Origin of the sequence: Streptomyces sp. CB02980 (genome assembly GCF_014451325.2) — a bacterium.
In the GTDB taxonomy this organism is placed as follows: domain Bacteria; phylum Actinomycetota; class Actinomycetes; order Streptomycetales; family Streptomycetaceae; genus Streptomyces.
Genome location: NZ_JACSCH020000001.1, coordinates 226,845 through 450,796 on the forward strand (window position 1 = coordinate 226,845; position 223,952 = coordinate 450,796).

A 223,952-nucleotide genomic window follows, 5' to 3' on the forward strand; every position below is an offset into this window, starting at 1 on the left:
ATTCAGTGCCGTTTCACGCGCCTTCACGCGCCGTCGGGCTCGGAGGCCAGCGGAACCTCGCCGACGGTCTTGCTGAAGCCGAGGGCTTCCGCGATCCGGCCGTCCGTCACGCGCATGACGTTGACGCCGTGCACCCACTGGTCGGGGCCGTCCCCGAAGCGGTAGGTCCACACGATCGTCGCGCGGTCGCCCGCCACGATCACCTCCTGCGGGGTGAACTGCGTGGCGAGGTCGTCGACGAGGGCCGTCCACCACTCCGTACAGGCTTCGCGCCCGACGACCCGCTCCCCGCGCGGCGCGGGCTGGACGCTCTCCATGACGCAGTCCTCGGCGACCAGGTCGGCCAGGAGAGCCGCATCACGGTCGGTGAACGCGCGGTTGAAACGGGCGATGACTTCGGCGGTGCTGCGCACGGACATGACGCCTCCTCGAACGAGATAGACCAGTCGATCTATCGCCTACAGATATAGATAGACCGATTGATCTACCGCGTCAAGCGCTGGCACAATCACGCCATGACTGCTTCCACCAAGCCCGGCCCCCGCGAACGCCTGATGGTCGCCGCCCAGGAGCTGACCTACACGCACGGTGTCGGCGTCGGCGTGGACACCCTGCTCAAGGCGGCCGGCGTCGCACGCCGTTCCCTGTACGAACACTTCGGCGGCAAGGACGGCCTGATCGCCGAGGTGCTGCGCCGCAGCACCGCCGAGGACGTGGCGGAGTACCGCGCCACCATGGACGCCGCGGGCGACGACCCACGGACCCGGCTCCTCGCGGTCGTCGACCAGCTCGGCCGCATCGCCGCGGGCCCGGACTTCCACGGCTGCCGCTACCTCGCCGCCGACCTCGCGCTCACCAACCGGGACCATCCGGGCCACGAGGTCACGCGGGCCTACCGGCGTACCCTCCACGGGCTGTTCACGGACGAGTTCGCCGCCCTCGGACACGCGCGCCCCGACTTCGCCGCCGACCAGCTGCTCATCCTCGTCGACGGCCTTCTCGCCACCGGCGCGGCCCGCCCCGAGGACCGGCCGCCCGTCGCCGCGGCCCGCGAACTCGCCGAACACATCGTCGACGCCGGGCTCCCCCAGCCGCTGGAACGGCGGACCCCCACTACAGGAACGGAACGGGAGCCCCGACCTTAGGGTGATCTTGCCGGCACACGCGGTCGGCCTTCGGGATGTCTTTCGTGGCCGGCTCAGCCTCAGAATTCTCGGCCGGCTCCTGGTGGCTGCGGGCCGGCACATGGCCCGGGGCCCGGCTCGGGCTCAGGCAGGCGGACCGGCTGGGGTGTCAGGATGACGGGCGCGGCTGCGGGCGGGTCGTCCCCGGGAGGCAGGTGACCGCCGGGTTGTACGTGGTGAACTGGCCCTTGGGGTTCTTCTTCCACAGCCAGAGGTGCAGGGCGTAGTGGAGGGGCTGGCCGGGGAAGTTGCCACGGTTGGGGCCCTTGAAGGGCACGCCGAACATGCTCGGCCGGTCGTCGTCCGTTTTCAGGCTCTGGTCGCGGTCGTGGACCAGCCACTCCACGCCGACGAGACGCTTGCCGCCCTTGCCGTCGTCCTCGTAGAAGAGGGCGGTGGGCTTCGCCGGGTCCGTCGAGTTGTCGTAGGCGTGGTTGAAATGCGGGTAGCCGAGCGCGCCCGTGCCACCCGCCCGGTCGAAGACGCAGTACTGATCGGGCTTGTAGCCGGCCCGCACACCGTTCGCGTGCTGCTGGTACGGAGCGGTCACCCGATAGGTGACCGCCTTGTCCGCCGCTGCCTCCGCCTCCGCCCTGCCGGGCTCCGGCCCGGCGACGGCGGGCGCCACGGCGAGCGCGGTGGCGCCGGCCAGGACCAGGGCGAGCGTGCGGGCCATACTCGGACTCCTCAACGGCGGCGGGCCTCGGATGCCCCACTAGCCCTTCCCCCACCCACCTCACCCGTCCCACGGAGGGTCCGGACGGAGGACACCCGGCCCGGCGATCCCGGGAGCCGTGAGCCCTGTGGGACGGCACGATCGGTGTCGAGCTGACGGTGGAGGCCGGCCACGCCGCCTGACCTCATCCGGGTGTGTGATTCTTCCCGACTTGCCGGTTCGCAGGGCAGTGGTCTTCGCTGTCACGAGCAGGCGCGAAGACCACCGCCCGCTGCGTTCGGGCAGACACCGCGTGGAGAAGACACTGATGACAGGCACGACAACATGTCCGGTTCTCGGGACGGAGGGGCTTCCCGGCCTCTCCGACACGCGGTTCGTACGCGATCCGTATCCCGTCCTGGCTGCCTTGCGGCGTGCCGACCCCGTCCACTTCGACGCCGAAACCGGGTTGTGGCTGGTCAGCCGGTACGCCGATGTACGGCAGGTGCTGTTGGATCCGGTTGCCTACCTGCCGGACAACGCCCAGCACGCCGTCTCCCCGCTCTCCATGCCAACGCTGCGCGGGCTCGCCCGGGCACGGTTCGCACTGCCGCCCGCGCTCGCCAACAACGGTGGCTCCAGCCACGCCGAACTTCGCCGGCTTGTCACTCGATTCTTCAACGCCGACCGTGTGAGCACGGCGGTACCGCTGATCGAGGAGACGGCGCGGGAGATGGTTGCCGACCTGAGCGATCGGTTCGCATCCGGCCACCCGTGTGACATCGCCGTCGAGTACGCACAGCTCCTGCCGTGCCGGGTGATGATGCGACTGCTCGGCGTCGACGGCATATCCGACACCACGCTCACGACGTGGAGCGACGCCGCCCTGGAACTGTTCTACGGCTGGCCGTCGCCCGAGCGGCAGACCCGTCTCGGGGAGTTGGTCGGGGACTTCTACCGGTGGCTGGCAGACCAGGTGGCCCGGGACGCACCTGCGGACGGTCTGATCGGCTCCCTCCGTGCACACCGGCTGCCCAGTGGTGAGCCGCTCGATCCTGCGACCGCCGTTGCCGTGTGCTTCTTCGTCTTCATCGCCGGACAATCCACCACGGGACAGCTGATCTCCACGGCACTGCTCCGCGCGTTGGCCGAACCCGAGGCGTGGGCGCGGGCCGCCACCGAGGACGGCTTCGCAGAGGCCTGGGTGGAGGAGATCCTCCGCCGTGAACCCCCGGTCACCACCTGGCGCAGGGTCACAGCACATGAGGTGGAACTGTCCGGGACGAAGCTGCCCGCCGGCTCGCAACTCCTGCTCATGCTGATGGGGACGGGTTCGGATCCAGAGGTGTTCGAAGAGCCCGAGGTGCTGCGTCCGTATCGGGACAACATTCGCCATCACCTCTCCTTCGGAGTGGGCCGGCACCGCTGTCCGGGAGCGTCTCTGGCGCGCACCGAGGCGGCTGTGGCACTCCGCACGGCCGCACGGCTGCTGCCCGATGCGGTCCTCGCCGAGGACGGCGACCCTTCCATGCTGGGGCTGCTGTCCTTCCGCGCCCCCCTGCACGTGGTGGTGCGGAGCAGCTGATCCCCCACACCACCGGCGCCGTGGACGTGCCTCTCCTGGACCGGGGTCTGCGGGTGGGGCAGTGGCTGGGCGTGGGGGGTGGCCGGAGCGCTGGAGCATGTGCAGGACGGCGGAGTTCCCGGCGGTGCGCCGAAGCGCCAGGATGCCGGCACCGTCGAAGGGCGCCTGCCTGCGGGGCGCTGAGGTCCTCGCCTCCTCGGCTGACGCGGGACCGTGCAAGGTGGTCCCCCTACGGGACCGCGTTCAGGCCGGCGGGAGGTGCGTGGTGCGGTCCCGTCGCGCTGCTGCGCGTAGTGCCGCGACGACGGCCAAGGTCGTCGGGTCGGTCGCCTCGGTGTGACGGGTCGCGGCGAACAGGAGGCGCAGGATCGGGTGGTCTTCGATGGGCGCCGTGCGGATTCCGGGCGTGCCCGGGTCGATGGCCGTCTGGGGGACGAGCGCGGTGGCGAGGCCGGCGCGAGCGAGGGCGAGCTGCGCGGCGATGTCGGCGGTGACGTAGCGCGCCGCAGGTGTGAAGCCGGCCTGGTGGCAGGCGCGCAGGATGGCCTGTCCGCAGTCCGTGGTCCCCGGCGGCACGACAAGGTCGTGCGTGGCCAGTTCGCGCAGGGCGCGGGGACGCTCGTCGGATCCGTCGGCGGCGGTGACGACGAGCAGCGGATCGTCGAGCAGCGGCGAGACCTGGACACCCCGGGGCGCGGTCTCCGGCAGATGGTGGTATCGCTGCCCCAGCACCACGTCGACAGTGCCGAGAGCGAGTTCCCGCAGCTGCGCTTGGTCGGTGACGAGACAGGTCACCGCGAGCTGCGGATGATCCGATCCCAGCGCGGCCAGCGCGGGGGCCACGATCCTGGCGACGGTCGACGGCAACGCCGCGAGCGTGGCGGTGGCGCCGACCGTCCCCTTGACCGCCGCGACGGCGGACTCGGCTTCCTCCATGGCGGCGAGGATCCGGTCGGCGTGTTCGAGCAGGACGCGGCCCGCCTCCGTGAGCGCGACGGTTCGCCCGTCGGGACGCAGTAGATCGACCCCCACGTCGTGTCTCAGCGCGGCCAGCTGTTGGGACACGGCACCGGCGGACAGCTCCAGGGACTGGGCGGCCGCAGTGATCGAGCCGCGGGCGGCGACGGTCTTGAGCATGTACAGACGGCGGATATCCAGCATGACTCGATAGATTACCTAAAGGGTTCCATGAGAAATGATCCCCTTGACCTGCCGAGTCGAGGTGAGCGACCGTCAGCTCATGGAAATCTTCGACTGCATCTCCTCGGTTGCCCGGCCCATCCACGATTTCGGGGACGAGTTCATGTCCGACGACGCGACCGCCGCCATCGGCCTGCGCGCCGGGTTCGCCCCAGGGCGCGGCTTCTACTGCCGCGGACGATTCGGAGTGCTCGGCGAGGCACCGGCTCAGGTGGTCCAAGCGGTGCAGGGCTTCCTCGGCCCTGATCTGGTCATCGCCGGCTGGCGGGACGGACGGTCCGTGATGCCGCCTGAGGAATCCGCCGCATGCTACGCACAGGCCGTCCGGACGTGGGGGCGCGCCCACATCTCCGCCGACGTCGACGTCGAGCAGTTCAACCACCTGGCGCAGCGGCTGATCGACGCCGCCGACGCCGACGCACTGCCCCTGTTCGCCGGCTGGCGCGCGCAGCCCTGCCCCGGCGACGACCCCGTCGGGGCGGCGATGCAGCGCATACACGTCCTGCGGGAACACCGTGGGGCCTGCCATCTGGCCGCGGTGCGCCTGTGCGGGCTGAGCGCCCAAGAGGCAATGGTCATCAACCTCGGCATCGAGCAGGCAACCCACTACGGCTGGCAAGAGCCACGTCCCGTCGCCTCAGCCCTGATCTCCCGATGGCAGCGTGCCGAGCGACTCACCGACGAGCTGCAGGCTCCGCTCTACGCCGCCCTGACCGACGGGCAACGCACCGCATTCGCCCAGCACGTCGACGCGTTGACGCGTTGACGCGTTGACGCGTTGACGGCGCTCTACTCGACGGATCCAGGTCGTTGACGCAGCAGCCATCCGCCGAGCAGCACCGCGCAGGCCGCGACAGAAAGCAGGCCGCCGGCGAGGAACGTGCCCCGAGAAGTACGCCTTGTCCGCGCGGAGTTTGACGGGTCGGCGCCGCCGTGGGTCCCCGGCGGGACCGGACGGCGGGTTTGCCGCGGACGAGCGGTTTGAGGGCGAGGCGGTCGTGCATGTTCGCGCCGGACACGGCGACGAGCGGGATGCCCTGGGCATCCCGCTAAGTCTTGATCGGTGCGGCCGACCTGGCGGCCTGCTCGATCTTCGCGCAGTGGGCGGCACGGGCTTCCTCGTCGATCTGCTTCTCGTGTTCGGCGCGCAACCCGGTCCGGCCGTCGAGGCCCTCGCGCAGGATGTCGGCGTGCCCGGCATGCCGGATGGACTCGCCGAGGACATGGACCATGATGGCGAACAGGTTCGTGTGGGAATGAGGCTCCGGCCACCACGGCACGTGGCCGGGGGCGTCGAGGGGAAGCTCGTCGATCGTCGCGTCCGAGTGTTCCCACGTGCGCCGGTAGAACCCGATGATCTGATCGCGGGTCTCGTCCGCGGTCGCCCACTGATCGCTGCCGTCGGAGTCCTGCCACCGGGGCAGCGGTTCCGGGGAAGGGCGGCCGAAGACCTCGCCGAAGTACCTGGCCTCGACGGTGGCCACGTGTTTGACCAGGCCGAGGAGGTTGGTCCCGGTCGCTGTCAAAGGCCGGCGGGCGTCGTATTCGGACAAGCCGTCGAGTTTCCAGAGCAGCGCCTGGCGGTCCCGCCGCAGTCTCCCGTGCAGGTTGTCTTTGGCGAATTCATCGATCATGCGGCATGAGCCTGCCATGGGCTGCTCGTGGTCTCAAATCTCGTACGTGGTCCGCAACGACTGGCAGTGCGGGGGCGCGGTCAGTGCGCCTGGCGCAGCAGGAACTCCTCGGCGGCCCGGGCGCCGCCGTCGCTGCGGCTCTGGGTGGAGTGGCCGGCCCCCGCGAGAACGACGAGTTCGGCCCGCGGGGTCACGGAGGCCAGGTCGCGGGCCCACTGCACCGGCGTCGACAGGTCCCGGTCGCCGGCGAGGATCAGTACCGGCATCGTCAGCGTGCGGCGGGGCACGGCTTGGTCGGGGCGTGAGGAGGGCCAGGGCAAGCAGGTCTGCGGGATGCCCTGCGCCCCCGCCGTCTTCCGCTCGAAGGGCCACACCGCCGCCGGCCGGATCCGTTGGACGGCCCGCTTCAGGGCTTGTTCCCGTCCCTCGGCGGGGGCGGAGGCGTCGCCCCATGGCCATCGGGAGTCGGCACAGAGCGTCGCGGCGTGCAGTCCGGAGCTGAACTCCGAAGGCGGTTCGTCGGACGGCGCGGAGAACCCGGCTACGAGACCGTCGAGGCGGGCCCGGTCGCCGGCGGCGGAGGCGTGGAGGGCGCCGAGGATGCCGAACCGGGGGTTGTCGAGCTTGGGGTCGATGATGCTCGCGATGACGAGCAGGTTGAACACCCCGACCCCGTTGCCGTCGCGCCGGACGACGGTCGCCAGGTCCCGGGCCGGGTCGAAACCGCACCCCTGCTCACGGCAGGCGGTGCGGAGTACCCGTGCGGAGTGGCCGAGGGCGTTCTCGTACAGCACGCCCGCACCGTCGAGCGGTACGACGGAGTCGAGGACCAGTGCCCGGACCCGATGCGGATGGGTCAGGGCGTACCGGCCGGCGGTGAACGTGCCGTACGAGACCCCGTCGAGCGTCCAGGAGCCCACGCCGAGGGCGCGCCGCAGGTCTTCCAGATCGGCCACCGTGTCAGCGGTGGTGTAGAAGTTCCGGTTCACGCCGAGGTTCTTGGCGCAGGCGGTGACGGCGCCGGGCGTGGGAACGACGGTGTCGCTGCTGCCCACCTCTGCCTGGAGCTGCGGGCAGTCGACGGCCGCACCGCCGGTGCCCCGCTGATCGATCATCACCAGTCGGTACTGGGCCAGGGCTTCGGGAAGCCGCTCGCGGATCCGCTGGACGAAGGGGACGCCCGGCTGGCCGGGGCCACCGGTGAGGAAGAGCAGTGTCCCCCTGGGCGCGTCGGCGGTGCCGAAGACCGCGGTCTGGAGTTTCAGTGTGCCCGGCATGGCGCCCGTACGGTCGAGAGGCACGGTGAGATCGGCGCAGGTCACGTCGGTCTGTCCGGGGCAGGGGCGCGGATCGGTGAGCCCCGGTGCCACGTGGGAGGCAGCGGAGGGAACGGTGGGGACCGAGGGGTACGGGGCCGGGGTGGCGCCTGGTGCGGAGCTCGCGCACACAACGGCCGTCAGGGCGGCCGCCACGGTCGTAGCGGCTCTGGTCAGGAAGGTCATCGTCACGTTCCCCCACGAGGAAGACGGTGCGCCGTACAGCACCCGTGGAAGCACGGCGCCGGCCGGGTCTCCGGCCGGTGCCAGTCTGTGGCGCGCCCTGCGCCGGTGCGTTGGACATTCATGCGCGATCCGCGAGAACACCCCTCAAGGCACTGGGGACGCGCCCCGTATGGCTGCGGCACACACGGGTCAGATGCGCCTGGTCGGCGAACCCGTAGGTGTACGCGAGGGTGCGCAGGCTGTCCTCGCCCTCCTCGATCGCGTGCAGGACACCCCGGATCCGCAGCTCGTTGCGGTGGTGTGTGAGGGTCGTGCCGGTGACGGCGCGGAAGACGCGGCTGAGATGGTGCGGCGAGACGCCTGCCGCGCGGGCCAGCTCCTCCAAGGAGAGGCGCAGCCCTGGAGTTCCGCCGGCCAGGACGGCACAGACGTCGCGGACCAGCCGGGCGTGGGCGCGGGCGGCAGCGGGGCGGCGGCTCGTGTCCGTGCGCCAGTGACCGGCGGAGGCGGCTATGTCGTCAAGCAACCGGTGCAGTCGCTCGCCCAGTTCGAAGTCGTCGGCCCCGCGCCGTGCCGCCGCCAGCAGGGCGCGGTGGTGCACGTCGGTGGTGCCGGTGACAGTGAAGCGGCGGGAGAGCGGCGGGCCGTCGAACCGGTCGGTGAACAGCTCGGCGCCGAGCCGGATCTCTGTGGACCGGTCACCGGGGCCGATCGGGTGGGCGACCCGGTGTTCATCGCCCGGCCGGGTGAGGTATCCGCCGCTCGCGTCGACGAAGAACTCCTCGCCGGCGATCCGACGGAGGTAGCCGCCGGCCCGGGCCAGGACCACGGTGTACCCGTCCGCGTGCCCGGGCCCGACGAATCCCGCGCTGTCCTCGCAGCACAGGATGTCCTGGACGGTGATCCCGGCGGCGCTGATCCGGCCGCGCAGCGCGCCGCGCCGCTCCCGTACGGCCTCGTCCTCGAGTAACTCCCGGACGCTGCGGCCCTCTTCGTTCATGCGTTTCCCCCTGAGGCCTCGGATCCCCCACCCTGGGGCGGTTCACACGCGCTGGAGGGAACCGACGGGAAGGCCTACCGCTTCAGGACGCGTCGTCCAGGTCGTCGACCGGCTCGTCCTGGACCCGCAGGGCCGCCACCCCCAGCGCCCCGGAGTTCGAGGAGCCCGCGGGTGGAGCCGTTCAGGACACCGGTGAGCAGGACCCGGGGCAGTATCACGCCCGCGACCACGAGGGCCGGTCCCCACCCGGGTCCGAAGACCGTGGCGATCCAGGCGCCCACTCCGGCGGCGAACCCTGACCCGCGCGCCCGCGGAGTGAGCACTCGACCGGTCGCGGACTGAGTACGGGTGCTCATGGCGAGGCGCCCGCCTGTTCCTACCCTGAGGGGTGGTTGTCGAGCGGGCCGAACGGCAGGGAGTCCATGAACTCATCCATGTATGACGCGAGCAGTGGTTCCTGCGCGTCGGAGGACTGGCCGATGCTCTACCTCTCCACAGTGGCCGTGCTGGCCGGGTTCGGTCTGTTGATCAACCTGATCTCCCTCTGGGTGAGTGTCAACGTCGACCGGCCCCCCAAGGCGTGGGCACTGCCGATGGTCCTGCTGCCGTGGGTGGGCCTGATCGTGGCGTTGGCGGCTTCCGTGGGGCTGGGCCTGGAGGCTGCGGACCAGGGTGAATCTCCCTGGCCGTTCCTGCTTGCAGGAGCCGGGGCACACCTGGGGGCGCTGGCCGCCACGGCCGCCTTGATCCGGTCCGCTGTGAGAAGGGCCGGTCGTGACGACACCTCAGTGCGAGGCGCTGCCGAGCCCGGCGCGCGTGCCGGCGACACGCGCAGCTCTGGAGCGAAGTCCGTGCGGGTGGATGCAGTCGGCATCACGGCGGATGACGCACCGGAGCACGGCGGGAGCCGGCGCGCCGGCACTTCGAAGGAAGACAACGCCTCCTCGACGCCTACGCACCCGCGGCCCTCCACCACCGGCCGCGCCGCGCACACCCGCTCCCCCGGCTCTCACGAGGAATGGCAGGCCCGGGTGATCCGGCGGCCGGACGACGTGGGGTACGGCATCCTGCTGCACCGGAAAGCCGAGAAGTACTTCGAGCACCACCACCGCCTGATGGACTGGCACGTGCCCTCCGGCTGCCACACGGGCGAGGCCGCCACGGCGGGCGACGCCCTCGCGGTGCTCGCCCTGGGTGAGACCATCCATCGCACGGTCCTTTCGGACCGCCCCTGGTCCGTGCACGATGCCCTGAAGCTGGGAGCCTCATGGAATGAGGTGGCAGCCGCACTGGACGGCACCACGGACGAGGCCCGCGCCGTCCTACGGACGTACGCGGAGGTACAGCGACAGCAGTACAAGGAAACCGAGATGACGGGATACAGACCCTCCGGCTACTCGTCCGACGAATACCGGTCCGTGCTCGCGCTCATCAGACTGACCGACGACGACCGCTCTTTGTAGTTGTTCCCCGCCTCGTCCCTCAGCCGGGAGCCTCGGGCGGCGCCTCACTACCCGTGGAGGTCTGCACGGGTAGTGAGGCCGCCTTCTGCTGCCCCCGGGTGATCGGCAGAGAGGCCGGTGGGCGGCCGAGAACTGAGGGAAAGCGGCTGCGCCCGGTACGACGGCAGAGTCCCGGTACGACGGCAGGGCCCGAGCCGCGCGTTGCGGTCCGGGCCCTGCCTTGCGCGGTGGCCGCCCTGCGGCGGTGCGTCAGCTCTGTGCGGTGTCGCCGCTCCCCTGCGCGGCGCCCCCGGCTCCGCTTGTCTTCTCGCGCATCTTGCGCACCAGCTCCGCCTTCTTGTCGGCTGCGCTCTGGCGGTCGAGGTTGCGGTGCGGACCGTTGTTCTGCCGTTCGGCACGGGACAGCTTCTTGCGCTGGCCGCCACCCTGGCCCACGGGGTTGTTGATGTTCTTGCTGTCAGTCACGGGTTCTCCCGGTAGTGGTGTGAAGTGATCTGCGGATTCATCGGTAAGGGGACGGGCGCGACCGCGTCGAAGGACGACGTCAGCTGGGGCCCGTCACGCTCTCACTCGTAAATCGACGTCTGGAAGAACATGACAAAGACGGTACCCGGTCCCGTCAGCCCCGCGGACCAACCCTTTCACCGTCCCGGCGTCACCCCTGGCCTTCGCCGAGCACCCGGCGCCGGCCTTCGACCGCCTCGCACGCACTGCCCTCGTCCAGGCCGGGGGCGGGCACGGTGCCAGGGCCGGCCGGCGTACGGCCGGAGGACACGGCCTGTGCACGCCCGCCGTGGGCTCTGCTACCTGGTGCGCCGCTGGAGGACGGCCAGGGCATCCTCGACGCGGCCGAGGTCGATGAGACAGACGGCCAGGTCGTGGCTGTTCTCGGAGGCATGCTGTTCAAGGACGGCGACGGCCTCCTTGGTGCGTCCGGCACCGGCAAGCAGCTCGGCAATGTGCGACGCGGCGTACGAGGCGCCGCCCTCGGGGTGGGAACGCGCCTGGGCGATCGCTTCGTCGACGCCGTCGCGGGCGGCGATCAGCGGCAGCCGCATCCGGTACAGGTCCCACTCCTCCTTGCCCCCGCGGGCGGCGGCGAGGGCGTCGAGGTACGCCAGGCCGTCCTCGGGGCGGCCCTGTGCGAGGCACAGGGCGGACAGAGTGTGGAGGATCCAGTCGTCCCCGTTGCGGACATCGGCCTGCAGGCGCATCACGTCGATCGCTTCGTTCCCCCGGCCGTGCCGGGCCAGGAGCTGCGCGAGCTCGAAAGCCGAGGCGGGGTCGTCGGCCGCGGGTCCGCCGGCCTGCCGGTACGCCGCGATCGCCCCCTCCACGTCGCCGCGCTCCTCCCACCACATCGCGAGCCGTTGCACGGCGTACCGCGGGTCATCAGTCGCCGCAGCTGCACGGAGCTCGTCGAGCCGGCCGTTTCGTGCCAGCAACGCGGCCAGTTGCTCACGGTGGAGCATGGAGGTGCCGCCGGCTCGTAGCAGGGCGATCGCCTCGTCGATGCTGCCCTGACGCTCGCGGATCGTGGCGAGCAGCCCGATCGCCGTGTCGCGATCGAGGCCCCGGCAGCACCATGGGAAGTCGGAACACAGGTGCTCGGCCCGGGCGGCGAGCAGCGCGGCGGCTTCCTCGTCGCGGCCGGCTGCGGCCGCGATGTCGACCAGCGCCACGGCGAGGGACGGCTCGCCGATGTGCGGGCGCAACAGGGTGAACGCCTCCTCGGCGCGGCCGTGCCGGGCGAGCAGGCGTGTGTAGGACTCCAGCGCCATCGGGTGTCCGGCCTCCATGCGGACCCGGGTGATCTCGATCGCCTCGTGGATGCGGCCCCAGCCCTCCAGCAGCTCGGCTGCGGCTACCACGGCCGTCCACCAGCCGGTCGCCAGATAGGGAGCGAGCACCTCCATCGCGTCGGCCTGCCGGCCCTGCTCACCCAGCGACCGCGCCCGCTCCAGCGCGCAGAACCACTCCCCACGTCCGGCCTGCAGCCGCACCACGTCGCTGTGGCCGCGTTCGATCAGCCGCGAGACCAGCTCCGGCGGGATCAGGCCGGACCGCGTCCCGGCCTGATGGTCAAGATCAGTAGCGTCCACGGCCACGCACCATAGCGCTCGCCCCTGACACCTTGCCGCCCCACCGGGCGGTTTCGCACACAGCACAGTCGGAATGACGCCCCCGGCCGGCAGGCGCGAGCGCCAGGGCCCGGGGAGGCCGGGACGCTTCTGTGCCTGCCCGGCGCGGGGTGTGTCCGGAGTCTTGCGCCCGTCGGCGCAAGGCAGTACACCATGCATATGACTGACCGGTAGTTCAGTAGCGCCGGGCCGCCAGAGGCGAGTGCGGCGACTCATCGAAGGGCTGTCGGGGGCCCATCGCTCCGCTCGTCGATGATGGCGACCGACGGAAGACCGCGCCATATCAAACATAACTTCCCAAACAGGGCTGAATCGACCGTCGGCGCGCTACTCTCCCCCTCATGCCGACCATGAACATGTCATTCAGGAGCGCCCGTCCTGACACGGCCCCGCGGTTCGGACCGCGCTCGGTCGGGACCGCGTCCTTGAGGAGACCCGTCCGGTTCTCCTTCGTCCTCCTCCTTCTGCTGAGCCTTCTCGGGACACCGGTCCTGGCCAGTGCCGCACCGCCCCCGCCCGCCCGATCCGTCGCGGCCGCCGCCGCGACGGCGAACGGCTCCGCCGTGGCCCAGGCCCAGGCGCGCTGGGGCGACCGGCGACTCGACCAGGTCTCCTTCCTCGGCACCCACAACGCGTTCACCAACTACGAGGACTCCCGCTGGAGTTCGGTGTCCCAGTCCGAGTCCATACGCCACCAGCTCGAGAACGGCGTGCGCGGCCTGAGCCTGGACACCCACTGGTACGAGCGCAGCACGTGGCTCTGCGTCGTCAGCTTCGGCAGCGACTGCTACCCGAGCGACGTCTACCTCTGTCATGGCGAGTGCAAGACCTTCGCCGGGGTCACGTACGCGCTGCCCCGGCAGTCCTTCCAGGGCAGCATGCAGACCGTGGTGGACTTCCTCGCAGCGAATCCCCAGGAGGTGGTGACCATCTTCCTGGAGGACTACGTCAGCGCCCAGCAGCTGGGGAACTCGCTCGGCCGGGTACGCGGCCTCGACCAGCTGCTCTTCCGGCCCGACGCGTGGAACGTGCGCCAGCAGGGGTGGCCGAGGATGACCGACCTCGTCGGATCCGGGAAGCGCCTGCTGATCTTCAGCGACGAGCCTGACCGTGAGCACCTGGGTGTCATGTACGACAAGGCCTGGACCGTCAGCAACTTCTGGAGCCTCGGCGACCTCGGCAACGACCTCTCCTGCGTCAGCCGGTGGTCCGACGTACCGCTGGACCGTCAGGAGCCGGGCTTCCGGCGGCTTTTCACCATGAGCCACCACCGGAACGTGCCCACGCTCATCAACGCCGCTCTCGACAACGGGGCCAAACTGCGGGACCGCATCAACCAGCAGTGCCGCCCGGCGGCCGGCGGCCGCGACCCTAACTTCGTCTCGGTCGACTTCCACCGGACATCCGACAGCAGCGGCCACACGCCGGCCTCCGTCGTCACGGAACTCAACGCCCGCGACTGAGACCCCGCCGGCACGTCCACGCGGCCCGCTCTTCCCGGCATGGGCGGGCGGGCCGCTTCTCCCAGGCGGAGGCGGGCGAGCCGCTCCTCCCGGCATAGGCGGGCGGGCCGCTCCTCCCGGCATGGGCGGGCGGGCCGCTCCTCCCGGCATGGGCGGGCGAGCCACCGTTCCCACACCCGCTGACGGCCGGACGGCCCTGAGGCCGGGCGCGGACGGAGCCGATAGCAGGCCCCGGGCCGAGGCGCCCGGGCACTTCTGCCCTTGTTGTTGGTTACGGCCCCACTGGCCTGAGCCCCACCACCCGACCGGGCCGAGGCGATAGAGACCGCGCGCCCACGCCCCGGGTCGTGACCAGGGCGTGGGCGGAGCCTTGGGTTACAGGCCGCCGGTGTAGAGCAGTTTGTCGGGGGTGCCGGTGCTGAGGCTGTTCAGGACACCCTTGGTGGAGTTGCCGTCGAGCCACTGGCTGATCTCGGCCGGGCTCGCCGTGGGGAACTGGGCCTTGTAGAGCGCGGCGACACCGGCGACGTGAGGGGCGGCCATGGAGGTGCCGTCCATGGCGACGGACCCGCCGCCCATCCTCGCCGACACGACGTCCTGGCCGGGCGCGAAGAGTTCCACGCACCGGCCGTGGTTGGAGAAGGACGTCTCCGCGTCCCACGCGTTGGATGCCGCGACGGTCACCGTGTCAGCCGCCGACGCGGGCGAGACGTCGCAGGCGTCCTTCGAGGAGTTACCCGCCGCGATGACGGGCAGCACGCCCGCGGCGGCGAGGGCCGTGGCGGCATTGTTGAGGGCCACGGACCTGTCCCCGCCGAGGGAGCCGTTCAGGACGGCCGGCTGCCTGGCGTTCTTGGCGACCCAGTCGAAGCCGGCGAGCATCCCCGAATAGGAGCCCCGGCCGTCACAGCCCAGCACGCGGACGCTCACCAGGTTGGCCTTGCGGGCGACCCCGTACGTCCTGCCGGCGACCGTCCCGGCGACGTGCGTGCCGTGGCCGTTGCAGTCCTGGCCGTAACGCCCGTCGCCCATGGCGTCGAAGCCGAAGGTGGCGCGGCCGCCGAACTCGTCGTGGTGGTAGTCGATGCCGGTGTCCAGGATGTACGCGGTCACCCCGGCGCCACTGCCCTGGGTGGTGAAGTCGTTGTCGAGCGGCAGGCTCCACTGGTTGATGCGGTCCAGGCCCCAGGTGGCGGCCGGGCTCCGGGGGACGGCGGGAGCAGACGGCTGGGGCGGGGCGTGCACCACCGCGTCCTCCTCGACCGATGCCACCCCCGGAGTCTTCCTGACGGTGTCCAGCTGCAGCGTGGTCAACGGCGCCGCGAATCCGTTGATGGCCTTGTCGTAGACGAACGTGGGCCTCAGGCCCAGCTTTTCCGTCGCCTCGGCCGCGTCGATCGTCTTGTCGAGGGTCACGATGTACTGGCCAGGCACCGCGTTGGCGGCAGTGACCAGCGGTGCGGGGGTCGGTTCCGGGCCGACGACGGGCTCGGCCGCCGTCGCGGTCGGAACGGTGAGGACCAGGGCGGTCACGGAGGCGCTCGCGAAGGCGAGTCTGGTACGTGTGTTCACGTCGCCGAGCGCATCACGCGGAAACGATCACTGGCTAGGACATCACGAACGATTCAGGCGGATGCCGGAAGCATCACCGCAATGCATCCGCCGAAGCGGTGGCATGGGCCGGCGGAGCGCCCGTCGCCTCGACGCCGCGGATCCTCGCGCTGTACCCGACCACCACTTACCGGCGGGGCGGGGCATCTGCCGGCGAAGGTCGGTGAGTGGGAAGCCGGTAGAAGCATCCTGCGGCGGCCGAGCGCCGTGAGTCGTCCGCGTCCGCGTATCGGCGTATCTACGTGAACAGGCCTCCCGCTTGCCGTTCCTAGGATCTCTAGGTTATATCTAGGTGTCCTAGGATCAAGGAAGGGTGGGTACATGGCACGGGCAGGGCTGACGGCGGAGCGGGTGACGATCGCGGGCGCCGAGTTGGCGGACGAGGTCGGGCTCGAGCAGGTGACCATGTCGCAGGTGGCGCGGCGGCTGGGCGTGAAGGATGCGAGCCTCTACACACACGTCCGCAGTCTGGAGGATCTGCGCGGACGGATCGCGCTGCTGGCGGCGGACGAGAAGACCATCCGTATCGCGGAGGCGACCGCCGGACGGGCGGGCAAGGACGCCCTGGTCGCGTTCGCCAACGCATGGCGCGCGTACGCCCACGAGCGTCCGGGGCGCTACACGGCGACGCAGACCCCGATCAAGATCGACCCTGAGCTGGCCGCGAAGGCGCCCGGACCGCGGCGCGCCGTCGAGCTGACCTACGGCATCCTGCGCGGCTACGGACTGGCCGAGCCCGATCTGACCGACGCTGTCCGGTTGCTGCGCAGCACGTTCCACGGGTTCGTCGCCTTGGAGGCCGCGGGCGGCTTCGCACACGAGCGTTCGCCCGAGCAGTCCTGGGTCCGTGCCCTCGACGCCCTGCACACCCTCCTGGAGCACTGGCCCCCGGCCCGAGAAGGAGACTCCGCATGACCGACCCGACCATCGGCACCTTGCGCGTGAACGGCGCGACCCTGCACTACGAAGTACGCGGCCAGGGCCCGCTCCTGCTGCTGATCCCCGGAGGGGCGGGCGGCGCGGCCTCCTTCGACGGCATCGCCGACGACCTGGCCGCCGACTTCACCGTCGCGACCTACGACCCCCGCGGCATGTCCCGAAGCACGCTGAACGACCCCGAAGCCGAGCAGGCCGTGGCCGAACACGCCGACGACGCGCTCCGGATACTGGAACTGTTGTCGCCCGGTGAGCCCGCCCTCGTGTTCGGCGCCAGCTCGGGCGCGATCGCCGCCCTGCACCTGCTCGCCGCCCATCCCGAACGCGTCGAACGCGTCGTGGCACACGAGCCGCCGGTCGTGGAGGTCCTGCCCGACGCCTCCGAACATCGCGCACTCATCGCGCGCGTGCAGGAGACCTTCCGCATACAGGGACTCATGCCGGCGATGGCGATGTTCGCCGCGGGTATGAAGAAGGACGGCGCCACCACCGAGCCGAAGGCCGAGATCAAGCTTCCACCGCAAGCAGCGGCACGGGCCGAGCGGACGATGGCCAACCTGCCGTACTTCATCGGGCGCATCGTGCCCAGCTTCATGTCCTACACCCCGGACACCCACCGGCTGGAAGCCCTGTCGGACCGGCTCGTGCTCGCCTGCGGCCAGGACTCACGCGGCGAGCTGCCCTACCGTCCGGGTGCCTTCCTGGCCGAGCGTCTCGGCACGGAACTCCTGCACCTCCCCGGCGGGCACACCGGCATGACCACGCATCCCGCCGAGTTCGGCGAGATCCTTCGGAGGGCCTTCCGCCCGTAAGGCGCTTGGCAGAAGGCTGCAGTCGAGATGGGCTCCTGATCCCTCCCGACCGCCAGGTGCAGCTTGGTGGTGAACCCGCCGCGTGAGCGGCCCAGCCCGTAGGGGGACTCCCCTGTCCCTGGGCCGACCGCCGTAGGCTGACCCGATGAGGATCTTCGAACGACTGAACGGCACCAGGCGCCCGGCAGGCGGCGTGACACCGCTCACCGCGGCCGCGGTCCGTGACGCCATCCTCGCGGTGAGCGGTCCGGAGGCGCCCTACCGGGTGCGCCTCGCCGGCCCTTCGGAGAAGGCCGACCTGATGGCGGACTGGCGGATCCAGCACCGCTCCTTCGGCGAGGACGTGGACCTGCGTCTGAGCATCCGCATGCGGCTGGACCCTCACCGGCGCGAGGTGCGGGCCCTCCAGGAACAGCGGTCGAGCACCAGGGGCCGGCTGTCGGCGTCGCGTGAGTACGGCCGCGGGGCCGGGTTCTCGGTGGAATGGACATACGAGCGAGGCCCCGACGGCCGCCGCCGCAGGGTCAAGACACTCGACACCCGGGACATGAGGAACGTCCTGCGAGAAACGGTCCTCGCCGCCGGGTGGACATGGCGGCCCCGCCTGCTGAAGCTCTGACCGCCTGCGACCAGCGCACCCTGCACCGCAGACGCCCGTGGAACGGGCAGTTCCCGAACAGGTCGCGGACGGGACGAGAACATCCTGGGTAGGTCGCGCGATGAGTCCCTCACGATGCGCTTGAGCGCGTAGATCCCACCGAAGCGCACGTCCAGCGACGGGGAACCGAGATGGGTGATCGCATCGTCGAACCGGGCGGTGAGCCGGCCCTGCTCGGCGACCCGTACCTCCCGCCGGGTGAAGAGCAGCGCCACCAGGGCCACCAGACCGGGCCGGACGGCCACCGCGAGCACGGGCCACTGCGACCGGCCACAGCCGTCGGGCGTCGGGCGTCGGGCGTCGGGCGTCGGGCGTCGGGCGTCGGGATCGCGCGTACCGCGGCGGCGCCTGCGCCGCACTTCACGCAGGTACGCGCTCCGATTCGGTCCGGATTCCCGGCCCGCGTCGGGCAACGCATCCTGACCTTGGCCGCGGCCATCTGGCACCACCGAGCCACGGGAACAGCGCTGACCAGGTCATTGATCGCCTGCGACCACTGACCGGAACTTCGGCCTCCCCAGCCGTTCAGGGGACACACGGGTCGTATCCGGGGCGTTTCCCTCCCCGCCGGGCATCCCTTGGTGGAACGAAAGGGAGACATGATGCCGCTCTACCTATCGAGGTTCAGCTACACGCCGGAGACTTGGGCGAGGCTGACCGTCCACCCCGAGGACCGCGCAAAGGCCGCTCAGGCGTACATCGAGTCCGTCGGCGGGAAGCTCCACGGCTTCTGGTACGCCTTCGGCACGCACGACGGCTACAACCTGTGGGAGGCCCCCGACAACGTGTCCATGGCCGCGGTTGCGCTGGCGATCAGTGGAGGCGGCGCGCTCAGCTCGTTCGAGACGACAGTTCTCCTGACCGTCGATGAAACCATCGATGCCCTGCGCACGGCCGAACGAATCCAGTACCGGGCGCCGGGCGCATAGCGGTCCAGGGACACCGTCGTACTGGGCGGGCCCGCGCGGGTGGTGATCAGAACGGGAGGTGCCTCACTCCCGCCACGATACGGTCCTGCCATGTCCCGATCAGACGAGATTTCGCTCCCCCCGCCCCCCGTCACCGCGGACGACCTGGACCTTGCCGTGCAACTCGCCGTGGCAGCCCTGCGCGAGGCGCCCCCAGCCGCGTGGGACGACAAGGCCGGTTCGCTGGACTGGGACTGCTGGGAAACCGTGGAGCACCTCAGCGACGACCTCTTCGCCTACGCTGCGCAACTGGGCCCCAGAACACCGCCCTTGGACGGCGAGGTGCCGTTCGTATACGAGAGCCGACGTCCTGGCGGCCCGGCGAACACCCTTCACGCGAACCGCAAGGCGGGGCCGGTCGGCCTGCTGCAGGTCCTGGAAGCGAGCGGTGCGCTGCTGGTCGCCATGGTGCGCACGACGGCGCCGCAGACCCGCGCTCACCACGTCTTCGGCGTCTCGGATCCCGAGGGTTTCGCCGCGATGGGGATCGTGGAGACCCTGGTGCACACGCATGACCTGGCACAAGGGCTCGGTCTGGCATGGAGCCCGCCTGCCGACCTGTGCTCTCGTGTGCTCGCTCGGTTGTTTCCGGACGCATCGTCGTCCACCGATCCTTGGCCCACCCTTTTGTGGGCCACCGGACGCGGCGAACTGCCCGGACACCTCCGTCTCACCACATGGCGCTGGGACGGCACACCCCGGGCATAGGCTCAGGCGTCCCCGCCGCAGAGGGGGTTCGGTAGCCACCTCGCCGTCCACGCCGGACTCGCCCCCAGGGAGGGAACGCGTCAGCGCGCCGTTCGGCGCGCCGTGTTCTCTCGCCACTCCCGGCCGATCGATCGCATCAGAGCCGGATAAACCCCCAGGTACCGGAAGGGTTTGATGCCGAGCATGTACAGCGAGCCGAGGCGGCCGTTGGGCTTCACCAGGACGGCCATCTGGCCGCGGTAACCACCGTTCCCGTCGGATACCCAGCCGATGTGCATCACGCCGTGCATTGTCTTGTTGGCGTACTCGGCGGCCCACTCGTCGTGTGTCTGGAAGACCGATGTGAAGGGCGCCGTGTTGAGGTCGGGCCCCTGCGGTCCCTCACGCAGGTCGTCCGGCAGCCGGTCCCGCAGCGTCGCCACCCGGCCGCCGACGCCCGAGTCCGGCTTGTCCCATCCGAGCAGCGCGCCGAGCTTCCAGCGCACCGAGAAGAGGAATCGGCCCACGGGGTTGCCACCGTCCGGACCGTCCTTGCCGTCCGCTATCTGCTGGACCAGGAGGTGCAAGTCGTCCGGGCCGCCCGGCGTCGGCAGTGCCCACAGGTCCTCGAGCCGGAAGTCGCCGGCGATCTCGTGGATCCGCCATGGGCGGGACGTGTGGTCGGTTGCGGGAAGGCGCAGATCGCTCACGGCAAACCCCTGTCTATACGGTGGCGTATAGATCGAGCATAGACCCATCCATACGGCTCCGTATACTTGGCCGGGACATGTGAGGGGAGACACGGATGGGCGCGATCCGCACACCGCGGGACAAGTGGATCGAGCAAGGGCTGCGTGCGCTTGCCGCCGGTGGCCCTGAAGCCGTCCGGGTCGAGGTCCTCGCCCAGACGCTCGGCGTCAGCAAGGGCGGTTTTTACGGCTACTTCCGCAACCGTGCCAGCCTGCTGGAGGAAATGCTCGACACCTGGGAGCACGGGGTCACCGAGGATGTCATCGAGCGGACCGAACGCGATGGGGGCGACGCCCGCGAGCGACTCGGGCGCCTCTTCGACTTCGTGGGGTCGAGCAAAACTCCCGTGACCAGCGCCGGGGTCGAACTCGCGATCCGCGACTGGGCCCGGCGTGACGAAGGCGTCGCGCGCCGCCTCCGCCGGGCCGACAACCGGCGCATGGACTATCTGCGCCAGCTCTACGGAGCCTTCTGCCCCGACGAGGGCGACGTCGAGGCCCGCTGCCTGATCACCTTCTCGCTGCGCATCGGCGACCACCTCATCGCAGCCGACAACGGCCCGCGCAGCCGCACGGAAGTCCTCGCCACGGTCAGGAATCGGTTGTTGGGCTGACTGATCACCTCAGAATGATCTCCGGAGCCGGAGCCGGAGCCGGAGCCAGAGCCGGCGGCGGCAGAGGCCGACGACGACCTCGCCCCGGAATCCGCACTGGCCACGGCGCCCCCGGAAGTGCGAGCCGCCTTCGCCCCGCGCGCACTCGAAGGACTCACCGAGGATCTCGGGAGCAGCTCGCACCGTTCAAGGTGAACTGCCTGGGTACCGCGTTCGCACCTGAGTACGTCGCCTGGAAGGCGCAGGAAGCACTCTTGACGGCGCTCAGGTCGTTGTTGGCGCAGGCGGAGGTCCGGCCCGCCCGAAGCAACTCCGCATGCCTCTTGTACGGTGCCTTCCGAGGAGGCCGCCATGCATGATCAGGACTGGGACGACGACAGCGCCTACAGGTCGGCTGTGAGACGCACGCGGATCACGATGGCAATCGCGCTGGTCGTGACCCTGCTGGTACTCGGGAGCGTAGCTGTCGCCATCTTCGGCGTGTCGCTGTTCTTGGACCTTGCTGAACATCTCAGTCGCTAACCGCGCCCCTCTCGTGCCCCGTAGAGCGGCTCCTATTGTTCGGCCTGACCTGCCAATCTCCCGAACCGGTCTTCGTAGTGCGGCTCCGGTATCGGACCCTTCTTCTTTTGGACAGCAGGCAACGTCATGAGCAGTACAGCTGCTCCGAGGAGTGCGACGACCGCGATCCAGCCCGCGCCGACATGCATGGCGTGGATAAATGCGTCATCAGCCGCCTGCGCAAGAGCGGGCCGGTCGATAGCGGTGGCGAGATGGCGGGCCTGTTCGGCGGAGACTCGCGCCTGATCCTGCACCGGACCGGGTGCACCCTCCAGTGAAGGTTCGATCGCACGTCGATACATGATCGACATGATCGTGCCGCCTACCGCGATTCCGATCACACTGCCGGTTTGTCGCACGGTGTTGGTGACGGCCGATCCCGCACCGGCCTGTTCCAGCGGCAGGTTGCCGACCAACGCGGCCGTAACGGGGCCGATCACCATGCCTACCGAGAGACCCTGTATCAGCAACAGGATCTCGATCCAGACGAGTGGAGTCTGGAGCCCGAGGAACCCGTACCCGCCCATGGTCAGCGCAGCCGCGGTCAGCGCCGGCACGGTCACAAGACGTAGCGACAGACGGCGAACCAGGCGCGTGGCGAGGGGCGCCCCCGCGAGCGCGCCGAATGCGGTCGGAACATTGGCCAGACCCGCCTTCATCGGGGAGAATCCGAGCGCGCCTTGAAGGTAGAACGCATTGTAGAAGGTGATGGCGGCCACACCGAAGAGCAGCAATCCGAGCGCCGCATTGCCGCCGCCGAATGTGCGTTGCGCGAGCAGTCGCGGATCAAAGCTGGGCACCTTGACACGCAGTTCGACCAGTACGAAAACGGCCAGCAGAACCAGACCGACAACGATCGGCACCCAGACGTCCATACGACTCCACACGGCCACCTGCCCCGCCCGGATCAGCCCGTAGGCCAACGCCACGAGCCCGCTGATCGACAGCAGCATTCCAGCGGGGTCCAGCGGCCGCACAGTGGGGCTGCGGAAATTCGGGACCAGCACGGCGAGCCCTACCAACGTCAATACCGCGACCGGGATATTGATCAGAAAGACCGATCCCCACCAGAAATGATCGAGCAGGAACCCTGCCAACACCGGGCCGGCAGCCATTCCGACACCGGCCGACGTCGAGAAGACGCCGATCGCGGCAGCCCGCGCGGGGCCGGTGAAGGTCCATACAAGGATGGCCATCATGGCGGGCGTGATCAACGCGCTGCCCACCCCCATCGCAGCTCGAGCTGCGATCAGCTGGCCCACATCGCTTGCGCACGCCGCCCACAGCGAGGACCCGGCGAAGATCACCAACCCACCGGAGAACACAGTCCGGTGACCGAACCGATCACCCAGTGCGCCTGCAGTGAACATCAATGTGGCGAAGGCCAGAGTGTACGAGCCGGTCGCCCATTGCAGCTGCCCGGGATCGGCCCCCAGGCCACGGACCGGGTCTGCAAGGGTCTCCAGCGCAGTACTCAGGACGGTATTTTCTAGCCAAATCAGCAGCGAACACGACATAAGAACGGCAAGAATCAACCGCTGCCTGGACTTCGGCAACGTTGGAGGCACGGTCATGAACACCTTCGGATATCGCTCGGCGGGAACCTGAACGACTGGACAATAAGTAAACTCCACGACGCCGTCAAGCTCAGAATTTCTTGCGAATACTATTGCGAGTGAAGGGACTACATGCCCTCTGCCGGATTTGCGGGCTGAACAATTCTGTGCCCTCTGGCGGATTTGCGAGTTGATGAATTTCATGACTTCCGGAGGCTTGCAGCTGAGCGGATTTCATGCCCTCCGCCGAGCTGTCGCAGCGCGTCCCGCGCCCCCAGCTCGGTGCCCACGCCAAACCGCAGCTCCTGCCCGCGGCAGTTCAGCGATGATGGGGCCCCATGTCTCGCCGGCCGACGACCAGCGGCTCGGACTGCCGTCGAGCTTCACCGTTCCAACCAGCGCGTCCAGGCTCAACTAGGCTGCCGCCTTCCCCGAGCCCGAGGAGACACGCATGACGCAGACCGACCGACGGCCCATGGACCTGAACGCCTACGAAGAACGCGCACGGGAGAAGGTATTCGCGCCGGAGCGCGTCTACCTCCTGTCACTGGGCGCCCAGGGCGGAAACTCCCACGTCCACTGGCATGTCGCGGGTCTGCCGCCTGGCGTGCCCTACGGCGAGCAGCAGTTCCACGCGCTCATGTCGGAGAGCGGGGTGCTGGACGCTTCACCGGAGGAGGCCGCCTCGGTGGCGGAGCGGCTCCGCGAACAGCTCGCGTCCTGACGATCGACATCGAGCACACCTTCCGCCTGCTCCATCAGGCGCTCTGCCGGAGCTGGTCAAAGATGCGCACCCCACGGCAGCCGACCGCTGGACGTGGCTGATTCTCGCCACCTCCACCCCACTGCGACTGGTCCCCCACGGGCGGCCGACCGGCGTCGACCATGGCAAAGGCCCGTTCCGCCGGACCGACTCACCCTCGTACGCGCCCACCACGACTTCCGGCGCAGGCGCCCTGCCCACGGGGCCTTGCGGGCCTCGGGCTTGGTGGTGACAGCGCGCGCCGCAGCGCTCGCATCCCACCTTTCATTCGCCTACATAACGGTAGACACCGTTGCGATCTCGTTAAACGTTTACTTCTTGACGACAATGTGACGGCCGAGTTGACTTCTTGCCACCTCGGCCGCAACGTCGCGGCCTCGTCAGGGAGGCAACCCCAATGAACACAGTGACGCGTCGCGCCGTCATCGCCACGGCCTCGGCGTCGATGGCCCTCTCGCTCGCCGCCTGTGGCCAGGCCGACAGCGCCGGCGGCGACAGCGGTGGCAAGGGCAGCTCGACCAAGATCGGCCTGCTCCTTCCGGAGAACAAGACCGCGCGGTACGAGGCGCTGGACAGACCCCAGTTCGAACAGGCCGTCAAGGGTGCCTGTCTCACGTGCGAGATCGTGTACAACAACGCCGTCTCGGACGTGGTCAAGCAGAAGCAGCAGTTCGACCAGCTGATCGCCGCCGGCGTGAGGGTCATCGCGCTCGACCCGGTCGACGCGACGAAGGCCGCCGGCTGGGTCAAGGAGGCGCAGGGCAAGGGCGTCAAGGTCCTCGCGTACGACCGTCTGATCGAGGGCGCGGACGCCTACGTCAGCCACGACAACAACAAGGTCGGCGAGCTCCAGGGCGAGGCGCTCCTCGCCGCCCTCGGCCCCAAGGCCTCCTCCGCCAACGTCGTGATGATCAACGGTGACGAGAAGGACACGAACGCCGCGCTGTTCAAGCAGGGCGCCCACGCCGCCCTCGACGGCAAGGTCGGCAAGATCGCCTACGAGGCCTCCGGCGAGTGGGACCCGAAGGTCGCCGGCGAGAAGATGTCCGCCGCGATCTCCTCGGTCGGCAAGGACAAGATCGACGCGGTCTACTCGGCCAACGACGGCATGGCCGGCGGCATCATCACCGCCCTCGAGAACGCAGGCATCAAGAGCATCCCGGTCGGCGGCCAGGACGCCGAGATCGCAGGCATCCAGCGCATCATCGCCGGCACCCAGACCTTCACCATCTACAAGAGCCCGCTCGAGCTCGCTCCCAAGGCCGCCGAGCTCGCGGTCGATCTCCTGATGGACGTGCCGCTCCGTGCCAAGAGCGAGACCGACGGCGTCCCGTCGATCCTCCTCGACCCGGTGGTCGTCGACAAGACGAACATCAAGGCCACGGTCATCGAGGAGGGCATCTACACGGCCGCTGACATCTGCTCCACCGAACTCGACGCCAAGTGCACCAAGTTGGGCCTCAAGTAACCTCCGGTGGGCCGTCCGCTCCCACCGACGTCTCCGCCACCCCGCGGCGCTCCGCCTCCCGCCTCACTCCATGAGGCCGGCCCCGGCCCGGCTCCATGTACAAGAGGTGAAGGCGCTATCTGGCGGAGGTGTGTGAGTGATGGCCCCGCTTCCTCTGCTCGTCCCGCGCCGGCGTAGCCCGCGTGCCCGCGCGGAGGTGCGGGCACGAGCCGTGGGCTTCCCGGGCCACGCACCAGGACGTGCCCGGGGCGCGCGCTCAGTGCGCTTCCGCCCCCGGCGGCGATCGGTTTCCGCCTCTCGTCGCGGCTCGGCCGGGACGAGAGGCGAGCCGCTCGGGGTCAGAGCCCCGTCGGGTCGGTGTCGCAGGTGGCGCGGCGCCGCCCGATCGTGACCAGGGCCTCCCAGAGGGCGTCGGCCTCTCCGCGGCGAACCTCGTGGATCGCTCCGTCCAGGGGTTCGGCGCCCGGGCCCAGCGGCCTGTCCGGCTCCCCGGCATCCCTGCGGAGGACGATCCCGGTGGGCGGATCCAGGGCACGCAGATCCCGAAGGAGACGGTAGCGGGCGAGGTCGGCCTCGGGGTGGGGCAGATGGCGGGTGATCACCGCGATGTCGGGCAGCAGCACACGGGCCTGGGCCAGGGCGATCCGGGGCTCGAAGGCGTGGGCGACGACGCGGAAGTGCGGGCTGGAATGAACGCGGGCGCGCACCGATTCCAACTCGGCGCCCTCGGGCAGGCCTGCTATCAGCACGGTCATCATCGAAGCCATTGTCCCTCCATCCGGCCGCCGGTGCCTTGCCGTGGCGGCAGTGGAGGCCCCCTGGCGGCGTCCGCCCTCCGGTCGCCACCGGTCGACGCCGCTCATCGCGCTCCCCGCTGCCGAAGGAGGCCGCCGGTGGTCCCTGACGGCCGGGTGACGACTCCGGCGGCCCGGCGGACGCGGCCCCGCCGGACGCGGCCGGGGTCGAGGCGCCCTCAGGAAGGTGTGGGGAGATCCTCCCGCGGGCCTTCCCCGGCATCCACGTCGCCGTCGAGGAGCGGTCGTCGAAGACGACCGGGCCGTCTCCAGGAACACGGTGACCGGCACGTACCGGGGCTTGTACCAGGTCCAGCCGGCCACCGGCCGGGCCGCACCCCGCCGCTCCGGGTGGGGCGAGGCCGCCTCAGTCCACCAGCACCCCCGGGTTGAGGATGCCGTGCGGGTCGAGGGCTCCCTTGGCGGCGCGCAGGGCGAGGGCGAAGGGCTCCGGCCGCTGGCGGTCGTAGCCCGGCCGGTGGTCGCGGCCGACGGCGTGGTGGTGGGTGATGGTGGCCCGGTGGCGGTGGAGCACCTCGCCCGCCACCGCCTTCAGTTCGTCCCAGATGGCGACCTCGTCCCCCGGGCGGCCCGCGGCGAGCACGGTGAAGTAGGGCGCCGCACCGTCCGGATAGACGTGCGTGAGACGGCAGTTGACGGTGGCCGGGTGGCCCGAGATCTTGAGCGCCGCCTCGTTGACCGTCCTGCGGACGTCCTCGACGAGGGCGGGGACACGATCCCAGGTGGCTGCCGTCTCGAAGGTCTCCGCGACGGCGCCCATCCGCGCCAGGCCGTCCCGGAGGTAGGGCATCCGCAGGAACGCCGACCGCCACGCGTTCACCGCCTCGTCGGCGGGAGCACCGTCCGTGCCTGCCTCGGACGACTCGCGACGGCCCCCGTGGGAGCGGGCCAGGTCGACGGCCTGTGCGAGGCGGACGTCGACCGGGGCGTCGGCGGACTCGAAGCCCAGGACGAGGACGGCCGAGCCGTCTCGCGCGGCACCGGCCAGCGCGGCCTCGCCGGAGTCGAGCAGCCGGCAGTTGGCGGGGGCGAGGTCGGACTGCGCGAGAGCGCGGACCGCGCCGAGCGCGGCGCCGAAGTCGTCGAAGGCGAGCGAGGCGGACGCCTTGTGGACCGGGCGGGCCTGGAGCCGTACCCACGCCTCGGTGATGACGCCGAGCGCGCCCTCCGAGCCGAGGAACATCCGGTCCGGCGAGGGACCCGCGCCCGAGGCGGGCAGCCGCCATGACTCCGCGGTGCCGGCCGGGGTGACCACCCGCAGCGACTGGACGAAGTCGTCGATGTGCGTGCGGCCTGTGGCGTAGTGGCCGCCGGCCCGGGTCGCGAGCCAGCCGCCGAGGGTGGAGAACTCGAAGCTCTGCGGGAAGTGCCGGAGCGTCAGGCCGTGCGGACGCAGCTGGTTCTCCAGGCTCGGTCCGAGCGTCCCCGCCTGGATGCGGGCGGCCCTGCCCTCGGAGTCGACCTCCAGCACCCGGTCCATCCTGGTCAGGTCGAGGGAGAGCACCGCGCGATGGCGGTCGCCCCGGTACTCGACCCCGCCCACCACCGAGGACCCGCCGCCGAAGGGCACGACGGCGACCCGGTGTTCGCCGGCCCAGTCCAGGAGGTCGGCCACCTCCCGCTCCTCCGTCGGGAACGCGACCAGGTCGGGGATCCGGCCCGGACGGCCGCGCAGGGCGCGCGCGATATCCCGGTACGCCTTGCCCATCGCGTGGGCCGCGCGGTCGGCCGGATCGGTGCTGATCAGCCGCGCCAGGCTCGCGGAGGGCTGGACGGCGGGTGCCCCGATGCCCAGATCGGCGATACGGGGTACGGGGAGCGGTCGGGCCAGGGTTCCGGGTAGCAGGGCGCCCATCGCCGCGCATTCGGCGTCGTCGGGGTGGGCGCTCTCCCATCCCCAGCCCCACCAGGACCGGAGGGGGGCGGGCGGGATCGACTGCGTCGTCGTGCCGGACATGGGCGCTCCAGGTGCCGCGAGTGAATTTACCAAGAGGTAAATTACTTACTGATAATATCCACGCATGGCAACCCCCCGTTCGAAGGCCGGCACCAAGGGCGTCCCCCGGCACGTGCGTCGGCAGCAGATGCTGGAAGCCGCCACGGAGGAGTTCGGAAGCCGCGGTTACACCGCCGCCTCCCTGGCCGTCGTCGCGGAACGCGTCGGGGTCACCAAGACGCTGCTGCACCAGTACTTCGGCACCAAGGAAGACCTGTACGTCGCCTGCCTGACGCCCGTCGGGGACAGCCTGCTCGACACGATCCGCACGGCCATGGGCGAGGCGGGGGCGACCCCCCACACCCCCCTGCGGGTGCTCCGCGGCATCTTCGTCGCGCTGGAGGGACGCCGGGAGGCGTGGTTCGTCCTCTACGACCGCTCCCTGCCGCCCGGCGGTGAGGCCGCCCGGACGGCGGCGGTCTATTGGGCGGCCATCGACGCGCTCGCCGCCGACGGCACCACCGAGCTGCTGCGCGCCGCCGGATCCACCGACCCCATGGACGCCGACGCGCTCCGCCACGTCTGGACGGACCTGGTCAGCACCCTCGTCCGCTGGTGGGTCAAGCACCCCGAGGAGACACCGGAGGCCATGACCCGGCGCTGCGCCCGCCTCTTCACCGTCGCCGCCGCCCTCGCGGTCGACCCCGCGCCCCCGGGCTGACCGGAGGACCGGACGGCGGGAAGGCCGGAGGACCGGGAGGCCGGACGGCGGGAAGACCGGGCGACCGGGAGGCCGGGCGGCAGGAAGGCCGGGCGATCGGGAGGCGGGAAGGCCGGGCGACCGGGAGGCCACACCTTCGCGCGCGGCGTGGAAGGGCCGGTCCGCGCCGTGCGGCTCTCTTCACCGGTCACATGCCGGTGACGTCCCTGGCCCGCTGGAGCACGGAGTCGAGCGCGGCCACCCCGCCGTCGCGCCGCCGCGCGCGCGCCGCCCGGTCCTCCGGAACCAACCGTTCGGCGGTCCGCACGGCGTAGGCGTCCGGGTCGCCGAAGGCGGCCCGCGGGTGCTCACCCGTCTCCGCGCAGTGCGTCGTGACCTCCTTGACCGCCCGGAGCACGACCGCCCGGTCCACGCCCGGTTGCATGGCGAGCCGTACCTGGAAACGCGCCATCCACTTCTCGCGGTCCTTCTCTCCCGCCGCGTCCGTCGTCCGGTCCTTCTTCGCCACGTGTTCTCTCCCGTGTGATCGGCGGCCGTCCGTCATGGAGTGGGACGTCGAGGCGTTCCGGTGGGTTGCCCGAGCAAGGCGGCTTCCTGCCGCCGACGACACCGTGACCTGGCCCGACCCCTTTGCACGGCCCTCATTCCCCCTGCCGGCCGCCGGGACCCACGACCACCGCCAACAGCCGCCCGCTGCCCGGACGTTGGACGAGGACGGCTGCACCGGGCGGCCCACCGCCCCGCTCACCGTGGCGGGAGCTCCGTCCCCAGCTCCGGCCCGCGCTGACCGTGGATCGATCGGCTTCCCCGTCGATCCGGCGTTCGATCCATGACGGTGCGGACGGGGTACCGCTTCCCTCGCCCGGACCGCAGAACCATACTGGTCGGGTCCTGATCGCCCACCGAACGGTTCCATGGCCAAGAACAGCACATCATCGACCACCGTCCCCGACACCGCCTGGCTCGGGCGTGGGCGTCACGTCGGGCCCGAGCCCGAGCGGGACGTCCGGCGCAACCTGCTCGCCCTCAAGGCGGCCCGGGTGATCGACGACTTCCTGGACCTCGACCCCGTCGAGGCTGCGCGTTCCACCGACCTGTACCCCCGGGACGAGTCCGCCGACCCCGGCCCGTCCGCGCGCCGCCTCTTCGAAGCCCGCTGGCGCGTGGCCGACGGCGTCACGGTGCGCGCGCAGCTGACCACGTACGAGCCCGAGTCCCGCCGCATGAAGGGCGAGGGTGTCACCTGGGTCCTCGCCGCCGAGGCCGAGCGGGCGTGGGAGGCGAGCTGGCCCTCACCGGCCACCGTGTTCTGGCCCGACAGCGACCAGGTCGCCTGGGACCACGAGACGGTGCCGGACGTGCGCCTGCGGTCGGCGAACCGTCTGCCGAAGGACGACGACGAGTTGCGCCGCCTGCTGCGGGCCTGCACCCGGCAGAGCTGGTTCATCCATGTCGTGGTGCACGAGGCGATGACACCGGACACCCTGGGACGCCGGCCGATCACGGCGTTCCTGCCGCCGAGCCTGCGGCACCGGGTGGTCGAACACCGCGCCACGCCGGAGCAGGCGCTGATCGCCGACTTCGTGATGAAGCGTGAGCTGGGTGTGGGGATACCGCGCGGCGGCGCCGTCATCCTGCCCCCGACACCGCAGGCCTCCCCTTACGACGCGGAGCGCTTCACGGTACCCAATGTCTTCCTGGACGGCACAGAACCCACCAGACTCCTGGACAAGATCAAGGAGTTCGCCTCACTGCCCCAGCCGATGCCGGCCGATGCCGAACAGGTCCTGACCCGGCTGCGCCAAGGCTGGCACCTGCTCACCCCCGACGAGGAACTGGCCCACGCACGGGCCATGGTCACCAGGTACGCCAAGGCCCTCGAAGCCATGACGGCGTCCTGTGACCTGTACCGGGAGGCCGCCGAGTCGGCGCTCGACGCCCTCGCCGAGGCGAACAGCGGCGACGGCGCCGCTCGGACGGCATCACCGGCGACGGCCAAGGACGACCCCTCACCATGGAAGACCCTCACGAAGACACTCGGCCGCTTCCGGGGCCCGAACCCCCAAGCGCCGGATACGGAGGTCCAGCAGCGTCCGCACGGCCGGTAAGGGGTACGGGAGAGCGGACAGAATCGGCCGGAACGAACCTCATCGACAATCGTGGTCGTTTCCGCCGGTCAGCGGCGCGCGGGACGTGGACCACCAGCAGACCGGGAACCTGCTGGTGGTACACGCCGAAGAAGGCCGGAGTCCTCTGGGCATCCTCGGCGAGGCATGCAGGGAAACTCTGTGCGAGGTGACCCGGATCGCGAGCCACGGGGTGGAGCGGCCCAGACTCGAATGACGCGCGCTGCCGGTACGTCCGTAAGGCCAGGACTCGCGAAGTGATGCAACCGTCGCGTGCCCTGCCGGTCCGTCACGGCGCCGTCGTCGAGAACTGCGGGGAGGCCTTGCGGTGGGCGGCTTCCAGGACGGCGAGGAGGACTTCCTTGCTGGACTCGCGTGTGCGGACGTCGCACAGGACCACCGGAACGGCGGGGTCGAGGTCGAGGGCGGAGCGTACCTCATCCGTGGTCCAGGCCCGTTCTCCGTTGAAGCAGTTCACCCCGACCGCGAAGGGGATGCCGCGCTCCTCGAAGAAGTCGATCGAGCCGAAGGAGGCTTCCAGGCGGCGGGTGTCCGCGAGGACGAGCGCGCCCAGGGTGCCGTGGGCGATCTCGTCCCACATGAACCAGAAGCGTTCCTGGCCCGGTGTGCCGAAGAGGTACAGCACCAGTTCCGGGCTGATGGTGATGCGGCCGAAGTCCATGGCGACCGTGGTGGACGTCTTGCCTTCCACGCCGTCGAGACTGTCGATGTTCTGGCCGGCCTGAGTGAGTCGTTCCTCCGTCTCCAACGGCGCGATCTCACTCACCGACCCCACCATCGTTGTCTTGCCGACACCGAATCCACCCGCGACAAGAATTTTCACGGCCGTGGGGAGGAGGATCTGTTCAGAGCTGGCGGATGCCATCGATAACCCTTTCGATGAGTTCCACGCTCGGTCTGTCGGACTGTGAGGGTGGCGCCTGCACGATGATCTTCTCGTCTCCGAGGAGATCACCGCAGAGGACTTTGACGACGCTTACGGGGAGATCCAGATGGGCGGCGATCTCCGCGATCGCTATGGCCCTGTGGCGGCACAGCTCCAGGATCTGTGCCGCCTCCGGCGTCAGGTGGGGATGGTCGACGTCGGGCGACCGCGTGACCACCAGAGTGATCAGCGTGAAGTGATAGTGGTTGTGTCGGGTACGACCACCGGTGATGGTGTAGGGCCGGAGGTGACGTCCGGCAATCGCCCCGTCGAGCGCGCGCGGCTCAGGCATCCTGGCTGTGTGCGACGGTGTGGTGGCCTGGAATGCGCGGCGCGGCACTCAGATACGCTCCGACCTGCTTGACCATCGTTCCCATCTCATAGGCCATCATGCCCGCGTCCACCTCCTGCGAGGCGAGGGCCGCCAGACGCGCCCCCTGACCGGCAGCGGTGATGAACAGGAACGCGTGCTCCATCTGAATGACGGTCTGCTGGACCGCGCCGCCGCGGAAGTACTGCGCCGTACCCCGGGCGAGGCTGTGCATGCCGGAAGCCAGGGCCGAAAGGCGCTCGGCGTCGTCCCGGCCCAGATCATGCGACTTCCCGATCAGGAGACCGTCTCCTGACAGCACGATGGCGCAACGGATCTCCGGTATACGGCCCACGAGATCGTCCAGGACCCAGTCCAGCTGCCTGCTGGTGGCCACTTCAGTCATTGCATTCCTTCGGAGTTCGTTGGGTCCCATGGTCAGTTCGCCCGTCCACCGTCGTGACGTGGTGCGGCGTGGGTTCCGGTGGCCTGGTCCATCCCGCGTCGGATGGCGGCGATGATGCGGGCCGACGCTTCGGGCGAGGGCGGGCCTCCGCCCTCGTTGTCGAGACGGCTGCCGGCCTCCGCCGCCTCACGGCGCAGCTGTACGGCAAGGCTGGACCCACGGGTGCGCTGGGGCAGTGTGGTGGGTTGCCCGAGGTTCGGCCTGTCGCCGCCCGGCGTTCCGTACGGGCTCTCGGAGACGGTGGGCATCGCCGGGAGGGAGGTGTCGGCCGTGGGACGGCCGGTGGGCATCGCCGGGAGGGAGGTGTCGGCCACGGGACGGCCGGTGGGCATCGCCGGGAAGGAGGTGTCGGCCACGGGACGGCCGGTGGGCGTCGACGGGACGGGTGCGTCGGCCATGGGACGGCCGGTGGGCGCCTGGCGGGGAAGGGGGGCCGCCCGGGGAGGCTCGGGGCTCACCGGCCGCTGATGCGCATCGAGGGACTCGGTGCTGTCCGGACGGTCCGGCGAGACGAGTCCGGCGCCTCCGTACGTGGGGAATCCGCTGTAGTCCGGGACTCGGCTGTGCGTCTCCCGCGGAGGCGCGGCGGGGGCTTCGCCGATGCCCCGGGCGTCCGCGACGAGGTCGTGCTCGTCGCGGCCCCCGGGCACCCCGACGAGGCCGGGCGGCCCGTCCAACGGCTGTGTGCGCGGCGTCGGCTGGGGAAGGGCGGAGGTCGCGGACCCGAAGGAGGGAGCGACCCCGGGCTGCGGGATCGTCCCGGCGTTGATCGCGTTGACGGAGACCTGGGCGGCGGCCCTGAGCTGGTCCATGACCGGGGAGTCGAGTTCCTCGAGCATGTGGACCGGCAGGAACACGATGGCGAGGGTGCCGCCGTAGACCGAGGGGCGCAGTTCGACCCGGATCTGGTGGCGCTGGGCCAGGCGGGCGACCACGAAGTGGCCGAGGCGCGGGTCCGCGCCGAGGGCCGCCATGTCGGGCTTCTGCGGATGGGCCAGGACGTGGTTGGCATGGACGAGCTGGTCCGGCGGGATGCCGAGGCCGTGGTCCTCGACGTGCAGAGCCACGCCTTCGGCGACATGCAGCGCGCTGACGACGACCTGGGTGTAGGGCGGGGAGAAGTTGGTGGCGTTCTCCACGAGTTCGGCGAGCAGGTGGGTGACGTCGGCGACGGCCCGGCCGGCCAGCGCTATCCGCTTCGTCGCCGGGAGGTTCTCGACCTTGACGCGGGTGTAGTGCTCGGTCTCGGCGACGGCGCTGCGCATCACGTCGGTGATGGTCACCGGCTCGGTCATCCGGCGGCTGGGGGGCGTGTCGCCGAGGATCACCAGGTTCTCGGCGTGCCGGCGCACACGAGTGGCGAGGTGGTCCACCTTGAAGATGTCTTTGAGGAGATCGGAGTCGCCGTGCTTGCGCTCCAGGTCGTCCAGGAGCGCGATGAGACGGTGGATCAGGGTCTGGGTGCGTCGCGTCAGCTGGCCGAGTACCTTCTCGGCGCCCGCGTGCCCCCGGGACTGGCTGAGTATGGTGCTGATGGCCGTGTGGCGGAGTCCCTCGATCGCGGATCCGAGGAGCTGGAGTTCCCCGGCGGCCAGGAGCGGCGGCGTCTGGGGGAAGGGGGCGAGCGGTTCCCCGCGCTCGGACTGGGCCAGCGCCTGAGGCCACTGGCGGGCCATCTCCTCGGTACGGCGCTGGAGTTCGGCCACCGCATCCAGGGTCGAGCGGCGGGCCCTGAGCCCCAGGACCGCGCCGGCCGTGAGGAGCGCCGCCGTGAGCGTCGTTCCGGCGATCAGACCGAGGAGCAGGCCGGTCGCGCGGTCGGAGGCCGCGTCGGCCAGCTCGTCCAGCGAGGCGGCGGTGAGTTTCTGCAGGTCGGTGACGAGGGTCTCGGCGTCGTCGCTCCAGGCCTTCGCCGAGGAGGGCAGCTGTGTCGTCGGCGCCGCGATGACCGCGTCCTCGATGGAGGCGATCGAGGAGGACTGCGGGGTGGCGGCGATCTGCGCGTATCGAGCGCGCGCGTCGGCCGGCAGGTCGTCCACCGCCAGCGAGGCCCGTATCTCCCGCTGGGCGCCCACGGAGTGGCTGAACCGCTGGTGGGCGGCGGTGGAGATGCCGCCCTGAGGGAGACCGGCGGACAGCAGAGCGTCCTCGCGCGACAGCATCTCGACGAGTCGGACCAGGGTGGCGGTGGCGTCGCCTCCCTGGGAGAGCGGCCCGTCCTCGCTGCGTACCGCGGCGCCTATCAGGTCGGTACCGCTCTGAATGACGTCGGTGAGGTGTCCGAAGGCGTCGGCGGAGGACATGGTGCGGGCGTCGATCGCCTCGCGTCGGCCGGCCAGCGTGTCCAGGGAGGTTCCGAGGCGCCCCGCCGGCCTGCCGAGCGAGCCGTCCATGGCGGGCAGGGCGGCCCGGAACTCCACGACCGCGGCATCGGTCTTCGCGCGGGCCTGGTCAAGGGCGTTGCGCGCCGCGGCCGAACGGCTCGCCTGCCACAGGGCCGTGAGGCGCCGCTCCTGCTGCAGGCCCGACACCACGTTCAGAGTCCTGCCGCCGGTCGTCGCGGTCCGCTCCGCGTCGTCCTGGAGCTGGATCTGCTCGCCGGCCAGACCGGCGGCCGTGTAGCCCCAGAGGCCGGTGAGGGCGATGGCGGGGGCGACGATCGGCATGATCAGCTGCGTGCGGAGAGACCTGCGCGGGACAAGCCGGTGGCGCGCCTTCGGGTCGCTAGTGCCTGACATCTGAATGGAATCCTCGCAGCGAGCTGACGACAGTGAAGATGATGCTCAGCGGTCCTGATCGCTGCGGCGTGGCGCCTTGACGCAGGAGCACCACGGCAGTGATCAAGGCGCACCGTATCAGGAGTCCGTGCTACCGGTACGCTCCGCCCACCGCCATCAGACCCGGTCAACAGACTCATGGGCAAAGCGAGTTGATGAACTTCGGGCACCGATTGAATTCGGTCACAGCAGCGCGAGCAACTTCGGTGTGTAGAGGTCACCGATCGTGGCGGTTCCGGCGACCATGTCGAAGTAGATCGAGGTGAGTTCAGGATCCTGTCGGATCGCGCGGAGCAACGCCAGGCGCTGAGGCCGCTGTTCGGCGAGACGGCCCACGGCCAGGGTCGCCTCGTAGCCGGGCAGCAGGGCGGCGTCCCTGTCTCTTCCGTACCGGGCGAGGGCCTCGTCGAGAATGGCCGGATCACCGTCGAGCCGGCCGCCGACGAGCTGGGCCAGCATCTCCGCCTGGAGGAAGGCATCGCTGATGCCGCGCGCGGTGATGGAGTCCTTGTGGTGTCCCGCGTCGCCCACCAGGGCCCACCCCGGCCCCGCCGCCTGCCGGAAGTAGTTCTGCTGGTCGCCGGTGCCGCGGAGGCGCTCCACCTGTGTGGCTCCCTGCAGCCTTTCGTACAGGGCGGGAGCGGTGGCCCGTACCTGCTGGAGGTGGTGGTGCTCCGCGTCGGCGCGGACCTCCTCGAAGCGGGACTGGGGGAAGTAGGTCAGCACCAGGGTGGCCTGGTGGGTTGCGACGGCGGCGACCCAGCGGTCGGGGGCCTCGTAGAGTTCGAGGTCGGCCGGCACGTCCTGCCAGTACGAGTAGTAGGCACACGTCAGTCGGGGGTGCTCGACGGTGACCGGGGCGCCGGTGAGGCCGGCGACGGTGGAGCGCATGCCGTCCGCGCCGATGACCAGTCGCGCGTGCTCACGGAAGGCCTTCCCGGCGTGTGTGCCCTCCACGCCGACGACCCGGCCCGTGGCGTCGTGCAGCAGCCCCGTAACGCGGCAGCCCAGCCGTATCTCGGCGCCGGCCTTGGCCGCGGCTTCGGCCAGGAGGGGGTCCAGGATGTGCCGGCGGGGCGCGTAGGCAGCCCGTTGTCCGTCCACGCCTCGCCCGCAGCCCTCGAGGCGGATGCCGGCGACCTCGTACCCCACGCGCTCCAGAGGGGGGCAGCCGGTGGCCTTCAAGTCGTCCAGCAGGCCCCACCGGGCCAGAGCCGCCACCCCCGGCTGGTGGATGAGGTGCGTGGAGAGGGTGTCGGAGGGAAACGTGGCGCGGTCGAGAACCAGGACACGGTGGCCCGCCCGTGCGAGCTGGAGGGCGGTGGCGGAGCCGGCGACGCGCGCGCCGACGACGATGACGTCGAGCATGTGGGTGCTGCCTCATAGGAATGGTGGGCTGAACCACGTCGATGCCGGCCCCTCCCCCGGGAGGCCGGGCCCGCGCGGTGTCGGTCAGTGGGTAAGGGACAGCTCTTTGAGCAGCGCTCGGTGGTCGATCTTTCCGTTGGCGTTCAGGGGCAGGCTCTCGAGGACCGAGATGCGGCGGGGTCGCATGTAGGGCGGGAGGCGGTCGGTGAGCTCCGCGAACAGCTTCTGCGGATCGCACGCGCCGCCGCTCACCACCGCGTGGAGTTCGGGCGAGCCGTGGACGTCCGGCACCGCGAGTACGTACGCCTCGCGCACACCGTCCAGATCACGCAGTACGGCCTCGACCTCGCCCGGTTCGATGCGGTGACCGCGCACCTTGATCTGGTGGTCGGTTCGGCCGAGGTGCACGAGAGCGCCGTCCAGAACGGTGACGCGGTCTCCGGTGCGGTACCAGTGGTCGACGGTCACCTTGCCCGAGTGGTCCGCCACGTCGCCGTCGTCCCGGTGGTCCGCGTCGTCCCGGTGGTCAGCATCGACCCGGTTGCCCGTGTCGCCCCAGTGGTCCGCGTCATCCCCTGCCCCCGGCGCGGGCGGGTGGAAGCGGCCCTCGTCGTGCGTCGGGTCCAGGTATCCCGGGAACCGCTGCGCCCCGCGGACCGACAGCTCGCCGGTACCGGCGGGAAGCCCGTCCTCGTCCAGGATCCGGTGCTCCAGTCCCGGATGGCAGTGCCCGATCGGTGCGGTGCCGTTGGGCGTGGTGGGCCACGCAGAGGGATCCTCCGGGAGCCGGTAGGCCGTGCAGGAGATGGTGAGCTCGGTCGGCCCGTAGAGCACCTCGATCGCGCTCCGCGGTGCCGCGGTCCGCCAGGCACGGGCAGCGGTGAGCGGGAGGGCCTCACCGCCGAAGACGCTCCACCGGAGGGTGGGCATGCTGTTCGGCTTGAGCGTGCCGAGCCGCTCCGCGAAGGAGATCAGCGAAGGCACCGAGAACCAGTGGGTCAGCCGCAGATTGTTGACCGTCGCCACCGGCGAGAGCAGTTGGGCCGCGCTCGGTACCACCAGCGTCGCACCCGCCGCCCAGGCGACGAAGAGGTCGTGCACGGAGCCGTCGAAGGTGAGGTCGAAGGCCGCCGACATCCGGCTGTCCGCCCCGATCCCGTAGCGGCCGGCCATCGCGGTGAGATAGGCGCAGAGATTCCGGTGGAGTATCGGAACGCCTTTGGGGCTGCCGGTCGATCCGGAGGTGAAGATGATGTAGGCGATGTCGTCCGGGCCCGGTTCGGGGAGGTCCGACGGGGAGGACGGCGGTGGGCCGGGCGCGGTCGTGGGCTCGAGCAGCAGCTCGGTCACGCCCAGCATGACGGCGGCCCCCGGGGTGTCGGTGAGCACGAGTTCGAGGCCGGCCGCGTCGACGATGGACTCGGTGCGGGACGTCGGGTGCTCGGGGTTGAGGGGAACGACGGTCGCGCCGGCCCGCAGTGCGGCGAGATAGCCGACGTAGGCGCTGACGGAGCGGCCGGCCAACAGCCCGACGCGGCGGGGGCCGGATCCGGTGCGCGCGAGGATCCGAGAGGCGTGGCTCTCCGCCAGGGCGCCCAGTTGGCGGTACGTCAGGGACTGTCCGCCCACTTCGAGAGCGACACGCTCGTCGCCGTACCGTTCGACGGATCGGGCGAACCAGCCGTACACGTGCTGCGGGTCGGTCATCGCGCACCGACCTGGAGCGAGTCGGTCCAGAGGCGCAACTCCCCCACGGTGCAGAGCCGTCCCACTTCCTCCGGGTCGATCTCCAGTCCCGTCTGCTGGCTCAGTTCCACGATGAGCTGCAGTCTGGCCAGGGAGTCGATCCCTATGTCGGAGAGGCGCGAGGCGTCGTCGAAGTCGGTACGGGCGTGCTCGCGCAGCAACCAGTCCGCGGCGCTCTCCGCACCGGCGGCCCGATCCTCGCCGGGCCAGTATCTGCGGGTCTGCCACGGGTACCGGGGCAGTGGCACGACCGTCCCGGGTTCGTCGAACAGGGCCTCCCAGTGCACCTCTTCACCGGCCAGGTAGTGCTCGGTGGCGGCGACCAGGGGTGCGGGGACGCCGGTGCGCCCGTGTCCCGGTGCTCTCTCGGCGGCCAGGGCGCCCGCCAGTTCCTCGTGGCTGGCCCCGACAACCGCCAGCCGGTGTACGTGGTGGGTGCGGCGGGCGGTCGCGCTGTAGCAGATGTCGCGCAGGTCGTACGCGGCGCCCCGACCGCCTGCCCCGAGGTAGGTGACATAGGCGGCGGCGAGGTCGAGCAGGGCCTCCGGGGAACGGGCGGAGAGCGCCAGGACGTACGGCGTGTCCGAGGCCGGTTCCAGCGAGGGCCGGCCGAGGGGGCGGTCCGCCTGGCGGAGCACCACATGCGCGTTGAGGGCGGACACGCCCTGGCTCGACACGCCGGCGAGTGCCGGGCGGTCCGATGACGGGAGATCATGAAGGTCGACCGGTATCCGCACCGGCAGCCGCTTCCAGTCCACGTCAGGGGTCGGCTCGTCGACGTGGAGACTGGCCGGTATCCGCCCGTTCCGCAGGCACAACACGGTCTTGATCAGGCCGGCCATGCCGCCGGCTGCCTCCGCGTGGCCGATGTTCGACTTCGCCGATCCCACGAGAAGCGGCCGGTGGTCCGGGCGGCCCTCCCCCAACACCTCTCCCAGGGCTCGCAGTTCCAGCGGGTCGAGCAAGGGGCTGCCGGTGCCGTGGGCCTCTACGTAGTCGACCTCGCTCGGGTCGACGCCCGCGTCCTCGTACGCCCACCGCAGTACGTCAAGTTGCCCCGTGAGCGACGGGTTCAGGAGTTGGTCCGTGGTGCGGCCGTCCGTGCCCACCGCGCTCCCGGCGATGACCGCGTGCACCCGGTCTCCGTCGGCGATGGCGTCCGCCAGTCGCTTGAGGACCACCACTCCGACCCCGTCGCTCGGGGCGTGACCGTCTGCCCGGGCGTCGCCGAACCGGCTGCGCCCGTCCGGCGACAGCGTTCCGGCGTGACCCATCATGATGCCCTCGTCGGGGCGCAGCACCAGGTTCACGCCCGCGGCGAGCGCGAGGGAGCTCTCCCTCACGCGCAGGCTCTGCACGGCACTGTGCACGGCGTACAGGGAAGAGGCGCAGGCCGTGTCGATGAGCATGCTCGGGCCGCGGAAGTCGAAGGCGTACGACACCTGGGCGGGAATGACCGAACGGAAGTTGAGGTACTGCACGGCCGTCATGGCCTGCGGGCCGTGACGGAAGGCGCGCTCGACGAAGTCCGCTCGCGTGGCCCCCACGAACACGCCGGTCCTGGTTCCCGCCAGGCGATCGGGCCTCAGCCCGGCCTCCTCCAGGGCGTCCCAGGCGGTCATCAGCAACAGGCGTTGTTGGGGATCGAGTTCGGCCGCGTCACTGCTGGACATGCCGAAGAACTCGGCGTCGAAGTCCGCCAGGCCGTCCACATATCCGGCGCGGCGGCTTCCTGTGGTGCCGGGCTCGGCCTTCGGTGAGTTCAGGAAGTCGGCGTCGTAGCGATCGGGTGAGGAGTCCGCGGTGGCGTCCGTCCGATTGCACAACAACTGCCAGAATTCGTCGATGTCTCTGGCTCCCGGAAGTCGGCAGGCCATTCCGACCACCGCAACTGAGCGCGCATCCGCGTTCGCTCCGTTCATTCAGAAAACTCCCTCAATGCCTCACCGCAGCACGTACAGTGCGGAGCAGCTTCAATTCAACGGACCGCGCCTGGGCAGTACAGTAGGCGTTGGCCTGCGGTTCTGGGAGTGGGCCAGTCCGGGGACCGACCCGCACTTCGCCAGAGCGACGTTCGCGGGTGGCAGGTGAAGCCCGGGCAGGGCTCCGTCTCTTGCAGGCACCTCGAGAGTGCCCCCACAGGGACGCCCAACCCCCACCAGGCCGGCTGCCCCTGAGTCACTGTGCTCACACGCCTGTCTCCTCGGCCCACGCGCTCCCGCGTCCTAGATCAACCCCGCATGATTGTCATATGCCTTGCCGCCATTCCTCGCCTTTCGTCGATCAGTTGGCGTGAATTGATCGCTACTCGTTGAAACATCTTATTTTTTCAGATATACTGTCAGTTTTCGTACTGCAAGACGTCAAATCAACCAATCATGAGGGACTCGACAGCAGCACACAGCCTCAGCACCGCCAACCGGGCCCAGAAACTGGGTAGGTGACGGGCCACCAGGTCCTGGGATCTGATTTCATGTGATCTCATGGATCCCCAGACAAGTGGCGAGGCCCGGCGGCAGCGCCTGCAGGCCCTTGGCCTCAACTCGGCAGACGCGGAAGCCACCTTCGATCGAGTGGCCAAGGTGGCGGCGACCGTGACCGGAGCGCCCCTGGCCATGGTCAACTTCATCAACGATCAGACGCAGATGTTCCGGGGCATGTACGTCCCCCGGGCCCCTGACGCCTCCCCCGATGAGCTGACGAGCGCCGACGCCGGCATCACGTTCGACCTGAGCAACTCCGCTGCCCGGGAGGCACCTGGCGACTACGGGTTCTGTCCCCACGTCGTCGCGCAGGGAGCTCAACTGGCCCTCGACGACGTGCTCGACTACCCGCGCTTCGCCGGCAACCCCTTGGTCAACGACATGGGCGTGCGCTCCTACCTCGGCACTCCCCTGCGCGACAACACCGGCATGATCCTCGGCACCTTGTGTGTGGCCGACACGTCCCCCCGCACATGGGACCCGCAGACCAAGGAGCTGATGCACGACCTCGCCCAGACGCTCGTGTCGGAGTTCAGGCTCCGGGACAGCCTCCTCGCGCAACAGCAGGAGCTGTTCGCCGTCTTCGACGGGGCTCCCTTCCCCATCATGCTCACCGAAGGCCCCGGCCATCTGATGCGCTACGCCAACGGCCGTCAGGCGGTCGTCTTCGGCATGGGTCGCCAGTACCTGCCCGGTCCGTCGGAACTGCCCGGTCTGCGGAGTGCCGGCGTCTTCGACGCCATGGATTCCGCCTTTCACAGCGGCCAGCCGGTCACGCACCGAGCTTCCCTGCCGACCGCCGACCACGTCGGCTATCAGGAGTTCGACTTCCTCTGCACTCCTGTCAGAACATCCCCCGGGGCGCCGATCAGCGGCATCCTGACTGTCGCCATGAACGCCTCAACGGTCTCCGACCCGCACGCATTCTCCGTCAACGTGCAGCAGCAGTTCGAGCGCCTGGGTGCTGGAGGGGGCTCTGCGCCCTTCCCCGGCCAGCCCGGGTGAGTCCCGACTCTCACACGGGAGCCGATCGAGGCAGCCGCACAGGAACGTTCCGCTAGCGGTACCGGGTGCGGGGCTCCTCGCACCCGGAGCGGGCCTTCCACCGGCTGGTGCGGCCGGACGTCCCTCAACGCTGCAACCTGCTCGGGTGTGAGGTCGCCGCCGCGACACTGCGCGATCTGTCCCGGCGGGACCATCGAGGTGCCCCTGCTCGCCACGGCCTGTTCGCCACGGCCTGTTCGGTCGGCGTGACCATGGCATTGCACCCGTCGGCCGGCGCCCTTCCCTCGTTCACTCCGAGCAGCGGCCGGCGCGCACCGCGTGCGGGGCTGCGGTTGTCGGGCCGCCGGTCTGGGCGGCGAGCTCGGCGTTCCCGGCCGACCGGGGGCACCCTTGAGGTATGGGCACCGCTCCGATCGTCGTCCACCCGCCCTCCCCGACCGGAGGCCGGCGGGTCACCGTGCGGGGCGAGATCCTCGGTCTGGCCCACCGCGACGAGGACGTCGTCGAGTTCCTCCGCCGCGCCGGCCTTCCCGAAGCGGAGGACCTGCTCGACGATCCCGCCTGGGTCACGTGGCGAGGCAGCCGCCCCCACCGGTACGAGGCGGCTTGAGCAGGCCAGCACCCGACGCCGCCCGGCCGCCGCCGCTCTGACGGCGCCGTCCGACGGCGCCGGTCGCTCCAGATCCAGCCGCCCCGGCCGACGGTGCGGGGCCGTGCGTGGTCGATCGCGCCCCTCGCTCCCCGCCGGCCTAGGGACACGTCACCGGGGTACCCGAACGGGCATGGCCGAATCGAATCGATCAGTGCATGGTGGCCGCGCCGACAAGGCCGCGGCACGCGAGGCGCCGGACGGCGAGGCATCAGCGGACGAGGCACCGGCGGACGAGACGCCCGCCCCTGAGGACGTCGGTCCCGGGCCCGGAGTGGAGCGGCGGGCGCCGGGCGATCCGACGGAACTGCCCCGCCGGTCCTGGCTCGCCGTGCTCAAGGGCTCGGTACGGGAGTTCAGGGACGACGAACTGACCGACCGCGCGGCGGCTCTCACGTACTACGGCGTTCTGTCCCTCTTCCCCGCGCTGCTGGTTCTCGTGTCCCTGCTCGGCCTCGCCGGGACGTCGACCACCGAGCAGGTCCTGGACCACGTCCGCGAGCTGACCCCCGGCCCCGCCCGTGACGTCCTCGGCCGTGCAGTGGAGCAGCTGCAGGACCACTCCGCCACGGGCTCGGTCATGGCCGTCGTCGGGGTGGTGGTCGCGCTGTGGTCGGCGTCCGGATACGTGGGAGCGTTCATGCGCGCGGCCAACCAGGTCTACGACATGCCCGAGGGCCGCCCGGTGTGGAAGCTTCTGCCCCTCAGGGTCGGGATGACAGCCGTGCTGGTGGTGCTGGCGGCGTTGAGCGCGCTGATCCTGGTGTTCACCGGGTCCCTGGCGCGCCACGCGGGAGCGGCGCTCGGCTTCGGTGACACGGCACTGACGGTGTGGTCGATCGCGAAGTGGCCCGTCCTGATCGTGCTGGTGTCCTTCGCGATCGCCCTGCTGTACGCATCCAGCCCCAACGCCAAGGTGAAGGGCTGGAGATGGATCACTCCCGGCAGCGTCCTCGCGCTGCTGATGTGGGCGGCCGCCTCCGCCGGGTTCGCGCTCTACGTCGGCGCCGTCGCCTCGTACAACAAGACCTACGGCACCATGGCCGGCGTCATCGTCTTCCTCGTGTGGCTGTGGATCGGCAACCTCGCCCTGCTTCTGGGCCTGGAGTTCGACGCCGAGGCAGTGCGCCAACGGGCTGTGCTCGGCGGGATGCCCCCGGACGAGGAGCCGTACACCGAGCCGCGCGACACCCGCGCCTGGGACGCCCACGACCTGCGCCGGCTCGAAGGTCCTGCGCCCGGTCGGGACGCGCCCGGGCAGGCGCAGCCACCCGGACCGTCGAGGGGCCGGCGCTTCGGCTCGATCCCCGGTCGCATCCGGTTCGCGCCGAGCGACGTGCCGTGATGGCGCTCTCGCGGTTTCCTCGCCCGCGCATTCTTCCCGGTGCACGGGGTACCCGCGTATCCCCCGCTTCGTACTCGACGGCGGCTCCATACGGCACAAGGGCATACGGCAGGAGGCATCGCATGAACCTCGCCGAAGGACGCCGAGCCGACGCCGGCCCTCCGGCAACGGGCTCGCTGCCCCTGCGGTCGCACTCGCCGTTCGCGGCGGAAGCCGCGGCGGACGGGCGGCGGGCCCAGGTCCTGCCGCCGGACCACACCCAGGCCATCCTGGAGGTCACGAAGGAGGTGGCCGGAGTCCTCAAGTCGTCGGGGTGTCCGTTCGCCCTGGTCGGCAGTGTCGCGGTCTACGCCTACGGCATCCCGGTCCGGCTGCAGCACGACACCGACTTCGCCGTGCGGCGCGAGGACGCCGAGAAGGTGACCGGGCTGCTGCGCGAGCGCGGCCTCGAGATCGTCGACCCGCCTGAGGACTGGCTGGTGAAGGCACGCAAGGACGGCGAACACATCGATCTGATCTTCGCCCTGGCCGGCCGGCCCGTCACCGCCGAGCTGCTCGATCGCGCCGCGACTCTGCCCGTGGACTCGGTTCACATGCCGGTCATCGACCCGACCGACCTCATGACCGGGCGACTGGCAGCGCTCTCGGAGCACCACTGCGACTACGGCCCGCTCCTCCCGGTCGCACGGGGGCTGCGTGAGCGCGTCGCCTGGGACCGTGTACGCCGTGACACCGGGGACAGACCGATGGCGGCTGCCTTCCTCCACCTGCTCGAACTGCTCAACGTCATCCCGCCCCACGACGGCCGGGCAGAGGGAGGCCCGTCCTATGAGTGAGCACGCGACGCACGAGCTCGAGTACCGGCTCGCCCGGCTGCGGGACCGGCTGGCCGGCGACGACGTGGCCGAACTCGGTGTACGGGTGGAGCTCCGGGGCGATGCCGTGCTGCTCTCCGGCACCGTGCCCACGGCCGCCCGGCGCGACGAGATCCTGCGGCTGGCTCGGATCGAGCTCGCCGGACTCACCGTGTTCGACGACCTCGCGTCGGCCTCCACGGACGCACCGGAGCGGATGGAGGAGTTGTCGTGAGTCCGGGGCCGACCATCCAGCAGCCGAACGGCGTGGTCCGAGTGGCGGCCGTGGGCGACATCCATCTCAGCCCCGACTGCGCCGGACTGCTGCGCCCCGCCTTCGCGACGCTGCCGGAGTGCGCGGACCTCCTCCTGCTCGCGGGTGACCTGACGCGGCACGGCACCGTCGACGAGGCCGCTGTGGTGGCGGACGAGGTCCGGGACCTGGGCGTCCCGGTGGTGGCCGTGCTGGGCAACCACGACTACCACTCGGACGAGGAGGCCGACATCACGCGGATCCTCGCGGCCGCGGGCGTCAGCGTCCTGGAAGGACAGTCCGTCACGTTCTCCGTGGCCGGTCACACCGTCGGTGTCGCCGGTGCGAAGGGTTTCTGCGGAGGCTTCGCAGGCCGCAGCGCCGGCGCGTTCGGCGAACCGGAGATGAAGGCCTGGGTCCGCACGGCGCACATCGGCGCCGAGCGCCTGTCGACCGCGCTGGAGGAGCTGGCCGCCGGCCGTTGCGCGGTCCGGATCGCGCTGACCCACTTCTCCCCCGTACCGGACACACTGGCGGGCGAGCCCGTGGAGATCTATCCCTTCCTCGGCAGCTATCTGCTCGCCGAGGCCATCGACACGGTGGGCGCCGACCTCGCCGTACACGGTCACGCGCACCTCGGTACGGAACACGGCAGGACGGCGGGCGGGGTACGCGTACGCAACGTCGCCCAACCGGTCATCGACCGCGCGTTCGCGCTGTACCAGCTGCCCGTCCACGACCGTGGTTCCGGCATGTGAGCCCTGCATCGTCGCCCTGCATCGTCGTCTCCGTGCAGCGCGCGGTCGCAGGCCCGTACAACGTCCGTGCAACGCACGGTCGCAGGCCCGTACAACGTCCGTGCAACGCACGGTCGCAAGCCCGTACAACGTCCGTGCAGCGTGCGGTCGCAGGCCGTCCGTGGCACCCGTCGCGCACCGTGGCGGCGGCCAAGTCCTCGACCACCGCGGCGAACTGCCCGGGCGCATGCCGGGAGCCTCGATTACCGAGCGTTCCGAGCGGATCGGCCGTTCCGGCGCGTCGGCGGCGCCGCGGCCACGGTTTCGCGCCGCGGTGTGCGGGCAGCCGCGTCTTGTGCGCCCGGGACCGGCAGGAGATGTACGCGGACCTCGTCAGGCCCCGATCGCCGTCCGAAGGCACAGTCGAACGAGGAGGACAACGTGAGCACCGACAGCAGGCTGGACCAGGACGTCGTCGCGGTGATCCTCGAAGACCACCGCGCCATGGAGGACCTCTTCCGCCGCATGCGGAGCATCGAGGCCGACCGCGCCGCCGCTCTGAAGGAGTTCTCGGCCCTGCTCATCGCGCACGGCGAGGCCGAGGAGGCCGAGGTCTACGGCGCGCTCAAGCGCTTCCGGGGCGTCGACGACGAGGAGGTGGAGCACGGAACGGAGGAGCACGCCGAGGGGAACAAGGCGCTTCTGGCCCTGCTCGAGGTCGAGGACGTGGGCTCCGAGGAGTGGGACGAGCGGCTGGAGGAGCTGGTGGAGGCGGTCTCCCACCACGTGGACGAGGAGGAACGGACGATCCTCAACGGCGCCAGGGAGAACGTGCCCGACGAGCGCAGGGCCGAGTTGGGCGTCGCGTTCCAGAAGGAGCGCGCGAAGCAGCTGGCCTCGGAGTGCGGAAGTCCGGAGAACGTACGCAAGATCGTCGACGGGTGAGGTGGTCCACCACGCCGTCAGGCCGGCCGGTATGCCATCACGCCGCCCGGCCCCCCCACGCCGTCAGGCCGGTCCGGTCCCCTCATACCGTCACTCCGCCCGGGCCCGCCGGTCGCCGCCCGGTCCCGTACCTCGTCACGCCGCCCGGTCCCGCCGGTGCCGCCGCCTCTCCTTGCCCGTCCGGAATCCTCTCCCCGTTCCCGTTCTCAGGAGAGGCCGGCACGCACCAACGCGGCAGCGAACCTCGGCAGATCCTCGGCAGGGACGAGACGGGCGAGGCCCGCCGGCGTCCTGGGGAGCCCGAGCCTGGCGGCGGTCTCGCGGGCGCGGCTGTCGAAGGCGGGGCGCAGTTCCGGCCACACGCCCTGGGCCTCGCGGCAGAAGATGTCCGCTCCGACCGGGCCGATCCGCGGGACTTCCTGGAGGAGCTCGCGGATCCGGTCCGGGTTCCCGTCGGCGGCGTCGCGCAGCCGGCGCAGGTCTCCGCGGTACCGGTCCAGGAGCAGCTCCGCACCTGCCCCCAGGGCGGTGGCCGTGCTCTCGTCGTAGCGCCGGTAGTGGGCTCGGCCGAGGGCGTCCACCCGGTCTTGCCAGGACGCGGCGGACATCGCCCGGGGCGTGCCCATACCGGCCGCGTGGAGTTCCCGGGCGGCGGCCACCGCGATGCCGGCCTTGATTCGCACCGAGAAGAGCACGCACAGGGTCAGGAGCCGGTACAGAGGGGCGGGAGTGTTCCTCAGCCGGATGCCCGCCTCCACGGCGTGGGTGCGCCCGTGCTCGTCCAGCAGGTCTCGGACGGTGGTGCGCTGTGTCATGACGGGCCCTTCCTCCCTCACGCCTCCGTCCGGCCTCCCTCACGCCTCCCTCACGCCTCCGTCCGGCCGCCCTCAGGCCTCCTCCGTCGGGCCTCTGTCAGGGGCCGGTTCACGGGGTCAGCGTGGTGAGACGTCTACGCGCCTTGGTGAGCGAGCGGGGTCTCGGCGGGTCGTGCCAGGGGTTCTCTTCGAGGCGCCGGCCGACGGTGGCGAGGGTCCATCGCCGCATCCGGTCACGACGAACGGCGAAGCTGCTCCCGTACCCAAGCAGGATCGGGGTTGACGTGGGGCCGGCCCGCCACGACGACGGTCGGCACCGTCTCATTGCCGTCGTTGGCCGCCCTCACCACCGCGGCACCCGCCGGATCACGCCAGATGTCCACCCAGTGCATCCGCCGGGCGCTGCGCCCCAACCGGATGCGCAGGCGCAGGCAGAACACGCAGCCCGGCCTCCAGAAGACGACCGGCCGGCCGTCTTCCGCGCTGCGACGCTGCGCCTCCAATGCGCCGATCGACTTCGGGAAGATCAGAGGGGAGTTCGTCACGGCGAGCAGCAGGAACACCACGAGCAGTGCCGCCGCCTCGCCGGGGCGCTCCTTGCGGATGAGTCCGGTCGCGACGGCCGAACCGCAGAGCACGAGCAGTATCGGCAAAGCCCACATACGCATCATGAAGCGCAGGCTATCGACCGGCCGGGACGCACGTTCGGAGCGATCCGCTCTCCTGACGCGTCCAGGCCAATCTTCCCGCCTGCGACGCCCGTACGCTCGGAGAAGGCACGGGCATCCGGTCTTCGGGACCTGGCACGCCGGCACTGGTGCCGGTCCCGTTGCCTGGCCTGGCCTGGCCTGGCCAGAAGGCGCACCGTGAGTCGGGAACCGTCCTCGGGAGCGGGTCAGCGCCGTGCGAGCTGTCGCTCGCCGTTGGCGCCGGGCCGGTATGCCAGACCGTAGTGGTGGAACACCGCAGGCTCCTCCTCCGCGGGAAGGACGTCGTCCGTGCCCATCGCGGGACAGTCCTTCACGAGCGCCTTCCCGTACGCGACCCGAACGTAGCCGGGCCCCACGACTGCACCGTCGAGCGGGACGAAGACCAGCCGGCGGCGGGTCGGCAACCCCACCTCCACGGTCGCCATGGCGGGCTCGTCCGTACTCGTGTCCACGTATATCGCTTCGAGAGCGCCGATCTTGTGGCCGTCGGGATCGACCACGTCCTGCGTGCGCCACTCACGGATGTCGGCTGGCTGAATCATCAGGAGCGTCCCCCGTCCGAACACGGAGCCGGATTTCTTGCGGCTGCGGATACCTCCCACACTGCTCCCGGCCACCCGCGCTCACCACCCGGCGGGCGGGCGGCTGCCGGCGGAGCTCCACGGCGTCCGCTGCGAAACGGCCCGGGTCGAGGGCGTAAGGATGCGGCCACAGTTCGGAGTCGTGGTCGTGCCGTCGGCGCCGGGCGCGGCACGGGCGCCTGGGCTCGGCCAGGTCCCAGGCTCGATCCGGCTCAGTCGGACACGGCGGGGCCGAGGACGAAGAGCCCCATCGCCCCCGTGGACTCCAGCAGGCGCACCATCTGGTGACTCGGCACCGCGAGCCTGAGGTGATGACCGGACTCCGCCGCCTCTTGCCGTGCGGCCAGCAACGCGTTGAGCCCCGAGGAGTCGCAGAACGACGAGTTCTGCAGGTCGACGATGATGTCAGCGCCTCGTGGCGCTTCGGCGACGGCCGCCATGAGCGAAGCACGAAGCTCTTCCGCGTGGTCGAGGTCCATGTCGCCGCGTACCCACACCACATGAGGGGCACCTGCGGCGATCGGGGTATCCGGTGTGTGCTCCTTGCTGACAGGCATGGCACGCCTCCTCGCACAACTGAGCGATTGCCCCTCGCGCGGCGTTTCATGCCTGTCCCCGCCCGGCGCGGTGCCCGAGGAGGATGCGATCACGACCGGCGTCTGCCTAGCCTGAAGGCACCCCAGGCAGGTCCCAGAGGCGTAGGGAGATCGCGTGGCGGCCTTCGAGGGTGTTCTTGCCGATCTACTGGCCCGCTCCCATCTGCTGTCCGGGCGCGAGCTCGCGTCCGTGGTGTACGACGCGGGCCGCAGCATGGGGCTGACGGGCAGCGCCATGTACGTCACCGATCTGCAGCAGATCCGCCTCATCGCCCTGCCGCTGCCCTTGGCGGTGGATCAGCAGACGCTGGACATCGACACGTCGCTGGCGGGTCTGGCGTACCGGACGCAGGCGGTGCAGCGGTCGCGGGACGGCGCCACCGCCTGGGTGCCGATGATCGACGGGGCCGAGCGTCTCGGCGTACTGAAGGTCACCGCACCCTCCCTCGACACCGCCCTGCTCAGCGGCTGCGAGGCCCTGGCGGGCATGGCCGCCCTCCTCCTGGTGTCGAAGTCGTCCCACAGTGATCTGCTGGTCGAATCGGAGCGGTGGCGGGCGATGACGGTGCAGGCCGAGCTCTTGTGGGCGTTCCTGCCGCCGCGGACGATCGGCACGGCGCAGGCGACCTCCTCGGCGGTGCTGGAGCCCGCGTACGACATCGGCGGTGACACCTTCGACCACTCCCTGGACGACAACGGGCTGCACCTGACCGTCCTCGATTCCATGGGGCACGACCTCGCCTCCGGCGGGGCCAGTGCCGCCGGGCTCGCCGCCTGCCGCGCGACGCGCCGCTCCGGCGGCTCCCTGACCGACATCGTCACCTCGATCGACCGGATCCTGGCCGACTGGTTCACCGACCGGCTGATGACGGCCGTCGTCGCCCATGTGGACACCGCCGGCGGTGTGCTCACCTGGGTCAATTGCGGGCACCCCGCGCCGCTGCTGATCCGCGCCGGCAAGGTCGTGCGCAACGCGCTGGAACGCGAGCCGGATGTACCGCTCGGCTGGGGCTTTCTCGTCGCGTCGCCGCCCACCGAGCACCGGCAGCGCCTCCAGCCCGGCGACCGGATCCTCATGTACAGCGACGGCGTCACCGAAGCGCGCTCCCCCGACGGTGACCTCTTCGGCGAACAGCGACTGGCCGACACGGTCATCCGTGCCACCGCAGCCGGCGACTCGGCCCCCGAGGCCCTGCGACGCCTGGTGCAGCGCCTGCGGCACCACCAGGACCACAAGCTGCGCGACGACGCCACGATCCTGTTGATCGAGTGGCACCCGACGGCCTCGGGAGCGTCGGCACACCGCGGATGAGGGACGGTGATGTCGTCTTCGGGGTGCGGCCTTGTGTTTTCGACTTCGTCACCTTCATCAGCTTCGCCACCTTCATTGCCTTCGTCACCTTCGTCACCGAACCGGCCGTGCCGCCCGTCCCGCGGCTCGCCGCGCGCCGTATGCCGCACGCGGCACGCCGCCCGGCGCTCCCGACGGAGCGCGCCGTCGCCCGGCCGCCTACCCGGAGACGGGCGAGGGCTCCGGCAGGAAGTGGACGTCGTAGCGTTCCTGGTGCTTCAGGAGGCCGTCGAAGGGCTCCCGGCCGTACTGGATGCGCCCCAGGGTCCGGAAGTACTCGAAGCGGTCGACGCCGGGGGTCAGGACGGACAGCAGATCCGCGGTCGCATCGGGGACGGCGCCGAAGGAGTGCGGCACTCCGGGCGGGACCGAGACGAGACCGCCGGCGGTGACGGTCGTCGTGCGGCCGGCCACGTCGAACCACATGGCTCCCTCCAGCACGTGGAACAGCTCGGTCGACCGTGCGTGGTAGTGGGGGCGGGCGCCGGTGGCGCCCCGGCCGAGGGTGAGGCGGTTCGCCCCCAGCGCGCCACCGGTGGCCCACGCGTCCGCCAGCAGGACGAAGCCTCCGCCGTGGGGAAGGGGGATCCGCTCGGCCTCTTCCGCGTGCACGATCAACGCCTCTCTGTTCTCGCCCATGTCCGTTTCTCCTCGTCTCCCGGTCGTTGCGGTGGAACCCATTCGAGCCCGGGAAGCAGCCGTGAACCACCGGCGGTTACCGAAGGGAGAATTCACTGTTCGTGACGAATCATCAGGGAGGGGCAAGGGGTGAGGGCGGCATGGAACTGAGACAGCTGCGCTACTTCGTGACCGTTGCGGAGGAGGGCGGCTTCGGCCGGGCCGCCGAGCGGCTCAGCATCGTGCCGTCGGCGGTGAGTCAGCAGATCGCCAGGCTGGAGCGCGCTTGGGGCGTGGTGCTCTTCGATCGCACGACCCGGCGCGTGCGGCTCTCCGCGGCGGGCGAACGGATGCTGCCGGAGGCGCGCGCCGTGCTCGCCGCCGCCGACCGCACGGCGCGCGTGGCCGCCGACATCGCGGCGGGCGACGACGGCATCCTGCGGCTCGGCATCGTCCACGGCCCCGGCGAGCGGCTCAACCGCGTCCTGGCCGGGCTCGCCGCCGGGGCTCCCCTGCTCCAGGTACGGCTGCGGAGCCTGCCTGTGGCCGACCGGCTGGCTGCGGTACGCGCAGGAGAGCTGGACGCGGCGCTGGTACGGGCTGTGGGGTCGGCCCCCGGACTGGCGCTGCTGCCGCTGTGGCGGGACCCGCTCCACGTGGCCGTACCCGCGAGCCATCCGCTGGCGGCCGAACCCGTGCTCCGGCTGGACCAGTTGGCCTCCCTGCCGCTGCGGCTCGCCCCGCGCGAGGACAACGCCCCCTTCCACGACCTGATCACCGGTGCGTGCCGTGCCGCCGGGGCGGTGCCGCCTCCCGGTCCGCCCTTCACCGGCCTTCAGGCGACGCTCACCGCGATCGGTTCGGCCCCGACGGCTTCGTGGACCGTCTTCTACGAGGTCCGGGGACTGCCACCGGTCCCCCGGGTGGCGCTGCGCCCGCTCGCCGGGCTCGACGTCACGACGTTCCTGGCCGCGCGTCCGGGTCCGCCCGGTCCGGCCCTGCGTCATCTGTTGCGGGCACTCCATGACGAGGAGTCGGACGGGAGACGGCGCGAGGTGCAGGGCACGGATCGGCCCAGAGTTCCTCTTCCAGGAGGAGTCCGTCGGCCGGCCGGCTGATGGTCCGGCACCAGCGCGCGAGGACGAGGAACTCCAGCAGTTGGGCGTCCTCGTAGAGGGCGCGAGCAGTTCGTCGACCGCGTCGAGGAGCGCCGTGTGCCGCGGCGACCACAGGCCGGCGGCGATCTCCGGTGCCAGGTCGGCGGTCGCCCGTGCCGGATCGGCGGCCGGTGCCGGGTCGGCGGTCGGTGCCGGGTCGGCGGTCGCCCGTAGTCGCTCCGGGCCGAGCCCGGCCTGCCGGGCGAGAGTCGCGGGTCCGGAGCGGAGCCCCTCGACAGCGCGCTCCGGGATCGCGTCCCCGCCACGGCGTCAGCGGGACGAGTCGCCCGGGCGCCGCTGCCACCAGCGGGGGCGGGTGCGAGGGCGGACGATACGCCCCAGCCGCCGGCCGACGAGCATGTAGCCGAGGAGCGCGCCCGTCGTGTTGAGGAGGACGTCGTCGATATCGAAGGCGCGTCCCGTGACGAGCGCGCCCTGCACCAGTTCCACGAGCAGCATCGTGACCGCGGTGATGAGCGCGACCCGAAGGAATCCACGTGCCTTGAGGGACAGGAGCGGCAGCAGGATCCCGAAGGGAACACCGAGGGCGATGTTTCCCCCGAGCTGCTTGACGGTGTCGACGAAGCCGGGCTGGTTGAGGTAGTTCTCGATCGACCGACCCGGTGTCAGATTGCTGTGGGTGAGGGGTACGGACGCCGGCGAGGCCTCCAGGGTGAGTCTGGCCAGGACCACGGCGAACGCCACCATGCCCGCGAGGGCCGTCAGGGTGACCAGCACCCGCACGAACCGCCCCGGGCCTCGCCGAACCGGGGCCGCTGCCTTCGCGTTCGCCTTCGCGTTCGCGTCCGCCTTCGCGTCCGCATCCGTCTTCGCCTTCGCCTTCGCCTTCGCCTTCGACGCTCGCGTCCCCAGATCTGCCCCACCCGTCCCCGTACCGGCCGGTTCCGCACCTCCCCCTCCGGTCTCGGCCGGCTTGGCACCGCCCCCGGCTCTCCCGCCCGGCCCGGCCCCGGCCGACTTCGTCTCGACGGGTGCCGCCGTCTTGCCTCCCGTCGCTCCGGCCCGTCTCCGCGACACTCTCCAATCAGTCATGTGCCTCCTCCTCCTTTGAACCACCGCGTGCGAACAGACCCCGCGTACCCGCGACGAGGTGGCGGCATGCGGTGCGGTTCATCAGGTTCCGCACGCCTGTCACGCCTTCCTCAGGAGCATCAACCCGTCGCAATCTGAACGGAGTTGGGAATGGGAGGCGTCGACGCGGGCACCAGGCGACCATGGGAGAAGACACCGAGAACAGGCCCTCGCCGCCCCACCGGACCTGGAGGCGATCCGGAGGGAAGTGGCGTCTCGTCACCGGCGCTCTGCTCGTGCTCGCCGTCGCCCTCATGATGATCGGCCAGTTCCTCAGGCTCCCCGGTCTGGACGTCTTCGGGACGGAGGTGAAGGACCGTTCCGGTCCCGCCGTCCTGCAGTCCGTCCAGGACCTGAGCCGGTACGAGGGCGCGGCAGGGACCTACCAGGTTGTCGTCGACCTGGAGCGCGACGCGCGGTTCCTGCCGGACACGGTCCGCGGAACCCGCATCCTCTACGTGGCGAACGGCAGCGTCGGCGCCTACGTCGATCTTGGCCCCCTCGGGAACGACGCCGTGACCGTCGACGCGGACCGGACCGAGGCCACCCTGCGCCTGCCACACGCCAGGCTGGCCGCTCCCGCGCTTGATCCCGAGCGCTCGTACGCCGTGTCCAAGCAGCGCGGCCTGCTCGACCGGCTGGGCGATCTCTTCTCGGACAACCCATCGAGCGAGCAGGCTGTCAACGTCCTCGCCGCCCAGCGGATCAGCAACGCCGCCCGCGAGTCCGGCCTGACGTCGCGGGCGGAGCGGAACACGACCGAGATGCTTCAGAAACTCCTGCGCGGCCTCGGCTTCGATCGGGTGACGGTCACCTACGCCTGAGCGGACTTCGCGCGGGCCGAGGCCCCGCCGTCTGCGCCGATCGGCGCAGGCGGCGGGGCCTCGGCCGTACTCCCCGCGCGCCGCACCGGTTCGACGGGGGCGGCGCGCAGGTGGTCGGCCGGATCGCGCGAGCAGCGGCACGAAGTCGCCGGAGTCAGCGGCTCCGCCACAGGGCGGGCCGCCCGTCCGCCGTGACCCTCTCCGACCAGGCGGTCGACACCCGCTCGATCCGGACGCCCTTCCCGGACCGGTGACCGACCCGGGGGCGCGCGAGGCCGGCCTCCACTCCGCGCGCGAGACCGGCTTCGGCTCGTACGGGCGTGGAATCAGGTTCCGCTCGTGTCATGCGCGCGGACCCACAGGGGCAGGGCGAACCAGCAGAGCAGGTACCAGACGAGGACGCCGGAGACCAGCCAGGGCACGTACGGGTCGTGCGTAGCCACCCTCAGGATGAGGAACAACGCGGCCGTCAGCGTCGCGAGAAGGAGCAGGATGCCGGTGAACGTGAGCCGGGAGGCCCAGACGACGGCCTGGGGCTTGACCCGCCGTCCGGACACGATCCGGTGGACGGAGACGGGACCGATCAGTGCGCCCGTCGCCAGCGATCCGAGCACAACGGTGACGAGGTAGATCGTCTTGTCGGTCTGCTCCAGGTCGTGGAAGAGCGGAGTGAACACCACCGTCAGGAGGAAGCCGAGAAGGATCTGAACGCCGGTCTGGGCGACTCGTATCTCCTGGAGAAGCTCCTGCCAGCGTCGGTCCGCGCGCTCCTCCTCGGTCTCGCCCCGCCCGTCCGCACCGGTGCCCGACTCCCCTGCGTTCCCTCCGCGCAGCAACTCGCCCTGCTCACCGTGCTCGCCGTGCCCGTCCTGCCCGCCCTGCCCGCCCTGCCCGTCCTTCTCACCGTGCTCGCCCTCGTCCTTCGGCGTGGAAACACCGTTTCGCTCGTCCATGACGATCTCCTCCTCAGGAGTGTGGAGCAGGGGCGGCCCCACGCCCCTGGACCCCGCTCCTCCGTGGCATGAGCGCCCGGCGCGGAGAGCGGTCCAACGCGCCCGGGCGCCGCCGCGCCTCGGGGCGCGTCAGGACACCCCGACCTCAGGCGCTGGGGGGATCCGTGGATCGTGCGGCGTGAGTGCGTCCCATCGCTCCGCATCCGTGTGCCCCGTCGACAGGACCCCATGCACGCCGCCGGCCACGTGGGCGGGAGCTCAGGGGAGCGATGTCGGTTGCACGGTCAGGGGCGGCGGTACTGCGGCCCGGAGCACTCAGGGGAGGAACGTCACTGCCGGGAAGGCTGGGGACGGCCCGTCGAGCAGGTGCCCCCGACGGTGGCGCAGGTGCTCATCGAAGAACGCGAGCGGGTACGCCTGTTGGATCTTCACCGCCTGGTCGGGATCGAGGGTGCCGATCACGTCCTGGAGCTGCTGCCCGCTCCAGCCCAACAGCTGTGCCACCTGCGGGAACAGTGCCTCGTTGTCGCCGTACGAGATGTGGACGGCGCCCTGGGCCTGGATGTTCAGCCGCCGACCCCGCAGGTGCGACCAGAACGCGGCGGCCTCGGGAGTCGTGGCGCGGGTGAACTCGGCGGTCATCATCATGAACGGCCGGTCCAGATCGCCGGTCAGTGGCGGGTTCATCTGCATCGGGCCGTCGAGGCTCAGCCCGGCGCGGATGCGCGTGTCCGCGAGCGTGGCGCAGGCGGTGGCCGTCCCGCCCTTCGACCAGCCGAACGCGCCGATGCGTCGCGGGTCGAGGGAACCGAGGAGCCCGGCCGGCAACTCCCTGCGGTCGACATCGGGATTGCACCCGGCGGCGAGCTGCTCGACGCAGTCGAGGACGAAGCGCACGTCGGCGGCGAAGTCCCCGGGCAACGTCGGGGCCCGCCTGTCGCGGAGCGGTACGGCGACCCGGCCGTCGGGGAACTCGGTGTACGTGTCGTACTGGTGAGCCACCGTCACAGCCGCGTATCCGTGGCTTGCGAGCTCCTGGACCACGGCGGTGTGGTCGCCCTGGTGGCTGTGCGCGCCGTGCGAGAACACGACGACGGGCAGCCGTCGGCCCGACCGCCGTACCGGAGCGCCCACGTGGCCGGCGGTGAGCGGCCCCAGCGGGGCCAGCTCGCTGAACCCTGCGTCGGCGAGAAACGCCTGAAATGCGCCGACCGGCATCCAGGGCGCCACCGGGTACCGCTCGACGTTCCGGGCGGGGTACCAGACGGTGGCCATCAGCTCGCGGAAGTGCCCGGGGCCCGCGATGCCGTCCGGACGTGACCGGTCGACGAGGTGCAGCTGGACTGTGCCCACCGGATGCGGTCCGGTCGGCACGGGCAGCATGAGCCGCGTCGCGGCGGGGGCGACCGCGGCCTCGCCGGCCCACGCGGGGCCGACAGCGGTGGCGAGCGGCACCGCGGCACCGGCGGCCAGCGCGGCTCCCAGCATGCTGCGGCGCGTCATGCCCTTCCGGCTGATGAACGGCGTGGTGGTCATGGGTCCCTCCCGTGGTGACGGATCGTCAACCGTGCCGCGACGACAGTCCGTGGGCACAGGGGAACGCTGTCACGCGCCCTCCCGCGCGGCATCCGCCCACGGTTCAATCACGTCGCGAGGGCATTGACCCACGGGTTTACGCCCTGAGGCTGATGCGGTCGCCGGTCTCGCGGTGACCTGCTCGGCCGAAGTCCCCACCAAGGCAGGGAGTTCCGCGCCGCCACGCCGGCGGCGAAGCTGCTCAAGCGTGCCTGGCAGATGCTGTCTGCCGGCCAAGGAGCGAAGAACCACCGCTTCTACGGCTGTGCCGCCATCTACCCCGCCGACCCCGGCACGTTGCGTGGGCGGTGATCGAACCGCTGCTGCCGCCGGTGGGTCGGGCTCGTGGCGGGTGGCGGGTGGCGGGTGGCGGGACCACCGTCAGGTACTTGAGGGCATCGTGTTCAAGTTCCGCACCGGGCTGCCCTGGAGGGACCTGCCCGAGCGGTTCGACCCCTGGCAGACCGTCCACGGACGATTCGCCCGCTGGGCCGCCGACGGCACCTTCGACCGCCTTCTTGCCGCGGCCGGGTCCGGGAAGGCCCAGGACCCGGCCCGATCGCGTGGTCGGGGACAAGGGCTACTCGGCCCGCGCCTTCCGCGCCTACCTCCGCCGGCGAGGGATCAGGGCCACGATCCCCGAACGCGTCGCCCAGCTCGCGGGACGCAAGCGGCGTCGTGAACGGCCCGACCGCACCTTCGCCTCCGACGAGTTCGGACCGCTCGGCATCCGCCCCACCGCCGACTCCTGCTGGGCCGAGCGCGGCCGCCCCGACCGGCTGCCGGCCACGTTCCACCGAACCCATGGCATCACCTACTTCCACGGCTGCTACTCCGTCGGCGACGACCAGATGTGGGGGATCAACCGCCGACGGAAAGGCATCGACCACACCTGGGCGGCCTTGAGGACGATCCGGGCGGCCCGTCCAGACGTCGCCCCGATCTACGTGATCCTCGACAACCTCTCCGTCCACACGAACTGGCGGATGAAACGGTGGGCGGTCGTCCAGACCCGGGCCCTGCACGCCTACCTGCGCTGCCGGAACAAGAACGCCCGCCACCCCGACGTCCTCGCCGCCCAACGGCGCGAACGCGCCCGCGCTCGCAGCGTGACGGCTTCGCCGGCCACATCACTCACGGGACACTCACCGTCGCCCAGGCCCGGAACAGCGTGAGGGCCTCGGTCAGGTTGCCGGGTCCACACGCGATATGAAACTCCCTCCCGGCCGTCCAGGCCATCACCCAGTCGTGCTCACCCCGAGTGATCCGCTGTTGGGGATACTCCCGGTCCGCCAAGTCCGTCTCCTCAAGATCAATCTTGACGGCCCAGCCCGGGTTGTCGAGCGTATCGATCTTCACGCCCCATTCGTGTTCCCAGTCGCCATCGCACTGTGAGGCGTACCAGCTCTGCAACCAGTCAAGGACATGCTCGGATTCGGACATGGACGCAGATGCTAAGCGAATTGCGCGTGGACCGACCAACCCGGCAAACCTTCCCGGTCACGGACTAGGCACAGATGCGCTTGAAGGCACTCGCACCCGGCCGGGCACGGAACTTCACCTCATGGCCGGCATCGTCGGTGAAGACGGCCTCCGTCTCGGACTTCAAGGTCATCGTGCCGCGCTGGGTGGGGTTGTCCCACCCGTCGGGCGGGCTTCCCGAGCCATTGGAGAGCGGGGTCTCCGCTTCGAAATACGTCGATCCGATACGGGCTTCGTCGATTCCGCAATGCGTGTACAGGTCGAAGGGAATCGTCCGGACGGACGGTGTGGCCGGGACGGCGTCTGCGCCCTCGTCGGCCTGGGCACAGCCCGTGAGCACCCCGGCAGCCAGCGTGAGGGCGAGGATGATCTGTCCAGCTCTCTCAGTCATGGCCTTTCGACGCTCAGGCCAAGTCGGCGGTTCCGCACCTCACGGCTGCGAGCCACGCGGAGGGTGTCGTGCAACGACACCCATCGGGTCGGCCGGCCCGATGGCCGACGCCGCCATCAAGCCCGGTCCCGGGTCTGCCACTACCGGCGGCAGGCCGCTCAACAACAATCAAGATCACGATCCACGGCTGGAGTAGCTGGAGTACCAGCCCGCAGTCGCATCGACCGGTCGAAAACTGCCCTTGGTCACAGCCAGGTGGTGGCCAGCCAGGTGTTCACGGCCGCAGTGGCGATGAGCCCGACGTTGAGTGCGATCTGGCGGTCTTCGCCGGTCAGGTGGACGGCGATCGCACCGAACTGCAGGAGTACGAACCCGATGGCCGCCGCCAGAGCCAGCCAGGGCGCGATGCCGGTCAGGGGCGGCAGGATCAGCCCGATCGCGCCGAGTACTTCGACCGTCCCCAGCGCCCTGACGGCAGGCAGGGGGATGCGATCGACCCAGGCCATCATCGGGCGGAGTTTCTCTCGGCTACGGAGAAGCTTCGCCGCGCCTGCGTAGAGGTAGAAGAGGGCGAGCAGTCCGGCGACGATCCAATACGCGATGTTCATGATTCCCCTCCACGGTCACCGGTGGCAGGTGACCGTCGATTCCTCGGGCCGCACTTGGAGAGGGCCCGAGCTTTTGGTCTGAGTGATCCGGAAATGGAAACGTGGGAACGCCCCGGCTGCGCCGGTCAGTTGACGGGCGGCCGGGCGGTGTGATGCCGCCGGCTTCAGGTGAGATCGGTGGCGGGCTCGGTCGCGTAGCGACTCATCGCCTGAGCGCTGACCTGTGGCGTCAGTGGCCGGCCTTCGGCGATCACGTTCTGGAGGTCTCGGAAGTACTGCACGTACAGGGCGGGGGTGAACGTACTGAGCATGACGGCGGGTTGGTCGGTGATGTTGGCGAACGTGTGTGGGGCGCCGGGCGGGACCATCACGAGCGTGCCCGTGGTGGCGTCGTAGTCCTTGTCCCCGACGGTGAACCGCACTGTGCCGGAGACGATGTAGAAGCCCTCGTCGTGCTGGGAGTGGCGGTGCTGGGGCGGCCCGGGGGTGTGCGGGGCGAGGACGGACTCGGCGATGCCGAGGCGGTGCCCGGTATGGCTGCCGTCTTCGAGGACGCGCATGTGCGTGGTGCCGAGCACGATCACTTCGCCGTCGCCGGGACCGATCACCGATACGGCGGGGTCGGCCTGCGGTGCGACGGTCTTCGCTTCTTCGGTCATGTAGCGAGTGCACCGCCAGGGCCCTTCGACTGTCCAAGACCCATTCCACAACGTGGATACCGCTTGGGTATCGTCGCAGCGTGGAGCTACGTACCCTGCGCTACTTCGTGGCGGTCGCCGAGGAACTTCACTTCGGCCGGGCCGCCACTCGACTGCACATGAGCCAGCCGCCGCTGAGCCGGGCGATCAAGCAGCTGGAGACCGAGGTCGGGGCTCTGCTGTTCGCCCGCTCGCCTGTCGGCGTCACGCTCACCCCGGTGGGCGCAGTGCTGCTCGACGAGGCGCGGGCCCTGCTCGACCAGGCCGACCGCGTACGCGTGCGCATGAGCGCGGCGGCCGGCGTCGCCACCATCACCGTCGGCATCCTGGGCGACAGCACCGACCCGGGAGCGACCAGGCTGGCCGCCGCCTACCGTCGAAACCACCCCGGCATCGACATCCGCATCCGCGACACCGACCTGACCGACCCGACGTGCGGGCTGCGCGCTGGACTGGTCGACGTGGCCCTGACCCGGGCGCCGTTCGACGAGACCGCTCTGACGGTGCGTGAGCTGCGTGCCGATCCGGTGGGCGTGGTCCTGCGCGCCGACGATCCGCTGGCCGGCCGCGGCCGACTGCAGCTGGCCGACCTGGGCGACCGCCGCTGGTTCCAGTTCCCGACGGGAGCCGACCCGATCTGGCAGTCGTACTGGAACGGCGGCGAGCCACGCGAGGGGCCAGTGGTGCGCGTCGTCCAGGAATGCCTGCAGGCCGTGCTGTGGAACGGCACGGTCGGCCTGACCCCGCTCGGGCACGACCTGCCCGCTGAGCTGGCCGTGGTCCCGCTGATCGACATGCCGCCAAGCCGAGTGGTCGTGGTGTGGAACGAGGGTGACACCAACCCGTTGATCCGATCGTTCATCGAGATCGCGACAGCCGCGTACCGCCACCGCCCCTGAATACCTGGCAGGAGGTCCTGCCGCCCAGCTCGTGAACAATTCGAACACGGCAGTCCTCGGGACCGCCTCCCGACTCGGCCTGATGGCACGCCGAATGTCATTGTGAGCGGCCTTGCGCGCAATGTGTCCGCATGGCGCCGTCCCGGACACAAACGTCCGCGCTTGACCAGGACCACGCCGGCCAGGCCAGTGTCCGTGGAATCCGTCTTCCCCGACCTGCTCCTCCCATCGGGGCAGGACAGGACCACACGACTGCACCCCAGGCCGGGGCGGCCCACGCCCCATGCGCCCGGTATCCGATCGGCCGGACCGTCCTGTTACCTTCTCCCGTCGCCACTCGTCATAGGTGCGTCGACCGAATTCGAACGGTCGCCGCACCCACGAGTGAATCGAGAACAGGATGCTGACCGACATCATGTACGTGACGATCTACGTCACCGATCAGGACCGCGCGCTGGAGTTCTACACCGAGGGGCTCGGCCTGGAGAAGCGGCTCGACTTCCCGGGGCCCGACGGACGTTTCCTCACCGTCGGCGTTCCCGACAGCCCGGTGCAGATCATCCTGTGGTCGCATGCGGCGGCCGCGGGACAGCCGGGCGGCGCGGGTGCGCCCGGTCCGCTGATCCTCGAATCCGAGGACTTGCGAAAGGATTTCGAGATCATGCGCCGGCGCGGCGTCACCTTCGAAGAGTCCGAACCCGTGGACTATCCGTTCGGGGTCCGCGTCGAGGCGGTGGACCCGGATGGCAACCGGATCTCGCTCCGTCAGCAGCTCAAGCCGTGACCACCCACCCGTCCGGCCTCGTGGCCGAGGCATTCGAAGCCCAGCGCGATCGGCTGCGCGCCGTCGCGTACCGCGTGCTGGGCTCACACGTCGACGCCGAGGACGCGGTTCAGGAAGCCTGGATGCGCCTCGCCCGCCAGGACGCGGCGACCATCGGCAACCTGGCCGGTTGGTTGACCACCGTGGTCGGCCGAATCAGCTTCGACCTCCTGAGATCCCGCCAGGCCCACCCGGAATCCGCCTACGGGCAGGAGTCTGCGGACCTCGTGGTGACGCCCGCCGACGACCCCGCGCCCGACGAGCAGGTACTGCTGGCCGATTCGGTAGGCCTCGCCCTGCTCGTCGTACTCGACTCGCTCACCCCGACCGAACGTCTGGCCTTCGTCCTGCATGACATGTTCGCGGTCCCGTTCCAAGAAATAGGCCAGATCCTGGGCAAATCCGCCGACGCCTCCAAGATGGTCGCCAGCCGCGCCCGCCGCAGGGTCCAAGCCAGGGAACGGCCGACGGGCCCCGGCCGCGAGCACGGCGCGGTCGTTCAGGCCTTCCAAGCCGCGGCCGTCAGAGGCGACTTCGAGGCGCTCCTGCGTGTCCTCGACCCGGACGTGAAGCTGACCGTCGACACCCCCGACGGGGTGGTCGTCACCCTCGGAGCCACCAAGGTCGCCGCCGGCGCCCGCATGTTCTCCGGCGAGGTCGCCCGCCACCGCCCCGTGCTGCTCAACGGCATCCCCGGTCACATGTCCTGGCGCCCCGACGGAACCCCTCTCTCCGTCATTGCCTTCACCGTCGTCGAAAGCCGGATCACCGCCATCCGCATCGTCGTCGACCCGTCCAAACTCGCGTCGATCCCTCTGGCCGCCCCGTCCTGAGCCGGTGTCGCCAGGTCTGCCCGTGCCTGTGCAAGATACGGCGGCTGCGAGCGAAAGGGCCGGCCACGGAGGGGGTCGGCCGCCGGACGTTCAGACCGTGAGGCTGAGCTATGCCTGCCGGCTCGCCGTCGGGGTCGAGGACGCGGGGATCGCCGTCCTGGATCCCGTTCTCGGGGAGGGGGTCCAGTGCAATGCCGACGGCCAGGGGAGGCTCTGAGACGACGGTGGGGTTGTCGATGCTCCGGACCCGGTCGCCTTCGGCCAGCGCTTCGAAGACGAGGTGTGGTCCGGCGTAACCGTGGGCGGGATCATCGTGCTGAGGGTTCCGCCATGCCCGCGAGATTGATCAAGCTCACCGCGCCGTGAGACTCAAGAAGAGCGGGTGCCTGCAAACGAGGCCGGCGCCGTCGCGGATACAAACCAGCAGGTAGCGCGACACGCGTTCCTGCGGCAGATGTACGACGACTCGTACTTCCCTGATCACGTGGTCGACCAGGGAAAGGCGATCCTGCTGCGGCTGTGCGAGCAGGTTGAGGCCGAGCAGCCTTCGGACCTGGAAAGCATGAATGCGCTGACCCGGGCTGCGGCCGAGGCGTTCAACCTGCTGGACAGGGAAGTCTCGTAGCGGCCCGGAGCGAGATCGAGACGGTCGCGCTTGAGTGGATCTGTGACTCGTCTTGCTTCGTCGCGTCGGCATACGGGTTCACGGATGCGGATGCGAATGCGGAGGAGCTGGCCGCCGGCCGGGACTTGGTGAACGAGGACGGGAAGGTCACCTCCGATCAAAGCCATTCGTTGAGAACTGCACTCAGCACGGTGGCCTCGTAGCGGACGGCGAGCTTGTCGTATCTCGTGGCACGTAGCCAACCGTCACCGTCCCTCGTGCACTCGCGAGAGACAGCCGCTCCTGCGGAGTCCTCGCGTCGGAGTCCGTGATCGAAGTGTGCCTCAACTCGTGGATCAGGTCTGTTCGGATTCCCTACCCGCCTGCGAGTAGCACGCCGCAGGCGGGGTATGCGCTGTCTCCGCGTATTTGCCGCGTCATTGTGGGCACACGGCGAGACTTCTTGCTCCGACGGGTTGTGATTCGACGTCTCAGCGTCTGCACGCCTCCGAAGGACGTACCCTGCACAGCAAGCGATCCTGGCCCCATTCGGCCAGCCCACATCACGCAGGAGCCAATCGTGCCTTCATCAAGTACCGCCTTTCACAGCATCGACACGACAACTTCCGTGCTCCAGAAAGAACTTCCTCAGCTGGAGCAGCTCCAGCAGGATCTCGAGAAAGAGCTGGCTGCGGTTTCCGAACGTGTGCTCTCGGTCCGCGCGGCATTGACGGCTTTGCTGGCCCTGGCCGACACGCCGGCACCGCGCGTCGTACAGGAGACGGAGCCGGAACCGGCTACGGCGGAAAGCGAAGCTGCAGTTGAGGCTTCCGAAACGGTGACGCCCGACGAATCCGGATCGGTCCCCGCACCTCGCAAGGCCACCACGTCGCGCTCCACCCGTCAGCGGAAAGCCGCGCCTCAGCCTCGCGGGCGTAAGGAACGTCCCTCGGCCAAGAAGCCCCGCGTCACTGCCGCAACACAGGAGACTCCTTCTGAGACCCAGGGATCCGGCGGCCTCACCGAGCAAGTGGCCGCCGTCCTGACGCAATCGCCGGACAGCCCCATGCGTGCACGTGACGTCGCGAAGGCACTCGGCCGTGACTCCTCCACGAGCGCCATCAACACCGTCCGCAGCACACTCGACCGGCTCGTCGCCACCTCTCGGGCCGCCCGCGCCGGCCGAGGCCTCTACCAGGCTCCTGCCAGCTGACACCAGGCTTGCTGGACACCGGAGCCCGCCGACGTGGGCACCGCGCACCGGCCGAACGCCGTTGATGGCCGGCGGCCGGTGGGCCGGTGGCCGGTCGGAAGGTCTCGCCCATGCAGGCCAGGGGAAGCCCAGTACATCCTGCGCAGGGCAGTGGCGACCGCGCTGGCCACAGCGAGGTCGGGCCCGAGATCGAGAGCCTACTCATCGACGGCCGGCTGCAGCGGAGTCTTGTAAGGCTCAGCTGATGAACCACGGCCGGACGCGCTGGACCACTGCCAGTTCTGCGTAGGCCCCGAGGCATTTCACCCCTTCATGGCCGTGCCCTTCACTGCACCTCCGGGCGGTTCGGGCTCCGCTTGACTCCCCCGACGCGCATGTGCAGTTCCTGGAGGGCCGCGGTTTGACGGACCGTCGGTCTCGGCTCTCCCGCCGGGTCTCGCGCTGAAGCCGCTCGCCGCGTCGATACCACCGATCCATAGCCGCCGCGGTCCCCGCCGCAGAAGGCCCGACAAACTCCACGGTGACCAGGGCTGCGACTACCCTCACCTGCGGCATTGGCTCCGCTCCCGCGACATCACGCCACGATCGGCCGCCGTGGCATCGAGACCTCCGGCCGGCTCGGACGCCACCGATGGGTCATCGAACGGACCATGTCCTGGCTCGCCGGTCGCCGTCGGCTCCACCGACGCCATGAACGCAAGCCGGAACACCTCCTCGCCTTCACAGCCATCGCCGCCAGCCTCATCAACTACCGACGACTCACGAAGTGAAACGACGTTCAAGGCACACCGTCGACTGTGATGAGCCGTGGCCCTTCGAGGCCGGCGTCATGCGCAGCCCGTCTCATCGTCTTCGGAGAGCGATGAGCGGACTCTGCGCACCATGAAGGGTGGCAGAAGCGGGTTGTCGGAGGGGGCCATCCAGTCGAATCGACTGCGGACGCTGCGCAGGCGGGCAGCAGCACTTTCGGCCTCGGTGGCGCCCTTCATCGCGCGGTGCTGGAGGGCGCCGTCGACGATGGCACCCAGCGGGGCGTCGGGGAACTTCTGCCAGCGTTTCGGGCGGCGGCCGTTCATGCGTTCCTCGACAGCGTCGGCGCGGACATCGTCGGGTGAGCCCAGGAGTGCCGTCAGCGCGGTCTGTGCGTGACGCCGGTTGGCACTGTTGGGAAACCGCTTGTTTCGACGGATGTTCTTGCGTGAGCTCTTGTCGTTCTCGCCGTAATTGTTCCGATGGTCTTTGACGTAGCTCAGCCGCTTCTTCTCTTGGGGTGTCTTGCGCTTCACCGTCCCGTGCCTCCTCCGGCTCCCAGGGGCGTCAGAGTAGCCATGTGCGGGCGTGTCGGCCACGCCGTTTCCGGGCGCCGGACGGCAGGTGGATCACGTGCCAGAACGCTACGGACCAACGCGGTTCCCCAAGGCACCGTGCTCATCGTGGACGGCACCCTGGTCCCCACCCCGCGACCACAACACCGCCGAGCGGTCGAAGAACCACCGGTACTCCACCAACCACCAGGTCGTCATCGACGCCGACACCCGAGTGGTCGTCGTGGTCGGCCAGCCCCTGGCCGAAAACCGCAACACTGCCAGCGACTCGGGTTGTGATCACGCCCGCCGGAGGGAGAGAGGCACCGCAGAAGATTCCCGTGTTAGAAGAGATCCACGTGCCGCGGCAGGCAGGCTGGCAGGCAGGCGGACGACCGCAGACGCGAGCCGACCGTGTCAGGGGCAATGGATAAGGCGTACTCGCCACGCAGCGACCGGCGTCGACTGCGCAGGCGCCAGATCAAGCACGCCATCCGGATCCGCCTATCGCTCCGCCCGGCGTGACACACCCCGTTCAGAGGTCCGTTGCCCCCGGATAGTGGTGGCGAAGTTCGCTGAGTACACGCTCGTCGACAGCCCTGACGTCCCACAACGAGCTGTCGAATTCGGTCAGGACGACCATCAGCTTGTCCCCGGCGAACCCACGTGCCTCGGCGTCGATCAACTGGAGGAAGGGGGTCGTCAGCGACAACAGTGTCAAGGTGTCCATGCCGGCGTCGGCAGACCTTCTCTCCATCTCGACACAGCGTGGATCGACGATCCCGTCGAATTCGACGCGCCACGTCAGGTCCAGTCCGAAACTGCCGAGGCGGACCAGAAGTTCAGCCAGGGTCACGTAGTGCTTTCCGTGCCAGGCAGGGAACGTGATCCCCTTCATCCCCGCCTCTGCTTCGGCCGTGTCACGTGACATGCGCCCCCCTTCGTTCCGTAGCAGACACTAAGCCACGGCCTTGAGCAGCTCACATGATTCATCGGACAGGCCCGGGGCACTGTCCGGCGGATCATGTGACGGTCGGATTGTCGGCTCGTTGTTCCCGGCGTGGGGCGGGGTGATCTGACGCATGCCGAGTAGGTCCGGCTGGAGGCACACGTGCCGGCGTCGGGACGGCGTGGCGGACGGTGGAACGATCACCGCAGAGTGATCAACAGGATCTTGTTCCGGGTCGGAACAGGCATACCGTGGCGGGAACTTCCTTGAACGCATCCGCGCTCCCCGTCCGCAGGGCGGCCATCCGCGCACCCTGCCGGATCGCGTCCGTGGCGACAAGGCGCACGGCTCACGCCGCTTCCGCCGCTACCTGCGAAGACGCCAGATCAAGCACACCATCCCCGAACCGAAGGAGTAACGGGCCAACGGACCAACCGCCAACGGCACGGCAGCGGTTCACCTCGGCGGGTCCTCGCCTGTGAGCCCGTCGACGGATTCCCGGATGAGGTCGGCGTGACCGGCGTGGCGGGCGTACTCCTCAACGAGGTCGAGGAGAATCCGACGGAGGTTGGGGCGTTCGCCGCTACGGGTCGTGTAGGCGCCGAGCTGGTCCAGCCCGCCCGTGCTGAGCGCCTCGTCAACGAGGGCACGGGAGCGGGCGACCGATTCCTGCCAGAGAGCGAGCAGTCGCTCCGGGGTGTCCCCGGCGGCGGAGCGGTAGTCCCAGTCGGGAGTGCTCTCCCAGTCGACTGTGTCCCAGGGAGCACCGACGGGGGAGCCTAGCCACAGCCGGGCGAAATGACTGTCCTCCACGTGCGCCAGGTGCTTGAGCAGGCCGCCCAAAGTGATCGTGGACGTGCCGAGTGTGGCGCGAAGTCCGGCGGCGTCCAGGCCGGAGCACTTCCAGGCCAGCGTAGCCCGCTGGCGTTCGAGGGCGCCGAGGACGGCTGCTGCCTCGGTGCCTGCGAGTGGGGGTTCCGGCCAGGCTTCTGCTGTGGTCTCAGTCATGGCCGCAGACCCTAGCGAACGGAGCTGACAGTGCGGCCGGCGGGCGGGCACCGTCGCTGTCCCTGTCTTTGCAGTCGGCGATGCGCATCACCGCCGTCCCGGCCTAGGCTCCCTCTCATGGGACACCCTGTACGCACCGACGACGGGCGGCTTCTGGTGGCCGAGGAATGGGGCAATCCTTCGGGTACCCCGGTGCTTCTCCTCCACGGGACGCCCGGTACCCGTCTCGGCACCCTGCTGCCCGGGCTCGCCGAGCAGCACCCCGGCTTCCGGTTCCTCGCCTACGACCGTCCCGGCTACGGGGAGTCGCGGCGCGCCCCGGGCCGCCGGGTCGCCGACGCGGCCCGGGATGCGGCGGCCGTCGCCGATGCCTTCGGCGTCGAGCGGTTCGCGGTGGTCGGCCGGTCCGGCGGGGGTCCGCACGCGCTCGCGTGCGCGGCGCTGCTGCCGGATCGGGTCCGGGCGGCCGCCGTACTGGTCGGGCTCGCTCCGCCGGACGCGGCCGGTCTGGACTGGTACGCGGGCATGACCCCGTTCAACGTGCGCGAGTACGGTCTGGCCCACGCCCATGTGGACGGGCGGGACCCCGGTGGGCTCGAACGGGACCTGGCCGCCCGGGCCGTCGCCATCCGGCGGGACCCGGTACGCCTCCTCGACGACCTGCGTGCCGACCTCTCCCCCCGCGACCTGCCGGTCGTCGAGGACCCCCGGGTACGCGCGGTACTGCTGCGCACCTACCAGGAGGCCCTGCGGGTCTCGCACCACGGCTGGCTCGACGACTGCCTGGCCTTCGTCCGCCCGTGGGGCTTCGACGTCTCCTCCGTCGCTTCGCCCGTGCTGCTGTGGCACGGCCTCGACGACGCCTTCTCGCCCGTGGCGCACACCCGTTGGTTGGCCGGACGGATCCCCGGCGCCGAGCCCGTCCTCGTACCGGACGCCGGTCACTTCGCCGCCCAGTTGGCGCTGCCCGACGTGCTGCGCTGGCTGGACGGTCAGGGCGTCGGGCGCTGATACGAGGTCGAGCGAGCGCCCTTCAACGCGTCGAGGATCCGCTCGTGGCTGTCCCCGACGACATCGCTGACACGGACCCTGATGTGGAGCGCCTCGACCTCGTCGACGAAACGCTGGGAGAAGGCACCGAGCATCGTCGTCTCGTAGGAGCCGGTGCCCACCAGCGGGAATCTCCCCATGGTGACCAGCTGGAAGTCCTCCCCGACGGTGAGCCCGGCCCCGGTCAGCACCTCCGCCACGCCCTGGACGTCGGTCCACGGGGCGGCGTGCTGCGGGTCCTCACCGCGCAGGACGGCCCGGCACTCGTAGGCCTCGACCACCACGGTGTGCGAGCCTCCGTTGAGCAGCCCGACCTGCCATTCGGGTACGCCGCCCCGCAGGTGCCCGGTCGTCCAGTCGGCGCGCCAGCCCAACGCCGGCCGTACGGTACGGGCGTACTGGGCCCTGGCGAGGACCGCACCGGCCGCGACCGCGAGGAGGCTGCCGAGCGGCTCCATGTCGAGCAGCTGCAGCCGCCACGGCCATTCGGCCCGGGCCGCCGCCGTCATGTTGGCCCGGACGGCCTCCCAGCCGAGCACCGCCGACAGCAGGACGAGCAGCACGATCGGCACCGTGAAGAGCAACGGGCTGCGTCGCACCCGCCGTTGAGCGTCCGCCTCGATGGTCGGCCCACCCCGCCTGAACCTGCCCACGGCCACTCCCCCGGTTCTCGAACAACGGTCCCCCAGCCGCGCGTACGACCAAGGGGCCTCAACCGGCTCATGGTGCCCGAACCGGGGCGCGGCCGACTAGGGCGCCAGCCCGGCACATTCCCTCGCCGACCAGTGCAGCCGGCCCCGCACGACATCCCGAAGGGGTACGAGTCCCATTCCCGTGGAATGAGTGTCCAGCTCATCGGGATCGTCGCCCGTCGGCCCAGAGCCGGTGTCACCCGAATCGCGCGCCGAGGCCGACCGCAGTCCTGCCGCGGTGAACCGAAGGGCGTAGTCCTGCCGCGGTAAACCGAAGGCGGCCGGGGACGGGGTGGGTCTAGCCTGGCGGCTTTGCACGTCGCGGAGGAGGGTTCCCTTGCTTGTCATGCCTGGGCGGCGGACGTCGACGATGGAGCTGTTGGCCGTTGAGGCGGCGGGGCGGGGGATGGTGGTCCTGGCCGCGGAGGAGGCCTCCGCGGCGGCGGGACCCACGTACTGGTACGGGGGGCCGGTAGCAGCCGCACGGTTGGCCGACCAGCTCGGGTTCGCCTTGCTCGAACCGGCGGATGACTGGCTTGCCGAGCTTCCGGAAGAGTTCACCGGGCGGGAGGTCCGTGCGGCAACCGTCCTGGATGCATGGGCGATCGAGCGGCCGACGTTCGTCAAACCGCCGCGGGACAAGTCCTTCCCGGCGGACGTCTACGCAGACGGCTCCCGGCTGCCCGCCGGTCTGGACCCGGCGACGCCGGTGCTGCTCTCTGAGGTGGTGACCTTCGCTGCCGAGTACCGGCTGTTCCTGCTTGACGGACAGATCGCCACGGGCAGTCGGTACGCGGTGTTCGGCCGGCTCGACCCACACCCGCTCGACAGGCACGGGCCCATCGCCGCGGAGATCGACGAGTTCGTCGACCGCCTGGTCGCTGCAGCCGGGTCCGCCCTGCCGAGCGCCGTCGTTGTGGACGTCGGACAGGTGCTCGACACATACCGCCCAGGCCATCGGTGGGCCGTGGTGGAAGCGAATATGGCGTGGTTCTCCCACGCGTACGCCGCCGAGCCGGCGCGGGTGCTGGACGTGGTGCTGCGGGCAGCCGGGCCGCGCGAGGACGTGAAACCGGCGGATCTGCCGTTCGTGCGGCACTGAACCTCTCCGACCTCGCGGGATCCCGATCCCTCGGCGTCCGGCACGGCCCGCCCGAGCCGGTTCCCCCGCGCCCTCACCGACCGGGACTTGGCCAGACCGTAGTTGGAGGAAGATGCCTGCATCGGAGCCGACGCCGGCTCCTCACCGGCCAGGACCCGCTGCGCCCTGCGCTCACGAGTCCCGTGTCAGTGACCGACCCACCGGAGACAGCACCTTCTGCCCCCTGGTCTGCACAGGCTGCACCTGGCCGTTCCCGCCTGCGTCGCCGTCCGGCAGGAAGCCGCGCTGCCAAGGGCTCAGTGTCGACTGACTGTCAGTAGGACAGCGCAATGCCTGTGCAGCTCCCGATCCCCCGCGGTGGGGGCGCCGAGGACCAGCTGGAGCGAGCTGGACCCCGAACTGGCCTGGGGCGAGGAGGACCGGTTCACGGAGTGGGGCGAAGCGATCGGTCGCCCTCTCTACAGCGGGACGGCGGTCCTGACGCGTCTGAGTGGATGCGCCCGCCCGGTGCAACGTGCGACGGCTTCCCGGGCGGGCTCTGGTCTCATCGTCCGTCAAAGGGGCCCACAGCGCACTCCGGGCGGGTTGTCAGCCATCCTGCTGCACTTCACACGTCTGCCGTGCGGCAGCCGCGGCCAGTGCGCGGCCGCCGCAGCCCCCAGGCTTCGCCGATCCGCAGGCCGCTCGCGAGGAGAACGCTCAGCAGGAGGCGATCACGTGCCGGGCGCGCGGCTGCGACGATGCGCGACTGCCGCTGTACCGCTCGGGTACGTCCCGCCACGTCACATAGACGGCAGAACCTAGCAACTCGCCTCGGCGCCACCGTACGAGTCGATGCTGACCGAGTAGCCGGCCCCGGTGGTGAGGTCGGGGCGGCTTCCGTGACCGTCCTCCGCAAGGCGCTCGGCGGTGAGGAAGACGATCCACAGGGCCATGTCCTCCCTGGTGAAGCACACGTTGCCGGGCAAGGCTTCGGGGTCCGGAACCCATCCGTCCCGTACCGCGGCCGTCCGGTAGTGCGCGGCCACGTCGGCCTGTGTACCGGGGAAGGTGTAGGTCCGGTCGGCATACACCACGACGTCGCCGCTGTCCGCCCAGCAGCCGGCGTCCACCTGCTCGAACCCCCGGGCGACGGCGGCCCGGTCGGGCCGGGAGTCGAGGATGTCGAGCGCCGCCATCTCCTTCACCCGGTCGTCAGTCCCCTCGCAGTCCCTGGCGAGTTCCAGCAACGCGCAGCCGGTGAGCGTCGCGGCCGCGAGCGCGGTCGACAAGAGCAGGGATATCGGGCGGGTGGTGCCTGCCCGCAGGGACAAAGCCAGCTCCAGGGTGAAGGCCGGGGCGGAAGGCGGAGGGACCGCCGGACAAGAGAGTCATCCGTGCCGGCTCCGGAGCAGGCACGGCCCAGTCCTACCAGCAGCCGTGACCCGCGCTCCTGATGTGAGCATGGCACCTTGACGACACCTCTTAGTACCAAGGACGGGCGTCGGACGTGGGCAGCGGGCGCAGTTTCGACCAGCGTACGAGCATGCGGTCGGCCAGGGCGGAGCTGAGGCGGCCGACGGCGTGCAGGTGATCGTGGTCGCGGGTCATGTCGGCGACCACGCCCAGGCGGTGGACAAGCCGCTCACGGGCGGAGGCGTTGCCCCACTCGAAGTCCTCGGCGGGCACCCGGGCGAGCTGGTCGACCGTCCCGCGATGGGCCCGCTCGACGAGGGCGTCTCCCTGGATCAGCCAGCCTGCACACGCGTCGGCGAGGTCACCCGGCACGTCCTTTCCAGTGAGGCCGCGCCAGGTGGACCGGTAGACGTCCTCGACCTCCGTGAGCGGGGCCGCGGTGACCGACATGGCACACCAGCAGGTGGGGAAGCCGATTCGGAAATAGGCGAGTTCGATCAGGCCGTTGCCGAGCGAGGCCCGCTCGAAGTCGACGAAGCGGACGCCGTCGGCAGTGCGCAGATCGTTGCCGGGGCAGGGGTCGCCGTGCAGCAGCGCATGGTGCGGAGTGGGGTCCAACCGCTCCAGAAGACCTGCGAGTTCATCGGGAACCGTGGACGGTATGGGCACGTCGAGCGCCCTGGCCAGGGCGAGGAAGGACTCCGCGTCTGCGGCCGTGGGCCCCGACCAGACCGGTAGTGCGCCCGCGTCGGCGGGCCCGGTCAGGGCGTGCAGCCGGGCGAGCGACTCGGCGTACCCCGGCATCCAGTCGTCCGTCTTGCCGAGGTCGTCCAGGTGCTCGAGGACCATCACCCGCGAGGGCAGGTCCGTGGCAAGCACCGCGGGGGCCACGGCGCGCCCGGAGGCCCGCCCCGCCAGTCCCAGCCCGGCGACCTCCCGCGCGAAGCGCGTGCTCGCGTCGGCGCCGCTGTCCCCGTCGTCGGTGATCTGCTTGACGATCACCAGGCGCCGGTCGGCCAGCCGCACCCGCCACACCCGTGACCGCGGACTGCTGTCAAGGAGTTCGGCCTCCTTGGGGGTACCCACAGTGGAGAGCAGCGTTTCATCGAACGGAACACGGTTCAGCATGTCGACGAGCGTAGCCCTCGCTTCGCACGCGCGAGCCAGTGCCCTGGCCTCGCCGAGTCATGCTCGGGGGCTGGTTCCAGAAGCAGATGCCAACGACCCCGACCATGATCGGGCGGAGGTCTTCGCCCGTGAACCGCCGTCGGGTTCGAACCGACCAACCCCGCGTCACGAGAGGGGGAGGGCGGCCCTGCCCCCGCCCCGCACGGTGGGGAGACACACTGATCCTCTGCACGGGCTCAGGCAGCGCCCCTCATTCCGCAGGTGCGCGCACAGACGCAGTACCTCGTCGCTCTGACCAGCGACAACACCATGCATGGCATCCCCCACTACGATTCCAGTGCTTGAATGGAACGTCATGTTTGACCGAGCAAGGAGAAGCGCTGTGCCCTTGGTGTCCGTCGTCATGCCCGTGTACAACTCGGCAGCGACGCTCGGTGCATCGGTTAGGTCGGTGCTCTCGCAGACCCACAGCGACCTGGAGCTGCTGGTCACCGACGACAGGTCTTCCGATGACTCCTTGGACCTGCTCATGGAGTTCGCCCGGCAGGACGAGCGCGTCAAGCCGGAGTCGGCACAGGTCCAGGGCGGTGCCGGCCGGGCACGCAACCTCGCCATCGAGCGGGCCCGGGGGGACTACGTCGCCTTTCTCGACAGCGACGACCTGTGGCTTCCGGAGAAGACCGAGCGGCAGATCGAGTTCGCCGCTGCGGGCGACGCGCCGTTGACGTTCACCTCGTATTACAAGATGGCCGCCGACTACGACGGCGAGAGCGTCGACTTCACCCCGAACGGGCGGGTGGTCCGCGCACGGGAACACGTGGACTACCGCGCGATGCTGGTGCGGGACTACATCGGCGCTCTGACCGCCATGTACGACCGCAATGCCCTCGGCACACGGCTGATGCCGGAGATGCGGAAGCGGCAGGACTACGCCCTGTGGCTGTCGATCATGCGGGACGGCGCAGACGCCCGGGGCCTCACGGAGCCGCTTGCGGTGTACAGGGCCCATCAGGCGGGTTCGCTGTCCTCCAACAAGCTGTCGCTGGTCCCGTACAACTGGGAGCTGTACCGCCGGCACGAAGGGCTGTCGGTCCCCCGGGCGACGCGGGCGCTGACCGGTGCTGTGTGGCAGTCGCTGCGCAACTCGCGGATCTGACGAGCTCGCGCACGTGCGCGGAAGCGGAAGCGGAAGCGGCGAGACGTCGAGGATGCCGGCGGAGCTCGGTGTCCACTTCTGCTGTACGGGGATCGGCTTCGCGGCCTGCTGAGGGAACAACGGGCCGCGGCAGCCGGCCTCGCCCCGCCCCCGGCCCGAGCGGCGTGGACGACATCACTCACCCGATCTCGGTGTGTGCCGGTCCTGAGTCGTAACGGTCGAGAAACTCGTCCGCTGGGACGTCGAGCGCGTGCAGTTGGGAGAACACCTCCGTACCCACGCCCACCTCCTCGTCGCCGTCGGAGATCCGGTATGCCTGCACCATGTCGAGGACTTCGAAGTCACCCTCCCGTGCATACTCGGCCGACTCCCGCTCGGCCCGTTCGATGGCATCGTCGAGTGACCGTGCCCGGAACACGACGACGCGCTCCTCGTAGGGGCGGTCCTCCCAGGTCAGCCATCGATAGAAGGTTCTGACGCCGTACCACGCCTTCGGCTCTTGCTTCGTCACCGGTCTGCATATCCCCTCGCGATCGTCACCGGTCTGCATATCCCCTCGCGCTATCCCCTCGCGCCACACCGTGATCACCGTAGAGAAAGATCCGCTTCCGCAACGGGCCCTGCGGTGATCCTTCCTGATACCGGTCGCATGCCGCCGACGAACCGTTTCCATACCTGCCGCTCCTAGCGTCTGGCGCAGCCGTCATGGCCGCCCACCACCACGCTGCGAGGAGATTCCGTGCTCGAAGGCTTCGGCGAAGCGCTCGCGGACCGGGAGTACTACCTGCCGCTGACCAGCGTGGCAGACCCCGGGCCCCGCTTCGCTCCCAGCGAGGTGCCGCCGGGCCTGCGCGGCGTCGCCCAGGGCATCTGGACGGCCTGGGGCAGTCCGCGGACCGGGCTCGCCGAGCAGGGCTGGAAGATCCACGTGTCGGCGCGGCTGGACCGGGCGCAACACGTGCTCGACACGGTCGCCCGCATCTGCTTCTCCGAAGGCGTGCCGTTCAAGCACCTGAGCGCCCGGCTCTTCTTCCTGTTCCTCCATCACAAACACGCCGGGCGGGCCCAGGCGGGCAAGTTCTGCGCCGTCTACCCGCCGGACACGGCGACCGCCCGCCGGCTGCTGGAACGTCTGCGCGACGCGCTCGACGGCGAGGAGGGACCGTACGTCCTCACCGACCGGCGCTTTCGCGACTCGCGGACGGTCCACTACCGCTACGGCTCCTTCGGTGCCCGCAGTCGGCTGCGGGCCGACGGCACCCGGGAGGGGCTGGTCCTCGACGGCTCCGGCCGCGAGGTCGTGGATCTGCGGCTGCCCGCGTTCCACCTGCCCACGGGCATCGCGGACCCCTTCGTCGAGGAGGAGGAGAAGCCGCACGAGGGCCCGATCCTGATCCGCGACTACGAGGTGACCCGCGCGGTGCGCCTGAGCAACGCCGGCGGCACGTACCAGGCCCGGGACCGGCGGACCGGCCGCACCGTCTTCGTCAAGGAGGCTCGCGCCCACAACGGCCTGGTCTTCGACGGGACCGACGCGCAGCAGCGGCTGCGGCACGAGTACGGCGTGCTGCGCGAGCTGCACGCGGCCGCCCCCGGCGTGGGTCCGGAGCCGCTGGACCACTTCACGGAGTGGGAGCACGACTTCCTCGTCACCGAGTACGTCGCGGGGCAGCCGCTGGTGGGCTGGCTGAGCCGGTCCTCCCCGCTGGCCCGCGCCGACCGCACGACCGAGTCCGTCGCCGTGTACTACGAGGTGTGCCGGCGCCTGCTGGCCGCACTGGACGCCTCGCTGAAGCGGCTGCACGCCGCCGGCTACCGGTTCGGTGACCTCAGCCTGGGCAATGTCATGGTCACGCCTTCGGGCGGAGTCCGGCTGGTGGACTTCGAGGCGGCCTCGGCCCTGTCCTCGGCACCCTCCGGGATGGGCACCCCGGGGTTCACACCGCCGCCCGGCCTGTTCCGGGCCGACTCCGATCCGCTGCTCCAGGACCGGTACGGCATGTCGGCAGTCGCGTTCGCCCTCCTGGCGCCGTTCCACGAGATCGCCGAACACGCGCCCGCCAACCTCGCACTGCTGCGCCGCGACCTGGCGGACGTGGCTCCGCCGCAGGACCTGTGGCAGCGGGCCACCGCCTTCCACCTGGCGGAGGAGCAGGTGCGGGAGCAGGTGCAGGACCAGGCGCGGGAGCAGGCGCCGGGCCGGGCGCGGGACCAGGCGCAGGAGCAGACGGTGGGCCGAGCGCGGGACCAGGCGCAGAGCCAGGCGCAGGGCCAGGGCGGTCCCTATCGCCCGCCCTCCCCCGCCGAGCTGGACACCGATCCGCGCGGCTGCCTCACCCGGCTGTCCGCGGAGGTGGCCGCGGGGCTGCTGGAGATGGCTGACGCCGACCGGCCGGAGTGGGCCTTCCCGCCCTCGCCCGAGGCGTTCCGGACCAACAACGTGTGCCTGGCCTACGGCACGGCAGGAGTGGTGCACGCCCTGCACCGCACCGGGGCGGCGGTGCCGGACGAGATCCGCGAACGGCTGCGCCGTGACACGCTGGCGCAGCGCGACGCGCTGCCCCCCGGACTGCTCGTCGGCTCGGCCGGCATCGGCCGGGTACTGGCCGGCCTCGGCCTGCTGGACGAGGCCGTCGACCTGCTCCGGGACGCCGACGACCACGCGCTCATCGCCTCGTGCAGCACGCTGGCCGGTGGGCGGGCCGGGGTCGGTCTGGGCTGGCTCGCCCTGTACCGGCTGACCGGGGAGAGCAGCCACCTGGAACGGGCCGCCACGGCAGGGGAGCGCCTGCTGCGCACTCCCGACCTGCCGGCCACCCTCGGCGAGCACGACGCCCGCGGACTGCTGCACGGCCGCTCGGGGCTCGCCCTCTTCCTCCACCGCCTGGCCCGTGACACCGACGAGGCCCGCTACCTGGAGGCGGGCCGCATGCTGCTCCATCAGGAGCTGGACCGGACCTTTCCACTGGACGACGGCGCCCTGTCCCTCTCCGACAACGCGCGGCTCACCCGTGCCATGCCGTACCTGGGCACGGGCGCGGCCGGCGTCGCGGCCGTGCTCACCCGTTACGTGGCCACCGTGCCGGACGAACGCTGCGCTGCGGCACTGCCGAGACTGGTGGCCGGCATCCGGGTCTCCTGCGCGACGAAGGAGGCGGGCCTGTACCGGGGTCTGGCCGGACTGAGCTGGTTCCTGACCGAGCACGCCGAGCTCACCGGCACGGACGCCGCCCGCGGGGACGCGGTGCGCGCCGCGACCGGCCTGCTGAAGTACGCCGTCCCGTACCGGCGTGGTGTCCGCTTCCTCGGAGCGGGTTCGCAGCGGTTCACCGCCGACCTGTCCAGTGGCGGAGCCGGCGTCCTGCTGGCCCTCCACCGCCTGCTGGCCGGACCGCTCCTGACGGAGCCCCACCACGCGCGTCCCCGGATCCCCGCGGCCCGCTGACGGCACCGGGCGGGCGTCCCCTGAACGCCTGGGCACGGCGGCAAGCAACTCCGTGCCGAGGTACGCAGTCACCGACCGAAACGACCCCGAGAAGAAGGTGGAGAGCATCCATGAGCCAGATCCTCGCGCTCCAGGCCCTGGACACCGAGCCGGAGGCCTATTCCCTCCCGCCCTGCTTCAGCGTCGCCTGGAGCATTAGCGACATCTTCCCCGAGCCCATGTAGCCAGCCGGCACCCGGGGATGGCCGGGACCGGTGGTCCTGCCACCGGTCCCGGGCCCGGGCCGTTCGCCTGCCCGACGGCCGGCGCGGTGGAAGCCCTGCCACCGCGCCAACACCCTCATCGCGGCCGCTGCCTGCCAGGGGTGCCCCTCCAGCCACGTAACGAGCTGTTTCCGGACGGCCTCCGCGGCGCCGCGGTGCACGGCGGCACCAGCCGGCCTGCCGTGGAAATGGTCCGGCTTCACCGACACGACCGCCGACGGCCTCTCGCCGATCTGGTCGGTGCAGATGTGGAGAAGTTCGGGTCACCACGTGAGTTTTCGGTCGGCGAATTCCTCTCCCATACCGCATCGGAAACAGTTTCGAACCCTTCCAACTCAATAGTAACCAGCCTCTGAGCAGCCAAAATGCCTTTTCTGAGGGGGCGGTCACGGGAATCCCCTGAATTCCGACGGGCGGGGTATGGTCGGGCCCGCTCACCCGTCCGAGTATTCGTCGAACGCCGTGGGCGACAAGAAAACGGGGCACATGCAGACCCCGTGGGCGAAGACCGACCAAAGACGTTCGAGGCGAGGCAGACCGATGGAAGCTCCGACCACCCCGTCGGCCGACGGCTACGGCTCCGGTGCCGCTGCCGGCGGTCAGAACGGGGGCTGGTTCGGGCGGGGTTCGCAGGGAGCGCACGGGCCCCAGCGGCCGGGGCACCCGGAGACCGGCCGGTCGGCCCCGAAGTCCGCGCGCCCGGCGGAACGCCGACCAACCCCAGCCCCAGCCCCGCCGACACCGCCCCCGACCCCGGCGGCGGTCCCGTCCGCCACGGAGCTGTTGCGCCGCACGATGGCCGAGATCGAGCCGATCGCCGACCGGGTCACCTCGTACTTCTACGCACTGCTCTTCCTCCGCCACCCCGGTCTGCGTGACCTCTTCCCGGCCGCGATGGACACCCAGCGCGACCGGCTGTTCAAGGCCTTGCTCACCGCCGCGACCCACGCGGACGACCCCGTCACCCTGACCACGTACCTCACCCACCTCGGCCGCGGGCACCGGAAGTACGGCACCCTCCCCGAGCACTATCCGGCCGTCGGCGAGGCCCTGATCGGCGCCCTCGCCTGCCATGCCCCGGAGACCTGGGGGCCACGGGCCGAGGCCGCGTGGGTGGGCGCCTACACCACGATCTCCCAGATCATGATCGACGCGGCGACCGAGGACGAGCTCCGTGCGCCGGCCTGGTGGCAGGCGGAGGTGGTCGCCCATGTCATGCGTACGAAGGACGTCGCGGTCGTCACGGTCCGGCCCGACGGGCCGTACCCCTTCCTCGCCGGGCAGTACACGACCCTGGAGACCCCCTGGTGGCCGCGGGTCTGGCGGCACTACTCCTTCGCCTCCGCGCCCCGTTCCGACGGACTCCTCTCCTTCCACGTGAAGGCCGTACCGGCGGGCTGGGTCTCCAACGCCCTCGTCCACCGCGCCCGTACCGGAGACGTCATCCGGCTCGGGCCTCCCGCCGGTTCCATGACCGTGGACCACACCAGCGACAACGGGCTGCTGTGTCTCGGCGGCGGCACCGGCATCGCGCCCATCAAGGCCCTGGTGGAGGATGTCGCCCGGCACGGTCGGCGGCGCTCCGTCGACGTGTTCTACGGTGCTCGCCGGAACAACGGCCTCTACGACATCGACACGATGCTGCGGCTGCAGCAGTCGCACCCCTGGCTCTCGGTGCGCCCGGTCGTCGACGACGGTCCCGTCGGCCTGCTGTCCGGCGGTATCCCGCAGGCCGTGCGCGAGTTCGGCCCGTGGCACACCCATGACGCGTACCTGTCCGGCCCGCCCGGAATGATCCGGCGCAGCGTCGACACCCTCGTGGGCATCGGCATCCCCGCCCACCGCATACGGCACGACTCCATCGAAGAACTGGTCGGGGCAACGACGTGAGTACTTTCGAACACGCCGCGCAGCAGGGGACGACGACCCTGCGTACCATCCGCCCGGGCAGTGACGGCGAACACCTCGTCCAGCAGCGCATGGCCACCACGGAGCGCGCGGACCGCTTCTACGCCGACCAGGTCCTCGACCGGCTGAACTCCCGGATGCGCGAGTTCGTGAACCGGCAGGAGATGTTCTTCCTGGCCACCGCAGACCGGCACGGTGCGTGCGACAACACCTTCCGCGCCGGCCCGCCCGGCTTCCTCCACGTCCTGGACGACGCGACGCTCGCCTACCCCGAGTACCGGGGCAACGGCGTCCACGCCAGCCTGGGCAACATCGACGAGAACCCGCAGGTCGGCATTCTCATGGTCGACTTCCTCCGGGACCGCATCGGACTCCACGTCAACGGCCGGGCCAGGAGCGTGGCCGACGACGAGATGCGCCGCGCCCACCCCTGGCTCCCGGCCGACCAAGTGCCCGGCCGACGGGCGCTGGTGTGGGTGGTGATCACCGTCGAGGAGGCGTACATCCACTGCGCCAAGCACATCCCCCACCTCCAGAAGGTCCCCGCGCGCGACCACGGCCGCCCGTGGGGAACGGACGACTTCAAGCGCAAGGGCGGTGACTTCTTCGGAGCGGCCTCCGAGGCACCGGAGCGCGGCCCGTTTCTGCCGCCGCCCCGTCCGGACGCGGACGCGGCGACCTGGCGGGCGGAGGCGGAGAAGGTACTCGCGAGGGCGGAACGGCACGCCTTCGGCGAAGGCACCGGCGCCGGGGCGGAATCCGCGGCGGGGGCGCCGCCGTTCAGCGGCTGGTTCAGCAGAAGCGCCTCGGTCTGAGCCCCTGTCCGAGCCCCTCACGCTGCACGTTTCCGTTCTTGGGTCCGGTCGGGTGAAACCTTCCGGCCCTCTCTGCCGTCCCCTTATCCGGGAGAGCGTAGAGAACGGCGAGGAGTGGCAGGACATGGGGCTGAAGGGCAAGTACACCGCGCACATAGCCGTGGCGGCATCGGCGGTCGCGATCAGCCTGGCGGCGTGGGGGGCCACCGCGCTGACGGACACCGACGCCGCCGCCCGGACGGGGGCGGGCTCGCAGGGAACCGGGCCCGAGGAACGGACGAAGGAGCCGGCATCCGGCCCGCCGCCGGTGTCGAAGGTGAGGATGCCCCAGGGGATCGCCCATGCCGCCGAGGCGGGCGGGAAGGCCGTGAACATCACCATCGACGACGGGCCCGACCCGCAGTGGACGCCCAAGGTGCTGGAGGTCCTCAAGCAGCACAACGTCAAGGCGGTGTTCTGCATGGTCGGACCGCGGGCGAAGGAGTTCCCCGACCTGGTCAAGAGGGTCGTCGCGGACGGGCACCGCCTCTGCGACCACACCACGTCCCACGACACCGCGATGGACAAGAAGTCCGTCGCGTATCAGAAGCAGCAGATCCTGGACGCGAAGCGGATGATCGAGGACGCCGCCGGGGGTGCGAAGGTGGAGTACTACCGGGCGCCGGGCGGCGCGTTCACTCCGGACAGCCGACGCATCGCCGCCGAGGCGGGGATGCGGCCGCTGGGGTGGAACGTGGACACCAAGGACTTCGAGAAGCCCGGCACGAGCGCCATCGTGGGCACGGTCAAGAACGAGCTGTCCAACGGGCCGACGATCCTCTTCCACGACGGCGGCGGCGACCGCGGTCAGACCGTCGAGGCCCTCAAGCAGGTGCTGCCGTGGCTCAAGGCGCAGGGACGCACCTTCAGCTTCCCCGTGCGAACCGCCCCCTGAGGATCCACCGGCTCGGGGCAGGTGCGTGACCGGCCGACAGGCCACCGGCGCGCCGGCGCACGGCCGCCGGCGCCCGGCCACGGGCGGCCCGACAGCGGACCGCGGGCGGAGACCGTCGTCGGCTCGCCGGGCCCCGAGCCGCTGCCGTCCTCGGCTGCCGCCTGACGTCAGCCTCTGTCACCGGACGTCAGCCCCTGCCGCTCGCCGCGCTCACCTGGGCCGTTTCGCTCGGATCGTGTCCGGCCTCGTGCGGGGGCGTCCGCGGCGGCGGGGAACATGCAAGCGGTCCATCACGTGCGCGAAGACGAGCCCGTCACCGGCCGTCCCGTGCGGGAGGCGTGCGGCCCCGGGGAGGTCTCCCGGTGTCAGGAACGGGCCATCAGGGCGGCGAGACCCGTCCGGGTGGCGACGTCGGTCTTGCGGAACACCCGCGAGAGGTGGGTCTCGACCGTCCGTGGACTGAGGTAGAGCCTGGTGGCGATCGCCTGGTTCGTGAGGCCCTCGGCTGCCAGTTCGGCGATCTCCCGTTCGCGGGCCGTCAAGGAGGCCAGCCGCGGTGGGGCGGTGGAGGGCGTGCGGGGTGCGGAGGGCCGTGTCATCTCCGCCAGACCGACCAGCAGACCCGCGCCGCCACCGGTGGCGAGCCGGTGCCCCTGCTTCCACATGGCCTCACCCCGTGCTCCGAACCCGGCGGCCGTCATCGCCGGGGCCGCGAGCAGCAGTGACCGCGCCTCCCAGAACACCGCGCCGGACCGTGCGCATTCCGCCGCGGCCTCGGAGAGCAGTGTCGCCGCCCTGCCGGCGTCGCCGTGGTGCAGTGCGAGCTGTGCCGCGCTCCGCATCGCGGAGGCGCGTTGCACGGGCAGGCCGAGCTGCTCCGCTTCCCTGCGGGCCCGCTCGGACCATGCGGACGCCGACGTGACGTCCCCTGTGAAGAGGGCCGCCGTGACGAGGAGTTCCGACAGAAGGGGGCGCATCGAGGGTTGCAGGCCACGCAGGTCGTCTCCCCCGGCCCGGAGGAGGGCGTCCCGGGCGCGGTGCGGATCGCCGCCGGTGAGCGCCGCGTAGCCGAGCATGCACCAGGCCATGGAGGCCCGCCAGTTGTCGCTCGGCCCCATGGCCGCAACGGCCTCCTCCGCAGCCGCCAGTGCCTCCGGATCGCCGGGTGCGGACGCCGCGACACGCACCTGCGCCTTGTTGGCCAGGACGAAGGCGAGCAGTTCACCGCTGCCGATCCCGCGGGCGATGTCCTCGGCCTCGTCCGCCAGTTCCCGGGCCGACTGCAGTCGGCAGGTCTGGATCCGTACGTGTGCCTTGCACAGCAGCAGGAGCGGCAGGAGGTAGATCTGCCCGCTGCGCCGGGCGATGCCGAGGCCCCGGTCGGCGTGGCGTTCCGCGTCGGTGAAGCGGCCCAGGAAGGCCTCCGCCCATCCCAGTCTGCCCAGTGGTTCGCACAGTGCCGTGAGGTCGCCGTCGGGCAGGCCATCCAGTATCCCGGCCGTCTGCGTCGCGTACGCGCTCGCCGCGGTCATGTCGCCCTCGTAGGCCTCGCCGAACGCGGCGACCGCCAGTGCCCCCGCCTCGCCGAGTTCGTTGCCGAGGACGCGGGCATCCGCGAGGGTCCGTGCGACTTCGCCCCGCATCTGCGGATAGGAGGCGTTGTGCGGTGCGGACGAGCTCAGTTCGAGGCCGATCGACACCCGGTCGGACGGTGACGGCTCCGGCTGCCTGCGCAACTCGCGGCGCAGCAGCGCGATCGCCTCGGAGTACCTTCCGAGGTGCCGTTCCGTCGAGGCGCACAGCACGACGGCCGACGTCCTGACGTCGGTCTCGTCGGGGCCGACCGTGCTGATCACCTCGTGCAGCAGGTCGCGGCTCTCCCGCAGCCCGCCGGAGACGCCGAGTGCTCGTGCGCGCCGCAGCAGCAGATCGCGTCGCTCGGCGGCGTGTTCAGCCGTGTCGGGCAGTAGTCGGAGTGCGACCTGGAGCCAGTGTGCGCAGCTCGTCGGAGCCGTCGAGGCGGTCTGCTCGGCCGCCTGCCTCAGTACGTCGTACGCCTGCGGGTCCCACGTGGTCACCGACCGTTCGATGTGCCGGGCCTGCTCGACGGCCGGTGCGCCGGTGCGGGCCAGCTCGGCGGCCGCGGCGTGATGGATCTCGACGCGCCGCCGAACCGCGGTGGACTCGTGGACCAGCGTCCGGATCACCGGGTGGCGCACCACCATGCGGCCACCTGGGCCCGGCCGCACGAGGTCACGTCGTGCCAGCGTGTCCAGATCGTCGTCGAGCTCGGCATCGGTACGTCCGGCCACCCTGCGGATCACCGGGGACACGGCGTGATCGCCTAGCACGGCGATCACCTCCAGGGTCCGGTGCTGCGACGGGGTCAGCGGGGCCAGCTCGCTCAGCAGCAACGCTCCCAGCCCGGTGGGCAGTTCGCCGGGTGCGATCTCGGCGGAGGCAGGGGAGGACGTACGGCGACGCTCGGCGTCCTCGCGGTAGGCGTGCAGGAGGGAGAGGAAGTAGAGGGGGTTGCCCTCTCCTGCCGCATACAGGTGCGCGGCCTTGTCGCGCGGCAGATCGGGGGCGAGCCCTTCGACGCATTCCTGTTCCGCGAGCGGTGCCAGAGCGATCCGCAGGACCGCTCCGGTGTCGGCTTCGCGGGTGAGCGCCGCTGTGAGCGCGGTCGGCGTCTGCCGGTCGCGGCGGGCGACGACGAGGACGACCGGACCGGGTACGGGATGCCGGACGAGGTGGTCCAGGAGCTCCAGGGAAGCCGGGTCCGCCCAGTGCACGTCGTCCAGCGCCACCACCAGGCCGTCTGCCCGGCCTAGTCGTGCCATCAGCCGTGCCACCGAACGGTGGAGACCGAAGCGGTCGGCGGTGGCGGGCACCGCCCCGGGGAACGGCCCGGCACCACGGCCGCCGAGGACGCGGGAGACCGCGTCCAGCAGGTCGGGGGCATCCGGCGGACGGTGGTCGAGGTCGGCGAACGCGTCGGCGAACGGATGGAACGGGAGGTGCCGCTCGTACTCCGCCGCGCGGCCGCGCACCACCGTCAACCCTCGTTGCCGTGCGTGGAGGCAGAGTTCGGCCATCAGCCGGCTCTTGCCGATCCCCGCCGCGCCGGTGATGTCGACGAAGGACGGGGCGCCGTGGCCCAGCCGGTCGATCACCGTGTCGAGCAGGCCCAGTTCGGCCGTGCGGCCGACGAGGGGGATCCCGCTGTCGTGATGTGTGGCCGCGTCTTCCGATGTTCCGACGGGTGTGATCTCTCTACCGAACTCCACGGCATTGTCTATCACGTCGAACAGGAGACCTATCGAGAGACGTACATGCGTTGCGTCCGGGACCCTCCCCCGAGGACGCGGAGCCGTGCTGCCCCCGTCTCCTCAGACGAACAAGTCGAACAGGGCGATGGCGATCGAGACGACGATGCCCACCAGGAGTCCGAGAACGAGCGCGGCGACCTCGGCGACGATGAAGACCAGGACGTAGTCGCCGTTGTGACTCCACGTGCGGTCCCGCGCGCAGGCGCGGAACGACAGCGACAGAGCCAGGAACGGTCCGAGGATGAGCCCGGTGACGGTGATCCACGTACCCAGCGCGTAGCCCGACAGTTCGTGGGCCCTGCCCCTCGCCATCCGCACCTCCACGGTGCTGCCGGGCTTGTGCGGCGTGGCAGCCTTGTCCAGCGTGACCTGACGTGAGGGCTCCCCCGCCGCACGCGGGGTGTACGTGCCTGTGCAGTTGGTGCCGTCCGAATAGCCCTGCTCGTCGGTGGCCTCGTAGCACGAGGCGATCCTCATGACGCCGTCCACGGGGCCGAACCCCAGGACGGCCGCCAGGTGGGGTCCCGGGAGCAGCCAGATGAGCCACCCGGCGACCGCGAGACTGACCACCGCTCCGGTCAGGCCCACCCTCCGCGCCCACGTCCCTGCCGATCGCGCCACACCGCCCGCCCCCCCCCTGAAGGCGGCCGTCGTGCGACCGCCTGTGATGTGTACGGCTCACCGAACCGACCACGACTCACGACTCTCCCACCCGTCACGTTGCCGCGGGTCCGTGGTTTCCCTGACATGCCCTACGTACTTCAGGGTGCGTGCGGTCGGCCGCCCGGCCAATACGTAGCGAAGTACGTGTTTCCACCGACGTCCCCGGGCGACGGACCCTGCGAGCATCGGCCCCCGTGCCGCGGCACGGTCCCGTGAGGCAGCGCAGCCCCGCGCCGCAGCACGACCACGTGCCGCGACACACCCACGTGCCCGTCGCAGCCGGCATGCGGATGATTCCCCCCATCGAACAAGAGGTGCTTTTCGTGTCACACCGCGTTCTCGTCTCCCCCATCCTCGGAGTGCTCCTGGCGCTGTCCCTCGCCGCCTGCGGATCCACTGCGGACAAGGATCCGGCCGTCCCGGGCTCAACGGCCGCGGGCAGCGTGGCCGGCGGGGGCGCGGCCGACGAGGGCGCGTCACGGGACTGCCCGGACAAGCACGCGGCGACCGTGCAGGACGACAAGTTCGGAGGGACGGCGGACATCGACCTGTGTGCGCGTCCCGAAGTGCACCGGACAGCCGTCAGCGCGGCCTGGGTCAGCGTCTACAGCAACCCCACCGTGAGCCCGCCCCTCAACATCATGCCGGTCTCCTGCACGGGCGAGTCCGAGGACAGCTGCAAGGTGATCAAGGTAGGTGACACCGAACTGTGCAATCAGGCCAAGCCCGATTGCCACCCGCGGCGCGGCGAGGAAGTACCCGTGATCTGTTCCGCCGTGGACAAGCTGAACTCCGACAGGCTGTACTACGGCGTGCTGCTCGACAGCAAGCGCCTGCTGGCCATGGGCACGGATCGCGACCGCCGCTACACCCACGACTTCACCGACAAGGGCGACATCGCCGTGGGCTATGTGGATGCCGGGCGACTGGAGAAGGTGCGGGGCGAACTGCCCGCCTGTGACGGCACCCTGCTCCACGGCTCGGGAGCCCGCACCTTCGCGCAGATGCAGGGTCTTCCGCTCGACTGATCGGCCTGGGCCCGACTGCTCACCGGGCACGGCCGGGCAGCGGGCTCAGTTCGCGTACACGAAGGTCAGCCACAGAGCCGCGAACGGCACGACGGACCCCGCGAGCAGCGCCAACGCCGCCGGGGCCGCCGCCGTCAGGCGCTCCCTGCCTCTGCGGCGTCCTGAGCGGAACACCGACCGGGCCAGGAAGAACGGCGACGTCGTGAGCGCGAGGAGGATCACCGGTACCACGGCCCGGCTGAACGCGGTGGTACCGGTACCGGTCACCAGATGCCAGGTGGCCGCGCCGAAAACCAGGACCGGGCCGGTCAGCATGGCGAACGCAAGGGCCGACGCCATGACGACGGTCATCCCTTCGGTCAGCCGCTCGCCGCGCGTCCGTCCACGAGACACGTCCGTGGTCCCGCTGTTCCCCATGACCACTCCCCCATGTGCCGCAGTTCGGTCTCGCCGCTCCTGTCGACGTTCCCACCCTGGAGCGAGTTACGCGGCAGGGCGGCGGACTCGATGATCTCATGGGTCCGTTGAACGGTCGGGACCCAGTCGACCTCCTCGTGGCAGCGTCGGACGCTGCGAGACGGCCGGGGTGGCGTCCCGCCGCCGGGGCACCGTCACCGCCCGGCAGCCGCTCGAAGACCGAACCTTGGACCCGCGTCGGGAAGCGCACCGCAGGCGAGGCGCGGGTTCACCGGAGGATCGGGGTGGCACCGGTCGCGGCGATGGAGAGGTCCCAGAGACGTGCGGCCTCATCGGGGTCGATGGCGTACGAGCGGACACCGCCGTCGTCCATGGGCTGGTCGGGGGTGGAGATTCGGGCGATGTCGCAGTCCTCCAGGTAGACCCCGCCGCGGCCGTCGAGGAGCGATGACGTGGCGGCCCACAGGCCGGTGGCAGCGCCCTGGGAAGGGGTCTTGAAGTCGACGCCGGTCACGTTGCCGTGCTCGTCCACCCAACCGCGGTCGATCTGTTCCTGGAGGGTCATCTCGCGCTGGAGACCGGTGATGATCTTGCCCGGGTGGAGGGCGAACGCGCGGACGCCGTCGTTGCGCCCGAGGGCGTCCAAGTGCACGGCGAACAGGGCGTTCGCGGTCTTCGACTGGCCGTAGGCCAGCCACTTGTCGTAGCCGGTACGGAAGTACGGGTCGTGCCGGCGGATCCCGGTCAGGGCGTGGCCGGCGGAGCTGTTGACGACGACGCGCGCGCCGCCTGCGGCCTTCAGGAGCGGGTAGAGCTCACAGACGAGGGTGAAGTGCCCGAAGTGATTGGCGGTGAACTGGCCTTCCCAGCCGGGCCCGACGCGCCGCTCCGGGGTGGCCATGACGCCGGCGACGGCCATCAGGAGGTCGACCCGGTCGGCGATGTCGCTGATGTGCGCGGCGGCCGAGCGGACGCCGGCGAGGTCGGCCAGGTCCATGGCGATGACCTCGCAGCCCCTCACCCCCTGGAGAGCGGCACGAGCGACGTCGGGGCGGCGGGCCGGAACGATGACCCGGGCCCCGGCGGCCGTCAGAGCCAGGGTGGTCTCCAGACCGAGCCCGGAGTAGCCCCCGGTCACCACAGTGGTCAGGCCGGAGAGGTCGCAGTCGGCCACGATGTCCGTGGCGGAGGTGGTAGCGGAGAAGGGCGAGCCCAGCGGCTGCTGTTCAGTCGTTGTCATGCCGCCGACGCTACGATCTAGAGCGAGGTCTAGATCAAGTCCAGGGGTGAGAAGGATGGCGACCGAGGCTGCCGTGCAGTGGCTGAGCATCGGCGAGGTGGCCGAGCGGACCGGACTGAGCGTGCACGCCCTGCGCTTCTACGAGCGCGAGGGCCTGCTCGTCGGACCGGTCCGGCGCACGTCGGGTGGCAGGCGGCGCTACACGTCCGCGGATGTCGAATGGCTGCTGATCTGCGTCAGGCTCCGCGAGTCCGGGATGCCGCTCGCCGACCTCAAGCACTTCGCCGAACTGGTACGCAACGGTCCGGGCAACGAGGCGGAACGCCTGCGGCTGCTCGAGGCCCATCGACAGCGCGTCGACGCACAGATCCAGGCGCTGGAGGAGTGCCGGTCCGTCATCGCCTGGAAGGTCGACGTCTATGCCGAGCACCTCGCCCGCGACGAAGCCGGCGGACTCTGGGACCCCACTGCCTGAGGCACGCGTCGCACCGCGCCGTCCCCACGGGCGCGGCGCGCGGGCGGTGGGCCGTATCAGCCCGTTTCGAGCAGGCCTCGGCGCAAGCGCTTCATGGTGCGCGAGAGCAGGCGGGAGACGTGCATCTGGGAGCAGCCCAGGTGTTCCCCGATCTGGGACTGGGTGAGTTCTTCGACGAACCTCAGGTGGATGATCTGCCGGTCGCGCTCGTCGAGTTCGGCGATCAGCGGGGCCAGGGCGTGGAAGTCCTCCACCAGCTCCATGGCGGGGTCCTCGCTGCCGATGAAGTCGGCAAGGGAGGACTCGCTGTCCTCGTTCTCGCCGCTCAGTGCGGCGTCGAGCGACGAGGAGTTGTAGCCGTTGGAGGCCAGCCGGGCCTCGGTGACCTCTTCCTCCGTGAGGCTCATCAGCTCGGCGAGTTCCTTGACCGTCGGTGTCCGGCCCAGGCGCGTGCTCAGCTCCTCGGTCGCCTTGGCCAGTTCCACCCGGGCCTCCTGCAGGCGGCGGGGTACGTGCACCGCCCAGGAGGTGTCTCGGAAGAACCTCTTGATCTCCCCGACGATGTAGGGCACGGCGAACGTGGTGAACTCGACCTCCCGCGAGAGCTCGAAGCGGTCGATCGCCTTGATCAGTCCGATCATGCCGACCTGGACGATGTCCTCCATCTCGTCGCCGCGATGACGGAACCGCCCGGCCGCGTAGCGGACCAGGCTCATGTTCATCTCGATGAGGGTGTTGCGCGCGTACTGGTACTCGTGCGTTCCCTCCTCCAGCACCGTGAGCTCCTGGAAGAAGACCTTCGACAGGGCCCGCGCGTCCTTCGGCGCGACCGCCAACGCGTCCGGGATCACCGGCAGCGTTCCCGTTCCGGCCTCGATCGCCTTGGCCGACATCGTGGTGAGCGTCACGCCATTCCCCTTTCACGTGTGTCCCGAGCCGGGAGTCGTGGCCCCGTGCCAGCTCGCCTACCCGGACCGCCCGAGTCCACACGGACGAATTTGTCGAGAGCTTTCCCGAGGGGCGGAACCCCGGGCGCGCTCGCCGGGTCGTGCGTGCCGAGCGTGAGGGGCGGTCAGCAGCCTTCCCCGCAGCGTCTGTCGAGGCCGTCGAGCGCCGGAGACCCGCTTCTTCCGCAGGTCGCTGGGCAGAAGGAAGTCAGCAGGAAGGTGCAGTACGGTCGTTCGAAGGAGAGACATGACACGGGATCCCTCACTGAGAGCCGTCGGTTGGGCTCGATCGCTTCCCCTCGGCAGCAGCGTGAAGACGGCACGCGACTGGACGCGTCAGCATCTGGAGACGCTCGGCTGGGTCCGTACCGCACCGGACTTGGTGGACTCCGTGGTGCTCGCCGTCTCCGAGCTGGTCACCAACGCCCACGTTCACGCCCACAGCGACGCGCAGCTCATCCTCACGTGGGACGAGGAGTGTCTGCACGTGACCGCCCACGACGCGTCGTCCCGTGTTCCCGAGCAACGCCACCCCGACGACGATGCCCTGGGCGGGCGCGGCCTGCTCCTGATCGGCGCGCTCGCCGACGATGTGCGGATCCGCTCCTGCCCGCGGGGCAAGGACGTCACCGCCTGTTTCGGTCCGCCCTCCCCCGACCGGCCGGAATGAGGAACACACGCTTCACGCGTCCCTCTTCGGCGGCGGCCCGCACACTTCGCCTCAGCGCCTGAGAGAGGCGAGCAGGGGCTGCCAGTCGATGTGGCTCTCCTCCGTGCCCTGCGCCACCAGGACGAAGGTGTCGCGTACGAGGCGGGCGAGCCTGTCCTGGTCGCACCTGACCATGGCGCAGTGCCCGGCCGGGCCGAGGCGCAGGAGAAGCCGGCCGTCGGGAGCGGGCCGCAGGTGGACTTCCCCCGCACCGGTGGCGGTCAGCGATCCGGTGAGGACCATCTCACGGTCGACGCGCCACACGACGGGATCATCTCCCAGGAGGTGGAAGACGATGCTCAGCGCGTGGGGGTCGCGGGAGGTGTAACCGACGGTGGTCTCGATCGGGACCGCCGCGTCCGGGGTCAGCAGTTCCATGGCCATGGGCTGCGTGAGGACGCGCGGCGCGGGGAGGGGGGCGACGGGGGGCTGGGGCATGAGGTCCTCCGGCTGAGGGACGTGGCGAGCGGGTGCGGTGTCCGCTTGACCCGTCCCGTCCCTGTTACACCTCATGCACGCGAGGCGGATGTGCCGATGGCGTCGCGGTTTCGTGAAGGTCGCGGGAGCAGGGTCGTCGGAGGGCACGGGAGCAGGTTCGTCGGACGGCGCGGGAGCACGGCCCGTCAGGGGCCGGAGGGAGCAGAGCCCGTCAGGGGCCGGGGGCAGCGGAGCCCGTCAGGGGCCGGGGAGCCGGGGTCCGTCCGCTGCGCCGCTCGGGGCGTATCAGTGCGGGCGCCGGTCCGCCGGCGTCGCCGCGTCGGCGTACTCCGGCACGAGGGAGAGGCGGGCCCGGACCCGCTTCCCCTCCGGATCCGGCTCCACGCTCAGGCTCTCGCAGACGGCGACGACGATCTCGACGCCGTGCTGTCCGATCCGGCGGGGATCGTGTCCGCGGGGTACGGGAGCGGCGGCCGCACGGTCGAACACCGAGATCTCCAGGGTGTCCTGACGCAGCTCCAGGAGCAGTCGGCACGGGCCGGCCGTGTGCCGGACCGCGTTGGTCACGAGCTCGCTGACCACCAACTGCGCCAGCTCGACGCGCTCGTCGGCCACCGGTTCACGCCGCACGGACGGGGAGGCCGCGAGGAAGTCGGCCGTGAAGGCTCGGGCGGAGGCGATCGCGCCGCCGCCGGAGGCGTTGTCGTAGACGGCACTCGCGGACAGCAAGGGGTCCCGTGCCGCAGGCTCCGCGGTCATCGCGTCCGTCATGGCGCTGGTATCCCCTCGTCCGGATGGGTGCGCTGGGCACCTCGTACCCCGCTTTTCCCCTCTTCATGGTTCCCACACCGCTCTCAACGGGGATCACACTCCGGCGACGCGTCAGGGAGGGGGCGGGGCCGGTCTCCCGTCCCGCCTCGAGTCCGGTGACCCCGCCCCGTGGCCGCGCCAGTCGAGACAGAGCACGAGGACGGCGTCGGGTGCGCCACAGGGTGTCTCGCGCAGCGCCCGCACGACGGCTCCGGGTGCGTCCGCGCCGCTCAGGCGGCAGGTCCGGGCGAGAGCCCGCGCGACGGGACCGTCCGCTGCCTCGTATCCCCGCGCGGCCGGGGGCTCGCCCGTGCCGCAGGCGACGAAGACCAGCCGGTCGCCGTGCAGGAGGCGCAGGCGCTGGGTGGCGTAGACGGTGTCCTCGAACATGCCGAGGGGCAGCTGGCGGTCCAGTTCGACGCGCTCGGTCACGGCGCCGCGGATCCGCCAGAGCGTCGGCGACCCGGCGTCGACCACCTCGATCTCGCCGTTGGTCAGGTCGAGGCGGAGCAGCAGGGCGGCCAGAGTGCTCTTCCCCCGGTACTGCCCGTAGAGTGCCTGGTCGGTGAGGCTGGCCTGCCCCACCAGGTCGAGTCCGGCCCGCCGGGCGTTGCGGATCGCCGTCAGGGCGAGGGTGCTCACCAGGGCGGCCGGGGTGCCGGGGCCGACGCCGTCGGCGACGATCAGCAGGAGTTCGTCCTCGGTCACGCTCCAGTCCAGGAGGTGGCCTCCCGAGGTGTAGGCGGGCTCCCAGTGGGCGTGGAGGTCGAAGGCCGGCCCGGCGCACGCCCGACCCGGCAGGGTGTCCCACTGCATCTCCCCGGCGACGCTGAGGGCGTGCGTCCTGCGGGTGCTGCGGTACAGGTCGGTGTGGCGGTCGGCGACGCGCAGGGCGTGTCCGAGCGTCTCGGCGACACGGCCGAGACTTTCGGTGGTCTCCGGACCGCACCGGTCCGCGGGCAGGTCGACCACGAGCACGCCGAACCGGTCGCCGCGGACCGTGACGGGAAGGTAAGCGGTCGCCGTGGGCCCGACATCACGGAAAAGATATGGTTGCTGCGTGCGGAAGACGCGGCCGACGGGGCCCGCGTCCACGGGTGCGTGCGGCATCCCGGCGGGTGCCTGCACCGGCGCCACGGGGCGCAGGGACGTGTATCCGTAGTCGATGAGCAGCAGGTCGGCAGAGGACGCGGCGTACAGCTGCGTGAGACTGGTACGGAGGGAGTCCAGAAGGAGGTGTGGTGCCGCCCCGCGCAGTGCGCCTTCCACTGTCACGTGTCGATCCACTGGATCCGTACCGCCTTCTGGAGAGATGTGGAGATGACCGGTCCGTCGCAAGGCCGACGTCCTCGGCCCCGGACGCCCGAGGAGTGTCGGAAGGTATGACCATCAACCCCGCCCCGTCGCCGCGGGAACCGCAGCAGGCGGCCGAGGCCGCCCGGGAGCTCATCGAGCTGCTGGAGGTGCTGTGGGAGCGCGGCCGGGACATGGTGTCGGCGACGCCGGTCTCGGCGAGTCAGTTGCGCGTGCTGTACAGCCTGGACCGTGAGGAGGGCATCAGCCTGCGCACCCTGGGCGACCTGCTCGGTTCCGCGCCGCCCTCGGTGAGCCGCATGTGCGACCGGCTGGAGGCGCTGGGCTTCGTCCAGCGCCTGCCCAGCCCTGTGAGCCGGAGGCAGCTGGAGCTGCATCTGACCGTGCACGGCAAGACGTACCTGCGGGAGCTCCGGGCCCAGCGGGAGAAGGCCCTGCTCGCGGTCATCGCCGACATGTCACCGACGAGCCGCAAGGCCCTGCTGCGAGGGCTCACGGGGTTCCACGAAGCCCTGGAGCAGAGCGGGCCGAGCGCGTCACGCCCGCGCACGCCGCTGAAGGACGTCAGCTCGGCCTGATCTCCGCGCGACGCCGGCTCCGGCCGGGCGCACACCCCATGTCCCCATTGCCACCCCTGGTCGTCCCTGACATGTCCTACCGGGCACGCGCCTGGTATTGCCCCAAGGATACAGTTGTCACACGGCAACTGATGACGCGGCGCCGTGCCAGTCGAGACAGACGACGAGGGCGTCGTCCTCCAGTGAGCCGCCGCCGTGGTGGGCGGTCAGCTCCCGCAGCATCGCCTGCGGGACGTGCGTGGGCGGCAGCAGACGCGTCCCCCTGAGCGCGCGGGCCAGCGCCCGGTCGCCGTAGCTCTCCCCGACCGGCGAGACGGCGGCGTACACGCCGTCGCTGCCGAAGATCAGGCGGTCCCCCGGCCGCACGGTGAACCGCTCGGGGACGTAGACAGTGTCCTCGAACATGCCGAGGGGCAACTGCGCCTCGAAGCCGATGGACTCGACGGAATGGCCCCGCAGCCGCCAGAGACGCGGCGAACCGGCGTCCACGGCCTCCACCTCCCCCGTGGTCAGGTCGAATCGCAGCAGGAGGACCGACACGAAGGCGCCGCCCCGGTACTGCGCGTACACGGCCTGGTCGGCCAGCGCGGCCTGGTCCGCGAGGGAGAGACCGGCCCGGCGGGCGTTGCGGAGCGCGTTGATCGCGAGGTTCGTCAGCAGAGCGGCCTCGATGCCTTCCCCCATGCCGTTGGTGACGGTGAGGGTCAGACGGCCGTCGGAGACCGACCAGTCGTAGTTGTCGCCGAAGATGGCGTAGGCGGGTTCGAGATGGGCGGCGAGGGCGAACTCGGGGCGGGCGCACGAACGGCCGGGCAGGAGCTGCCACTGCATCTCCGCCGCGAGCGTGAGCCGCGTCGCCCGCCGTGCCAGGACGTACAGGTCCGTGTCACGCTCGGCGACCAGGATCTCGTGGCCGAGCGCATCGCAGACCTGGGCGAGTCCGGACAGCAGGGGTCGGAGGTCGGTTCCCGGGGGCAATTCGGCGGTGAGGACGCCCAGCCGGTCTCCGCGGACGGTGACGGGCAGGTGGAGCAGGACCGACGAGGGCCCCTCGACGGCGTACGGCTCCTGGGAGCCGAAGGCGCGTCCCTGGGGACTGTCGTGGATCGGGACCGACGGATCCGTCCCGGGCGTGCGCTCGACGAGCTGGAGCGTCCGCAAGCCGTAGTCGGCCAGCCGGAGTTCCACCCGCAGGGCGTCACAGCGCTCCCGCAGGGCGTCCTCGACGACGCTCACCAACCGGTGCGGAGCTGCCCGGCGGAGCGCCTGCTCGACGTCGGCGATCTCGTGCACGGTCTCCCTCTTCCTTCCTCCCCGGGCTCGGTCCCGTGCCCGGGAACCGCGCCCCCTTTCCGCTATCTCGCGCCGCCGGCCGCGGCCAACGCCTCTGCCACGCGGTCGTGCGGCGGGAGCGTCGTCGTCAGCCCGGTGATCTCCAGGATGCGTCGCACCGCCGAGTTCGGCGCGGCGAGATACAGGTCTCCGCCGGCCTCCCGTGCCCTGTGAACCGACCTGATGAGAACGTTCAGGCCCGACGAGTCCATGAAGCCGAGCGCGGACAGGTCGAGGACGAGATGGTGCCGGCCCTGGCTGAGCTGTTCCGCCAGGTGGTCGTCGAGCCGGCCGGCTGTCTCCATGTCCAGCTCACCCCCCACGGACAGCACAGCCGTGCGGGCGTCGCGGATCTCGACGTCGACATCCAGGTTCGGTTCTCGCTCGGGCATGTTCCCTGCTTTCCGGGTGGGGGAAGGTCGTTGGGCGGCCGGACCGGGGGAAGGCCGTCGGCGGACAGCCCGCGATCAGGACACCTGGACACCGACCACGCACGTGTCGTCGTCCGTGTCCGACTTGCTGCGCGCCAGCACCTGGTCCAGCCGCTGTTCGAGACTGTCGGACGGCAGCTGGGCGACGGCGAGCAGCTGGGCGACGGAGTCCTGGACGGGGGTGTCCCGCCGTTCGACGAGACCGTCGGTGTACATCAGCACGATGTCGTCGGGTTCGAGCCGGAGCTCCGCCTCCTCGTACTCGGCTTCGGCGAGAGCCCCCAGCAGCAGTCCTCGCAGGAGCGGCAGGTCGACCGCCTCGTTCCCCCGGACGAGCACCGGCGGTAGATGCCCCGCCCTGGCCCATCGCAGCGTGCGGGTGCCGGGGTCGAAGATCCCGCAGACGGCGGTGGCGGTGAGATGGGCGGTGAGGTGGTGGGCGACGCTGTTGAGCCAGGACAGGAGCTGTCCCGGCCCCGCGCCCGTGACGGCGAGGCCGCGGAGGGCGTTGCGGAGGACCACCATCCCGGTGGCGGCCTCCACTCCGTGGCCCGCGACGTCCCCGACGCACAGGAGCACCTTCTTGGAGGGCAGCACGACGGCGTCGTACCAGTCGCCGCCGACCAGGGACTCGGATTCGGCCGGGCGGTAGCGCACGGCGACGTCGAGGGCCGGCGCGTCGAGCGGCGGTTTGACCGGCGGCATGATGGCGTGCTGGAGCTGGAGGGTGAGCCGGTTGCGTTCCTCGGCGGCCTCCTCCGTGGCGGCCAGCCGGTCACGGGTGGCCGTGAGGGCGACCTCGGTCCAGTGCTGCGCCGAGATGTCCTGGTAGGCACCCCGGACGGTCTCGAGGCCGCCGTCGACTCCCAGAGCGGGTTCGGCGGTGACCCGGATGTGACGCGTGACCCCGTCGCGTCGCAGCATGCGGAAGGCCGCGGAGCCCACCTGCCTCTGATGCAGCACCGTCTGGAGGAATTGCCGGATGGTGCCGGAGTCGTCAGGGTGGGCGTGGCCGGTCAGGTCGCGCAGGGCGACCGGCGCCTCCGTCGGCCGACGGCCGAAGAGCTCGAAGAGCTGGCCGTGCCAGGTGATCTCTCCGGTGAGGGCGTCCTCCTCGAAGGCGCCGACCCGGCCGAGACGCTGGGCGTGCTGCAACAGGCTGGCCAGGCGCGCCGATTCGTCCTCGACGCGCCAGATGAGGAGGACGCTCCCTCCGTACCGGCTGATGCTGATGTCGGCGAGCGAGGTGAGCGGCACCTGGTCCACCAGGGCGGTGAGCCGGGTGCGGCGGGCGCGGAAGGGCTCGCCGGTGGCGTAGACCCGCTCGATCCGATCGAAGAGTTCACTCTCGTCGGCCGTCGCGGGGTACGCCTCCAGGAGCAGCGCTCCGTCGACGGCGCCGCGGGGCCGGCCCGCCGGGTCCTGGAAGTGCGCGTTGGCGTGCCGGATACGGAAGTCGGCGAGCCTCCCCGCCTCGTCCAGGTGCGGGGTCAGGACGAGGGCGGGGTCGTAGAGCCCGTCGGAGAGTTCGGCCAAGTCCAGTGATCCGTCCCCGGCGGGGACGAGGGAGCGCGCCGGGGTCGCCTGTTCGGGCAGTGCCTCCAGCGTGTGGGCACAGAGTTCCGCGAGTGCCTCGATCTGGCGTTCCACGGCCTGCGGCTGGGGGTCCAGCGGACGGTCCCAGCAGATCTCCAGGACGCCGTGGATGCGGCCGCCGGTCCCGGCGGGGACGACGACCCGCCCTCCGTCGGGGTGGCGCGCGCGGCCGATCGAGGGGACGCCCGCGGCAGCCAGGGAGGGGTACCAGACGGTGCGGCGGCCGGTCAGCGCCTGTCGGGCCGCGGTGGTCACCCCCGGAGGTACGTAGTGCCAGCGGGCCGCCTCGTCGGGGCCGAACCCGGCGTGGCCGCGCAGGCTCAGCGACGCGTCCGGGCCGGTGGTCCAGATCGCCACGGCGACGGCGCCCAGGGGTTCGAGGGCGTGCGCGAGCAGCGAATCGGCGACGGCCTGGGTGTCGCCGGCGCTGAGCGCCGCGCTCTCCGCCGTACGCAGACGCACGGCGACCGAGGCGGCGGGCCCGGCGGTGCCGGGCTCGCCGATGGTCGTCCTCACGAACTCGTCCGCGACCTCGGCGACCCGGTCCCGGGCCGCCTGGTTGATGATGTCCGCGGCCAGCTCCAGTCGGGAGAGCCCGGCCCGGTCGGCGAGCTCGGCGAGCTGCCGCGCCGCCTGGGCGGGGCCGCAGCCCAGACGCTCGACGAGGACTCCCTTGGCGAGTTCGATCAGGGCGCGCCCCTCGGTCGCCGCGTGCGCGGCGCGCACCTCGCCGCGCAGCCGCTCCACCGTGGCGGCCAGTCGGCCGTCGGTGAAGTCGTCCCGCGTCGACGGGCGTTCACGGTCGGCGGGAGGAGAGCCCGGGACGCAGGCGGGCGCTTCGGGGGCCTGGGGCGCCTCGGGCATTTCGGAGGCCTGAGGCCCCTCAGGCACCTCAGGCACCTTGGGCACCTCGCGCACCTCAGGCACCTCGGGCGCCGGATCACCCTCCCCATGAAGCCCGGCAGACGGGTCTCCGTCCCGGAAGCGGGGGCCACTCACGTCGGCGACTCCTCGGTCAGGACGGCCTCGCGGCCGCCGCGCGGACGGGGACATGGTGCGCCGGAACGGCGCGGGACTCGCCGTGGCGTGCGGCACGGCCCGACGGGGACGGTCGCGGGACTACCCATCGTTCAGCCAGCGGCCGACGCAGGCGATGAGCTCGTCGGCGTCGACGGGCTTGGTCACGTAGTCGCTGGCGCCCGACGCGAGGCTCTTCTCGCGATCGCCCGGCATGGCCTTGGCGGTGACCGCGATCACGGGCAGTTCCGCATACTGCGACAGCTGCCTGATCCGTGCCGTCGCCGTGTAGCCGTCCATCTCCGGCATCATCACGTCCATCAGGACGAGGGACACGGCCGGGTTCGCCAGGAGCGTCTCGATCCCCTTCCGGCCGTTCTCGGCGTGCAGCACCGTGACGCCGTGCAGCTCCAGGATGCCGCTGAGGGCGTAGAGGTTACGGGCGTCGTCGTCGACCACGAGGACGGTCCGGCCGTGCAGCGTGGTGTCGATGGCAGGGGGTGCCGGGGCCCAGTGGTCCCCGCGGACCAGGGGCACGACGTCACCGGGCTGCTCCGCGGACAGGTGCAGAGCGATCCGCTCGCGCAGTTCGTCGAGACTGGAGAGGAGCTCCAGCGGACGGCGGCGGGCGAGCTCCTGCAGGGCGCCCTCCTCGTCGGCGGGGAGCCGGCGGTTGTTGTGGGCGAGGACCGGAACGGTACGCAACGCCTCGTCGCCGTCCATGGCGTCCAGGAAGCGCAGGGCGTCGCCGTCCGCCATGTCGACGTCGAGCACGACGCAGTGGAACGGCTGGGTGGCGAGCGCGGTGGCCGCCTCCTGAGGGCCGACGACCGCGATCAGTTCGATGTCCGTCCGCTCGGCGTGCCCCCCGTCGGCGGAGAGTTGCGTGACCGCGTTCTCGGCGACGACGGCGAGGAGCCCGCGCGGGCGCTCCTCGATCACGAGAAGCCGCCGCGCCGGCCGGGCCGCCGCCGCCCCGGGCCCGGCGAGCGGAGCGAGAGCGGCACCCAGGGCCGGGGCCGAGACCTCGGTGGCCTCCACCGGACGGGCGGCGGAGTCGGGCTTCTCCGTGAAGTCGGTGCGGGTGACGGGCAGGTAGAGGGTGAAGGTGCTGCCCTCGCCGGCCACGCTGGTGACCGTGAGGGCACCGCCGAGAAGATACGCGATCTCGCGACTGATGGAGAGGCCCAGACCGGTGCCCCCGTACTTCCGGTTGGTCGTCCCGTCGGCCTGCTGGAAGGCACCGAAGATGGCCTCCAGGTTCTCGGTGGCGATGCCGATGCCGGTGTCCGTCACGCGGAAGGCGACGACGGGGCCGCCCCGGTGGACCGACACGGGGAGCTCGTCGTCCGCCGCCGGTTCGATGCGGAGCTCGACGCTGCCGTGCTCGGTGAACTTGACGGCGTTCGAGAGCAGGTTCCGCAGCACCTGCCGGAGCCGGGAGTCGTCGGTGACCAGGTCGACCGGGACACCGGCGGCCGTGGCGACCGAGAAGGCGAGGCTCTTCTGTGAGGTCAGGGGGCGGAAGGTGGCCTCGACGTAGTCGAGGAGCCTGCGCAGGGGTACGCGCTCCGGGTTGAGGTCCATCTTCCCGGCCTCCACCTTGGACAGATCGAGGATGTCGTTGATGAGCTGCAGCAGGTCGGACCCGGCGGAGTGGATGATGCCGGCGTACTCGACCTGCTTGGCCGTGAGATTGCGGGTCGGGTTCTGGGCCAGCAACTGGGCCAGGATCAGAAGGCTGTTGAGCGGGGTGCGCAGTTCGTGGCTCATGTTCGCCAGGAACTCGGACTTGTACGTCGAGGCCAGCGCGAGCTGCTGGGCACGGTCCTCTAGCTCCTGCCGCGCCTGCTCGATCTGCAGGTTCTTCGCCTCGATGTCGCGATTCTGTGTGGCGAGCAGGGCCGCCTTCTCCTCCAGTTCGGCGTTGGAGCGCTGGAGCTCCTCCTGCTGCACCTGGAGTTCCTCGGTGCGCGAGCGCAGTTCGCCCGCCAGCCGCTGGGACTCGTCAAGGAGTTCGTCGGTACGGGCGTTGGCGACGATGGTGCTGAGATTGACCCCCACCGTCTCCATGAGCTGCTCCAGGAAGTCCCTGTGCACGGAGGTGAAGGGGCTGAAGGACATGAGCTCGATGACGCCGAGCACCTGGTCCTCGACGACGACCGGCAGCACCACGAGGCTGCCCCGGGCCGTGCTGCCGAGTCCCGAGGAGATCGTGACGTAGTCGGCGGGGACGTTCTCGGCGGCGATGGTGCGGCGGCCGCGGGCGGCCTGTCCCACCAGTGACTCACCCAGCCGGAAACGGTCCCGTCCCTGGTCCCCGGCGGGTCGGCCGTAGGAGCCGACAAGGCCGAGCTCGACGCCACCCGCCCCCTCCTCGGCCAGGTAGAACGCGCCGTACTGGGCGGCGACGAGCGGGGTCAGCTCGTCCATGACGAGATCGGCGACGACGGCCAGATCCCGGTGGCCCTGCATCAGTTCGGAGATCCGGGCCAGGCTGGACTTCAGCCAGTCCTGTTCCTGATTGGCCCGCGTCGTCTCGCGCAGCGAGCCGACCATCGCGTTGATGTTGTCCTTGAGCTCGGCCACCTCGCCCGAGGCCTCGACGGTGATCGAGCGGGTCAGGTCGCCCTCGGCGACGGCGCTCGCGACCTCGGCGATGGCGCGAACCTGGCGGGTGAGGTTGCCGGCCAGCTCGTTGACGTTCTCGGTCAGCCGCTTCCAGGTGCCGGAGACGCCCTCGACCTCGGCCTGTCCCCCGAGCCGGCCCTCGCTGCCGACCTCACGGGCGACGCGGGTCACTTCGGCGGCGAAGGAGGACAACTGGTCGACCATCGTGTTGATGGTCGTCTTGAGTTCGAGGATCTCGCCGCGGGCGTCGACGTCGATCTTCTTGGAGAGGTCGCCGTTGGCGACGGCCGTGGTGACCTGGGCGATGTTCCGGACCTGCCCGGTCAGGTTGTTCGCCATGGAGTTGACGTTGTCGGTGAGGTCCTTCCAGGTGCCGGCCACGTTCGGCACCCGGGCCTGGCCGCCGAGCCGGCCCTCGGTGCCCACCTCGCGGGCGACGCGGGTCACCTCGTCGGCGAACGCCGACAGCGTGTCCACCATGGTGTTGATGGTGTCGGCGAGCGCGGCGACCTCGCCCTTGGCCTCCACGGTGATCCGGCGGGAGAGGTCGCCGCGGGCCACGGAGGTGGCGACCTGGGCGATCGAACGCACCTGCCCGGTGAGGTTGGACGCCATCACGTTGACGTTGTCCGTCAGGTCCTTCCAGGTGCCCGAGGCGCCCCGGACGGTGGCCTGGCCACCGAGGTTGCCCTCGGTGCCCACCTCGCGGGCGACGCGGGTCACCTCGTCGGCGAACGCCGAGAGCTGGTCGACCATCGTGTTGATGGTCGTCTTCAGCTCCAGGATCTCGCCGCGGGCGTCGACGTCGACCTTCTTCGACAGATCGCCGTTGGCGACCGCGGTGGCGACATGGGCGATCGCCCTCACCTGAGCGGTCAGGTTCCCCGCCATGGAGTTGACGGAGTCGGTCAGGTCGCGCCAGGTGCCGGAAGCGCCCTTCACGTCGGCCTGTCCGCCGAGGATGCCCTCCGTGCCCACGTCACGGGCCATACGCGTGACCTCGTCGGCGAAGGAGGAGAGCTGGTCGACCATCGTGTTGATGGTGTTCTTGAGCTCCAGGATCTCGCCGCGCGCATCCACGTCGATCTTCTGGGAGAGGTCTCCCTTGGCGACCGCGGTGGCCACCTGGGCGATGTCCCGGACCTGGGTGGTGAGGTTGCCGGCCATCGCGTTCACCGAGTCGGTGAGGTCGGCCCAGGTTCCGGAGACGCCGGGCACCGCGGCCTGCCCGCCGAGTGTCCCCTCGGTGCCGACCTCGCGGGCGACCCGCGTCACCTCGGAGGTGAACAGGGAGAGCTGGTCGACCATCCCGTTGAACACCATGGAGATCTCGCCCATCAGGCCGTCCGCCTGGTCGGGCAGCCGGGTACCGAAGTCACCGTCCCGCACCGCCGTGAGTCCGGCCAGGAGCTGTCGAAGCTCGGGCTCGCCCACCGCGGCCGGCCCAGGCAGTACCCGGGTCGAGGAGCCTTCGGTCGTCGTCTCAGACATGCCCCATCCTCGTTCCGCAACAAGCTTCCTCTTACGGACCGTTCGACCCCGGTCACCAAGCCGGACGCCCGCTCCCCCAGGACGAGTCCGGCCGCGATCGTTGCCGTACGGCAATGATGACGACACTACCCCTCCGTGATCGACAAGAGGAGGGCGGTGCCGCGTCATACGGCCGGAACACGCCGTCGGCCCGCGTTTCGGGCGCCTCACCCGGGACCCCAGGACGGGACCCCAGGGCGACTCGGCGCTGCCTGCCTGAGCACGCGGGCGAGCCCGGCACGCTCCGAACGGGGAGTGCCGGGCTCGTTCATGCCGGGGGTACGGGGGTACGGGGGTACGGCGGGTACGCGCCGCCGGGAAGAGCCGGGAGCATCGCCCCCTCAGAAGCGGCCTTCGAAGAGCAGGGCCACCGGTCCGAGGCCGCGTCGCCGCGCCCGCCGCCCCAGGGCGTACGCGAGGGTGAGCGCGGCCGCCGTGCCTGCGGCGGCACCCGCCGTCACCGCCTTGTTCGCGCGAACGGCGGTCCACAGCGCGTTCCCGGCGCCGCGGTCCGCCTGCGCGGCCGTACGGACCTTCTCGGGGAACGAGGCCGGCACGGCACCCGACTCCCCCCTGTCCGCGTAGATCTCGGCCGTGTCGGGGCCGTACGTCTTCGCCGTATCGGGGTCGTACGTCTCCGCCATGTCGGGGTAGTCCGGCACGACGTACGGCCCGGTCCAGGGGATCGGGTTCTGTCCACTCTTGTCCGAAGCACTCATGTGGCCCGTCTCACCGGATGCGCCCTGGGTAAACCCGAGTCCCCGCGGTGGTGGTGCTGCGCGGCCGGACTGCGTGCTGAAGGACCAGATGCGGTCGGTCATCCTCGTCACTCCTCTGTCGCTGTACGTCGTGTGCGTCACGGCCCCGAACGCGCGGGCCGCCTCAGAGCAGGTCACGCCGGTCGTCGTCGGTGACCGTGGGCGCCACGGGCGGCACCACCATCCGGCGGCGGCGAAGGACGCTCGTGTACACGGCGGTTCCGAGGAAGCCGACCGCCATGAGGATCAGGCCGACCAGATCGAGGTCGACCGCTTCGAGCTCCCAGTCGGACGCGAAGGTGAGGATGGCGCCGACGGCGATCATGATGATGAACAGTCCCAGACCCATGGTTGCTCCCTCCCATACGGGTTGGACAGCGTCCGCGTACCCGGCCCTCCAGGGATCATGCCGTCCTCCCCTGACGCTCCCCTGTCGCGCCGTCAGGAAGCCGGTGCGCGGGCCGCATCAACCGGGGAAGGTTCGCGATCCGGCAGATCCGGGTGGTGTGGGACGGCGGCGACGGGCAACACGGAGTGACAGAGCACGAAGCCCGGTGGCACTCGCCCTCGACGGAAGGAACGCAGCCATGGCGTACGACATCTGCTGTTCCAAGCAGCAAATCCACTACCTGGCGTTCTTCCGGTAGGCGATCCCCCACAGGAACGTCCCGCCCTTGCGATCCAAGGAGAATCCCATGAGCGCACTGCTGACCCGTATCAAGCGTTTCGCCCACAGCCCTCAGGGCCGTAGCGCGGCGGCGTCCGTCCGCCGGGCCGCCGCCGACCCCCGCAGGCGCACCCAGGTGCAGCGCCTCCTCACCAAGCTGCGCGGCCGCCGCTGACGGCCACGCCCCCGGCCCTGCGGCCGGCGGAACGACGCCCCGCGCGACATACCGCGCGGGGCGTCGCCACGCGCGCCGACGCCACCGCGCGGCGTCACGGCAGTCTCGGCGAGAACGGAACGTAGTCCGCGGCCGAGCCCGAAGGAACGACCGCGTAGCTGGCCTCGGGCAGTTCGTTCCACACACCCGGCAGATCACCCAGGGGCTCGGAGACCACGATGCGGGTCTCGTCGGAGATCTCCCTCAGGTAGTCCAGCTCAGGGTGAAGGCGCCGAACGGTCTCGGCCCTGCTGCTGTAGAAGAGCGAGCGGGCCTTGCCCCGACTGGAATAGCGGAAGGCCCACACGCGCTCTCCGTCACTCACGGCCACCGTCATCTGCAGGGGTTCCGGCACGCCGTGCCTCTCGCCCAGGCGCTCCACCAAGCCGGCCATACGGGCGACCGCTCCGGGGACGTCCTGGTCGAGGCCGAAGGTGACGGCCAGGTAGAACATCACCTCGGAGTCCGTCGAACCTTCCATGGAGGGGAAGAGCACCGGGTCGACGGCCATGCACAGGTCCCGCTGCAGCCGGGGAAAGTCCCCGATGGCCCCGTTGTGCATCCACAGCCAGCGACCGTGGCGAAAGGGATGGCAGTTCGTCTGCTGGACCGCGGAGCCCGTGGAAGCGCGGACGTGGGCGAAGAACAGGGAAGAGCGGACATGCGACGCCAGCTCTCGCAGGTTGCGGTTGTTCCAGGCCGGTCCGACATCCCGGAGGACCGCGGGCGTCCCGTCGCCGTCCGAGCCGTACCAACCGATCCCGAAACCGTCGCCGTTGGTCGACTCCACCCCCATCCGTGCATGGAGGCTCTGGTTGATCAGGGAGTGCTCCGGACGGTACAGCACGGCGTCGAGCAGGAGTGGCGAACCCGAGTACGCGAGCCACCGGCACATACGGACCACATCTCCTTCAGGCCTGCTCCGAGCCTACGCCGGTCGCCGCTGTCACGGGTCACAGCTCCCGCAGGGCCGGCAGGAGCTTCGTCTCCGCCCAGCTCAAGAAGGATTCCTGTCGGTCGCCGCCTATCTGGACCAGGGCGATCTCGGTGAATCCGGCGTCGCTGTAGGGGCGTACCGCATCGACGAAGGCGTCCACGTCGTCGCCGCAGGGAATGGCATCCGCGACGTCCTCGGGCCTGGTGTGCTGCGAGGCCTGGTCGAAGCTCGCGGGGCCGGGGAGTTCGGCGTTGACCTTCCAGCCCCCGAGCGCCCAGCGGAACTGGTGGTGTGCCCGGGCCACCGCCGCCGCTCGGTCGGGGTCGTACGAGACCGGGAGCTGGCCCACGCACGGTCTGCCGGCACCTCCGTACGCGCCGAACGCGGTCAGCAGCTCCTTCCTCGGCTCGGTGGCGATGAGCAGGTCCCCGTGAAGTCCGGCGATCTCGCAGGAGCGGTCTCCGGAGACGGCGATCCCGATCGGGGGCGGGTCGTCGGGGAGGTCCCAGATCCTGGCGTTCTCGACGTCGAAGTGGGGGCCGTGGTGGCTGACGTACCCGCCGGCGAACAGGGAACGGATGATCTCCACGGCTTCTTCGAGCATGTCCAGGCGGACATGGGCGGCGGGCCAGCCCGCGCCGACGATGTGTTCGTTGAGGTTCTCGCCCGACCCCAGGCCCAGCCGGAAGCGCCCCTGGGACAGGAGCTGCATCGTGGCCGCCTTCTGGGCGACCACCGCGGGGTGGTAGCGGAACGTCGGGCAGGTCACGTACGTCATCAGCGGGATCCGGGAGGTCGCCTGCGCGGCGGCGCCCAGCACGCTCCACGCGTAGGGCGCGTGCCCTTGGGCCGCCAGCCAGGGGAAGGAGTGGTCGGAGATGACGGAGAAGTCGAATCCTGCCCGCTCCGCTCCCACCGCATGGTCGACCAGTTCCCGGGGTCCGGCCTGCTCGGTCATCATCGTGTATCCGATTCGCACCATGTCTGGCGGCTTTCCGCTGCGGTGTCCCTGAAACGTGTGGCCGTTCCCGGCGGGGCGCGGCTCGCGCCGACCGGGCGGATCGCCCGGTACCGGCCCCGCACCGTCCGTGGCCTCAGGCCGGGTGGCCCGGATCGAGGTCCCGTAGCTCCCGGTATCGGAGCAGCACGGGCGGTGGGCCCTCGATCGGCGGGCACACCGCCACGGGCGCCAGGAGGAATCCCACGTGGTCGCCGCCCTCGATACGCCCCTCGATCCGGCCGGTGAACCAGGTGGTCAGCTCCTCCAGGATCGGACTGCCGCCTTCTCCCGGCCGCCAGCCGATCGTGGCGAACTTGTCGACCCGGTCGCCCGTCTGCTCTCCGAAGAGCTCCGCCAGTGCCCGCTCGTCCCGGTGGAGCAGGTGCACGGTGAGGTACTCGGCCCCGCACGCGACGCGGTACGTGTGGTTGGCGACCGACAGCCACACGGCGAACCTCGGCGGGTCGATGGAGCACTGCGAGGCGAAGCCCACCAGGCAGCCCGCCCGCTCTCCGCCGGACGCGGCCGTGACGACGTACATCGGGCCGTCGAGTGCGTCGGTGAAGGGATCCGCGTCCGTCATGGCGCCTCCTGTGGTTCCACATGGTCATGGTCCAGTGGGCCCCGTCGGGCGGCTGCCCCGGTCGTCGGCGGGCAAACCGGCGCTGCCTGTCGCTCGGCCGGTGGGCCCTCTCCCGGCGCGGCAGGCCTCACAGACCGAGGTCGAGCAGGGCGTTCTCCACGACCTCGGTGAGCGCGGGATGGATCCAGTACGGGGACTCGGCGAGGGTGGTGGCGTCGATTCCGAGCGTCGCCGCCAGGACGAGGGGCTGGATGAGTGTCGAAGCCTCGGCGCCCATCAGATGGGCGCCGAGGAGACGCCCGGTGCCGGGCTCGGCGAGCACCTTGCAGAATCCGGTGGTGTCCTCCATCGCCCAGCCGTAGGCGACGTCGCCATAGCCGGCGAGGCCCACGGCGTAGTCAACGCCTCTGTCGCGGCAGTCCTGCTCGGTGGCACCGATCGAGGCGATCTGGGGCTGGGTGAAGACCGCCGCGGGCACCAGGTCGTGGTCGGCGGCGATGAGGTCGTCCGGGTGACGGAGGTTGTGTGCGACGACCTTCGCCTCACGGTTGGCGACGTGTTTGAGGGGCACCGGTGAGCAGATGTCCCCCAGGGCGAAGACGCCTTCGGCGGTGGTGCGCTGATGTCGGTCGACGCGCACCCGGCCGTCGTCGTGGGTGGCGATACCGGCCGCTTCCAGGTTCAGCCGGTCGCTGTTCGGGGCCCGGCCCACCGCGACGAGCAGCATGTCCGCGTCGACCGTCGATCCGTCGTCCAGGCTCAGCCGCAGCGCGCCCGGCCGTCCGCCGATGCCTGTGAGCTCCCGGCCGAGCCTGAGGTCGTAGCGGGAGCGGACCAGCTCTGTGAAGCGCTCCGCGACGGTCTCGTCCTGGGGGCCGAGCAGACGCTCCTCCTTCTCCACGACGGTGACGGCGCAACCCGTCTCCGCGAACACCTCGGCCAGCTCCGCGGCGATGTATCCGCCCCCGAGGATCGCCAGGCGCCGGGGCGGAGCGTCGATCCGCATGATGGTGTCGGACGTCTCGTACGGCAGGCCCGCCTCCGCGACCGGCCCGGGGATCGAGGGCCGGCTGCCCGCCGCGACGACGATCTGCCCGGCGCTGACGTCGACGGCCCCGTGCTCACGCTCGATCCGAAGGCTCCTGGGCCCGATGAACCGGGCTCTGCCCTCGTACACGGTGACCGAGTCCTGTTGTGCGCGCCCCTGCCGGCCGCTGGCCCGTTCGGTGTCCAGCCGCCCGAAGACCCGGTCGCGCACCCGGCGCCAGCGCACCGCTCGCAGCTCGGCGTCCACGTCGTACGCCCCGGCCTCCCGGACGGTCCGGGCGACCTGCGCGGTGTACGCGAGCATCTTGCTCGGGATGCATCCGGAGTTGAGGCAGGTGCCGCCGAACCAGCGCTCCTCGACGATGGCCACGTCCAGATCGGCGAACGAGTCGTCGACCACCGCATTGCCGGATCCCGCACCGATGACGACAAGATCGTGGTGACGCATCCGGCCAGCGTACGAGGCTCGTTCCCGGACCGATGCGCTGACGCACCGGCCTCCGTCGGACTCGTTCATCGACTCCACCGCCCCGGTGCCCTCACTCGGCGCCCTCCCGGGTCCGTGCGCTCAAGGGTGTGCGCAACGCGCTGCGTCCCTCGCCCCAGGCCGCGCCGATGTGCTCCGCGAGGCGGTCCTCCAGGTGGACGGTGGCCGCGCAGCCGAAGGCGATGTCGGCCTCCAGGGACGGCTCGTCCGCGAGCAGTCCGCCGATGACCTCACGGCGGACGACCTGCTCGTGCACGGCGTCCGCCTCGACGTGCTCGGCGTAGAAGTGCTCGGCGGCCGGTCCTGCCCCGCAGCGCCGCATCGCCTTGGCGAGTCGCCTGGAGCCGGGTGAGGAGGTCACCTCGACGCAGGCGAAGTGACCGACGAGGAAACCTCGGTGGGACCGGTGGAGCCCGAAGAGGGACATCAGATTGACGGTGGCGAGCAGCGGCGCGGGAGCCTGGTCCAGGTAGCGGCCGTACGCGGGGTCGAGGCCGAGGTCCTCCATGAGGTCGGCGAAGAGCTGGGCGTGGATCCGGTCGGGGCGGCCGGCACCGAACTCGTCGTACTCGATGGCGGCCATCGCGGCCTTGGCCCGGCCCCGCAGCCGGGGGATCACCCAGACGTGCGGGTCGGCCTCCTTGAGGTGGTAGAGCGAGCGCAGAGCCGCGTACTCCCGCACCTGCCACAGCTCGCCCTTCCGTTCCAGGTGGCGACTGAGACCGCCGACGGAGTCCAGTGGCTCGACGAGGAGCGGGGCGAAGGCCTCCGCGACCGATCGGGGGGCGTCGGACAGTTCGGTACTCAGGGCGTGGAGGAAGCGGGCTTCCATGGCCTGGCGCAGCCGGAGGAGTTCCGGGTCCCATTCGCGGTCGTCGTCCACCCCGTCGAAGCCGCGGTAGTGAAGCTCGTAGAGGAGGTAGAGGGCGAGCTGGAGGTCCTCGCCCCAGGGGTCGGCTGTCAGGACGGCGCCCGGGCGGTACGCCGGAGCACCGTGCGACCGAAGGGCATCGGTGACGGCGGCGGACAGCGTGCCGCGCGGTTCGACCAGGCGGGGCCCCGTGGTACTTGTGGTGGCCGTGGTGGCTACGGTGCTGCTCGTGGTGCTCGTGATCGAGGGCGTCATGAGGGGTTCCTGTCCTCGGAGGGCGGGACGGCGCGCTCGCGGGGGCGATGACTGGTGTCGCACCACGGGTAGATGCGGCTGCGGCGGCACGTGCAGAGGGCGACCATGAAGCGCTCGGAACGGGCGACCGTTCCGTCGTCGAGGACGATCTCGACCGGCCCCTCCACCAGGACAGGTCCCTTCAGGTCCTTGGCCGCCCGGTGGGCCGGTGCCTCCGCGCGGGCCGGGCCGCGGGATTTCCGGGAATCGCCAGGGGTGTCCCGGGAGTCGCCAGGGGTGTTCCGGGAATCAGCGTGCACGGATGACCACCAGTTCTTCCCGTTCCTCGGCTTCGGTCGCGAGACCCACCCGCGCCAGCCAGGACCGGCGCGAGCACAGGACCGGGCCCCAGGGCACCGAGGCCCTGGCCGTGACTTCCGCGGCCATGCCCGCCCCGGCCAGTCGGTCGACGGTCTCCTGGGCCCCGCACAGCTGCGAATGCACCAGGAGCAGGACCCCACCGGGCCGCAGCAGCGCCGGAGCGCTCTCGCAGATGCGATCGATGACGCCTCGCCCGTCCGGTCCGGCGTCCCAGGCCCGTTCCGGCCCCCGCGAGGGCAGCAGGGCCTCCGGTGCCGGCACATAGGGCGGATTCGAGACGACGAGGTCGAAGCGGCGGCCCGCGCTGCGCGCCGCGAAGTCGCCGTGGACGACGCGCAGGGGCAGTCTCTGGCGCAGGGCGTTCAGCCGGGCGGTGACGACGGCGGGCCATGAGACGTCGACCGCCGTGACCCGTGCCCGGCGCCGAGCGGCGTCGAGGGCGAGTGCGCCGGTGCCCGTACCGATCTCCAGCACCTCGGTCCCAGGCCCGAGGTCCTCCTGAGCCAGGGCGTGGGCGAGCAGATGCGTGTCCGCCTGCGGCCGGTAGACGCCGGGCAGGGCGATCAGCGCTCCTGGCCGTGCGCCCAGGTTCAGAGCCGTACCGGACACGGGATACCTCCATGGTCGACGGGACCGATCGTGGGCGGGACGGCGCCGACCGGCTGCTTCCTGCGACTGCCCCGTGCGGGGCGGCTCATCCGCGCTGCGGCGATCTGTCGACGCGAACGGAGGGGACGGACACGAGGAGTGACGCCGAGCCGCGGCGGAAGGGTCATCGGCCGGGGGTCAGCACCACCTTGACCATGCCGTCCCGCTTCGCCTGGAACGCCTCGTAGGCCTGAGGGGCCTCTTCGAGCGGGAGGACGTGGGTCGCGAACTCGTCGACTCCCAACGGATCGCTGTCGTCGAGCAGCGGGAGGATGTCGTCCACCCAGCGCCGGACGTTGGCCTGGCCCATCCGGAGCTGGATCTGCTTGTCGAAGAGGCTGCGCATGGGCACGGGGTCGACGGCGCCGCCGTAGACGCCGACCAGACTGATGGTGCCGCCGCGGCGCACCGCGTCCACCGCCGCGTCGAAAGCGGACATGCTGTCCACACCGGCCTTGGTCATCAGTCTCCTGCCGAGGGCGTCGGGCAGCAGTCCCGTGACTCGCTGCGCGGCTTTGGTGAGGGGCGCGCCGTGCGCCTCCATGCCGACGGCGTCGATGACGGCATCCGTGCCACGGCCGTCCGTGAGGTCCCGTATCCGGTCCCCGAGCCCTTCGCCGAGCTCGGCGAGGTCGAGCGTGTGGACATCGTGCTCCTGAGCACGAGAGAGCCGTTCGGGGACGAGGTCCACGCCGATGACCTCACCCGCGCCCCTGTGAAGGGCCACGCGAGCGGCCATGTCGCCGATAGGTCCGAGTCCCAGCACCGTCACGCTCCCCCCGGGCGGAACTTCGGCATAGGCGACGGCCTGCCAGGCGGTCGGCAGGACGTCGGACAGGTAGAGGTACCGCTGGTCGGGAGCGTCATCGGGCACCTTGACCGGCAGGGTGTCACCGAAGGGAACCCGCAGGAACTCGGCCTGGCCGCCCGGAACCTGGCCGTAGAGCTTGGTGTAGCCGAACAGCGACGCGCCCATGCCGTACTCCGTGACCTGGGTGGTCTCGCACTGCGACTGGAGCCCCTGGCCGCACATCCAGCATGTGCCGCAGGAGATGTTGAACGGCACCACCACCCGGTCGCCCGGAGCGAGGGTACGGACGCCGGGGCCGACCTCTTCCACGATCCCCATGGCCTCGTGCCCGAGGATGTCACCGACGTCCAGGAAGGGGCCGAACAGCTCGTACAGATGCAGGTCGGAGCCGCAGATGCCGGTCGAGGTGACGCGGACGATCACATCCGTCGGATCGACGATCACCGGATCGGGCACGGTGTCCACCCGCACGTCGCGCTGCCCGTGCCAGGTCAATGCCCTCATGGTCCTCTCCTCGCTCTCGGCTGCGCTCGACACCCGGCGGCTGCCCGGTGCCGGCGGATCCCATGCGCTCCGCCTTCCACCGACGAAGAGCGGTGGTCAGGGGCCCTGACCAGCCCCCCTCGCAGGCGACCGAGCGTCCCCGGTGGTGCGCCGGCCTCGGCATCCCTCTCATCGACACCGGCCCTGGGCGGGCACGGCCTCGGCCGGGACCGCCCGTACAAGGACTGTGGATCAGATCTCGCGCCACTTGGACTGGCCGAAGGAGAACGCCCCGAAGAGCGCGAGACCAACGGCCACGGCGACCAGAAGCCACGGGCCCGCCGGGGCCTGTGCGAACGAGCGGATCGCATCGTCCACGCCCTTGGCCTCGCCCGGATCGGACTGACTCGACGCCTTCAGGCCGAAGAAGCCGACGGCGGCGAACACGAGCCCGCGCGCGACGCCGCCCGCTGTGCCCGTCACGTCCATGAAGCGACGCTGAAGCGTGGACATCCGCTGCCGTTCCAGATGCTCGCGGTACTTCCGCAGCACGGCCCGGCCGGCGATCCACAGCCCCGCGCCCAGGATGCCCGTGGCCACCGCCCCCACCCACCACGGGCCGCCGGGCAGTGACAGCAGACGGCTCGTGAGGTCATGGCTCTGCCTGTCGGTCGAGCCCGCGCCGCTGCCCCGGTCCCCCGCCGCGAAGGACAGGACGAAGAACGAGGAGGCCGCGTAGAACACGAACCTGGCACCGGACAGAGCGCGTTTGCCGGGACGGTCGCCCTTCGGCCCGGCGGCCCCGAAGAGCGCCTCCGAAAGCCGCCACAACGCCATGCCGGCGAGGCCGACGCCGAGGGCCCAGATCAGGACGAAGCCGAACGGCGTCGAGACGACCTCCGCGAGGGCCCCGCCCCGGTCGGCCTGCTCGCTCGTGCCCGTCACGCCGATGCGTACGGCCAGGGCGCCGACGAGAAGGTACAGGACCCCGCGCGCCACGAAGCCCGCCCTCGCACCTGCCCGTACGACCCCGCCGCGGTCCGCTCTTCTCGCCACGGTCGTGGACGACTCTCCTGTGGTCATGGCCGGTCACTCCCCTCGGGTTGGAACCTTCGGGTGCCCCGTCTCCCCGATCCGAACCCGACCGGCACGCCACACGTCGTCGTGCCGGAAAAGGGGCGTACTAGCGAGGATGACAGTGTTTCAAGTGCCGCCGACCGGTCAGCCGAAGGGAATGACACCCGTACAAGTAGGCAGGAGGAACGACATGGACAGCTGGCGCGTATCCGCTGCATGCCAGGACGTCGACCCCGACCTCTTCTTCCCGGTGGGGACCGGCGCCCCCGCTCTGGTCCAGGCCGAGGAGGCCAAGGACATCTGCCGAGGCTGCCCCGTTCAGGAGGCCTGTCTCAGCTGGGCCATGGACGACTCCCGTCAGGTGACAGGGGTGTGGGGCGGTCTCGACGAGAACGAGCGCCGTTCCCTGAAGCGGCGGTTGCGCCACCGCGCGGTGAAGGCGCGGTGAGGATCCGCCCGAACAGAGGGCGCGTGCGACCGGCGGGTCCAGCCGGACGGCGCCACTGCCATCCCGGTGGCGTTGCGGCTGGGACCGAGCCGCGAGACCTGGGTCCTACGCGATGCAGGTTGCCGTCTCGGCAGGGCATCCGGTGGCCGGGCCGCAGCCTTCGGCCGATGGTGAATGTGTGGCACATGGACCTCTCTCCCCTCGACGAATGACCACTGGCCGGCGGCTGCGGGTGGACGGATGTCGAGAACGTGCCACCGGCTCCGTCCCCGGGGCATCAGCGGCCACCACCGGTCGCACGAGGAAGAAGGAGCGACCAGCATGGCGATTCAGCGGATGGACAACGTCGGCATCGTCGTCGACGACATGGATGCCGCCATCGCGTTCTTCGTGGAACTCGGTATGGAGCTGGAGGGCAGGGGGGAGGTCAAGGGCCGCTTCGCGGACCAGTGCACCGGACTCGAAGGCGTCCACTGTGACATCGCGATGGTCCGGACCCCCGACGGCCACAGCCGGCTCGAGCTGGCGAAGTACCGCAGCCCCGCGGCGATCGGCGGCGGGCCGCGCAACCGGCCGCACAATGTTCTGGGCACGCACCGCGTCATGTTCGCCGTCGACGACATCGAGGACACCGTCGCCCGCCTGCGCCCTCACGGCGCCACACTCGTCGGCGAGATCGCGCGGTTCGAGGACAGCTATCTGCTCTGCTACGTCCGCGGCCCGGAGGGCGTCATCGTCGGACTGGCCGAACAGCTGCGCTGAGAAGGTGTCGGCGTAGCCGATGCCGTGTCGTGCCGTGCCGGTCCGGGAGTCGGGCCGTCAGGGGCGCGGTGCCGCCGGGTCCCGTTCCGTGAGGTGGCTGCTCATGGTGGTGTTCAGGTCGACCATGAACGCCTCGAACTGCTCCAGGAGCCGGGGCGGGTAGTGCGACATCGCGGCGTCGAGGCGGTGGGCGAGCGGGCCGAAGAACTCGTCCGCACGTTCCTGGATGTGCGCGCCGCTGCGTAGCGTGACGATGCGCCGGTCGGAGTGTTCGCGGGCACGGGTGATGTGCCCTGCCGCTTCGAGACGGTTCAGGAGCGCGGTGGTGGCGCCCGTGGACAGGGAGATCCGTTCGCTCAGCCGCGCCGGCGACAGGGGAGTGCCGCGTTCCTCGGCGGCGGCGATCTCCAGTACCGCAGTCGCGTCGGTGGAGTGCAGCCCCAGCCAGGCGGCGAAGCGCCGACTGAGCTCGGCGTAGTGGCCGCCGTAGATCCTCAGCGATTCCATCAGCCGCTCACGCTGCTCCGCGACACCGTCGCGCACGGCTTCCTCCATGCCGACCCTCCACCGTTCTCTTCTGCTGTGCGGTCTGCTCGGTCACCCGCTTTGACAACCTACCTCCCTCACTTTACCTTCACCGTGGAATTACTTCACCATGGAGGTAACTGGCGTGCGTGACCTGTCCCCCACCCCCGACGAGACGACCGAGCCCTACCGATGGCGGTGGCTGATCCTGGCGGTGATGATCATCGCGGAGCTCATGGACCTCCTGGACGCGTCGATCGTCAACGTCGCCGGGCCGGACCTGGAGACATCTCTCGGTGCCGGTTCCGTCGGACTGCAATGGGTGATCGGCGGCTACGCCCTCACCCTGGGCGCCGGTCTGGTTCTGGGCGGCCGGCTCGGTGATCGCCACGGCCGGCGCCGGATGTTCCTGATCGGCCTGGCGGCCTTCACCACGAGCTCGCTGCTGTGCGCGATCGCGCCGAACATCGAGTCGCTGATCGCCTTCCGCCTGCTGCAGGGCACCGCCGGAGCGATGCTGCTGCCCCAGGGCCTGGGCCTCCTGCGGGAGAACTTCTCCGGACCCGAGCTCACCAAGGTCTTCGCGATCTTCGGCCCCGTCCTCGGCCTCGGCGGCATCATCGGCCCGGTCCTGGGCGGATTCCTCATCGAGGGCGACTTCTTCGGCCTGGGCTGGCGGTCGGTGTTCCTGATCAACCTGCCCATCGGAATCGCGGCGCTGATCGTCGCCGCGAAGTTCGTGCCCAGGAAGGCGGGCGACCGCACGGTACGGGTCGACATGGCCGGCGCCGCCCTGGTCGTGGTGTCCTGTGCGCTGCTGGTGCTGCCGCTCAACCAGGGACAGGAGGACGGCTGGCCGCTGTGGACATGGCTGTGCATGGCCGCCTCGGTGATCGGCTTCTCCCTCTTCGCCCTCCAGCAGCGGCGAACGGCCGCCGCGGGCCGCGGGCCGCTGGTGACCCCGGGCCTGCTGCGCAAGCCGGCCTTCACCGTCGGACTCGGCGGCATCGCCCTGTTCTTCGGCGGGCTGATCGGCACCCAGCTCGTGCTGACCCTGTTCCTCCAGGTCGGCCGGCACTTCACCGCTGGTGACGCGGGACTGGGCAATCTGCCCCTCGCGGTGGGCACGGCCTTCGGCGGCGCGGTCAGCGGCGCGTTCCTCGCCGACAGGATCGGCCGCAGGGTGCTGCAGATCGGACCGCTCGTCCAGCTGGCCGGTGCAGCGGTGCTGTGGTTCGAGCTCGACGGCCTCGACCGCGTCTCGTTCTCCATCTGGGACATCGTTCCCGGCACAGCGGTGGCGGGCATCGGCGCCGGCATGGTGATCGCCGCCCTGTTCAGCTTCGTCCTGGCCGCGGTCGACGACGACGAGATCGGATCCGCCTCCGGTGTCCTGACGGCGGTTCAGGCAGTCGGCGGCTCCATCGGCGTCGCGGTCTTCGGCTCGGTGTTCTTCGCCCAGGCGAAGACCGGTGACTTCACCACGGGTTTCCACCACGCGCTGATCGTCCAGACATGTCTGCTGCTGGCCTTCCTCGCGATCACCTTCCTGCTGCCCAAGAAGGGCCGCCCCGAAGAAGAGCAGCACGGCATCACCCCCGAGGCAGCTGCCGGCGAATCCGACACTCCGCAGCACCTCACCGTATGAGCCCCTGCCCGGGGACCATGTGCGACGAGCGGTCCCCGGCCGGCCGGACGAACTGCGCGCCGGGTCACCCCTCTGACCCGTACGGGTGGCATCGTTCGCTCGTGCTGGGTATCGATGCTGCTCACATGGGGTGAAAGAGCCGCGTGCCTCGAATCCCAGCACCGTACGCGAGGCGTTGATGAGTCTGTGAGTACCTCGAGCACAGCCCCGATACTGCCCGCCTCGCTTGCTGCCCCTGCCCTTCCCGTCGTGCACGACTCGGGCGCGGACAACGCGCCCGGCGTCATAGTCGTCGACTCCTGCACCACCCTCGGCACCACCCTGGTCGTCCGCCTCGTCGGGGAGATCGACTGCTACAGCGTCGCTCCGTTGCGTGCGCTGTTGGCCTCGGCAGCCGCCGACGGCTACACCGGGCTCGTACTGGACACCGCGCGGGTCGCGTTCTGCGACTCCAGCTTCCTCGCCGTCCTCGACTGGTGGCCCCGGCGCGGACGCCGCCTCACACTCGCGAACCGCTCCCGGGCCGTTCGACACCTCCTGATCGCGGCCGCGGCCGACGCCTCGGGACAGGCAGCGGCCCAGGCCGACCCACTGATGGCGGCGGCCACGTCATGACCTTCATACTCATGACGTGCGGCCCGATCCTGGCAGCGGTCCTCATGGTCCATGGGGAACCGCGCGCCCCTCGCCACGGCCGTCGCTCCGGATCCGCCCGGCCCACGCCCCGCAGAACCCTGATCTACTGCCGCGTCGCCCTCTCGATCACGTGCTCCACTCCGTAGACGAGAAAGGCCGTTGGGGCCCGCACCGACCTGCGGGCCCCAACGACCGCTCCTCGTACCGGCAAGGCGTGCGACCTCGGACGGCCGGTTCTCTTCGACCGTGCAGGGACCCAAACCGGCGCGGCCGGCGATGTGGGCGGTGAGCTGCCGGAACGGCCGTACACTCGCTCCATGGGTCGCACGAGTTCGTCGAGGCAGTGCCTGTGGCAGGCCTCCTCCGGAGTGCGTCCGGCCGTCGTCGACCCGGCCACCGCCGCTGACGTCGAGGCGCCCCCGACCCGCCGTATCGCGCTCCACGGCCACGGCTAGCGATCCTCTCCCCCGGCGCCGCCACTCTCCACGCCGTACGCCGGACCCCTCCCGGGCCCCGTTCAACGCCCGCCTCGCCCTGCCGGCGCCGGGTGGTCTCCGCCCCGCTCCACGTCACCACAGCAGCGTTCCGGCACTCGCCCGGCGCTGCCGCCTGGCACGGCCGCACGACCGGGCCGGGCCACCTCGAAGGGATCATTGTGAAGCTGAGCGAATTGCTGGCCGGGCAGGAGCATCACGTACTCCAGGGAGACCCGCGCAGCACGCTGATCACCGCGGGGACGACCTTCGACGTGGATCGGGTGACGCCGGGTTGCCTGTTCATCGCCGTGCCCGGGCACCGGGAGGGCGGGCCCGGCTCCGTGGCGCCCGCGCTCGCCCGCGGAGCGGCCGCCGTAGTCGTCGACGGTACGGAACCGGCCTCGGCGTCGGTGTGGCCGCCGGGCTCGTGTGCCGTGCGGGTGCCGGACATCCGGAGGGCGGCCGCGATCGTGACCTCCCGTTACTTCGGGGAACCGGGCCGTCAGATGGACGTGGTGGCGGTCACCGGCACCAACGGCAAGACATCGGTCTCGTACATGGTCGAGTCCGCCCTGCGGATCTCCGAGGGCGCGAAGGTGGGAGTCATCGGGACGGCCGGCAGCCGGATCGGCGACGAGCTGATCCCGATGCCACGATCGGTGCTGACCACCCCGGAGTCGCCCGACCTGCAGTATCTCCTGGGGTGCATGCGTGACCGTGGGGCCGGCAGTGTGGTGCTCGAGGCCACGTCGATGGGCCTGCTGACGCACCGCGTGGACCGTACGTTCATCGACGTCGGGGTGTTCACCAACCTGACCCAGGACCACCTCGACGACCACGGAACCATGGCGAACTACCGGGACGCCAAGCTCCGTCTCTTCCAGGGACTGTGCCGGCACGCGGTCGTCAATGCCGACGATCCGGTGGGCGCCGGGATCGTGGCGATGATGCCCGGTGCGGTGACCACGTACGCCCTCGATGGACCGGCGGACTACCGGGCGACCGATCTCGCCGTCAGCGCGTCCGGCACCCGTTTCACCCTCCACCACGACGGGCGTACGTATCCGGCGTCGATCCCCGTCCCGGGGCGGTTCTCCGTGGCCAACGCCCTCGCCACCCTGGCCGCCTGCCACGTCCTCGGGCACGAGCTGGGCGACCTGGTGACCGCACTGGACCGGATGCCGCCCGTCCCCGGCCGGTTCGAACGCTTCGAGACCCCGGAGGGCACCTCCGTGATCGTGGACTACGCCCATTCACCGGACTCCCTGGACAAGGTACTGACCACCGTCCGCGGCTACGCCCGAGGCCGGATCATCACCGTCTTCGGCTGCGGCGGCGACCGGGACGACACGAAGCGTGCCGACATGGGCCGGATCGCCGGGGCCCACTCCGACCTGTGCGTCCTCACCTCGGACAACCCGCGCAACGAGGATCCGCAGGCCATCCTGGACCAGATCACGCCCGGCCTCGCCGCGACCGGCACGCCGTTCGAGCGGATCGCCGACCGCCGCGAGGCGATCGCGTTCGCCCTGTCCGAGGCGAGCCCCGAGGACACCGTCCTGATCGCCGGCAAGGGCAGCGAGCCGTACCAGATCGTCGGCGAGGAACTGCTGCCCTTCAGCGACATGGCCACCGTGCGTGAACTCGCCCTGGCACGGACGGCCACCCGGTCCCGCGCCTCTCGGTCCGCCGCTTGATCCGTTCGTAGAGGGAGCCGGTCACGGCAGGTGCCCGCTCGGCGCGCCGAGACCACCCGTTCCATGCACGGGGCTTGAGGAACGCGTGGCGGTCGCCGAGGCGACGATGAGATCGAGGTGCTCTCGACACGGCGACGGCCCGCGTCGAGAGCACCGGACCGCTCGTCCGGGTGTCAGCCGGGTGTGGGGGCGGTCTTGTTCGTCGTGGTGCCGTCCTCGTCCTGGGCCGCCGGCTCGGCCGGCTGCGGTGGAGCGGGCGGGGTACGGACCAGCAGCGCGACCAGCACGGCCACGGCGCCGAGTACGGCCCCGATGCCGAACCCCCAGCGGATGCCCGTGGCCAGGGCGCCGGTGGTGCCGGCGCCATCGGCTGCGGCCGTGGCGGCGTGTCCCGACATCACACTGATGACCAGGGCGGTGCCGGCGGCGGCTGCGACCTGTTGGAGCGAGCCGAGGATGGCGGAGCCGTGGGGGTAGAGGTGCGGCGGCAGCACGGAGAGGCCGGAAGTGAAGACGGGGGTGAAGACGAACGCCATCCCCGCGCTCAGGGCCACGTGAAGGGCCAGCACCAGCCACGGCGAGGTCTGTTCGCCCGTGAGTGCGAACAGCGCGAGGCACAGCGCGGTGAGTGCGGCTCCGGGTACGACAAGGCGTGGTGCGCCGAATCGGTCGTAGAGCTTGCCGACCTGTGGTCCGAGCAGGCCCATGGTCAGGCCGCCCGGGATGAGCAGCAGCCCGGTCTGCAGTGAGGTCAGGCCGCGCACCTCCTGCAGATAGATCGGCAGCAGGACGAACGCACCCATGAGGGCCATGAAGGACAGGCACATCAGGGCAAGCGCCACGGAGAAGTGACGAAATGTCAGGGCGCGCAGGTCGAGCAGCGGTGTGGACGAGCGCTGAAGTGCCAGCTGTCGCCAAACGAAGAGGCCCACCAGCACGGCGCCGGCCAGGGTCATGACCGGCGGGGACAGGGGGGCCTGCACTGCGTCCCCGGCGCCGAGCCCGCTCAGACCGTAGACCAGGAAGCCGAACCCCGCTGCAGCCAGGGGGACGGACACCCAGTCGATCGGGACGGCCTGCGGCTCGCCGATATTGACCAGCTTCCTCCGGCCGAAGACGGCCATGGCTCCGGCGATGGGCAGCACGGCCAGGAACAGCAGGCGCCATGTCCCCAACTGCAGCAGCACACCGGAGACCGCCGGGCCGAGTGCGGGTGCGACGGAGATGACGAGGGTGATGTTACCCATCACACGGCCGCGGTCGTGCGGGGGCACCAGGGTCATCAGCGTCGTCATGAGCAGCGGCATCATGACGGCGGTGCCGCCGGCCTGGATGACGCGGGCGGCCAGCAGCACGGGGAAGGCGGGCGCGGCCGCGGCCAGAGCCGTACCGGCCAGGAACAGGGCCATGGCCAGGCTGAAGGCGGTCCGAGTCGTCACGCGCTGCAGGAACCACCCCGTCACCGGGATGACGACGGCCATGGTGAGCATGAAGGCCGTGGACAGCCACCCCGCGGCTGCCGCGGTGACCTCGAACTCGCGCATGAGCCGCGGGATCGCGTTGACCATGATCGTCTCGTTGAGGAGGACGACGAACGTGGACAGCACGAGAATCCGCAGCACGGCGGTGATGTGGGCGGGCGAGAGGGTGGGCGTTGCGTGGGGAACGGGCATGGCGCCTTCCGTCATGTGAGCGTCCTCCACACGTGGCAGCTCACACTGAAGGGCCGTGGCGCCGGGAAGAACTCATGGGTGTTCCCGATCCTGTCGGCGGCGCCGCCCGAGCACAATCCAATTTCCCGGCAGCCAGGGGATCAGCTGGCGGGGTGCGAGCCGAAGACCCGTTCCAGCAGGGCGTACAGGGAGTCCCGGTCCTGACCGCTGAGCCTGTCCAGGCCCTCCTGCGTGGTGCGCATCTTCGCGCGGATCGCGTCGGTGACGCGCTCGCCCTCGGCCGTGAGGATGACGTTCTTGACGCGCCGGTCGGAGGCGTCGGCCTCGCGGCGCACCATGCCGCGCTTCTCCAGCCGGTCGATGATCCCGGTCATGTTGGAGGCGTCGCAGGTCATGGTCTCGGCCAGGGAGCGCATCGCGGCGGGTCCCCGGCGCAGCACGGTCAGAGCCTTGCCCTGGCTCGCCGTGAGGTTCTCGCTCGCCGCCGCGACGGTGAAATCGCCGTAGTAGACGCCGAGCGACACGGAGAGCAGCTCCATGAGCTGGGCAGTGTCGGCGCGGGGAGCTTCTGTCATGAGGCCCATTCTAGCCGGAGATACTTGACTATCTCAAGCATCGACCTCTACCGTCCCCTCGTTGCATGAAGTTATCAAGCATCAAGGTTGTCAAGTAAGTGCCACGAGGAGCGTCCCTGTGACCGTCACCGCGTCCCCCACCTCCCGCGCCGCCGAGATCCTGTCCCGGCCCGTCTCGCTGAACGGCCTGACCGTCCCGAACCGCATCGCGATGGCGCCGATGACGCGCATGTTCTCCCCCGGCGGAGTCCCCGGCGAGGACGTGTTGTCGTACTACGCCCGCCGCGCCGCCGCCGGCGTGGGCCTGATCGTCACCGAGGGGACCTACGTCGGCCACGAGTCGGCCGGGCAGAGCGACCGTGTGCCGCGGTTCCACGGCGAGGAGCAGCTGGCGGGATGGGCGAAGGTCGCCGAGGCCGTGCACGCGGCGGGCGGCACGATCGTGCCGCAGCTCTGGCACATCGGCATGGTGCGCAAGCAGGGCCAGGCCCCCTACGCCGACGCCCCGGCGATGGGCCCCTCCGGCATCCGCCCCGACGGCACCGAGGGCACGGGCGAGGCCATGACCCGGAAAGACCTGGACGACGTCATCGGCGCCTTCGCCGAGGCCGCAGCGGCCGCCGAGCGCATCGGCTTCGACGGCATCGAACTGCACGGCGCCCACGGCTACCTCCTCGACCAGTTCCTGTGGGCGGGGACGAACCGCCGCACCGACGCCTACGGCGGCGACCCCGTGGCCCGTACGAAGTTCGCGGCCGAGGTCGTGAGCGCGGTCCGCGAGACCGTATCGCCCGAATTCCCGGTGATCTTCCGGTTCTCGCAGTGGAAGCAGGACGCCTACGACGCGCGGCTCGCCCAGACCCCGCAGGAGCTGGAGGCGATCCTGGCCCCGCTCGCCGCGGCCGGCGTCGACGCCTTCCACGCCTCCACCCGCCGCCACTGGATTCCCGAGTTCGAGGACTCGGACCTGAACCTGGCGGGCTGGACCAAGAAGCTCACGGGCAGGCCCACCATCACCGTCGGCTCGGTCGGCCTCGACGGCGACTTCATCCACGCCTTCGCGGGCGAAGGCGCCCCGGTACAGGGCATCGACGACCTGCTCGACCGCCTGGAGCGGGACGAGTTCGACATGGTCGCCGTCGGCCGCGCGCTGCTCCAGGACCCGGAGTGGGCGGCGAAGGTCCTGGCGGGGCGGACCGACGAGCTCAAGCCGTACGACGCGGCCGCGGTGAAGACGCTCAGCTAGCCCCGAATCCTGGCGGCCGTTCACCGACGGAGCCGGCCCGCCGTCCCGCGTCCGCTCGGGACGGACGGCCGGCTGGCTGGCTGGCTCGGGACGAACGGCCGGCCGGCTCGGGACAGCCGGCCCGGCCGACCGGCTCGCCGGCCGGGCCGGGAGCGGAGCCTCGGTCGCTCACGGGGCCGGGGCGGCTCGGCGCTCGCACAGGCGTACGGCGAGGGCGGCGATGTCGTCGTCGAGACGCCCTTGGGTGTAACGAAGGAGATCGCGGTGAAGCGCCGCGAGAAGTTCGCGGGGTGGCGTCAGGGGCTGCCGGCGCGTCCAGGCTGCCAGCGGGAAGAACTCGCCGTGCCGGTCGCGGGCCTCGGCGATCCCGTCGGTGTAGAGGAGCAGCAGGTCGCCCGGGGCGAAGGCGCAGGTGTCGACGTTGTAGTGGTCACCCAGCAGGTCGGCGAGGCTGAGCAGGGGCGAGGGCGTCTTCGACTCGAGGACGCGCAGTGTCGCGTGGTTCAGGAGCAGCGGGGGCGGGTGTCCGCAGTTGAGGACGTCGATCCGCCCGCCGTCGTTCGGAATCTCGACGAGAAGCGCGGTGGCGAAGCGCTCCATCGTCCCCTCGGGGGGAAAGGCTCCGTTGTACCGGGTGCAGCTGGCGTCGAGCCTGCGGGCGATGTCGACCATGTCCTTCTCGCTGTAGGCCGCCTCGCGGAAGGCGTTGACGATGGCCGCGGCCGCCCCCACGGCCGGTAGGCCCTTGCCCCGCACGTCACCGATGAGCAGCCTGACGCCGTACGGCGTGTCGACGGCCTCGTAGAAGTCGCCGCCGATGCGCGCCTCGGCCGCGGCCGCCAGGTACAGCGACTCGATCTCGACGCCTCTGAAGCGGCGCGGCATCGGGCCCAGCACCACCTGCTGCGCCGCGTCGGCGACGAGCCGTACCTGTAGGAGGGTGCGTTCCCGCTGGAGCCGCACATGGCTTCCGTACGCCGCGGCGACGGTGACGGCGATGATCCCCGCAACGGTCCACCATGTTCCGAGGTCGGGGAAGACGAGGCTGAGGCCGACCATCAGCACCAGGCAGACCGTGCCGAGCAGGATGGTGGGCAGGACCGGCCACATGGCGGCGGCCAGAGCCGGTGCGGCGGGCAGGAGGCGACTGAAAGCCATCTCGGGCGGAGTGGTGTAGGCCAGTGCGGCGATCACGACGGTCAGGATGACGGGCGACAGCCGCACGAGCACCCCCGGGCCGTAGCGCCCGCGAAGCATTAGCCCTAGCCGTAGCCGTAGCTCTCCAGACCCGATCACACCGGACAGAATATCCACACAAGAGGTACATAGCGCCTCGGAGCAGAGGCGGCCCCCGAGGGGCGGAGGTCCGGCGCAGGTCAGCGGTGCAGGGCTGCCGGACGGAAGGCCGGCGGTGCCAGGCCTTTCACGTCCGCCCCGCGGGGACGTCATCGGCCGCCGCGCCCTACGGGGACGTCAGCTCCTCCGCAGCGTCCGCCACCTCCCAGCGCAGCAGGTCGCCCGGCTGGCATTCGAGCACCTCGCAGAGTGCGGCGAGCGTCGCGAACCGCACCGCCTTGGCCCTGCCGTTCTTGAGTACCGCCAGGTTGGCGGGCGTGATCCCCACCCGGCCGGCGAGCTCGCCCACGGACATCTTCCGCCTGGCCAGCATGACGTCGATGTCGACGACGATCGGCATCAGATGACCTCGTCCAGCTCGGCCTGCATCCGCGCGGCTTCGACGTCGCGATCGACGGCCTGGGCGAGCAGCATCCGCAGCACGAGCACGATGAGCGCGACCCCCAGGATGGCCACGCCGATCCCGCCCATGATGACGGTGACGCCCGGGTCGTCCCGTTGGCCCGGCGCGTTGACGGCCGTGACCGCGAACCAGAGGACGGCGACCGCCACGATCGCGCCGATCACGCCGTCCACGTACCGGAAGGCGGCGAGGGAGAACACCGTCCCGCGCCGCACCATCGCCACCAGCCGCCATACACAGACCACAGCGACCTGCGCCGACACCATCCCCAGCACCACGATCACCCGCAGCGGGGTGAGGGGGAGCGACCCGTCCTCCGGGTCACTCCCACTCACCAAAACCCACACCATCAACGCCTGCACCAACACGGTGCCGACGAACACCACCGCGAGCACGGCACGCAACGCACCCACTGCCAGCTTTCCCATGACCCATCCTCACATCGACTTACGACCGAAACCTATCGAATTTCGATAGGTCGAGCAAGGGGTGGATCGGAGCGGGGGCAGCGATTCCGCATCGCCGGGGGGCATCGGAGCTTCCGTGGCAGCGCGGGTGGCGTCCGGTCGCTATTCGATGCCGGTGTCGCCCAGAGCCTCCAGCACCTGACGCAGGCCCGCGCCGGTGTTCGCGACCAGATCGCGATCCACGTCGGCGAGCAGGCGCGCGTAGTTCGCCAGGTGGTCGGCGAAGGCGGCGCGGGTGACCTCGTGACCGTGCTCGGTGAGGCGGATCTTGATGGTGCGGCGGTCCTCGCCGTCGCGGACGCGCTCGACCAGGCCCTTCGCCTCCATCCTGTCGATCCGGTTGGTGATCGCGCCCGAGGTGACCATGGACGCCTTGAGGAAAGCCCCGGCAGTGAGGGCGTAGGGCGGGCCCGAGCGCTGCAGCGTGGTCAGCACGTCGAACTCCCCGTGCTCCACGCCGTGCGCGGCGGCCGAGGCCTTGGCGGACTTGTCGATCACCCGGGCCAGCCGCTGGATCCGCCCGAAGAGCTCCACCGGCCACAGGTCCTCCGCGACGTCGGGGCGCTCCTTGACCCACTGACCGATGATCGCGTCCACGGCATCACTCATCGCCGCACTCCTCTCCGTAGAAATCCTCTCAACGTTAAGACACTTGACGTTGAGAGAGTCGGGCTGCTTTTATCTCAACGTTGAGATTATCAAGGCTGAACGACAGGAGCATCCCATGCCCGAGCTCGCCCTCCACCGCGCCGCCCAGGACCTCCTCCTCCGCCAGGCCCGTACCGCCGACACCGAGGCACGCGAGCGACTCCTGGAGCACATGGCCGAGGGCAACCGGCGCGGGACCGCCGCCGCGCCGCTGCCCCGTACCGCGCCACGCGCACCACCACACAGGCACCACCACGCACGCACAGCCCGCCCCACACGGACCGCCACGCACACGAACCGCACACGAACCGCCACGCACGCAGAGCCGCGCCTCGCGCCCCCGATCGGCCCGCGTCCTTTCCTCCGGAGTCAGCCGTGTCCCTGCTCGACCGCACCCGCCCGATCCAGCCCACGCAGGCCCCACGCCGCATCCACGCGCTGTGGCTCGCGCTGCTCGCCACGCCCGTCGCCGCGAGCGCGAACGGTCCCGTCCTCGTCCTCCCGGACATGGCCGAGTCCTTCGGCGTCCCCACCGCCACGGCGACCTGGCTCGTCACCGTCTTCGCCTGGGCCGTCGCCGTCGGCACCCCCCTCATGGCGGGACTCCTGCGGCGCCGCGGACTGGGCGTCACGCTCCGGCTCGCCGCCGTCCTCATCACGGCCGGCACCGCCGTCGTCGCCGCGGCACCCTGGCTCCCCCTCGCCATGGCAGGCCGCGCCGCGCAGGCGATAGGCGGCGCCGGCCTCGTCACCGCCGCCATGAGCCTGGCGGGCTCGGTCCGCCGCATGGGTGTGATCACCGCGGGCTTCGGAATTCTCGGCGCCGTCGGCCCTCTGCTCGGCTCCACCATCGCCGGCGCGGTCTCCTGGCGCCTCTCCCTCGCCGTCGGAGCCGTCGCGCTCCTCGCCCTGCCGGCCATCACACGCCGCGCCGATCTGTCCGCCCCCCGCGAGACCGCCCCCTTCGACGGCCGAGGCGCCACCCTCCTCGTCCTCCTCGCCACCGCCCTGGTTCTCATCCCCCGTTTCCCGCTCCCCGCGATCGCCGCCTCCCTCGCGGCAGCCGCGCTGCTGGCCCTCCACGTCCGCGCCCACCCCGACGGCTTCGTTCCGGCCTCGCTCCTGCGCACCAGGACCTTCGTCCTGTCCACCCTGCTCGCCTGCACCTTCGCAACCTCGTACTTCACCCTCCTCTTCACCGTCCCGCAGCTGCTCGCCGACCGGACCGACTGGTCCACCTCCACCATCGGCACCGGCCAGCTGATCGCCCTCCTGGCCGGTTCCATGCTCTCCATGGCACTGGCCGCCGCCGCGGCCCGGTGGGGCCGCCCGCGCGTCCTGTCCATCCTTCTCACCACCGGAGCGCTGGCCCCGCTCATCGCGCTCCTGACCCCCTGGCCGCCGCTGCTCCTGGCGGCCGCGACGCTCGCCGTCCTCACCACGAGCGCCGGCCAGGCCACCCTGGCGGTCTACGCCACGCAGGCCGCGCCCACCGCACAACGCACCACCGCGATCGGCCTGTTCACCCTCGGCTATCAGCTCGGCGGCGCATTCGGCCCCGCGATCGCCGCCCTCGTCATCCTCAGCGCCTGAACCGCACCACCCGACGCCACGTCCGCACATCCGCATCCGCCCCCCGTGCCCGCGCATGGGGGCGGATGCGGATGTCGTCGTACGTCGTGTTCACCCCCCGCGGTCGCATCGACCTCTGCCCGGCCTGCGCCATAAACCGGGAAAGGGCCTGGTCACCTCATGGAGAACAGCGGCACGAACACCAGCTGCATCGACATCTACGGCGACAGCGACAGCGACAGCGACAGCGACAGCAGCAACTTCGGCACCAGCGACTAAGATCTACGGTGACATCGCGTGCCGGTCACCGACCGGGTGCGGCATGGAGGTGTCGGGAGATGCCCTCGGAGGCATTCCTTGTCAGTCGAGTTGAACCACACGATCGTCCACGCCCGGGACAACCGGGAATCCGCGGAGTTCTTCGCGGGCCTGTTGGGTCTTGAGATCACCGCCGAGTGGGGGCCGTTCGTCGCGGTCGATCTGAGCAACCACGTCACTCTGGACTTCGCCACGATCCCCGCGGACAGGATCACCCCCCAGCATTACGCCTTCCTCGTCTCCGAGGAGGAGTTCGACGCGGCGTACACACGGATCAGGCAGCGCGGTGTCGAGCACTACGCCGACCCGCACCGGAGAGAGCCCGGCGCGATCAACCACCATGACGGCGGCCACGGCGTGTACTTCGTCGACCCTTCGGGTCACCTCATGGAGCTGATCACCGTGCCGTACGGCGGCCTGCCCTCGTAGGCGACCGCACCGGGGGCCGCGCCCTGCGCGGCCCCCGACCACGCCCTCGGTCTCCCTCTCGCTCCCCACGGCGTCCGCACGGTCATCCGATGACGGCGGCGGGCACGTCGTCCCAGGCCAGCGAGGACATCCTCCAGCCCGCCGGGGTCAGGAGGTACTGGGTGGTCTTGTGGCCGGAACCCTCGAACCACTCGCCGTCGTGATAGCCGGACTTGCGGTACTCGCTGAACCGGTGGGCGATCGATCCGAAGATCTCGGTGCGCGCGGAGACCTCCCATTCGGAGAACTCCGTCAGGGTCCCGTCGGTGAGCATCCGCCGGCGGGGTTCGACGAACGCGTCGAGATCGTAGATCACCGGTTCGCCTCCGACATTGGCGATGATCCTTCCCTGCGGGATGAACACGTCGTGGATGACGTCGAGGTCGGGTCGCCTGCCGCCGGTGTTGGTGAAGGCACCGATGAACACCCCCATCAGCCGGTCGAGTTCGGCCTGGACGCCGGACGCGGACGCTTCCCCGGCAGTCGGCCACTCCTCGGCGAGGACCGACCAGACCTCGATGTCGTGCCGCACCCCTCGATACGGAGAATGGCGCCGCAGCACACCGTCGCGCTTCATGCCGAGCCGGCGCGCGGCCCCGATGCTGCGGGCGTTGTGTGCCGCGACCCACCACTCGACCCGGCTCATCCCCCGCTCGGTGAAGGCCCAGTCGATCAGGGTCCGGCAGGCCCGGTTCACCAGGCCGCGCCCCTCCCCCGCCGTCTCGAGCCAGCAGCCGATCTCACACACGCCCGAGGCGCTGTCGAAGCGGGTGAACATGACGCCGCCGACCAGAGTGCCGTCCAGCCAGATGCCGAAGATCCCGCCGCTGTCCGTGGCCAGCCGGTCGGCGTAGCGCTGGAGGGTGGCCGTGGCGGAGGGCAGGTCGGTGCTGAAGGTCGCCCAGGGGATCCACGGGTCGACGGTGTCGCGCGCCCTGTCGATGTGGGCGAGGAACTCCGGTGCCTGCCAGGGCTCCAGGGGGCGGAGCCGGGCATGGTCGCCGATGGGCAGAGTGAACATGTGAGCATCGCTCCCTCGGTACGTAACAAGCGTTCGGTACGTAAGCTAGCAGCATGCCGCCTGCACCTGGAGACCGTGACGCCCGCCGCGAGGACGTATCCGAGACGGTGTGGCAGGTACTCGCCGACAAGGGGTTCGGCGGGCTGACCCTGCGCGCCGTCGCCGCCGCGATGGGCGTCTCGACCGGGATGCTCATGCACTACTTCCCGACCAAACGGGCCCTGATCACGCACGCCCTGGACCTGCTGGAGAAGCGCACCGCGGAGCGTCCCCGCCGGGCCCGTCCCGGCGCGGGTCTCGCCACCGTGCGCGTCATGCTGCTGGACATCCTGCCGCTGACTCCGGGCGACACCGCCCGCAACCGCATCTGGGTCAGCTCCTGGGACCTCTCCCTCGCGGACGACGGCCTCGCCACGGAGCAGGCCGACCGCTACACCCGGCTGCGCTCGGCCCTCCTCCCCCATCTGGAAGCCGCACGCGACCTCGGCGAACTCCCGGCAGGCACCGACCTCGAACAACTCGCCGCCACCGCCGTCGCCTTCACCCACGGCCTCGTCGTCCAGGCCCTGTTCGACCCCGCCCGCTTCCCGGAGGAGGTGCAGGGCGCGATGCTCGACGACTTCCTCGCGACGACCGCGCTGCCCCGCCCCGGCACCGGCGACAACCGGCTGGCCCCCGGCCGCCGGTAGACCACCGCACGCACGGCCGCGGCAGTCCACCTCGACAGAACTCTTGCCGGGGCGACTCTGTCTCTCTAATGTGAACCTTCAAATCCCGGGATAGTCATGCGATTGAACACTTAGAGGGACTGAATTTGAACGCTCAAATCCCTGATCCGTCCAATGCCGCCACCCGCGCGGCTTCCGGCCGGGCCGCCCCCGATCACGGTCCGATGCCGGGTTACCTCGACCACGCCAGGATCGGCCCGCTCTCCCGCCGGGCCGCCGCCGCGCTCGCCGCCGCGACCGCGCTGGCCGGCCGCGCGGACCCCGCCGATCTCGACCGGCTGTTCGCCCTCAGCGACGCCGCCCGGGCCGCCGCCGCGCGGCTCCTCGACGCCCGGCCCCACGAGATCGCCCTCGCCCCGTCCACCAGCAACGGCCTGTTCACCGTGGCTGCCGCCCTCCAGGGTCCCGGCACCGTGCTCGTGCCCCGCGGCGAGTTCCCCGCCAACGTCTATCCCTGGCTTCGCTTCGCCGGCCGCGGCGGCCCGGACGTCCGCCTTGTCGACCCGGACGGGCAGCGCCACATCACCGCCGATCTCCTGCGCCGTCATCTCACTCCCGACGTCACCGCCCTCACCGTCAGCGCCGTCGATTCGCTCACCGGCCATGTGGCCCCGCTCGCCGCTCTCAAGGAGGTCCTCGGACCCGACCGGCTCCTGATCGTCGACGCCATCCAGGGGCTCGGTGCCGTCCCGCTCGAAGCCGATGCCGCCGACGTCCTCGTCAGCGGCGGCCAGAAGTGGCTCCGGGCCGGCTGGGGGGCCGCACTGCTGCTGATCCGCGACCGGTGCGGCGAGCGTCTCGCTCCCGGGCTCGGTGGCTGGGCCGGTGTCACGGAGCCCTTCGCCGTACGGCATCCGGCGCCCTCCCTGCCCGGGGCGGCAGCCCACCTGGCCACCAATCCGGACTTCCCGGCCGCCGCGGCCATCGGCGCGGCCGTGGACGACCTGCTCGCCCAGGGCGGCCCGGCCGTCGTCGGTGCCCGGATCCGGGCCACCCTCGCGGAGCTGCTCGACCGGGCGCGGCGGGCGGACGCCGAGGTCCTGTCGGACGGGCTCGGTCCCCGGGAGCGCGGCGGAATCGGCACCTTCCGCCTCCCGGGCCATGACCCCGCCACCGTCCATCGCACCCTCGAAGCGGCCGGGGTGATCGCCACTCGCCGAGACGAGTGGATCCGGCTTTCTCCTCATGCCTCCACCCCGCCCGCCGCGGCGGACCTGTTCGCGGAGGCACTGCGCACCCTCACCCACAGCACGACCAGCACCACCAGCACCACCAGCACCAGCACCAGCACCAGCACCAGCACCGAAAGCAGCACCCACGCCCACACCCGTACCGACGTCCAGGAGCCGACATGTCCCACCAGCTGACCCGCCGACACATCCTTCACCTCGCGACCGCCTCCGCCGCCGGGCTCGGCCTGGCCGCCTGCGGCAGTGGCGGATCGGGCGGCGGCGGCGCCGGTGCCGACGGCGACAGCGGGAAGATCACCGTCTGGAGCTGGACCACCGCGGCCGAGGCCCTGCGCGGGGTCGTCCCTTCCTTCGAACGGGACAACCCCGGCATCGAGGTCGACGTCCAGGACCTGGGAAACCCCGCCATCTGGGACAAGATCACCGTCGGTCTCGCCTCGGGCGGCAAGGGAATCGCCGACGTCCTGCACATCGGAGTCGACTACCTGCCCGGGTACCTGGAGAAGTTCCCCGAGGGCCTCGCCGACCTGTCGAGACTCGGCGCCGACCGGCACAAGGACGCCTTCGTCGAGGGTCTGTGGCCGACCGTCATGGGCAAGGACAGAGCCGCCCACGCCCTCCCGTGGGAGGTCAACCCCCTCGGGCTGTTCTACCGGCACGACTACTTCGAGAAGGCCGGTGTCGACCCCGCCTCCCTCACCAGCTGGGACGACCTGATAGCCGCGGGGCCGAAGATCCGTGCCGCCACCGGCGCCCAGCTGCTCGGGCTGGACAAGCCCGGCACCACCCAGGACATGGACTTCTTCCAGAACCTGATGCAGCTCCAGGGGGCCTTCTACTTCGACGCCGAGGGCAGGGTCACGCTCGCCTCCCCGCAGGCGGTGCAGGCCCTCACCGTCATCAAGCGGCTCAACGACGGCGGTCTGCTCGCCGACACCGCCGGCCAGGGCACCTGGAAGCGCCTCGTCGGCCAGGGGAAGCTCGCCACCGCCCCGTACCCCGCCTGGGCCATCGAGTACCTGGCCACCAAGTTCCCCGCGCAGAGCGGCAAGTGGCGTGTCATGCAGCCGCCCGCCGCCGTCCCCGGGGGTGGGCGCAGCGCCATCGTCAACTCCACCTACCTGACCGTCTCCGCCACCAGCAAGCGCCGCAAGGCCGCCTGGCGCTTCGTCGAGTACGCGCTGACCAAGCCGGCCGAGATCAACCGGATGTTCGCCTCCGGCGGAGTCTTCCCCGCCCTCAAGAAGGCTTACGACGACCCGAAGTTCAGCACGCCCCACCCCTTCTACGGGGGCCAGGAAGTGCTGCGGTCCTTCGTCACCTCGCTCGACTCCGGTTCGGACGCCACCAACTTCACCGGTGACTACAGCCGCGCCCTGAAGCTCGCCGCCGACGCCCAGAGCCAGGTCCTGATCAAGGGCGCCGACCCGGCCGAGGCGTTGAAGGCCGCGGCCAAGCAGCTCGCCCAGCAGACCGGTCGGCAGCAGGCGGCCTGACCATGTCCCTCGCCCCGTCCCAAAGCGCCCCTGCCGGAGCCCCCGCCGCCACGGCCGGGACGCCCGCCGGTCACGGCGGCAACCGCCGCCACGGCAGGGCCCGCCCCGGCCGGCGCCGGCTGCTGACCCGTGCCTCCGTCCCGTACCTGCTGATCATGCCCGCCGTCCTGGGCTTCGCGGTCTTCAAGGCGTACCCCATCGCGGCCTCGTTCTGGATCAGCCTCACGACCGGCAACGGCGACGCCCGCCAGTTCGCCGGACTCGCCAACTACCGCCGTCTCCTAGACGATCCGCTGTTCTGGACCGCGTTGAAGAACACCGCGCTGATCCTGGTCGTCCAGGTGCCGCTGATGCTCGGCCTCGCCCTGCTCGTCGCCCTCGGGCTCGACTCCACCAAGGTCTGGCTGCGCCCGCTGTGGCGACTCGGCGTCTTCGTCCCCTCGCTGACCGGCCTGGTCGCCGCCGGCGTGATGTTCTCCGTGATCCTGAACCACGACGCGGGACTGCTGAACTGGGTTCTCTCCCTGTTCGGCATCGACCGGGTGAACTGGCTCGGCAGTCCCTTCTGGGCCCGCGTCGGCGTCGTCCTCGTCATCACCTGGCACTACACCGGCTACAACGCCGTGATGTACCTCGCCGGCCTCCAGGGCATCCCCCAGGAGCTGTACGAGGCGGCGATGGTCGACGGCGCGGGACCGGTCCGCCGCTTCTTCGCCATCACCCTGCCCCAGCTGCGGCCGATCCTCCTGCTCACGGTGGTGCTCTCGACCATCGGCACCCTGCAGCTCTTCGACGAGCCGTACGTCCTCACCGGCGGCGGCCCCGACAACGCCACCCTCACGGTCACCATGTACCTCTACAACAACGGCTTCAAGTACTTCGACTTCGGCTACGCCTCGGCCCTCGCCTACGCGCTCGCGCTGATCGTGTCCGTCCTCGGCATCCTGCAGGTCCGCCTGATGGGAGAGCGCCGATGAAGCTCCGCGGCCCCCTGCTCACCGTGCTGCTCGCGGGTGCCTTCGGGCTCTGCGTCGGACCGTTCTATTGGCTCGCCATGGCCGCCACCCAGGACGACAAGGACGTGTTCTCCTGGCCGCCGAAGCTGCTCCCGGGCGGCCACCTCATGGAGAACCTCCAGGGCCTCCAGGAGTCCATCGGCCTGACGCGCGTCCTCGTCAACACCCTTGTGGTGGCGGGCCTCCAGACCGTCGGCGCGGTCGTCGTCTCGGTCCTCGCCGGGTACGCCTTCGCCAAGTTCGACTTCCGCGGGCGCAATCTGTTCTTCGTCCTGCTGCTCAGCACCCTGGTCATCCCCGACGCGGTGATGCTGATCCCGATCTTCCAGATGATGATGGACCTGGGTCTGATCGACTCGTACGAGTCCGTCGTCCTGCCCGGTCTGGTGACCCCGTTCGGCATCTTCCTGATGCGGCAGGCGCTGCGCTCGATGCCCGACGAACTCCTGGACGCGGCCCGCGTCGACGGCGCGGGCGAACTGCGCGTGCTGTGGCGGATCGTCATCCCGGTCAACAGGCCGATCATCGCGGCGCTCGCGCTGTTCGTCTTCCTCGGCGGCTGGAACCAGTTCGTCTGGCCGCTGATCGCCTTGCGCAGCCCCGAGATGTACACGCTGCCCGTCGCCACCGCCACCCTTCAGGGTCTCTCGACGACCAACTACGCCCAGGTCCTGCTGGCCGGTGCCATCGCCGCCATCCCCGTGATGGCCCTCTTCCTCGTCCTGCAACGCCAGTTCATCTCCGGCCTGCTCGCCGGGGCCACCAAGGAGTGACCACCGTGACCACCGATCCGAAGACCGTCTCCCCCCAGGACGCCTCTCCCCGGAGCGCCGACCCCCGGCAGCCCGAACCCCAGGAGCCCGACCGTCAGGAGCCCGACTCCCAGCAGCCCGACTCCCAGCAGCCCGTCCCGGCCTGGCGGCCGGGCGCGCCGACCGGAGGGACTCCCCGCACCGTCGTCCACCGCCCGCTCGCCACGGGCCTGTTCCACTCCACCGGAGACCCGCTCGCCCTCCATCTCACCGGGATCGGCGGCGACCGGTGGGAGGCCACCGTCGCCCGGGTCGAGGACGGCGTGGCCCTGATCGAGGTCTCGGCGGCGGAGGCCGTCACCCTCCGCGCCGAATGGCGTGTCCCCTGCGTCGGGGCCACCGCCTACTGGGCCCCGGACACCGACGCCTCCCGCTGGCTGCCGCCGTCCTGGACCACCCCCCGGACGGTCTCGCTCGCCCTCGGCGCGCCGGTCGCCAGCCTGGTCGGCGCCCACGACCGCGCCCTGTGCACGGCCGCCGCGGGAGAGACCGCCGCGCCCGTACGCGTCGGCGCCGGTGTCGTGGAGGAGAGCGGCGAGTTCGCGTTCACCGTCGAGCAGTACCTCATCCCGGACGGGCCGCCGATGCGGCTGCGGATCGACCTCAGCGGCCGCCACTTCGCCACCACCCTGCGGGCCGTCACCGACTGGTGGGCCGAGGGCGTGGATCATCCCGGCGTCGCCCCCGCCGCCCGGATGCCCGCCTACTCCACCTGGTACAGCCTCCACCAGAGCGTCGACACCGCCGTCGTCGAACAGCAGGCCGCCCTCGCCGCCGGCCTCGGCTGCGAGAGCATCATCGTCGACGACGGCTGGCAGACCGCCGACCGCACCCGCGGCTACGGCCACTGCGGCGACTGGGAGCCCAACCCGGCGGCCTTCCCCGACCTCGAGGCCCACGTGGCCGAGGTCCATCGGCGCGGCCTCGCCTACCTCCTCTGGTACGCGCTGCCGTTCATCGGCCGGCACAACGACGCCTGGGACCGCTTCAAGGACAAGATCCTGCGCGAGGAGCCCCACCTGGAGGCGGCCGTCCTCGACCCCCGTCACCCCGAGGTCCGGGCCTATCTGATCGACAAGGTCTGCCGTGCCGTCGAGGAGTGGGGCATGGACGGGGTGAAGCTCGACTTCATCGACCGCTTCTCCGTCGCCGACCCCCCGCCCGCACCGGCCGGCGCCGACCGCGCCGCCGTCCACGAAGGCCTGCTCCAGCTCCTCGCCGAGCTCGACGCCCGCCTGCGCCGCACCCGGCCGGACGTGATCGTCGAGCACCGCCAGCCGTACGTGAGCCCGAGCCTCTGGCCGTACGCCACCATGGTCCGCGCCACCGACTGCCCGCTCAGCCCTGCCGAGAACCGCCAGCGCACCGTCGACTGCCGGCTCACCGCGGGACCGCTCGCCGTCCACGCCGACATGATCATGTGGAACTCCGCCGAGACGCCCGAGTCCGTGGCCGTCCACCTGATCAACGCGCTGTTCTCGGTGCCGCAGATCTCCGTCGACCTCGCCGCGCAGACCCCCGGCCGGCTCGCCGCACTGCGCTTCTGGCTCGGTGTCTTCCGCCGCCACGCCGATGTCCTCCAGCTCGGCGATCTGGAGCCCGCGCGCCCGGACCTCGGCTACCCCCTGGTCAGCGCCCACGACGAGCGCACCACCGTGGTCGCCCGCTACGCGCCGCTGCCCGTCGCCCTCCCGGACCGGGGCGGCGCGGACGGCCCGCGGACCCTGCTCGTCGCCAACGCGGACCGCGACCCCGTGGTGCTGCTCGTGGCCGCCCGGCAGGAACGGGCCCTCGCCCTCGTACAGGACTGCGGTGGTGAGATCCTGTCCGAGACCGTGCTCGACCTCGTCCCCGGGGTGAACCCGGTGACGGTGCCGACCGGCGGCCTGCTCACCCTGACCCGAGAGCACTGAACGACGAAGGGGCCGGGGACGGCCGTCCGCCGTCCCCAGCCCCTCCGACCACCGGCCCCAGAGGAACGATGACCGCTCGACAGGTGACCATCGAGGACGTCGCACGCGTGGCGGGAGTCTCCCGCCAGACCGTCTCGAACGCCCTCAACGCCCCCCACCGGCTGCGCGACACCACCCTCGCCCGGGTCACCGCCGCCATCGACGAACTCGGCTACCAGCCCGATCAGTCCGCCCGCAGTCTGCGCACGGGCACCCGCAAGGTCATCGGTTATCCCGCCCCCGCCGACAACCCCGCCGACCCCAACCCCCTGATGGGCGGCTTCCTCCAGGCGCTGGTGAGCGCCGCAGACGCCGTCGGCCACCGCATCCTGCTGTTCCGCTGCGACCCCCAGCAGGGCGTCGCGGCGGTCGCCAGGTCCTTCAACGGGCTGATCGCGGCCCGGCAGGTCGACGGGTTCGTCCTGTCGGACGTGGTGCACGACGACCCCCGCGTCGACGTGCTCGCCGAGGCCGGCTTCCCGTTCGCCGCCTTCGGCCGCACCGCCCCCGGCCGCCCGCAGAACTGGGTGGACATCGACTCCGCGGCCGCCACGGCCGCCCTGGTCGGCCTGCTCATCGAACAGGGCCACCGCAGGATCTGTTACGTGAATTCCGCGGCCTCGCTGCCCTGGCTCGCCGACCGGCGGGCCGGCCTGCAGCAGGCCGCGGCCGCGGCACCCGACGGCGCCTTCGAGGTCGGCGTACCCGACGATGATCCGGCCGCGCTCTCCCAGGCCCTGCAGCGCCTGCTCGTCGGCCCCGACCGCCCGACCGCCCTGGTGTGCGCGAACGACTGGCTCGCCCTCGCCGCCTACCACGCGGTCCGGGCGGCCGGTCTCACCGTCGGAGTCGACGTCGCCGTCGCCGGGTTCAACGACATGCCGCACTGCACACTGATCCAGCCCGCTCTCACCAGCGTGCGGTTGCCGCTGTCCGCCATCGCCCACGCCCTCGTCACCCGGCTGATCACCGCCGTCGAGGACCCCGCCGCCGCTCCCACGAGTGGGCTGCTGCTCCCGGCGGAGCCGGTCGTACGGGGCAGCACACCGGCGCGGTAGCCGCGCCCGCGGCCGTGATCCGGACGGACGCGACCTAGCCTTCGGCCGGTCCCTCGCTCCTGGCCCAGAGGGAACGGACGTGGCCCAGGTGCCGGGTCATGCACGCCTCCGCGCCCTCGGCGTCCCCGGCGAGCATCAGGTCGAGGAGTTCCAGATGCTCCTCGGCCGACGGAATGAGGTCGCCGCTCTCGTCGAGGGCGGTGAGCCCGTACAGGCGCGACCGCTTGCGCAGATCGCCGACCGTCTCGACGAGGCGCTCGTTGCCCGCGAGGCCGAGCAGGGTGAGGTGGAAGAGCCGGTCGGCCTCCAGGTAGCCGATGAGGTCGTGCTCACGGGCGGCGCGCACGATCTCCACGGCCACCGGCCGCAGCGCCTCCAGGTCCTCGCGCGTGGCGGAGCGGGTGACGCGGCCGACGGTCGGGATCTCGATGAGCGCGCGGATCTCGGTGTACTGGTCGAGGTCGCGTTCGTCGACCTCGGTGACCCGGAACCCCTTGTTGCGGACGGGCTCGACCAGCCCCTCACGGGCCAGGTCGAGCATCGCCTCACGCACGGGAGTGGCGGAGATCCCGAAGTCCTCGGCGAGGGTGGGGGCCGAGTACACCACGCCCGGCCGCAGCTCGCCGGAGATCAGGGCGGCGCGCAGGGCATGGGCGACCTGGTCGCGCAGCCGCTCTCGGGAAGCGTTCAGGTCGCGCTGGGTCAGGTGCCCCATGGAGGTGGTGATCCCTTCGGTTCGTTCTGCGTCACCACCGTACGATGTCACGTCGCTGCGCCTGCGGGTGCCAGGGTGTACGTCCGGGAGGACGTGTAGAACTCGAGGGCCGCCCTGCCCTGCTCGCGCGGGCCGTGACCGGACTGCTTGGCCCCGCCGAACGGCAGGTGGAAGTCGACGCCGGTCGACGGGGCGTTGATCCGGATCATGCCGGTGTCGACGAGGTCGAGTCCGTACAGGGCCGCGTCGAGGTCGGCCGTGTGGACCGAGGTGACGAGGCCGTACGGCACGGAGTTGGTGATCCGTACCGCGTGGGCGAGGTCGTCGGCGGGGAGCAGCGCGGCGACGGGCCCGAAGACCTCCTCGTTGAGCAGTCGGTGCCCCGGCGGGACCTTCTCGACCAGGGTCGGGGCCGCGTACCAGCCTGGTCTCGTCGGTACGGTGGCGCCGGCGAGGACGGGGAGCCCCTGCCAGGCTTCGGCCACTCGCTCGCGCGCGCTCTCGTGGACGAGCGGCCCGCACACGGTCTCCGGATCGGCGGGGTCGCCGACCCGGAGCGCCCGGAAGGCCTCGGAGAGGGCTTCGCGCAAGGGGTCGAGGGCGGCGCCGACCGCGACGATCCGGCTGGTGGCGGTGCATTTCTGCCCCGCGAACCCGGCGACGGCGGCGGCGATGTGGGCCGCCGCCCGGCCGATGTCCGCGTCGGGCAGGACGATCGCCGCGTTCAGGCCACCCATCTCGGCCTGTACGGGGATGCCCCGCGCCGTCGCCGCGCGGACGACGGCCCGGCCCACGGGGGTGGAGCCGGTGAAGGAGACGACGTCGGCGGCGGAGACGAGGGCGTTGCCCTCGGTGGGGCCGCCCGGCAGGACGGTGAACACATGGTCCGGCAGGGCCTGTCGGACGATCTCGGCGAGGCGCTGGGCGCACGCGGTGGCTTCGGGGGCCGGTTTGAGGACGACCGTGTTGCCGACCGCGAGTGCGGGGGCGGCCTTCCAGCTCGGGATGGCGAAGGGGAAGTTCCAGGGCGTGACGAGCCCGGCCACGCCGTGGGGGCGGCGCCGGTTCAGGAGCAGCCCGTGACCTGCCGCGGTCTCGTGGACGGAGCCGGTGGGCTCGAAGGGCGCCTGGGCGTAGTAGCGCCAGATCGCGACGGTGCGCGCGATCTCGGCCCTGGCCTCGGTGAGGGGCTTGCCGACCTCGCGTACGGCGAGGGCGGCGAGTTCGTCGGCCGCGGCCTCCAGGGCCGCGGCGACGGCGCCGAGCGCGGCCGAGCGGGCGGCGGCTCCGGCGCGCAGCCAGCCGGGCTGGGCGGCGCGGGCCCGCTCGACGGCGTCGGCGGCCGCGAAGGCGCCGGGGGCCGGGAGGCTGACGAGCACGTCGGTCGGGTCGGCCGGGTTGTGCGAGACGAGGGTGGACACGTCGGTGATCACAGGAGGAAGCCTCCGGGGAAGGGGTCGTCCGGGTCGAGGAAGTACTGGGCGGTGCCGGTGATCCAGGCGCGGCCGGTGACGGTCGGGACGACGGCGGGCAGGCCGCCGACCTCCGTCCCGGCGGTGAGCCGGCCGGTGAATCGGGTGCCGATGAAGGACTCGTTGACGAAGTCGCGGTCGAGCGGGAGTTCGCCCCGTGCGTGGAGCTGGGCCATGCGCGCGCTGGTCCCGGTGCCGCACGGGGAGCGGTCGAACCAGCCGGGGTGGATGGCCATCGCGTGGCGCGAGTGCGTGGCGTCGGAGCCGGGTGCCGTGAGGTAGACGTGCTTGAGTCCGGCGATCTCGGGCCGGGTGGGGTGCACGGGGCGGTCCGGGGAGGCGTTGATCGCGTCCATGATCGCGAGTCCGGCGGCGAGGAGGTCGTCCTTGCGGTCGCGGTCGAAGGGCAGCCCGAGGTCGTCGAGGGGGACGAAGGCGTAGAAGTTGCCGCCGAAGGCGAGGTCGTAGGTGACCTTGCCGAAGCCGGGGACGTCCACCGCGCGGTCCAGGCCCACGCAGAAGGCGGGCACGTTGGTGAAGGTGGCGGACTTCGCCGCGCCGTCCTCCACCCGCACGTCGACGGAGACGAGACCGGCCGGGGTGTCCAGGCGGACCGTGGTGACCGGTTCGACGACCGGCACCATGCCGGTCTCGACGAGGACGGTGGCGACGCCGATGGTGCCGTGGCCGCACATCGGCAGGAGGCCCGACACCTCGATGTAGAGCACGCCGTAGTCGGCGTCGGGGCGGGTGGGCGGCTGGAGGATGGCGCCGCTCATGGCCGCGTGCCCGCGCGGCTCGAACATGAGGAGCGTCCTGAGGTGGTCGAGGTGCTCGATGAAGTGGAGCCTGCGCTCGGCCATGGTGGCCCCGGGGATCACACCGACGCCTCCGGTGATGACCCGGGTGGGCATTCCCTCGGTGTGGGAGTCGACTGCGTGGAAGACGTGACGGGTACGCACGCGGAGTTCCTTTCGGTCCGGTCGATGGGTCCGGTCAGCGGGTCCGGTCAGCGGTGACCGTCGGCGACGGCCTTCTCGGTGGCGGTACGCACGGCGGTCTCCGTCGCACCGGTGAGCGGAAGGCGCGGGGGGCGGGTGGGACCGCCGGGGCGGCCGGCGATGTCCATGGACAGCTTGATGCACTGGACGAACTCGACCTTGGAGTCCCAGCGCAGCAGGGAGTGCAGCGAGGAGTAGAGCGGCCGGGCGGTCGCCAGGTCGCCCGCCACGGCGGCCCGGTACAGCTCGACGCAGCTGGCGGGGAGGGCGTTGGGGTAGCCGGCGATCCAGCCGACCGCACCGGCCAGGGCCAGCTCCAGGAGGACGTCGTCGGCGCCGATCAGCAGGTCGAGTTCCGGGGCGAGTTCGGCGATCTCGTATCCCCTGCGGACGTCGCCGCTGAACTCCTTCACGGCGACGATGCTGCCGTCGGCGTGCAGCTTCGCCAGCAGGCCCGGGACGAGGTCGACCTTGGTGTCGATGGGGTTGTTGTACGCGACGACCGGGATGCCGACCCCGGCCACGTCCGCGTAGTGGGCGATGACGGAGCGCTCGTCGGCGCGGTACGCGTTGGGCGGCAGCAGCAGGACGGAGCCGCAGCCTGCCTCGGCGGCCTGTTCGGCCCAGCGGCGGGACTCGGCGCTGCCGTAGGCCGCGACGCCCGGCATGACCCTGGCTCCGTCGCCCGCGGCCTCGACGGCGGTACGGACGACCCTGGCGCGCTCGTCGGCGGTGAGGGTCTGGTACTCGCCGAGGGAGCCGTTCGGGACGACGCCGTCGCAGCCGTTGGCGATCAGCCAGGCCACGTGCTCGGCGTAGGCGTCGTAGTCGACGGAGAGGTCTTCCTTGAACGGCAGGGTGGTGGCGACCATGATGCCGCGCCAGGGGCGGTCGGTGGTCCAGGCGGTGGTGGTGTTCATCTCGACGACCTTTCGGTGAGGTGTGACGTCTTAGGAGGGGACTGGGTCTGTCGGGCCGTCGACCGTGACGGCCGGGTCCGGTGGCCCGTCGAGCGCGGCCAGCGTCGACAGCGGTACGGGGACGGCGAACGGGCGGCGTTCGGCGGGCGGTTCGGGGGTGGCTCCGGCGGCCGCGAGGCACGCCACGGCCGTCCCGCACATCCGGCCCTGACACCACCCCATGCCGGCCCGGGTGAGGAGTTTGACGGTCCGGGCGTCGCGCGCGCCGCACTCGGCGACCGCCTCGCGGACCCTGCCCGCGGGGACCTCCTCGCAGCGGCACACGTCCGTGTCGTCGGTCAGCCACCCGGTCCAGCCGGGGCCGGGGGCGTGCGCGGCGGACATGACGTCGGCGAAGGCACGCATGCGGTCCCGGCGCCGCCGGAGTCCGGCGGCCGCACCGGCTCGGGCGGGGCGGCCGAGCAGCCGCGCGGCGATCGCCCGGCCCGCCAGCTCCCCTTCGATCCGGGCGAGTTCGGCACCGCCGACGCCCCCGGTCTCGCCCGCGGCCCACAGGCCGGGCACCGAGCTCTCCTGGAGGTCGTCCAGGGCCAGGCCCAGGGTGCCGTCGGGCAGCGCGCGGGTGGTGCAGCCGACCGCCACGGCCAGCTCGATCTGGGGGACGAGGCCGTGACCGACGGCGAGGGCGTCGCAGGCGATCCGGCGGCCCGTCCCCCGCACGGGGCGCCACGCGCGGTCCAGGCGGCTCACCGTGACGGCCTCCACCCGGTCGGTGCCGTGCACCTCGGTCACCGCGCTGCGGAGCCGTACGGGCACCCGGTGACGGGCCAGCGCGGCTGCGTGGACGAGGGCCTCGACCGCCTTCCGCGGGTTGGTGGCGAGCGCCCGGGGGGTGCGGCCGTACCGTAGGTACCCCGCCGCCTCGACCACCGCGGGCACCTTCGCACCGGCCGAGGCGAGGGACGAGGCGACGGCGAGGAGCAGCGGGCCGCTGCCGGCCACGACGATGCGCCGGCCGGGCAGTACGAGCCCGGACTTGAGCATCGCCTGCGCTCCCCCGGCGCCCACGACACCGGGCAGGGTCCAGCCGGGAAAGGGCAGTTGGCGCTCGTAGGCGCCGGTGGCGAGGAGCAGGGCACGGGCCCGGATCCGGACGGGCGCGTCCGCGCTACCGTCCGCGCCGGTGAGGGCGTGCGCCGTCCACGTCCCGTCGGTCTCCTTCACGACGGACCACACATGATGTCCGGTCAGGTGGTCGACGCTGCTCGCGTGCAGCCGTCGGCGCAGGTCGGCGAAGGCGGACCAGCCGTGGTGGAGGGCCTCGGGCCGCTTCGCGCCCAGGGTGGGCGCCGGGTGCCGGTAGAACTGCCCGCCGGGCTGGGTCGATGAGTCCAGCAGGGCCACGGAGAGCCCGAGTTCGGCGGCAGCGACGGCTCCGGCGAGCCCTGCGGAGCCCGCGCCGACGACGACGAGGTCGTACGGCGCGTCTGAGCGTCGACCCGCGTCCGGCACGGAGACGACGTCGGGCACGGAGTCGGTGACGCTCCCGGAGACGGCGACGGTCCCGGAGTCGGCGACGGTCCCGGAGACGGCGATGGCCGCGGAGTCGGCGACGGTCCCGGCCGAGTCCTTCGGTTCGGGCACCGAAGGAGGCCCGGCCACGTCTTCGGGGTCAGACGCCGAGGCGGTCATGGCCGTGCCCTTCCTGGGTGGTGATCGCGTCGCCGGGGCGGGCCGGGACCAGACAGGCACGGCGGTTGGGCTCTCCGTTGACGGTGGCGAGGCAGTCGTAGCACTGGCCGATGCCGCAGAACGCGCCGCGCGGGCGGCCTCCGTCCCGCGTGGTGCGCCAGGCCAGGACGCCCGCGCCCCACAGGGCGGCGGCGAGGGTCTGGCCCGGCAGGGCGGGGACGGGCCGGCCGTCGAAGGTGATCTCGAACGGCGGATCCGGCTGTGCCCCGACGAGGCCGATGGGGGTGCGGGCCACGGGCCCTCCTCTCGTGACGGTGGGTGCGCGCCTCAGGGTGCGGTGGCGTCGAAGCGCTCGGGTCGGAACGGGTGGAGATCGAGGGGAGGTTCGGCGCCGGTCATGCAGGCCGCGACGATCTGACCCGTCACCGGTGCGAGACCGATGCCCGCGCCCTCGTGGCCGCAGGCGTGCAGAAGTCCGGGGACGCGCGGGTCGGGCCCGATGGCGGGCAGGTGGTCGGGCAGGTAGGGACGGAAGCCGAGGTAGGTGCGGATCGCCCGTACGGTGCCGAGGACGGGGAACAGCCCGGTGGCTCCGGCGGCGAGGCGGCGCAGGACCTCGGTGGAGAGGGTCCGGTCGAAGCCGACGCGCTCGCGGCTGGCGCCGATGAGGACGGGTCCGGCGGGGGTGCCCTCGACGACGGCCGAGGTCTGGAGCGCGGCGGATCCGCTGGCCACGTCGGCCACGTAGTCGGCGGCGTACACCTTGTGGCGGACGATGCGCGGCAGGGGTTCGGTGACGAGGACGAAGCCGCGGCGGGGCAGGACGGGCAGGTGGACGCCGGCGAGGTCGGCGAGGGCGCCGCCCCAGGTGCCCGCGGCGTTCACGACGTACGGGGCGTGGAGTTCGCGGGTGGCGGTCCGCACTCCGCGGACCGCTCCGCCCGCGCCGGTGAGGAGGCCGGTGACCTCCTCGCCCAGCGCGAGGCGGACCCGGTCGCCGGCGGCTCTGAGCAGCTGCGCGGCGGCATGGGCGGGCATCACCTGGGCGTCCTGGGGGTAGTGGAAGCCGCCGGTGAGGCCCGGTGCGAGGTGGGGCTCCAGGTCGTGGAGCCGGTCACCGGGCACCTCGTGCGCGACGACACCCGCTTTCTCCTGGCGGGTCGCGAACTCCCGCAGGGCGCTCAGTCCCGTCTCGTCGGATGCGACGACCAGGCCGCCCTTGGCCTCGTACTCGACGGCCGGCGGGAGCCTGTCGGCGAGTTCGGTCCACAGCGCGGTGGAGAGGAGGGCGAGTCGGAGTTCGGGGCCGGGTTCCTTGTCGGAGACCAGAAGGTTGCCCTCACCCGCTCCGGTCGTGCCGCCGGCGACGTAACCTCGGTCGACGACGGTGACGGAGAGGCCGGCGAGGGCCGCGTAGTGGGCACAGGCTGCGCCGACCACGCCGGCGCCGATGACGATGACGTCCGAGGTTTCTCTCGTGGGCACGGCAGTAATATTTCACATTGCACACTCGCTGCCAAGACCCTCACCAAGAGATCCCTCAAGCTCCCACCCCGCTCCCCCGACCCCTTCCGGACACGGATGGGTAACGGCTCACCCGACACCTTGTCAGTACAATTTCACATTACTATGTTACCGGTCACATTCCAGCCGCCCCAGGCTGTCCGACTGCTCCCCCGGAGTGACCCGTATGAACAAGCGCACGCGCACCCTGGCCACGGCCCTGGTGACGACCCTGACCCTCGCCGCGACCGGCTGCTCCGGCGGAGGCACGTCCGGGGGCGACCGGAACGGCGGGAACCCCGCGACCACCAACACCGGGGCGGTCCTCGGCGGCACACCGCAGAAGGGCGGCACCCTCACCGTCCTGTCCAACCAGGACTTCACCCATCTCGACCCGGCCCGCAACTGGGTGATGGGCGACATGGACTTCGGCACCCGCCTGCTCTACCGGACCCTCGTCACGTACAAGGCGGAACCCGGCACCCAGGGCGGCGAACTGGTCCCCGACCTCGCGGAGAGCCTGGGCGTCTCCTCCCACGGCGCCAGAACCTGGACCTTCAAGCTCAAGCCGGGACTGAAGTACGAGGACGGCACGCCGATCACCTCGCAGCACATCAAGCACAACGTGGAGCGGTCCTTCTCCCCCGACCTGCCCGGCGGCCCGGACTACGCGGCCCGCTATCTCGCCGGGGCCGAGGGCTACCAGGGCCCGGCGGGCGGCAAGCACCTCGCTTCCGTGAAGACCCCCGACAGCCGCACGATCGTCTTCGAACTCCGCACGCCCTTCGCCGAGTTCCCCTTCGCGGCCACGTTGCCCACCTTCGCGCCCGTACCCCCGTCCCAGGACAAGGGGCCCCAGTACGACAACCGGCCCTTCTCCTCCGGCCCGTACAAGATCGACTCCTACGCCCGCGACAAGCAGCTGGTCCTCGTCCGCAACACCCACTGGGACCCGAAGACCGACCAGGTGCGCAAGGCGTACCCGGACAGGGTCGTCGTCACCATGGGCCTCAAGGCCAACCAGATCGACGACCGGCTCATCGCCGCCACCGGCCCGGACGCCTCCGCCGTCCCATGGGACAAGCTCCGCCCGGAGTCCACCCCCAAGGTGCTCACCAAGCCGGACATCAGGGCCCGTCTGCTCGCCGAGTCGACCAGCTGTACCGAGATGGTGCAGATGCACACCGGGCGCGCACCCTTCGACGACGTCAAGGTCCGGCAGGCCGTGCAGTACGCCCTGGACCGCGAGGCCGTCCTCACCGCCTCCGGCGGCCCCGCCCTCAACGACCCGGCCACGGCGCTCATGCCGGGCTTCCTGTTCGGCGGCAAGCAGCCCGACACGCTCGGCATCCCGCTCACCGGCGACGTGCCGAAGGCGAAGGAGCTGCTCAAGCAGGCGGGCAAGGCGGACGGCTTCACCACCCGCATCACCGTCTCCAACGGCGACAAGGCCGTCGGCGAGGCCGTCCAGCAGTCCCTCGGCCGAGCCGGGATCAAAGTCACCATCGAGACCGTCGACCCCTCCGCCTTCTACGACACGATCGGCGACACCAAGAACCGCACCGACCTCGTCTACACCGGCTGGTGCCCCGACTACCCCTCCGGCTCGACGTTCCTGCCGTTCGTCTTCGACGGCCGTTTCATCAAGGAGAAGGGCAACTCGGGCAACCACTCGCTCTTCCGCGACGACGCCACGATGAAGCGCATGGACGAGATCGCGGCCATGGCCGACGCCGCCCAGGCCGCCAAGGCCTGGCGGGAACTCGACGGGAAGATCCTCGCCAAGGCGCCCACAGCGCCCGTCGTCGTCGAGCGCAAGCCCCTCCTCATCGGCACCAATATCGCCGGCGCCTTCGGCCACACCTCCTTCGGCGGCCAAATCGACTACGCCACCGTCGGCCTCAAGGACCCCTCGAAGAGCGGGAACTGAGGCCCGCCGTGACCACCACCCCACGAGCCCCTGGGACGACCACCCCACCCTCCCCCGTGACCACCACCCCGCCGTCCTCCGCGACCACCGCCCCACCGTCCCCCGCCCGCACGGCCCACGGCCCCTGGCAGCTCGTCCGTGCCGAACTGCGCCGCCGCCCCGCCGCCCGCCTCTCCCTCGGCGTGGTCGCCTTCTTCGCGCTCCTCGCCGCGGCCGCCCCGCTGATCGGCGCGCTCGGGGGCTGGGGCCCGGACGAGTTCGACAAGAGCGCCGTCGACCCGTACCTGGGCGGCCTCCCCATCGGGCCGCTCGGCGGCGTCTCGGCCGAGCACTGGCTCGGTGTCGAACCCGTCACCGGCCGCGACCTGTTCGCCCGGATCGTGCACGGTGCCCAGGTCTCGCTGCTCATCGCCTTCTCCGCGACGGCGATCGTCGTCGTCGCGGGGACGGCGGCCGGCATCGCCGCCGGCTATTTCGGCGGCCGCACCGACACCGCGCTGTCCCGGCTGATGGACCTCACGATGTCCTTCCCGTCCCTCATCTTCATGATCGCGATGATGTCGGTGGCCCGGGACGTCAACCGGATCGTCCTCATGACCGCCGTCATCGGCCTCTTCGGCTGGCCGGGCATCGCCCGGATCGTCCGCGGCCAGACCCTGTCGCTCAAGCACCGCGAGTACGTCGACGCCGCCCGCGTCGGCGGCTCCGGCCCCTTGCGCATCCTCGTCCGCGACATCCTCCCGGGCGTCGCCGGGCCCGTCATCGCGTACACGACCCTGATCGTCCCCGGGATGATCGCCACCGAGGCCGCCCTCAGCTACCTCGGCGTCGGGGTCCGCCCGCCGACGCCCTCCTGGGGCCAGATGATCGCCGAGAGCGTCGCCTACTACGAGACGGACCCCATGTACTTCGCCGTCCCGAGCCTCTGTCTCTTCCTCACGGTGCTCGCCTTCACCCTGCTCGGCGACGCGCTGCGCGACGTCCTCGACCCGAGAGGAGGCGGCGCGTGATCCTCTACCTCGGCCGGCGCCTCCTCGGCGTGCTCGGCGTGCTCGTCGCCATCGCCGCCGTCACCTTCGCCGTCTTCTACGTCCTGCCCTCCGACCCCGCCGCCGCGGCCTGCGGCAAGTCGTGCAGCACCGAACGCCTGGAGGCCATCCGCGTCAACATGGGCCTGGACGCCCCGCTGTGGCGGCAGTTCGCCGACTTCGTCACCGGCATCTTCACCGGCCGCACCCTGGGCACCGGCCAGTACGCCCTGCACTGCGACTTCCCCTGCCTCGGGTACTCCTACGAGAACAGCCAGGGCGTGTGGGACCTCCTCGTCGACCGGCTGCCGGTCTCCGCGTCGCTCGCCGTCGGCGCCGCCGCGATCTGGCTGCTCCTCGGCCTCTCGGCGGGCGTCACCGCCGCACTCCGCAAGGACACGCTCACCGATCGCGTCCTGATGGTCGGCGCGGTCGCCGCCGCCTCGCTCCCCGTCTACTTCACCTCGGTGATGCTGATCTACGGACTGATCCGGGTCACGGGCCTGCTCCCCTACCCGCAGTACGTGCCCTTCGGCAGCGACCCCCTCTCCTGGGCCTCCAACCTGCTGCTCCCGTGGCTGGCGCTCGCTCTCCTCTACGCCGCCATGTACGCGCGGCAGAGCCGGAACTCGATGATCGAGTCCATGGCGGAGCCGTACATCCGCACCGCGCGCGCCAAGGGCCTGCCGCGCCGCACCGTGGTCGTCAAGCACGGTCTGCGCGCCGGGATGACGCCGATCCTGACGATCTTCGGGATGGACCTCGGCGGGCTGCTCGCGGGCGCCGTCATCACGGAGTCCATCTTCGGGCTGCCCGGCGTCGGACGGCTCTTCTACGGTGCCCTGTCGACCGGGGACCAGCCGGTCATCCTCGGGGTGACCCTGCTCGCCGCCACCTTCATCGTCGTCGCCAACCTGGCCGTCGACCTCCTGTACGCCGTCGTCGACCCGCGAGTGAGGTACTGATGGGCGACTCCGCCTCCCTCCTGTCGGTACGGGACCTCACGGTCACGTTCCCGACGAAGCGCGGCCCCGTCCGGGCCGTCGACTCCCTCGCCTTCGACGTGCTGCCCGGCCGGACGCTCGGCATCGTGGGCGAGTCCGGCTCCGGCAAGTCGGTCACCTCCCTCGCCGTCATGGGCCTGCACACGGGCGCCGAGGTCACCGGCTCCGTCACCCTCTCCGGGCGGGAACTGATCGGCCTGCCCGACCGCGAGCTGAACGGGCTCCGCGGCCGGCGGATGGCCATGATCTTCCAGGACCCGCTGTCCAGCCTCCACCCCTACTACACCGTCGGCGAGCAGGTCGCCGAGCATCACCGGGTCCACTTCGGCTCGCGCCGGGCCACCGCCCGCGAGCGGGCCGTCGAGGCACTCGCCGAGGTCGGCATCCCCGAACCCCGGCGCCGGGCCGGCGGGTACCCCCACCAGTTCTCCGGCGGCATGCGCCAGCGGGTGATGATCGCGATGGCCCTCGTCTGCGAACCCGACCTCCTCATCGCCGACGAACCCACCACCGCGCTCGACGTCACCGTCCAGGCCCAGATCCTGGAGCTGATCGCCCGCCTCCAGCAGGAGCGCGGCCTCTCCGTCGTCATGATCACGCACGACCTCGGGGTGGTCGCCCGCGTCGCCCACGACGTGCTCGTCATGTACGGCGGCCGGGCCGCCGAACACGCCCCCGTGGACGCCCTGTTCGCCTCGCCCGCCCATCCGTACACCCGTGGCCTGCTCGACTCGCTGCCCCGCCTCGACGACCCCGACGACGCCCCGCTGCGAGCCATCCCGGGCAGCCCGCCCTCGCTGCTCGAACCGGCTCCGGGCTGCGCGTTCGCACCCCGCTGTCCCCGCGCCGCCGTCGGCTCCGAGGAGGAGCGGGCCCGCTGCGCGAGCGAACGCCCGTCCCTCGGCGGCCCGGACGGACACCCGGCCGCCTGCCACTTCCCCGCGCACGAAGGCGTCGCCCCATGACCACCACCGCACCGCCCCTCCTCCGCGTACGGGACCTCACGATCGCGTTCCCCGGCAGCCGCAGGGGCTCGGCCCCGATCCGGGCCGTCGACGGCATCGGCTTCGACGTGGCGGCGGGCGAGACCCTGGGCCTCGTCGGCGAGTCCGGCTGCGGCAAGTCGACCACGGGCCGCACGATCGTGCGGCTCCTGGAACCCACCGCCGGCTCCGTCTCGTTCGGGGGAAGGGACATCAGCCACCTGTCGCAGCGGGCGCTCAAGCCGCTGCGCCGCGACCTCCAGATGGTCTTCCAGGATCCGCACTCCTCCCTCAACCCCCGGCAGACCGTGGCCCGGATCATCGCCGACCCGCTGCTCGTCCAGGGCGGCACGGCGGCCGACGCGCGCAAACGCGCCGTGGAACTGATGGAACTGGTCGGCCTCATCCCCGAGCACATCGACCGCCACCCCCACGAGTTCTCCGGCGGACAGGCCCAGCGCATCGGCATCGCCCGCGCCCTGGCCACCAGCCCCCGGCTCGTGGTGGCCGACGAACCGGTCTCCGCCCTCGACGTCTCCGTCCAGGCGCAGATCGTCAATCTGATGGAACGGCTCCAGCGCGAACTCGGGCTCGCCTACCTCTTCATCGCCCACGACCTCTCCGTCGTGAAGCGGGTCTGCGACCGGGTGGCCGTCATGTACCTGGGCCGGATCGTGGAGATCGGCGCCAAGGAACGGGTGTACGCCGCCCCGGCCCACCCCTATACACGGGCGCTGCTCTCCGCCGTACCCCTGCCGGACCCGGCGGCCGAGCGGAGCCGGGAGCGGATCACCCTGCTCGGCGACCCACCGAGTCCGGCCGCTCCCCCGCCGGGCTGCACCTTCCACCCGCGCTGCCCCAAGGCGCGGGAGATCTGCCGGGCCGAGGCACCGCCACTGCGGACCCTCGTGCCGGGCGAGGCGCGTGAGGTCGCCTGTCACTTCCCCGAGGGCGACTGAGCACGCGAACGCCCCGGTCCCGCGTGCGCGCGGGACCGGGGCACCGGTGTGTTCAGGACGAACGGGCCGCCCGGTACAGGGCGGTGGCGACGGCGAGGTCCTCCCAGGCCATGCCCACGCTCTTGAAGAGGCGCGGACGCCCGGCCGCCGGTTCCCCGCGACCGGTCACCAGGTCGGCGAGGTCGCCCGCGATGTGGTCGGCCGTGATCGCCCCTTCGGAGACCGGGACGAGCAGGTCGCCCGCCTCCCGCAGCGCGGCGGTCCGCGCCTCGACGTAGACCTCGGACCGGACCACGAGCGCGGTGTCCGTCTCGCGGGCCGTCGGCTCGTGCGAGCCGACGGCGACGACGGTGGCGCCGGGTGCCACCAGGGTTCCGTCGAAGAGCGGTTCCCTGGCCGTGGTGCAGCAGACGACGAGGTCGGCCCCGGCCACCTCGGCGGGCGTGCCGGTGCGGGCGGGAACGCCGAGGGTCCGCGCGTACCCGGCGAGGGCGCGCCCGCCGACCGGCTCGCGTGCGACGACGACGGCCTCGGCGAGCTCGCGGACGGCGAGGACGGCCTCCAGATGGCCGTACGCCTGGGGGCCCGCCCCGAAGAGGACGAGGCGCAGGGGCCGGTCGGCCGGGGTGAGGGAGCGGACGGCGAGGGCGGAGACGGCCGGCGTACGCAGCTCGGTGAGCGCGGCTCCGTCGAGGAGGGCGAGCGGCCGGAGGTCGGCGCCGTCGAGGAGGAGGTAGGAGCCGGTGATGCGGGGCAGACCGCGCGCCGGGTTGCCGGGGGCGACTCCGGCGACCTTGACGCCGGCGAAGGAGCCGAAGGCCGCGGGCATCAGGAGGAGTTCACCGGTGGGGACGGACACGGCCGTGCGGGGAGGTCCGGCGTCGGGGTCGAGTCCGGCCCGCAGGACGTCGGCGAGGACGTCGGTCACCGCCGCGGGACCCATGAGGCGGGCCATCGTCGCGGCGTCGAGGAAGAGGGGCGGGTTCACAGGAGGAACCCCGCGCCCAGCTCGTCGTCCGGGTCGAGGAAGAAGGAGTGGGTGCCGGTGCGGTGGGTGGTTCCGCCGACCTCGGTGACCCCCTCCGCCAGGAGGCGTCCGGTGAACACGGTGCCGACGACGGACTCGTGCCGCAGGGTGTCCCCGACGGCGAGGCGTCCGTCGTCGCCGAGCAGGGCGAGGCGTGCGGAGGTGCCCGAGCCGCAGGGTGAGCGGTCGATCTGACCGTCGGCGAAGACGGTGACGTTGCGCTGGTGGAGTCCTTCGGGGGTGTCGGGGAGCTCCTCGTACAGGATGACGCCGTACACGTCGTGCTCGGGGAGCGCGGCACGGATCTCCCGCCCGGCGCGGACGAGTTCGGGCAGGGCGCGCACGGAGACGTCGAGGCCGAGGTCGCGGGCGGCGACGGAGACGTAGAGGGCGCCGGAGTGGGCGAGGTCGGCCTCGACGGTGCCGAGCGTGGTGGTCACCTCGACGTCGCGGGCGACGATGCGGGTCGGGACGTTGCGGAAGGTGACGCCGGTGGTGCGGCCGTCCGCGCGGTGCACGGCGGCGGTGACACGGCCGGAGGGCACGTCGATCCGTACGGAGACGTCGCCGTCGTCGGGGGCGGGGACGCGCCCCGTGTCGACGGCCCAGGCGCCGAGGGCCATCGTGCCGTGGCCGCAGGCGGTGGAGTAGCCGTCCTTGTGCCAGAACAGCACGCCGAAGTGGGCGCCGTCGTCGTCGGGCGGCACGACGAAGCCGCCGTACATGCCCGCGTGCCCGCGCGGCTCCCGGGACAGGAGGCGGCGCAGGTCGTCGAGGGGGCCGGGGCGCGGGTCCGTGCCCGAGCCGCCGGTCGTGAGGGCGGTGGCCCGGCGCTCGGCGACGGTGTCGCCGGGGATCGGGGGCAGGTCCTCGTCGACGATCCGGAAGGGTTCGCCGGCGGTGTGGTAGTCGGTGGTGCGGACCGTGTGCGGGGTGGTGCTCACGAAGTACGGCCTCCGGGAGGGGATTTCGGGATGTGCGCCGGGCCGGTCCCTCCCCGTGGAGGGACCGGCCCGGACAGGATGGGTCGGCTCAGGACGGGTCAGCTGCGGAGGGGGCCCTCACAGCTGAAGCCGGACGTGCCGGCGACCCTGGTGGACCAGATGTCGATCGGCCCGAAGGAGCAGTTCATGTCGGCCAGGTTGTTGGAGGCGGCGCCCGCGCGGTCGAGGATGAAGTAGTCGACCGTCTCGGACATGTCCTTGAAGTTCTGGTCCGCGCTCCCCGAGTCGGACAGGTTGGCGGTGATCCGGCCGGTGCAGACGAACCGGCGCTTGCCCGGCTCGCCGTTCTCGACGCAGTCGGGGGTGTTGTAGGTGGCGGTGGCGAAGGTGGACCTCACCGTGGCCAGGGCCGCGTCGCGCAGCTGGGCGTTGGGGGTGAACGTGGTGTTGGGCACGTACAGCGTGTCGACCTGGGCGATCTGGGTGTCGAGGAAGCGGTCGTAGTCGCGCTGGAGGTTCGTGTCGGAGCCGAGGCGGTTGCGCCAGGCGTCGTACCCGGCGACGTCGTTGTTCCGCAGGTGGGTGTACATCTCGCGGATCAGGGAGGGCTTCTCGTTCCAGAGGAACTCGAAGAACGTTCCCGCGTAGTTGTAGAAGCGGAAGCCGTCGCCGTCGTAGGTGGCGTTGAGGATCTGCCGGAGGTTCATCCGGGGGCCGCCGCCCGCCGTGTCGTTGATGACGCCGCGGACCAGGGACTTGCGGACCTTGATGCCGTCGCTGCGGGTGGCGCCGTCGAAGAACTCGGCGGTGCCCTCGTCCATGAAGGTGGTGCGGTCGCCCTGGTACCAGGGGCCCTCGCCGAAGAAGCCGGGGACGGCGTAGCGGCCGTTGAGGTAGTGGGTGTACTCGTGGCGGAAGAGCTCTTCGAGCGTCAGCGACGAGTCCTGCGGGACACGGCGCTGATAGGTGTAGAAGGTGGCGCCGCGCTCGATGTAGACGCCGCCGTTGTTGGTGCCCATCCCGGTCAGGATGGGGTGGTAGTTCTCGTAGTCGGCCCGCGAGCCGTACAGGACGATGGTGAGGGTGGTGTTGGGGTCGCCGGCGAGCGGCTGCTCGGTGCCGACCACACGGTGGAACTGGGCCTTGACCTGCTTGCTCGCGTAGTAGAGCTGGTCGACGGTGGCCCGGTCGAGCCCCGTGCGGACCTTGATCGCGCCGTTGTCGTAGGTGTACGTGTACGGGAAGATCTGCGCTTCGATGTCCGCCTTGCAGACGCCGTACGGCTTGCACGCGTCGAAGTAGTTGAGCCAGGAGACGACCTTGGCCCACTGCTGGCTGCCGCGGCCGAAGGTGGTGACCGCCTGGCCGAGCAGGCCGCCGAGTCCGGCGGTGATCTCCGTCCGCAGGCTGGTGATCTCGCCGAAGCGGCCGTACTCGCCGAGGGCGTCGCGGGCGACCCAGTCGTTGGCGGTGCCCTTCAGGTGGCCGTAGCCGGCGAAGGCCTTGAAGACGGCGCGGTACGCCGGGTCGGCGGCGGCCGCGGCCTGGAAGGCGGCGTCCTGGTTGCCCGGGTAGACGCCCAGGTAGTTGACGGAGAGCGCGGCGAGCGCGGCCCCCGCCCAGGACGGGTCGAGGTGGGTGGCGGTGTGCGAGGGGTCCATGGTGGCGAGGACCCGCTTGATCAGACCGAGCTGGTGCTGCCGGAGTCCGGGGGCGCTGGCCGCGTAGAGGGCCTCGCGCAGGGTGAAGGCGTTGCTCTTCGTGACGTCGAAGGTGCGGGCCGCGTTGCCGAAGTCGGCGACGGCCTGGCGGACGGCGTTCACGGTGGGCGCGTCGGTGGTGTCGATCTCGTCGCGGGAGTAGTCGTGGTACGCGACGGCGTGCAGGTAGGTGAACATCTCCTCCAGGTGGGAGGAGTTACGGCCGTCATGGGCGGCGGCCAGACCGGATATTCGGCGGGCGACGGCCTGGACGTGGGCGTCGGACATGACGGGCGCGAGCCGGGCGTCCCAGGTCCAGATGAGTCCGCGCAGACAGCCGTCGGCGAGGACCGCGGGGTCGGCGAGGAAGTCGGCGAACTGCTCGGGGCCGAGCCCGGTGATCCCGTCGAGCGTGCAGGGAACGCCGGCGGCGGTCGTCTTGGTGTCGGCCGAGAGGGTCCGCGCGGCAGCGGTGGCGGCGACCGGGGCCCGGCCCGGGACGCGCCCCGCGGCGAGGCTGCCGGGGGCGGGCGCGGGCCCGAAGGTCTTGCGGGGAGCGGTGGCGAGGCGCTCCACCTCGTCGAACGGGTTGGTTCCGTGCTGGGCCCGCGGGGCCGGGGCGCCGGTCGACACGGCGGGGACAGCGGTGGCGCGGGCGTCCGTGTCGGCCGCGGAGGCCCCGGTCTGGCCCGAGGAGGCCAGGAGGGTCACGGCGATGGCGGAGGTGAGCAGGGACGAACGCACACGTCTGTGGATGGACAACAGAACTCCATGAGTGGTGGGGGAACGTCATTGGGGATGACGAGAACTGTTGTGGTGCGCACGGTGTTTGACGGAGGTTCATCGAACCGTGTGCGGTGTAACATAGTAATGTGAAATTGCACTGACAACCCCTCTGCTGCCACGAGTTACCCGAGGTTCACTCAAGGCCGCCCGCCGCAGCAGTCACCCGAGCCCCGGCCACGCCTCCGGCACCGCCCTGCCCGGGGCGGCTCAGGAACCGTTTCCCCGTATCCTGCGTGACCTCTTGACGTGTTGTCGGCTGGTGGTGAGGGAAGCGGAGGGAATCGGATGCGAGCTCGGACGATGGTGAACGTGGCGGTGACGGCCTGCGTGGCTCTGGTGGCGTGTGCATGCGGTCCGGAGCAGACGAAGGGGGACGCGGGCGCGAAGCCTTCGCAGCCGACCGCGCCCACGTCCGCATCCACATCCACGCGGGCCGAAGACCCGCCGGTCACACCGTCCGCGTCCACTCGGACCGAGAAGCCGTCGGCCGCCTCGACCGGCGAGCAGCCCTCGCCCAGGACGAAGGAGGGGGCGATCCGGCGCTACGAGCAGTACCTCCACGCCCTCGGCCACGAGGACATCGACACGGTCTGCGAAGTGGCCGGGCCCGCCGCGAAGCAGGCGGAGGACCAGGGACTCGGCCCGTGCACGTCGACGTACACCGCGGTCTTCCAGATGATCTCGCCCGCGCAGAAGAAGGCCCTGCAGACCGCGACGGTCGACCCTCAGCGCGTCGCCGTGCGCACGCCCGGCAAGATCGAGATGCCGGTCGAAGCGGTCAGGTCCTCCGCCACCTTCTCCGAGAGCGACCTCGGCGACTACACCCTGGAGTACCTCAGGAACGATTGGTACATCACCGACTGATCCCGAACCCGCCCTGCGCGGAGCCGCCCGCCGGCCCTGGGGCGCAAGGAAGCGGGGTGCGCGGATACTCCTCCGGCGTCAGTACGCCGCCCCGCCCGAACTCGGCGTCGTGGCGCGCCTCGCCGAGCGCGCCCCCGACCCGGTTCACGAGGCGGTCCACGACGAAGCGTTCACCTGATCTAGGACCTGACGATGCGGCGCCAGAAGCCGGAGCGTTTCTCCTGGGGTGTGCTCCCTGGGGGACGGACTTCCAGCGACCAGTCACCCGTTCCTTCGACGACCGCGACGAACAGGGGCCCCTCCGGGAGCACGCGCGTGGCCTTCGGGCTCCGGCCGTACTCGCTCGCCAGCGAGACCGGGAAGGGGGCGGGGGCACCAGGGCGACGCGGCTTGTGCCCCTGGACACGCACATACCCGGTCGCCTCCGTCGGACGCAGACGGGTGACCAGCTCGCCGGCGGGCCCGGTGTGAAGCAGCACCTCGGATCCTCGGCCGGTGGCTGCCTCGCCGAGCCGGCGCACCGCGGTCACGGGTCGGATCACGATCGTCCACTCGTCGCGGTCGTCGCAGCCGACGCGGAAGCGCAGCGGGTACAGGCTGTCGCACCACATCACCCGCCGCTCGAACCGGTGGGACGTGTCCGAGTTCCCGAGGTCGACGGCCTCCCTGCCGTTCCAGTCGATGGAGTCCAGGTCGAAGAAGCCCTTGCCGGTCCGGGCGAATTCGACCAGGACGTAGCCGGGCGGTGGGGTCGTGTCCATGGCGAACTTGGCGCTGCCCCGCCCGCTGTACACGATGTCGTCGAACTCCCCACCGAGGATCGCGGCGGCGGCGACCGCCTCGGGCGACGGGGTCGGCGAGGGAACCACCGGGATCACTCCCGGCCCCCGGGACGGGGGCTGGGGCGAGCTCTGGGACTGGGACCGGGCTCCGTTCTGGGCGTCGGACGGGGCCTGGGCGAAGGCATGCGATGGAGACGAGCCCGGGCCGTGTGCCGCGGCCTCGCCCTTCGTCAGTCCCGGGCCGCCACCGTGTCCCTGGGCCGAACCGGAGCCCTGTCCCCGCTCCGTATCGGCAGCATCAGCAGCTGGTCCCGAGGACTTGCCGACGGCCCCGCGCGGAAGCTCCACCGGCACCGGCCCGCCCGGGGCCTGGGCCTGGGCCGGTGCCTGGGCCGGTGCCTGGGCCGGTGCCTGGGCCGGTGCCGGCACCGAGATGCCGAAGTCCTCCGCCAGCGCCTTGAGCCCCGCGTCGTAGCCCTCGCCCACCGCTCGGAACTTCCAGCCACCGTCGCGCCGGTAGTACTCGCCGAGGACCAGCGCCGTCTCGGTGGTTGCGTCGTCGATCTCGTACAGGGCGAGTTGCTCCCCGGTCGCGGCGCTCAGCGTCCGTACCGACAGGCCGGGCACCTGCCCGAGCGTGCCGTTCTGACCGACGACGACGATCACGATGCGCCGGACGTCCGGTCCGACCCTCTCGATGTCGAGGTCCAGCCGGTCCGCTGACCGGTCGTCCTCGACGCCGGCCCGTTCGAGGACCAGGTGCCGGACGGCCTTGCCGGTGGCGTCCAGGAGCAGCGCGGAGGCCGCCACCTCCGGCACTCCGTCGCCGGCCGCCTGCGAGGCGACCTCGATCCGCCACGCCTGCCCGGGGACCGGCAGGTTCTCCCCCTTGATGATCCGAGTCACCACGTCATGCTGGCATGCCGCTCCGGCGCAGGTCCACGGCCGGGGGCGGCAGTGCGGGGACGCCCAGATCGGTGAAGGGGGTGACGAGGAGGGCGTATTGATGCCGGGCGCCGGCACCAGGAGCGACGGGGCAAGTACCCCGGCCGGCGCGGCGGCCGTGTCCCGCAGGCCGGCCAGACCTCAGGGACCGCCCGTTCCCGCCTTCACTTGCGTCCGACGCCCGCGTACATCGCGACGTCCGGCGTCGCCGTCCCCGGCCGCCATGCCGAGCAGGACACCACCCCGGGCTCCAGCAGCTCCAGGCCGTCGAAGTAGCGTGCGACGGCCGCAGGAGTCCGTTGGGTGAGCTTCGGCGTGCCGTGCTCGTTCCAGAACGCCACCGCCGCGTCGACATCCGCCATGTCGGGGTGCTTGACCGTGTGGGAGAGGACGAGGTGGCTGCCGGGCGGCAGCGCGTCCATGAGGCGGCGGACGATCGCGTACGACTCCTCGTCGTCCTCGACGAAGATGACCACCCCGAGCAGCATCAGCGCGACCGGCTGCGAGAGATCGAGCGTCTTCGCCGCAGCGGCCAGGACGGTGTCGACGTCCCGGAGATCGGCGTCCAGGTAGTCGGTGCGGCCCTCGGGCGTCCCGACCAGCAGGGCGCGGGCGTGCGCGAGCACGAGCGGGTCGTTGTCCACGTACACGACCCGTGCGTCGGGGGCGACGCGCTGGGCGACCTCGTGCGTGTTGTCGGCGCTCGGCAGCCCCGTCCCGATGTCCAGGAACTGCCGGATGCCCTCGTGCTCGGCCAGGTGTCGCACCGCCCGCCCCAGGAACAGCCGGTCCGCCTTCGCGTACTCCCCGATCCCGGGGTGCAGCTCCCGGATCCGGTCGCCGGCCTCTCGGTCGACCGGGTAATTGTCCTTGCCACCGGTCCAGTAGTTCCATATCCGGGCCGTGTGCGGCCGGGAGGTGTCGATGCGCGATTCGATGTCGGTCACGCCCTCAACCTAGCGCGGCGCTCCGGCAACTCCCTTGCTGCGATGCCACATTGCCCCCACTGTTCACGTCGGCATGATCCCGGCTTGACCTTGCCGCGACGTCAGGGTCCGTACGGGGTGACATCCCGGCCCGTCGATCACTGACCTCCACGAGCCCTTCCGGCGACGAGCCCTTCCAGCGACGAGCCCTCCCGGGGTCGCCCGGAGGAGGTACGACAGCGTCGTAGCGCCCTCCGTCACCGTGGAGGGCGCTACCCCGCTGTCGCACATCCGTCCTCGCGCGGCTACTTCACCGAGCCCGCCATCACGCCCTGGACGAAGTGCTTCTGGAAGGCGAAGAACACCACGAGCGGAACCACGAGCGACAGGAAGGCACCCGGCGCCAGGACGCCGATGTTGCTGCCGAACTGACGCATCTGGGACTGGAGCGCCACGGTCAGCGGCTGCGACTCGCTGTCGGCGAACAGCAGGGCCACGAGCATGTCGTTCCACACCCAGAGGAACTGGAAGATCGCCAGGCTCGCGACGGCGGGCCTGCCCAGCGGCAGGATCAGCCGCAGGAAGATCCGCCACTCGCTGCCGCCGTCCAGGCGTGCCGCCTCCAGCATCTCCTTCGGGATCTCCGCGAAGTAGTTCCGCAGCAGGAAGACGGCGAAGGGCAGGCCGTACGCCACATGGAAGAGGATCACTCCCGCGACGGTGCCGAAGAGGCCGACCGCGCCGAAGAGTTTGGCCACCGGCAGCAGGCCGATCTGGACCGGCACCACGAGCAGGCCGACGACCACGAGGAACACCGCGTCCCGGCCGGGGAAGCTCAGCCAGGCGAAGGCGTATCCCGCGAGGGCCGCGATGCCGACGACCAGCACCGTCGTCGGCACCGATATGAGGACCGTGTTCCAGAAGGCAGAGACGAGACCGGAATCCTCGAAGAGGGCGCGGTAGTTGTCGACCGAGAGCTGAGCGGGGTCGATGAGCGACGTCCACCAGCCGTTCGAGGCGTTGTCCTGCTCCGAGCGCAGCGAGGAGAGGAAGAGCCCCGCGAGCGGGGTGATCCAGACGAGGGCGACGAGGACCAGGGACACCTGGACCACGGTGCTGCCCAGCCATCGGGGCGGTCCGGTGCGGCCCTTCGTTCCCGTGCGGCTCCTCGTTCCGGTGCCGCTTCTCGGTCCGGTGCGGCTGCTCGGTCCGGTGTGGCTGCTCATGATCCGCCCTTCCGGAAGCGCCGGATGTTGAAGATCATCGCCGGTACGACGAGGGCGAGGAGCAGAACGCTGAGCGCGCTGCCGAGACCCTGGTCGTTGCCCCCGCCGAAGGAGACCAGCCACATGCGCGTGGCCAGTACGTTGGCGTCCTCCTGCACGGGGCCCGGGGCGATGATGTAGACGAGGTCGAACACCTTCATGACGTTGATGACGAGCGTCACGAAGACAACGGTGAGTACGGGGGCGAGCAGCGGAACCGTGATCTTGCGGAAGATCTGGCCCTCGGTCGCGCCGTCCACCCGGGCCGCCTCCAGGGCGTCGCGCGGGATGGCCGCGAGCCCCGCGCCGATCAGGACCATCGAGAATCCGGTCCAGACCCACAGGTAGGCGCCGATGATGGCCGCGGTGACCAGACTGGGTCCCAGCCAGTCGACGCCGGTGTAGCCGGCGGCGAAGTTGGACGCGGGAATCCGCAGCGTATAGGCGTCGTCGCCGAGGTCGGCGAAGCGGAACGAGCCGTCGTCGCCCGTCTCCGCGGATCCGACGACCGTGCCCCCGCGCAGCACCTCGACCGTCACGCCGGGAAGGCCTTTCTCCTTCGTGTCGATCTGCCCCTGCCGGCCGCCCGCCCCGGGCGTGAAGTCCAGGTACACGGCGCCCGACAGGCTCCCCGCCGACGGCTCCGGCGTCCGCGCGGGCGCCGCCCGCGGGGGCACGGCCCCGGGCGCGACGCCGACGAAGGGCAGGGCGATCTCGCCCCCGGGGCGGACCTCGCCGGTCGTGTAGCCCTCGCCGGGACTGCCGTTCAGGCCCTTGCTCTCACGAGCCCGCGCCGTCGGGTAGGGGGATTGTTCGACGATCGTGTCGTGGACGCCCACGATCGCCGCGTTGAGCACGCCCCGTTCGGGGTTCTGGTCGTAGGCGAGGCGGAAGATGATGCCCGCGGCGAGGAAGGACACGGCCATGGGGAGGAACAGGACGAGCTTGAACGCGGTGGCCCACCGCACCTTCTCGGTGAGGACGGCGAGGACGAGTCCGAGCCCGGTGAGAAGCACGGGCGCGACGACGACCCAGATCACACTGTTGCGGAGGGCCTTCTGCGTGGCCGGGTCCTGGAACATCTCCAGGTAGTTCCCGGCGCCCACGAAGCGGTCGCCGCTCGCGTCGAAGAGGCTGCGCCCGACGGAGTACACGACCGGGTAGACGACCAGTGCCCCCAGGAGCAGCAAGGCCGGGAGGACGAAGAGCGCGCCGAGGAGACGCCTTCTGCGGAGGGCACGGCGCCGCGGGTTCGCCGCGGCGCGTGCCTTCGGGGTGTCGGCCATGACCGGGCGACCTCAGTTCCCGTACGCCTTGGCCGCAGCGGCCTCCAGAGCCGCCGCGGTCGCCTTCGGGTTCGAGGGGTCGCGCAGGAAGTCCTGGAGCAGCTTCCACTCGCCGGCGCCCTTGGTGCCGCCGAAGGCCGCGGGGGCCTGGTCGGACATGTCGAAGCGCACCGAGTCTCCGGCGGCGACGAGGGACGCGGCGGTCGCGCGCGTGGTGGCGTCGCCATAGGCCTCGGGCTTGACGTTCTTGTTCGGGGAGAGGAAGCCGCCGGCCCCGGCCCAGACCTCGGCAGCTTCCGGTGTGGCGAGGAACTCGAGGAGTTTCATGCCGGCCTCGGCGTTCTTGGCGTCCTTGAGGACCACCGCGGCGTCCCCGCCGCTGACCACGGGCGGTGCCCCCGCGCCGACCGCAGGGAACGGGAAGAACTTGGCGTCCTCGCCGGGCTTCTTGCCGAACTCGTCCTTGGCGACGCCGCCCACGAAGTCGCCTTCGTAGACCATGCCGGCCTCGGGCTCCGGACCGAAGACCTTCTGCACGGAGCCGGGGAAGTCGGTCTGCAGGGCCCCCTGGGCTCCGCCGGCCACGAGCTGCTTGTCCTTGAAGACCACGGCGAGCGTCGAGAGGGCCGTGACGACGCTCTCGTCCGTCCACTTGATCTTGTGCTGGGCGAGCTGGTCGTACTTCTCCGGTCCTGCCTGGGAGAGGTAGACGTTCTCGAACCAGTCGGTCAGCGTCCAGCCGTCCTCACCGGCGACCGCGAAGGCGGGTCGGCCGGAGTCCGCGAGCGTCCGTCCCGCCGCGAGGAGCTCGTCCCAGCTCTTGGGCTCGTTGACGCCGGCCTGGGACAGCGCCTCGGGGGCGTACCAGATGGTGGATTTGTGGGCCGCCTTGAAGTAGAGCCCGTAGTACTTCCCGTCGACCGTTCCGTAGTTCTTCCAGACGGGGGCCAGGCCCGCGGTGGCGGTCTCCGTGGTCTTCTCGGACAGCGGCCTGAGCCAGCCCGCCTTGGCGAACTGCTGGAGCACGCCGACCTGCGGGACGAGCACCACGTCGGGGGCGTTGCCGCCCTCGATCTTGCTGCCGACGAAGGTGGAGACGTTGTCGCCCGAGGGCACGAAGACGGTCTTGGCGCCGGTCTTCTCGCTGAAGGCGTCGAGCACCTTCTTGAAGTTCTTCTGCTCGCTGCCGGTCCAGACACCGGCGACGGTGACGGTCTTCCCGCTGAGTTCGCCGTCGGCGGCGGGTTCGGCGTCTCCCCCACAGGCGGTGACGGTGAGGGCCAGGGCCAGCACGGTGGAGACGGTGCCGGTGGTACGGAGGGTTGTCGCGGCGGATCGTCTCATGACGGTCCATCCTTCCTTCGGGAACGGGGCAGGGCGGGCGGGGCGGGGCGGAACAGGAGCCGGCGGAGCGGGGCGGAGAGGGGCAGGTCAGGAGGCCGGGGTGTCGGTGGACCACCAGGCGGCGGTCGCCCCGGGGAGTTCACCGGCCGGGCAGGGTCCGCTGGACAGCAGCGGCACACCGGGCACCGGGGCGGGGACGGTGTCGGAGCCGAAGTTCACGGCGCAGACCAAGCCGTCGCCACGCGCCATGGCGAGGACGTGGGGTGGTGCCTCCAGCCAACGCAGGGGTCCTTCCCCCAACTGGGGCAGACCTCGCCGGAGTTGGAGTCCTTCGCGGTAGAGGTGCCAGAACGATCGGGTGTCGGCGAGGGCGCGGTCGGTGGCGTACTCGGCGAACCACTCCGGCTGCGGCAGCCAGGTGCGTACACCGGCCTCGCCGTCGCTGAACCCGAAGGGGGACGCCTGGCCCGACCAGGGAAGGGGGACGCGACAGCCGTCCCGGATCCTCGCGCGGCTTCCCGTACGGCGGAAGATGGGGTCCGTCAGCACGTCGTCGGGCAGGTCGAGCACCTCGGGCAGTCCGAGTTCCTCACCCTGGTAGACGTAGGCGGCGCCCGGGAGCGCCAGCATGAGGAGCGCCGCCGCGCGGGCCCGTGCGGCGCCGACGTGCTCGGCGCCGGGGCCGCCCGCGTACCGGGTGACGGTGCGGACCTGGTCGTGGTTGTTGAGGACCCAGGTGACCGTCGATCCCGTGCCGGCGATGTCACGGAGGGCCTCGTCGATGACGGCCCGGAAGGCGGTGGCGTCCCAGGGGGCGCTGAGCAGGTCGAAGAAGAACGCCTGGTGCAGCTCGTCCGGCCGTACGTACAGGGCGTGTTCACGTGCGCTCGGCACCGACACTCGCCCACGAGCAGCCGCTCGATGCCGTCGCGTTCCGTGTACTCCTCGCACACGGCGCGCCAGCGGCGCCACACGTCGTGGACCTCGGGCTGGTTCCAGGCCAGGGGGTTGACCGAGTCGCGGGTGCGCTCGTCCGCCGTCGGATCGTCCGAGTCGGGGAGATCGGGATGCTTGTACAAGCCGGCGGCGACGTCGATGCGGAACCCGTCCACGCCGCGGTCCAGCCAGAAGCGCAGCACCTGCTCGAAGTGCTCGCCCACGCGCGGGTCGCGCCAGTTGAGGTCCGGCTGTTCCGGTGTGAAGAGGTGGAGGTACCACTCGCCGGGGGTGCCGTCCGGTTCCGTGACGCGGGTCCAGGCGGGACCACCGAACATGGCGTGCCAGTTGTTCGGGGGCTCGTCCCCGTTCGGGCCGCGGCCCGGGGCGAAGTGGAACCGTGACCGGGCGCGGCTCCCCGGTCCGGCGGCCAGGGCCTTCCGGAACCACCGGTGCTCGGTCGAGCAGTGGTTGGGGACGATGTCGATCAGCAGCTTGAGCCCGAGCCGATGGGCCTGGGTCACCACGCGTTCGAACTCGGCGAGGTCGCCGTACACGGGGTCGACGTTCTGGTGGTCCGCGACGTCGTAGCCGTGATCGTGCTGAGGCGAGGGATAGAACGGGCTCAGCCAGATGCCGTCGACGCCGAGCTTCCTCAGGTAGGGAAGGCCGGCGCGGACGCCGGCGAGATCTCCGACGCCGTCCCCGGTGCTGTCGAGGAAGCTGCGGACGTAGACCTGGTAGATCACCGCGTCCCGCCACCAGGGGGTGGCGGAGTGGGCGCGGGGTGAGCGGCCGGCATGGGCCGCAAGAGTGCTGAGCATCTCGCGTCGACCTGTCTGCAGTGAATGCGAGAGCACCCGATCGGGAGCCTCTGCTATGCATTCATGTTAAGTAGCCATGACGGCGCGATGTCAACGAGGCTGCCGAACTTGCTTGTGAAGATGCTGCATTGAGCAGACAGTACGAGCGAGGGGGAGGCCTGTTAGTCAACAGGTAGGTAGTGACGGTCCGAGCGAGGCAGGAGGGACCTCGGGGAGCTCCGGGACCTCAGGCAGCCCAGGAGCCTCAAGAACCGCTGGAGATGGCACCCAGCTCGCGTGTCAGCCGCCGCACGGCTTCCTCAGGCGTGTCGCGGAGCGCCAGCACGTCCTGGCCGACCGCCTGGACGACGAGGCTCACCTGGTCGTACCGCGCGCTCTTGGGGCGAGGCACGGCCGCGAGCACGCTCTCCCGGAGGATCGGGAGGTAGGGGTGGGCGGCGACGAGCGACGGGTCGTCGTAGAGCGAGGCTCTCACCGGCGGCAGAGCGCCACTTGTCAGGACCTGGCGCTGTACCCGCTCGCTCGTCAGGTACGCGATGAAGTCGGCGGCCGTGGCGGCGTTCATCGAACGGGCGGACACGGCGAGGTTCGATCCGCCGAGCACGCTCGTGCCCAGCCCGTCGAGACCGGGCAGCGGCACGGCGCCGATGCGTCCCGCGACCTTCGATCCCGGGCCGTTGGCGTCCGTGTAGACGTACGGCCAGTTCCGCAGGAAGAGGAGACGTCCTTCCTCGAAGGCGGCGCGGGACTCCTCCTCCTTGTACCGCAGGGCCTCGGTGGGTATCCAGCCCTCGCGCACCCCGTCCGCGAGGAACGCGAGGCCCGCCCGCGCCGCGTCCGAGTCGACCGCGACCGTCGTGCCGTCGTCACGCAGGACGGTCCCGCCCGCGGACTGGATCGCCTCGGTGACGTTCACGGTCAGCCCCTCGTAGGGGAGGAACTGGCCCGCGTACCCCTCCAGGCCGTGCCGGGGAGCGAGCGTGCGCGCCTGGCGGGCCAGCTCGGCCCAGGTCCTCGGCGGCTTCTCGCCGGCCGCGTCGAGCACGTCCTTGCGGTAGTAGAGCAGCCCCGCGTTGGTCACGTACGGGACGGCGTACAGCCTCCCTTCGAACGTGGCCGTGTCGACCACGGGGCGCAGAAAGGAGTCGAGTTCGAACCGGCCGCGGTCCAGGGGACTGATCAGACCTGCCGCGGCGAACTCCGAGGTCCAGGCCACGTCGAGGTTGAGCACATCGAACCGGCTGCTGCCGGAGCGGAGTTCGCTGAGCATCTGCGCCCGGGTCTCGTCGGCCGAGTCCGGCAGCTCGACGAGGGTGACCCGCTCGCCCGGATGCCCGCCGTTCCACTCGTCGACCAGCGGTGACAGGTAGCGGGTGAGATCTCCCGCCGTGACGAACGTCAGCGGTCCCCGGCCCTCGGCCGAGTACTCCACGGGACGCTGCGCGACGCCGGAGTACCCGGCCAGCACGATCGCCGCTGCGAGAATCCCCCTCCTCACGGCCCGTATCCACCGCATAGGTTCCTCCTGGACGTGGTCCCGGACGCGACGTGGACCATCGTGGCATAGGTCGAGTCCGGGGAATCGGCGATACTGGACCGCCGGATGACAGCGCCGTCACCTGGTCCTACGGTCTCAGGTCCGGCATCGGGTTCCGGAACGACACAGAAGGGGGAGCGTGTGCGGCAGCAGTTGCTGGCACTCCTCACCCGGGGCCCAGCCCACGGTTACGAGCTCAAGCAGGGCCTTGAACAACTCCTCGGCTCCGCATACCCTCAGCCGAACGTCGGCCAGGTCTACGTGACGCTCGGGCGGCTGGAGAAGAGCGGTCTCATCGAGGGTGAGGATGTCGAACAGTCCGGTCGCCCCAACAAGCGGACGTACCGGTTGACGGAAGCGGGGCGGGACGCCGTCTCCGCGTGGTTCGAGGAGACCGCCGACGAGCCGAGGGTTCGCGACGAGTTCTTCATGAAACTCGCGCTGGCCCCGTTGTCCGGACTCGCCGATCCGATCACCCTGATCAACAAGCAGCGGCGCCAGCACCTGAACACGATGCGCACCCTCTCCAAGCTCGCCGCTTCGGAGGACCGTGGCAACAAGATCGCCCAGCTCCTGATCGAGGGTGCCATGCTGCACCTGCAGGCCGACCTCGACTGGCTGGAGCGCTGTCAGGAGGAGCTGGAATGACAGAAGGTCCCACCGCGGCGCCCCCACAGGACACGATCGTGCGTGCCGAGGGTCTGACGAAGACCCACCACGGCGACAGTGCCCCTGTCCAGGCGGTACGAGGTGTGGACCTGACCGTGCGGCCGGGTGAGTTCGTCGCGATCACCGGCCCGTCCGGAGCGGGAAAGTCCACCCTCCTTCACCTCGTGGGCGGTCTCGAACGGCCGGACAGCGGGCATCTGTGGCTGGGCGGGGAGAAGGTCGACGGGTTCTCGGAGGCCCGCTGGGCGATGCTGCGCCGCCGCCACATCGGCATCGTCTTCCAGTTCTTCAACCTGGTCTCCAACCTCACCGTCGCCGACAACATCGAACTGCCGGCGCTCCTCGCCGGGGTCTCGCCCCGGTCGGCGCGGCAGAGCAGAGCGGAACTCCTCCAGGAACTCGGTCTGGAGGGCAGGGACCGCTCGATGCCGGGAGAGCTCTCCGGAGGCGAGCAACAGCGGGTCGCGCTCGCCCGCGCCCTGGTCAACAACCCGGCGCTGCTGCTCGCCGACGAGCCCGCGGGAAGCCTCGACAGCAAGGGGACCCGCGATGTCGCACGGTTGCTCTCGCGCTTCCACCGGCGGGGCCAGAGCATCCTCATGGTCACCCACGACGCCCGCATGGCCAGCGCCGCGGACCGGGTCATCAGCTTCTTCGACGGACGGACAGCCGACGACGCGGCCCTCGGCGACGGCGGCACGGCACGTCCGGGAGTGTCCGGCGTGCTCGAACTGCGAGACTGAGGCGGTACGTCGTGCGGGCCATTCTGCGGTGGGCTCACTCGGACCTGCGTGCCCATCGGGGCGAGGCTCTGTTCGCCGTGCTGGCCAGCGCCGGCGTGATCGCCTCGTTGCTGCTGTCCGCGGCACTGCTCAGCTATGCCGTCAACCCCTGGCAGCGGGTGTTCAACCAGTCCCAGGGCGCGCACATCTGGCTTCACACCCGCGGTGATCCCGACGCGGCCTCGCTCGCCTCGCTCGCCTCACTGGAAGAGGTCGCCGCGCTCTCGGGTCCCTTCCGGACGGCCGACACCACCGTCGAGGTGGCCGGCGCGCGAGCGCCGGTCGTCCTGCGGGGCACGCGTCCCCAGCCGTCCACGGTGGCCCGCCCCCTCGTCACCGAGGGACGCTGGCTGACGTCGGGGACCACCGGCGGCCGGCAGGACGAGATCGTTCTGGAGAGCACACTGGCGCGGGCGCTGTGGGCCGATCCCGGCGAGACCGTGACGGTCGCCGGCGAGGACGGCGCACCGTTGTCCCTGCGGATCGTGGGGATCGCGGAGAGCGCCGAGCCCCTCTATCGGGCCGGCCAGGGAGCGGGCGTCGCCTGGGTGCTGCCCGGGGAACTGGACCACGTGGCCTCGACCGCTGCGGGGCAGAGCGTCGGGCTGCGGCTCAAGGACCCGGACGACACCGACTACGTCGTCCAGCGAGCGGTGACACTGCTCGGCGCCCCCCGGGTCGACCGGGTGACGAACTGGCAGGAGGCCAAGGCCGACAGGGGAGGCGACGACCGGCTGCTCGGGCAGATGTTCGCCGCCTTCGGCCTGGCCGCCCTGTTCGCGGCCGCGGTCGCCGTCTCCGGAGCGGTCAGGGCACGCGTGCGGGGCCAGCTCAAGGACATCGCGGTGCTGAAGGCCATCGGCTTCACTCCCGGCCAGGTGATGTGGGGGTTCCTCGTCCAGCACCTGGGCTTCGCGGTCCTCGGCGCCGGGCTCGCCACGGCGGCGACCCTGACGCTCGGCCGGTTGATTCCGGGCAGGATCGGGGAGGCGGTGGTCCTGTGGCCGGAGATGCCCGGGCACCGGGCGATCGTGGCCGGACTGCCCGGCGCCGCGGTCCTTCTCATCGGTACCGCCACCGGGCTCGCCGCCTGGCGGGCCGGCCGGGTGCCGCCCGTCCCCACCGCCAGGTCGGCGCTCCCCACCGCCGCCCCGATCACCCTCCTCGGCCGCCGTGCCATCGCCCTGCGCATGTCGCCGGCGCTGGTTCTCGGCTGGCGCTCCGCGTTCTCCGGCCGTGGCCGCGACCTGTGGTCGATCACCAGGCTCGCTCTCCCCATCGCCCTGATGACCGTGGCCCTCGTCGCCTGGTCGACACTCGACCAGTTCCGCAGCGACCCCGCCCAGATGGGCCGCGCCGCCGCCCTGACCGTACGCGCCGAACAGCCCGGCCCGGGGGACGACCCGGCGCTCGAACGCGTCCTGACCTCGGTCCCGGGCGTCGAAGACGCCTTCCCCGGTGCCGAGTTCGTCGCGCTGGTCCCCGGCCAGACCGGGACGATCACCCTGCGCGGACTGGGCAGCCGGACGCGGCCGTACCCCCACACCGTCGTCGAGGGCCGGGCACCTGGCGGCCCCGACGAGGCAGTCGCCGGGCAGGGACTCCTCGACCTCCTGGGCGTACGGGTCGGGGAGTGGGTCCGTATGACGGTCGAGGGCCGCCCGCAGATCCTGCACATCGTGGGCCGTAGCGTCGAACCCGACCAGGGCGGCCGGGTGATCTCCACCTCGCTCGACAGCCTCAGGGACGACGCCCCGGCGATGAGCGCGCGGTTCCACGCGCTCGTCCTCCGGCCGGGGGCCGACCCCAGGGAGGTGGCGGCCGCCGTCTCCGGGTCGACCACCGGAGCGCTGGAGGTTCGTGAGACTCCCACCCCGGCGGACCGGCTGGACACCCCGCGCGGAGTCATCGCGGCGCTCATCGCCGTCCTTGCCTTCATCGCCCTCGTCGAACTGCTCACCCTGATCAGTACCGGAGTGCGCGCCCGGGTACGCGACCTCCTTGCCCTGCGGGCCATCGGGCTCACCCCCCGCCAGATCGGCTCGGTGACCGTCACGGCGGCGGCCCTCACCACCCTGGTCTCCGCCCTCCTGGGCACCGGGGCCGGAGCGGCGCTCGGCCGGTGGCTCGTCGACGAGGAGGGCCGCTCCAGCGGCATCGGCGCGGGCATCGCCCATGTACCCTCACCGCTGGTCCTGGTGACCCTGATCGCCACGGCGACCGCGGTCGGCGCGGTGGCCGCGCTGGCGCCCGCAGTGAAGACCGCACGTCGCCGCCTCATCGACTCGGCGAGCGAGACGCTCTAGGTGCTTGGGCAAGGGGCGTCGACCCCGTACGACAGCCACGTCGCCGCTAGCCGGTGCGGGACCGTCATCTCCTCATCGGACAGCGGCGACAAGACTCCCCTGGAGCTCGACGCGCGGCAGTTCAAGGGCGAAGGCGGTGGCGCCCGGTTCGCTGCGCAGGGTCAGGGTGCCGCCGTGCGCCGTCACCAGGGAGCGGGCCACCGCGAGGCCGAGGCCGCTGCCGCCGTTCTCGCGGCTGCGGGCCTTGTCGACGCGGTAGAAGCGGTCGAAGATCCGGCGCTGGTCGGCGTCCGTGATGCCGGGTCCCGCGTCGGCCACGACCACCCGGGCGGCCTCAGGTGACACGCCCACCGTCACGGACACGCGTGTCCCCGCGGGCGTGTGCACGGCCGCGTTGGTGAGCAGGTTGTCGAGCACCTGGCGGATGCGGACGGGGTCGAGGCTCAGGGGCAGCGGCCGGGACCCGGCGTCGAGGGTGAGCGGGTGGCCGGGATGGGCGGCGCGGAAGGCGTCGGCGGCCTGTCGGGCGAGGTCCACCAGATCGCACGGTTCCAGGCGCAGCGGCGCGTCCACCTCCGCGGCGTCGAGCCGGGCGAGCAGCAGCAGGTCGTCGAGGAGGACGCCCATGCGGGCCGCTTCGGAGCGCAGCCGGGCGAGGTGCCTGTCGCGCTCCTCGGGGACGTTGGCGGCGGCGTACTGGAACAGGTCGGCGTAGCCGCGTACCGACATCAGCGGGGTGCGCAGTTCGTGCGAGGCGTCGGCGACGAAGCGGCGCAGCCGCTGTTCGGCCTCGGCGCGCACGGCCAGGGAGTCGTCGATGTGCTCCAGCATCGTGTTGAAGGCGGTGCGCAGCTCCTCGACCTCGGGTCCGCCGCCGGACCGGTCGGCGCGCAGCGGCAGGCGGGCCGCCGACTCGGTGAGGTCGTGCGAGGCGATGCCGTGGGCGGTGTGCGCCATGTCGCTGAGCGGTTTCAGGCCGCGTCGCAGCAGGATCCGTCCGAAGACGACGAGGGCGAGGAGGGCGACCGTGAACGCGATCACCTGGACCGTGATCAGCTGGTCCATCGTGTCCTCGATCTCCGCCATCGGGGCGGCGCTGACCAGGACGACTCCGGGCACGACCTCACAGGCCCGCAGCCGGTAGGCGCCCTTCCCGGCGACCTGCGCGGTGCTCGTCACATCGCCGGCGGAGTCGGCACGCGCCTGGGCGAGCGCGGTGAACCCCTCGGTGTCGTCCGGCACGTCGGCGGGCCGGCGCAACGCCGCCGTGCCGTCGCGGACGTCGTACACCGCCGTGTACCACCCGTAGTACGGCTGTCGTCTGACCGTGCCGTGCTGGGCGGCGTCCTTGGCCTGGATGTTCTGTACGAGCTTCAACTGGGCGACCTGCTGGTGTCCCAGGTAGTCGCGCATGTACGTGGTCAGGGCCGTACCGAGGACGGCGAACGCCACGAGCGACAGCACGCCGAGGCCGAGCGCGAGCCGGGTCCCGAGGCGGAGTCTGGCGTACGTGTCGCGCAGCCGCCCGCTCATACGGCGGCCTCCCTGACCACATAGCCGAAGCCGCGCACGGTGTGGATCAGCGGAGTGCCGGTGGCGTCGAGCTTGCGGCGCAGCCGGCTGACGACCAGCTCGACGACGTTCGAGCGGCCGCCGAAGCCGTACTCCCAGACGTGGTCGAGGATCTGTGCCTTGGTGAGCACGGTCGGGGACTTGCGCATGAGATAGCGCAGCACCTCGTACTCGGTCGGGGTGAGCGTCAACCGGTCTTCTCCGCGCCGTACTTCCCGGGTGTCCTCGTCCATCGTCAGATCGGAGACGCGCAGGACGGACCGCTCGAAGCCCGGCCCGGCGCTGCGCCGCAGCACGGTGCGCAGCCGCGCCATCAGCTCCTCCACGGCGAACGGCTTGACCAGGTAGTCGTCACCGCCACGGGTCAGCCCGGCGACCCGGTCGGCGACGGTGTCGCGCGCGGTGAGGAACACCACGGGGACCATCGTCCCGGCCGCGCGCAGCCCGTCGAGCACGCCGAAGCCGTCGATGTCGGGCAGCATCAGGTCCAGGACGACGATGTCCGGACGGAAATCGGCGGCCAGCCGCAGCGCTTCCCGCCCCGAGTTGGCCGTGACGGCTTCCCAGCCCTCGTAGCGGGCGACCGTCGCGACGAGGTCGGCGATCGGAGGGTCGTCGTCCACCACCAGCACGCGTATCTTCTCCACCCGCCCATCTTGCGCCACGCGCGCGGCGGCGCGGCCCCCGCTGATCAGGGCCGGGGCACTTCGATACGGAGTTGAAAGTCTCCTGACAGGGGATCGACAGGTCCCGGCGGTCAAGCTCTCTCCAGCGACTCGATCAGTCGGCCGGCCGATCAGCTCGATCGTCCGATCAGCTCGATCCATTCGATGAGCTCGGTCCGCACGATGAGCTCGGACCGCTCGACAGCTCGGTCCGCTCGATCAGCTCCATCCATTCGATCCAGGAGGTTCCGGCCCGTGACCGCTGCTGTCCCCGCCACATCCGCGCCGCCGTCCGCGACGCCGACTCCGCCCGCTCCCCTCTCGGCGCTGCGGCCCCGGGTGGTGGCCCGAGCCGGCCTGTACGCCCTGCTCGCCGCGAACGCGGCGACTGTCGCGTACTTCTTCTCCCAGGCGGGCTTCGCGTCCAACGCGCTGATCGTGCTCGGCCGCCTCTTCGGCCTCTACGGCGCCCTGTTCATGGCCCTCCAACTGCTGCTCGTCGCCCGGCTGCCGTGGCTGGACCGCCGCATCGGCATGGACCGGCTCACGTCCTGGCACCGCGTGACCGGCTTCGGGCTGCTGTGGACGCTGGTCGGCCACGGCGTCTTCATCACCTTCGGCTACGCCCAGTCCTCCTCGCTCGGCCCGGTCGACCAGGTGATCGACCTGGCAGAGACCACCGAGGGCGTGTTGCGGGCGATCGTCGCTATGGTCCTCATCCTGGTCGTCGGAGGGGCCTCGGCCCGCTGGGCACGGCGCCGACTCGCCTACGAGACCTGGCACTTCATGCACCTGTACACCTACGTCGCGGTGGTCCTCGCCTTCACCCACCAGGTCGCGGCGGGAACCACGTTCACCACGTCGCCGGCCGCCACCGCGTACTGGTACGGCCTGTGGGGCTGCGCGCTCGGCGCGGTGTTCGCCGGCCGCGTCGCGCTCCCCCTCCGACGGAACCTGCGGCACCGGCTGCGCGTGTCGGCGGTCGTGCCCGAGTCCGAGCACGTCGTCTCCGTCTATCTGACGGGCCGCGGCCTGGACCGGCTCCCCGCCCGCGCGGGCCAGTTCTTCCTGTGGCGGTTCCTGACGAAGGACCGCTGGTGGCAGGCGAACCCGTACTCCCTGTCGGCCGCTCCCGACGGCACCCACCTGCGGCTGACGGTGAAGGCGTCCGGCGCGGGGTCCGCGTCGCTGCGCCACCTGGAGCCGGGGACCCGGGTCTTCGCCGAAGGCCCCTACGGCGCCTTCACCGCCCTTCACCGCACCCGTCCGAACACGCTGCTGATCGCGGGCGGTGTCGGCATCACCCCGATCCGCGCGCTCCTGAAGGAGCTGCACGGTCATGCCGTGCTCGTCTACCGCGTCTCCGCCGCGCAGGACGCGGTCCTCTACGGCGAACTGCGGGAGCTCGCCGCCGCCAAGGGCGCGTCGCTGCATCTGATCAGCGGCCCGCCGTCCCCCGACCCGCTGGCGCCGGACGCGCTGTCCGCGCTCGTTCCCGACCTCGCCGCACGCGACATCTACGTCTGCGGTCCGCCCGGCATGACCGGTGCCGTACTGCGCGGCCTGCGCGCGCTCGGCGTACCCAGGCGGCAGGTCCACTTCGAACGCTTCAGCCTGGCCGGCTGAACCAGAGACACAGCAGACAAGGAGGAACCTCACGTGAAACGTGCACTGCCCGCCCTGGTCCTGTCCGTCGCGGCCCTGATCCCGATCTGGCGGTACACACCGTCGATCGGTTCGTCCGCCCAGCCACCGCCGAGCGGGGCGGAAGCACTGTCCCCGCCCGCGCCCTCGTCGAACCCGACCGCTCCGCCGGCGTCCTCATCTGACTCCTCCGCACCGCCGGATTCGTCGCCCGGATCCTCCGCCCCGCCGACGACCGCCACAGGCCCCCAGGTGATAGCCGGGTCGACGGTCCCGACCGAGAAGGGAGACGTCCAGGTCGAAGTGACACTCACCGCGGGCCGGATCACTGCGGTCCGGGCCCTCAAGGCGCCCCCGCACCCGCAGACCACGGCGGCCCTCCCGAAGCTGGTCGAGGCGACCCTCGAAGCGCAGAGCGCCGACATCGACGCGGTGACGGGGGCGACGATCACCAGCGACGGCTACCGGGAATCCCTCCAGGCGGCCCTCGACCTGAAGAACGGCGCCTGACGTGAACCGGGTCGAGCACGTCATGGGCCTGCCGGTCTCCCTGCGCATCGACGACGCGTACGTCCCCGAGGGCGCCGCGGACGCGGTCTTCGCCTGGCTGCGCGAAGTCGACGCACGGTTCAGTCCGTTCAAGCCCCGCAGCGAGGTGTCCCGCCTGAACCGGGGCGAGCTGGGCACCGCCGATGTCAGCCCCGACCTCGCCCATGTCCTGGTGCTGTGCGAGCAGTACCGCAGAGCGAGTGGCGGCGCCTTCGACGTACGGCTGCCGGGCCGGGGCCTCGACCCCTGTGCCGTCGTCAAGGGCTGGTCGGTGCAGCGCGCGGCAGAGCTGCTCAGGGCGGCCGGGGTGCGGCGGTTCTGCCTCAACGCCGGAGGCGACGTCGTCGTCGCCGGCGGCCCCTGGAGGGTGGGCATTCGCCACCCCGAGGACGCCGGCCGGATCTGCGCGGTCCTGGAGCTCACCGACGCGGCGGTCGCCACCTCCGGCCACTACGAACGAGGCGCCCACATCCTCGACGCCCGGAGCGGCCTCCCCGCCACCGGCCTGCTCTCCCTCACGGTCGTCGCACCGACGCTCACGGAGGCGGACGCGACGGCGACGGCGGCGTTCGCGCTGGGCGCGGAGGGCGTCGCGTGGGCGGCCGGGCGCCCGCACTGCGAGGTGTTCGCCGTCGACGCGGCCCGCAAGGTCCTCCGTACGGCGGGGCTGCCCACGGCACGCACCCCCATGGGCGACGCCGCCTGATCATCGCCACGTGATCTCCGCCGTCTGCTCAACTCCGTCTGATCAACGCCGGCTGATCAACGCCGGCTGATCAACGCCGGCTGATCAAGGGAAACGGCGTCAGAGAAGTCCCTAGCTCGATCCGGCAGGCCGGGACCCTGCGCTGCGGGCCGCGAGGAAGAGGAAGAGTCCGCAGGCGGACACGAGCAGCCAGCCCGGACGGGTCGCGGCGGCGAGGTCGGCAGGGCCCGCACCCGCGGCCAGGCCGCCGGCGGCGGCGATGCCGACCGCCGCGCCGACCTGGCGCGCGGTGGAGGTGATCGCCCCCGCCACTCCGGCCCGGGACGGCGGCAGACCGCTGACCGCGGTGTTGGTCAAGGGGGCGTTGGCGAAGCCGAAACCGATGCCGATCAGCAGGAAGGCGAGGAGGATCAACGGCACGCGCGTGTCCCCGTCCAGGTTCACCAGGCACAGGCCACCGGCCGTGATGAACACGCCCGCGAGGATCAGTGGACGCCGGGGGCCGAGGCGCCCCACCAGGGTGCCGGACCAGGGGGCGCACAGAGTGGCGCCGAGCGCCATGGGGAGGGTCACGGCGCCGGTCTCCAGCGGCGTCCAGCCACGGACGTGCTGGAGATGGAGAGTGTTGAGAAGCAGGGTCGCGTTCAGCGCGACGAACACCGCCGTCGCGCCCAGTACCGCCGTGACGAACGGCGCGTGGCGGAAGAGCCCGAGATCCATCAGGGGTTCGCCCCGGCGCTGCTCGACCATGACGAAGCCGGCCGCGGCCGCCGCGGTCACGACGTAACCGGTGAGGGCCGCGGGCGACGTCCAGCCGATATGAGGTCCTTCGATGAGGAGGCCGACGAAGAGACAGAGGAGCACGGTCAGGAGTACCTGGCCGGGCAGGTCGAGGCGCCGGGTGCGCTCCCCCCGGGACTCCGGCACGAACACGGCGACGAGGACGAGAGCCACGACGACCACCGGTGCGTTGATCCAGAACACCGAGCGCCAGCCGAACGCGGCGATGAGCGCCCCGCCGGTGACCGGGCCGGCCGCCATGCTGAGCCCGAAGACCGAGGCCCACACCCCGATCGCGCGTGCCCGTTCCCGCGGGTCGGGCATGGCGTTCACCACGATCGCCAGGGCCACCGGACTCAGCATCGAGGCCCCGACGCCCTGGACGGCGCGGGCGGCGACGAGGACGCCGAGGGACGGGGCGAGGGCGCACGCGAGCGAGGCAAGGCCGAAGACGGTCAGCCCGCACCGGAACACCCGGCGGCGCCCGAGGCGATCGGCGAGGGCGCCCGAGGCGACGAGCAGACTGGCCATCATCACGGTGTAGGCGTCGACGACCCACTCGAGGCCGCGGGTGCCCACGTCGAGGCCCTGCCCGATCTCGGGCAGCCCCACATTGACGATGGTGGTGTCGACACCGACCAGGAACATGCTGAGCGCGCAGACGGCGAGCACCGTCCAGCGCTTGCGCGGGCTCAGCGGGGAGGGTGGCGCGGCCAGGGATTTCGTGAGCACGGTGGGACCCTTCGACGAGATCGGACGCCGCCCACATTCGGGCGGGTCGGGGGCCGCGGACCATGAAATTTGCGGAGACCGCAAAATGGGGGCATGGACGCCGAACTCTCCGAACTCCTCGACGGCATCGGGCCACGACTGCGCGCGCTGCGGCGCGACCGCGGCCTCACCCTCGAAGTCCTCGCTCAGGACACCGGGATCTCCGTGAGCACGCTGTCGCGCCTCGAGTCGGGCCTGCGGCGTCCGACGCTCGACCTCCTCATTCCGCTCGCCAGGGCCCACCGCGTCGCACTGGACCAGCTGGTGGCGGCCCCGGCGACCGGCGATCCGCGGGTCCATCTGAGGCCACGGAGCCGGGAGCACGGGAGCGTCCTGGTCCCGTTGACGCAGTACCCGGGCCGGGTCCAGGTCTTCAAGCAGGTCCTCGCGCACCGCGAACCACGACTGGTGACCCACGCCGGCTACGAATGGCTCTACGTGCTCGCCGGGGAGCTCCGCCTGATCCTCGGAGAACGCGAGGTCGTCCTCCGGCCGGGCGAGGTCGCCGAGTTCGACACCGGCGAACCGCACTGGTTCGGCCCGGCGGGCCGTGAAGCGGTGGAGATCCTGCACCTGTTCGGCCCCCACGGGGACCAGGCCGTCGTACGAACCGGCCCGACGAAGAACGGCTGAGCCGACGCCGAAATCCGGGCTGAGATGCGCGGTCGTCCTCATCAATCGCAGGGCTTCAAGGCCATCGTGTTGTTGAAGTGGTAACCGCGGTGAAGCGCTGGCATCCACGCCTTCGGCGGCGCATGATGGACATAGTGCCCTCACCCACATGGACACAGAGCGTGACGGCCTTCTTGGCTCCCACGCCGGTCCCCGCACATCAAGTGGTTGAAGTCGATCGAGTAGTTCGCTACTCGGGACTTCCAGGTGGCCGCATCACGGAAGGACGGACATCGTGGCCGTTCTCAAACTCTCGCTGTTCTCGAACAACTTCCCCGATTTCTTCATCATCGATCACGACGGCCTTGCCGACATCGCCAAGATCGAAACCGAAGAAGACCGTCGTAACGCCACGTTCCAGTGGACCGGCCCCAGCCTGGTCAATTTCGGCGGAACAGGAATGCTGGTACGGGCGGTTGCTCCGCCAGGATTCTGTCTGCGCATCGCGACGTTCGACAACTTCCGCATCCACAGCAAGTTCTTCACCGGGATCACGGACCCCCAGGTCAAGGCGGAGGTCATCGAGGAATCGACGTACGTCATCGAACCGGCCAAAATCGATCCGAACCAGGCTTCGTTCCGGTCCGTGAAGTTCCCGGACCGATTCATCCGGCACAGGAACTTCGCACTCTTCGCCGAGCCGGTCGTGACCCCGTCCGAACTGCAATCCGCATGCTTCAGAATTGCCTCGCCGCTCCACCCGGAGGAGTTCTAGACGCGCCGGGGCGGAATGGGGAGCGCGCGGCAGAAGCCGCGTGCTCCGCGTCGTCCGCGGGCGGCCGGCCACGTCGTGTCGGGCGCGCCGGCCGACGACCGAGTAGTGACTCGTCGCCGGCCTCTCCCCCATCCCCGGACACGGTTCATGCACCGCCGAAGGGGCTCCCCGCGTCCATGGGGAGCTGCTGCTCCCGCGCGCGTGAGGACGGCCTCTGCGCGCCGTCCCGGTCACGCGATGACTTCTGGTTCGTACGAGGGTTGTAACAGACGCGAGATGCCGGTGAACCGGCTTCCCCACGTGGCAAGAATACCGATGTCGCTTGCACAAGGACCGGCTCCGGGCCGGTCACGGGGGAAGAGAGAACGGCATGAACTCGAAGACGGTCAGAGCCGGTTCACCGCGTCGGGGCCTGCGCGGCGCTGTCCTGGGCGCGGCCGTGGTCGCGGCTCTGCTGACGACCACCGCCTGCCAGGGCGACGGCGAGGCCGCCGCGCCGCCGTCCGCCTCCGCCCCGTCCAGCGCCGCCCCCTCGGGCTCCGCGTCGGCCGGCGGAAGCGCTCCGGAGACCACCGCGCCCACGGGCGATTCCGGGACCGGCAGCGGCAGCCCGACGGCCACCGCGACCGGGGACAGCGGCGAGACCGGCGGCGGCAACGGCACGAAGTACGAGGATTGCGAGGCGGACGGGCTCACCACTGCTGTCGAGCTCCAGGACGAGCGCGGGGAGACCCCCCGCCACTTCCTGCTGACCGTCACCAACACCGCGAAGACTCCGTGCGTCCTCAACGACGCGCCGCAGGTACGGCTCAAGGCAGGCAACGACGCCCCGATCGTCGAGACGCTCGGGGAGCCGGACACCGAGCCCGTGGTCGTCGAGGGGGGCGGCAAGGCCTACGCCGGCCTGTACGTCTTCGGGAACGACGAGGGGGGCGAGGCACAGTACGACCAGTCCGACCGCTTCACCGCGACCCTGGTTGCCGGCGAGGGCACGGAGCTGAGGGGCACGCTCGTCTTCGACCTGCCCGACAGCCTCGACACGGTCTCCGTCGACGACGCGGCGCGGGTGAACGGCTGGGCCGGTACCGAGGGCCTTGCGATGCGCCCGATCACCCAGCTCTGAGGAGTGCCGCGGGGACCGTCGTACCCCCATCGCTGGGGGGGTGGGACGACGGCGGTCCTTGCGGGGCGCGGGCCCGGGTCAAGGAAGCCCGCGCGGGTACGGCGGTGAGAGTCACGCGAACGACGGCCACCGGTTGGCGGCCCACTCCCGCCAGTTCCCCCAGCCACGGGGCGGTCCGGCAGGTCCGCGGCCTCCCAGCTCCGCCGCGTCAGGCTCCTCGAAGTGCGCCCGCCCGTACAGGATGTCGGCCTCGGTCATCGGTAGCGTCTCGTCAGGCGCGGTTGTCTGGCGCTGGGCGATCCGGGCGCGTTGGGTCTCAGCGTCCACCGGTAGGTAGACCATCCGGAAGCACGCGTCCTCGGACTCCACCAGCCATCGGATCGCGGACCGTTCGTCCCGGGACCAACAGCCGTAGTCCACCACGACCTTGGTACCCAGCTTCACCGCCTCCAAGGCGAGCCAGAGCATGCGCCCCTCGAGCACATCGCGCTTCCCGTCCGCCTCCGCCTCGCCGAACAGGGGAATCATCCAGTCGTCGGGCGTCAGACGCAGCGCGCCGTGCTCGTGGGCAAGCTGCCGGGCCCTCGTAGTCTTCCCGGCCCCCGGCAGGCCGACCATAAGGAACAACGTCGTCACGCCCTGATCGTGTCAGGGAATCGGAGCCGTCGACGACCGCTTTATCTGCCCGATCAAGGCCTTCCGGGCGGTCGCGACCGCCCGGAACACCCACGCCGCCGGAACCGCGGCGGACCTACCTGACGAGCTCGGTCGGTTCGTCCAGCCGCGTCAGCTTCCGCGGGTTTCGTACGACGTAGATCCGGGTGATCCGCCCGTTCTCCACCACGAGGCTCACCGCCGAGGGCTCGCCGTCGAACTCGATCCGGCCCGCGGGCGCGCCGTTGAGCCACACGCTGGTCGTCCCGAGCACGGCCACCACCCGGTTCGCGCGCGCGAGCAACGGCGCCACCGCTTCGGCACCGTGGATCGGAGCCAGAGCGGCGGGCACGATCCCGCCGCCATCGGCGATCAGGACCACGTCAGGCGCCATGACCTCCATCAGCTCCTGCAACTGGCCGGTGTGCAACGCGGCCAGGAACCGCTCCACCACGACCTGCTGCTCCGACCGGTTCACCCGCACCCGCGGCCGTCGGGCCGCCACGTGCTCGCGAGCCCGCCGCGCGATCTGGCGCACCGCGACGGGGGTCTTCCCGACGGCCTCGGCGATCTCGCCGTACGGCATCTCGAACACCTCACGGAGCACGAATACCGCCCGCTCGGTGGGCCCGAGGGTTTCGAGGACGGTCAGCATCGCGATCGAGACGCTCTCCGCGAGTTCGATGTCCTCGGCCACATCGGGGCTGGTCAGCAGCGGCTCCGGCAGCCACTCGCCGACGTACTCCTCGCGGCTGCGCGCCAGGGTGCGCAGGCGGTTGAGGCCTTGCCGTGTGACGACACGCACGAGGTACGCCCGCGGATCGCCCACCTGTGACCGGTCGACGCCGGCCCACCGCAGCCAGGACTCCTGGAGCACGTCCTCCGCGTCGACCGCCGACCCGAGCATCTCGTAGGCAACCGTGAACAGAAGGCCGCGATGGGCGACGAACGGGTCCTCCGTCATGCCGCCGATACTCCCCGGGACGTCTCAGGACGCGCAGCCAGGGGAATCTCGCAGGCCTCGGAGAAGCCCTGCGACGTGACCCCGTTCGCGCTGTTGTTCCTGGTCGCCATGTTGACGAAGGCGATGTACGCGGTGAGCTCGACCATCGCCGCCGGGCCGAGGCGGCCGAGCAGGCTCGCGTACAACTCGTCGGTGACGGTCGGCGGTGTGTTCGTCATCGCCTCGGCGTACTCCAGCGTGTCCCGCTCCAGCGGCGTGAACACCTCCGACTCCCGCCAGCGCGGCACCTGGCTCGCCTTGGCCAGGTCCAGGTGCGCGTTCTGCGCCTGGAAGTAGCCGACGTCGAGGCACCAGCCGCAGCCGACCTGTGCCGCGACGGCCATGTGCGCGAACGACTTGAGACTCGCGTCGGCCGCATCCCACTCAATGAGCTTGGCCGAGAACTCCAGGTTGGACGTGGCGACCTCGGGGCTGTGCCACACCACCTCGACCGGCTCGGGCACGGCACCGAGCTGCTTGATCATGCTTTCGCTGAGCTCGGTGGGGAGCTCGGCCTTCGGGACGCGTAGCGCCATGGTGTTTCTCCTTGTGCGTCTGACTGGTTGCCATGAAGACACCGCCGGGCCCGCAGATGTGACACTCACAGCCACCACAGATCGTCACGCCGGCGCACACAGGCCGGCGGGCGCTCGGATCCCCGTCTACCGGATGTCCCGCTGCCCCACTGGGCTCGCCTTGCGGCCCCCGCTTCGCGGCGGGGCTGCCTGGAGTCGTCAGGAGCACGAGCTCCTGACGACTGCTGTGGCGAAGCACCGGGCCGGTCGTCGGCCGCCGGCAGCGGCCGACTGCGTTCGGCACGTGTCAGTGGGTGGTGGACCAGCCGAGCCAGCGACGGAGCGCGATGTGGGTGCTGTCGTCCAGGGTGCAGAGCACGTCGATGGCGTCGAGATCGCCCGGCAGCGGCGCGATGCCTGCCGCGGTGAGAGTGGCGTGCAGCTCCAGTCGGCGGCGGTCGGCCGGCTCCAGGCCGTGGGACGGGCTGCCTGAAGGCGCGGGCTCCGGCTTGGAGTAGTCGTCGAACTCCGTGATCCCGCAGGTCGCCGATGTCTCCCCGTGCAGGTCGTCGAAGTCGTACACGGCAGGGAAGCGGTACGGGTCGAGATCCAACAGTGCGCGCGGAGCCGTGGTGAGCGCCTGAAACTCGGTCATGAGCGTCTCCTCAGTCGTCGTGCAACGTTCGTGCAGGGAACGACGACACGGGTACTGCGGCCCGTTGCGATCCGGAGAGAAACCCACCCGGATGCCGCCTACTCCATCTCGTCACAAGTGAGAAGACCCGACGAACGCCGCGCACGCCGCGTGAGACCGAGCTCCACGGGCTGGCCAGTGGCGGCGTGCACTGGTGGCTCACGGCTGCTGATCAGGGGCTCTGTGCGGTACGGAGGCGGAACGTTCCGCCGGCCGCGGTGCCGTCATGTCGAGCAGGAGCAGGGCGTCGTGGTCGGGGCTGCCGGGTTCGGCCGTGTAGACGCCGATGCGCCGGCCAGGGGTGCCTTCAATGTGCAGTGACTGTGAGGTCAGGGTGATCGTCCCGACCTGGGGGTGGTGGAACGTCTTGTGGGCGGGCTTGCGACCGGTGACTTCGTAGCGTTCCCACAGGCCTGCGAAGTCAGGGCTCTTGAGCAGAAGCTCGCCGACGAGGTTCGTGAGGTCGGGAGCGTCGGGTGCGGTGCCGGCGGTGGCCCGCAGACGGGCGACGCACGCGGTGATCTGCCGGTCCCAGTCGGCGAACAGATCGCGGGCCGCTGGATGAAGGAACAGGTAGCGGGCGAGGTTGCGGTGCTTGGCCGGCCAGTCGTCCAGACCCGCGTACAGGGCGAGGCCGCCGGGGTTCCAGGCGAGCATGTCCATGCTGCGGCTGATGACGTACGCCGGGTTCGGGCGCAGTGACTCCAGGAGCAGCTTGAGGTGGGGGCGCACGCTGCGGCTCGGGACCGGGGGCGGTTCGGGGGCGTAGCGGGCGGCGCGGGCGGCGAGCTCGCGCAGGTGCTGGTGTTCTTGGTCGTCCATGTGCAGGGCTCGGGCGAGCGAGTCGAGGACGGCGGGGCTGGGGCGGGTCTCCTTGCCGCGTTCGAGGCGCACGTAGTAGTCGATGCTGATCCCGGAGAGGGTGGCCAGTTCTTCGCGGCGCAGGCCGGGGGTGCGGCGGATGCCGGCGCCCACGGTGAGGCCGACGTGGTCGGGGCTTGTCTGGGTGCGGCGGGCGCGCAGGTAGCGGCCCAGCTCGGCGCCCTCGCTGTTGGCGCTCTCGGATGCCATGGTTCCAGTCTCACCCGCTCGGCACGTGGCTCGCAGACGGGAGGGGGGCCCTGCCATGACCCCTGAAGAGCCCGCCCTGCCACACCGGAGGAATCCAGGCGAAGGTGAATGAGCACGAGGCCGGCACCACTGACCACCCGCGCCGCCCCGCACGACCCGCTCACGCTCGTCCAGACCGCGGATGCCTGCCGGGCCATGACCGACCGCGAGGTCCTCAAGACCCCCATCCGCCCCTGACCACCCTCTCCCGCCCGCTCCCGCCCGTACAGCGAAGGACATTCCGCTCATGCAGACCGTCACCCTCAACAACGGCGTCGAGATGCCGCTGCTCGGCTTCGGCGTCTACCAGATCCCCGCCGAGGACACCGAGCGCGCCGTATCCGAGGCCCTGGCCGCCGGCTACCGCCTGCTGGACACCGCCGCCGCCTACGGCAACGAGGAAGCCGTGGGCCGCGCCATCGAGTCCAGCGGCATCCCGCGCGAGGAGTTGTTCGTCACCACCAAGCTGTGGGTCCAGGACGCACCGGCCGAGGGCAACACCAAGCGCGCCTTCGAGGCCTCCCTGGGCAAGCTCCGCCTGGACTACGTCGACCTGTACCTGATGCACCAGCCCTTCGGCGACGTCTACGGCCAGTGGCGCGCCATGGAGGCGCTCAACCGCGAGGGCGTGACCAAGGCGATCGGGGTCGCCAACTTCTACCCCGACCGCCTGATCGACCTGATCCTCAACAACGAGATCACCCCGGCCGTCGACCAGATCGAGACCCACCCCTTCTTCCAGCGCACCGACTACCAGGACCTCATGCGCGAGCACGGGGTGCAGATCCAGTCCTGGGGCGGCTTCGCCGAGGGCAAGAACGACCTGTTCACCAACCCGCTGCTTGCCGAGATCGGCAAGGAGTACGACAAGTCCGTCGCCCAGGTCGTGCTGCGCTGGCTGACCCAGCGCGGCGTCGTCGCCATCCCCAAGTCGGTGCGGGCCGAGCGCATGGCCGAGAACATCGACGTCTTCGACTTCCAGCTCACCGACGAGCAGATGGCCGCCATCGCCACCCTCGACACGGGCCGCTCCCTGTTCTTCGACCACCACGACCCCGAGATGGTCACCTGGCTCGCCAAGCGCCGCCTGAACGCCTGAACGCCTGACCCGAACCCCTCACCCGAACGCGACCAGCACCAGCACCAGCACCAGCACCAGCAGACGTGAGGCGGCTCGCATGTTGCCGCGGTGTGGTGGAGTCATGGCGGGCTCGTGGCAGCAGGCCCCGTCGCGACGTCCGAACGGCGGCGCACGTCTAGCATCCGGGGAACGGCCCCGCCGCTGCCGGTGCGGAGCCGTACCCGGTCACTGCCAAGGGCAGGTTCGTCATGAGTACATCCCGCACCCTCACCGTCGGCGAAGCAGAGGCTCGACTGCCCGAGCTGAACGTGGTCGACGTCCGCACCCCGGGCGAGTTCGCGTCCGGCCGTCTGCCCGGCGCCGTCAACGTCCCCCTGGAACGCATCGAGGACAGGGTGCCCGACCTGCGGGACGCCACCACGAGCAGGCCGCTCCTGCTGGTGTGCGCCTCCGGTGCCCGATCCGAGAAGGCCGTCGCGACCCTCGCCTCCCACGGGGTCGCCGCGGCGAGTCTCACCGGCGGCACCCGGGGATGGGCCTCGGCCGGCCATCCGCTCGAATACCCGCCGGGACCCGTGCGGAAGGTCTGGGGGATGGAGCGTCAGGTGCGCTTCACCGCAGGGGTGCTGGTGCTGCTCGGCCTGGTTCTCGGGCTGCTCGTCCATCCCGCGTTCCAGGTGCTCTCGGCGGGGATCGCCGGGGGTCTGGTGTTCTCGGCGCTCACCGACACCTGCGGCATGGCGGCGGTCCTGGGCCGGCTTCCCTTCAACCGGCGCGACGCGGCACCGCACAGCTGACGCGCGCCGCCGCTTCCCGCGCGGTCACTGCCGTGCGTGCGGGTCCGGCGGGGCGGAGTGACGACTCTCGGGGCCGAACCGGCCGAGCAGCGCGGTGAGAAGGACTGCCGTCAGGGTGCCTGCGACGACGCCGCTGCCCAGGATCGTGCGGGCCCAGCCGGGGAACCCCGCATACAGATCCGGGGTGAGCAGCGGCAGCAGTCCCACGGTGAGCGCGAGCGCGGCGGTCAGCGAGCCCGTACCGGTGCCGGACAGGTCGGCGCGGCGGAGCATCTCGACGCCCATGACGGCGATCACGGCGTAGACGACGAGGGCGGAGCCCCCGACGACGGCCTCGGGTATGCCCGCCAGCGCCCGGGACACGGGCGTGGCCAGGCCGAGGACGACGAGGAGTACTCCGGCCCCGGCGGTCACGAACCGGCTGCGGACGCCGGTGAGCCGGCCGATGCCGATGTTCTCGGCGCTGGTGACCATGAGGGACGTACCGAACAGCCCGCCCGCCAGGGAGACGACGGCGTCGGCACGGGCGACGCGCGGGACGTCCCGTTCGGGCGCCGGGGTCCGGCCGACGGTCTCGCTGTTGAGCACGGTCTGTCCGGTGATCTCGGCCAGGGTGGTGAGGCTGAACAGGAGCAGCGGAAGGGCGGCCAGCAGGTCGAACCGCGGTGTCCCGAAAGGCAGGAACGCGGGTAGAGCGAAGCCGCTGCCGGCCGCGGGGGCGAAGCCTCCCAGGCCGGTCGCCACCGCCACGGCGGTGCCCGCCGCCATCCCGATGAGGACGGAGGTCTGGCGCCAGACGCCGCGCAGGAACACGTACGCGGCGACGGTCGCCGCGACCGTGAGCCCGGCGAGGAGCACCGCGCGGGGCTCGCCCGTGCCGTCCGGGCCGGTGACGAGCCGGGCCGCGACCCGGATCATCGCGATCCCGATGAGCAGCACTGTCACCCCCATGACCAGGGGCGGGAAGAGCCGTACGACGCGGGCGTACAGGGGCAGCACGGCCAGGAGCAGGGCCGCCGCCAGGAGGACGGCGCCGGCGGCGGTCGGCGCCCCGTGGTCCTGGGCGATCTGGAGGAACAGTGCGGTCGCGGCGCCGCCGGGCAGCATGACGAACGGAAGGCGGCCGCCGATCCGCCACACGCCGAGGGACTGGAGCAGGGTGCCGGCTCCGCACAGCAGCAGGACGGCGCTGAGCAGCGAGGCCGTCGCACCGGGCGCCATCCTCAGGGTGCCGGCGACGAGGAAGACGGTGGAGACCGGGGCGGCGATCATGGCCAGGACGTGCTGGGCCGACAGCGGTACCAGTCTCCGCCAGGGAACCGTCGCGTCGACGGCTTCGACGCCTTCGACCGGGTCGCCGGAGGCAGGAGTGGACGCGGACGTGGAGTCGGACGTGGCCTCCGGGGTGGCCTTGGACGCCGGGGTGTTCGTCATGCCGTCGTCTCCAGCCACGGGATGTCGGCCGCGGTGTAACGGTAGGCGCGGAAAACCGCGTTGGGTTCGGACGGGAAGAGGCCACGGACTTCGCTCTCGCCGTAGCCGGCGAAGTGCGGGACGACGTACTCCCAGCACAGGTAGCCGTCCTTGGTCACTTCGAACAGCCTCCCCGACGGCGAGTCGGTGACGAGCGTGTTGCCGTTCGGCAGGCGCTGCGCCGAGCCCATGAAGGGCGCGAAGAAGAACTCGCGCGCCGGGTCGTGGTACTCCCACACGATGTCGCCGGCGGCCCGGTCGATCTCGATGACGCGGGAGTACGGGACGTCGTGTCCGGGCCGGAAGGCGCCGTTGTCGAAGACGAGCAGCCGGCCGTCGTCCAGTTCGGTGGGGGCGTGCTGCTGGCTGACCGTGCCGGGGCGGCTGCGCCAGAGGATCTCGCCGGTGTCGCGGCTGATGACGACGACGGCCGAGACGCTGCGCAGGCTGGCCAGGATGTTGCCGTCCCGCAGGGGCGTGACGCTGTTGATCAGGGGCCAGTGTTCCCGCGCATAGGCCTCGTGCAGAGGGAAGGACGCGCGGTCGAGGTGCTCCGAGGCCCGCCAGGACCAGAGGAGTTCACCGTTCGGGCCGACCTCCTTGATGGTGTCGGCCCAGACGACACCGCCCTCGGCCTCGGAGCCGGGCACGCCGCCCCGTACCGTCGCGGCTTCGGCCCCGGTCAGGGGTTCCAGGGCGGTGTAGAGGACGCGCCCGTCGTCGAGGTGGTGGGCGTCGTGGTGCTGGAGGGGGTCGCGGTGTTCCCGCAGGACGGTGCCGTCGGGTGCCGCACGGAGCATGACGCCGCCCCGGTACTTGTGCCACATCGGGAAGAGGGCACGCTCCCCCGGAAGTACGCCGTTGTAGGCCAGCGTGCCGTCGGCGAGCAGACGGGCGTGGCGGCCGGGGCGGTACGGAAGGTTCCAGCTGTGGACGGTATTGCCGTGGAGATCGATGAGGTAGACCTCCCCGGTGCCGGTGAGCGGTGCGTAGAGGGTGTAGCCGTCGGACACGGCCGCCTCGTCGAGGGCGATGAGGCCGACAGGACGGCGGCGGCGTGAGTTCTGGTCGACAGAGGGCACGTAGGGACTCCTAGCTTCAAACTTTCTTTGATGACAACAACCGACTTTGACGGTAGGGCCGCTGTGTGACGGGCGTGTGTCGGGAGTACGAAACCGTCTCCGAGTTCCCGCGTTGCGCCGCGTAAGGTGCCGTCAGGCGCCGTCGACCAGGGAGAACGGCGCCTCGGGGCGGGGAAGGACGGGACATCCATGGAGGCTGAGAGCACGAACACCCCTCGGGTGGGGGCTGCGGTACGCCGCCGACGCCGGGCACTCGACCTGACGCTCGCCGACGTGGCGCGGCTCAGCGGGCTCTCCTCCCCGTTCCTGAGCCAGATCGAGAATGACCGGGCACGCCCGAGCATGCGGTCGCTGCAGCGGATCGCGGACGCCCTCGGCACCACGGCGGTGCAGCTGCTCGGGACCTCGGACGAGACACGCACGATCGACGTGGTGCGCGCAGGTGACGACAGCGGCCTCGACCGGGAGGCCGGCGTCCGGCCGGTGGTACGGGGCCGCCATCAGCTGCACGCGCTCGAGTTCGTCGGCGAGCACGAGGCGGATCGCGAGTTCCGGCACCGCAACGACGAGCTGATGTACGTGGCGGACGGCTCGGTGGAAGTCGAGGCCGAAGGCCGGATCCACCGACTGGGACGCGGGGACACGCTCCTGGTGTCAGGCGGCGTCCGGCACCGCTGGCGCACCGTCGAACCGGGGTCGCGGGTCCTCGTGGTCGCGGTCGGCGACCACGTCGACGTCCTGGAGCCCTGACGGGACGAGCGCCTTCCCGACGCTCTCGGACCGGGAACTGTCCACGCCCTGAGCGATCTACCGATCCACACGATCTAAGCGATCTACGCGGTGTTCGTCCATGCCTCCGTCTTCTTGATCCTCAAGTGCGTGACGGAGACCGAGGCCGCACGCTGGAAAGCGTGACCTGCCCCCCGGCCGCCTCACGCCGCCGAAGGCCCACACCGTCGAGTCGACGAAAGGAGCACCGCCGCCATGAGTGACCTCATCCTGATCCGTCACGGCGAGACGGAGTGGAGCGTGAGTGGGCGCCACACCGGCCGTACCGATCTGCCGCTCACGCCGGACGGCGAGGCGGAGGCACGCACGCTCGCCCCGTTCTTCGAGGGCCTCTCCCCTTCCTTCGTGCTCACGAGTCCCTTGCGGCGGGCCCGGCACACCGCGGACCTCGCCGGGCTGCGGGACGCGGCGATGGACGAGGACCTGTGCGAGTGGGACTACGGCGGGTACGAGGGGCTGACCACGGCCCGGATCCACGAGACCCGGCCCGACTGGTCGCTGTGGACCGACGGCGTACCCCCGCACGCCGACGGACGGCCGGGCGAGTCCGCCGAGGACGTAGGACGACGGGCCGACCGGGTGCTGGCGCGCATCGCGCCTCTCCTCGCCGCCTCGCAGGAGGACGGCGTGGTGGTCGCGCACGCGCATCTGCTGCGCGTCCTCACCGCCCGCTACCTTGGCCTGCCGGCGTCCGAGGGGCGGCTGTTCCTCCTGACGACGGCGACGGTCGGCAGGTTGTCCACGGAGCACGGACTGCCGGTGGTGGCAGGCTGGAACCAGCGCCCGCTCCCCCGTGTCCGTACGTGACACGGAGGCCGGTCGCCTGAAGGAGGGGCGGCTGCCCGCACCGCCGTACAGGACTCCCCCGACTGAGCCGAAAGAGTGCCCCGTCCACCCGCTCGTCCCCCCGACGACTGGCGGGGCGCCAGGAGCAGCGATGCGATGGGGCCATGCACCAGCGTGAGCACACCATGAACCGGTACGCCGGGCATTGGGCAGCGTGGCCGCCGGTGGCCGGCGCTGCGGTCATGGCCACCGGCATCCTGTCGGTCGGTCTGAGTCTGACCGGCTTCGAGGTGGTCTCTCTCGTGGCGCTTTGGCTGGCCACGGCGCTGTGGCTGCTGCTGGCGTTCGGCTTCTCGGCCCTGCTCCTGAGGGATCGGCGCCGCTGGGAGGTGACCGCCGACACCCCGCCGGCGCTCACCGCGGTCGCTGCCACGACAGTGCTCGGCGTCCGGTTCGAGCTCCTCGGCCTCACTCCGGTGGCCGTGTCACTCCTGGTGATCGCCGCGGTGGTGTGGCCGGTGATGCTGGTCGCCGTCCTCCGGCACCTGACCCGGCGGGCACCGGGCGCCGTGTTCCTGATCTGTGTGGCCACCCAAGGGCTCGCGGTGCTGTGTGCCGTCCTCGCGCCGGAGGCCGGTGACTGGCTTGCTCGGGTGGCTCTCGGCTTGTTCCTCCTCGGGCTCGCGTTGTACGTCGACGCCCTGGCCCGCTTCGATCTCCGCCAGGTGGTGACGGGCGCGGGCGACCAGTGGATCGCGGGCGGGGCGCTGGCGATCTCGGCGCTCGCCGGATCGAAGCTCCTCGCCTCGGGCGTCTGGTCGGGCGGCGCGGTCACGACGCTGCGGACGACCACGCTCGTCCTGGTGGCGCTTGATCTGGCCTGGTACGCAGTCCTGCTGTGCGGCGAGTTCGCCCGGCCACGCCTGGGCTACGACGTCCGTCGTTGGGCGACGGTCTTCCCGCTCGGCATGACGGCGGTGGCGTCCCTGTCGGTGGCGGCCGCCACCGGAGTCGGGTGGCTGGAAACGTTGGGTCGGGTGCTGATGTGGATCGCCGTGGCCGTATGGCTTCCGACCTCCTACGGCTTCGCCCGCTCGCTCATGGGGCACGCCGCCGACCGCTCCTCCCCCGCTGCCGGCGACCGTCGCCCGGCCCGGGCACACCGGTGGCGGTGACAACCAACGTATGGTTCGGGGCCTTCGAAAAGCCGCCAAGCCGCCCTCCTTCCGCGGTGACGCGCGGCTGCGGCCCGCCGATGGCACCCAGGGCTCTCCTGTCCGTTCCTCACGAGGTGAGGCGTCGGGCAGGCGAAGGGTGCACACTGGTCCTGGAGCTCCGCACGCTCCCGTTTCTGGCCCCTCCGAGAGACACCTCATGCACTACGAGACCTCCGAGGAACACGTATCGGGAACGCCGGCCACGGCGTCGCCCCTGGCCGATCGCGTCAAGATGGCCGGACCGACCCTCCTGTTCGGCCCTGCCATCGCCAAGGCTCGTCCGTACGGACTGCCGGCCCGCTCCAGTCGCTCGATCTGAGCGCTGTGGGACGTGGCGACTCCTGGAGCCCTGAGAAGCTCCGGGACGATCCACCCGGGCGGCGGGAGGAGGACACATGGCAACGTCACAGGGCTCCACACCCCGTGCCGGACCGGAGGACGGGGCCGGAGGAGCATCGCCCGGCGCCGCGGCCGACCCGGCGGACCAGCTGGCGCGTCTCGGCCGTTCGTGGGTCTGGCTCCTCGGTGCCGCGATGGCGACGCTCATCCCGGGCATCCTGGCGCTCGTGTGGCCGGACGTCACCTTGCACGTCCTGGCCGTGCTCATCGGGGTGTACCTGTTGCTGACCGGCGCCTTCCAGTTCGTGACCGTGTTCGGGCGCAGCAGCGACCGCGTGCCCGGCCTGATCGTGGCGGTCCTGTGTGTCCTGGGCGGCGTGCTGTGTCTGAGGAACCCGCTCCAGACGATCGCCGCGCTCTCGCTGATCGTCGGCGCCGTCTGGCTGGTGTCCGGCATCGTCACCCTCTACACGGCCATCGCGACCAAGAACATGCCGCACCGCGGCATCGTCATGGCCGTCGCGGCTCTCGGCATCGTCGCGGGAATCGTGGTGCTGGCGCTGCCGGCGGAGTCGGCCCGGGCCCTGACCAGGCTGCTCGGACTGTGGCTCGTCCTCCTCGGCCTGGCCGAGACGGCCGTCGCGCTGGCGTGGCGGTCGGCACTGCGCAGGGCGGGCGTCACGGGCCACGACGACTCGCCGGGCCCGGCCATCTGACCGCCGCGTCGCCGACGCAGCCTCGCGCGCCCGCCCTTCGGGGTGAGGCTCTCCCCACCCCCACCCCGCCACGCGGAGGACCCGAGGTACGCCACGGCATGCCCGGCGACCGCGGAAACGGAGGAATCATGTACCTCGCCTACGACTACCCGCTGCTCAATGTCTTCTGGACCATGTTCTGGTTCTTCCTCTGGGTCCTGTGGTTCATCCTGCTCTTCCGGATCATCACCGACATCTTCCGCGACAAGGACATGAACGGATGGGCCAAAGCGGGTTGGCTCGCCTTCGCCATCCTGCTGCCCTTCCTCGGTGTCCTCGTGTACGTGATCGCCCGCGGCAAGAACATGGGCCGCCGCGAGATAGCCCAGGCCCGTGACCAGCAGCGAGACTTCGACGCCTACATCCGCGAGACCGCGTCCGGTGCGGCGCGACCCAGCAGCGCCGAAGAACTGACCAGGCTCTCCGAACTCCGCTCCCGTGGAGACATCACGGATGAGGAGTTCAACCGGGCGAAGGCGCTGGTCCTGACCGACGACCGGCCGGCCACGAGCCCCGCACCCGGCGTGCCCCCCACCCCCGGACGCTGACCGCGCCCGACGATTCGACCGAGAAGCGAGGGATCGCGATGGCTTCCACTCACACCACACGGTCGGCAGACACGACGAGACAGGCCTGGGCCGGCGGACTGACCGTCTTCGCCGCCGTCATGCTCGGGATCACCGGCCTCGTCGGGATCTTCCGCGGCATCATGGCGATCGCGGAGGACGAGGTCTTCGTCGACACGCCCAACTACGTCTTCAAGTTCGACCTGACGTCATGGGGCTGGATACACCTCTCCCTCGGCGTCATCGCGATCCTCGTGAGCTTCGGGTTGTACCGGACGGCCACGTGGGCACGCGTGGCCGGCGTGGGCATCGCCGCGCTCGTCATCATCGCCAACTTCCTTTCCCTGCCCTACTACCCGGCCTGGTCGATCCTGATGGTCGCCATGTCGGGATTCGTCATCTGGGCACTGTGCGCGGTGAAGCGGGAGGAACTCCTCTGACGCAGGGCCTCCTCCGCCGGAACGGCCCGCCCCGCGGCGGACCGGTCCGGCGTGGGCCGTTCGGCGCGGATGGGCCGGTCAGGCGCCCTCGTCGAAACGGCCCGCCTCCACCTGGAGGGCAAGGGACTGCAGCACTTCGGCGGAGGAGACGTCGGTCCGCCCCTCGTCATGCGCCACGGCGAGACTGGTGAAGGCCAGGGTGAACCCGGAGACCATGGTGTACAGCGCGGGACCGAGCGCTGAGGCGAGGAGGTGGGCGACCTCCTGCGGAGTGGCGTCGGCCGGCACGCTGATGTGGGGCAGCATCTCGTTCAGCATCTGGGTGACCACCCGCGGCTCGATCTCGGACGCGGCCTCGAAGGCCTCGTCGCCCTCACTCTCGTCCTCCACGGCCCGGCGGATCTCCTGAGCCTCCGTCAGGATGCCGATCACTCGCTTCAGAACCTCAGCTCGCTCCATTTCACGGAGCCTAGCCCCAGGTCGGCAGGAGTGGTGGTGCGGCAAGCAGTTCACACTCGGCCACGCGCTACTCGATCGCCTCCCCCAGGGTGCCGGGGTCAGGGGGCGGTGGGGCCGGTCGGGGCGACCGTCCAGCTCCCGTCGTTCACCGCGTACACCGTCAGCCTGCGGTTGACCGTGTCGCCGTCCTTGTCGAAGGCGACCCGGCCGGAGACACCGTCGAAGGCCACACCGGCCACTGCCGGTGAGAGTTTCGCCCGGGCGTTGTCGGGGAGAGTGCCGCCGTTGTCCGTCACGAGGGTCTTCACCGCTTCGATGAGGGCCCAGGTCGCGTCGTAGGCGTACGGTCCGTACCAGCCTGGCGGCTCGGGGTAGTTCGCCTTCCGGTACCGGGCGAGGAACTCCCGCCCTGCCTCCGATTCCTCGGCGGGTACGCCGATCTGGGTCGCGAGGTCGCCCTCGGCCTGCGGGTTCTCCGTGAGGTACTGCTGGTCGAAGATGCCGTCGCCGCCCATCAGGGGGACGTTCACCCCCGCCTGCTTGAGCTGCCGGGACAGCGGCGCCGCGGTGTCGTAGTAGCCGCCGAAGTAGACGGCGTCGGCGCCTGAGGACCGTACTCGGACGGCCAGTCCCGCGAAGGCGCGTTCCGCGGGGTCGACCTGCTCGGTGCCGACGACGGTCCCGCCGAGTCTGGTGAACTCGGCCGTGAGACCGGCGGTGAGCGCGGTGCCGTGGGCGCTCGTGTCGTCGATGACGTACAGCTTGGTCTTCTTCGCCTCATGCAGGTACCGGGCGGCGAACGGCCCCTGGTCGACATCCGTGGCGATGGTGCGGAAGTAGGTGGAGTGGGGACGGGACCTGGTCCCCGCGGCCCAGTCGGGGCCCAGGGTCAGGGCGGGGTCGGTGTTGCCCGGTGACACGTTGACCACGTCCGCCCGCGCGAGCGAGGGCACCAGCGTTCGGGCGACTGCGGAGTTGAGAGGGCCGACGACCCCGAGAACCTTCTCGTCGGCCACGAACCGGCCGGCGATGGATGCGCCCTTGGCGGGGTCGGCCGCGTCGTCCAGGGCCTTGATCTCGAATGTCACGCCGGGGACGTGGCGGGACTCGTTGGCGGTCCTGGCCGCCAGGTCGGCGGCGTTCTTGATGCCGACGCCCATCGAGGACAGTCCGCCGCTCAGTGGTGCGTCCACACCGATCACCACCGTGACGGAGGGGTTCCCCGCTCCGCTGCCGGCCGCCCCGCCCCGAGCGGCGTCGTCATCACGGGTGAGGGCCCAGGTCAGGAGGGAGCCCGAGGCCAGCACCGCCAGCGCCGTGCTCAGGACCGCGGAGCGCCGGGTGAGGCCGCGCCGCCGGCCCGACGTCGGCCCTCGGTGCCCGGAGTCGGCCGTCGCATCCAGTGTGACCGGGCCTTCGCCCTGGGGTACGGGCACGGGCGGGGTGGTCGGGCGGTCCGGCACGGGGCCGCGCGGAGTGCCGACGGCGGACCCGGAGTCCCGGACCGTGGGGGTTGGTGGTGGCGGAGTCGGTGAGGGTGCCTGCTGCGGCATCGGCGGGGCGGAAGCGTTCTCCGCTGCCGCGTCCGGTGCGGGTGCCGGTACGGGTGCAGGTGCCGGGGTCGCCCGAGGATCGGGCGTGTGGGCGGGGGTGGGCGTGGCTTCGGATTCGGGGGCGCGTTCGCGCGCCGGCCCGTGCTCGGCTGATACGTCGGGACCGGCCGAGGACCGCAGCACCGACGCGAGCATCTCGGCCGCTTCCGAGGCGGCCACGCGCTGAGCCGGGTCCTTGGTGAGGAGCGCGTCAAGCACGGGGGTCAGCGGGCCGGCATGGACCGGCGACCGGTGCGGGCTGGTGAACACCGCCACGGCGAGGGCATGGAGCCCCTCCGCCTCGAACGGCGGGCGTCCCTCGACAGCGTGGTACAGGGTCGCGCCGAGCGCCCACAGGTCGTTGGCCGGAGTCGGGCGCTTGCCGTCCAGCTGCTCCGGCGGCATGTACTGCGGGGTGCCGATCACGATTCCGCTGTGGCTCAGCTTGGTCGTGGCGTCGGCGAGGTGGGCGATGCCGAAGTCGGTCAGGACGACACGGTCCTTGGTCAGCAGCACGTTGTCCGGCTTGATGTCGCGATGGACGATGCGCGCCCGGTGCGCCTCGGCCAACGCGTCGAGCATGGCGGCGCCGATCTCGGCCACCCGCCGTACGGGCAGTCTGCCGTGGCTTCGGATGGCGGCGGCCAGGGACTGCCCACGGATCAACTCCATGATGATGACGGGGGCTCCGTGGTGCTCCACGACGTCATGGACGGTGATGACTCCGGGGTGGCTGAGAGTGACCGCTGCGCGGGCCTCGCCGGTGAACCGCCGGAGCAGCACGGCTCGGTCGTCGTCGTCCATGCCCGGCGGGAACAGGATCTCCTTGACGGCGACCTCGCGCCCGAAGAGCTGCTGGTCGAGGCCACGCCACACCCGGCCCATGCCGCCCTGGCCGATGCGTTCGACCAGCTGGTAGCGGCCGGCGATGAGTTCGGGATTCTGCTCGGTCACGCGCACACTCTAGGACTTACTGGTCCGATCAGGTGACGGAACCACGGCTGGAACACGCCTTCGGTGACGGCGCGATCGGCTGCGGCCTTCAGCTTGTGGAGCTGTCGGCCAGCGTGGCGAGGAGGCGGGCGACGATTCCTCGACCAGCGGACAGCCACGAGCGGGGGCGAAGGCCGATGAGAGAGAAGACGGGTCTGGTCCGGGCCGCGCTCGACGGCGTTCAGTCAGGCCAGGACGGGTAGGGCTGTCAGCCCACGGACGAGTCGGGTGTGCCGCCACTCCAGTCGGTCTGCCGGGACGGCAAGACGGATGCCGGAGAACCGGGTCAGAACGGCTCGCAGGGCGATCTCCGCCTCCGCCTTCGCCAGGGGTGCGCCGACACAGCGGTGAATGCCGTGGCCGAAGGCGAGGTGGGCAGCCGCGTTCCGGTCCAGGTCGAGCTGGTCCGGCGCGGGGAACCGCGCCGGGTCTCGGTTGGCTGCCCCCAGTGCGACCAGGACCGGGACTCCGGCCGGGATTTCGGTACCGCCGAGCTCGACGGCTTCCGTGGTGAACCGGAACGTCGCCGTACTCACCGCCGAGTCGAAGCGGAGCAGTTCATCCAGCGCGGCAGGGACGTCGTCGGGCTTCGCCCGAAGGCGATCCAGCGCGGCGGGGTGCTGGAGCAGTGCCAGAAGAGCGTTGCCGAGGGCGTTGGTGGTGGTCTCGTGGCCGGCCACGAGCAGGAGCACGGCCAGGGAGACCAGCTCCGTCTCGCTCAGGTGATCGTCTCCGTCGCGAGCGGCGATGAGCCGGTCAAGGAGAGAACTGCCGGGATCCCGGCGCTTGGTGGTGATGAGGCCCGTCATGTAGTCGGCCATCGAGTGCGAGGCGGCGTCGATGACATCGGGCTTCCCTGCCGCGAAGAGCTCCGCCGACCAGCGCTGGACATCGGGCCGGTCCGTCTGCGGGACTCCGAGCAGCTCGCAGATCACGATGACCGGCAGCGGCACCGCCAGGCCGGCCACGAAGTCGAACGTCCCGCCGGCGGGCCACTGATCCAGCAGCTCGTCGGTGACGCGGGCGATGAACGGTCGCAGCTGCGCGACGGCCCCGGTCGTGAACGCCTTGGTCACCAGTGTGCGCAGCCGGGTGTGCTGGGGCGGGTCGCCGGCCAGCATCGTGTGGGCGACCGCGGGGTGCAGACGGCGCCGTGACCCCTTGCCCGCGAAGAACGCGGCCGTGTCCTTCGAGAGGCGGGCGTCGCCGAGGGCCTCTCTGGCTTCCGCGTAGCCTGTGACCAGGTAGTTGCGGTGCCCGCCGGAGCCGGAGACGGGACGCACCGGGGATATGGAGCGCATGGCCGCGTAGGCCGGATAGGGGTCCTGGAGGAAGCGGGGTTCCTGAGTCGGGTCGGTCATCTCCTCAGCCTCCAACGGGCCCCGGTCCGCCGCGGACTGCGACACGCCCTACCCGGCCGGCGATCATCGATCGGCGACGCCCTGGAACGCCGGACTCGGCCCGGGTCGGGCAGCCCCTTGTCCCCCGTAGGTCCCTCGGCTCGTACGGCCGCAGTCGGTCCTGCTGACGCGTACGTCCGGGGCAGCCGCGCGGCTGCCCCGGACGTACGGCTGCGGTCCGTCAGCGGCGGACCTGGTAGGCCCGCGTCACCGTCTGGTCGACGGAGTTGCCGTCGGCGTCGGTGGCGATGACCCGCAGCGAGACGAAGCCCGCGGCCGCCGGATTGTCGATGGTGCCGTTCAGACGGCCGTCCAGGCGGACCTGTCGCCAGGAGGCGCCGTCGTCGTACGAGGCCCACAGCTCGACCCCGGTGACGGCCGGGCCGACGAGACCCTTGGGGTGCCGTACGCCGAGGCCGACGGTCGTGCGGGATCTGGTCCGGGCGCTGTTGGCCAGGTCGGTACCGAGGCGGTAGTCGACCGACAGGACGGGCAGCAGTGTCCGCCCCTCACCCTGCGCGGAGTGGAAGCGCCAGTCGGTGCGTACCTTCGTGGAGGTGTTCCAGCCGGCCTCCTCCCGCTGTACGTCGGTGACCACGCGGTACTCGGCTCGTTCCGGGACCACCGGGAAGGCGACGGCGGTGGCGGGTGCGGTGCCGAGGAGCGTGCCGTTCCGGTAGACCGTGGTCAGCTCCTTGTCGCTGCCGTTGCGCATGACGGCCCACTGCCCGAAGCCGCTGTCGAGGAGTCCCGCGGCGGTGATTCCGGCGACCGCGCCGTCACGGACGGCGGCGTTGTCCAGGCCGCCCGGGAGCGCGGTGCGGACGACGGCCTTGTTCCAGTCGCGGCGGGCCTGCCGGCCGGGGGTGAGCTTCGTGGCGGCCGTCAGCTGCCAGGTGCCGCCCGCCGTCCACACGGGGCCCAGCTTCATGGCCTCGTAGGTGCGCAGGCCCGTGGTGACGTACTCGGTCAGGGTGCGCTGGAGCTGCATCCGCCCGAAGGCGAAGTTCGCCACCGGTTGCATCGGCGCGTGCATCAGCCGGCCGTATCCGGCCTCGGCTCCGGCGGTCGTACCGTGGAACCGGGAGTCGATCGTGGCCAGTTCACCGGCCCGGACGCGGTAGCGCTGGTCGGCGGGAATGCCGCCGGCACGGTACTTGAGCAGTTCGTAGGAGTACGGGCTGACCGCCGTGCCGGAGAAGGTGATCCGGGCGCCGGACAGAGCCAGCAGCCGCTCGCCCTCGGTGCCGGAGGCGGTCATCGCGGGGATGCGGGTCTCCTTCGCGCTCCAGTTGCCCGCCAGCCAGCCGCCGGGGCTGTCGTTGTAGACGAGCACGGCCAGCGCTCCGGCGTCGGCCGCCGCGTCGACCTGTGCGTACGTGGTGGTGCCCGAGTCACGCTTCACCAGCGCGAGCTTGCCCCGGACATCCTCTCCGGGCCTGGCCACCCGGAGGGTGCGGCTGCCGTCGAAGCGCGCAGAGCCGGTCCAGCCCTGGAAGTAGGAGACGTCCAGGGCACGGCTGCCGTGTCCGGCGAGCCGGGCCGAGAGCGCGGGGGCACCGAGGGACCAGCCGACCCGCGACTCGAAGAGGCCGGCGTCGGTGGTGGCCGACGGCACCGAGTAGACCGCCGTCTCCCCGCCCAGCCAGGTCTCGCGGTCCTGGACGAGGGGCTGCGAGGAGGAGCGGGAGGTGATGCCGACCCGGAGGCGGTTCGTCTCCGACGGGCGGGGCGTGGCCATGGTGACCGGGCCGGCCTTGGAGCCGTCGAAGGTGAACGTGCGGTCGGTGTCGATGAGCGTGCCGGGCTGGGCGCCGTAGGTGTACTCGTGGAGCATGCTCCAGTCGGGGCTGTAGTGGAAGATCTCCGCGATGAAGGAGTGCTCGCCGCGCGGCACCCGCACCACGACGGTCCCGTCCTCACCGACCGGGTACGTCTCCGGGAGCACCGCCCTGTCCAGGGAGGTGTCGGTGATCGCGGCGATGCCGCCGGTCGGCTTGCCGTCGCGGTCGAGGACCTTCAGGGTGACGTCGAAGCGCTGCACGTCCCGGCCGAAGCCGACCGCGGTCGCCACCGTCGTCCCGTCGGTGGCACGGGCGGTGACGTGCGCACCGTGCGAGCCGGTGGTGACCCTGCCCGTGTCGAGGGTGACGGCGACCCCGGCGGTGCCGTGCGCGGGGACGGTCACCGAGTCGGCGCCCAGGGCGAGCGTGCCGGCGGGCAGCGTCTCTCCCGCGTTCTCCAGCGAGAGCGCCAGTGTGACCGGGGCGTCGCCGTCGTTGGCGTACTCGATCTTCTTCTCGACCGTGGCCGAGTCGTCCCAGCCGCGCAGGCCGAAGTCGATCGTGCCGCCGGCCGACACCGGCTGGCGGACCGCGCGTGCCACGTCGAGGCGGCCGGCGCCCTGGGCGTACACGGAGGTGTCGGCGGTGGTCTTCGCGGTGCTGATGAGGTGGCTCTTCAGCTGGGCGGGCGACCAGTCGGGGTGGCGCTGGGCGAGGATCGCCGCCGCGCCCGCCACGTGCGGCGTCGCCATGGAGGTGCCGCTCGCGGTGGTGTAGAGCTCGCCGACCGGGGCGCCCATCGTGGTGCCCGCCGCGCGGGCCGCGACGATCCTGACGCCCGGTGCGGTGATCTCCGGCTTGAGGCCGCCGTCGCCGCGCGGGCCACGGCTGGAGAAGCTCGCGACGGCGTCGTCCGAGTCCACGGCTCCGACCGTCAGGGCCGCGGCTGCGGCGCCGGGCGAGCCGACGGTCCTCGCGCCGGGGCCGCTGTTGCCCGCCGCGATGGTGAACAGGACGCCCGTCCTCGCGGTGAGTTCGTTGACCGCGAGCGACATGGGGTCGGTGCCGTCGGCGCCCTCCTGGCCGCCCAGGCTCATGGAGACGACCTTCGCGCCGGAGTGCGCGGCCCATTCCATGCCCTCGATGATGCCGGACTCCGAGCCGGAGCCGCCGTCGTCGAGGACCTTGCCCACGACCAGCTCGGCGCCGGGGGCGACGCCCCGGTACCTGCCGTCGGAGCCGGCGCCGCTGCCGAGGATCGTGGAGGCGACGTGGGTGCCGTGACCGTGGCCGTCGCGCGCGGTCTCGCCGGGGACGAAGCTGCGGCTCTCGACGATGCGGTCGGCGAGGTCGGGGTGGGTGGCGTCGACGCCGGTGTCGAGCACGGCGACCTTGACGCCGGTGCCGTCGTATCCGGCGGCCCACGCCTCCGGCGCGCCGATCTGCGGGACGCTCTTCTCCAGGAGCGCGTCGACCTTGCCGTCCAGCCAGAGGCGCTGGACGCCGCCCGACAGGCGGGCCTCGGGGGTTCCGGCCCGGGCGCTGTCGTCGTCGACGGCCTCCCAGAAGGTGTCGCCCTCGGCCTTGTCGGCGGTGACGGCGGCGCCGCGCACGCCGGGGAGCCTACGGGTGAGACGGGCACCGCCGGGGGCCGTGGTGCCGGTGGAGTCGTAGCGCACGATCAGCGGGGTCGACGCGCGGTGGGCGTCGTCGAAGCCCTGGGCGACGAGCTGGGTGACGTTGAACAGTCGCTTGTCGACCTGGCCGTTGTGGACCAGCGCCTCGACGTCCCGGGGAATGACGTACACGTCGGTGCCGACCGTGTACGTCCGCAGTCCGGCGGCGCTGTCCCGGTACGGGGTGACGTTGACGGCGACGGTCTTGCCCGCCCGGGTGGCCACCGTCACCTTGTCGCCGGTCACCAGGGTGACCGTGGCGGTGCGGACGGCGTCCCGGGGCGCGGGGGTCACCGACTCCTCCCCGGTCGCGGGGAGAGGGGTGGCGCCGTACGCCATGCCGCCTGCGGTCATGGTGGCTGCCAGGGCGAAGCCGAGCAGTGCGGTTCTCCGTCTGCTGCGCATGCTGAGGGCACTCCTTCCGCCGGCGGAAGGGGGATCCGTGTCCGGCGGAACCAAGAGTCAACAGGAACGATCACCTTCGCTACAGCCCGCGACTGGCGAAGAAGCGACATGTCCACTCGCCGCCAATGTGCGTGCACCGCAGGCTACTTACGGGACCCGCGTGGTATGGCGGGCTCTCGTTTTCGACGGTCCTGATGTGATTTGATCACTCCGGGTACGGGGGTGAGATCACGTCAACCGGGGTGGGGGAAGGCGTCGTGGGCGAAGGACACATGCTGGAGGCGGCAGGGGTCGACGCCGATGAGGAGCGGGTGTACCGCTTTCTCCTCGGGGTTCGGGAAGCCGACACCGCCGGAATCGCGGGGCAGTTGGGGTTGGACGAGGCACGGGTCCAGTGGCTGCTGACCTCCCTCCACGACAAGGGCCTGGTGGGCCGGGCCGCCGAGCCACCGGGAGGCGGTCCCGAGCGGTATGTGCCGATGGCGCCCGACGCGGCGTTGCGCCCGCTGCTGCTGCGCGGGCACGAAGCGCTCGAATGGGCACGGCGGGGCGTGGAACAGCTCGCCGAGGAGTACCGGGCCGGCGGGCGGCGGCACGACGCCGGGCAGCTCGTCGAGGTGATCACCGGGGCGAGCGTGATCCGGCAGCGGCTGCGGCAGATGGCGTACGGGGCCGGTGAGATGCGCTGGCTCTGCAAGGCCCGTCCGGTCGCTCTGGCGGCGGCGGAGAACGACGAGGAGTGGGAGCTGCTCGCCCGGGGGGTGCGCTACAAGACGATCTACGAGCGCGAACTCCTGGAAGGGCCCGGGATGGTTGACAACGTTGCCCGGAGCATCCGCGCGGGCGAGCAGGCGCGGGCCGTCGGAACGCTGCCGGTGCGGCTGGTGATCGCGGACAGCTCGATGGCCATCTGCCCTCTCGTGTACGAGAGCGGGGAAGGCCTCGACGGTACGGAACGGGCGGCGGGTCCTGCCGACCGGGTGGGCGAGCCGACGGCCGCCGTGATCCACAGCAGCAGTCTGCTCGACGCGCTGATCGCCCTGTTCGAGAGCCAGTGGGCGGCGGCGACCCCGCTGCACGTCACGGACTCCGGCGAACTGGCCGACTTCGACGGCGGCCCGAATCCGGCGGTGCACCTCGCCGACGACGAGCGGTATCTGCTGTCCCTGATCGTCGCCGGGGTCGCGGACAAGGCCATCGCCTCGCAGCTGTGGGTCAGTCAGCGCACGGTGCAGCGCCGGATCCAGGCCCTGATGCAGCGCGCCGGGGCCCTGACCAGGACGCAGCTGGTGTGGCAGGTGGCGCAGCGGGGGTGGCTGGCGAACGGCTGACCAGGCGCCCGGCTCCGGGTCGTAGGCGAAGATGCCGGCCGCCATCCCGGGTGGGCAGGGATCCACGGGCGAGCTGAGCGGTGTCCAGGCCTCACCCTCCGACGGCGGGTGCACGTCGCGGTCCACCCCGAGTGAGATACGGAATGCAGCCCCCACACATACTTACCGGCCGGTAAGGTGTGCGCACTGCCTTCCTTCCCCACCGCCGCGCCGCCCTCCCTCCGAAGGAAACCGATGTCCCGGTCCGCACGCTCCGCCTTCCTGCTCGCCGGCCTGCTCGCCTCCGCGGGCGTCGCCCATTTCGTCTCCCCGAAGCAGTTCGACGCCACCGTGCCGGAGTCCCTTCCGGGCAGCCCCCGGACCTGGACCAAGGCCAGTGGGGTCGCGGAACTCGCCCTGGCCGCCGGCCTCGTCCTTCCGGCGACCCGCAAGGCGAGCGCCCGCGCCACGGCCCTGTTCTTCGCCGGAGTCTTCCCGGCCAACGTCAAGATGGCCTACGACTGGCGAGGCCGCTCGCCGAAGGCGCAGGCGATCGCCTACGGCCGACTTCCCCTCCAGATCCCCCTGATCCTGTGGGCACGCAGCGTCGGCCGCGCCGACTCCTGACACACCAGCCTCTCACCACTCCCGCGTGGCGATCAGTTCCTCCACGTCCGCGTCCGAGAACCCGTAGGCCGACGCGACACACCAGAAGTCCTCAGCGATGACTTCCCGCGCGACCGTCTCGATCTCGCTCCCTGCAGCGTCGAACTCCGCCTCCAGGAGATTGAACTCGTCCGTCGCGGCGTGAGTCAGTCCGTACAGGGCTGCCAGGTCAGCCGGCCGCTCGGCTTCGATCCGTTCGCACAGCCGCAGCAGGATCGCTCTGCCCTTGTCGACGACGTGGTCGGGGAAGTACGCGTCCGCGTACAGCTGCCGGAGAAACGCGTGCCCGGCGACCTGCCGGTTCGTGATCGGCATGACGCCTCCGTCCTTGAAGAGGGGATGAGGAAGGAACGTGCCCATCTTGAACGGGACCACTGACAACGCACCGCGTCAGGCACCCCAGTTGAGATTCGGGGGCCGGAGGACGGCGTCGGCGTTTCGGCCACCGACGCATCGGGGCCCGGACCAGGCCCGGCAAGGGTCGGTGTAGCTGGAACGAACGAACTTTCGCCTGGAGTCGGGGTTCACAGCACGTCCAAAAGTCATGTGTTCGAGAGGGCAGGGGTCGTCGTTGAGCCTGGCAACCCCTCACCGCACCCCTTCCCGGAGGCTGACTTGTACCCTCTGCCGAATCCCCGGACCGCTCTTCCTCCCGCCGCTGAGCCTGTGCTTGTCCGGCTCCCGACCGCGGCGGTACGGCCCCGACGTACCGCCGGCGCCTCCTGCGCAGCACGACCGGATACGAGGTGGTGGGGATGACCGACAGCAACGTCACCGCCCCTTCCTCGGTGGACGGGCCTTCGCCCTCCGAGCAGTTGCTCTTCGGCGGCGAGCTCACCTACGACTACGGCTGGGGCAGCCACGACGGGGCCTGGCTGAAGCTCGGACTGCGGCAGATGGGCGGCGCGCTGCCACGACAGGTCGCGGTCGCGATCCGGCTGGCGCGCGAGGCCGACCAGCGGGCGTTCGTCACGGTCGCCGTCTGCGAGATCGCCCGCGGGATCGCGCAGGCCGTCTCCCTGATCGCGGTCAACTCCCTCCTGGTCGAACTGCTCGCGTCCGGGGACATCACCGGAAGGCTCCGCGCCGCGCTGCCGTCGCTCGCCCTGGTCGCCGTGCTGGCGGTGATCGGCTCGGCGTGCAAGTCGGCCTCGGCCGCTGCGACCGGCATTCTGGAGCCGAAGGCCCAGAGGGTGGCGACCGAGCGCTATCTCGGGCTCGTGGCGAAGGTGGAGCTGGAGGCGATCGAGGACGACGCCTTCCACAAGCTGATGGACTCCGCGCAGTGGGGCGCCGACGCGGCCCGGCGGATGGTCGGCTACTGCACCGCCGTGGTCACCTCCGCGATCTCCCTGATCGCCGCCGCCGGCGTTCTCGCGGTGCTGCACTGGACACTCCTGCCGCTGCTGGCGTTCATGGCGCTCCCCAGCGCATGGGGCTCGCTCACCATGGCCAGGCATCGGTACGTCAGCTGGCACCGCTTCGTCCAGCACGTCCGGGCCGCCAAACTGATCAGCCAGCTCCTGATCAACCCACAGGCGGCGGCCGAGATCCGTGTCCATGACGTGGCTCCCTTCCTCCTCACGCACTTCCGGGAGATGGCGCAGACGAGCGAGCGCGAGCAGACCCGGCTCGCCTGGACCGGCGCGCGCACCCATGTACTGGCGGACTCGGCCCGCGGGCTCGCGACCGTCGCCACCTACGGAGTCCTCGGACTGCTGCTGTGGAACGGACGCATGGACCTCGCGGTGGCCGGCACGGCGGTACTGGCGATCCGCGCCGGCTCGGCCAGCATCACCGACCTCGTCCTCCGTGTCACGGACGTGCAGGAGGAGGCGCTGTTCGTCGCCGATCTGGAGACACTGTGCACGGAGGCCGTCCGGCGCGCCATCCCCACCGGCGGGCGCGACCTGCCCGAGGACGTGGACGAGGTTCGCTTCGAGCAGGTCACCTTCACCTACCCCGGCAAGGACAAGCCGTCCCTGTGCGAGGTCGACCTGGTCATCCCCCGAGGCAAGACCGTCGCCCTCGTCGGCAGCAACGGCGCCGGCAAGTCGACCCTGATCAGTCTGCTCAGCGGCGCCCGGCTCCCCGACAGCGGAAGAGTCCTGTGGGGCGGGGTGAGCACCGCGGAGGCCGACCGGGCGCAGGTCTTCGCGCGCGTGGCGATGGTCGCCCAGGACTTCTTCCGGTGGCCGTTCACCGCCCGCGTCAACATCGGCATCGGGCGCACGTCCGGTTCGATGGACGACGCGGCCGTCGAACCGGCCGCAGCGTACTCGGGGGCGGACAAGGTCATCACGGGACTCCCGCGTCGCTGGGACTCCCTGCTCGCCCGCGGCTACAAGGGCGGGCAGGAGATCTCCGGCGGCCAGTGGCAGAAGTTCGGCCTCGCCCGGGCCCGGCACCGCGACGGCGCCGTGCTCATCGTCGACGAGCCCACCAGCGCCCTGGACGCGGCCGCCGAGCAGCGGGTCTTCGACCAGATCCACCAGCTGGCCGACAAGGGGCAGACCACCGTGCTGATCACCCACCGCCTGGCCAGCGCCCGCCACGCCGATGTGATCTACGTGCTCGACGAGGGCCGGGTCGCCGAGCAGGGCACCTTCGCCGAGCTCATGGACCCGGCCACCGGCCCCGGGGCGTTCAGAGAGGCGTACGAGCTGCAGGCCCGCCAGTTCGTACAGCCGGCCGTTCCGACGCAGCCCGTACGGTCCACGGGGACGCCGAGTGCTCCGGGCGCCCCGGGCGCCCCACACGCCCCGGCGGGCACCGGGGAGGCCACCTCATGACGCGCGTCCTCCAGACGGAGCTTTCCCTGGTGGCGCTCCTGCCCGCCCGCGACCTCGGCGTCCTCCCCGCCCCGGTGGAGGTGGACGCGGCGGGGGACGCCGGCCGCCCCTGCTCTCCCCCTGCTGCCCCTCCGGCCGCTACGGCCCCTCCGTCCCAGTTCCAGGCGAGGTTCTGACACATGCCGCCTTCCATCTCCCCCGTACGTGATCTGGTCACCGCCTACCTCGCCAAGCACCCCCATGAGCACCCGGCCCTCGCCGGGCTGCTGGACCCGGGCAGACTCCCTTTCCTGACGATGGCCGCGCCGTCCGGCACCGTCCCGCACATCGTCGGCGTTCACCTCTACTCGACGCGGGACCCGTACCGGCAGCTCGGCCGCCTCGTACACACGTTGGCCCGCCGCGAGACGGAACGACGGAGGACTCCATGACGGGCACGGACACCGGTCGCCGGATCGCTCCACAGCTCGCGGTGGTACCGCCCTGCCGGGCGACCGGCGGTGGGAGGGCACCGCCCCTGCGGACGCGCTGGTGCCCCGCTCCGTGCCGCGGCCCCGAGGGTGGATCGACGACGGCTTCCGCCGCTTCCTCGGCATCGCCCTCTCCCCATCCGCACGTACACCAACGGCCCTTCCGATGTGCACCGAGCGAACCTCACGGACGCCCCGCCGGTCATCCAGCTGTGCCCCGAGCGTGGCTCAGGCCACCCAGGCCGAGGTGGCCGTCTGGACCAGCGAGCCGTCCAGGTCCGCCAGCTTCGCACCGACGAACGTGCGTGCCGCGTCCGATGTCTGGATCCGGAAGGCCGGTCGATCGGTGGTGAGCGCCTCGGTGATCGCCTCTCCCACCGCCTCAGACGTCTGGGCGGCGGCGAAGGCGCCCCGGGTGCGGTGGAGGTAGTTCGCCAGCGCCGGACCGTAGACGCCGGCCTCCGCCGCCGCACCCTCCTGGATGCCCACGTTCGCGACGAACTCACTGGCCACCGCGCCGGGCTCGATCACCGCGACCGTGACACCGGCCGTGGCGGCGACCGGGGCCAGGCTCTCCATGAAGCCCTCGGCCGCGAACTTGGCAGCGCAGTACGCCTCGTTGAACGGCTGGCCGATCACGCCGCCGACGCTGGTGACGGTGAGCAGCCGCCCGCCGGTGGCGCGCAGGTGCGGCATGACGGCCTTGGTGACGGTGACCACGCCGAAGAAGTTGACCTCCATCACCTGGCGAACCTCGTCCACGGACTCGTTCTCGATGGTGCCGACGTGCCCCGCGCCCGCGTTGTTGACCACGGCGTCCAGCCGGCCGTGGTCGGCGATCACTCCGGCGACGCACTCCTCGACCGAGGCGGCGTCGGTGACGTCCAGGCGGCGGATGTCCAGCTCGACCCCGGCCACCTCTGCCGCCTTGCGCAACGCGCCGGCCCGGGCCGGGTCGCGCAGCGTGGCGACCGTGGTGAAGCCCGCGCGGGCGGCGGAGACGGCAGCGGCGAGGCCGATGCCGGAGGAGGTGCCGGTGATCAGGACGACCTTGTCGGACATGGAGAACCCTCTCTGCGGTGGTGCCGGGTGGCGCCGGGCGGTGCTCAGTGGCACTCACGAGGACAATTACTTATGAATCATCATTACAATACTCCATAACTATGAGCCCCGATATTTGCTACTGTCAAGCACCTGGCTACAGTGGACGGCATGACCTTTCCCGCAGACGAGCTCGACGCGCGGGTGGTCGGCCTGTTCGCCGTCGTCAACCGCAGGTACGCGCGCGAGGCCGAGGCCGCCGCCACCGCGCAGGACCTGACCCCGCTCCAGGCCAAGGCGCTGCTGTACAGCGCCGAGCCGGTGCCGATGCGAGCGCTCGCCGAGCGGCTGCGCGCCGAGCCGTCCAACCTCACGGCACTGGTCGACCGGCTGGAGGAACGCGGCTTGGTCGAACGACGGTCGGGGGCCACGGACCGCCGGGTCAAGCTGGTCGCCGCCACCGAAGAGGGCCATCAGGCGATCGCCGAGCTGCGTACGGCCATGCCGTTCGCCACCGACCCGCTCGGAGCGCTCGACCGGGAGCAGCGCGAGACGCTCGGCCGACTGCTGGCACTGCTCGCCGACGAGCCGTGGCCGACCGACGCCACCCCGTAAGCTCCCGGGCCGTGGCGGCCCGACCGGAGGAGTCTGCCGCCACCTCTCGACGGAGAACGGCGCACAGCACCCGCCGCCGAGCTCATCGGCGGCCGCCATCGACGACTGACGGGTCCGCGCGAACTCACACCCGCCTGGCAGACACGCGTCCTGGGACCTAGGCCGGGGCACAGCCGGGAAAGTATGATCAAGCGATGTCCGACATGACAGAGACCACGCCCGGCTGGCTGAGCACGGACGAGCTGAACACGGCTCGGGCCCAGATGCCGATCCTGTACGTCGAGGCCGTACCCGTACGTGTGGACGACAGCGGCGAAGTCACCAGCATCGGCCTGCTCCTGCGGATCGGCGCGGACGGAACCATCAGCCGCACCCTGGTCTCCGGCCGGGTCATGCACCACGAACGAGTCCGTGACGCACTCCTACGCCACCTGGAGAAAGACCTCGGCCCCGTGGCCCTGCCACGCGTCCCTCCCGCACTGCAGCCCTTCACCGTCGCCGAGTACTTCCCCACGGCCGGCATCACGCCGTACCACGACCCTCGCCAACACGCGGTCTCGCTGGCGTACATCGTGCCGGTGAGCGGCGACTGCCGCCCACGGCAGGACGCACTGGACCTCGTCTGGTTCAGCCCGCAGGAGGCGGCCTCCCCCGCCGTACAGAACGAGATGCCGGACGGCCGCGGGGCGCTGCTGAAGCAGGCCCTCGCGCACGTGGGGCACGTGTACTGAGAGTCGGGGCCAGGCCGAAGAAGACGGACGCCACGCTGCTGCCGCCCGGGAAGGGCAGCAGCAGCACGCGTACTCGCCGCCCCCGACGAACCACGCACGGACGGGCCCACCGTCGGAAGTGACACCGTCACCGACACGCCCGCATCTCGGCCCAGCAGGCCCCCGCCGTGAACCGACCGGCCCCACAGGGAGCGCTCAGCCTCCGGTGACCACCGACCCCGAAGACACGTTCGATTGTCAGTGGTGGGTGAGACGGTAGGTACATCGAGTCGGAACGAGGGGGAGCCGTCATGACGGGTAGCCAGAACTTCATCAACCACGTTGCTCTTGTGCTGGACGCCAGTTCGTCCATGTCGCACCTGAGCCGCAAGGTCATCGAGGTCGCCGACCAGCAGATCGCGTACCTCGCCCGCCGATCGAAGGACCTGGACCAGGAGACCCGTGTCACGGTGTACGTCTTCGCCGACAAGGTGGAGTGCGTCATCTACGACAAGGACGTGCTGCGCATGCCGTCGCTGAAGCAGCTGTACCGGGTGGGGGGAATGACGGCTCTGCTGGCGGCCGCACTGAAGTCCCAGCGGGAGCTCGCGCAGACGGCGCAGCTCTACGGCGACCACAGCTTCCTGACGTTCGTGCTCACCGACGGCCAGGAGAACGCGAGCCACCGCTGCCCGGATGCTCCGACCAAGGATCCGCGTGAACTGGTGAAGGCCGTGGCGGAGATGATCCGGACGCAGGACGACAACTGGACGCTGGCCGTCCTCGTGCCGGACCAGATGGGCAAGCACGAGGCCATGCAGGGCGGCTTCCCGAAGGACAACATCGCCATCTGGGACGCCACGAGCACGCAGGGTCTGGAGGAGGCCGGGCAGGTCATCCAGGAGGCCACCGAGAAGTTCATGGTGGGGCGCAGCAAGGGCATCCGGGGATCGCGGGCCGTGTTCTCCGTGGGGGCCGAGGCCGTGAACAAGGACACCGTCGAAGCGGCGGGCCTGACCCCTGTGGATCCGTCGGAATACGAGCTGATCGCGGTGGCTCGCGATGCGGCGATCCGGGACTGGGTCGTCGAGAGCGGGCACGCCTACCGCACCGGTGGTGCGTTCTACCAGCTGAGCAAGTCGGAGAAGATCCAGGCGCGGAAGCAGATCGCGGTACTGGAGAAGAAGACGGACCGGGTGTACGCGGGGCCCGAGGCCCGGTCGTTGCTGGGCCTGCCGGACGTCGAGGTGCGCGTCAAGCCCGACCACAACGACGACTTCACGATCTTCGTGCAGAGCACCAGCGTGAACCGCAAGCTCGTACCGAACACCCGACTGCTGCTGATGCACTGACGCCTTGTCCGGGGACCCGGTCGGGTCCCCGGCACCCCGGACCTCACCGGGCCCGCCCGGGCCTCTGGTGGCACCGAGAACAGGCATGCGGCGTGGGCGAGTTCACCATCGCCGCCCCTGCCATCGCCTGCAACCGGGGTCTTGGGCACCGGTAGGGGGTAGGCAAGAGCTGTGAACGCTTCCGGTCCACTGCGCGGGATGGGCAGCCGCCGGATCCTATGCGCTCTCGGGATCCCGATGGGACGCTCTGAGATGATCACGTCATGAGATCGAACACCGGCGGGCCGGCCTCCGTTGACGCACTCGACGTCGATATCCCTGCCCCAGGCGGTGGCCGGCTGCGAGCCGAACGCACCGGCAGCGGCAGCCCAGTCGTCCTGCTGCACGGAGCGGGGATGGACGCCCGCCTGTGGGACACGGTGGTTCCGGAGCTGGCCCGGCACCACGACGTCATCCGCTATGACGCCCGCGGCCTGGGACGTTCCAGCCTGCCGGACCGGCCGTTCGACGATGTCGAGGACCTGAGCGCCGTCCTTGACCACTTCGGCCTGGACCGTGCCGCCCTGGTCGGGCTGAGCATGGGCGGGGAGACGGCGCTGGACTTCACGCTCGCCCATCCCGGGCGGGTCGGCGCGCTCGCCCTCGTCGGTGCGTCGGTCAGCGGACACGACTGGCCGGCGGACCCGCAGTCCTCCGCCTACGCCACCGCCCGCCGACAGCGCGACGCGGGGGCCCTGGCCGCGCTGGAGCTCTCGATCTGGGCCGCGCTGGGCCGCACGGCCCCCGGCGGAGAGCTCGTCGAGGCGATGGTGGCGGACAACGCCGAACGCCGCATCGCCAGCGAACCCTTCCTCGCCCACTTCCCGGACCGCGCCGCCGAATCCCGCCTGGGCGAGATCGCCGTCCCGGTCCTGGTCGTCCACGGCGACCAGGACCACCCGGAGATCGCGGCCATCGCCGAACGCCTCGTCGCCGACCTACCCGACGCCCACGGCGTGACCGTCCCGGAGGCCGACCATTACCTGCCGCTCCGCAGTCCCGAACGGCTCGTAGAGCTGTTGCTTGCGCATCTGGCCCGACCTCGCCGAGCAGGCGAGTAGGCCGAACCCCGGCCGACCGCACCCTGAGCAGCCCGAAGATCATTTACGGACAGCCCTCAGAGCAGGATCGTCAAGGCCGTGGACGACGGGCTCGGCCCGTATCGGCCCCGCAAGCTGTCCGGGAGGTGCCTGCGAGGGAGTCCCGGGAGCGCGCTAGGCTGCCGATCTTCGGCGAACGGGGGGCATGTCATGTGGCAGCGGGGCATACGGATGGTTGTGCTGGGCGCGGTCCTGGTGGTCCTCGCCGGCTGCGGTTCCGAGACGGTGGAGACCGTGGAGGAGGCGACAGGCGCGGACACCGCCTGGACGCTCGCCGCACCGATCCGCATCGACGGTGTCCGTACCGCCGACGGCGGCCGGTCCCTGGTGGTCGACGCCGAAGTGCCCGACGGCGCACGTGACTGCGTGCGCGGCCTGAGCGGTGAACTCGACACTGTCGAGCGCGGCACCGTATACGTGCGGGTCACCTACGAGACCCGTTCCCTGGACCGGGCCGCCGGCTGCACCGGGACGCAGCGGGTCGAAGCGACGGTGAAGCTGGGAGAGCCGCTGAGCTCCCGCAGGGTCATGGTGAACAGCCGGGACGTGTACACCCCCGCCGGTGCCACCCCGCCGGCCCTGCGGCACTGCGGTGAGAACGGCTGCGACCCCACGCCCCCGCGCTGCACCTCGCCCTCGTACCGGCAGGCGGTCAACGACACGGACATCCCCGAGCACACGAGTTGGGAGGAACGCGGCTGCGACGACACGTGGCTGGTTCTCGACCTGTCGACCCGGATGGGGCCGGTGTGCGGTGAATCCGCCGACGGCTGCTCCTCCTCAAGTGTCTCCCAGCGCTGGTTCTACCGGGCCGAGCCCTCGGGCTGGCGGCCGGTCACCACGAACGGCGATGCGGGTTGCGCGGGCATCCACAAAGTCCTGCCGGAGCTGCCCGAACGCCTCTGCGCGTCACTGCCTCGGCTCGACCGCGACTGATCCGCCGAACACGCTGCTCTCGGGACGAGTGGGACCTGCTGACGAGCGTCGCCAGGCCTTCCTCGGCACCTCGACGGCAGCAGCCCTCGTCATCCGGCGGGCCAGAACGCCTGGAACAGCATCTCCACCTGCCGCGCCACGTGCTCCGGGTCGAACCTCTGCGGGTCGGTGAGCGCCGTGCGGCCGAAGTGCTCGGCGCAGGCGACGAAGGCGTGGGCAAGGATCTGAGGGTCGAGCTCGGAGCGGCCCCGGTCGGCCAGGACGGCGGTGGTCCAGTCGGCGACCCGATGGCGGAACCGCTCCCGGTCCGCCTCGACGCGGTCGCGGACGACCGCGGGCATGTCCCCCGGTGTCAACAGGATCAGCCGCCAGGTGGCGGGGGCGGTGCGGAGCATCGCGGACATCCGCCGCACGGTCTCGGCGGCGAACGCGGCCGGCTCCCGTGGGTCCGCCCCTTCAGGAAGGGTCTCAAGGAGCTGCCGGAAGGCGCGGGCCTGCTCTCGGTCGAGCAGGGCGCCCAGCAGGTCGCCCAGGTTCTCGAAGACGCCGTAGACCACCGACCGTGCGACGTCGGCCCGCTTCGCGATCGCGTCGATGGAGACCCCGGCGTATCCGTCACTGACGATCACGGCCAGCGCCGCGTCGAGGAGTTGCTCGCGGCGTTCCGCGAGCGGGACGCGCGGGGCGTAGGGGCGTCGCTTGCGCGGCGTGGGTTCCGAAGCGGTGGAGGCAGACACCTTGGCAGTTTACGACATCCGTGTCTTAATTTACGACAGCACTGTCGTAATGGCGCGATCGGGCGCGAGGCGAGGAGCGGGACGATGGCGTTGCTGAAGCGGAGCGAGGTCGAACCTCATGAGGACTACGGCTTCTTCGGGCCCGGGTCGGTGGTGTGGAAGGTCTGGAGCTATCCGACGTCGCTGACAGTCGGCTTCCAGCGGTCCGTGGTGGTCGAGGAGCTCGATCCGCCCCTGGTGGCCGCCGTACACGGAACTCAGGGCATCTACCGACGTCCGCGCACGCGCTACGACCGCACCCTGCGGTACTTCGCGATGGTGGCCTTCGCCGGCTCGCGCGAGGTGTGCAAGGCGGCGGACGTCCTGGTCAAGGTGCACTCCAAGGCTGTCGGACGACTGCCTTACAGCGAGGGGACCTACGACGCCAACGACCCCGCCTCCCAGCTGTGGATCCAACTCACCGGCTGGCACTCGATCCTGTACGCGTACGAGAAGTACGGTCCGGGCAAGCTGACCGCCGAGGAGGAGCGGGAGTACTGGCAGGCGTGCGCGACCGCCGCCGAACTGCAGACCTGCTCCCCCGACGACATACCCCGCAACCGTGAGGGCGTGCGGGCCTACTTCGAGCGGATGCGTCCGCAGCTGTCCGCCAGCCCGATCGCCCGGCAGGCCATGGCCCACCTGCTGCGCGCCGACCTTGTGCTGCCTCCTACGCCCCTCTGGGCGAGGCCGGCCGGTCTGGTCGTGGCGCAGGCGCTACGGATCGCCACCCTTGCCACCATGCCGCGCTGGATGCGCGAGCTGGCCGGAATCCGGCAGTCGCGTGCCCTCGACGTGCTCATCGTGCCCGTCATGAAGGTCTCGTTCGCGCTCGCGCACCTCAACCCCAGGATCGAGCTGCTCCTGCTGGGACGGCAGTCCCCGTCCACGGTTGCCGTGGTCGCCCCGATGAAGCTCGGGATTCCGCCCCGCCGCGAGGAGGTCCTGACCCCCACCGAGGCCCGCGCCCGCCACGGCTTCGTCAAGCCCGCCGAAGCGCATCTCGATCTGCGGGCCCGACAGATCGCGCGGGTGCTCGACGACGGCCGGGCCCCGAGCGAGCAGGGGCTCATCGAGTCGCAGGACACCCTGGGGCCGCTCGCCTAGGTGTTCTGTCCCGGGAGGTTGTGGACGGGTGAGCCAGGTCTCGGCTGAGGGATCTTGAAGGGGGGGGTAACCCAGATACGCCAGAAACCCGCCAGAACGTGGTCCTGGCCTGCTGAGTGCCTGACGCTGTCGGGAATCTTGGCGATGACGGTCGGCCATGCCCTCGACATCTCAGTCTCCAAGATCCCCGACCTCGTCACCCGCGATCAGCTCTGCGTCTCCTCGCGGCGTCCAATAGCGGCCGCATCGGGTACGACGAGCAGCTTGCCGGTGGTACGCCGAGCCTCCAGATCGCTGTGGGCCTGGGCGGCCTCGGACAATGCATAGCGGCCCGTTACGGTGACCTCAAGCGCCTTGGAGCGCACCCACTCGAACACATCGGCGGCCCGTCGGAGCAGTTCGGACCGATCGGCGATGAAGTCCCCGAGGCTGGGCCGGATCAGGGTCAGCGAGCCGCCGTGGGCGAGCCGAATCGGATCAAACGGCGGCACGGCACCACTTGCCGCGCCGAAGAGCACGAGATGGCCGCGGGTTCGCAGGCTGGCGAGGCTCGCATCGAAGGTGTGCGCGCCGACGCCGTCGAAGACAACCGGCAGTCCCTGACCGCCGTTGAGCCGCCTCACCTCGGCTGCGAGATCGTCGACTGCGGAGGAAAGGATCACCTCAGCGGCCCCGGCACGCTTCGCCAGCTCGGCCTTCGCCGTGGTCGACGTCGTGCCGATCACCCTGCCGCCGAGATGGGTGATGAGCTGGGTCAAAAGCAGCCCCATGCCACCAGCAGCCGCATGCACGAGCACCGTGTCGCCCCCCTGAACCGGGTAGGCGTCCTTGACGAGATAGTGCGCGGTCATGCCTTGGAGGAGCACGGCGGCGGCTGTCTCGAAGCCGATGTCGTCGGGCAGCGGCACCAGCCGGGAGGAGTCCACGACGGCCCGCTCGGCATACGTGCCGGGAATCTCCACCCAACCGACCCGGTCCCCGACTGCGACGTCAGCGACGCCGGGTCCGACTTCGACGACCGTGCCGGCGCCCTCAGCGCCCGGGGTGAAGGGCAGCGGGAGGCTGTACCGGCCTTCGCGGTGGTAGACGTCGAGGAAGTTGACCCCGGATGCGGCGACCTCCACGACCGCCTCGCCCGGACCCGGCCGCGGCTGGTCCACCTCGGCCTCCTGCAGCACCTCGGGACCGCCCACTTCGTACACCTGAATCGCTCGCATGACCCTCCAATTAACGGCTCTTCCCCCACCAACCCCGTTGATGGCGATCCGATTCCCGGCAGGCAGACCAGCCTGCCGCCCCCGCCGAGTTGAGACGCCTGCTTCGCACCCGGGTCTGGGACAGGAGACCGAGGCCGTCAAGGGGCGACGAATGCACGACCGGGCGACCGGGCGACCGGGCGACCGGGCGACCGGGCGACCGGGCACGTCATACGCCGCTACGAACGCGAGAAACCCGGCGAGCTCGTGCACGTCGACATCAAGAAGCTCGGCAACCTCCCCGACGGCGGCGGACACAAGGTCCTGGGCCGGCAAGCGGGCCGCAAGACCCGCAGGAACGCCGGCTACAGCTACCTGCACACCGCCGTCGACGACCACTCCCGCCTCGCCTACAGCGAGATCCGCGCGGACGAGAAGAAGGAGACCGCCACCGCCTTCTGGCAACGGGCCCACCGGCGCTGGGATCACCGTCGAACGGGTTCTGACCGACAACGGCTCCTGCCACCGCTCACGCGACTGGCGCGACAGCCTGGCGGCGGCCGGGATCACCCACAAACGAACCCGGCCCTACCGGCCCCAGACCGACGGCAAGGTCGAACGCTTCAACCGCACCCCGCTCGACGAATGGGCCTCCGCCCCGCCCCTACCGGTCAGGGTTCGCCGGGTCACGCCTTGCGGGCGAGGAGCTGGATCTCCTGGAACTGCCGCCGGTCCGTGGGCAACGGCTCGATCGTCGTGCGGCCCACCTCCGGCAATCCGTGGTCGTGCAGGAGTGCGGCAAGGCGGTCGGGATGCCAGCGGTAGGCCGTCACCACAGCGTGGTCGTAGCTCTGCGTCTCCAGGTGCGGGCCGTCCGTGGCGGGGAAGTCGATCAAGAGGTGTCCGCCGGGTGCGAGGACCCGGGCGATCTCGGCCACGATGGCAGGGACGTCCTGCGGCGGGGTGTGGATGACGGACCACCGCGAGAGTACGCCACCCAGAGCGCCGTCCTCGATGTCCAGCGCGGCCATCGATCCGACCTCGAACCGCAGCCCGGGGTGGGATGCGTGCGCAAGCTCGACCATCACCGGCGAGGCGTCGACGCCGAACGCCTTCAGGCCCAATCCGTGCAGGTGGGCCGTGACGTAGCCCGGCCCGCAGCCGAGGTCCGCGACCTCGCCGTGGCCGTCACCGTTCGAACGCACCAGTTCGGCAAAGGCGCCCAGCATGGCGCGCTCCAGGGGGCGGTCCCGCAGGGAGTCCTGGAACTGCTGCGCGTACACGGTTGCGATGGCGTCGTAGGCGTCGCGAGTCGCGCCCAGGGTGTTGAGTTCGGTCATCCCGAGACCGTAGCCGGAGATCAGGGCGTACGCCGACTGCCTACCGCCCGTGGATTGTTCATCCCGGATCACCGGATCACCGGATCACTGGGTCGCTCTCGCGGCGCACGGTGACGTACCGGGCCCCGCAGCACCCGGCGGTGCAGTCCGGTTCCGTGATCCTGATCCTGCGGGGTTCACGGGAGACGCCGAGGGCCGGCTCTCGGCCGCGCCTCAGATTCGGGTCGAGAGCGGGACCGTGATCTGCTTCAGCCAGCTGCCGGCCGCGAAGTCGCGGGCCTTCACCACCACGCGGTCGCGGAACACCTCTACCTGGAGGCCCTGGTTGAACGTGCCGGGGACCGTGACCTCTCCGCCCTTGCCGTCGTCCGTGTATCCCGTCTGCACCGCGCCGGTGTTGATCACCGAGAAGCCGTCGAGGTTGGCCGTGCCGGGGACGACCCGGCGGACGTACCAGTCCGACAGCGCGAGGTCCCAGTGCGTGTGCCCGCAGAAGAGGAAGACGTCCTTGTGGCGGCCGAGGATGCCGAGGAGACGGTCCGCCTGGAGGTAGTCGCGCGAGTAGAGGCGGTTGTGGCTGCCCGAGACCGTGTTGGGGAGCGGATGATGGGTGATGACCATGACCGGCTTTCGACGGCGCGCCCAGTGCGCGAGGCGCTCCTCCAGCCAGGTGAGCTGGGCCTCGCTCAGCCAGACCTCGTCCCACAGTTTCGGGTCGTGGTAATGCATGTACTTCTCGGTGCCGAGGCTCAGCACCGGAACGCCGCCGAACGAGTGTTCCGCGTACACCGTGTTGCGGCCTGCGAAGTCGTAGAAGCTCCGGAACAGCGAGTCCTCGGTGGTGCCGTTGGGCCAGGTGTCCTGCGCAAGGGTCGACGGGTCGCGCCACTTGGGGACGTAGAACTCGTGGTTGCCGATGGCCCAGGCGACCGTACCCGCGTGGGTGTGGCGCGAGACCTCGTGGCTGACCGCCGCGTACTCGGCGTCGTACCCGCGCGGTGTGATGTCGCCGGCCACGGCGAGGCCCGAACTCGCGGGGTTGGTCCGGTTCATGTCCTCCAGGGCGACGCCGAGGTCCCGGAGGTCACCCTGGATGTCGCTGATGACGTTGAAGGTGGTGACCGGGCGCCCCGGGCCCGCGTGCGCCGAACCGGACTGCGCCGCCGGACCGGAGTGTTCCGGGTGTGCCGCGCTCGCCGGTATCCCGGAGGCGGCGAACGCGCCCACCGCCCCTGTCGCGACGGTGAGCAGAGACCTGCGATCCACGGAGAGTTCCTCTCGGACGGGCGGTGCCCACCGGCGAGCACGCCTTCCGACGCGCGCCCGTCCGCCCGTACTTCGCGTACTCGCGCCCCGGGCACCGCTCTTCGAACCAGACCCGTTATGCATACGCAACCTGCCCGGCCTGTTGTCCGACCCCGAGATGTCTGCCATGTGAATGTATTCCTACGGGACGGGAGTTCCCCGGGACAGGCCCACGGCGTCGCGTGACGCCTTGCGCTTGCCCTTGCCCTGCGCTTGCGCTGCCCCATGCCCTGCCCTGCCCTTGCGCTCGCATCACCTGCACGCCCTTCCCCGAGGCGAGAACTCGCCTCCTGGTGCCCTGTTCGCGCCACCAGGCAACCCACACGGCGTCGTTGCCATCCTCCGAAGGCGAGAGAGGGGGCCGGGGAGGACGGACGCACTCGGGCACATCCGCGAGATCCGAGTCGCCGACGCTCTTCGCACGTCTTCCCCGCACCCCACAAGACCGATCGTGAGGAAGTCCGTTTTGATACGTGCTACACGCGGCGTGGCCACCGCCGCGGCGTTACTCGCGCTGGCCTCGGTGTCACCCGGGGCGGCGTTCGCACAGTCGTCAGGCTCTTCCGGAGCACCCTCCTCCGGAGTATCGCCATCCGGAGCTCCGTCTTCCGGAGCACCTTCGGCTACCGCCCCGAGCAGCCGGCTCGGCAATCTCGACCTGCCCGAGGGCTGGCAGGTTTCCGGCGCCGGTGCACATCGGCAGCTGGTATGGACCTCGCCCGAACCCGTCCCCATGGGCGACTCCCGCGTCGCGTTCCACGCCGGCGACCGGCTTCTCGGTCACCCGGTGGCCGCGCGGGACGGCCGGTCCTTCCGGTTGCCCCTCCAGGACGTGCAGCTCACCGAGGGGACCCGGTTGCGGGTCACGGCCAGTGGGCGGCGGCTCGACGCGGCCGGTCCCGCCCGCTCCGCGCGCCTCAACCCCTCCGATCCCTCCGCCCCGACCGCGCTGCCGGGTGCCCCGCTTCCCGCGAACGGAGTGGACCCCGGAGTGCCGGGTCGCTACCGCACCGTCAGCGGCGAGTACGACCTGAAGTCCGTGCGGCTGCCCGGGTTCCCCGAGCCCGTCGAGATGCGCGCCACGGTCGTCGGACCGGCCGGTGCACCCGGAAAGCGGCCCGTGGCCCTCTTCCTGCACGGCCGCCACGGCACCTGCTACACCCCCGGGACCGAGGACGTGACCGGCGACTGGCCCTGTGCGGCCGGTTCGAAGCCGATACCGAGCCACCAGGGGTATCTGCGGGCCCAGCGGCTCCTGGCCTCCCAGGGGTACGTGACCCTGTCCATATCCGCCAACGGCATCAACGGCCAGGACTTCCGTGCCGAGGACGGCGGCGCCCAGGCCCGCTCGTCCCTCATACGGCAGCACCTGGCGCGCTGGGCCGACTGGTCCGCCAACCGGGCCGCCGCCCCGGCAGCCGTACGCCGGTCCTCCGCCGCGGACCTGTCGCGGGTCCTGCTCGTCGGCCACTCCCGTGGCGGCGAGGGCGTCAACCGGGCCGCGCTCGACACCCTCACCCCGCCGCCCGCCGACCAGGACGGCTACCGGGGCGCCGTACGGTGGAAGATCCTCGGCACGGTGCCGATCGGACCCACGATCTTCGGCAACAACCCCGCGCCCGACGTGCCCTCCATGACCATCCTGCCGGGCTGCGACGGCGACGTGTCCGACCTCCAGGGCCAGAACTTCGTCGACGGCACGCGTGGCGTCAGCCGTGGCGCCGCTCTGCACAGCGCGGTCTACATGGTCGGCGCCAACCACAACTTCTTCAACAGCGAGTGGACCCCGGGCCAGGCGCAGGCGCCGGCCTTCGACGACTTCTGGTCCGACGAGCAGCCCGACCCGGTCTGCTCCCCCGGCACGAGGACCCGTCTCACCGCCGCACAGCAGCAGGCCGCCGGCGCCACCTACATCGCCGCGTCCGCCCGGCTGTTCGTCGCCGGTGACGACCGGGTCCGTCCGCTCCTCGACGGCACCGGCCGTCGTGCGCCCTCGGCCGGCCCGGTCCAGGCCCTCAGTCACGCCGTCGGCGCGAACCGTACGCCGGCCTTCGTGCCCGGCTCCTCCGCGCTCACCGTGTCCGGCGGCGGCAGGCTCTGCGCCCAGATCGACCCCGACGCCGGCCGTGCGTGCCTGTCCCCCGACGCGGGCGGTGCGTCACCGCACTTCGCGTACTGGGAGGCGTCGCCCGAACCGGGCCGTGAAGCCGTCGCCATGGAGTGGTCGCGTCCCGGAACGCCGGTCGCGGTGCGCTCGGCTCGGCCGGTCTCCCTGGTCGGCTCCGGCTCTCTCGCCCTTCGGGTGATCGTCCCGCCGAACAGCACGGGAACCGAGCTGGACGTCGCCGTGACCGACGCCTCGGGGCGCCGCGCGCACCTGGGCCGCACCCGCGTCGACGGGCTCCCGGGCAGCGAGCGGACCACCTCCTACTGGGCACGCGAGGTACGCGTACCGCTGTCCGCCGCCGTCCGGTCCGGCCTGGATCTGAAGCGGATCGCGGCTCTTGAGCTGACTCCGCGTACGACTGCCGGTCGTGCGTGGCTGATGGACGCGTGGGGCTGGCGCCCCGGCACGCCGGCCGTACGTCCGGCCGCGCTGGCGCGTGTCGACGTCGGGCGCCTGACGGTCGAGGAAGGTGACTCCGGCGTCCGGACCTACCGGGTGCCGGTACGGGTGTCCGGCCAGGGCAGCGGTCAGGTGCGGCTCTTCGTCCCCGATCCGGCCACGGGCGAGCTCACCTCCCGCACGGTGACGGTCCGTCCGGGACGTCATGACATCGACGTACCGGTCGAGGTACGGGGCAACGACCGCTTCGGCTACGACGTCACGCACGACGCCTTCGTCAAGGCGGTGCGCGGCACGGCGATCGGCGCGCACCGCGGCGGGGTGACCGTGCGGAACGACGACCCCATGCCCAAGGTGACCGTGACGCCCGTCGCCGACTCCGTGACCGAGGGCGCCGCGCTGACCTGGCGGGTGACGCTGTCCGAGCCGGCCGACGCCGAGATCAGCGGCCACGTCGCCTTCCTGCCGCCGGCCGGCGGTACCGAGCTGTCCACGGCGGACGTCGACCAGGCGTGGCTGAAGGAACAGCTCGGGGAGGTGCCGGCCACGGCCACGCCCCTCTCCCAGATCGAGTTCGGCGGCCTGAACCTGCCCGTCTCCGTCCCGGCCGGGGCGACGACCGCCGAGGTGAGCGTGCCCACGGCCAAGGACGCCGTGAGTGAGCCGGAGGAGTCGCTGCGGGCTCAGCTGATCACGTACGACGCCACCTGGGAGCCGATCCCGGGGCCCGAGTTCGTGGGGACGGTGCGGGACGCGTCGTAGGGTGCGCGTTGCTCGTCGCGCCGTGTGCGGCGCGGCTGTCGCGTAGCGCGACGAGCAGCCTCCCTCTGTGCGCGGCGCGGCTGTCTCACAGCGCGACGTGACGTAGGCGGACACCGATCGCTTCACGGGTCGGTGTCCGCCCTTCGTTCCGCTCCGGTGCGGGCGCTCAATCGGCTTCGTCCTCGATCGTCGGGACGCACGGGGACGGGAGCGCCTCGGTGTGCTCCGTCACGCCTCCGCGGGCTCGGCACACGTACCTCGTTCGCGTGCCCCGGGTCTTGGTCGTCGCGGCGTGCCGGGGGCCGCTCGGGGGAAGGGAATCGGCTCGGGCAGGATGAGTGACCATGACAGGTGGGCGAGAGAAGCTCGTGGAACGGCTGCGGCAGGCCGGTCTTGACATCGTGGAGGGATCTCGGGTCGAGGGGGTCGTGAGGCCTTGGGCCGCTTGGCGACCGGTCGTCTCGGCCAACACCACACCGACGGTGGCCGTACGGATGGACGCACCGGAGCCGGTCGCCGAGCTCAACGGGCAGTGGTACCGACTGGCGGTCGAGCTCGGGATCATCGGCACGGACGGCGCGTTCCTCATCCACGTCGCCGGCAGTGTGTCGGGCGACACGTCGCAGCGCTGGACGCGGGTGCGGCTCACCGAGCGGTGGGACCTCGCCGGAGTCCTCGGTGAGCGGCCCGGCCGGCCCGAGTTCGTCACGCTCTCCACGGACGGCGACGCTCTGATCGGGGCGACCACCGAGGAGTACGACGTCTGGCTCGTCGCACTGGACCGCCTCAAGGAGCGGCAGGAGGCGGAGGCGCGCGCCGCGGCCACCGAGACCGCCGAGGCACGGGCTGCCGCGTGGGAGCGGTTGTTCCGGGGGCCGATGTCTTCGCAGAGACTGCGTGAGGAGTGGGCGCACGGGCTGGCGCGCAACCCGGCCGTCTCCGAGGACCTTCGTGCGGGTCTCCTGGGCTTGACCCCTCACCTCCTGTGGCGTGCCCTCCCGGCCTCGGTCGTCGAGGCCGCGATGGTCCATCCGGAGTGGCAGGTGCGCGCGTTGCTCGCCGAGGTCCAGCCGAACATCACGACCGAGCAGTGGGCGCGCCTCATCCTGGGCGAGCAGGACGCCCGGAGGCGGTGGGTGCTCACCCTGCTCGCGGCAGACCGGCGCGCCGAGCTCACCGGCACCGCGTACGCGCGGCTCGCCGCGGACCCGTCCGCGCAGACGCGCCACGAGGCGGCCCGGCTGACCGGTCTGCCCGCCCACCTGCTCGCGGTGCTGGCCCGCGACGTCGATCCCTCCGTTCGCGCCTCGGCGTGCCGCGGGACGGCCTGGTCGCAGCTGGACAGCACGATCCGGCTGGCGCTTCTCGACGACCCCGACGGCAAGGTCCGCGTCGAGGCGCGCCTCCGGCACCACCAGGAGCACCCGCTGTCCCGGTCGGCCTACGACTCCGAGGGACTCGGCAGGAGCGACGCGTCGAGGACCTGCCGGCTCGAGCGCGATCTCGCCGAGCATCTGGCCCACTACGGCGACCCCGGCCGGCGCAGTGACCTCGCGGGGAACCCGTGGCTGGACAGTGACCTGGTCGCCGTTCTCGCCCTGGACCCCGACGAAGGCGTCCGGTTCGCGGTCTCCACGCGTCCCGATCTCACCGAGGAGCAACGGGCGCGCATCGCCGTCGACTTCGATCCGAGTACGCGCTCCAACGCGCTCGACTGGGTCAGGGCGCTGCACGACGATCCCGACGCCATGCGGCGGCTGGCAGCCTCCTCGCACCCTCTCGTACGCAGAAGCGTCGCACGGGCCGGACACCTCCCGCCGGACGTCGTCGAGTCGCTCGCGCGCGACGAGGACCGTGTCGTGCAGCTCTTCCTCGCCGAATCGTGCGACGACGCGCCCGCCGAGATGCTGCTGCGGGTGTGGCAGTGGTGGAACGGCAGTCTCAGCACACCCGACCGTCCCCTCGGCCATCCGAACTTCCCCCGCCGTGACCTGGTCCGTCATGCCGACGACCCGAACCCAAGGATGCGGCAACTGGCCCTGGACGACCCGGAGTCGACCGTGGAGCTCGTCGAGCGCTTCAGCCGGGACAGCAACGAGGAGGTCCGGTTGCGGGCCGCGACCGACGCCCGGCTGGCGCCGGCGTCGGCGGTGCGGCTGCTCGACGACCCCTACGAGCAGGTGCGGCGGGCGGCGGCCAGGCACCCGAGACTGCCGGCGCGGACCCTGATCCCGCTGCTGCGCAACAAGGACACCGCATACGCGGCTGCCCAGAACCCGGGACTGCCCGAGCCGGTCATCGCGCGGATGATCCAGCAGATGCAGCGACTTCAGGCTGAGGCCGGGGGTGGGGCCGGGGGTGGGGCCGCCATCGGGCCCGCCGCTGAGGCCGGAGCCGGGCCCGCCGTCGGGCCCGCCGCCGGTGCCCAGGCCGGTACCGAAGCCGGTGCCGATGGTGATGCCGATGGTGATGCCGAGGCCTCCGCCCCTCGTCCATGATCCGTACGCCCCATCGGAGTGATCACTCGTTCGTGAGTTTCCGCTCGTTCGCGCCCACCACCCCGCGACGCTGGCCTTTCGCGGCGCGTGACCTGCGTCGCCGTATCGGTGCGGTGCGGAGGGGGAGATGTCATGACGCGGGAAGCGAGCCGCCGCGGGGGTCCCGGTGAGCAGGCGGTGCTCCTGGTCGCCGGGCTGGCCGATGTGGCCCTGGGCACACTGGGGTCCGCACTCGGAGTCGTACGGGGGCTGGCCCGGCGCTCGGACGCGGCCGAGCTGGTCTCGGAGGCGGAGCGGGATCTGACCGCGCGTGGGCGGCTCGTACTGGATCGCTACGCGGCCGCACCCCCGGCGCACCTGGAGATCCTCGCCCGGCACGCCCTGGCCCGGCGGGTGGGCGAGAGTGGCTGATCAGTGGGAGTCGGCCGCCTTCAAGGCGCGTGTCGACGAGGTCCTGCACCGTTTCGTCGCCGACGAGGCCGACCTGCTGGCGGCGGTCGACCCGGCGCTCGGTCCGGTGGCCGAGCAGCTTGAGGCATCGGTCGCGGTCGGGAAGCGGCTACGGGCGGCGTTCTGCTACTGGGGCTGGCGGGCGGCTCGCCAGCCCGACAGCGACGCGCTGGTGCGGGCGGCGGCCTCCATGGAGCTGGTGCACGCGGCCGCCGTCGTGCACGACGACCTCATCGACGACAGTCCGCTGCGGCACGGGCGGCCGACCGCCCACATCGCTCTCGGGGGCGCCGTACGGCACCACCCGCGGGCCGCGGATGCAGCCCGGTCCCTCGCGATGCTCGTCGGAGATCTGCTCATGTCGCTCGCCGGGCAGCTGTTCGCCACCAGCGGTCTGCCCGCCGCCTTCCTCGCCCGGGCCCGACCGTTGTGGGCGGCGCTGGCCCGCGATCTCATCGCCGGTGAGTGCCTGGAGATCCTCCACACCGGCGTCACCCCGGACACGACGGCGTCGCTGAAGGTGATCCGCTACAAGACCGCCAAGTACACCGTGGAGCAGCCCCTGTTGATCGGCGGTGTACTGGCCGGGGCCGGCGACCGGCTGCGCGAGGGGTACAGCGCCTACGGGCTGCCGCTGGGCGAGGCCTTCCAGCTCAGGGACGATCTGCTCGGCCTGTTCGGCGACACACGCCACACCGGCAAGGCCAACGCCGATGACGTACGCGGCCATCGTCCCACCGCGCTCCTCGCGGAGACGTGGCGCATCGCCGGTGCCGACGAGCGCGAGCAGCTGCGCGCTCTGCTGGGGCGGCACGACCTCGACGAGGACGGCCTGGAGGCCGTACGCGGGGTGATGCGGCGGCTCAAGGCACCCGACCGGGTCGAGAGCATGATCGCCGCCAGGGTCGGGGAGGCGCTCGGCGCGCTCCACGAGCTGGACGTACCCGCGCCCGCGGCCCATGCCCTGACCGGCCTGGCGCATTCGGCTGCGGTCCGCCTGTCCTGACCCGGTCAGGACAGGCAGGACGGTCAGAACAGGCAGAACAGGCAGGACAGGCAGGACGGTCAGAACAGGCGGAACTGCCCGGACCGCCTTGGCCCGACCCCGAACCGACCCCGAACCGACCTCGACAACCTGGGCGACCTGGACCGGCCACCGCTTCTCCGCGCCTCTCCTCCCCCACACAGATACGAAGGAGTCTCCCCATGCTCCACACCGAGACATCGATGCACGCCCTCCGGCAGAGCGGCGACGAGCTCGCCGACGCCACCGTCGCCGCTCTCTTCGAGCGCGGCGAGATGGGCACCTTCAACACCTTGATGCGCTTCTTCTCCACGGCCGGCGCGCCCGTTCCGGACGGGTTGCCCGATGTCGCCAGGGAGTACCTGGAGGCCACGAGCGCCCCGCCGGCCTGGGTGGACTGGGACGAGATGGAGCGGGCC

The 223,952-nt window shown here is 71.1% G+C and carries 208 protein-coding genes and 8 pseudogenes (1 of these 216 only partly in view); 108 read left to right on the forward strand and 108 right to left on the reverse strand.

The annotated features are described in order from the left end of the window. Positions 1 to 23: 23 nt before the first annotated feature. The gene (locus tag E0F75_RS01125; RefSeq protein WP_187620512.1) at positions 24 to 419 is read right to left on the reverse strand and encodes a nuclear transport factor 2 family protein; all 396 of its coding nucleotides are present in this window, start codon (positions 417 to 419) and stop codon (positions 24 to 26) included. A 96-nt stretch (positions 420 to 515) separates the two neighbouring features. On the opposite strand from E0F75_RS01125, the gene E0F75_RS01130 reads away from it, so the two are divergent. Beyond that, complete coding sequence (locus E0F75_RS01130) at positions 516 to 1,145, forward strand: TetR/AcrR family transcriptional regulator (RefSeq protein ID WP_187620513.1); 630 nt, start codon at positions 516 to 518, stop codon at positions 1,143 to 1,145. A 148-nt stretch (positions 1,146 to 1,293) separates the two neighbouring features. Here E0F75_RS01130 and E0F75_RS01135 read toward each other — a convergent pair whose 3' ends face one another. After that, positions 1,294 to 1,860 carry a hypothetical protein gene (locus tag E0F75_RS01135; protein ID WP_187620514.1) on the reverse strand — a complete coding sequence of 189 codons (567 nt, stop codon included), beginning with the start codon at positions 1,858 to 1,860 and terminating at the stop codon, positions 1,294 to 1,296. A gap of 307 nt (positions 1,861 to 2,167) precedes the next feature. Here E0F75_RS01135 and E0F75_RS01140 point away from each other — a divergent pair, with 307 nt between their 5' ends. Then, on the forward strand, positions 2,168 to 3,424 hold the full coding sequence (locus E0F75_RS01140) for a cytochrome P450 (RefSeq protein WP_187620515.1): 1,257 nt from the start codon (positions 2,168 to 2,170) through the stop codon (positions 3,422 to 3,424). Between the two features lie 243 nt (positions 3,425 to 3,667). Here the strand turns inward: E0F75_RS01140 and E0F75_RS01145 are convergent, their stop codons facing one another. Then, positions 3,668 to 4,585, reverse strand: coding sequence for a LysR family transcriptional regulator (locus tag E0F75_RS01145; protein ID WP_187620516.1), 918 nt, complete (start codon positions 4,583 to 4,585; stop codon positions 3,668 to 3,670). A gap of 79 nt (positions 4,586 to 4,664) precedes the next feature. On the opposite strand from E0F75_RS01145, the gene E0F75_RS01150 reads away from it, so the two are divergent. Then, a complete protein-coding gene (locus E0F75_RS01150; protein ID WP_187620517.1) occupies positions 4,665 to 5,390 on the forward strand; it encodes a hypothetical protein in 726 nt (241 codons plus the stop codon). 283 nt (positions 5,391 to 5,673) lie between these two features. Here E0F75_RS01150 and E0F75_RS01160 read toward each other — a convergent pair whose 3' ends face one another. The 3 genes from E0F75_RS01160 to E0F75_RS01170 all read right to left on the reverse strand — a co-directional run bounded on the left by E0F75_RS01160 (position 5,674) and on the right by E0F75_RS01170 (position 8,760). Then, complete coding sequence (locus E0F75_RS01160) at positions 5,674 to 6,258, reverse strand: DinB family protein (protein WP_187620518.1); 585 nt, start codon at positions 6,256 to 6,258, stop codon at positions 5,674 to 5,676. Positions 6,259 to 6,338: 80 nt separating this feature from the next. Next, positions 6,339 to 7,760: an alpha/beta fold hydrolase gene (locus tag E0F75_RS01165; protein ID WP_187620519.1), complete on the reverse strand. Its 1,422-nt coding sequence runs from the start codon at positions 7,758 to 7,760 to the stop codon at positions 6,339 to 6,341. A gap of 118 nt (positions 7,761 to 7,878) precedes the next feature. After that, positions 7,879 to 8,760 (reverse strand): helix-turn-helix transcriptional regulator, encoded by an 882-nt coding sequence (locus E0F75_RS01170; RefSeq protein ID WP_187620520.1) that lies wholly within the window; start codon positions 8,758 to 8,760, stop codon positions 7,879 to 7,881. Positions 8,761 to 9,194: 434 nt separating this feature from the next. On the opposite strand from E0F75_RS01170, the gene E0F75_RS01175 reads away from it, so the two are divergent. Beyond that, positions 9,195 to 10,223, forward strand: coding sequence for a hypothetical protein (locus E0F75_RS01175; RefSeq protein WP_194479893.1), 1,029 nt, complete (start codon positions 9,195 to 9,197; stop codon positions 10,221 to 10,223). Between the two features lie 249 nt (positions 10,224 to 10,472). Here the strand turns inward: E0F75_RS01175 and E0F75_RS01180 are convergent, their stop codons facing one another. After that, positions 10,473 to 10,688, reverse strand: coding sequence for a DUF6243 family protein (locus E0F75_RS01180; RefSeq protein ID WP_187620521.1), 216 nt, complete (start codon positions 10,686 to 10,688; stop codon positions 10,473 to 10,475). Positions 10,689 to 11,026: 338 nt separating this feature from the next. Next, complete coding sequence (locus tag E0F75_RS01185) at positions 11,027 to 12,325, reverse strand: lipopolysaccharide assembly protein LapB (protein WP_187620522.1); 1,299 nt, start codon at positions 12,323 to 12,325, stop codon at positions 11,027 to 11,029. A 464-nt stretch (positions 12,326 to 12,789) separates the two neighbouring features. Between E0F75_RS01185 and E0F75_RS01190 the strand changes: the two genes are divergently transcribed. Then, positions 12,790 to 13,827 (forward strand): PI-PLC domain-containing protein, encoded by a 1,038-nt coding sequence (locus E0F75_RS01190; protein WP_187620523.1) that lies wholly within the window; start codon positions 12,790 to 12,792, stop codon positions 13,825 to 13,827. A 375-nt stretch (positions 13,828 to 14,202) separates the two neighbouring features. On the opposite strand, the gene E0F75_RS01195 is transcribed toward E0F75_RS01190, so the two are convergent. Beyond that, positions 14,203 to 15,399, reverse strand: coding sequence for a S8 family peptidase (locus E0F75_RS01195; RefSeq protein WP_187620524.1), 1,197 nt, complete (start codon positions 15,397 to 15,399; stop codon positions 14,203 to 14,205). Positions 15,400 to 15,759: 360 nt separating this feature from the next. On the opposite strand from E0F75_RS01195, the gene E0F75_RS01200 reads away from it, so the two are divergent. The 5 genes from E0F75_RS01200 to E0F75_RS01220 all read left to right on the forward strand — a co-directional run bounded on the left by E0F75_RS01200 (position 15,760) and on the right by E0F75_RS01220 (position 19,520). Further along, positions 15,760 to 16,353, forward strand: a complete 594-nt coding sequence (locus tag E0F75_RS01200) for a TetR/AcrR family transcriptional regulator (RefSeq protein WP_187620525.1) — start codon at positions 15,760 to 15,762, stop codon at positions 16,351 to 16,353. Further along, positions 16,350 to 17,186: an alpha/beta fold hydrolase gene (locus E0F75_RS01205; protein WP_187620526.1), complete on the forward strand. Its 837-nt coding sequence runs from the start codon at positions 16,350 to 16,352 to the stop codon at positions 17,184 to 17,186. Before E0F75_RS01200 ends, E0F75_RS01205 begins: the two co-directional genes overlap by 4 nt. 145 nt (positions 17,187 to 17,331) lie before the next feature. After that, complete coding sequence (locus tag E0F75_RS01210) at positions 17,332 to 17,805, forward strand: hypothetical protein (protein WP_187620527.1); 474 nt, start codon at positions 17,332 to 17,334, stop codon at positions 17,803 to 17,805. Positions 17,806 to 18,446: 641 nt separating this feature from the next. Continuing rightward, the gene (locus E0F75_RS01215) at positions 18,447 to 18,773 is read left to right on the forward strand and encodes a GYD domain-containing protein (RefSeq protein WP_187620991.1); all 327 of its coding nucleotides are present in this window, start codon (positions 18,447 to 18,449) and stop codon (positions 18,771 to 18,773) included. A gap of 90 nt (positions 18,774 to 18,863) precedes the next feature. After that, positions 18,864 to 19,520 (forward strand): maleylpyruvate isomerase N-terminal domain-containing protein, encoded by a 657-nt coding sequence (locus E0F75_RS01220; RefSeq protein WP_187620528.1) that lies wholly within the window; start codon positions 18,864 to 18,866, stop codon positions 19,518 to 19,520. Positions 19,521 to 19,600: 80 nt separating this feature from the next. Here the strand turns inward: E0F75_RS01220 and E0F75_RS01225 are convergent, their stop codons facing one another. Beyond that, positions 19,601 to 20,200: a DUF2867 domain-containing protein gene (locus tag E0F75_RS01225; RefSeq protein WP_229312471.1), complete on the reverse strand. Its 600-nt coding sequence runs from the start codon at positions 20,198 to 20,200 to the stop codon at positions 19,601 to 19,603. Between the two features lie 104 nt (positions 20,201 to 20,304). Here E0F75_RS01225 and E0F75_RS01230 point away from each other — a divergent pair, with 104 nt between their 5' ends. After that, the gene (locus tag E0F75_RS01230) at positions 20,305 to 20,862 is read left to right on the forward strand and encodes a TetR/AcrR family transcriptional regulator (RefSeq protein WP_187620530.1); all 558 of its coding nucleotides are present in this window, start codon (positions 20,305 to 20,307) and stop codon (positions 20,860 to 20,862) included. A gap of 351 nt (positions 20,863 to 21,213) precedes the next feature. Further along, complete coding sequence (locus E0F75_RS01235; RefSeq protein WP_187620531.1) at positions 21,214 to 21,384, forward strand: hypothetical protein; 171 nt, start codon at positions 21,214 to 21,216, stop codon at positions 21,382 to 21,384. A 32-nt stretch (positions 21,385 to 21,416) separates the two neighbouring features. Here E0F75_RS01235 and E0F75_RS01240 read toward each other — a convergent pair whose 3' ends face one another. Then, the gene (locus tag E0F75_RS01240; protein WP_229312417.1) at positions 21,417 to 23,183 is read right to left on the reverse strand and encodes an MFS transporter; all 1,767 of its coding nucleotides are present in this window, start codon (positions 23,181 to 23,183) and stop codon (positions 21,417 to 21,419) included. 247 nt (positions 23,184 to 23,430) lie between these two features. Here E0F75_RS01240 and E0F75_RS01245 point away from each other — a divergent pair, with 247 nt between their 5' ends. From E0F75_RS01245 to E0F75_RS01250, 3 genes and pseudogenes are all read left to right on the forward strand, one after another. Further along, a complete protein-coding gene (locus E0F75_RS01245) occupies positions 23,431 to 23,703 on the forward strand; it encodes a hypothetical protein (protein ID WP_187620532.1) in 273 nt (90 codons plus the stop codon). A 5-nt stretch (positions 23,704 to 23,708) separates the two neighbouring features. Beyond that, a pseudogene (locus E0F75_RS40300) lies at positions 23,709 to 23,937 on the forward strand (transposase); the annotation flags it as partial. Positions 23,938 to 24,139: 202 nt separating this feature from the next. Beyond that, a complete protein-coding gene (locus E0F75_RS01250; protein ID WP_187620533.1) occupies positions 24,140 to 25,210 on the forward strand; it encodes a sugar ABC transporter substrate-binding protein in 1,071 nt (356 codons plus the stop codon). A 338-nt stretch (positions 25,211 to 25,548) separates the two neighbouring features. On the opposite strand, the gene E0F75_RS01255 is transcribed toward E0F75_RS01250, so the two are convergent. Further along, a complete protein-coding gene (locus tag E0F75_RS01255) occupies positions 25,549 to 25,977 on the reverse strand; it encodes a hypothetical protein (protein ID WP_187620534.1) in 429 nt (142 codons plus the stop codon). A gap of 394 nt (positions 25,978 to 26,371) precedes the next feature. Beyond that, complete coding sequence (locus tag E0F75_RS01260; protein WP_187620535.1) at positions 26,372 to 27,982, reverse strand: FAD-binding oxidoreductase; 1,611 nt, start codon at positions 27,980 to 27,982, stop codon at positions 26,372 to 26,374. A gap of 64 nt (positions 27,983 to 28,046) precedes the next feature. Here E0F75_RS01260 and E0F75_RS01265 point away from each other — a divergent pair, with 64 nt between their 5' ends. Further along, on the forward strand, positions 28,047 to 28,682 hold the full coding sequence (locus tag E0F75_RS01265; protein WP_187620536.1) for a TetR/AcrR family transcriptional regulator: 636 nt from the start codon (positions 28,047 to 28,049) through the stop codon (positions 28,680 to 28,682). A 187-nt stretch (positions 28,683 to 28,869) separates the two neighbouring features. Here the strand turns inward: E0F75_RS01265 and E0F75_RS01270 are convergent, their stop codons facing one another. Then, positions 28,870 to 29,190, reverse strand: a complete 321-nt coding sequence (locus tag E0F75_RS01270) for a hypothetical protein (protein ID WP_187620537.1) — start codon at positions 29,188 to 29,190, stop codon at positions 28,870 to 28,872. A gap of 406 nt (positions 29,191 to 29,596) precedes the next feature. Here E0F75_RS01270 and E0F75_RS01275 point away from each other — a divergent pair, with 406 nt between their 5' ends. Beyond that, on the forward strand, positions 29,597 to 30,790 hold the full coding sequence (locus tag E0F75_RS01275) for a hypothetical protein (protein ID WP_187620538.1): 1,194 nt from the start codon (positions 29,597 to 29,599) through the stop codon (positions 30,788 to 30,790). A gap of 307 nt (positions 30,791 to 31,097) precedes the next feature. On the opposite strand, the gene E0F75_RS01280 is transcribed toward E0F75_RS01275, so the two are convergent. The 7 genes from E0F75_RS01280 to E0F75_RS01310 form a co-directional block, all read right to left on the reverse strand. Beyond that, positions 31,098 to 31,694 carry an ATP/GTP-binding protein gene (locus tag E0F75_RS01280; RefSeq protein ID WP_187620539.1) on the reverse strand — a complete coding sequence of 199 codons (597 nt, stop codon included), beginning with the start codon at positions 31,692 to 31,694 and terminating at the stop codon, positions 31,098 to 31,100. After that, positions 31,675 to 32,046, reverse strand: coding sequence for a DUF742 domain-containing protein (locus tag E0F75_RS01285; protein WP_187620540.1), 372 nt, complete (start codon positions 32,044 to 32,046; stop codon positions 31,675 to 31,677). Before E0F75_RS01285 ends, E0F75_RS01280 begins: the two co-directional genes overlap by 20 nt. Next, positions 32,039 to 32,470: a roadblock/LC7 domain-containing protein gene (locus tag E0F75_RS01290; RefSeq protein ID WP_187620541.1), complete on the reverse strand. Its 432-nt coding sequence runs from the start codon at positions 32,468 to 32,470 to the stop codon at positions 32,039 to 32,041. Before E0F75_RS01290 ends, E0F75_RS01285 begins: the two co-directional genes overlap by 8 nt. Before the next feature lie 32 nt (positions 32,471 to 32,502). After that, positions 32,503 to 35,268, reverse strand: a complete 2,766-nt coding sequence (locus tag E0F75_RS01295; protein ID WP_187620542.1) for a nitrate- and nitrite sensing domain-containing protein — start codon at positions 35,266 to 35,268, stop codon at positions 32,503 to 32,505. A 222-nt stretch (positions 35,269 to 35,490) separates the two neighbouring features. After that, the gene (locus E0F75_RS01300; protein WP_187620543.1) at positions 35,491 to 36,675 is read right to left on the reverse strand and encodes an NAD(P)/FAD-dependent oxidoreductase; all 1,185 of its coding nucleotides are present in this window, start codon (positions 36,673 to 36,675) and stop codon (positions 35,491 to 35,493) included. An 84-nt stretch (positions 36,676 to 36,759) separates the two neighbouring features. Then, entirely contained in the window at positions 36,760 to 38,382 is a 1,623-nt protein-coding gene (locus tag E0F75_RS01305; RefSeq protein WP_187620544.1) for an amino acid adenylation domain-containing protein, read from the reverse strand. Continuing rightward, positions 38,379 to 40,343 carry a beta-ketoacyl synthase N-terminal-like domain-containing protein gene (locus tag E0F75_RS01310; RefSeq protein ID WP_187620545.1) on the reverse strand — a complete coding sequence of 655 codons (1,965 nt, stop codon included), beginning with the start codon at positions 40,341 to 40,343 and terminating at the stop codon, positions 38,379 to 38,381. Before E0F75_RS01310 ends, E0F75_RS01305 begins: the two co-directional genes overlap by 4 nt. Positions 40,344 to 40,904: 561 nt before the next feature. Here E0F75_RS01310 and E0F75_RS01315 point away from each other — a divergent pair. The 7 genes from E0F75_RS01315 (at position 40,905) to E0F75_RS01345 (ending at position 46,692) form a co-directional block, all read left to right on the forward strand. After that, positions 40,905 to 41,909, forward strand: coding sequence for a GAF domain-containing protein (locus tag E0F75_RS01315; protein ID WP_187620546.1), 1,005 nt, complete (start codon positions 40,905 to 40,907; stop codon positions 41,907 to 41,909). Positions 41,910 to 42,306: 397 nt separating this feature from the next. Continuing rightward, complete coding sequence (locus tag E0F75_RS01320; RefSeq protein WP_055598567.1) at positions 42,307 to 42,519, forward strand: hypothetical protein; 213 nt, start codon at positions 42,307 to 42,309, stop codon at positions 42,517 to 42,519. Between the two features lie 172 nt (positions 42,520 to 42,691). Continuing rightward, positions 42,692 to 43,903 carry a YihY/virulence factor BrkB family protein gene (locus E0F75_RS01325; RefSeq protein WP_187620547.1) on the forward strand — a complete coding sequence of 404 codons (1,212 nt, stop codon included), beginning with the start codon at positions 42,692 to 42,694 and terminating at the stop codon, positions 43,901 to 43,903. 122 nt (positions 43,904 to 44,025) lie between these two features. Continuing rightward, complete coding sequence (locus E0F75_RS01330; protein WP_187620548.1) at positions 44,026 to 44,739, forward strand: nucleotidyltransferase family protein; 714 nt, start codon at positions 44,026 to 44,028, stop codon at positions 44,737 to 44,739. Then, positions 44,732 to 44,992, forward strand: a complete 261-nt coding sequence (locus E0F75_RS01335) for a BON domain-containing protein (protein ID WP_187620549.1) — start codon at positions 44,732 to 44,734, stop codon at positions 44,990 to 44,992. The genes E0F75_RS01330 and E0F75_RS01335 overlap by 8 nt, the downstream gene beginning before the upstream one ends. A gap of 32 nt (positions 44,993 to 45,024) precedes the next feature. Further along, a complete protein-coding gene (locus tag E0F75_RS01340; protein WP_187620993.1) occupies positions 45,025 to 45,768 on the forward strand; it encodes a metallophosphoesterase in 744 nt (247 codons plus the stop codon). Between the two features lie 420 nt (positions 45,769 to 46,188). Then, on the forward strand, positions 46,189 to 46,692 hold the full coding sequence (locus E0F75_RS01345; protein ID WP_187620550.1) for a hemerythrin domain-containing protein: 504 nt from the start codon (positions 46,189 to 46,191) through the stop codon (positions 46,690 to 46,692). A gap of 206 nt (positions 46,693 to 46,898) precedes the next feature. Here E0F75_RS01345 and E0F75_RS01350 read toward each other — a convergent pair whose 3' ends face one another. From E0F75_RS01350 to E0F75_RS01365, 4 genes are all read right to left on the reverse strand, one after another. After that, positions 46,899 to 47,507 carry an endonuclease gene (locus tag E0F75_RS01350; protein WP_187620551.1) on the reverse strand — a complete coding sequence of 203 codons (609 nt, stop codon included), beginning with the start codon at positions 47,505 to 47,507 and terminating at the stop codon, positions 46,899 to 46,901. Between the two features lie 233 nt (positions 47,508 to 47,740). Then, positions 47,741 to 48,178, reverse strand: a complete 438-nt coding sequence (locus E0F75_RS01355; protein WP_187620552.1) for a glutaredoxin domain-containing protein — start codon at positions 48,176 to 48,178, stop codon at positions 47,741 to 47,743. Between the two features lie 224 nt (positions 48,179 to 48,402). Continuing rightward, complete coding sequence (locus tag E0F75_RS01360; protein WP_187620553.1) at positions 48,403 to 48,759, reverse strand: PRC-barrel domain-containing protein; 357 nt, start codon at positions 48,757 to 48,759, stop codon at positions 48,403 to 48,405. A 251-nt stretch (positions 48,760 to 49,010) separates the two neighbouring features. Continuing rightward, a complete protein-coding gene (locus E0F75_RS01365) occupies positions 49,011 to 49,355 on the reverse strand; it encodes an STAS domain-containing protein (protein WP_187620554.1) in 345 nt (114 codons plus the stop codon). A gap of 154 nt (positions 49,356 to 49,509) precedes the next feature. Between E0F75_RS01365 and E0F75_RS01370 the strand changes: the two genes are divergently transcribed. Further along, entirely contained in the window at positions 49,510 to 50,706 is a 1,197-nt protein-coding gene (locus tag E0F75_RS01370; protein ID WP_229312418.1) for a PP2C family protein-serine/threonine phosphatase, read from the forward strand. 198 nt (positions 50,707 to 50,904) lie between these two features. Here the strand turns inward: E0F75_RS01370 and E0F75_RS01375 are convergent, their stop codons facing one another. Continuing rightward, entirely contained in the window at positions 50,905 to 51,384 is a 480-nt protein-coding gene (locus E0F75_RS01375) for a cupin domain-containing protein (protein ID WP_229312419.1), read from the reverse strand. Between the two features lie 140 nt (positions 51,385 to 51,524). On the opposite strand from E0F75_RS01375, the gene E0F75_RS01380 reads away from it, so the two are divergent. Next, entirely contained in the window at positions 51,525 to 52,481 is a 957-nt protein-coding gene (locus E0F75_RS01380) for a LysR family transcriptional regulator (protein ID WP_187620556.1), read from the forward strand. Positions 52,482 to 52,790: 309 nt separating this feature from the next. Here the strand turns inward: E0F75_RS01380 and E0F75_RS01385 are convergent, their stop codons facing one another. After that, complete coding sequence (locus tag E0F75_RS01385; protein ID WP_229312420.1) at positions 52,791 to 53,573, reverse strand: VanZ family protein; 783 nt, start codon at positions 53,571 to 53,573, stop codon at positions 52,791 to 52,793. A 182-nt stretch (positions 53,574 to 53,755) separates the two neighbouring features. Here E0F75_RS01385 and E0F75_RS01390 point away from each other — a divergent pair, with 182 nt between their 5' ends. Beyond that, positions 53,756 to 54,436 carry a DUF4230 domain-containing protein gene (locus tag E0F75_RS01390; RefSeq protein ID WP_187620557.1) on the forward strand — a complete coding sequence of 227 codons (681 nt, stop codon included), beginning with the start codon at positions 53,756 to 53,758 and terminating at the stop codon, positions 54,434 to 54,436. Between the two features lie 326 nt (positions 54,437 to 54,762). Here E0F75_RS01390 and E0F75_RS01395 read toward each other — a convergent pair whose 3' ends face one another. Next, positions 54,763 to 55,389 carry a DUF6328 family protein gene (locus E0F75_RS01395; protein ID WP_308189531.1) on the reverse strand — a complete coding sequence of 209 codons (627 nt, stop codon included), beginning with the start codon at positions 55,387 to 55,389 and terminating at the stop codon, positions 54,763 to 54,765. Positions 55,390 to 55,704: 315 nt separating this feature from the next. After that, positions 55,705 to 56,925, reverse strand: a complete 1,221-nt coding sequence (locus tag E0F75_RS01400) for an acetylhydrolase (protein ID WP_187620558.1) — start codon at positions 56,923 to 56,925, stop codon at positions 55,705 to 55,707. Positions 56,926 to 57,227: 302 nt separating this feature from the next. Between E0F75_RS01400 and E0F75_RS01405 the strand changes: the two are divergent. Next, positions 57,228 to 57,674, forward strand: a pseudogene (locus tag E0F75_RS01405) (transposase); the annotation flags it as partial. Between the two features lie 424 nt (positions 57,675 to 58,098). Here the strand turns inward: E0F75_RS01405 and E0F75_RS01415 are convergent. From E0F75_RS01415 to E0F75_RS01430, 4 genes are all read right to left on the reverse strand, one after another. Beyond that, positions 58,099 to 58,407 (reverse strand): immunity 53 family protein, encoded by a 309-nt coding sequence (locus tag E0F75_RS01415; RefSeq protein WP_187620560.1) that lies wholly within the window; start codon positions 58,405 to 58,407, stop codon positions 58,099 to 58,101. 64 nt (positions 58,408 to 58,471) lie between these two features. After that, positions 58,472 to 58,837 (reverse strand): hypothetical protein, encoded by a 366-nt coding sequence (locus tag E0F75_RS01420; protein WP_187620561.1) that lies wholly within the window; start codon positions 58,835 to 58,837, stop codon positions 58,472 to 58,474. A 245-nt stretch (positions 58,838 to 59,082) separates the two neighbouring features. After that, positions 59,083 to 59,445 carry a DoxX family protein gene (locus E0F75_RS01425; protein ID WP_187620562.1) on the reverse strand — a complete coding sequence of 121 codons (363 nt, stop codon included), beginning with the start codon at positions 59,443 to 59,445 and terminating at the stop codon, positions 59,083 to 59,085. 164 nt (positions 59,446 to 59,609) lie between these two features. After that, the gene (locus tag E0F75_RS01430) at positions 59,610 to 60,104 is read right to left on the reverse strand and encodes a cupin domain-containing protein (protein ID WP_187620563.1); all 495 of its coding nucleotides are present in this window, start codon (positions 60,102 to 60,104) and stop codon (positions 59,610 to 59,612) included. 80 nt (positions 60,105 to 60,184) lie between these two features. Between E0F75_RS01430 and E0F75_RS01435 the strand changes: the two genes are divergently transcribed. The 7 genes and pseudogenes from E0F75_RS01435 to E0F75_RS01460 all read left to right on the forward strand — a co-directional run. After that, on the forward strand, positions 60,185 to 61,042 hold the full coding sequence (locus E0F75_RS01435) for a LysR family transcriptional regulator (RefSeq protein ID WP_229312421.1): 858 nt from the start codon (positions 60,185 to 60,187) through the stop codon (positions 61,040 to 61,042). A gap of 400 nt (positions 61,043 to 61,442) precedes the next feature. Then, positions 61,443 to 61,826 carry a VOC family protein gene (locus E0F75_RS01440; RefSeq protein WP_187620564.1) on the forward strand — a complete coding sequence of 128 codons (384 nt, stop codon included), beginning with the start codon at positions 61,443 to 61,445 and terminating at the stop codon, positions 61,824 to 61,826. Beyond that, positions 61,823 to 62,698, forward strand: a complete 876-nt coding sequence (locus E0F75_RS01445; protein WP_187620565.1) for a sigma-70 family RNA polymerase sigma factor — start codon at positions 61,823 to 61,825, stop codon at positions 62,696 to 62,698. Before E0F75_RS01440 ends, E0F75_RS01445 begins: the two co-directional genes overlap by 4 nt. Before the next feature lie 382 nt (positions 62,699 to 63,080). Beyond that, positions 63,081 to 63,323: a DUF5713 family protein gene (locus E0F75_RS40305; RefSeq protein WP_308189532.1), complete on the forward strand. Its 243-nt coding sequence runs from the start codon at positions 63,081 to 63,083 to the stop codon at positions 63,321 to 63,323. 38 nt (positions 63,324 to 63,361) lie between these two features. Continuing rightward, positions 63,362 to 63,526: a hypothetical protein gene (locus E0F75_RS40310; protein ID WP_308189543.1), complete on the forward strand. Its 165-nt coding sequence runs from the start codon at positions 63,362 to 63,364 to the stop codon at positions 63,524 to 63,526. 404 nt (positions 63,527 to 63,930) lie between these two features. After that, complete coding sequence (locus E0F75_RS01455; protein ID WP_194479899.1) at positions 63,931 to 64,515, forward strand: hypothetical protein; 585 nt, start codon at positions 63,931 to 63,933, stop codon at positions 64,513 to 64,515. Positions 64,516 to 64,902: 387 nt separating this feature from the next. After that, a pseudogene (locus E0F75_RS01460) lies at positions 64,903 to 65,285 on the forward strand (IS5/IS1182 family transposase); the annotation flags it as partial. 57 nt (positions 65,286 to 65,342) lie between these two features. Here the strand turns inward: E0F75_RS01460 and E0F75_RS01465 are convergent. Continuing rightward, positions 65,343 to 65,801: a hypothetical protein gene (locus tag E0F75_RS01465; protein ID WP_187620567.1), complete on the reverse strand. Its 459-nt coding sequence runs from the start codon at positions 65,799 to 65,801 to the stop codon at positions 65,343 to 65,345. Positions 65,802 to 65,939: 138 nt separating this feature from the next. Here E0F75_RS01465 and E0F75_RS01470 point away from each other — a divergent pair. Both E0F75_RS01470 and E0F75_RS01475 read left to right on the forward strand, forming a co-directional pair. After that, positions 65,940 to 66,114: pseudogene (locus E0F75_RS01470) on the forward strand (IS5/IS1182 family transposase); the annotation flags it as partial. Between the two features lies 1 nt (position 66,115). Then, positions 66,116 to 66,314, forward strand: a pseudogene (locus E0F75_RS01475) (IS5/IS1182 family transposase); the annotation flags it as partial. Positions 66,315 to 66,354: 40 nt separating this feature from the next. Here E0F75_RS01475 and E0F75_RS01480 read toward each other — a convergent pair. Then, positions 66,355 to 66,750 (reverse strand): hypothetical protein, encoded by a 396-nt coding sequence (locus tag E0F75_RS01480; RefSeq protein WP_229312422.1) that lies wholly within the window; start codon positions 66,748 to 66,750, stop codon positions 66,355 to 66,357. 168 nt (positions 66,751 to 66,918) lie between these two features. Between E0F75_RS01480 and E0F75_RS01485 the strand changes: the two are divergent. Further along, a pseudogene (locus tag E0F75_RS01485) lies at positions 66,919 to 67,183 on the forward strand (transposase); the annotation flags it as partial. A gap of 41 nt (positions 67,184 to 67,224) precedes the next feature. Here the strand turns inward: E0F75_RS01485 and E0F75_RS01490 are convergent. Continuing rightward, positions 67,225 to 67,776, reverse strand: coding sequence for a DinB family protein (locus E0F75_RS01490; protein WP_187620568.1), 552 nt, complete (start codon positions 67,774 to 67,776; stop codon positions 67,225 to 67,227). A gap of 117 nt (positions 67,777 to 67,893) precedes the next feature. On the opposite strand from E0F75_RS01490, the gene E0F75_RS01495 reads away from it, so the two are divergent. Further along, positions 67,894 to 68,787 (forward strand): alpha/beta fold hydrolase, encoded by an 894-nt coding sequence (locus E0F75_RS01495; protein WP_187620569.1) that lies wholly within the window; start codon positions 67,894 to 67,896, stop codon positions 68,785 to 68,787. On the opposite strand, the gene E0F75_RS01500 is transcribed toward E0F75_RS01495, so the two are convergent. Next, a complete protein-coding gene (locus E0F75_RS01500; RefSeq protein ID WP_229312423.1) occupies positions 68,769 to 69,425 on the reverse strand; it encodes a hypothetical protein in 657 nt (218 codons plus the stop codon). The genes E0F75_RS01495 and E0F75_RS01500 overlap by 19 nt on opposite strands. Before the next feature lie 463 nt (positions 69,426 to 69,888). On the opposite strand from E0F75_RS01500, the gene E0F75_RS01505 reads away from it, so the two are divergent. Beyond that, the gene (locus tag E0F75_RS01505) at positions 69,889 to 70,620 is read left to right on the forward strand and encodes an ATP-grasp domain-containing protein (protein ID WP_187620570.1); all 732 of its coding nucleotides are present in this window, start codon (positions 69,889 to 69,891) and stop codon (positions 70,618 to 70,620) included. Between the two features lie 800 nt (positions 70,621 to 71,420). Here E0F75_RS01505 and E0F75_RS01510 read toward each other — a convergent pair. After that, positions 71,421 to 71,933, reverse strand: coding sequence for a hypothetical protein (locus E0F75_RS01510; RefSeq protein WP_187620571.1), 513 nt, complete (start codon positions 71,931 to 71,933; stop codon positions 71,421 to 71,423). 151 nt (positions 71,934 to 72,084) lie between these two features. Further along, complete coding sequence (locus E0F75_RS01515; RefSeq protein ID WP_187620572.1) at positions 72,085 to 73,143, reverse strand: phosphotransferase family protein; 1,059 nt, start codon at positions 73,141 to 73,143, stop codon at positions 72,085 to 72,087. 382 nt (positions 73,144 to 73,525) lie between these two features. On the opposite strand from E0F75_RS01515, the gene E0F75_RS01520 reads away from it, so the two are divergent. Then, positions 73,526 to 74,299 carry a glycosyltransferase family 2 protein gene (locus E0F75_RS01520; RefSeq protein WP_187620573.1) on the forward strand — a complete coding sequence of 258 codons (774 nt, stop codon included), beginning with the start codon at positions 73,526 to 73,528 and terminating at the stop codon, positions 74,297 to 74,299. A gap of 178 nt (positions 74,300 to 74,477) precedes the next feature. Here E0F75_RS01520 and E0F75_RS01525 read toward each other — a convergent pair whose 3' ends face one another. Next, a complete protein-coding gene (locus E0F75_RS01525; RefSeq protein ID WP_229312424.1) occupies positions 74,478 to 74,810 on the reverse strand; it encodes a hypothetical protein in 333 nt (110 codons plus the stop codon). Between the two features lie 228 nt (positions 74,811 to 75,038). On the opposite strand from E0F75_RS01525, the gene lanKC reads away from it, so the two are divergent. From lanKC to E0F75_RS01545, 4 genes are all read left to right on the forward strand, one after another. Next, a complete protein-coding gene (gene lanKC / locus E0F75_RS01530) occupies positions 75,039 to 77,744 on the forward strand; it encodes a class III lanthionine synthetase LanKC (RefSeq protein WP_187620575.1) in 2,706 nt (901 codons plus the stop codon). An 803-nt stretch (positions 77,745 to 78,547) separates the two neighbouring features. After that, entirely contained in the window at positions 78,548 to 79,897 is a 1,350-nt protein-coding gene (locus E0F75_RS01535; protein ID WP_187620576.1) for a globin domain-containing protein, read from the forward strand. Then, entirely contained in the window at positions 79,894 to 80,730 is an 837-nt protein-coding gene (locus E0F75_RS01540) for a pyridoxamine 5'-phosphate oxidase family protein (RefSeq protein ID WP_187620577.1), read from the forward strand. Before E0F75_RS01535 ends, E0F75_RS01540 begins: the two co-directional genes overlap by 4 nt. A gap of 124 nt (positions 80,731 to 80,854) precedes the next feature. Then, positions 80,855 to 81,664: a polysaccharide deacetylase family protein gene (locus E0F75_RS01545; protein WP_187620578.1), complete on the forward strand. Its 810-nt coding sequence runs from the start codon at positions 80,855 to 80,857 to the stop codon at positions 81,662 to 81,664. A gap of 365 nt (positions 81,665 to 82,029) precedes the next feature. Here the strand turns inward: E0F75_RS01545 and E0F75_RS01550 are convergent, their stop codons facing one another. Together E0F75_RS01550 and E0F75_RS01555 are read right to left on the reverse strand one after the other, a co-directional pair. Next, the gene (locus E0F75_RS01550) at positions 82,030 to 84,954 is read right to left on the reverse strand and encodes a LuxR family transcriptional regulator (protein WP_229312425.1); all 2,925 of its coding nucleotides are present in this window, start codon (positions 84,952 to 84,954) and stop codon (positions 82,030 to 82,032) included. A gap of 102 nt (positions 84,955 to 85,056) precedes the next feature. After that, complete coding sequence (locus E0F75_RS01555) at positions 85,057 to 85,566, reverse strand: hypothetical protein (RefSeq protein WP_229312426.1); 510 nt, start codon at positions 85,564 to 85,566, stop codon at positions 85,057 to 85,059. Between the two features lie 416 nt (positions 85,567 to 85,982). On the opposite strand from E0F75_RS01555, the gene E0F75_RS01560 reads away from it, so the two are divergent. Next, positions 85,983 to 86,687 (forward strand): hypothetical protein, encoded by a 705-nt coding sequence (locus tag E0F75_RS01560; protein ID WP_187620581.1) that lies wholly within the window; start codon positions 85,983 to 85,985, stop codon positions 86,685 to 86,687. Between the two features lie 45 nt (positions 86,688 to 86,732). On the opposite strand, the gene E0F75_RS01565 is transcribed toward E0F75_RS01560, so the two are convergent. After that, entirely contained in the window at positions 86,733 to 87,104 is a 372-nt protein-coding gene (locus tag E0F75_RS01565; RefSeq protein ID WP_187620582.1) for a hypothetical protein, read from the reverse strand. A 268-nt stretch (positions 87,105 to 87,372) separates the two neighbouring features. Next, on the reverse strand, positions 87,373 to 88,344 hold the full coding sequence (locus tag E0F75_RS01570) for an SDR family NAD(P)-dependent oxidoreductase (RefSeq protein ID WP_187620583.1): 972 nt from the start codon (positions 88,342 to 88,344) through the stop codon (positions 87,373 to 87,375). Positions 88,345 to 88,399: 55 nt separating this feature from the next. Here E0F75_RS01570 and E0F75_RS01575 point away from each other — a divergent pair, with 55 nt between their 5' ends. Then, the gene (locus E0F75_RS01575; RefSeq protein WP_187620584.1) at positions 88,400 to 88,819 is read left to right on the forward strand and encodes a MerR family transcriptional regulator; all 420 of its coding nucleotides are present in this window, start codon (positions 88,400 to 88,402) and stop codon (positions 88,817 to 88,819) included. A 56-nt stretch (positions 88,820 to 88,875) separates the two neighbouring features. Here the strand turns inward: E0F75_RS01575 and E0F75_RS01580 are convergent, their stop codons facing one another. After that, positions 88,876 to 89,712, reverse strand: coding sequence for an RNA polymerase sigma factor SigF (locus E0F75_RS01580; protein WP_194479995.1), 837 nt, complete (start codon positions 89,710 to 89,712; stop codon positions 88,876 to 88,878). Between the two features lie 301 nt (positions 89,713 to 90,013). Between E0F75_RS01580 and E0F75_RS01585 the strand changes: the two genes are divergently transcribed. Next, the gene (locus E0F75_RS01585) at positions 90,014 to 90,436 is read left to right on the forward strand and encodes an anti-sigma regulatory factor (protein WP_187620586.1); all 423 of its coding nucleotides are present in this window, start codon (positions 90,014 to 90,016) and stop codon (positions 90,434 to 90,436) included. A 51-nt stretch (positions 90,437 to 90,487) separates the two neighbouring features. Here E0F75_RS01585 and E0F75_RS01590 read toward each other — a convergent pair whose 3' ends face one another. From E0F75_RS01590 to E0F75_RS01600, 3 genes are all read right to left on the reverse strand, one after another. Then, positions 90,488 to 90,913 carry an SsgA family sporulation/cell division regulator gene (locus E0F75_RS01590; RefSeq protein WP_187620587.1) on the reverse strand — a complete coding sequence of 142 codons (426 nt, stop codon included), beginning with the start codon at positions 90,911 to 90,913 and terminating at the stop codon, positions 90,488 to 90,490. Positions 90,914 to 91,198: 285 nt separating this feature from the next. Then, complete coding sequence (locus E0F75_RS01595) at positions 91,199 to 91,684, reverse strand: ATP-binding protein (RefSeq protein ID WP_187620588.1); 486 nt, start codon at positions 91,682 to 91,684, stop codon at positions 91,199 to 91,201. 111 nt (positions 91,685 to 91,795) lie between these two features. Then, positions 91,796 to 92,998: a PP2C family protein-serine/threonine phosphatase gene (locus E0F75_RS01600; protein WP_229312427.1), complete on the reverse strand. Its 1,203-nt coding sequence runs from the start codon at positions 92,996 to 92,998 to the stop codon at positions 91,796 to 91,798. Positions 92,999 to 93,105: 107 nt separating this feature from the next. Between E0F75_RS01600 and E0F75_RS01605 the strand changes: the two genes are divergently transcribed. Then, positions 93,106 to 93,615 carry a MarR family winged helix-turn-helix transcriptional regulator gene (locus E0F75_RS01605; protein ID WP_187620589.1) on the forward strand — a complete coding sequence of 170 codons (510 nt, stop codon included), beginning with the start codon at positions 93,106 to 93,108 and terminating at the stop codon, positions 93,613 to 93,615. 117 nt (positions 93,616 to 93,732) lie between these two features. Here E0F75_RS01605 and E0F75_RS01610 read toward each other — a convergent pair whose 3' ends face one another. The 6 genes from E0F75_RS01610 to E0F75_RS01635 all read right to left on the reverse strand — a co-directional run bounded on the left by E0F75_RS01610 (position 93,733) and on the right by E0F75_RS01635 (position 103,259). Further along, positions 93,733 to 94,908 (reverse strand): PP2C family protein-serine/threonine phosphatase, encoded by a 1,176-nt coding sequence (locus E0F75_RS01610; protein ID WP_187620590.1) that lies wholly within the window; start codon positions 94,906 to 94,908, stop codon positions 93,733 to 93,735. A 62-nt stretch (positions 94,909 to 94,970) separates the two neighbouring features. After that, entirely contained in the window at positions 94,971 to 95,339 is a 369-nt protein-coding gene (locus E0F75_RS01615; protein ID WP_187620591.1) for an STAS domain-containing protein, read from the reverse strand. Positions 95,340 to 95,414: 75 nt separating this feature from the next. Then, complete coding sequence (locus E0F75_RS01620; RefSeq protein ID WP_187621001.1) at positions 95,415 to 97,838, reverse strand: SpoIIE family protein phosphatase; 2,424 nt, start codon at positions 97,836 to 97,838, stop codon at positions 95,415 to 95,417. 255 nt (positions 97,839 to 98,093) lie between these two features. Then, the gene (locus tag E0F75_RS01625) at positions 98,094 to 102,113 is read right to left on the reverse strand and encodes a HAMP domain-containing protein (RefSeq protein WP_187620592.1); all 4,020 of its coding nucleotides are present in this window, start codon (positions 102,111 to 102,113) and stop codon (positions 98,094 to 98,096) included. Positions 102,114 to 102,493: 380 nt separating this feature from the next. Beyond that, a complete protein-coding gene (locus E0F75_RS01630; protein ID WP_187620593.1) occupies positions 102,494 to 102,871 on the reverse strand; it encodes a hypothetical protein in 378 nt (125 codons plus the stop codon). Positions 102,872 to 103,034: 163 nt separating this feature from the next. Next, positions 103,035 to 103,259, reverse strand: coding sequence for a DUF6458 family protein (locus tag E0F75_RS01635; RefSeq protein ID WP_030319089.1), 225 nt, complete (start codon positions 103,257 to 103,259; stop codon positions 103,035 to 103,037). A gap of 346 nt (positions 103,260 to 103,605) precedes the next feature. On the opposite strand from E0F75_RS01635, the gene E0F75_RS01640 reads away from it, so the two are divergent. Beyond that, complete coding sequence (locus E0F75_RS01640; protein ID WP_187620594.1) at positions 103,606 to 103,752, forward strand: hypothetical protein; 147 nt, start codon at positions 103,606 to 103,608, stop codon at positions 103,750 to 103,752. A gap of 94 nt (positions 103,753 to 103,846) precedes the next feature. Here E0F75_RS01640 and E0F75_RS01645 read toward each other — a convergent pair whose 3' ends face one another. From E0F75_RS01645 to E0F75_RS01685, 9 genes are all read right to left on the reverse strand, one after another. Then, a complete protein-coding gene (locus E0F75_RS01645; protein WP_187620595.1) occupies positions 103,847 to 104,686 on the reverse strand; it encodes a class II glutamine amidotransferase in 840 nt (279 codons plus the stop codon). 58 nt (positions 104,687 to 104,744) lie between these two features. Continuing rightward, positions 104,745 to 105,710 (reverse strand): LLM class F420-dependent oxidoreductase, encoded by a 966-nt coding sequence (locus E0F75_RS01650; protein ID WP_187620596.1) that lies wholly within the window; start codon positions 105,708 to 105,710, stop codon positions 104,745 to 104,747. A gap of 112 nt (positions 105,711 to 105,822) precedes the next feature. Continuing rightward, a complete protein-coding gene (locus tag E0F75_RS01655; protein ID WP_187620597.1) occupies positions 105,823 to 106,311 on the reverse strand; it encodes a flavin reductase family protein in 489 nt (162 codons plus the stop codon). Between the two features lie 127 nt (positions 106,312 to 106,438). After that, entirely contained in the window at positions 106,439 to 107,806 is a 1,368-nt protein-coding gene (locus E0F75_RS01660; protein WP_187620598.1) for a mycothione reductase, read from the reverse strand. A 91-nt stretch (positions 107,807 to 107,897) separates the two neighbouring features. After that, complete coding sequence (locus E0F75_RS01665; protein ID WP_187620599.1) at positions 107,898 to 108,971, reverse strand: iron-containing redox enzyme family protein; 1,074 nt, start codon at positions 108,969 to 108,971, stop codon at positions 107,898 to 107,900. Then, complete coding sequence (locus E0F75_RS40315) at positions 108,968 to 109,270, reverse strand: CDGSH iron-sulfur domain-containing protein (protein ID WP_187620600.1); 303 nt, start codon at positions 109,268 to 109,270, stop codon at positions 108,968 to 108,970. The genes E0F75_RS01665 and E0F75_RS40315 overlap by 4 nt, the downstream gene beginning before the upstream one ends. Then, entirely contained in the window at positions 109,260 to 109,940 is a 681-nt protein-coding gene (locus E0F75_RS01675; RefSeq protein ID WP_229312428.1) for a HemK2/MTQ2 family protein methyltransferase, read from the reverse strand. Before E0F75_RS01675 ends, E0F75_RS40315 begins: the two co-directional genes overlap by 11 nt. 163 nt (positions 109,941 to 110,103) lie before the next feature. Beyond that, positions 110,104 to 111,294, reverse strand: coding sequence for a zinc-dependent alcohol dehydrogenase (locus tag E0F75_RS01680; protein WP_187620601.1), 1,191 nt, complete (start codon positions 111,292 to 111,294; stop codon positions 110,104 to 110,106). 231 nt (positions 111,295 to 111,525) lie between these two features. After that, entirely contained in the window at positions 111,526 to 112,356 is an 831-nt protein-coding gene (locus E0F75_RS01685; RefSeq protein ID WP_187620602.1) for a DUF1206 domain-containing protein, read from the reverse strand. Positions 112,357 to 112,540: 184 nt separating this feature from the next. Here E0F75_RS01685 and E0F75_RS01690 point away from each other — a divergent pair, with 184 nt between their 5' ends. Both E0F75_RS01690 and E0F75_RS01695 read left to right on the forward strand, forming a co-directional pair. Further along, complete coding sequence (locus E0F75_RS01690; protein WP_187620603.1) at positions 112,541 to 112,798, forward strand: WhiB family transcriptional regulator; 258 nt, start codon at positions 112,541 to 112,543, stop codon at positions 112,796 to 112,798. A gap of 321 nt (positions 112,799 to 113,119) precedes the next feature. After that, the gene (locus E0F75_RS01695) at positions 113,120 to 113,560 is read left to right on the forward strand and encodes a VOC family protein (RefSeq protein ID WP_187620604.1); all 441 of its coding nucleotides are present in this window, start codon (positions 113,120 to 113,122) and stop codon (positions 113,558 to 113,560) included. Positions 113,561 to 113,617: 57 nt separating this feature from the next. On the opposite strand, the gene E0F75_RS01700 is transcribed toward E0F75_RS01695, so the two are convergent. Then, positions 113,618 to 114,115, reverse strand: a complete 498-nt coding sequence (locus E0F75_RS01700; protein ID WP_187620605.1) for a MarR family winged helix-turn-helix transcriptional regulator — start codon at positions 114,113 to 114,115, stop codon at positions 113,618 to 113,620. Between the two features lie 115 nt (positions 114,116 to 114,230). Here E0F75_RS01700 and E0F75_RS01705 point away from each other — a divergent pair, with 115 nt between their 5' ends. The 4 genes from E0F75_RS01705 to E0F75_RS01720 all read left to right on the forward strand — a co-directional run bounded on the left by E0F75_RS01705 (position 114,231) and on the right by E0F75_RS01720 (position 118,542). Continuing rightward, positions 114,231 to 115,733 (forward strand): MFS transporter, encoded by a 1,503-nt coding sequence (locus E0F75_RS01705; RefSeq protein WP_229312429.1) that lies wholly within the window; start codon positions 114,231 to 114,233, stop codon positions 115,731 to 115,733. A gap of 249 nt (positions 115,734 to 115,982) precedes the next feature. After that, positions 115,983 to 116,348 carry an STAS domain-containing protein gene (locus E0F75_RS01710; RefSeq protein WP_187620607.1) on the forward strand — a complete coding sequence of 122 codons (366 nt, stop codon included), beginning with the start codon at positions 115,983 to 115,985 and terminating at the stop codon, positions 116,346 to 116,348. Positions 116,349 to 116,686: 338 nt separating this feature from the next. After that, a complete protein-coding gene (locus E0F75_RS01715) occupies positions 116,687 to 116,824 on the forward strand; it encodes a hypothetical protein (protein ID WP_187620608.1) in 138 nt (45 codons plus the stop codon). Positions 116,825 to 117,024: 200 nt separating this feature from the next. Further along, positions 117,025 to 118,542, forward strand: coding sequence for a UDP-N-acetylmuramoyl-L-alanyl-D-glutamate--2,6-diaminopimelate ligase (locus E0F75_RS01720; RefSeq protein ID WP_187620609.1), 1,518 nt, complete (start codon positions 117,025 to 117,027; stop codon positions 118,540 to 118,542). A gap of 173 nt (positions 118,543 to 118,715) precedes the next feature. Here the strand turns inward: E0F75_RS01720 and E0F75_RS01725 are convergent, their stop codons facing one another. Together E0F75_RS01725 and E0F75_RS01730 are read right to left on the reverse strand one after the other, a co-directional pair. Continuing rightward, the gene (locus E0F75_RS01725) at positions 118,716 to 120,230 is read right to left on the reverse strand and encodes a DHA2 family efflux MFS transporter permease subunit (RefSeq protein WP_229312430.1); all 1,515 of its coding nucleotides are present in this window, start codon (positions 120,228 to 120,230) and stop codon (positions 118,716 to 118,718) included. Positions 120,231 to 120,355: 125 nt separating this feature from the next. Continuing rightward, positions 120,356 to 120,790, reverse strand: a complete 435-nt coding sequence (locus E0F75_RS01730; RefSeq protein ID WP_229312431.1) for a MarR family winged helix-turn-helix transcriptional regulator — start codon at positions 120,788 to 120,790, stop codon at positions 120,356 to 120,358. A 118-nt stretch (positions 120,791 to 120,908) separates the two neighbouring features. Between E0F75_RS01730 and E0F75_RS01735 the strand changes: the two genes are divergently transcribed. Next, positions 120,909 to 122,036 carry an NADH:flavin oxidoreductase gene (locus tag E0F75_RS01735; protein ID WP_187620610.1) on the forward strand — a complete coding sequence of 376 codons (1,128 nt, stop codon included), beginning with the start codon at positions 120,909 to 120,911 and terminating at the stop codon, positions 122,034 to 122,036. A 168-nt stretch (positions 122,037 to 122,204) separates the two neighbouring features. Here the strand turns inward: E0F75_RS01735 and E0F75_RS01740 are convergent, their stop codons facing one another. The 4 genes from E0F75_RS01740 to E0F75_RS01755 form a co-directional block, all read right to left on the reverse strand. Next, complete coding sequence (locus E0F75_RS01740) at positions 122,205 to 123,293, reverse strand: PP2C family protein-serine/threonine phosphatase (protein WP_187620611.1); 1,089 nt, start codon at positions 123,291 to 123,293, stop codon at positions 122,205 to 122,207. 205 nt (positions 123,294 to 123,498) lie between these two features. Further along, positions 123,499 to 123,732: a helix-turn-helix transcriptional regulator gene (locus E0F75_RS01745; RefSeq protein WP_187620612.1), complete on the reverse strand. Its 234-nt coding sequence runs from the start codon at positions 123,730 to 123,732 to the stop codon at positions 123,499 to 123,501. Next, positions 123,732 to 124,223: a DUF2975 domain-containing protein gene (locus E0F75_RS01750; RefSeq protein WP_187620613.1), complete on the reverse strand. Its 492-nt coding sequence runs from the start codon at positions 124,221 to 124,223 to the stop codon at positions 123,732 to 123,734. The genes E0F75_RS01745 and E0F75_RS01750 overlap by 1 nt, the downstream gene beginning before the upstream one ends. A gap of 141 nt (positions 124,224 to 124,364) precedes the next feature. Continuing rightward, entirely contained in the window at positions 124,365 to 124,871 is a 507-nt protein-coding gene (locus E0F75_RS01755) for a MarR family winged helix-turn-helix transcriptional regulator (protein WP_187620614.1), read from the reverse strand. 414 nt (positions 124,872 to 125,285) lie between these two features. Between E0F75_RS01755 and E0F75_RS01760 the strand changes: the two genes are divergently transcribed. Next, positions 125,286 to 126,503, forward strand: a complete 1,218-nt coding sequence (locus E0F75_RS01760) for an MFS transporter (protein WP_187620615.1) — start codon at positions 125,286 to 125,288, stop codon at positions 126,501 to 126,503. Between the two features lie 336 nt (positions 126,504 to 126,839). Then, positions 126,840 to 127,229 (forward strand): VOC family protein, encoded by a 390-nt coding sequence (locus tag E0F75_RS01765; RefSeq protein WP_187620616.1) that lies wholly within the window; start codon positions 126,840 to 126,842, stop codon positions 127,227 to 127,229. An 82-nt stretch (positions 127,230 to 127,311) separates the two neighbouring features. On the opposite strand, the gene E0F75_RS01770 is transcribed toward E0F75_RS01765, so the two are convergent. Beyond that, positions 127,312 to 128,289 (reverse strand): GNAT family N-acetyltransferase, encoded by a 978-nt coding sequence (locus tag E0F75_RS01770; RefSeq protein ID WP_187620617.1) that lies wholly within the window; start codon positions 128,287 to 128,289, stop codon positions 127,312 to 127,314. Between the two features lie 53 nt (positions 128,290 to 128,342). On the opposite strand from E0F75_RS01770, the gene E0F75_RS01775 reads away from it, so the two are divergent. The 7 genes from E0F75_RS01775 to E0F75_RS01805 all read left to right on the forward strand — a co-directional run bounded on the left by E0F75_RS01775 (position 128,343) and on the right by E0F75_RS01805 (position 136,541). Next, positions 128,343 to 128,978 carry a TetR/AcrR family transcriptional regulator gene (locus E0F75_RS01775; protein WP_187620618.1) on the forward strand — a complete coding sequence of 212 codons (636 nt, stop codon included), beginning with the start codon at positions 128,343 to 128,345 and terminating at the stop codon, positions 128,976 to 128,978. 203 nt (positions 128,979 to 129,181) lie between these two features. Beyond that, entirely contained in the window at positions 129,182 to 130,384 is a 1,203-nt protein-coding gene (locus tag E0F75_RS01780; protein ID WP_187620619.1) for an aminotransferase class V-fold PLP-dependent enzyme, read from the forward strand. Continuing rightward, positions 130,369 to 131,703 (forward strand): ABC transporter substrate-binding protein, encoded by a 1,335-nt coding sequence (locus E0F75_RS01785; protein WP_187620620.1) that lies wholly within the window; start codon positions 130,369 to 130,371, stop codon positions 131,701 to 131,703. Before E0F75_RS01780 ends, E0F75_RS01785 begins: the two co-directional genes overlap by 16 nt. A gap of 2 nt (positions 131,704 to 131,705) precedes the next feature. Continuing rightward, the gene (locus E0F75_RS01790; protein ID WP_206706101.1) at positions 131,706 to 132,680 is read left to right on the forward strand and encodes a carbohydrate ABC transporter permease; all 975 of its coding nucleotides are present in this window, start codon (positions 131,706 to 131,708) and stop codon (positions 132,678 to 132,680) included. Then, entirely contained in the window at positions 132,677 to 133,492 is an 816-nt protein-coding gene (locus E0F75_RS01795; RefSeq protein WP_187620621.1) for a carbohydrate ABC transporter permease, read from the forward strand. Before E0F75_RS01790 ends, E0F75_RS01795 begins: the two co-directional genes overlap by 4 nt. Before the next feature lie 5 nt (positions 133,493 to 133,497). Next, a complete protein-coding gene (locus E0F75_RS40320) occupies positions 133,498 to 135,444 on the forward strand; it encodes a glycoside hydrolase family 36 protein (RefSeq protein ID WP_187620622.1) in 1,947 nt (648 codons plus the stop codon). 68 nt (positions 135,445 to 135,512) lie between these two features. Beyond that, on the forward strand, positions 135,513 to 136,541 hold the full coding sequence (locus E0F75_RS01805; protein WP_187620623.1) for a LacI family DNA-binding transcriptional regulator: 1,029 nt from the start codon (positions 135,513 to 135,515) through the stop codon (positions 136,539 to 136,541). A gap of 34 nt (positions 136,542 to 136,575) precedes the next feature. Here E0F75_RS01805 and E0F75_RS01810 read toward each other — a convergent pair whose 3' ends face one another. The 7 genes from E0F75_RS01810 to E0F75_RS01840 all read right to left on the reverse strand — a co-directional run bounded on the left by E0F75_RS01810 (position 136,576) and on the right by E0F75_RS01840 (position 143,826). After that, a complete protein-coding gene (locus E0F75_RS01810) occupies positions 136,576 to 137,256 on the reverse strand; it encodes a GntR family transcriptional regulator (RefSeq protein WP_187620624.1) in 681 nt (226 codons plus the stop codon). Positions 137,257 to 137,303: 47 nt separating this feature from the next. Further along, positions 137,304 to 138,689: an aldehyde dehydrogenase gene (locus tag E0F75_RS01815; RefSeq protein ID WP_187620625.1), complete on the reverse strand. Its 1,386-nt coding sequence runs from the start codon at positions 138,687 to 138,689 to the stop codon at positions 137,304 to 137,306. Then, positions 138,686 to 139,690 carry a proline racemase family protein gene (locus E0F75_RS01820; RefSeq protein WP_187620626.1) on the reverse strand — a complete coding sequence of 335 codons (1,005 nt, stop codon included), beginning with the start codon at positions 139,688 to 139,690 and terminating at the stop codon, positions 138,686 to 138,688. The genes E0F75_RS01815 and E0F75_RS01820 overlap by 4 nt, the downstream gene beginning before the upstream one ends. A gap of 47 nt (positions 139,691 to 139,737) precedes the next feature. Beyond that, positions 139,738 to 140,649 (reverse strand): dihydrodipicolinate synthase family protein, encoded by a 912-nt coding sequence (locus E0F75_RS01825; protein WP_187620627.1) that lies wholly within the window; start codon positions 140,647 to 140,649, stop codon positions 139,738 to 139,740. A 30-nt stretch (positions 140,650 to 140,679) separates the two neighbouring features. Continuing rightward, on the reverse strand, positions 140,680 to 142,161 hold the full coding sequence (locus E0F75_RS01830) for an NAD(P)/FAD-dependent oxidoreductase (protein WP_187621006.1): 1,482 nt from the start codon (positions 142,159 to 142,161) through the stop codon (positions 140,680 to 140,682). Positions 142,162 to 142,321: 160 nt separating this feature from the next. Next, positions 142,322 to 142,636 (reverse strand): (2Fe-2S)-binding protein, encoded by a 315-nt coding sequence (locus tag E0F75_RS01835; protein WP_187620628.1) that lies wholly within the window; start codon positions 142,634 to 142,636, stop codon positions 142,322 to 142,324. A 32-nt stretch (positions 142,637 to 142,668) separates the two neighbouring features. Beyond that, positions 142,669 to 143,826: an FAD-binding oxidoreductase gene (locus tag E0F75_RS01840; RefSeq protein WP_187620629.1), complete on the reverse strand. Its 1,158-nt coding sequence runs from the start codon at positions 143,824 to 143,826 to the stop codon at positions 142,669 to 142,671. Positions 143,827 to 144,031: 205 nt separating this feature from the next. On the opposite strand from E0F75_RS01840, the gene E0F75_RS01845 reads away from it, so the two are divergent. From E0F75_RS01845 to E0F75_RS01865, 5 genes are read left to right on the forward strand one after another with little or no spacing between them, the layout of a single operon-like run. Next, a complete protein-coding gene (locus E0F75_RS01845; RefSeq protein WP_187620630.1) occupies positions 144,032 to 145,774 on the forward strand; it encodes an ABC transporter substrate-binding protein in 1,743 nt (580 codons plus the stop codon). A 56-nt stretch (positions 145,775 to 145,830) separates the two neighbouring features. Then, complete coding sequence (locus E0F75_RS01850; RefSeq protein WP_187620631.1) at positions 145,831 to 146,784, forward strand: ABC transporter permease; 954 nt, start codon at positions 145,831 to 145,833, stop codon at positions 146,782 to 146,784. Then, positions 146,781 to 147,767 (forward strand): ABC transporter permease, encoded by a 987-nt coding sequence (locus tag E0F75_RS01855; protein ID WP_187620632.1) that lies wholly within the window; start codon positions 146,781 to 146,783, stop codon positions 147,765 to 147,767. Before E0F75_RS01850 ends, E0F75_RS01855 begins: the two co-directional genes overlap by 4 nt. After that, positions 147,767 to 148,771, forward strand: coding sequence for an ABC transporter ATP-binding protein (locus tag E0F75_RS01860; RefSeq protein ID WP_187620633.1), 1,005 nt, complete (start codon positions 147,767 to 147,769; stop codon positions 148,769 to 148,771). The genes E0F75_RS01855 and E0F75_RS01860 overlap by 1 nt, the downstream gene beginning before the upstream one ends. Continuing rightward, the gene (locus E0F75_RS01865; protein ID WP_187620634.1) at positions 148,768 to 149,748 is read left to right on the forward strand and encodes an ABC transporter ATP-binding protein; all 981 of its coding nucleotides are present in this window, start codon (positions 148,768 to 148,770) and stop codon (positions 149,746 to 149,748) included. The genes E0F75_RS01860 and E0F75_RS01865 overlap by 4 nt, the downstream gene beginning before the upstream one ends. Before the next feature lie 52 nt (positions 149,749 to 149,800). On the opposite strand, the gene E0F75_RS01870 is transcribed toward E0F75_RS01865, so the two are convergent. From E0F75_RS01870 to E0F75_RS01880, 3 genes are all read right to left on the reverse strand, one after another. Further along, on the reverse strand, positions 149,801 to 150,736 hold the full coding sequence (locus E0F75_RS01870; RefSeq protein ID WP_229312432.1) for an ornithine cyclodeaminase family protein: 936 nt from the start codon (positions 150,734 to 150,736) through the stop codon (positions 149,801 to 149,803). Further along, positions 150,733 to 151,719: a proline racemase family protein gene (locus tag E0F75_RS01875; RefSeq protein ID WP_187620635.1), complete on the reverse strand. Its 987-nt coding sequence runs from the start codon at positions 151,717 to 151,719 to the stop codon at positions 150,733 to 150,735. The genes E0F75_RS01870 and E0F75_RS01875 overlap by 4 nt, the downstream gene beginning before the upstream one ends. A 98-nt stretch (positions 151,720 to 151,817) precedes the next feature. Next, positions 151,818 to 154,163 carry a collagenase gene (locus E0F75_RS01880; protein ID WP_374115355.1) on the reverse strand — a complete coding sequence of 782 codons (2,346 nt, stop codon included), beginning with the start codon at positions 154,161 to 154,163 and terminating at the stop codon, positions 151,818 to 151,820. 327 nt (positions 154,164 to 154,490) lie between these two features. Between E0F75_RS01880 and E0F75_RS01885 the strand changes: the two genes are divergently transcribed. Further along, complete coding sequence (locus E0F75_RS01885) at positions 154,491 to 155,069, forward strand: hypothetical protein (RefSeq protein WP_187620637.1); 579 nt, start codon at positions 154,491 to 154,493, stop codon at positions 155,067 to 155,069. Between the two features lie 179 nt (positions 155,070 to 155,248). Here the strand turns inward: E0F75_RS01885 and E0F75_RS01890 are convergent, their stop codons facing one another. The 7 genes and pseudogenes from E0F75_RS01890 to E0F75_RS01920 form a co-directional block, all read right to left on the reverse strand. After that, on the reverse strand, positions 155,249 to 156,757 hold the full coding sequence (locus tag E0F75_RS01890; RefSeq protein ID WP_187620638.1) for a TerD family protein: 1,509 nt from the start codon (positions 156,755 to 156,757) through the stop codon (positions 155,249 to 155,251). A 203-nt stretch (positions 156,758 to 156,960) separates the two neighbouring features. Continuing rightward, a complete protein-coding gene (locus tag E0F75_RS01895; protein WP_187620639.1) occupies positions 156,961 to 157,743 on the reverse strand; it encodes an SAM-dependent methyltransferase in 783 nt (260 codons plus the stop codon). Between the two features lie 284 nt (positions 157,744 to 158,027). Then, positions 158,028 to 158,948, reverse strand: a complete 921-nt coding sequence (locus E0F75_RS01900) for a carbohydrate ABC transporter permease (protein ID WP_187620640.1) — start codon at positions 158,946 to 158,948, stop codon at positions 158,028 to 158,030. Further along, positions 158,945 to 160,273, reverse strand: a complete 1,329-nt coding sequence (locus E0F75_RS01905) for a carbohydrate ABC transporter permease (RefSeq protein WP_187620641.1) — start codon at positions 160,271 to 160,273, stop codon at positions 158,945 to 158,947. The genes E0F75_RS01900 and E0F75_RS01905 overlap by 4 nt, the downstream gene beginning before the upstream one ends. Positions 160,274 to 160,285: 12 nt before the next feature. After that, a complete protein-coding gene (locus E0F75_RS01910; RefSeq protein WP_187620642.1) occupies positions 160,286 to 161,617 on the reverse strand; it encodes an ABC transporter substrate-binding protein in 1,332 nt (443 codons plus the stop codon). Between the two features lie 87 nt (positions 161,618 to 161,704). Continuing rightward, positions 161,705 to 163,377: pseudogene (locus tag E0F75_RS01915) on the reverse strand (glycoside hydrolase family 13 protein). 244 nt (positions 163,378 to 163,621) lie between these two features. Next, entirely contained in the window at positions 163,622 to 164,893 is a 1,272-nt protein-coding gene (locus tag E0F75_RS01920) for an ABC transporter substrate-binding protein (RefSeq protein WP_187620643.1), read from the reverse strand. A 162-nt stretch (positions 164,894 to 165,055) separates the two neighbouring features. Between E0F75_RS01920 and E0F75_RS01925 the strand changes: the two genes are divergently transcribed. Genes E0F75_RS01925 through E0F75_RS01935 form a run of 3 tightly spaced genes read left to right on the forward strand, consistent with a single transcriptional unit; the run spans position 165,056 to position 168,671 of the window. Next, on the forward strand, positions 165,056 to 165,562 hold the full coding sequence (locus tag E0F75_RS01925) for a PadR family transcriptional regulator (RefSeq protein ID WP_187620644.1): 507 nt from the start codon (positions 165,056 to 165,058) through the stop codon (positions 165,560 to 165,562). Further along, positions 165,559 to 166,326, forward strand: a complete 768-nt coding sequence (locus E0F75_RS01930) for an ABC transporter ATP-binding protein (protein ID WP_187620645.1) — start codon at positions 165,559 to 165,561, stop codon at positions 166,324 to 166,326. The genes E0F75_RS01925 and E0F75_RS01930 overlap by 4 nt, the downstream gene beginning before the upstream one ends. 11 nt (positions 166,327 to 166,337) lie before the next feature. Beyond that, on the forward strand, positions 166,338 to 168,671 hold the full coding sequence (locus E0F75_RS01935; protein ID WP_187620646.1) for an FtsX-like permease family protein: 2,334 nt from the start codon (positions 166,338 to 166,340) through the stop codon (positions 168,669 to 168,671). 72 nt (positions 168,672 to 168,743) lie between these two features. On the opposite strand, the gene E0F75_RS01940 is transcribed toward E0F75_RS01935, so the two are convergent. After that, on the reverse strand, positions 168,744 to 170,204 hold the full coding sequence (locus E0F75_RS01940; RefSeq protein WP_187620647.1) for a cell wall metabolism sensor histidine kinase WalK: 1,461 nt from the start codon (positions 170,202 to 170,204) through the stop codon (positions 168,744 to 168,746). After that, positions 170,201 to 170,890, reverse strand: a complete 690-nt coding sequence (locus E0F75_RS01945) for a response regulator transcription factor (protein WP_187620648.1) — start codon at positions 170,888 to 170,890, stop codon at positions 170,201 to 170,203. The genes E0F75_RS01940 and E0F75_RS01945 overlap by 4 nt, the downstream gene beginning before the upstream one ends. Positions 170,891 to 171,235: 345 nt before the next feature. Here E0F75_RS01945 and E0F75_RS01950 point away from each other — a divergent pair, with 345 nt between their 5' ends. From E0F75_RS01950 to E0F75_RS01960, 3 genes are read left to right on the forward strand one after another with little or no spacing between them, the layout of a single operon-like run. Then, positions 171,236 to 172,534: a ferredoxin reductase family protein gene (locus E0F75_RS01950; protein WP_267499314.1), complete on the forward strand. Its 1,299-nt coding sequence runs from the start codon at positions 171,236 to 171,238 to the stop codon at positions 172,532 to 172,534. Between the two features lie 33 nt (positions 172,535 to 172,567). Then, entirely contained in the window at positions 172,568 to 173,062 is a 495-nt protein-coding gene (locus E0F75_RS01955) for an FMN-binding protein (protein ID WP_187620649.1), read from the forward strand. A gap of 1 nt (position 173,063) precedes the next feature. Beyond that, positions 173,064 to 173,807, forward strand: a complete 744-nt coding sequence (locus E0F75_RS01960) for an FAD:protein FMN transferase (RefSeq protein ID WP_187620650.1) — start codon at positions 173,064 to 173,066, stop codon at positions 173,805 to 173,807. 111 nt (positions 173,808 to 173,918) lie between these two features. Here the strand turns inward: E0F75_RS01960 and E0F75_RS01965 are convergent, their stop codons facing one another. Continuing rightward, positions 173,919 to 175,319, reverse strand: coding sequence for an MFS transporter (locus tag E0F75_RS01965; protein WP_187620651.1), 1,401 nt, complete (start codon positions 175,317 to 175,319; stop codon positions 173,919 to 173,921). A 93-nt stretch (positions 175,320 to 175,412) separates the two neighbouring features. Here E0F75_RS01965 and E0F75_RS01970 point away from each other — a divergent pair, with 93 nt between their 5' ends. The 3 genes from E0F75_RS01970 (at position 175,413) to E0F75_RS01980 (ending at position 177,868) form a co-directional block, all read left to right on the forward strand. Further along, complete coding sequence (locus E0F75_RS01970) at positions 175,413 to 175,991, forward strand: helix-turn-helix domain-containing protein (protein ID WP_187620652.1); 579 nt, start codon at positions 175,413 to 175,415, stop codon at positions 175,989 to 175,991. 274 nt (positions 175,992 to 176,265) lie between these two features. After that, complete coding sequence (locus E0F75_RS01975; RefSeq protein ID WP_187620653.1) at positions 176,266 to 176,745, forward strand: AbfB domain-containing protein; 480 nt, start codon at positions 176,266 to 176,268, stop codon at positions 176,743 to 176,745. 370 nt (positions 176,746 to 177,115) lie between these two features. Beyond that, positions 177,116 to 177,868: a DUF4232 domain-containing protein gene (locus E0F75_RS01980; RefSeq protein WP_187620654.1), complete on the forward strand. Its 753-nt coding sequence runs from the start codon at positions 177,116 to 177,118 to the stop codon at positions 177,866 to 177,868. Between the two features lie 111 nt (positions 177,869 to 177,979). On the opposite strand, the gene E0F75_RS01985 is transcribed toward E0F75_RS01980, so the two are convergent. The 5 genes from E0F75_RS01985 to E0F75_RS02005 form a co-directional block, all read right to left on the reverse strand. Next, complete coding sequence (locus E0F75_RS01985; RefSeq protein WP_187620655.1) at positions 177,980 to 178,504, reverse strand: ATP-binding protein; 525 nt, start codon at positions 178,502 to 178,504, stop codon at positions 177,980 to 177,982. Positions 178,505 to 178,619: 115 nt separating this feature from the next. Beyond that, a complete protein-coding gene (locus E0F75_RS01990; protein ID WP_187620656.1) occupies positions 178,620 to 179,486 on the reverse strand; it encodes an RNA polymerase sigma-70 factor in 867 nt (288 codons plus the stop codon). After that, positions 179,483 to 180,061, reverse strand: coding sequence for a carboxymuconolactone decarboxylase family protein (locus E0F75_RS01995; RefSeq protein WP_187620657.1), 579 nt, complete (start codon positions 180,059 to 180,061; stop codon positions 179,483 to 179,485). The genes E0F75_RS01990 and E0F75_RS01995 overlap by 4 nt, the downstream gene beginning before the upstream one ends. A 286-nt stretch (positions 180,062 to 180,347) precedes the next feature. Further along, a complete protein-coding gene (locus tag E0F75_RS02000; protein WP_187620658.1) occupies positions 180,348 to 180,695 on the reverse strand; it encodes a hypothetical protein in 348 nt (115 codons plus the stop codon). Between the two features lie 198 nt (positions 180,696 to 180,893). Further along, entirely contained in the window at positions 180,894 to 181,805 is a 912-nt protein-coding gene (locus tag E0F75_RS02005) for a helix-turn-helix transcriptional regulator (RefSeq protein ID WP_187620659.1), read from the reverse strand. A gap of 108 nt (positions 181,806 to 181,913) precedes the next feature. On the opposite strand from E0F75_RS02005, the gene E0F75_RS39900 reads away from it, so the two are divergent. The 3 genes from E0F75_RS39900 to E0F75_RS02015 all read left to right on the forward strand — a co-directional run bounded on the left by E0F75_RS39900 (position 181,914) and on the right by E0F75_RS02015 (position 183,722). Continuing rightward, positions 181,914 to 182,042 (forward strand): hypothetical protein, encoded by a 129-nt coding sequence (locus E0F75_RS39900; RefSeq protein ID WP_267499282.1) that lies wholly within the window; start codon positions 181,914 to 181,916, stop codon positions 182,040 to 182,042. Between the two features lie 49 nt (positions 182,043 to 182,091). Beyond that, positions 182,092 to 182,943, forward strand: a complete 852-nt coding sequence (locus tag E0F75_RS02010) for an aldo/keto reductase (protein WP_187620660.1) — start codon at positions 182,092 to 182,094, stop codon at positions 182,941 to 182,943. A 230-nt stretch (positions 182,944 to 183,173) separates the two neighbouring features. Next, the gene (locus E0F75_RS02015) at positions 183,174 to 183,722 is read left to right on the forward strand and encodes a rhodanese-like domain-containing protein (protein ID WP_187620661.1); all 549 of its coding nucleotides are present in this window, start codon (positions 183,174 to 183,176) and stop codon (positions 183,720 to 183,722) included. Positions 183,723 to 183,746: 24 nt separating this feature from the next. On the opposite strand, the gene E0F75_RS02020 is transcribed toward E0F75_RS02015, so the two are convergent. After that, the gene (locus E0F75_RS02020) at positions 183,747 to 185,156 is read right to left on the reverse strand and encodes a uracil-xanthine permease family protein (protein WP_187620662.1); all 1,410 of its coding nucleotides are present in this window, start codon (positions 185,154 to 185,156) and stop codon (positions 183,747 to 183,749) included. Then, positions 185,153 to 186,277 (reverse strand): aryl-sulfate sulfotransferase, encoded by a 1,125-nt coding sequence (locus E0F75_RS02025; protein WP_187620663.1) that lies wholly within the window; start codon positions 186,275 to 186,277, stop codon positions 185,153 to 185,155. Before E0F75_RS02025 ends, E0F75_RS02020 begins: the two co-directional genes overlap by 4 nt. 189 nt (positions 186,278 to 186,466) lie before the next feature. Here E0F75_RS02025 and E0F75_RS02030 point away from each other — a divergent pair, with 189 nt between their 5' ends. From E0F75_RS02030 to E0F75_RS02060, 7 genes are all read left to right on the forward strand, one after another. Then, the gene (locus tag E0F75_RS02030) at positions 186,467 to 187,027 is read left to right on the forward strand and encodes a helix-turn-helix domain-containing protein (RefSeq protein ID WP_187620664.1); all 561 of its coding nucleotides are present in this window, start codon (positions 186,467 to 186,469) and stop codon (positions 187,025 to 187,027) included. A 234-nt stretch (positions 187,028 to 187,261) separates the two neighbouring features. Next, a complete protein-coding gene (locus tag E0F75_RS02035) occupies positions 187,262 to 187,873 on the forward strand; it encodes a histidine phosphatase family protein (RefSeq protein ID WP_187620665.1) in 612 nt (203 codons plus the stop codon). A 143-nt stretch (positions 187,874 to 188,016) separates the two neighbouring features. Beyond that, positions 188,017 to 189,027: a tellurite resistance/C4-dicarboxylate transporter family protein gene (locus E0F75_RS02040; protein ID WP_229312434.1), complete on the forward strand. Its 1,011-nt coding sequence runs from the start codon at positions 188,017 to 188,019 to the stop codon at positions 189,025 to 189,027. 199 nt (positions 189,028 to 189,226) lie between these two features. After that, entirely contained in the window at positions 189,227 to 189,388 is a 162-nt protein-coding gene (locus E0F75_RS02045; RefSeq protein ID WP_187620666.1) for a hypothetical protein, read from the forward strand. 76 nt (positions 189,389 to 189,464) lie between these two features. After that, a complete protein-coding gene (locus E0F75_RS02050; protein ID WP_187620667.1) occupies positions 189,465 to 190,124 on the forward strand; it encodes an HdeD family acid-resistance protein in 660 nt (219 codons plus the stop codon). Between the two features lie 128 nt (positions 190,125 to 190,252). Beyond that, a complete protein-coding gene (locus E0F75_RS02055) occupies positions 190,253 to 190,711 on the forward strand; it encodes an SHOCT domain-containing protein (protein WP_187620668.1) in 459 nt (152 codons plus the stop codon). A 38-nt stretch (positions 190,712 to 190,749) separates the two neighbouring features. Further along, entirely contained in the window at positions 190,750 to 191,169 is a 420-nt protein-coding gene (locus E0F75_RS02060) for a hypothetical protein (protein WP_187620669.1), read from the forward strand. 78 nt (positions 191,170 to 191,247) lie between these two features. Here the strand turns inward: E0F75_RS02060 and E0F75_RS02065 are convergent, their stop codons facing one another. The 4 genes from E0F75_RS02065 to E0F75_RS02085 all read right to left on the reverse strand — a co-directional run bounded on the left by E0F75_RS02065 (position 191,248) and on the right by E0F75_RS02085 (position 199,478). Further along, complete coding sequence (locus E0F75_RS02065; RefSeq protein ID WP_187620670.1) at positions 191,248 to 191,628, reverse strand: hypothetical protein; 381 nt, start codon at positions 191,626 to 191,628, stop codon at positions 191,248 to 191,250. A 98-nt stretch (positions 191,629 to 191,726) separates the two neighbouring features. Continuing rightward, on the reverse strand, positions 191,727 to 194,174 hold the full coding sequence (locus tag E0F75_RS40325; RefSeq protein ID WP_187620671.1) for a bifunctional serine/threonine-protein kinase/ABC transporter substrate-binding protein: 2,448 nt from the start codon (positions 194,172 to 194,174) through the stop codon (positions 191,727 to 191,729). A gap of 224 nt (positions 194,175 to 194,398) precedes the next feature. Next, on the reverse strand, positions 194,399 to 195,574 hold the full coding sequence (locus E0F75_RS02080; protein WP_187620672.1) for a cytochrome P450: 1,176 nt from the start codon (positions 195,572 to 195,574) through the stop codon (positions 194,399 to 194,401). A 220-nt stretch (positions 195,575 to 195,794) separates the two neighbouring features. Then, a complete protein-coding gene (locus E0F75_RS02085) occupies positions 195,795 to 199,478 on the reverse strand; it encodes a S8 family peptidase (protein ID WP_187620673.1) in 3,684 nt (1,227 codons plus the stop codon). A gap of 272 nt (positions 199,479 to 199,750) precedes the next feature. Here E0F75_RS02085 and E0F75_RS02090 point away from each other — a divergent pair, with 272 nt between their 5' ends. Both E0F75_RS02090 and E0F75_RS02095 read left to right on the forward strand, forming a co-directional pair. Further along, complete coding sequence (locus E0F75_RS02090) at positions 199,751 to 200,809, forward strand: helix-turn-helix domain-containing protein (protein ID WP_187621010.1); 1,059 nt, start codon at positions 199,751 to 199,753, stop codon at positions 200,807 to 200,809. Positions 200,810 to 201,043: 234 nt separating this feature from the next. Continuing rightward, positions 201,044 to 201,415: a DoxX family protein gene (locus E0F75_RS02095; protein WP_187620674.1), complete on the forward strand. Its 372-nt coding sequence runs from the start codon at positions 201,044 to 201,046 to the stop codon at positions 201,413 to 201,415. Positions 201,416 to 201,427: 12 nt separating this feature from the next. On the opposite strand, the gene E0F75_RS02100 is transcribed toward E0F75_RS02095, so the two are convergent. Then, a complete protein-coding gene (locus E0F75_RS02100) occupies positions 201,428 to 201,769 on the reverse strand; it encodes a DUF5713 family protein (protein WP_187620675.1) in 342 nt (113 codons plus the stop codon). 440 nt (positions 201,770 to 202,209) lie between these two features. Here E0F75_RS02100 and E0F75_RS02105 point away from each other — a divergent pair, with 440 nt between their 5' ends. From E0F75_RS02105 to E0F75_RS02115, 3 genes are read left to right on the forward strand one after another with little or no spacing between them, the layout of a single operon-like run. After that, positions 202,210 to 204,246 carry an ABC transporter ATP-binding protein gene (locus tag E0F75_RS02105; protein ID WP_187620676.1) on the forward strand — a complete coding sequence of 679 codons (2,037 nt, stop codon included), beginning with the start codon at positions 202,210 to 202,212 and terminating at the stop codon, positions 204,244 to 204,246. Further along, positions 204,243 to 204,422, forward strand: coding sequence for a hypothetical protein (locus tag E0F75_RS02110; RefSeq protein ID WP_187620677.1), 180 nt, complete (start codon positions 204,243 to 204,245; stop codon positions 204,420 to 204,422). The genes E0F75_RS02105 and E0F75_RS02110 overlap by 4 nt, the downstream gene beginning before the upstream one ends. 3 nt (positions 204,423 to 204,425) lie before the next feature. Continuing rightward, positions 204,426 to 204,677 carry a hypothetical protein gene (locus tag E0F75_RS02115; protein ID WP_187620678.1) on the forward strand — a complete coding sequence of 84 codons (252 nt, stop codon included), beginning with the start codon at positions 204,426 to 204,428 and terminating at the stop codon, positions 204,675 to 204,677. Between the two features lie 267 nt (positions 204,678 to 204,944). Here E0F75_RS02115 and E0F75_RS02120 read toward each other — a convergent pair whose 3' ends face one another. Further along, positions 204,945 to 205,778, reverse strand: coding sequence for an SDR family NAD(P)-dependent oxidoreductase (locus E0F75_RS02120; protein WP_187620679.1), 834 nt, complete (start codon positions 205,776 to 205,778; stop codon positions 204,945 to 204,947). Positions 205,779 to 205,928: 150 nt separating this feature from the next. Here E0F75_RS02120 and E0F75_RS40330 point away from each other — a divergent pair, with 150 nt between their 5' ends. The 5 genes from E0F75_RS40330 (at position 205,929) to E0F75_RS02145 (ending at position 210,509) form a co-directional block, all read left to right on the forward strand. Beyond that, entirely contained in the window at positions 205,929 to 206,372 is a 444-nt protein-coding gene (locus E0F75_RS40330; RefSeq protein WP_187620680.1) for a MarR family winged helix-turn-helix transcriptional regulator, read from the forward strand. A gap of 203 nt (positions 206,373 to 206,575) precedes the next feature. Continuing rightward, positions 206,576 to 207,103, forward strand: coding sequence for an NUDIX hydrolase family protein (locus tag E0F75_RS02130; protein WP_187621011.1), 528 nt, complete (start codon positions 206,576 to 206,578; stop codon positions 207,101 to 207,103). Positions 207,104 to 207,393: 290 nt separating this feature from the next. Next, on the forward strand, positions 207,394 to 208,434 hold the full coding sequence (locus E0F75_RS02135) for a vWA domain-containing protein (RefSeq protein WP_187620681.1): 1,041 nt from the start codon (positions 207,394 to 207,396) through the stop codon (positions 208,432 to 208,434). A 263-nt stretch (positions 208,435 to 208,697) separates the two neighbouring features. Further along, positions 208,698 to 209,534, forward strand: coding sequence for an alpha/beta fold hydrolase (locus E0F75_RS02140; protein WP_267499283.1), 837 nt, complete (start codon positions 208,698 to 208,700; stop codon positions 209,532 to 209,534). Between the two features lie 210 nt (positions 209,535 to 209,744). Further along, positions 209,745 to 210,509 carry a hypothetical protein gene (locus tag E0F75_RS02145; RefSeq protein ID WP_187620683.1) on the forward strand — a complete coding sequence of 255 codons (765 nt, stop codon included), beginning with the start codon at positions 209,745 to 209,747 and terminating at the stop codon, positions 210,507 to 210,509. A gap of 89 nt (positions 210,510 to 210,598) precedes the next feature. Here E0F75_RS02145 and E0F75_RS02150 read toward each other — a convergent pair whose 3' ends face one another. Then, on the reverse strand, positions 210,599 to 211,246 hold the full coding sequence (locus E0F75_RS02150; protein ID WP_187620684.1) for a TetR/AcrR family transcriptional regulator: 648 nt from the start codon (positions 211,244 to 211,246) through the stop codon (positions 210,599 to 210,601). An 84-nt stretch (positions 211,247 to 211,330) separates the two neighbouring features. On the opposite strand from E0F75_RS02150, the gene E0F75_RS02155 reads away from it, so the two are divergent. Further along, on the forward strand, positions 211,331 to 212,392 hold the full coding sequence (locus E0F75_RS02155; protein WP_187620685.1) for an oxygenase MpaB family protein: 1,062 nt from the start codon (positions 211,331 to 211,333) through the stop codon (positions 212,390 to 212,392). Positions 212,393 to 212,598: 206 nt separating this feature from the next. Here the strand turns inward: E0F75_RS02155 and E0F75_RS02160 are convergent, their stop codons facing one another. After that, positions 212,599 to 213,609: a quinone oxidoreductase gene (locus E0F75_RS02160; RefSeq protein ID WP_112446335.1), complete on the reverse strand. Its 1,011-nt coding sequence runs from the start codon at positions 213,607 to 213,609 to the stop codon at positions 212,599 to 212,601. 189 nt (positions 213,610 to 213,798) lie between these two features. Between E0F75_RS02160 and E0F75_RS02165 the strand changes: the two are divergent. Next, positions 213,799 to 214,252, forward strand: a pseudogene (locus tag E0F75_RS02165) (DDE-type integrase/transposase/recombinase); the annotation flags it as partial. 22 nt (positions 214,253 to 214,274) lie between these two features. Here the strand turns inward: E0F75_RS02165 and E0F75_RS02170 are convergent. Together E0F75_RS02170 and E0F75_RS02175 are read right to left on the reverse strand one after the other, a co-directional pair. Further along, the gene (locus E0F75_RS02170) at positions 214,275 to 214,928 is read right to left on the reverse strand and encodes a class I SAM-dependent methyltransferase (RefSeq protein WP_187620686.1); all 654 of its coding nucleotides are present in this window, start codon (positions 214,926 to 214,928) and stop codon (positions 214,275 to 214,277) included. A 213-nt stretch (positions 214,929 to 215,141) separates the two neighbouring features. Beyond that, positions 215,142 to 216,194, reverse strand: a complete 1,053-nt coding sequence (locus E0F75_RS02175) for a metallophosphoesterase (RefSeq protein WP_187620687.1) — start codon at positions 216,192 to 216,194, stop codon at positions 215,142 to 215,144. A gap of 505 nt (positions 216,195 to 216,699) precedes the next feature. Here E0F75_RS02175 and E0F75_RS02180 point away from each other — a divergent pair. The 5 genes from E0F75_RS02180 to E0F75_RS02200 form a co-directional block, all read left to right on the forward strand. Further along, positions 216,700 to 219,561, forward strand: a complete 2,862-nt coding sequence (locus E0F75_RS02180) for a hypothetical protein (protein ID WP_187620688.1) — start codon at positions 216,700 to 216,702, stop codon at positions 219,559 to 219,561. A gap of 344 nt (positions 219,562 to 219,905) precedes the next feature. After that, on the forward strand, positions 219,906 to 222,059 hold the full coding sequence (locus tag E0F75_RS02185) for a PE-PGRS family protein (protein WP_229312436.1): 2,154 nt from the start codon (positions 219,906 to 219,908) through the stop codon (positions 222,057 to 222,059). Positions 222,060 to 222,191: 132 nt separating this feature from the next. Then, positions 222,192 to 222,470 (forward strand): polyprenyl synthetase, encoded by a 279-nt coding sequence (locus E0F75_RS02190; RefSeq protein ID WP_187620689.1) that lies wholly within the window; start codon positions 222,192 to 222,194, stop codon positions 222,468 to 222,470. Further along, entirely contained in the window at positions 222,463 to 223,515 is a 1,053-nt protein-coding gene (locus E0F75_RS02195) for a polyprenyl synthetase family protein (RefSeq protein WP_187620690.1), read from the forward strand. Before E0F75_RS02190 ends, E0F75_RS02195 begins: the two co-directional genes overlap by 8 nt. A 200-nt stretch (positions 223,516 to 223,715) precedes the next feature. Then, positions 223,716 to 223,952 carry the 5' portion of an oxygenase MpaB family protein gene (locus E0F75_RS02200; protein ID WP_187620691.1) on the forward strand. 927 nt of this gene lie beyond the right edge of the window, so 237 of the gene's 1,164 nt are visible here — the first part of the coding sequence; the start codon lies at positions 223,716 to 223,718; its stop codon lies off the right edge, out of view.

What these genes read in the sequence shown, in the direction of transcription:
- E0F75_RS02120 (WP_187620679.1), bottom strand. Translation starts at nt 205,778, where the DNA reads ATGTCCGACAAGGTCGTCCTGATCACCGGCACCTCCTCCGGCATCGGC.
- E0F75_RS01940 (WP_187620647.1), bottom strand. Translation starts at nt 170,204, where the DNA reads ATGAGCGGGCGGCTGCGCGACACGTACGCCAGACTCCGCCTCGGGACC.
- E0F75_RS02005 (WP_187620659.1), bottom strand. Translation starts at nt 181,805, where the DNA reads ATGGCATCCGAGAGCGCCAACAGCGAGGGCGCCGAGCTGGGCCGCTAC.
- E0F75_RS01150 (WP_187620517.1), top strand. Translation starts at nt 4,665, where the DNA reads ATGGAAATCTTCGACTGCATCTCCTCGGTTGCCCGGCCCATCCACGAT.
- E0F75_RS02135 (WP_187620681.1), top strand. Translation starts at nt 207,394, where the DNA reads ATGACGGGTAGCCAGAACTTCATCAACCACGTTGCTCTTGTGCTGGAC.
- E0F75_RS01650 (WP_187620596.1), bottom strand. Translation starts at nt 105,710, where the DNA reads ATGGTGCGAATCGGATACACGATGATGACCGAGCAGGCCGGACCCCGG.
- E0F75_RS01210 (WP_187620527.1), top strand. Translation starts at nt 17,332, where the DNA reads ATGAGGATCTTCGAACGACTGAACGGCACCAGGCGCCCGGCAGGCGGC.
- E0F75_RS01290 (WP_187620541.1), bottom strand. Translation starts at nt 32,470, where the DNA reads ATGACTGAAGTGGCCACCAGCAGGCAGCTGGACTGGGTCCTGGACGAT.
- E0F75_RS01330 (WP_187620548.1), top strand. Translation starts at nt 44,026, where the DNA reads ATGAACCTCGCCGAAGGACGCCGAGCCGACGCCGGCCCTCCGGCAACG.
- E0F75_RS01685 (WP_187620602.1), bottom strand. Translation starts at nt 112,356, where the DNA reads ATGACCACAGGAGAGTCGTCCACGACCGTGGCGAGAAGAGCGGACCGC.
- E0F75_RS01240 (WP_229312417.1), bottom strand. Translation starts at nt 23,183, where the DNA reads ATGAAATTCATCAACTCGCAAATCCGCCAGAGGGCACAGAATTGTTCA.
- E0F75_RS01680 (WP_187620601.1), bottom strand. Translation starts at nt 111,294, where the DNA reads ATGAGGGCATTGACCTGGCACGGGCAGCGCGACGTGCGGGTGGACACC.
- E0F75_RS01360 (WP_187620553.1), bottom strand. Translation starts at nt 48,759, where the DNA reads ATGATTCAGCCAGCCGACATCCGTGAGTGGCGCACGCAGGACGTGGTC.
- E0F75_RS01635 (WP_030319089.1), bottom strand. Translation starts at nt 103,259, where the DNA reads ATGGGTCTGGGACTGTTCATCATCATGATCGCCGTCGGCGCCATCCTC.
- E0F75_RS01400 (WP_187620558.1), bottom strand. Translation starts at nt 56,925, where the DNA reads ATGACCACCACGCCGTTCATCAGCCGGAAGGGCATGACGCGCCGCAGC.
- E0F75_RS01790 (WP_206706101.1), top strand. Translation starts at nt 131,706, where the DNA reads ATGTCCCTCGCCCCGTCCCAAAGCGCCCCTGCCGGAGCCCCCGCCGCC.
- E0F75_RS01320 (WP_055598567.1), top strand. Translation starts at nt 42,307, where the DNA reads ATGGGCACCGCTCCGATCGTCGTCCACCCGCCCTCCCCGACCGGAGGC.
- E0F75_RS01910 (WP_187620642.1), bottom strand. Translation starts at nt 161,617, where the DNA reads ATGAGACGATCCGCCGCGACAACCCTCCGTACCACCGGCACCGTCTCC.
- E0F75_RS01380 (WP_187620556.1), top strand. Translation starts at nt 51,525, where the DNA reads ATGGAACTGAGACAGCTGCGCTACTTCGTGACCGTTGCGGAGGAGGGC.
- E0F75_RS01780 (WP_187620619.1), top strand. Translation starts at nt 129,182, where the DNA reads ATGCCGGGTTACCTCGACCACGCCAGGATCGGCCCGCTCTCCCGCCGG.
- E0F75_RS01285 (WP_187620540.1), bottom strand. Translation starts at nt 32,046, where the DNA reads ATGCCTGAGCCGCGCGCGCTCGACGGGGCGATTGCCGGACGTCACCTC.
- E0F75_RS02160 (WP_112446335.1), bottom strand. Translation starts at nt 213,609, where the DNA reads ATGCGAGCGATTCAGGTGTACGAAGTGGGCGGTCCCGAGGTGCTGCAG.
- E0F75_RS01335 (WP_187620549.1), top strand. Translation starts at nt 44,732, where the DNA reads ATGAGTGAGCACGCGACGCACGAGCTCGAGTACCGGCTCGCCCGGCTG.
- E0F75_RS01805 (WP_187620623.1), top strand. Translation starts at nt 135,513, where the DNA reads ATGACCGCTCGACAGGTGACCATCGAGGACGTCGCACGCGTGGCGGGA.
- E0F75_RS01305 (WP_187620544.1), bottom strand. Translation starts at nt 38,382, where the DNA reads ATGACCGACCCGCAGCACGTGTACGGCTGGTTCGCCCGATCCGTCGAA.
- E0F75_RS01625 (WP_187620592.1), bottom strand. Translation starts at nt 102,113, where the DNA reads ATGTCTGAGACGACGACCGAAGGCTCCTCGACCCGGGTACTGCCTGGG.
- E0F75_RS01420 (WP_187620561.1), bottom strand. Translation starts at nt 58,837, where the DNA reads ATGACTGAGAGAGCTGGACAGATCATCCTCGCCCTCACGCTGGCTGCC.
- E0F75_RS01655 (WP_187620597.1), bottom strand. Translation starts at nt 106,311, where the DNA reads ATGACGGACGCGGATCCCTTCACCGACGCACTCGACGGCCCGATGTAC.
- E0F75_RS01130 (WP_187620513.1), top strand. Translation starts at nt 516, where the DNA reads ATGACTGCTTCCACCAAGCCCGGCCCCCGCGAACGCCTGATGGTCGCC.
- E0F75_RS02045 (WP_187620666.1), top strand. Translation starts at nt 189,227, where the DNA reads ATGCACTACGAGACCTCCGAGGAACACGTATCGGGAACGCCGGCCACG.
- E0F75_RS02015 (WP_187620661.1), top strand. Translation starts at nt 183,174, where the DNA reads ATGAGTACATCCCGCACCCTCACCGTCGGCGAAGCAGAGGCTCGACTG.
- E0F75_RS01695 (WP_187620604.1), top strand. Translation starts at nt 113,120, where the DNA reads ATGGCGATTCAGCGGATGGACAACGTCGGCATCGTCGTCGACGACATG.
- E0F75_RS01920 (WP_187620643.1), bottom strand. Translation starts at nt 164,893, where the DNA reads ATGCGGTGGATACGGGCCGTGAGGAGGGGGATTCTCGCAGCGGCGATC.
- E0F75_RS02185 (WP_229312436.1), top strand. Translation starts at nt 219,906, where the DNA reads ATGACAGGTGGGCGAGAGAAGCTCGTGGAACGGCTGCGGCAGGCCGGT.
- E0F75_RS02080 (WP_187620672.1), bottom strand. Translation starts at nt 195,574, where the DNA reads ATGACCGACCCGACTCAGGAACCCCGCTTCCTCCAGGACCCCTATCCG.
- E0F75_RS01795 (WP_187620621.1), top strand. Translation starts at nt 132,677, where the DNA reads ATGAAGCTCCGCGGCCCCCTGCTCACCGTGCTGCTCGCGGGTGCCTTC.
- E0F75_RS02115 (WP_187620678.1), top strand. Translation starts at nt 204,426, where the DNA reads ATGCCGCCTTCCATCTCCCCCGTACGTGATCTGGTCACCGCCTACCTC.
- E0F75_RS01865 (WP_187620634.1), top strand. Translation starts at nt 148,768, where the DNA reads ATGACCACCACCGCACCGCCCCTCCTCCGCGTACGGGACCTCACGATC.
- E0F75_RS01170 (WP_187620520.1), bottom strand. Translation starts at nt 8,760, where the DNA reads ATGAACGAAGAGGGCCGCAGCGTCCGGGAGTTACTCGAGGACGAGGCC.
- E0F75_RS01785 (WP_187620620.1), top strand. Translation starts at nt 130,369, where the DNA reads ATGTCCCACCAGCTGACCCGCCGACACATCCTTCACCTCGCGACCGCC.
- E0F75_RS01545 (WP_187620578.1), top strand. Translation starts at nt 80,855, where the DNA reads ATGGGGCTGAAGGGCAAGTACACCGCGCACATAGCCGTGGCGGCATCG.
- E0F75_RS01640 (WP_187620594.1), top strand. Translation starts at nt 103,606, where the DNA reads ATGAGCGCACTGCTGACCCGTATCAAGCGTTTCGCCCACAGCCCTCAG.
- E0F75_RS01430 (WP_187620563.1), bottom strand. Translation starts at nt 60,104, where the DNA reads ATGACCGAAGAAGCGAAGACCGTCGCACCGCAGGCCGACCCCGCCGTA.
- E0F75_RS01825 (WP_187620627.1), bottom strand. Translation starts at nt 140,649, where the DNA reads ATGAACACCACCACCGCCTGGACCACCGACCGCCCCTGGCGCGGCATC.
- E0F75_RS02140 (WP_267499283.1), top strand. Translation starts at nt 208,698, where the DNA reads ATGAGATCGAACACCGGCGGGCCGGCCTCCGTTGACGCACTCGACGTC.
- E0F75_RS01590 (WP_187620587.1), bottom strand. Translation starts at nt 90,913, where the DNA reads ATGCCCCAGCCCCCCGTCGCCCCCCTCCCCGCGCCGCGCGTCCTCACG.
- E0F75_RS01230 (WP_187620530.1), top strand. Translation starts at nt 20,305, where the DNA reads ATGGGCGCGATCCGCACACCGCGGGACAAGTGGATCGAGCAAGGGCTG.
- E0F75_RS01390 (WP_187620557.1), top strand. Translation starts at nt 53,756, where the DNA reads ATGGGAGAAGACACCGAGAACAGGCCCTCGCCGCCCCACCGGACCTGG.
- E0F75_RS01160 (WP_187620518.1), bottom strand. Translation starts at nt 6,258, where the DNA reads ATGATCGATGAATTCGCCAAAGACAACCTGCACGGGAGACTGCGGCGG.
- E0F75_RS01900 (WP_187620640.1), bottom strand. Translation starts at nt 158,948, where the DNA reads ATGAGCAGCCACACCGGACCGAGCAGCCGCACCGGACCGAGAAGCGGC.
- E0F75_RS01140 (WP_187620515.1), top strand. Translation starts at nt 2,168, where the DNA reads ATGACAGGCACGACAACATGTCCGGTTCTCGGGACGGAGGGGCTTCCC.
- E0F75_RS01385 (WP_229312420.1), bottom strand. Translation starts at nt 53,573, where the DNA reads ATGACTGATTGGAGAGTGTCGCGGAGACGGGCCGGAGCGACGGGAGGC.
- E0F75_RS01280 (WP_187620539.1), bottom strand. Translation starts at nt 31,694, where the DNA reads ATGGCATCCGCCAGCTCTGAACAGATCCTCCTCCCCACGGCCGTGAAA.
- E0F75_RS01515 (WP_187620572.1), bottom strand. Translation starts at nt 73,143, where the DNA reads ATGCTGAACCGTGTTCCGTTCGATGAAACGCTGCTCTCCACTGTGGGT.
- E0F75_RS01205 (WP_187620526.1), top strand. Translation starts at nt 16,350, where the DNA reads ATGACCGACCCGACCATCGGCACCTTGCGCGTGAACGGCGCGACCCTG.
- E0F75_RS01220 (WP_187620528.1), top strand. Translation starts at nt 18,864, where the DNA reads ATGTCCCGATCAGACGAGATTTCGCTCCCCCCGCCCCCCGTCACCGCG.
- E0F75_RS01605 (WP_187620589.1), top strand. Translation starts at nt 93,106, where the DNA reads ATGACCATCAACCCCGCCCCGTCGCCGCGGGAACCGCAGCAGGCGGCC.
- E0F75_RS01585 (WP_187620586.1), top strand. Translation starts at nt 90,014, where the DNA reads ATGACACGGGATCCCTCACTGAGAGCCGTCGGTTGGGCTCGATCGCTT.
- E0F75_RS01970 (WP_187620652.1), top strand. Translation starts at nt 175,413, where the DNA reads ATGGACGCCGAACTCTCCGAACTCCTCGACGGCATCGGGCCACGACTG.
- E0F75_RS01535 (WP_187620576.1), top strand. Translation starts at nt 78,548, where the DNA reads ATGGAAGCTCCGACCACCCCGTCGGCCGACGGCTACGGCTCCGGTGCC.
- E0F75_RS02145 (WP_187620683.1), top strand. Translation starts at nt 209,745, where the DNA reads ATGGTTGTGCTGGGCGCGGTCCTGGTGGTCCTCGCCGGCTGCGGTTCC.
- E0F75_RS02095 (WP_187620674.1), top strand. Translation starts at nt 201,044, where the DNA reads ATGTCCCGGTCCGCACGCTCCGCCTTCCTGCTCGCCGGCCTGCTCGCC.
- E0F75_RS02060 (WP_187620669.1), top strand. Translation starts at nt 190,750, where the DNA reads ATGGCTTCCACTCACACCACACGGTCGGCAGACACGACGAGACAGGCC.
- E0F75_RS01260 (WP_187620535.1), bottom strand. Translation starts at nt 27,982, where the DNA reads ATGTCCGGCACGACGACGCAGTCGATCCCGCCCGCCCCCCTCCGGTCC.
- E0F75_RS01775 (WP_187620618.1), top strand. Translation starts at nt 128,343, where the DNA reads ATGCCGCCTGCACCTGGAGACCGTGACGCCCGCCGCGAGGACGTATCC.
- E0F75_RS01265 (WP_187620536.1), top strand. Translation starts at nt 28,047, where the DNA reads ATGGCAACCCCCCGTTCGAAGGCCGGCACCAAGGGCGTCCCCCGGCAC.
- E0F75_RS01980 (WP_187620654.1), top strand. Translation starts at nt 177,116, where the DNA reads ATGAACTCGAAGACGGTCAGAGCCGGTTCACCGCGTCGGGGCCTGCGC.
- E0F75_RS01495 (WP_187620569.1), top strand. Translation starts at nt 67,894, where the DNA reads ATGGGACACCCTGTACGCACCGACGACGGGCGGCTTCTGGTGGCCGAG.
- E0F75_RS01135 (WP_187620514.1), bottom strand. Translation starts at nt 1,860, where the DNA reads ATGGCCCGCACGCTCGCCCTGGTCCTGGCCGGCGCCACCGCGCTCGCC.
- E0F75_RS01165 (WP_187620519.1), bottom strand. Translation starts at nt 7,760, where the DNA reads ATGACCTTCCTGACCAGAGCCGCTACGACCGTGGCGGCCGCCCTGACG.
- E0F75_RS01615 (WP_187620591.1), bottom strand. Translation starts at nt 95,339, where the DNA reads ATGCCCGAGCGAGAACCGAACCTGGATGTCGACGTCGAGATCCGCGAC.
- E0F75_RS01255 (WP_187620534.1), bottom strand. Translation starts at nt 25,977, where the DNA reads ATGGCTTCGATGATGACCGTGCTGATAGCAGGCCTGCCCGAGGGCGCC.
- E0F75_RS02130 (WP_187621011.1), top strand. Translation starts at nt 206,576, where the DNA reads ATGACAGAGACCACGCCCGGCTGGCTGAGCACGGACGAGCTGAACACG.
- E0F75_RS02065 (WP_187620670.1), bottom strand. Translation starts at nt 191,628, where the DNA reads ATGGAGCGAGCTGAGGTTCTGAAGCGAGTGATCGGCATCCTGACGGAG.
- E0F75_RS01490 (WP_187620568.1), bottom strand. Translation starts at nt 67,776, where the DNA reads ATGACTGAGACCACAGCAGAAGCCTGGCCGGAACCCCCACTCGCAGGC.
- E0F75_RS01295 (WP_187620542.1), bottom strand. Translation starts at nt 35,268, where the DNA reads ATGTCAGGCACTAGCGACCCGAAGGCGCGCCACCGGCTTGTCCCGCGC.
- E0F75_RS02105 (WP_187620676.1), top strand. Translation starts at nt 202,210, where the DNA reads ATGACCGACAGCAACGTCACCGCCCCTTCCTCGGTGGACGGGCCTTCG.
- E0F75_RS02000 (WP_187620658.1), bottom strand. Translation starts at nt 180,695, where the DNA reads ATGACCGAGTTTCAGGCGCTCACCACGGCTCCGCGCGCACTGTTGGAT.
- E0F75_RS01175 (WP_194479893.1), top strand. Translation starts at nt 9,195, where the DNA reads ATGTATGACGCGAGCAGTGGTTCCTGCGCGTCGGAGGACTGGCCGATG.
- E0F75_RS01740 (WP_187620611.1), bottom strand. Translation starts at nt 123,293, where the DNA reads ATGCTTCGCGGGCGCTACGGCCCGGGGGTGCTCGTGCGGCTGTCGCCC.
- E0F75_RS40330 (WP_187620680.1), top strand. Translation starts at nt 205,929, where the DNA reads ATGACCTTTCCCGCAGACGAGCTCGACGCGCGGGTGGTCGGCCTGTTC.
- E0F75_RS01415 (WP_187620560.1), bottom strand. Translation starts at nt 58,407, where the DNA reads ATGTCCGAATCCGAGCATGTCCTTGACTGGTTGCAGAGCTGGTACGCC.
- E0F75_RS01425 (WP_187620562.1), bottom strand. Translation starts at nt 59,445, where the DNA reads ATGAACATCGCGTATTGGATCGTCGCCGGACTGCTCGCCCTCTTCTAC.
- E0F75_RS01595 (WP_187620588.1), bottom strand. Translation starts at nt 91,684, where the DNA reads ATGACGGACGCGATGACCGCGGAGCCTGCGGCACGGGACCCCTTGCTG.
- E0F75_RS01575 (WP_187620584.1), top strand. Translation starts at nt 88,400, where the DNA reads ATGGCGACCGAGGCTGCCGTGCAGTGGCTGAGCATCGGCGAGGTGGCC.
- E0F75_RS01325 (WP_187620547.1), top strand. Translation starts at nt 42,692, where the DNA reads ATGGCCGAATCGAATCGATCAGTGCATGGTGGCCGCGCCGACAAGGCC.
- E0F75_RS01715 (WP_187620608.1), top strand. Translation starts at nt 116,687, where the DNA reads ATGGGTCGCACGAGTTCGTCGAGGCAGTGCCTGTGGCAGGCCTCCTCC.
- E0F75_RS01395 (WP_308189531.1), bottom strand. Translation starts at nt 55,389, where the DNA reads ATGGACGAGCGAAACGGTGTTTCCACGCCGAAGGACGAGGGCGAGCAC.
- E0F75_RS01580 (WP_194479995.1), bottom strand. Translation starts at nt 89,712, where the DNA reads ATGTCGGCCAAGGCGATCGAGGCCGGAACGGGAACGCTGCCGGTGATC.
- E0F75_RS01145 (WP_187620516.1), bottom strand. Translation starts at nt 4,585, where the DNA reads ATGCTGGATATCCGCCGTCTGTACATGCTCAAGACCGTCGCCGCCCGC.
- E0F75_RS01995 (WP_187620657.1), bottom strand. Translation starts at nt 180,061, where the DNA reads ATGGCGCTACGCGTCCCGAAGGCCGAGCTCCCCACCGAGCTCAGCGAA.
- E0F75_RS02090 (WP_187621010.1), top strand. Translation starts at nt 199,751, where the DNA reads ATGCTGGAGGCGGCAGGGGTCGACGCCGATGAGGAGCGGGTGTACCGC.
- E0F75_RS01930 (WP_187620645.1), top strand. Translation starts at nt 165,559, where the DNA reads ATGACAGAAGGTCCCACCGCGGCGCCCCCACAGGACACGATCGTGCGT.
- E0F75_RS01200 (WP_187620525.1), top strand. Translation starts at nt 15,760, where the DNA reads ATGGCACGGGCAGGGCTGACGGCGGAGCGGGTGACGATCGCGGGCGCC.
- E0F75_RS02190 (WP_187620689.1), top strand. Translation starts at nt 222,192, where the DNA reads ATGACGCGGGAAGCGAGCCGCCGCGGGGGTCCCGGTGAGCAGGCGGTG.
- E0F75_RS39900 (WP_267499282.1), top strand. Translation starts at nt 181,914, where the DNA reads ATGAGCACGAGGCCGGCACCACTGACCACCCGCGCCGCCCCGCACGAC.
- E0F75_RS02050 (WP_187620667.1), top strand. Translation starts at nt 189,465, where the DNA reads ATGGCAACGTCACAGGGCTCCACACCCCGTGCCGGACCGGAGGACGGG.
- E0F75_RS01355 (WP_187620552.1), bottom strand. Translation starts at nt 48,178, where the DNA reads ATGATGCGTATGTGGGCTTTGCCGATACTGCTCGTGCTCTGCGGTTCG.
- E0F75_RS02155 (WP_187620685.1), top strand. Translation starts at nt 211,331, where the DNA reads ATGGCGTTGCTGAAGCGGAGCGAGGTCGAACCTCATGAGGACTACGGC.
- E0F75_RS01730 (WP_229312431.1), bottom strand. Translation starts at nt 120,790, where the DNA reads ATGACAGAAGCTCCCCGCGCCGACACTGCCCAGCTCATGGAGCTGCTC.
- E0F75_RS02020 (WP_187620662.1), bottom strand. Translation starts at nt 185,156, where the DNA reads ATGACGAACACCCCGGCGTCCAAGGCCACCCCGGAGGCCACGTCCGAC.
- E0F75_RS01745 (WP_187620612.1), bottom strand. Translation starts at nt 123,732, where the DNA reads ATGCCGATCGTCGTCGACATCGACGTCATGCTGGCCAGGCGGAAGATG.
- E0F75_RS01275 (WP_187620538.1), top strand. Translation starts at nt 29,597, where the DNA reads ATGGCCAAGAACAGCACATCATCGACCACCGTCCCCGACACCGCCTGG.
- E0F75_RS01300 (WP_187620543.1), bottom strand. Translation starts at nt 36,675, where the DNA reads ATGCTCGACGTCATCGTCGTCGGCGCGCGCGTCGCCGGCTCCGCCACC.
- E0F75_RS01860 (WP_187620633.1), top strand. Translation starts at nt 147,767, where the DNA reads ATGGGCGACTCCGCCTCCCTCCTGTCGGTACGGGACCTCACGGTCACG.
- E0F75_RS02040 (WP_229312434.1), top strand. Translation starts at nt 188,017, where the DNA reads ATGCACCAGCGTGAGCACACCATGAACCGGTACGCCGGGCATTGGGCA.
- E0F75_RS01375 (WP_229312419.1), bottom strand. Translation starts at nt 51,384, where the DNA reads ATGGGCGAGAACAGAGAGGCGTTGATCGTGCACGCGGAAGAGGCCGAG.
- E0F75_RS01700 (WP_187620605.1), bottom strand. Translation starts at nt 114,115, where the DNA reads ATGGAGGAAGCCGTGCGCGACGGTGTCGCGGAGCAGCGTGAGCGGCTG.
- E0F75_RS01315 (WP_187620546.1), top strand. Translation starts at nt 40,905, where the DNA reads ATGGATCCCCAGACAAGTGGCGAGGCCCGGCGGCAGCGCCTGCAGGCC.
- E0F75_RS01215 (WP_187620991.1), top strand. Translation starts at nt 18,447, where the DNA reads ATGCCGCTCTACCTATCGAGGTTCAGCTACACGCCGGAGACTTGGGCG.
- E0F75_RS01665 (WP_187620599.1), bottom strand. Translation starts at nt 108,971, where the DNA reads ATGACGCCCTCGATCACGAGCACCACGAGCAGCACCGTAGCCACCACG.
- E0F75_RS01885 (WP_187620637.1), top strand. Translation starts at nt 154,491, where the DNA reads ATGCGAGCTCGGACGATGGTGAACGTGGCGGTGACGGCCTGCGTGGCT.
- E0F75_RS01690 (WP_187620603.1), top strand. Translation starts at nt 112,541, where the DNA reads ATGGACAGCTGGCGCGTATCCGCTGCATGCCAGGACGTCGACCCCGAC.
- E0F75_RS01810 (WP_187620624.1), bottom strand. Translation starts at nt 137,256, where the DNA reads ATGGGGCACCTGACCCAGCGCGACCTGAACGCTTCCCGAGAGCGGCTG.
- E0F75_RS01310 (WP_187620545.1), bottom strand. Translation starts at nt 40,343, where the DNA reads ATGAACGGAGCGAACGCGGATGCGCGCTCAGTTGCGGTGGTCGGAATG.
- E0F75_RS01350 (WP_187620551.1), bottom strand. Translation starts at nt 47,507, where the DNA reads ATGACACAGCGCACCACCGTCCGAGACCTGCTGGACGAGCACGGGCGC.
- E0F75_RS01235 (WP_187620531.1), top strand. Translation starts at nt 21,214, where the DNA reads ATGCATGATCAGGACTGGGACGACGACAGCGCCTACAGGTCGGCTGTG.
- E0F75_RS01630 (WP_187620593.1), bottom strand. Translation starts at nt 102,871, where the DNA reads ATGAGTGCTTCGGACAAGAGTGGACAGAACCCGATCCCCTGGACCGGG.
- E0F75_RS01725 (WP_229312430.1), bottom strand. Translation starts at nt 120,230, where the DNA reads ATGACGGAAGGCGCCATGCCCGTTCCCCACGCAACGCCCACCCTCTCG.
- E0F75_RS02085 (WP_187620673.1), bottom strand. Translation starts at nt 199,478, where the DNA reads ATGCGCAGCAGACGGAGAACCGCACTGCTCGGCTTCGCCCTGGCAGCC.
- E0F75_RS02110 (WP_187620677.1), top strand. Translation starts at nt 204,243, where the DNA reads ATGACGCGCGTCCTCCAGACGGAGCTTTCCCTGGTGGCGCTCCTGCCC.
- E0F75_RS01245 (WP_187620532.1), top strand. Translation starts at nt 23,431, where the DNA reads ATGACGCAGACCGACCGACGGCCCATGGACCTGAACGCCTACGAAGAA.
- E0F75_RS01365 (WP_187620554.1), bottom strand. Translation starts at nt 49,355, where the DNA reads ATGCCTGTCAGCAAGGAGCACACACCGGATACCCCGATCGCCGCAGGT.
- E0F75_RS02010 (WP_187620660.1), top strand. Translation starts at nt 182,092, where the DNA reads ATGCAGACCGTCACCCTCAACAACGGCGTCGAGATGCCGCTGCTCGGC.
- E0F75_RS01750 (WP_187620613.1), bottom strand. Translation starts at nt 124,223, where the DNA reads ATGGGAAAGCTGGCAGTGGGTGCGTTGCGTGCCGTGCTCGCGGTGGTG.
- E0F75_RS01905 (WP_187620641.1), bottom strand. Translation starts at nt 160,273, where the DNA reads ATGGCCGACACCCCGAAGGCACGCGCCGCGGCGAACCCGCGGCGCCGT.
- E0F75_RS01480 (WP_229312422.1), bottom strand. Translation starts at nt 66,750, where the DNA reads ATGTCACGTGACACGGCCGAAGCAGAGGCGGGGATGAAGGGGATCACG.
- E0F75_RS01660 (WP_187620598.1), bottom strand. Translation starts at nt 107,806, where the DNA reads ATGCGTCACCACGATCTTGTCGTCATCGGTGCGGGATCCGGCAATGCG.
- E0F75_RS01250 (WP_187620533.1), top strand. Translation starts at nt 24,140, where the DNA reads ATGAACACAGTGACGCGTCGCGCCGTCATCGCCACGGCCTCGGCGTCG.
- E0F75_RS02100 (WP_187620675.1), bottom strand. Translation starts at nt 201,769, where the DNA reads ATGCCGATCACGAACCGGCAGGTCGCCGGGCACGCGTTTCTCCGGCAG.
- E0F75_RS01620 (WP_187621001.1), bottom strand. Translation starts at nt 97,838, where the DNA reads ATGCCCGAGGCGCCCCAGGCCCCCGAAGCGCCCGCCTGCGTCCCGGGC.
- E0F75_RS02170 (WP_187620686.1), bottom strand. Translation starts at nt 214,928, where the DNA reads ATGACCGAACTCAACACCCTGGGCGCGACTCGCGACGCCTACGACGCC.
- E0F75_RS01440 (WP_187620564.1), top strand. Translation starts at nt 61,443, where the DNA reads ATGCTGACCGACATCATGTACGTGACGATCTACGTCACCGATCAGGAC.
- E0F75_RS01755 (WP_187620614.1), bottom strand. Translation starts at nt 124,871, where the DNA reads ATGAGTGATGCCGTGGACGCGATCATCGGTCAGTGGGTCAAGGAGCGC.
- E0F75_RS01990 (WP_187620656.1), bottom strand. Translation starts at nt 179,486, where the DNA reads ATGACGGAGGACCCGTTCGTCGCCCATCGCGGCCTTCTGTTCACGGTT.
- E0F75_RS01565 (WP_187620582.1), bottom strand. Translation starts at nt 87,104, where the DNA reads ATGGGGAACAGCGGGACCACGGACGTGTCTCGTGGACGGACGCGCGGC.
- E0F75_RS02055 (WP_187620668.1), top strand. Translation starts at nt 190,253, where the DNA reads ATGTACCTCGCCTACGACTACCCGCTGCTCAATGTCTTCTGGACCATG.
- E0F75_RS02035 (WP_187620665.1), top strand. Translation starts at nt 187,262, where the DNA reads ATGAGTGACCTCATCCTGATCCGTCACGGCGAGACGGAGTGGAGCGTG.
- E0F75_RS01570 (WP_187620583.1), bottom strand. Translation starts at nt 88,344, where the DNA reads ATGACAACGACTGAACAGCAGCCGCTGGGCTCGCCCTTCTCCGCTACC.
- E0F75_RS01645 (WP_187620595.1), bottom strand. Translation starts at nt 104,686, where the DNA reads ATGTGCCGGTGGCTCGCGTACTCGGGTTCGCCACTCCTGCTCGACGCC.
- E0F75_RS01125 (WP_187620512.1), bottom strand. Translation starts at nt 419, where the DNA reads ATGTCCGTGCGCAGCACCGCCGAAGTCATCGCCCGTTTCAACCGCGCG.
- E0F75_RS02030 (WP_187620664.1), top strand. Translation starts at nt 186,467, where the DNA reads ATGGAGGCTGAGAGCACGAACACCCCTCGGGTGGGGGCTGCGGTACGC.
- E0F75_RS01770 (WP_187620617.1), bottom strand. Translation starts at nt 128,289, where the DNA reads ATGTTCACTCTGCCCATCGGCGACCATGCCCGGCTCCGCCCCCTGGAG.
- E0F75_RS01845 (WP_187620630.1), top strand. Translation starts at nt 144,032, where the DNA reads ATGAACAAGCGCACGCGCACCCTGGCCACGGCCCTGGTGACGACCCTG.
- E0F75_RS01505 (WP_187620570.1), top strand. Translation starts at nt 69,889, where the DNA reads ATGGAGCTGTTGGCCGTTGAGGCGGCGGGGCGGGGGATGGTGGTCCTG.